The 162,386-nt window shown below is 75.5% G+C and carries 138 protein-coding genes and 2 pseudogenes; 69 read left to right on the forward strand and 71 right to left on the reverse strand.

All coding sequences use genetic code 11. The annotated features are described in order from the left end of the window. Positions 1-80 precede the first annotated feature (80 nt). Together IE271_RS15465 and IE271_RS15470 are read right to left on the reverse strand one after the other, a co-directional pair. A complete protein-coding gene (locus tag IE271_RS15465) occupies positions 81-614 on the reverse strand; it encodes an ATP-binding protein (protein WP_190190881.1) in 534 nt (177 codons plus the stop codon). A 183-nt stretch (positions 615-797) separates the two neighbouring features. Beyond that, positions 798-1,121, reverse strand: a complete 324-nt coding sequence (locus tag IE271_RS15470) for a hypothetical protein (RefSeq protein ID WP_190190882.1) — start codon at positions 1,119-1,121, stop codon at positions 798-800. Positions 1,122-1,500: 379 nt separating this feature from the next. Between IE271_RS15470 and cds1 the strand changes: the two genes are divergently transcribed. Then, positions 1,501-2,598: an L-cysteine desulfhydrase Cds1 gene (gene cds1 / locus IE271_RS15475; protein ID WP_190191002.1), complete on the forward strand. Its 1,098-nt coding sequence runs from the start codon at positions 1,501-1,503 to the stop codon at positions 2,596-2,598. A gap of 39 nt (positions 2,599-2,637) precedes the next feature. Here the strand turns inward: cds1 and IE271_RS15480 are convergent, their stop codons facing one another. Then, positions 2,638-3,468 carry a DeoR/GlpR family DNA-binding transcription regulator gene (locus IE271_RS15480; RefSeq protein ID WP_190190883.1) on the reverse strand — a complete coding sequence of 277 codons (831 nt, stop codon included), beginning with the start codon at positions 3,466-3,468 and terminating at the stop codon, positions 2,638-2,640. A gap of 423 nt (positions 3,469-3,891) precedes the next feature. On the opposite strand from IE271_RS15480, the gene IE271_RS15485 reads away from it, so the two are divergent. Next, entirely contained in the window at positions 3,892-6,141 is a 2,250-nt protein-coding gene (locus tag IE271_RS15485) for a hypothetical protein (RefSeq protein WP_229919371.1), read from the forward strand. An 8-nt stretch (positions 6,142-6,149) separates the two neighbouring features. Here the strand turns inward: IE271_RS15485 and IE271_RS15490 are convergent, their stop codons facing one another. The 4 genes from IE271_RS15490 to IE271_RS15505 all read right to left on the reverse strand — a co-directional run bounded on the left by IE271_RS15490 (position 6,150) and on the right by IE271_RS15505 (position 10,812). Continuing rightward, a complete protein-coding gene (locus IE271_RS15490) occupies positions 6,150-8,591 on the reverse strand; it encodes a right-handed parallel beta-helix repeat-containing protein (protein ID WP_190190884.1) in 2,442 nt (813 codons plus the stop codon). Between the two features lie 114 nt (positions 8,592-8,705). Further along, positions 8,706-9,311 (reverse strand): Rv1733c family protein, encoded by a 606-nt coding sequence (locus tag IE271_RS15495; protein ID WP_190190885.1) that lies wholly within the window; start codon positions 9,309-9,311, stop codon positions 8,706-8,708. A 171-nt stretch (positions 9,312-9,482) separates the two neighbouring features. Continuing rightward, a complete protein-coding gene (locus IE271_RS15500; RefSeq protein ID WP_190190886.1) occupies positions 9,483-10,307 on the reverse strand; it encodes an MOSC domain-containing protein in 825 nt (274 codons plus the stop codon). Positions 10,308-10,356: 49 nt separating this feature from the next. Beyond that, positions 10,357-10,812 carry a DUF6643 family protein gene (locus IE271_RS15505; protein WP_190190887.1) on the reverse strand — a complete coding sequence of 152 codons (456 nt, stop codon included), beginning with the start codon at positions 10,810-10,812 and terminating at the stop codon, positions 10,357-10,359. A 299-nt stretch (positions 10,813-11,111) separates the two neighbouring features. Between IE271_RS15505 and IE271_RS15510 the strand changes: the two genes are divergently transcribed. After that, positions 11,112-12,371, forward strand: a complete 1,260-nt coding sequence (locus tag IE271_RS15510) for a TerD family protein (protein WP_190191004.1) — start codon at positions 11,112-11,114, stop codon at positions 12,369-12,371. Positions 12,372-12,386: 15 nt separating this feature from the next. On the opposite strand, the gene IE271_RS15515 is transcribed toward IE271_RS15510, so the two are convergent. Beyond that, positions 12,387-13,559: a glycosyltransferase gene (locus tag IE271_RS15515; protein WP_190190888.1), complete on the reverse strand. Its 1,173-nt coding sequence runs from the start codon at positions 13,557-13,559 to the stop codon at positions 12,387-12,389. 58 nt (positions 13,560-13,617) lie between these two features. Here IE271_RS15515 and IE271_RS15520 point away from each other — a divergent pair, with 58 nt between their 5' ends. Both IE271_RS15520 and IE271_RS15525 read left to right on the forward strand, forming a co-directional pair. After that, positions 13,618-14,403, forward strand: a complete 786-nt coding sequence (locus IE271_RS15520; RefSeq protein ID WP_190190889.1) for a glutamate racemase — start codon at positions 13,618-13,620, stop codon at positions 14,401-14,403. Positions 14,404-14,630: 227 nt separating this feature from the next. After that, positions 14,631-15,194: a hypothetical protein gene (locus IE271_RS15525; RefSeq protein ID WP_190190890.1), complete on the forward strand. Its 564-nt coding sequence runs from the start codon at positions 14,631-14,633 to the stop codon at positions 15,192-15,194. A gap of 44 nt (positions 15,195-15,238) precedes the next feature. On the opposite strand, the gene IE271_RS15530 is transcribed toward IE271_RS15525, so the two are convergent. Further along, the gene (locus IE271_RS15530) at positions 15,239-16,285 is read right to left on the reverse strand and encodes an O-antigen ligase family protein (RefSeq protein WP_190191005.1); all 1,047 of its coding nucleotides are present in this window, start codon (positions 16,283-16,285) and stop codon (positions 15,239-15,241) included. Positions 16,286-16,610: 325 nt separating this feature from the next. Here IE271_RS15530 and lnt point away from each other — a divergent pair, with 325 nt between their 5' ends. Both lnt and IE271_RS15540 read left to right on the forward strand, forming a co-directional pair. After that, entirely contained in the window at positions 16,611-18,224 is a 1,614-nt protein-coding gene (lnt, locus tag IE271_RS15535; protein WP_190190891.1) for an apolipoprotein N-acyltransferase, read from the forward strand. Between the two features lie 219 nt (positions 18,225-18,443). Next, complete coding sequence (locus IE271_RS15540) at positions 18,444-18,923, forward strand: NUDIX hydrolase (RefSeq protein ID WP_190190892.1); 480 nt, start codon at positions 18,444-18,446, stop codon at positions 18,921-18,923. Between the two features lie 30 nt (positions 18,924-18,953). Here the strand turns inward: IE271_RS15540 and IE271_RS15545 are convergent, their stop codons facing one another. After that, positions 18,954-19,652: a YceI family protein gene (locus tag IE271_RS15545; RefSeq protein WP_190190893.1), complete on the reverse strand. Its 699-nt coding sequence runs from the start codon at positions 19,650-19,652 to the stop codon at positions 18,954-18,956. A gap of 227 nt (positions 19,653-19,879) precedes the next feature. After that, a complete protein-coding gene (locus tag IE271_RS15550; protein WP_190190894.1) occupies positions 19,880-21,334 on the reverse strand; it encodes a glyceraldehyde-3-phosphate dehydrogenase in 1,455 nt (484 codons plus the stop codon). Positions 21,335-21,514: 180 nt separating this feature from the next. On the opposite strand from IE271_RS15550, the gene IE271_RS15555 reads away from it, so the two are divergent. Together IE271_RS15555 and IE271_RS15560 are read left to right on the forward strand one after the other, a co-directional pair. Beyond that, on the forward strand, positions 21,515-23,734 hold the full coding sequence (locus IE271_RS15555) for an NADP-dependent isocitrate dehydrogenase (RefSeq protein ID WP_190190895.1): 2,220 nt from the start codon (positions 21,515-21,517) through the stop codon (positions 23,732-23,734). Between the two features lie 281 nt (positions 23,735-24,015). Beyond that, positions 24,016-24,441 carry an SseB family protein gene (locus IE271_RS15560; RefSeq protein WP_190190896.1) on the forward strand — a complete coding sequence of 142 codons (426 nt, stop codon included), beginning with the start codon at positions 24,016-24,018 and terminating at the stop codon, positions 24,439-24,441. A gap of 41 nt (positions 24,442-24,482) precedes the next feature. Here IE271_RS15560 and IE271_RS15565 read toward each other — a convergent pair whose 3' ends face one another. Continuing rightward, on the reverse strand, positions 24,483-25,070 hold the full coding sequence (locus IE271_RS15565) for a TMEM165/GDT1 family protein (RefSeq protein WP_190190897.1): 588 nt from the start codon (positions 25,068-25,070) through the stop codon (positions 24,483-24,485). A 533-nt stretch (positions 25,071-25,603) separates the two neighbouring features. Here IE271_RS15565 and IE271_RS42020 point away from each other — a divergent pair. The 4 genes and pseudogenes from IE271_RS42020 to crcB (IE271_RS15585) form a co-directional block, all read left to right on the forward strand. Next, positions 25,604-25,810 (forward strand): annotated as a pseudogene (locus IE271_RS42020) (Beta-galactosidase C-terminal domain); the annotation flags it as partial. Between the two features lie 202 nt (positions 25,811-26,012). After that, a complete protein-coding gene (locus IE271_RS15575; RefSeq protein ID WP_190190898.1) occupies positions 26,013-26,300 on the forward strand; it encodes an ArsR family transcriptional regulator in 288 nt (95 codons plus the stop codon). Positions 26,301-26,525: 225 nt separating this feature from the next. Beyond that, the gene (gene crcB / locus IE271_RS15580) at positions 26,526-27,035 is read left to right on the forward strand and encodes a fluoride efflux transporter CrcB (RefSeq protein ID WP_190190899.1); all 510 of its coding nucleotides are present in this window, start codon (positions 26,526-26,528) and stop codon (positions 27,033-27,035) included. Beyond that, a complete protein-coding gene (gene crcB / locus IE271_RS15585; protein ID WP_190190900.1) occupies positions 27,032-27,406 on the forward strand; it encodes a fluoride efflux transporter CrcB in 375 nt (124 codons plus the stop codon). Before crcB (IE271_RS15580) ends, crcB (IE271_RS15585) begins: the two co-directional genes overlap by 4 nt. 104 nt (positions 27,407-27,510) lie before the next feature. Here crcB (IE271_RS15585) and IE271_RS15590 read toward each other — a convergent pair whose 3' ends face one another. Both IE271_RS15590 and rho read right to left on the reverse strand, forming a co-directional pair. Further along, positions 27,511-28,905 carry a D-alanyl-D-alanine carboxypeptidase family protein gene (locus IE271_RS15590; protein ID WP_190190901.1) on the reverse strand — a complete coding sequence of 465 codons (1,395 nt, stop codon included), beginning with the start codon at positions 28,903-28,905 and terminating at the stop codon, positions 27,511-27,513. Between the two features lie 184 nt (positions 28,906-29,089). After that, a complete protein-coding gene (rho, locus tag IE271_RS15595) occupies positions 29,090-30,241 on the reverse strand; it encodes a transcription termination factor Rho (protein WP_190190902.1) in 1,152 nt (383 codons plus the stop codon). 657 nt (positions 30,242-30,898) lie between these two features. Here rho and IE271_RS15600 point away from each other — a divergent pair. Further along, a pseudogene (locus IE271_RS15600) lies at positions 30,899-31,558 on the forward strand (cytochrome P450); the annotation flags it as partial. A gap of 89 nt (positions 31,559-31,647) precedes the next feature. Here IE271_RS15600 and IE271_RS15605 read toward each other — a convergent pair. Continuing rightward, on the reverse strand, positions 31,648-33,237 hold the full coding sequence (locus IE271_RS15605) for an alpha-amylase family glycosyl hydrolase (protein WP_190191007.1): 1,590 nt from the start codon (positions 33,235-33,237) through the stop codon (positions 31,648-31,650). 356 nt (positions 33,238-33,593) lie between these two features. Here IE271_RS15605 and IE271_RS15610 point away from each other — a divergent pair, with 356 nt between their 5' ends. Beyond that, positions 33,594-34,331, forward strand: a complete 738-nt coding sequence (locus IE271_RS15610; RefSeq protein ID WP_190190903.1) for a class I SAM-dependent methyltransferase — start codon at positions 33,594-33,596, stop codon at positions 34,329-34,331. A gap of 197 nt (positions 34,332-34,528) precedes the next feature. Here IE271_RS15610 and IE271_RS15615 read toward each other — a convergent pair whose 3' ends face one another. Next, entirely contained in the window at positions 34,529-36,601 is a 2,073-nt protein-coding gene (locus tag IE271_RS15615; protein WP_190190904.1) for an ATP-binding protein, read from the reverse strand. A 206-nt stretch (positions 36,602-36,807) separates the two neighbouring features. Here IE271_RS15615 and IE271_RS15620 point away from each other — a divergent pair, with 206 nt between their 5' ends. Both IE271_RS15620 and IE271_RS15625 read left to right on the forward strand, forming a co-directional pair. Next, a complete protein-coding gene (locus IE271_RS15620) occupies positions 36,808-37,665 on the forward strand; it encodes an MEDS domain-containing protein (RefSeq protein ID WP_190190905.1) in 858 nt (285 codons plus the stop codon). Continuing rightward, the gene (locus IE271_RS15625) at positions 37,665-38,822 is read left to right on the forward strand and encodes an anti-sigma factor RsbA family regulatory protein (RefSeq protein ID WP_190190906.1); all 1,158 of its coding nucleotides are present in this window, start codon (positions 37,665-37,667) and stop codon (positions 38,820-38,822) included. Before IE271_RS15620 ends, IE271_RS15625 begins: the two co-directional genes overlap by 1 nt. Before the next feature lie 89 nt (positions 38,823-38,911). Here IE271_RS15625 and IE271_RS15630 read toward each other — a convergent pair whose 3' ends face one another. Together IE271_RS15630 and IE271_RS15635 are read right to left on the reverse strand one after the other, a co-directional pair. Beyond that, positions 38,912-40,048 (reverse strand): serine hydrolase domain-containing protein, encoded by a 1,137-nt coding sequence (locus IE271_RS15630; RefSeq protein WP_190190907.1) that lies wholly within the window; start codon positions 40,046-40,048, stop codon positions 38,912-38,914. 530 nt (positions 40,049-40,578) lie between these two features. Then, positions 40,579-41,544: an acetylxylan esterase gene (locus tag IE271_RS15635; RefSeq protein ID WP_190190908.1), complete on the reverse strand. Its 966-nt coding sequence runs from the start codon at positions 41,542-41,544 to the stop codon at positions 40,579-40,581. Positions 41,545-41,809: 265 nt separating this feature from the next. Here IE271_RS15635 and IE271_RS15640 point away from each other — a divergent pair, with 265 nt between their 5' ends. After that, positions 41,810-43,552, forward strand: a complete 1,743-nt coding sequence (locus IE271_RS15640; protein ID WP_190190909.1) for a sensor histidine kinase — start codon at positions 41,810-41,812, stop codon at positions 43,550-43,552. A gap of 453 nt (positions 43,553-44,005) precedes the next feature. On the opposite strand, the gene IE271_RS15645 is transcribed toward IE271_RS15640, so the two are convergent. The 3 genes from IE271_RS15645 to IE271_RS15655 form a co-directional block, all read right to left on the reverse strand. Then, positions 44,006-44,722 carry a response regulator gene (locus tag IE271_RS15645; protein ID WP_190190910.1) on the reverse strand — a complete coding sequence of 239 codons (717 nt, stop codon included), beginning with the start codon at positions 44,720-44,722 and terminating at the stop codon, positions 44,006-44,008. A 102-nt stretch (positions 44,723-44,824) separates the two neighbouring features. Then, on the reverse strand, positions 44,825-45,331 hold the full coding sequence (locus tag IE271_RS15650) for a cyclic nucleotide-binding domain-containing protein (RefSeq protein WP_190190911.1): 507 nt from the start codon (positions 45,329-45,331) through the stop codon (positions 44,825-44,827). A 283-nt stretch (positions 45,332-45,614) separates the two neighbouring features. Further along, positions 45,615-46,199, reverse strand: a complete 585-nt coding sequence (locus IE271_RS15655) for an Rv1733c family protein (RefSeq protein ID WP_190190912.1) — start codon at positions 46,197-46,199, stop codon at positions 45,615-45,617. A 230-nt stretch (positions 46,200-46,429) separates the two neighbouring features. Between IE271_RS15655 and IE271_RS15660 the strand changes: the two genes are divergently transcribed. Both IE271_RS15660 and IE271_RS15665 read left to right on the forward strand, forming a co-directional pair. After that, positions 46,430-48,781 carry a phosphoketolase family protein gene (locus IE271_RS15660; RefSeq protein ID WP_190190913.1) on the forward strand — a complete coding sequence of 784 codons (2,352 nt, stop codon included), beginning with the start codon at positions 46,430-46,432 and terminating at the stop codon, positions 48,779-48,781. Between the two features lie 33 nt (positions 48,782-48,814). Further along, on the forward strand, positions 48,815-49,708 hold the full coding sequence (locus IE271_RS15665) for a universal stress protein (RefSeq protein WP_190190914.1): 894 nt from the start codon (positions 48,815-48,817) through the stop codon (positions 49,706-49,708). Between the two features lie 82 nt (positions 49,709-49,790). Here the strand turns inward: IE271_RS15665 and IE271_RS15670 are convergent, their stop codons facing one another. Next, positions 49,791-50,261, reverse strand: a complete 471-nt coding sequence (locus tag IE271_RS15670) for a MarR family winged helix-turn-helix transcriptional regulator (RefSeq protein ID WP_229919362.1) — start codon at positions 50,259-50,261, stop codon at positions 49,791-49,793. A gap of 291 nt (positions 50,262-50,552) precedes the next feature. Between IE271_RS15670 and IE271_RS15675 the strand changes: the two genes are divergently transcribed. The 3 genes from IE271_RS15675 (at position 50,553) to IE271_RS15685 (ending at position 54,388) form a co-directional block, all read left to right on the forward strand. Continuing rightward, positions 50,553-51,359: a putative protein N(5)-glutamine methyltransferase gene (locus tag IE271_RS15675; protein ID WP_190190915.1), complete on the forward strand. Its 807-nt coding sequence runs from the start codon at positions 50,553-50,555 to the stop codon at positions 51,357-51,359. Positions 51,360-51,667: 308 nt separating this feature from the next. Next, a complete protein-coding gene (locus IE271_RS15680; protein WP_190190916.1) occupies positions 51,668-53,683 on the forward strand; it encodes an NADPH-dependent 2,4-dienoyl-CoA reductase in 2,016 nt (671 codons plus the stop codon). Between the two features lie 87 nt (positions 53,684-53,770). Continuing rightward, positions 53,771-54,388 (forward strand): PadR family transcriptional regulator, encoded by a 618-nt coding sequence (locus IE271_RS15685; RefSeq protein WP_190190917.1) that lies wholly within the window; start codon positions 53,771-53,773, stop codon positions 54,386-54,388. Positions 54,389-54,607: 219 nt separating this feature from the next. Here IE271_RS15685 and IE271_RS15690 read toward each other — a convergent pair whose 3' ends face one another. The 5 genes from IE271_RS15690 to dhaK all read right to left on the reverse strand — a co-directional run bounded on the left by IE271_RS15690 (position 54,608) and on the right by dhaK (position 59,459). Then, positions 54,608-55,270, reverse strand: a complete 663-nt coding sequence (locus IE271_RS15690; RefSeq protein WP_190190918.1) for a hypothetical protein — start codon at positions 55,268-55,270, stop codon at positions 54,608-54,610. Positions 55,271-55,550: 280 nt separating this feature from the next. Then, entirely contained in the window at positions 55,551-56,669 is a 1,119-nt protein-coding gene (locus IE271_RS15695; RefSeq protein ID WP_190190919.1) for a fibronectin type III domain-containing protein, read from the reverse strand. A 423-nt stretch (positions 56,670-57,092) separates the two neighbouring features. Beyond that, positions 57,093-57,476: a PTS-dependent dihydroxyacetone kinase phosphotransferase subunit DhaM gene (locus IE271_RS15700; protein ID WP_229919372.1), complete on the reverse strand. Its 384-nt coding sequence runs from the start codon at positions 57,474-57,476 to the stop codon at positions 57,093-57,095. Between the two features lie 130 nt (positions 57,477-57,606). Further along, the gene (gene dhaL / locus IE271_RS15705) at positions 57,607-58,206 is read right to left on the reverse strand and encodes a dihydroxyacetone kinase subunit DhaL (RefSeq protein ID WP_190191009.1); all 600 of its coding nucleotides are present in this window, start codon (positions 58,204-58,206) and stop codon (positions 57,607-57,609) included. 260 nt (positions 58,207-58,466) lie between these two features. Continuing rightward, on the reverse strand, positions 58,467-59,459 hold the full coding sequence (dhaK, locus tag IE271_RS15710; RefSeq protein WP_190190921.1) for a dihydroxyacetone kinase subunit DhaK: 993 nt from the start codon (positions 59,457-59,459) through the stop codon (positions 58,467-58,469). A gap of 229 nt (positions 59,460-59,688) precedes the next feature. Between dhaK and IE271_RS15715 the strand changes: the two genes are divergently transcribed. From IE271_RS15715 to IE271_RS15725, 3 genes are all read left to right on the forward strand, one after another. Continuing rightward, positions 59,689-60,066, forward strand: coding sequence for a four-helix bundle copper-binding protein (locus IE271_RS15715; protein WP_190190922.1), 378 nt, complete (start codon positions 59,689-59,691; stop codon positions 60,064-60,066). Between the two features lie 199 nt (positions 60,067-60,265). Further along, on the forward strand, positions 60,266-62,653 hold the full coding sequence (locus IE271_RS15720; protein WP_190190923.1) for a tetratricopeptide repeat protein: 2,388 nt from the start codon (positions 60,266-60,268) through the stop codon (positions 62,651-62,653). A 105-nt stretch (positions 62,654-62,758) separates the two neighbouring features. After that, entirely contained in the window at positions 62,759-64,330 is a 1,572-nt protein-coding gene (locus IE271_RS15725) for a phytoene desaturase family protein (RefSeq protein ID WP_190190924.1), read from the forward strand. Between the two features lie 9 nt (positions 64,331-64,339). On the opposite strand, the gene IE271_RS15730 is transcribed toward IE271_RS15725, so the two are convergent. Continuing rightward, positions 64,340-66,148, reverse strand: coding sequence for a serine hydrolase domain-containing protein (locus IE271_RS15730; RefSeq protein ID WP_190190925.1), 1,809 nt, complete (start codon positions 66,146-66,148; stop codon positions 64,340-64,342). Between the two features lie 208 nt (positions 66,149-66,356). Here IE271_RS15730 and IE271_RS15735 point away from each other — a divergent pair, with 208 nt between their 5' ends. The 5 genes from IE271_RS15735 to IE271_RS15755 all read left to right on the forward strand — a co-directional run bounded on the left by IE271_RS15735 (position 66,357) and on the right by IE271_RS15755 (position 73,266). Continuing rightward, entirely contained in the window at positions 66,357-67,904 is a 1,548-nt protein-coding gene (locus tag IE271_RS15735) for an acyl-CoA synthetase (protein WP_190190926.1), read from the forward strand. A 281-nt stretch (positions 67,905-68,185) separates the two neighbouring features. Further along, complete coding sequence (locus tag IE271_RS15740; RefSeq protein ID WP_190190927.1) at positions 68,186-68,428, forward strand: DUF397 domain-containing protein; 243 nt, start codon at positions 68,186-68,188, stop codon at positions 68,426-68,428. Between the two features lie 139 nt (positions 68,429-68,567). Further along, positions 68,568-69,509, forward strand: coding sequence for a universal stress protein (locus tag IE271_RS15745; RefSeq protein WP_190190928.1), 942 nt, complete (start codon positions 68,568-68,570; stop codon positions 69,507-69,509). Positions 69,510-69,782: 273 nt separating this feature from the next. After that, complete coding sequence (locus IE271_RS15750; protein ID WP_190190929.1) at positions 69,783-72,680, forward strand: ATP-binding protein; 2,898 nt, start codon at positions 69,783-69,785, stop codon at positions 72,678-72,680. An 88-nt stretch (positions 72,681-72,768) separates the two neighbouring features. After that, entirely contained in the window at positions 72,769-73,266 is a 498-nt protein-coding gene (locus IE271_RS15755; protein ID WP_190190930.1) for a hypothetical protein, read from the forward strand. A gap of 66 nt (positions 73,267-73,332) precedes the next feature. Here the strand turns inward: IE271_RS15755 and IE271_RS15760 are convergent, their stop codons facing one another. Together IE271_RS15760 and IE271_RS15765 are read right to left on the reverse strand one after the other, a co-directional pair. Further along, on the reverse strand, positions 73,333-75,330 hold the full coding sequence (locus IE271_RS15760) for an N-acetylmuramoyl-L-alanine amidase (RefSeq protein ID WP_190190931.1): 1,998 nt from the start codon (positions 75,328-75,330) through the stop codon (positions 73,333-73,335). 276 nt (positions 75,331-75,606) lie between these two features. Continuing rightward, positions 75,607-76,776, reverse strand: a complete 1,170-nt coding sequence (locus tag IE271_RS15765) for an aminoglycoside phosphotransferase family protein (protein WP_190190932.1) — start codon at positions 76,774-76,776, stop codon at positions 75,607-75,609. A 235-nt stretch (positions 76,777-77,011) separates the two neighbouring features. Between IE271_RS15765 and IE271_RS15770 the strand changes: the two genes are divergently transcribed. Beyond that, positions 77,012-78,565: a DNA-binding protein NsdB gene (locus IE271_RS15770; protein ID WP_229919363.1), complete on the forward strand. Its 1,554-nt coding sequence runs from the start codon at positions 77,012-77,014 to the stop codon at positions 78,563-78,565. Positions 78,566-78,670: 105 nt separating this feature from the next. Here IE271_RS15770 and IE271_RS15775 read toward each other — a convergent pair whose 3' ends face one another. Then, on the reverse strand, positions 78,671-80,101 hold the full coding sequence (locus tag IE271_RS15775; RefSeq protein ID WP_190190933.1) for a PP2C family protein-serine/threonine phosphatase: 1,431 nt from the start codon (positions 80,099-80,101) through the stop codon (positions 78,671-78,673). 266 nt (positions 80,102-80,367) lie between these two features. Beyond that, positions 80,368-81,381: a Gfo/Idh/MocA family protein gene (locus IE271_RS15780; protein ID WP_190190934.1), complete on the reverse strand. Its 1,014-nt coding sequence runs from the start codon at positions 81,379-81,381 to the stop codon at positions 80,368-80,370. A gap of 398 nt (positions 81,382-81,779) precedes the next feature. Here IE271_RS15780 and asnB point away from each other — a divergent pair, with 398 nt between their 5' ends. After that, positions 81,780-83,621 (forward strand): asparagine synthase (glutamine-hydrolyzing), encoded by a 1,842-nt coding sequence (gene asnB, locus IE271_RS15785; protein WP_190190935.1) that lies wholly within the window; start codon positions 81,780-81,782, stop codon positions 83,619-83,621. Positions 83,622-83,628: 7 nt separating this feature from the next. On the opposite strand, the gene IE271_RS15790 is transcribed toward asnB, so the two are convergent. The 3 genes from IE271_RS15790 to IE271_RS15800 all read right to left on the reverse strand — a co-directional run bounded on the left by IE271_RS15790 (position 83,629) and on the right by IE271_RS15800 (position 86,901). Then, entirely contained in the window at positions 83,629-84,189 is a 561-nt protein-coding gene (locus IE271_RS15790) for a DUF4232 domain-containing protein (protein ID WP_190190936.1), read from the reverse strand. 395 nt (positions 84,190-84,584) lie between these two features. After that, positions 84,585-85,049: a Crp/Fnr family transcriptional regulator gene (locus tag IE271_RS15795; RefSeq protein ID WP_190190937.1), complete on the reverse strand. Its 465-nt coding sequence runs from the start codon at positions 85,047-85,049 to the stop codon at positions 84,585-84,587. Positions 85,050-85,155: 106 nt separating this feature from the next. Further along, entirely contained in the window at positions 85,156-86,901 is a 1,746-nt protein-coding gene (locus IE271_RS15800; protein WP_229919364.1) for an alpha/beta hydrolase, read from the reverse strand. A gap of 265 nt (positions 86,902-87,166) precedes the next feature. Between IE271_RS15800 and IE271_RS15805 the strand changes: the two genes are divergently transcribed. Next, complete coding sequence (locus IE271_RS15805; RefSeq protein ID WP_190190938.1) at positions 87,167-88,039, forward strand: GNAT family N-acetyltransferase; 873 nt, start codon at positions 87,167-87,169, stop codon at positions 88,037-88,039. Positions 88,040-89,040: 1,001 nt separating this feature from the next. On the opposite strand, the gene IE271_RS15810 is transcribed toward IE271_RS15805, so the two are convergent. Next, positions 89,041-89,484, reverse strand: coding sequence for an SPW repeat protein (locus IE271_RS15810; RefSeq protein WP_190190939.1), 444 nt, complete (start codon positions 89,482-89,484; stop codon positions 89,041-89,043). A gap of 130 nt (positions 89,485-89,614) precedes the next feature. Between IE271_RS15810 and IE271_RS15815 the strand changes: the two genes are divergently transcribed. Further along, complete coding sequence (locus IE271_RS15815) at positions 89,615-90,073, forward strand: hydrolase (protein ID WP_373308773.1); 459 nt, start codon at positions 89,615-89,617, stop codon at positions 90,071-90,073. Between the two features lie 227 nt (positions 90,074-90,300). Here the strand turns inward: IE271_RS15815 and IE271_RS15820 are convergent, their stop codons facing one another. Next, the gene (locus IE271_RS15820) at positions 90,301-91,362 is read right to left on the reverse strand and encodes an acyl-CoA dehydrogenase family protein (protein ID WP_190190940.1); all 1,062 of its coding nucleotides are present in this window, start codon (positions 91,360-91,362) and stop codon (positions 90,301-90,303) included. Positions 91,363-91,696: 334 nt separating this feature from the next. Here IE271_RS15820 and IE271_RS15825 point away from each other — a divergent pair, with 334 nt between their 5' ends. Both IE271_RS15825 and IE271_RS15830 read left to right on the forward strand, forming a co-directional pair. Beyond that, complete coding sequence (locus tag IE271_RS15825; protein ID WP_190190941.1) at positions 91,697-92,596, forward strand: glycoside hydrolase family 19 protein; 900 nt, start codon at positions 91,697-91,699, stop codon at positions 92,594-92,596. Positions 92,597-92,740: 144 nt separating this feature from the next. Beyond that, complete coding sequence (locus IE271_RS15830) at positions 92,741-94,111, forward strand: phosphoinositide-specific phospholipase C-related protein (protein WP_190190942.1); 1,371 nt, start codon at positions 92,741-92,743, stop codon at positions 94,109-94,111. 61 nt (positions 94,112-94,172) lie between these two features. Here IE271_RS15830 and IE271_RS15835 read toward each other — a convergent pair whose 3' ends face one another. Next, a complete protein-coding gene (locus tag IE271_RS15835; RefSeq protein WP_190190943.1) occupies positions 94,173-94,883 on the reverse strand; it encodes a dienelactone hydrolase family protein in 711 nt (236 codons plus the stop codon). Positions 94,884-95,076: 193 nt separating this feature from the next. Between IE271_RS15835 and IE271_RS15840 the strand changes: the two genes are divergently transcribed. Both IE271_RS15840 and IE271_RS15845 read left to right on the forward strand, forming a co-directional pair. Beyond that, positions 95,077-95,490, forward strand: a complete 414-nt coding sequence (locus tag IE271_RS15840) for a VOC family protein (RefSeq protein WP_190190944.1) — start codon at positions 95,077-95,079, stop codon at positions 95,488-95,490. Positions 95,491-95,549: 59 nt separating this feature from the next. Further along, positions 95,550-96,653: an adenosine deaminase gene (locus IE271_RS15845; protein ID WP_190190945.1), complete on the forward strand. Its 1,104-nt coding sequence runs from the start codon at positions 95,550-95,552 to the stop codon at positions 96,651-96,653. On the opposite strand, the gene IE271_RS15850 is transcribed toward IE271_RS15845, so the two are convergent. After that, positions 96,614-97,645 (reverse strand): LysR family transcriptional regulator, encoded by a 1,032-nt coding sequence (locus IE271_RS15850; protein ID WP_229919365.1) that lies wholly within the window; start codon positions 97,643-97,645, stop codon positions 96,614-96,616. The two genes, IE271_RS15845 and IE271_RS15850, sit on opposite strands and share 40 nt — an antisense overlap. A 131-nt stretch (positions 97,646-97,776) precedes the next feature. Here IE271_RS15850 and mgrA point away from each other — a divergent pair, with 131 nt between their 5' ends. Next, positions 97,777-98,775 carry an L-glyceraldehyde 3-phosphate reductase gene (mgrA, locus tag IE271_RS15855; protein WP_190190946.1) on the forward strand — a complete coding sequence of 333 codons (999 nt, stop codon included), beginning with the start codon at positions 97,777-97,779 and terminating at the stop codon, positions 98,773-98,775. Positions 98,776-99,172: 397 nt separating this feature from the next. Continuing rightward, complete coding sequence (locus tag IE271_RS15860) at positions 99,173-99,583, forward strand: hypothetical protein (protein ID WP_190190947.1); 411 nt, start codon at positions 99,173-99,175, stop codon at positions 99,581-99,583. Positions 99,584-99,672: 89 nt separating this feature from the next. On the opposite strand, the gene IE271_RS15865 is transcribed toward IE271_RS15860, so the two are convergent. The 4 genes from IE271_RS15865 to IE271_RS15880 form a co-directional block, all read right to left on the reverse strand. Then, positions 99,673-100,332 (reverse strand): class I SAM-dependent DNA methyltransferase, encoded by a 660-nt coding sequence (locus tag IE271_RS15865; protein ID WP_190190948.1) that lies wholly within the window; start codon positions 100,330-100,332, stop codon positions 99,673-99,675. 65 nt (positions 100,333-100,397) lie between these two features. Further along, positions 100,398-100,844, reverse strand: a complete 447-nt coding sequence (locus tag IE271_RS15870) for a PRC-barrel domain-containing protein (protein ID WP_308435182.1) — start codon at positions 100,842-100,844, stop codon at positions 100,398-100,400. Further along, positions 100,844-101,494 (reverse strand): PRC-barrel domain-containing protein, encoded by a 651-nt coding sequence (locus IE271_RS15875; RefSeq protein ID WP_190190950.1) that lies wholly within the window; start codon positions 101,492-101,494, stop codon positions 100,844-100,846. The genes IE271_RS15870 and IE271_RS15875 overlap by 1 nt, the downstream gene beginning before the upstream one ends. Beyond that, positions 101,491-101,634, reverse strand: coding sequence for a hypothetical protein (locus IE271_RS15880; RefSeq protein ID WP_190191016.1), 144 nt, complete (start codon positions 101,632-101,634; stop codon positions 101,491-101,493). Before IE271_RS15880 ends, IE271_RS15875 begins: the two co-directional genes overlap by 4 nt. Before the next feature lie 316 nt (positions 101,635-101,950). Between IE271_RS15880 and IE271_RS15885 the strand changes: the two genes are divergently transcribed. Both IE271_RS15885 and IE271_RS15890 read left to right on the forward strand, forming a co-directional pair. Continuing rightward, positions 101,951-102,313, forward strand: coding sequence for an STAS domain-containing protein (locus tag IE271_RS15885; protein ID WP_229919366.1), 363 nt, complete (start codon positions 101,951-101,953; stop codon positions 102,311-102,313). A gap of 242 nt (positions 102,314-102,555) precedes the next feature. Continuing rightward, positions 102,556-103,008 (forward strand): ATP-binding protein, encoded by a 453-nt coding sequence (locus tag IE271_RS15890; protein ID WP_190190952.1) that lies wholly within the window; start codon positions 102,556-102,558, stop codon positions 103,006-103,008. A gap of 234 nt (positions 103,009-103,242) precedes the next feature. On the opposite strand, the gene IE271_RS15895 is transcribed toward IE271_RS15890, so the two are convergent. Then, complete coding sequence (locus IE271_RS15895; protein WP_190190953.1) at positions 103,243-104,427, reverse strand: cobalamin B12-binding domain-containing protein; 1,185 nt, start codon at positions 104,425-104,427, stop codon at positions 103,243-103,245. Further along, on the reverse strand, positions 104,424-104,843 hold the full coding sequence (locus IE271_RS43965; RefSeq protein ID WP_190190954.1) for a PP2C family serine/threonine-protein phosphatase: 420 nt from the start codon (positions 104,841-104,843) through the stop codon (positions 104,424-104,426). The genes IE271_RS15895 and IE271_RS43965 overlap by 4 nt, the downstream gene beginning before the upstream one ends. Before the next feature lie 362 nt (positions 104,844-105,205). Here IE271_RS43965 and IE271_RS15905 point away from each other — a divergent pair, with 362 nt between their 5' ends. Beyond that, positions 105,206-106,615: a diacylglycerol/lipid kinase family protein gene (locus IE271_RS15905; protein WP_190190955.1), complete on the forward strand. Its 1,410-nt coding sequence runs from the start codon at positions 105,206-105,208 to the stop codon at positions 106,613-106,615. A 97-nt stretch (positions 106,616-106,712) separates the two neighbouring features. On the opposite strand, the gene IE271_RS15910 is transcribed toward IE271_RS15905, so the two are convergent. Further along, a complete protein-coding gene (locus IE271_RS15910; protein ID WP_190190956.1) occupies positions 106,713-106,943 on the reverse strand; it encodes a DUF5133 domain-containing protein in 231 nt (76 codons plus the stop codon). Between the two features lie 161 nt (positions 106,944-107,104). Between IE271_RS15910 and IE271_RS15915 the strand changes: the two genes are divergently transcribed. From IE271_RS15915 to IE271_RS15935, 5 genes are all read left to right on the forward strand, one after another. Further along, positions 107,105-107,695: a DinB family protein gene (locus IE271_RS15915; RefSeq protein WP_190190957.1), complete on the forward strand. Its 591-nt coding sequence runs from the start codon at positions 107,105-107,107 to the stop codon at positions 107,693-107,695. A gap of 152 nt (positions 107,696-107,847) precedes the next feature. Beyond that, complete coding sequence (locus tag IE271_RS15920; protein ID WP_190190958.1) at positions 107,848-108,330, forward strand: VOC family protein; 483 nt, start codon at positions 107,848-107,850, stop codon at positions 108,328-108,330. Positions 108,331-108,853: 523 nt separating this feature from the next. Next, positions 108,854-109,081 carry a hypothetical protein gene (locus IE271_RS15925; RefSeq protein ID WP_190190959.1) on the forward strand — a complete coding sequence of 76 codons (228 nt, stop codon included), beginning with the start codon at positions 108,854-108,856 and terminating at the stop codon, positions 109,079-109,081. 291 nt (positions 109,082-109,372) lie between these two features. Beyond that, positions 109,373-110,032 carry an ATP-dependent Clp protease proteolytic subunit gene (locus IE271_RS15930; protein WP_190190960.1) on the forward strand — a complete coding sequence of 220 codons (660 nt, stop codon included), beginning with the start codon at positions 109,373-109,375 and terminating at the stop codon, positions 110,030-110,032. Position 110,033: 1 nt separating this feature from the next. Further along, complete coding sequence (locus tag IE271_RS15935) at positions 110,034-110,639, forward strand: ClpP family protease (protein ID WP_190190961.1); 606 nt, start codon at positions 110,034-110,036, stop codon at positions 110,637-110,639. A gap of 118 nt (positions 110,640-110,757) precedes the next feature. Here the strand turns inward: IE271_RS15935 and IE271_RS15940 are convergent, their stop codons facing one another. From IE271_RS15940 to IE271_RS15965, 6 genes are all read right to left on the reverse strand, one after another. Further along, positions 110,758-111,180 (reverse strand): helix-turn-helix domain-containing protein, encoded by a 423-nt coding sequence (locus tag IE271_RS15940; protein ID WP_190190962.1) that lies wholly within the window; start codon positions 111,178-111,180, stop codon positions 110,758-110,760. 118 nt (positions 111,181-111,298) lie between these two features. Beyond that, a complete protein-coding gene (locus IE271_RS15945; RefSeq protein ID WP_190190963.1) occupies positions 111,299-112,414 on the reverse strand; it encodes a cation diffusion facilitator family transporter in 1,116 nt (371 codons plus the stop codon). A 146-nt stretch (positions 112,415-112,560) separates the two neighbouring features. Next, on the reverse strand, positions 112,561-114,126 hold the full coding sequence (locus IE271_RS15950; RefSeq protein WP_190190964.1) for a CAP domain-containing protein: 1,566 nt from the start codon (positions 114,124-114,126) through the stop codon (positions 112,561-112,563). A 192-nt stretch (positions 114,127-114,318) separates the two neighbouring features. Further along, entirely contained in the window at positions 114,319-115,257 is a 939-nt protein-coding gene (locus IE271_RS15955; RefSeq protein WP_373308774.1) for a YihY/virulence factor BrkB family protein, read from the reverse strand. Between the two features lie 484 nt (positions 115,258-115,741). Then, positions 115,742-116,257, reverse strand: coding sequence for a hypothetical protein (locus IE271_RS15960; protein WP_190190965.1), 516 nt, complete (start codon positions 116,255-116,257; stop codon positions 115,742-115,744). Positions 116,258-116,601: 344 nt separating this feature from the next. Next, positions 116,602-117,207, reverse strand: a complete 606-nt coding sequence (locus IE271_RS15965) for a sigma-70 family RNA polymerase sigma factor (protein ID WP_190191013.1) — start codon at positions 117,205-117,207, stop codon at positions 116,602-116,604. A gap of 276 nt (positions 117,208-117,483) precedes the next feature. On the opposite strand from IE271_RS15965, the gene IE271_RS15970 reads away from it, so the two are divergent. Both IE271_RS15970 and IE271_RS15975 read left to right on the forward strand, forming a co-directional pair. After that, complete coding sequence (locus tag IE271_RS15970) at positions 117,484-118,632, forward strand: MerR family transcriptional regulator (RefSeq protein WP_190190966.1); 1,149 nt, start codon at positions 117,484-117,486, stop codon at positions 118,630-118,632. 373 nt (positions 118,633-119,005) lie between these two features. Next, on the forward strand, positions 119,006-120,250 hold the full coding sequence (locus IE271_RS15975; RefSeq protein ID WP_190190967.1) for an NAD(P)/FAD-dependent oxidoreductase: 1,245 nt from the start codon (positions 119,006-119,008) through the stop codon (positions 120,248-120,250). Positions 120,251-120,467: 217 nt separating this feature from the next. Here IE271_RS15975 and IE271_RS15980 read toward each other — a convergent pair whose 3' ends face one another. The 3 genes from IE271_RS15980 to IE271_RS15990 form a co-directional block, all read right to left on the reverse strand. After that, positions 120,468-121,844, reverse strand: coding sequence for a cryptochrome/photolyase family protein (locus IE271_RS15980; protein WP_190190968.1), 1,377 nt, complete (start codon positions 121,842-121,844; stop codon positions 120,468-120,470). Between the two features lie 131 nt (positions 121,845-121,975). Next, the gene (locus tag IE271_RS15985; protein WP_190190969.1) at positions 121,976-123,520 is read right to left on the reverse strand and encodes an SDR family oxidoreductase; all 1,545 of its coding nucleotides are present in this window, start codon (positions 123,518-123,520) and stop codon (positions 121,976-121,978) included. Positions 123,521-124,066: 546 nt separating this feature from the next. Next, on the reverse strand, positions 124,067-124,237 hold the full coding sequence (locus IE271_RS15990) for a hydrophobic protein (protein WP_190190970.1): 171 nt from the start codon (positions 124,235-124,237) through the stop codon (positions 124,067-124,069). 178 nt (positions 124,238-124,415) lie between these two features. Here IE271_RS15990 and IE271_RS15995 point away from each other — a divergent pair, with 178 nt between their 5' ends. Together IE271_RS15995 and IE271_RS16000 are read left to right on the forward strand one after the other, a co-directional pair. Next, complete coding sequence (locus IE271_RS15995; RefSeq protein WP_229919367.1) at positions 124,416-124,895, forward strand: ATP-binding protein; 480 nt, start codon at positions 124,416-124,418, stop codon at positions 124,893-124,895. Between the two features lie 126 nt (positions 124,896-125,021). Continuing rightward, the gene (locus IE271_RS16000; RefSeq protein ID WP_190190971.1) at positions 125,022-126,005 is read left to right on the forward strand and encodes an aldo/keto reductase; all 984 of its coding nucleotides are present in this window, start codon (positions 125,022-125,024) and stop codon (positions 126,003-126,005) included. A gap of 131 nt (positions 126,006-126,136) precedes the next feature. Here IE271_RS16000 and IE271_RS16005 read toward each other — a convergent pair whose 3' ends face one another. Both IE271_RS16005 and IE271_RS16010 read right to left on the reverse strand, forming a co-directional pair. After that, positions 126,137-126,892: an MBL fold metallo-hydrolase gene (locus tag IE271_RS16005; RefSeq protein WP_190190972.1), complete on the reverse strand. Its 756-nt coding sequence runs from the start codon at positions 126,890-126,892 to the stop codon at positions 126,137-126,139. A gap of 117 nt (positions 126,893-127,009) precedes the next feature. Then, complete coding sequence (locus tag IE271_RS16010) at positions 127,010-127,366, reverse strand: YkvA family protein (protein WP_190190973.1); 357 nt, start codon at positions 127,364-127,366, stop codon at positions 127,010-127,012. A gap of 192 nt (positions 127,367-127,558) precedes the next feature. Between IE271_RS16010 and IE271_RS16015 the strand changes: the two genes are divergently transcribed. The 3 genes from IE271_RS16015 to chvE all read left to right on the forward strand — a co-directional run bounded on the left by IE271_RS16015 (position 127,559) and on the right by chvE (position 130,532). Next, positions 127,559-128,761, forward strand: coding sequence for an FAD-dependent monooxygenase (locus IE271_RS16015; RefSeq protein ID WP_190190974.1), 1,203 nt, complete (start codon positions 127,559-127,561; stop codon positions 128,759-128,761). Positions 128,762-129,251: 490 nt separating this feature from the next. Continuing rightward, positions 129,252-129,428, forward strand: a complete 177-nt coding sequence (locus IE271_RS16020; protein ID WP_190190975.1) for a hypothetical protein — start codon at positions 129,252-129,254, stop codon at positions 129,426-129,428. A gap of 6 nt (positions 129,429-129,434) precedes the next feature. Next, positions 129,435-130,532 (forward strand): multiple monosaccharide ABC transporter substrate-binding protein, encoded by a 1,098-nt coding sequence (gene chvE / locus IE271_RS16025; protein WP_190190976.1) that lies wholly within the window; start codon positions 129,435-129,437, stop codon positions 130,530-130,532. Positions 130,533-130,620: 88 nt separating this feature from the next. Here chvE and IE271_RS16030 read toward each other — a convergent pair whose 3' ends face one another. Further along, positions 130,621-131,286 carry a Tat pathway signal sequence domain protein gene (locus IE271_RS16030; RefSeq protein WP_190190977.1) on the reverse strand — a complete coding sequence of 222 codons (666 nt, stop codon included), beginning with the start codon at positions 131,284-131,286 and terminating at the stop codon, positions 130,621-130,623. An 802-nt stretch (positions 131,287-132,088) separates the two neighbouring features. Here IE271_RS16030 and IE271_RS16035 point away from each other — a divergent pair. The 3 genes from IE271_RS16035 (at position 132,089) to IE271_RS16045 (ending at position 134,324) form a co-directional block, all read left to right on the forward strand. Further along, entirely contained in the window at positions 132,089-132,754 is a 666-nt protein-coding gene (locus tag IE271_RS16035; protein WP_190190978.1) for a DUF6230 family protein, read from the forward strand. Then, entirely contained in the window at positions 132,754-133,239 is a 486-nt protein-coding gene (locus IE271_RS16040; protein WP_190190979.1) for a DUF6114 domain-containing protein, read from the forward strand. Before IE271_RS16035 ends, IE271_RS16040 begins: the two co-directional genes overlap by 1 nt. A gap of 230 nt (positions 133,240-133,469) precedes the next feature. Beyond that, positions 133,470-134,324, forward strand: coding sequence for an ANTAR domain-containing protein (locus IE271_RS16045; RefSeq protein WP_190190980.1), 855 nt, complete (start codon positions 133,470-133,472; stop codon positions 134,322-134,324). 173 nt (positions 134,325-134,497) lie between these two features. Here the strand turns inward: IE271_RS16045 and IE271_RS16050 are convergent, their stop codons facing one another. Further along, entirely contained in the window at positions 134,498-134,863 is a 366-nt protein-coding gene (locus IE271_RS16050) for a DUF6479 family protein (RefSeq protein ID WP_190190981.1), read from the reverse strand. 236 nt (positions 134,864-135,099) lie between these two features. Between IE271_RS16050 and IE271_RS16055 the strand changes: the two genes are divergently transcribed. Continuing rightward, positions 135,100-135,894 (forward strand): RNA polymerase sigma factor SigF, encoded by a 795-nt coding sequence (locus IE271_RS16055; RefSeq protein ID WP_190190982.1) that lies wholly within the window; start codon positions 135,100-135,102, stop codon positions 135,892-135,894. Positions 135,895-136,263: 369 nt separating this feature from the next. After that, positions 136,264-136,473: a hypothetical protein gene (locus IE271_RS16060; RefSeq protein ID WP_190190983.1), complete on the forward strand. Its 210-nt coding sequence runs from the start codon at positions 136,264-136,266 to the stop codon at positions 136,471-136,473. 105 nt (positions 136,474-136,578) lie between these two features. On the opposite strand, the gene IE271_RS16065 is transcribed toward IE271_RS16060, so the two are convergent. Then, positions 136,579-137,235: a nucleoside/nucleotide kinase family protein gene (locus IE271_RS16065; RefSeq protein WP_190190984.1), complete on the reverse strand. Its 657-nt coding sequence runs from the start codon at positions 137,233-137,235 to the stop codon at positions 136,579-136,581. Between the two features lie 270 nt (positions 137,236-137,505). Beyond that, positions 137,506-139,446 (reverse strand): serine/threonine-protein kinase, encoded by a 1,941-nt coding sequence (locus IE271_RS42035; RefSeq protein WP_229919368.1) that lies wholly within the window; start codon positions 139,444-139,446, stop codon positions 137,506-137,508. Positions 139,447-139,709: 263 nt separating this feature from the next. Here IE271_RS42035 and IE271_RS16075 point away from each other — a divergent pair, with 263 nt between their 5' ends. Beyond that, positions 139,710-140,582 carry a universal stress protein gene (locus IE271_RS16075; protein WP_190190985.1) on the forward strand — a complete coding sequence of 291 codons (873 nt, stop codon included), beginning with the start codon at positions 139,710-139,712 and terminating at the stop codon, positions 140,580-140,582. Positions 140,583-140,612: 30 nt separating this feature from the next. On the opposite strand, the gene IE271_RS16080 is transcribed toward IE271_RS16075, so the two are convergent. Then, positions 140,613-141,932 carry a DUF4032 domain-containing protein gene (locus IE271_RS16080; protein WP_190190986.1) on the reverse strand — a complete coding sequence of 440 codons (1,320 nt, stop codon included), beginning with the start codon at positions 141,930-141,932 and terminating at the stop codon, positions 140,613-140,615. Between the two features lie 242 nt (positions 141,933-142,174). Continuing rightward, a complete protein-coding gene (locus IE271_RS16085) occupies positions 142,175-143,386 on the reverse strand; it encodes an ABC transporter substrate-binding protein (RefSeq protein ID WP_229919369.1) in 1,212 nt (403 codons plus the stop codon). A 431-nt stretch (positions 143,387-143,817) separates the two neighbouring features. Here IE271_RS16085 and IE271_RS16090 point away from each other — a divergent pair, with 431 nt between their 5' ends. Beyond that, positions 143,818-144,603, forward strand: a complete 786-nt coding sequence (locus IE271_RS16090; protein ID WP_190190987.1) for a cache domain-containing protein — start codon at positions 143,818-143,820, stop codon at positions 144,601-144,603. A gap of 209 nt (positions 144,604-144,812) precedes the next feature. Here the strand turns inward: IE271_RS16090 and IE271_RS16095 are convergent, their stop codons facing one another. Next, positions 144,813-145,679, reverse strand: coding sequence for a Sco1979 family transcriptional regulator (locus tag IE271_RS16095; protein ID WP_491591078.1), 867 nt, complete (start codon positions 145,677-145,679; stop codon positions 144,813-144,815). Between the two features lie 249 nt (positions 145,680-145,928). Here IE271_RS16095 and IE271_RS16100 point away from each other — a divergent pair, with 249 nt between their 5' ends. Next, the gene (locus IE271_RS16100) at positions 145,929-147,329 is read left to right on the forward strand and encodes an NsdA family TPR-like regulatory protein (protein WP_190190989.1); all 1,401 of its coding nucleotides are present in this window, start codon (positions 145,929-145,931) and stop codon (positions 147,327-147,329) included. Between the two features lie 140 nt (positions 147,330-147,469). Here IE271_RS16100 and IE271_RS16105 read toward each other — a convergent pair whose 3' ends face one another. Then, on the reverse strand, positions 147,470-148,330 hold the full coding sequence (locus IE271_RS16105; protein WP_190190990.1) for an SDR family NAD(P)-dependent oxidoreductase: 861 nt from the start codon (positions 148,328-148,330) through the stop codon (positions 147,470-147,472). Between the two features lie 143 nt (positions 148,331-148,473). Between IE271_RS16105 and IE271_RS16110 the strand changes: the two genes are divergently transcribed. Then, a complete protein-coding gene (locus tag IE271_RS16110; protein ID WP_190190991.1) occupies positions 148,474-149,241 on the forward strand; it encodes an ATP-binding protein in 768 nt (255 codons plus the stop codon). A 176-nt stretch (positions 149,242-149,417) separates the two neighbouring features. Beyond that, positions 149,418-149,942 carry a hypothetical protein gene (locus tag IE271_RS16115; protein ID WP_190190992.1) on the forward strand — a complete coding sequence of 175 codons (525 nt, stop codon included), beginning with the start codon at positions 149,418-149,420 and terminating at the stop codon, positions 149,940-149,942. A gap of 200 nt (positions 149,943-150,142) precedes the next feature. On the opposite strand, the gene IE271_RS16120 is transcribed toward IE271_RS16115, so the two are convergent. From IE271_RS16120 to IE271_RS16130, 3 genes are all read right to left on the reverse strand, one after another. After that, positions 150,143-151,111, reverse strand: a complete 969-nt coding sequence (locus IE271_RS16120) for a Gfo/Idh/MocA family protein (protein WP_190190993.1) — start codon at positions 151,109-151,111, stop codon at positions 150,143-150,145. A gap of 148 nt (positions 151,112-151,259) precedes the next feature. Beyond that, positions 151,260-155,234, reverse strand: coding sequence for a substrate-binding domain-containing protein (locus IE271_RS16125; RefSeq protein ID WP_190190994.1), 3,975 nt, complete (start codon positions 155,232-155,234; stop codon positions 151,260-151,262). A 162-nt stretch (positions 155,235-155,396) separates the two neighbouring features. Beyond that, complete coding sequence (locus tag IE271_RS16130; RefSeq protein WP_190190995.1) at positions 155,397-156,371, reverse strand: pectate lyase family protein; 975 nt, start codon at positions 156,369-156,371, stop codon at positions 155,397-155,399. A gap of 315 nt (positions 156,372-156,686) precedes the next feature. Between IE271_RS16130 and IE271_RS16135 the strand changes: the two genes are divergently transcribed. Further along, a complete protein-coding gene (locus IE271_RS16135; RefSeq protein ID WP_190190996.1) occupies positions 156,687-157,016 on the forward strand; it encodes a hypothetical protein in 330 nt (109 codons plus the stop codon). A gap of 256 nt (positions 157,017-157,272) precedes the next feature. Here the strand turns inward: IE271_RS16135 and IE271_RS16140 are convergent, their stop codons facing one another. Both IE271_RS16140 and IE271_RS16145 read right to left on the reverse strand, forming a co-directional pair. Next, positions 157,273-158,502: a cation:proton antiporter gene (locus IE271_RS16140; RefSeq protein ID WP_190190997.1), complete on the reverse strand. Its 1,230-nt coding sequence runs from the start codon at positions 158,500-158,502 to the stop codon at positions 157,273-157,275. 3 nt (positions 158,503-158,505) lie between these two features. Next, positions 158,506-158,991, reverse strand: coding sequence for a cation:proton antiporter regulatory subunit (locus IE271_RS16145; RefSeq protein ID WP_190190998.1), 486 nt, complete (start codon positions 158,989-158,991; stop codon positions 158,506-158,508). A 260-nt stretch (positions 158,992-159,251) separates the two neighbouring features. Here IE271_RS16145 and IE271_RS16150 point away from each other — a divergent pair, with 260 nt between their 5' ends. Both IE271_RS16150 and IE271_RS16155 read left to right on the forward strand, forming a co-directional pair. Further along, positions 159,252-160,211 (forward strand): HAMP domain-containing sensor histidine kinase, encoded by a 960-nt coding sequence (locus IE271_RS16150; protein WP_190190999.1) that lies wholly within the window; start codon positions 159,252-159,254, stop codon positions 160,209-160,211. Next, positions 160,208-160,867: a response regulator transcription factor gene (locus IE271_RS16155; protein WP_190191000.1), complete on the forward strand. Its 660-nt coding sequence runs from the start codon at positions 160,208-160,210 to the stop codon at positions 160,865-160,867. The genes IE271_RS16150 and IE271_RS16155 overlap by 4 nt, the downstream gene beginning before the upstream one ends. Before the next feature lie 75 nt (positions 160,868-160,942). On the opposite strand, the gene IE271_RS16160 is transcribed toward IE271_RS16155, so the two are convergent. Beyond that, on the reverse strand, positions 160,943-162,058 hold the full coding sequence (locus IE271_RS16160; RefSeq protein ID WP_373308775.1) for a S1 family peptidase: 1,116 nt from the start codon (positions 162,056-162,058) through the stop codon (positions 160,943-160,945). Between the last annotated feature and the right edge of the window lie 328 nt (positions 162,059-162,386).

Below are 162,386 nucleotides of genomic sequence, written 5' to 3' on the forward strand. Positions count from 1 at the left end.
GACACGTCCGGCGCACCGAACACCTCGCTGTGCGGCGCGCCGGACGTGTCCCGGCCGCGGGGGGCTCGGTCACCGCCCGGTCAGCCGGGAACGGCCGACCGGGCGGGAGCGTGTCCGGGCCTGAGCCCGTCCGCCGGGCACTCCACCTCGGTGAACGCGAGCCCGGTGGTCTCCGCCACCGTCTCGTACGCCGGGCGGGGCGGCAGGGCCACGGCCGGGGAGACGGTCGGCAGGGTGAACCACACGACCTTCCCCGACACGCCGTCCGGGCGCGCGCCCCAGCTCTCGGCCACGGCGGCGACCATGGCGAGGCCGCGTCCGCCGGTGGCGAAGAGGTCCGTGTCCGCCACTTCGGGCAGGCGCGGGTCGTTGTCGCGCACCGAGACGGTGAGCCGGTCGAGCAGCAACTCGATCTGCACCGTGCACGACTTGTCGGGCCGGGCGTGCTCGTGGACGTTGGTCAGGAGCTCGGTGACACCGAGCGCGGCCCGGTCGATCAACGGATCCAATTGCCAGTAGCGCAATTGCGCTGAAACGATTCTGCGGACCTGTCCGATCCGCGACGGCAGGGCTTGGAGCTCCACCGTGCAGTGCCTGCTTTGCTGGCTGATCACGGCTGCGACTCCCCGAATTGAGGTCCGGAAGAAGACGAGTACGGATCCAGCGGGCGCCCTCGCGTACGACGGCCGCCCGCTGCTGTGGCCGGCGGGCTGGTTCGCAGCGTTATCGCCGGTAAACCCAGAGTGACGTGAGACCAGCGTGACTCAGGGGGTGTGGTCCCGCAACTCGCGGCGTGGTCAGGCGGGGCGCCCCGCGGCCCGGCGCACCGCCTCTATGAAGCGGCGGGCCGCGGGCGGCCCGGCTTCCCCGGGCGCGGGGTCGTGGTCGCCCAGGGTGAGCAGGTAGCGGGTGCCGTTGAGATCGGCCGCGGCCCGGCCGCCGGGGGCGAACCAGGGCTTCGAGGCCCGCACCGCCCGCACCGGCGCGCTGTCGATCTCGCTGCCGTAGCTGGTGAGCAGCTGCAGCCGGCCGTCGCTGATCCGGACCTGTCCGGCCCGGGTGAGCGAACGCAGCCTCTTTCCGATCCGCACGCCCGTGGCCGTGAACTCCGGCTCCGCCATGATCGCTCCGCCCCCAGTGCGCTTCCCGACTGTCCGCTGGTCGTGATCGAGTGTGCGTCCCCCTGCGGAACCGTCGTCCCGTTGCGGGGCAGTCTGCACGCGGTCGGCGTCGAGCACCAGTGCGCACGGCGCCGTCGCGCCAGCGGCCGGGAGAGGGCGCCGCCGACGGCCGGGAGCAGGCGCGCCGACGCGCTCCCCCGTCGCACGACCGGGCGCTTTCCAGCCTCGCCTTTGAGGTGCCCAAAGAGACGTTTATGCAGGTGAGAAGCGTGTCCAGGGTGTCTATGATCGAGGTGTACGACCGCGCGCACCGGCGGCGGCGCGACCCGAAGGAGCCCTCGCGGTGACCGTCCCCCAGCACATCCGCACGGACGAGCCGATGGCCACGCTGGACGTCGACCGCTCCGACGCGGCGTACCGGAAGTGGCTCAAAGAGGCCGTGCGCAAGGTCCAGGCGGACGCCAACCGCTCGGCCGACACCCACCTCCTGCGCTTCCCCCTGCCCGAGACCTGGGGCATCGACCTGTACCTCAAGGACGAGTCGACCCACCCCACCGGCAGTCTCAAGCACCGTCTGGCACGCTCGCTCTTCCTGTACGGCCTGTGCAACGGCTGGATCCGCCCGGACCGCCCGGTCATCGAGGCGTCCAGCGGTTCGACGGCCGTCTCCGAGGCCTACTTCGCCAAGCTGATCGGCGTCCCCTTCATCGCCGTCATGCCCCGCACGACCAGCGCCGAGAAGTGCCGTCTGATCGAGTTCCACGGCGGCCGCTGCCACTTCGTCGACGACCCGCGCCGGATGTACGAGGCCTCGGCGGCCCTCGCGGCCGAGACCGGCGGCCACTACATGGACCAGTTCACCTACGCGGAGCGCGCCACCGACTGGCGGGGCAACAACAACATCGCCGAGTCGGTCTACCGGCAGATGGAGCTGGAGCGCTACCCGGAGCCGGCGTGGATCGTCGCCACGGCCGGCACCGGCGGCACCTCGGCCACCATCGCGCGCTACGTGCACTACATGCAGTACGACACCCGCGTCTGCGTCGCCGACCCGGAGAACTCCTGTTTCTTCGAGGGCTGGACCACCGGCGACGCGGGAGTCACCACCGACCGCGGCTCGCGCATCGAGGGGATCGGCCGGCCGCGCATGGAGCCCAGCTTCGTCCCGGGCGCCGTCGACCGGATGATGAAGGTCCCCGACGCGGCGAGCGTGGCCGCCGTGCGCGCGCTGGAGGAGGCCATCGGCCGCAGAGCCGGGGGCTCCACCGGCACCGGTCTGTGGAGCGCCCTGAAGATCGTCTCCGAGATGGTGGCGGCCGGGCGCACCGGGAGCGTCGTCACCCTGCTGTGCGACCCCGGGGACCGCTATCTCGACAAGTACTACTCGGACGACTGGCTCGCCGCGCAGGGACTGGACATCGCGCCCTACCGGGCGGCGATCACCTCGCTGCTGGCGACCGGGGTGTGGCCGGACTGACCGGACCGCACCGACCGCACCGGGCCGGACGGGCCGCCGTCAGCCGCCCGTGTCGTCCTCCGGCTCGCCCGCCACCACGAGGCTGTCCAGGTGCTCGCAGACCTCCGCGCGCGCCTGCGCCGACAGCCCGGTGTCCGTCACCAGCGTGTCCACCTGCTCCAGCGTGGCGAACGAACTCAGGCCCACCGTGCCCCACTTGGTGTGGTCGGCGACCACGACGACCCGCCGGGCCGACTGCACCAGGCGCCGGTTGGTCTCCGCCTCCGCCAGGTTGGGCGTCGACAGGCCCGCCTCCACCGATATGCCGTGCACGCCGAGGAACAGCACGTCGAAGTGGAGCGCCCCGATCGCCTGGTCGGCGACCGGTCCCACCAGCGAGTCGGAGGGGGTGCGCACCCCGCCGGTCAGCACGACCGTCGCCGCGCCCTGCCGCTGCCCCGTGGTGCGCTGCGCCGCATGGAAGACGTCCGCCACCCGCACCGAGTTGGTGACCACGGTCAGGTCGGGCACGTCGAGGAGCCGGTGGGCCAGCGCGTACGTCGTGGTGCCGCCCGAGAGCGCGATCGCCGAGCCCGGCGCGACCAGCGCCGCGGCGGCCCGCGCGATGTCCTCCTTGGCGGTGGGCTCCAGGCCGGACTTGGCCTCGAACCCCGGCTCGTGCGTGCTCGCCTCGACCACCGGGACCGCGCCGCCGTGCACCTTCTCCACCACGCCCTGCCGGGCCAGCGCGTCGAGGTCGCGGCGGACCGTCATGTCGGAGACGCCCAGTCTCCGGGTGAGCTCGTTGACGCGGACCCCGCCACGCCGCCGCACCTCGTCGAGGATCAGGGCACGGCGCTGCTCCGCGAGAAGGTTCTGGTTCTCACTCACGCGCGCTCCCGTCCGTTCGCCCCAGCACGTCCGACACTCCTTGCGAACCCCTCCCACGAGGACGTTCCGCCCGTTCTCCGGGTCGGAGGACGTCTCATCCTCGCACGGGCCCGCGGACGCCGCGCCACTGCCCGTACCGACGCGTACACGCCACGCTGCCACCCCGGTCGCGGCCCGATCGCACGGAACGGGGAGATTCCGTGACCACAGGTGTGGGCGTCGCGCGCAGCGGAGATCCTGTGCGTGCGCGGGTTCGCCCGCCCCATGGATCCAGGGCACCACGGGGGAAGCGGAACAGTGGAACGTATCGAGGACGAGACGGCCGCCGCGGAGCGGCCCGCCAGACCCGGCCCCGGCCCCGAGGCGGCCGGAACAGCGCTGGAGCTCCTCGTCCACGGCGTCGGCGGCACCACGCCCCAGGAGATGCTGGACGACCCGCGCACCGTGCGGATCACCGGCGACGAGACCGCCGCCGTGTACCGGCGCGCCGACGACGCCGACGCCGAGTCGCGCCCCGGGGACCACCGCGGCAGGCCCGTGCCCGAGGCGTACGTGTGGTGCAACCTCACCTCGGGCAACGCCTCGCGCGCCCTGTGGCTGCTGCTCCTGCCGTTCATGGTGGTCAACCTCGCGCACTGGATGCGCCCCGACGCCCGCCGGGGGACGCGCACCGTGCGCCTCTACGGCCTCCTCGTCCGCCTCGTCGGCCTCACGCTCACCGTGCTGCTGGTGGCCGCCGCCTGCGAGGTCGCCCTCGACCTGGCCGCGTGGCAGTGCGCGGGCACGCGCGCGTGCACCGAGGACCACACCTGGCTGCGCTTCCTCTCCGACGGCTGGTGGAGCCCGCCCGGCCGCCGCCTGGCCCTCGCCGCGCTGGTGCCCGCCGCGCTCACCGGCCTGCTGTGGTACCTGTCCCACCGCACCTGGAACGACTACGAGTCGCAGCAGCCGCTGACCCGGCGCTCCGAGCCCGAGGAGGAGCCCGGCCCGACCGGGCTCGCCCGCCCCGGCTTCTGGTACGGCCGCCGCCTGGTGGCCCGGCTGCGCGCCGCGCACACCGCCGCCGGGTTCCTCACCGTCGCCGCGGCCGTCGGCTCCGCGGCCGTGCGCGAGGACCGCCGCCCCGGCGGGCCCGCGGTCCTGGGGACGCTGGCCTGGGCGTTCGACGCCGCGCTGGTGACGGGCGCGCTCGTGGTGCTGTGGGTGGTCTGCCGGCGCGGCCGCAGCGAGAACCGCCTCGACGACCAGCTCGACGAGACCCTCGTGCGCGTGCTGCCGGGCGGCGCCCTCGCCCTGCTCGGCCTGGCGGTCGTGTACGCGGGCTGGCCGCGGCCGGACTGGACCTCGCACGGCCGGCTGCCCGGCGACGCGACGTTCGGCGCCCTCGTGCTCGTCCAGGGCCTGCTCGTCGTCGCGCTCGCCGCCGTGGCGCACCTGCTGCACCGCCGCCGCCCCGACCGGCGGGCCGCGCTGCGCGGCCTGGCCGGGCCCGCCGTGGCGATGCTGGCCTGCGCGCTGGGCGGCGTGATGTCCGGCGGCGTGGCGCAGCGCGTGGCCGACTGGCTGGACGGCACCGGCGGCACCCTCGACGGCCCGCCCGTGCTCCTCACCTGGCAGGCGTCGATGATCCCGCCGCTGCTGGCCGTGGTGCTCGTGCTGTGCGGCTGGCTGGTGCGCCGCACCGTGCGGCTGCGGGCCGCGGAGACGGCCGCGGTGGAGCGGGAGTACCCGGGCGAGCCCAAGGACGCCAGGCGCACCCGCCGGATCGCCGGGGTGCGGGCGATGGCCACGCTCACCGACCTGGCGCCCCTCATCATCGGCGTCGTCTCCGCCGTGACGCTGCTGCTGGGCGCCGTCGCCCTCGTCGGCGCGTCCGTCTCCGGCGACGAGCCCGCCGACGCCGCGGGCGGCACGCACGGGTTCGTGGCGGGCGCCGTCGAGACCTCGCAGGCGATCGGCTCCTGGCTGATCGGGTTCGGCTTCCTGCTCTTCGTGACCTGGGGCCGCCGCGCCTACCGCGACCCCTCGGCCCGGCGCACCATAGGGATCCTGTGGGACGTGGGGACGTTCTGGCCGCGCGCCGCGCACCCCTTCGCGCCGCCCTGCTACGCCGAGCGCGCCGTGCCCGACCTCACCTGGCGCATGGCCACCTGGACCCGTGCCACCGGCGGCCGCCTCGTGCTGTCCGGGCACTCGCAGGGCAGCGTCCTCGCCGCCGCGGCGGCCTGGCAGCTCCCCCCGCCGGTGCGCCGCCGGGTCGCGCTGCTGACCTACGGCTCACCGCTGGAGCGGCTGTACGGGCGCTGGTTCCCGGCCCACTTCGGCCGGGCCGCCCTCGCCTCCCTGCACGAGGAGATCGACTGCTGGCGCAACCTGTACCGGGAGACCGACCCCATCGGCGGCCCCGTCGGGCTCCCCGGGGACTGCGCGCCGCGGGTCGACCGCGGCGCGCTCAAGGACCCCCTCGCGTACGGCCGGACGCAGGAGCACCCGCTGCCCGCCCCGATCCTCGGCCACTCCGACTACCGGGCCGACCCGGCCTTCGCCGAGGAGCGGGAGCGGCTGCTGGCCCGGCTGCGGCCGGACGTGCCGGGCCAGCGCGCCACGGACCCGGGCCCGGACGCCGCGGACCCGCACGACGGGCACGCGCCCGCCGCGCCCCCCGCGCCGTAGCGGCGGGCTCAGGACAGCGTCGGCAGGTCCTCGGGGTAGAGCAGGGTCAGGTCGTCGGTGGTCGGCTCGGGGAGCTGGGCGACCCGGCCCGCGTGCCGCTCGACCATCGCCTCGAAGGTCTGCCGCGCGGTGCGGCCGTTGCCGAACGCCGGGCCCTTCGGGAGGGCGTCGAAGTACTTGACCAGCGCCTCGCCCGTGCCGTCCGCGAGCCGGTACTCCTGCTCCTCGGCCTGCTGCTCCACGATCCGCAGCAGCTCCTCGGGGACGTAGTCGCCGAAGGTGATGGTGCGTGAGAACCGGGACGCCACACCGGGGTTGACGGTCAGGAAGCGCTCCATCTCGGCGGTGTAGCCCGCGACGATCACCACGACCGCCTCCCGGTGGTCCTCCATGAGCTTCACGAGCGTGTCGATGGCCTCGCGGCCGAAGTCGCGCCCGGAGTCCTCCGGGGAGAGCGCGTACGCCTCGTCGATGAACAGCACGCCGCCGCGCGCCCGGTCGAAGGCCTCCTGGGTGCGGATGGCCGTGGAGCCGATGTGCTCGCCGACCAGGTCCACGCGGGAGACCTCGACCAGGTGGCCCTTCTCCAGCACGCCGAGCGAGGCGAGGATCTCGCCGTAGAGGCGGGCGACCGTCGTCTTGCCGGTGCCGGGGGAGCCGGTGAAGACCAGATGGCGCCGGACGGAGGCGGCCTTGAGGCCGGCCCGCTGCCGCCTGCGGCCCACCTCGATCATGTCGGTGAGGGCGCGGACCTCGCGCTTGACGCTGTCCAGGCCCACGAGCGCGTCCAGTTCGCCCAGGACCTCCTGCGAGGTGCGCGCGGACGGCTCGGGCTCCGGCTCCGGGACGGCGGCCGCAGCCGCGGGCTCGGCGGCGCGCCGGGCGGGGACCGCGCCCAGCAGGCCCTGCGCCGGGGCCGCCGTCTGCACGGCGGTCTCCCGGACGGCCGGACGCGCCGCGGCGCCGCTCTCGTCGCTGGTGCAGTCCTCGACCACCGGCCCGTCGCCCGAGCCCTCGGCGCCCGCGTCCGCGAACTCGTAGCCGCCGCGCGCGCACCGCTCCGTACGGCACTTGCGCAGCGTCGTGCGGCAGCCGTCGATGACGTGGAAGCCGTAGCCGCCGCTGCCCGTGACCCGGCAGCCCTCGAAGGTGCCGCGACCGCCCGCCGACACGTAGAAGCCCGCCTCCGCGGGGGAGCCGACCGTGCAGCGCTCGATGCGCGGGTCGGCGCCCTTGGTGACGATCACGCCCGTCTGGGCGCCCTCCACCGTGCAGTTGGCGAGCGTGCCGCCGCTGCCGTGGTCGCGGAACCAGGCGCCCGTCGCGGCGTCCCTGATCCGGCAGTCGTCCAGCTGCGCGGTGGCGCCGTCGCTCACCGACACCGCCGTGTTGCGCACCTGCCAGACGTCGCTGTCGACGACGTCCGCGCGCGAACCGCGGTCCAGGACGAACAGCGCGTCCGGCACGTCGTGCACCCGGCACGCCTCCAGGACCGCCGTGGCGCCGTCGCTCACCCACACCGCGGGGTAGTCGCCCGTACTGTCGTGGATCTCGCACTGGTTGGCGTCCACGCGGGTGCCCGGGTCCCACACCGACAGGCCGTTGCGCCCGAACTGCCGCACCGTGGAGCGGGTCATCGTCAGCACAGAGCGCGACCGCAGGTCGACCGCGTTCTCCGGGATGTCGTGGATGCGGCAGTCCGCCAGCGTGAGCACGGCGTCCGTGTCGAGCGTGACGCCGTCGGCGGTGGTGCGGTGCACGTCGCAGTCGGTGAGGTGGGCGGTGGCCCGGCCGGTGACCTGGACCCCGCTGCCTCTGACCTCGTACACCTCGCAGCCGACCGCCTCGAGCGCGGAGTGCTCGCCGGTCGCCGACAGGCCCGCGCCCGAGGTGTGGTGGACCCGGCAGCGCTCCAGCCGCGGATGGGCGCCGCCGCGGACCGCGACGCCGGACTGGCCGGCCGCGACGACCTCGCAGTCCTCGAACACCCCGCCCCCGCCGTCGAGCACGGCGATGCCGAGGCCCGCGGGGTTGTCGACCGTGCAGCGCCGCACGGTGGGGCGGGCGCCGCCGCGCACCTCGATGCCGGCCGCGGAGCGGGTGACGATCCGCAGGCCCGTCAGTTCCGGCGTGCCCTCCTCGACGAGGAGCGCGGGCGCCGCCGCGTCCTGGCCCTCCACGTGCAGGTCCTGGACCACCGCGGAGGCGCGCACGGTCAGCGGCACCCCGTCCGGCGGCGCGATGCGCACGGACCCGGCGGAGCCCTCCGGGCCGCGCAGGGTCACCGCCCGCCGCAGCACCAGGTTCTCCCGGTAGGTACCGGGAGCGACGGTGAGCACGTCACCGTCGCTCGCGGCCTCCAGGGCGGCGGCGAGCGATGCGTACTCTCCCGTGCGGCGCCGCCACCGCGACGTGCCGGTGTGCGTCACCTGGACCGTGCCCTGTGCCATGGCGCTGCTGTGCCCCCACCTCGTCGTACGCGGGTTCCGCTGAGATGCCGAATGGTTCGGCCGGTCCACCGTAGCGTGCGCGGAGGCGGCGAGTTGACCTGAGTGGACCGGCGGTCAGCTGCCGGTGCCGGTCCTGCCCCAGTCCGGTCCGGCCTGCGACCACGCCTGGTCCCAGCGCGCGTACCGGCGGCGGACCATGCGCCACAGCACCAGGCGCCGCGAGGCCTCCACGAGCCCGGCGCAGAGCGCGGCCGCACCGACCCCGGCCAGCACCGCGTGCGTCGTGGCGGTGGCGGAGTCCAGCGGCCGGGCGACGGGACGGCCCTGCCGGTCCGTCCACAGCGTGAACCGGTCGCCCGGCTGCGGCGACTTGAGGCCGACGGGCACCGTGCCGCGCCGGGCCGTGCCGTCGGGCGCGGTCCAGTCGGCGAGCGCGCGACTCTGCGCGTCCCGCGCGGAGGCGGTCTCCGGGTCGGGGTCCAGAGGGGCGGCGCTCACCGCTCGGACGACGGTCGCGCGCACCTGCTGGCGGGCCTCGCGCTGCTCGCGCACGGACTGCTGCAGGGCACCCTGGGCGGCCGTGCCGGCCAGGACGCCGGCCAAGGGGGCCGCGACCAGGACCAGCAGCAGGGCCGCCAGCGCCAGCCAGGCCTCGACCAGATCGGTCGTGCGGCGCAGCGGGTTGTGCCGCCAGCGCCGGAGTCCGCCGATCGCACGCACCGTCCCGCACCCCCTTCCGCCTTCGTCATGACCCCCGCGGAGCCGTTCACGCGCGCATCGGACCGAGAGAGGGAGATCACCCCGCCCGCTTCTCATGAACTTCTCACGCACTCCAACGCCCCTGGGCGACGCCCGTGTTCCCGGTCCGCGCCGTCCGTTCCGGCCGGTCGGCTAGTCCAGGATCCTCACGGGATCGCCGACGCGGATCGTGCCGGTGGACTCCGGTACGAGGTTCTGCCCGAAGACCAGCTCGCCGTCGATCCGGCGGTGGCGGCCCAGGGTGCGCAGCGGTTCGCGGCCGCGCGCGCCGGTGGCCTGGTCGGTGGTGGTGACGACGCAGCGGCCGCACGGTTTGGCGACCCGGAAGAGGACGTCTCCGACGGCGATGCGCTTCCAGTCGTCCTCGGCCCAGGCGTCGGTGCCCCCGACGACCACGCTGGGCCGGAAGCGGTTCATGGGCAGGGGGCCCTCCGCCGCGTGGTCGCCCTGTGCGATCAGCGCGTTGAGCGCGTCCAGCGAGGCGGTGGTGGTGACCAGCAGCGGATAGCCGTCGGCGAAGCTCACTGTCTCCCCGGGGCGCGCGTACGCCGGGTCGACGGGGCGGCGCGTGGCCGGGTCGTCGAGGTGCACGAGGCGTACGCCGGTGCCGAGCCACTCGCTGCACCAGGCGTGCGCGGCGGCGTCGGCGGCGACCCCCTCCACCGTGTCCTGCCAGATCTCCACCGTCGTCGTGGCCCCCGGCTCCGGAACGGGCACGGTGAGGGGTTCACGGCCGGGCGCGGACAGCCGGAGACCGCCGTCGGGCAGCAGCTCGGCGGCGGTCAGGGCCAGGCTCGGGTACGGGCGCTGCGTGACGACCTTGTCCGACTCGTCGATCAGCACCCAGCGCCGGTCACCCGCGAGTCCCCAGGGCTCCACCACGGCCTCGCGGGGGTCGTGCCCCCGGGCGGCCTTCAGGGGATACACGTGTATCGAGCGCAGCACAGGTTCCGTCATGGGGCCATCCTGCCAGCGGGCTGCGGGACCCCGGTGCGGAACCGTTCGATCAGTACCCCCGGTACTGCTGCCCGTTCGCGTACGGGTCCTGGTACTGGGCCGGGGCCGGGCGCGGGGCCGCGGGGCGCATCGCCTCGTAGCCCGTGTTGCCCGCCGCCGGACGGGGCGGCTGCGGCTGGGCGCCTGGGTAGCCGCGCGGTCCGGTGGCCTGCTGCGGGATGTACGGCGCGGGGGCCTGCTGCAGCGGTGCGGGCTGCGGAGCCTGCGGGTAGCCGTACGCGGGCTGCTGGGGCTGCTGCGGGACCTGCGGGGAGGGGGCCGGCAGGGCGGGCAGGGCCGAGGGCAGCGCGGGCAGGTTGCCGCCCGTGTCGTAGGCGGAGGGCACCCGGATCGGGGCGATCTGCGGGGTGCCGCGCTCGGCGACGAGGGAGTCGTAGATCGGGGTGTCCGGGAAAGGCGTCGCGGAGTAGTAGCCGCCGCCATAGGTGGAGCGGGGGGAGGTCATGGCACATAAGTTAAGCCCACGATGTGCTGGTTGGGGAGACCGATAAGAGGGTTGTTTTCCGTGTCGGCCGTGACGCGGAGCCCTCAATACGAGCGAACTCGGCAAAAAAGGGCAGCGAAAGTCGCTTTTATAAGGTAAAGAGCTCGTTCCACGGGGGTTACCGGCGGTCGGCCGAGGAAGCGGCGGGTGCGTCCGCGAGCCCCGGGGACACCCGGGGAATAGGTTGTGAGAGGAGCGGCGGAACGCGCCGGAGCCCGGCGTGCGCACACGGCGGAGACACAGAGGGGGCGACCATGTCGATGTCCAAGGGATCGAACGTTGCGGTGCCGACCACCGCGCTCCGCGTGGAACTGGGCTGGCGATCGGGTCCCGGCGTCCCCGACGCGGACGCCTCGGCCCTGCTGCTGGCCTCCGGGAAGGTCCGCTCCGACGGGGACTTCGTCTTCTACAACCAGCCCGCGCACGCGTCCGGCGCGGTGCGCCACGAGGGCAAGCGGAACGCGGGAGGGCAGGTGACGGACACCCTCCTCGTCGACCTGCCGAAGGTGGAGCCGGGGATCGAGACGGTGGTCGTGGCCGCATCCGCCGACGGCGGCTCCTTCGGGCAGGTCCCCGGCCTCTGCGTACGGGTGCTGGAGGCGCGGGACGGCAGGGAGGTCGCGCGGTTCGACAGCACCGGCGCGAGCGTCGAGACGGCCTTCGTCCTGGGCGAGCTGTACCGCCGCCAGGGCGGCTGGAAGTTCCGCGCCGTCGGGCAGGGGTACGGCACCGGTCTCGAAGGGCTCGCCACCGACTACGGGATCACGGTCGACGAGCCGCAGCGCGCGGCGCCGCCCGCCCCCGCCGCGCCGGCGGCCCCTCCGGTCACCGCCGCACCGCCCGCGGCCCCGCCGCCCCCTCCGTCCGCCCCGCCGCAGCCGGTGCGCCTGACCAAGGTCACGCTCACCAAGGAGACGCCCTCGGTCTCGCTCACCAAGCAGGGCGGCACGTCCGGGACGATGAGGGTGAACCTCAACTGGCAGGTGCGCAAGCAGTTCTCCGGCTGGGCGGCCAAGCTGGGCCGGGCCGTGGCGACCCACGCCGACCTCGACCTGGACCTGTGCGCCCTGTACGAGCTCGCCGACGGCAGCAAGGGCGTCGTCCAGGCGCTGGGCAACGCCTTCGGCTCGCTGCACCGGCCGCCGTTCATCCACCTCGACGGCGACGACCGCACCGGCGCCGTGTCGAGCGGCGAGAACCTCACCGTCAACCTCGACCACCGGCAGGACTTCCGGCGCATCCTCGTCTTCGTGACGATCTACGAAGGGGCGCGGTCCTTCGCGGACCTGCATGCCACGGTGACCCTCCAGCCGCTGCACGGGGCGCCGGTGGAGTTCTCGCTCGACGAGTGCACCGTGCCGTCCACGGTGTGCGCCCTCGCCCTCATCACCAACACCGGCGGCGACCTCGTCGTCCGGCGGGAGGCCCGCTACCTGGTGCCCGAGCGGGGCGTCAGCCCCCAGCGGACGGTCGACCACGCCTACGGCTGGGGCATGAACTGGACCCCCGGCCGCAAGTGATCCGAAGCCTCCTCCTCACTGCCCGGACGCGGTGCCGGGACGGGCGTAGGTGCGCCCCTTCCACGCCGCGCCGCGCCCCCTGTAGTGCCGTACCGCCGAGTCGACCGTCATGAGGAGGTACAGCGACGCGGTGAACGGCAGCAGGGGTGCCAGGAGCGGCGGCAGCCGGTAGTAGCGGAGCATCGGCACGTACGTCGCGGTCATCACCAGCCAGGCGAGCCCCGCCGCCGTCGCGGCCGCGGCACCACCCGTGGCGAGGCCCGCCACGAGCACCACGGGCGGCGCCAGGTACACCAGCGCGAGGCCGGCGACCGTGCCCAGCAGGACGAGCGGGTTGTGCCGGAGCTGGGCGTACGCGCTGCGGGAGACCATCCGCCACAGATCGCGCAACCGCGGGTAGGGGCGCACGCTGTCGACCCGGTCGGCCAGGCCCAGCCAGACACGGCCGCCGGTCCGCTTGACCGCCCGGGCGAGGGCCACGTCGTCGATGACGGCGTGCCGGATCGCGTCGGGGACCCCGGCCCGCGCGGCCGCCTCCGCCCGCAGCAGCACGCAGCCGCCCGCCGCGGCCGCCGTCCGCGACGCGCGCCGCCCGATCCGGCGGAACGGGTAGAGCTGCGCGAAGAAGTACACGAAGGCCGGCACCACCAGCCGCTCCCACGTACCGGCCACCCGCAGCCGGGCCATCTGCGACACGAGGTCGAAGCCGCCGGCGTGCGCGGCGGCCACCAGCCGTTCCAGGCTGTCCGGGGCGTGGGCGATGTCCGCGTCCGTCAGGAGCAGGAACTCGGGGGCCCGCGCGCGGGCCAGGCCGACGCCGTGCCGCACGGCCCACAGCTTGCCCGTCCAGCCCGGCGGCGGATCGCCGGGGGAGCCGACGGTGAGCGGCAGCCCGCCGTGCCGCTCCGCCAGCTCGCGGGCCAGGTCCCCGGTGCCGTCCGTGCTGCCGTCGTCCACCAGGAAGACCTCGGCCCTGCCGGGGTAGTCCTGCGCCAGCAGCGTCGGCAGGCTCAGGGGCAGGACGGCGGCCTCGTCGCGCGCCGGCACGACGACGCAGACGTCCGGCCATTCCCGCGGCTCCCCGAGCGGCGGGAGCCGGACGTCCGTACGCCAGAAGAAGCCCTGGCCCAGCAGCAGCCACAGCCATGCCGCGAGGGAGGCGGCGGCGATCCACACGAGGGCGCTCATCCGCCGCAGTCTGCCCCACGGAAAAGGCCCGGGCGGGCGCATCGACTATGGTGATCGGGTGAAGATCGCGCTCATGGACTCCGGAATCGGCCTGCTTCCGACGGCCGCGGCCGTACGGCGCCTGCGCCCGGACGCCGATCTCGTCCTCTCCAGCGACCCGGAGGGCATGCCCTGGGGACCGCGCACCCCGGAGGGCATCACCGAGCGCGCCCTCGCCGTCGCCGAGGCGGCCGCCGCGCACCGGCCGGACGTCCTGGTCGTCGCCTGCAACACCGCCTCCGTGCACGCCCTGTCCGCCCTGCGCGCCCGCCTCGAACCGCAGCTGCCGGTCGTCGGCACCGTCCCCGCGATCAAGCCGGCCGCCGCGGGCGGCGGGCCCGTCGTGATCTGGGCGACGCCGGCCACCACCGGCAGCCCGTACCAGCGGGGGCTCATCCAGGAGTTCGCGGCGGGCGTCGAGGTCACCGAGGTGCCGTGCTGGGGTCTCGCGGAGGCCGTCCAGAGCGCCGACGAGGCCGCGATCGACGAGGCCGTCGCCGCGGCGGCCGCCCTGACGCCGGACGACGTGCGGTCCGTCGTCCTGGGCTGCACCCATTACGAGCTGGTCGCCGAGCGCGTCCGCGCCGCCCTGCAGAGGCCGGAGCGGCCGCCGCTGGTCCTGCACGGCTCGGCCGGCGCGGTGGCCGCCCAGGCGCTGCGCCGCGTCGGCGCGGCCCCCCGCCCCGAGGCGCCCGCCACGGGATCGCTGACGGTTCTGCTCAGCGGGCACGAGGCGGCCCTGCCCGCCGCCGCACTCGGCTACGCGGAGGGCCGGCTGCTGCGCGCGGTGAGCCACGCGGGCTGAGCCCGCCGCACCGGAGGCCCGCCGCCCGCGTACCGGAAGCGGGCGGTCCACAAGCCGCGCACGGGGTCGTGCACGGGCCGCGCCCGCCGGCCCCGGCCGCCCCGGAGGCCGCTCCTCCGTCTCCCGCCCCGGCCGGCTCGGGCCGCCGCCCCACCCGCCGCCCGCCCGGCCCGGCCGTGGTGCGCGCCCCCCTGCCGCCCGTACGGATCCTCGGTACGCTCGAAGGTATGAGGGACCACCCCCACGGCGGTGACGGCGTTCCCGGGACCCCCCGCCACCCCGAGGTCTGGACCGGGCGCGCGACCAACCGCGCCCAGTGGCTGCTCGCGCTGGGCGGAGCGGCCTGTGTGGCGCTCGGCGTCCAACTGGCGGTCGACTCGGCGTGGGCGACGGGCGTCCTGCCGCTCGTGATGTCCGTCGTCGGCTGCATCGCCGGAGGCCTCCTGGTCCTGTTCGGCACGCTCGCCTTCGTGCACGTCGCCGTCAAGGTCGACAAGGACTGCCTGGAGGTGCGCTGCGGGCACATGGGCGTGCCGCGCCGCCGGATCCTGCTGTCGAACGTCGTGCACGCCGACTTCGCGCCCCACGTCACCCCGCGGCAGTGGGGCGGCTGGGGCTACCGCTGGCGGCCCGAGAAGGGCACCGCCGTCGTCGTCCGGCGCGGCGAGGGCCTGGTGCTGCGTCTCGGCGACGGCCACCTGTTCACGATCACCGTGGACAACGCAGAGGCCGCGGTGCGGGCCATCCGCCACCACCTGAGGACGGGGCCCCGGGACGGCGAGGTCCGCTAGAGCCCGTCGGTGCCGTGCGCGCGTGTCGCCGGGTCCGCGCCGGATCACCGGTCCTGCGCGGTCTCCCACGCGTGCCCCCTCGCGGCGGCCGTCCCCTCCGGAGGCGTGTCGCCGGTGGTCCCGGTGTCCCCGGCGCCCTCGGTGCCGTCGGCCAGGGGACGCGCCGTGGCGAACCCCGCGAGCAGCCCGGCGCCCGCCGTCACCGTCGTGAAGCTCAGCGCGTTGCCGGCCGAGGCGAGCGCCGCCAGCGCCGTGAGCGCGGCGGCGGCGCTCAGCGCGACCGGCGTCGGCCGCGTGGAGCGCCACAGCGCGTACAGCACCCAGCCGAACACCGCCGCCAGCAGGACCAGCCCGACGACGCCCTGCTCGGCCGCCTGCTGCAACGGCGCCGAGTGCGGCTTGCCGTCGGACAGCAGCGACCGGGCGGCCGTCGGACTCAGCCCCCCGAACCGGCCGGGGCCCACCCCCAGTCCCGGGTTGCCCCGCGCCAGGGCCGCGGCGTCCTGCCACAGCAGGACCCGCTGCCGCGTGAGCTGCCCCTCCAGGCATGCCGTCAGCCCCTCGGGCAGCGCGTCCCCGGCGACGGCCCAGGCCGTCCCGGCGACCGCGGCCGCGGCGACCGCGAGGCCCGCGAGCCCCGGGGCGCGCCGCGTCCGGGCGGCGGCCAGCGAGCACAGCAGCACGCCGAGGCACGCGACGCAGCCCGCGACCGGCCCGACGGCGGCCGCGGCCGCCGCGATCCCGGCCGCCATGAGGCACAGGACCCGCCGCGTCGTCCCGGGGCGGGCCGCCCACGCCGCGCAGCACGCGGCTCCCACGGAGAGCGCGAGCAGGGCGGCGGTGGCGCCGGTGCGGCCGAGCGGGGCGGCGTGGGCGGGACCGGGCGCCAGGTGCGGTCCGGTCAGGGCGAGACAGACCCCGGCCGCCGCGCCCGCCGCGGGCGCGGCCACGGGGAGCAGCGCGCCGCAGATGCGTCCCGCCGCGTAGCCGGCCGCCACGGCGAGCACGGCGAGGAGCACGCCCTCGGGGCGGCCGCCGTGCGCGGCGGCGGTGACCAGTGCCCAGGCGGCGCAGCCGCCGAGCAGGACCATGCCGGTCCCGTCCACCGCGCCGCGCCTGCCGTACGCCGGCGCCGGAACCGCCGACGTCGTCCCCGTGGTCCCCACCGTCGCCCCCCGACCTGTGACGGAGCCCGGCCGCCTGGCCGGATACGGCCGGTGGGTCGGGGTCCGGCCACACCGTAACGGCTGATGCGCCGCATTGGGGACGTCTTGCGCAGAAACGATGGGGCGGACGAAGAGGCGGTGTGCCGGAGGAGGAGGGCGGCGGGCGGGACGGGGCGGGGGAGCGGGGCGTCCCGCCGGCGCCGCCGGACCGTCCTGTCGGCGCCCAGGTCACGCGCCGTACACTCCCGGAGTGACCGCCACAGTGACCTCCGTGGACGAGCCGGAACGGCTCGGACCGCAGGGCCGGCCCGCCTCGCGCCGGGCCCGGCTGGTGCGCCGGCTCGTTCCGGCCGCCGTCGCGGCGCTCTCCGGAGCGCTGCTGTACGTCAGCTTCCCGCCGCGCACCCTGTGGTGGCTCGCCCTGCCGGCCTTCGCCGCCTTCGGTCGGACGCTGCGCGGCCGCACCTGGAAGGCGGGCCTCGGGCTCGGCTACCTCTTCGGCCTCGGCTTCCTGCTGCCCCTGCTGGTGTGGACCGGCGTGGAGGTCGGCCCCGGCCCCTGGCTCGCCCTCGCCCTCGTGGAGGCGGTCCTCGTCGCGCTGGTGGGCGCGGGCGTGGCGCTCGTGTCCCGGCTGCCCGCGTGGCCGCTGTGGGCGGCGGCGCTGTGGACCGCCGGGGAGGCGGCACGCGCGCGCGTGCCGTTCGGCGGCTTCCCCTGGGGCAAGATCGCCTTCGGGCAGGCGGACGGCGTCTTCCTGCCGCTCGCGGCGGTGGGCGGCACCCCGGTGCTCGGCTTCGCCGTCGTCCTGTGCGGCTTCGGGCTCTGCGAGGCCGTACGCGTGGCCCTGGAGGCACGCCGTACCCGTGCCGTGCGGCGCGGCGCCGCCGCGGCGGCCCTGCTGAGCGTGGTCGTCCCCGTGGCGGGCGCCCTCGCCGCGCGGCCCCTGGTCAGCGACGAGGCGGAGGACGGGACCGCCACCGTCGCGGTGATCCAGGGCAACGTCCCGCGCGCGGGCCTCGACTTCAACGCCCAGCGCCGCGCCGTGCTCGACCACCACGTACGGGAGACCGAGCGCCTCGCGGCCGAGGTGCGGGCCGGTGAAGCGGAGCAGCCCGACTTCGTGCTGTGGCCGGAGAACTCCTCCGACATCGACCCCTTCACCAACCCCGACGCGTACGACGTGATCGACCGTGCGGTCCGGGCGGTCGGGGCGCCCGTCTCCGTCGGTGGCGTGGTCCGGCGGGACGGCAGGCTCTACAACGAGCAGATCCTCTGGGACCCCGACAAGGGGCCCGTCGACACCTACGACAAGCGGCAGATCCAGCCCTTCGGCGAGTACCTCCCGCTGCGTTCCCTGATCGGCGCGATCAACGACGACTGGACCTCCATGGTCCGCCAGGACTTCAGCCGGGGGAGCGACCCGGGCGTCTTCACCCTGGCCGGCACCCGGGTCGGGCTCGCCACCTGCTACGAGGCGGCCTTCGACTGGGCGGTGCGCGACACCGTCACCGGGGGCGCCCAGCTGATCTCCGTGCCCAGCAACAACGCCACCTTCGACCGCAGCGAGATGACCTACCAGCAGCTCGCCATGTCCCGGATCCGCGCCGTGGAGCACAGCCGCACCGTCACGGTGCCGGTGACCAGCGGCGTCAGCGCCGTGATCATGCCGGACGGCACGGTCGCGCAGAAGACCGGCATGTTCGTGGCGGACTCTCTGGTGCAGGAGGTGCCGCTGCGCTCCTCGCAGACCCCGGCCACGCGCCTCGGCACGCTCCCGGAGGCGGTGCTCGTGCTGCTCGCCGCTGCCGGACTCGGCTGGAGCGCGACGGCGGCGGTGCGCCGGCGGCGGGCCGGCGGCAGGTAGCCGCCGCCCGGGTCCGTGGACCGACGGCTTCCTTCCGGACCGCCGCCCGCCGGGTCCGCCGCCTGCCGGTTCCGCCGCCCGGCGGCCCTTTCGGCAGCCGCCGTCTTCACGACGGCCGCCGTCCGGTCAGGCGGCCACCGCCCGGTCCGGCAGCCGTCGTCCGGTCCGGCGGCCGTCGTTCCGTGCAGGACGGCGGGAACGGCCCGTTAGGGTCGGTCCATGGCTATTCCCGACTTCATCCGTACCCTGCGCGCCAGTGCGGGACAGCAACTGCTCTGGCTGCCCGGCGTCACCGCCGTCGTCCTCGACGACGAGGGCCGTGTGCTGCTGGGCCGCCGCTCCGACACCCTCAAGTGGTCGCTGGTCGGCGGCATCCCCGACCCGGGCGAGCAGCCGGCGGCGTGCGCCGTGCGCGAGGTCTACGAGGAGACGGCGGTGCACTGCGTGGCCGAGCGCGTCGTCCTCGTCCAGGCCCTGCCGCCGGTGACGTACGACAACGGCGACACCTGTCAGTACATGGACATCACCCTGCGCTGCCGGGCGGTCGGCGGCGAGGCGCGCGTGAACGACGACGAGTCCGTGGAGGTCGGCTGGTTCGACGTGGACGCCCTGCCCGAACTGCAGGAGTTCAGCCTGTTCCGGATCAAGCAGGCCCTGTCCGACGCGCCCGCGTGGTTCGACTCCGCGGCGTCCGGCTGAAGCGCGGGGCGTGACCCCGGGGCGGGCGCCTCAGTCGACGGGGAAGGTGCGGATGGCGGCGATGTCGAACTGCAGACGCACCTTCTCGCTCACCATGGCGCCGCCCTCGGCCAGCCTCGCGTTGTACGTCAGGCCCCAGTCCGAGCGGCTGATGGTGGTGGTGCCGTCGAACCCGGCCCGCTCGTAGCCGAACGGGTCGACGACGTGCCCTATGTAGGTGAGTTCCAGCTCCACGGGGCGCGTGACGTTCCTGATGGTGAGGTCGCCGGTCATGCGGTAGACGTCGGGCGCCACGAGCTCCACGGCGGTGCTGGCGAAGCGCATGTGCGGATAGGCCGCGGCGTGCAGGAAGTCCCGGCCGACCAGATGGGCGTCGCGCTGCTCCACCCCCGTGTCCACGCTGGCGGTGGACAGCACGATCTCGGCCCGCGAGCGGGAGGGGTCGCGGCCGTCGAAGTAGAGCCTGCTCTCGTACTCGGTGAAGGAGCCACGCACGGTCGTCACCAGGGCGTGCCGGACGGAGAAGCCGATCCTGCTGTGCGCCGGGTCGATCACCCACTCCCCGGTCAGCGCCGCCATGCCGGGATCCAGCGGACCGGCGAAGGCGGGGCCCGGGCGGTCGGCGGAGAACGGCCCCGGCCGGCCGGCGGGATACTGCGGCGCGCCGGGCGGCACCGCGGGGGCGGACGCCGGGCGGCGGGGGGACGTACCGCGGGTGAACAAGTTCATGATTCACGTAGTTACTGCACGTCAGATACGGCCGCAAGCGGTCTCCGGGATGCGGGCCGGACCGAACCGGTACCGACGGGTCCATATGCCACCACCCCGCGCCCGACGGCCACATCATCCGCACACGCCCACTACGCGATCTCCGGAGCGGCGGGAGCGCCGGGGGGCTGACGCCGCGGGCCCGGCGCCGCGCGGAGCGGTGCCGGGCCCGGGGACGGCCGCCGTGCTCAGTCCACCGGCGCCGGGTAGGTCGGGTACTCCACCCCGGAGACGTGCTGGACGACCCGGACCACCTGGCAGGAGTAGCCGAACTCGTTGTCGTACCAGAGGTAGAGGATCGCGTTGTCGTCCTCGACCTTGAGGGCGCCGGCGTCGACGATCGAGGCGTGGCGCGAGCCGATGAAGTCGCTGGAGACCGCGTCGGGGGCGCTGATGAAGTCGATCTGGCGCTTGAGCGGCGAGGTCAGCGACACCTCGCGGAGGTGGTCGAGGACCTCCTGGCGGGTGGTTTCGCGGGCCAGGGTGAGGTTGAGGATCGCGATCGAGACGTCCGGCACCGGGACGCGGATCGAACTGCCGGTGATCCTCGCCCTGAGGCCGGGCAGCGCCTTGGCCACGGCGGAGGCGGCGCCGGTCTCGGTGATGACCATGTTGAGCGGCGCCGAGCGGCCGCGCCGCTCGGACTTGTGGTAATTGTCCAGCAGGTTCTGGTCGTTGGTGAACGAGTGCACGGTCTCCACGTGGCCGCGCAGGACGCCGTACTCGTCGTCCATCGCCTTCAGCGGCGGGACGATGGCGTTGGTGGTGCACGAGGCGCAGGACAGGATCCGCTCGTCCGGCTTGATCGTGTCGTGGTTGACGCCGTGCACGATGTTGGGGACGTCGCCCTTGCCCGGGGCGGTCAGGACGACCTTGTCGATGCCGGGGCGCAGGTGCTGCGACAGCCCCGCGCGGTCGCGCCACTTGCCGGTGTTGTCGATGAGGATGGCGTTTTTGACGCCGTGCTCCGTGTAGTCGACCTCCGACGGGTCGTTCGCGTAGATCACCTTGATCTCGTTGCCGTTGGCGGTGATCGTGCTGTTCGCCTCGTCGACGGTGATGGTGCCCCGGAACTGGCCGTGGATCGAGTCGCGGCGCAGCAGCGAGGCGCGCTTGACCAGGTCCCCGGCGGCCCGGTCCGCGTTCCCGCGGACGACGACGGCGCGCAGTCGCAGGCCGTTGCCGGAGCCCGCCTTCTCGATGAGCAGGCGCGCGACGAGGCGGCCGATGCGGCCGAAGCCGTAGAGGACGACGTCGCGCGGCTCGCGGCGCTCGATCCTGTTCGCGCCCGTGGCCCCGGCGACGGCCCCGGCGGTGAACTCCGCCACCGACAGGCCGCGGTCGTCGGCCGCGTACGTCGCGGCGAGCATGCCGAGGTCGATCTGTGACGGGCCGAGGTCGAGCGTGGTCAGGGCCTGCAGAAACGGCCACGTCTCGGTGACCGAGAGCTCCTCCCCGGCGATCTGCCGGGCGAACCGGTGGGTCTTGAGGATGCCGACCACCGACTTGTTCACCAAGGAGCGGCTGTGCAGCAGGACGGTCACGTCCCGCTCGCGGTGCAGCTTCCCGATGATCGGGATCATCGACTCCGCGATCTCCTCGCGGTGCATCCATTGGGTGAACGAGTCGTCTTTGACAGTCACAGGTTCATCTTTCGAGCTAGGTGGCGCTCATATGTTAACCACGCCGCTCATCGATGATCCATAAGGGTTCCGTCACATCCGCGCACCCGGCGGACCCATGTGCGGGCCCCTGTCGGTGAACGGCCGCTCACGAGATATCTTGATGTCGAGCAATGTTGCAGACGTGGAGCGGAGCACCCGGTGACTGACTCGACCATCATCTATACGCACACTGACGAGGCCTCGGCCCTGGCGACGTATTCGTTCCTGCCGGTCGTCCAGGCCTACGCCTCGGCGGCCGGGGTCTCCGTGGAGACGCGGGACATCTCCCTGGCGGGGCGCATCATCGCGAGCTTCCCCGAGTACCTGGAGGAGGGCCAGCGCATCGACGACGCCCTGGCCGAGCTGGGCGAGCTGGCGAAGACGCCGGGCGCGAACATCATCAAGCTGCCGAACATCTCGGCGTCGATCCCGCAGCTCAAGGCCGCGATCGCGGAGCTCAAGGAGCAGGGCTACGCGCTGCCGGACTACCCGGACGACCCGAAGACCGACGAGGAGCGCGAGATCCGCGCCCGCTACGACAAGGTCAAGGGCTCCGCCGTCAACCCGGTGCTGCGCGAGGGCAACTCCGACCGCCGCGCCCCCGCCTCGGTGAAGAACTACGCCAAGACCCACCCGCACCGCATGGGCGCCTGGACCTCCGAGTCCAGGACCAACGTGGCGACCATGGGCGAGAACGACTTCCGCTCCACCGAGAAGTCCGTGGTGATCGCCGAGGACGGCGCCCTGCGCATCGAGCTCGTCGGCGACGACGGCACCACCACCGTCCTGCGCGAGTCCGTCCCGGTCCTCGCCGGCGAGGTCGTCGACGCCTCCGTGATGCGGGTCGCCGCGCTGCGCGAGTTCCTGACCGCGCAGGTCGCCCGCGCCAAGCAGGAGGGCGTCCTGTACTCCGTGCACCTGAAGGCCACGATGATGAAGGTCTCCGACCCCATCGTCTTCGGCCACGTGGTGCGCGCCTTCTTCCCGAAGACGTTCGCGAAGTACGGCGAGACCCTCGCCGCGGCCGGACTGACCCCGAACGACGGCCTGGGCGGAATCTACAAGGGCCTGGAGGCCCTGCCCGAGGGCGCCGAGATCAAGGCATCCTTCGACGCAGAGCTCGCCGAGGGCCCGGAGCTGGCCATGGTCGACTCCGACAAGGGCATCACCAACCTGCACGTCCCCTCCGACGTCATCATCGACGCCTCCATGCCGGCCATGATCCGCACCTCCGGCCACATGTGGGGCCCGGACGGCCAGGAGCACGACACGCTCGCCGTCATCCCCGACAGCAGCTACGCGGGCGTCTACCAGGCCGTGATCGAGGACTGCCGCGCCAACGGCGCCTTCGACCCCGCCACCATGGGCTCGGTGCCGAACGTCGGCCTCATGGCGCAGAAGGCCGAGGAGTACGGCAGCCACGACAAGACCTTCGAGATCCCGGTCACCGGCACCGTCCGCCTCGTCGACCAGGCCGGCACCGCCCTGATCGAGCAGACGGTCTCCGCCGGCGACATCTTCCGCGCCTGCCAGACCAAGGACGCCCCGATCAAGGACTGGGTGAAGCTGGCCGTCACCCGCGCCCGCGCCACCGGCGACCCGGCCGTCTTCTGGCTCGACGAGACCCGCGCCCACGACGCCAACCTGATCGCCAAGGTCAACGAGTACCTGCAGGAGCACGACACCGAGGGCCTGGACATCAGGATCCTGTCCCCGGTCGAGGCCACCAGGCTCTCGGTCGAGCGCATCCGCCGCGGCGAGAACACCATCTCCGTCACCGGCAACGTGCTGCGCGACTACCTGACCGACCTCTTCCCGATCCTGGAGCTGGGCACCAGCGCCAAGATGCTGTCGGTCGTCCCGCTGATGGCGGGCGGCGGCCTGTTCGAGACGGGCGCCGGCGGCTCCGCGCCGAAGCACGTCCAGCAGCTGGTCAAGGAGAACTACCTGCGCTGGGACTCCCTCGGCGAGTTCTTCGCCCTGGTCCCGTCCCTGGAGCAGTACGCGAAGGCCACCGGCAACCAGCGCGCCCAGGTCCTCGCCGACGCCCTCGACCGCGCCACGGCGACCTTCCTCAACGAGGACAAGTCCCCGACCCGCCGCGTCGGCGGCATCGACAACCGCGGCAGCCACTTCTACCTGTCCCTGTACTGGGCGCAGGAGCTGGCCGGGCAGACCGACGACGCCGACCTCGCCAAGGCGTTCGCCCCGTTCGCCGAGACGCTCACCGCCAACGAGCAGAAGATCGTCGACGAGCTGAACGCGGTGCAGGGCTCCCCGGCCGACATCGGCGGCTACTACCAGCCCGACCCGGTCAAGGCCTCGGCGGTCATGCGCCCGTCGGCGACCTTCAACCAGGCGCTCACCACCCTGGGCTGACCGGGGCGCCCGGTCCGCCGGGCACCCCGACCGGACCGGACGGCACCCCGTCCGGTCCGCCCGCCCGTCCCGCCCCGGCCGGCACGTCGCCCGGCCGGGGCGGCCGCGTACGCGCCGGAGCCCGCCGTTCCCCCGGCCGGTACGCCGGGAAGGCGTTCCGTGAGCAATCCGTGATGTGTACAGCCGATTGCCCGGACCCCGCCCGGGTAGGCGAACCGGCGCGCCCGGGGCGCCCGAGGCTTCGGGTGGCTTTTCCGCCACTATCGGGACCGGGATGTGCCATGGAGATGACCCCGTACGACGACGCCGCCCGCACGGACCGTGCCGCGTCGGCCGAGCGCGCGCTGAGCGCGCTGATCCTGAACGCCGGGGACGGCGCGGCCCTCGACGCGCTGGCCGGCAGCGAGGTGCTGGTGCCCGTGCCCGAGGACGCCGAGGACGCGGCGCTCACCGATCCGCGCACCGTGGCGCTGCCGGTCCTCGAGGAGGACGGGCGGGAACCCCGGGTGCCGGTGTTCACCTCGGAGGTGCGCCTCGCGGAGGTGCTGCCGTCCGTGTCGCGCTACCGCGTGGTGCCGCTGGGCACCCTCGCCGCGCAGTGGCCCGCGGTCGACGCCCCGGCCCTCACCATCGACGCCAGCTCCCCGCACGGCCTGACCCTGGCCTCCGACGAGGTGCGCACCCTGCTGGCCAGGCCCGCGGCCTGACCCGCGGGGCGGGGGCGCGGACCATCCGCGCCCCCGCGGCCTCAGCCCACGAAGATCTCGGCGACCGACCAGACCGCCAGGGCGAGCATGCACAGGCCGCCGACGCGCTGCACGGTCCTGAGCGGGACGCGCTTGGCGATGAAGCGACCGGCCAGCAGCGCGAGCGCGGACACCGACATCAGGGCGGCGGCCGAGCCGATGGCCGTGGACAGCACGCCGTTGGTGGCGGCCAGGTTGGCCGTCGTGATCTGGGTCAGGTCGCCCCACTCGCTGATGAAGACGGCCATGAACGCGGTCGTCCAGACGGGCCAGAAGCCCGTCACGGCCCTGCCCGCACCGTCCTCGCCCTCGCCCTCGTCGTCCCCACCGCGCAGCAGCATGAACGCGCCGAACGCGAAGAGCGCCGCCGAGACGGCCTTGACCAGCCAGTCCGGGAGCAGTCCGATGAGGCTGCCCGCGCCCACGGCGATGGCGACGTGCACGATGAAGGCGCTCGACGTGCCGAACCACACGTACAGCGGACGCATGCGGGTGCCCATGGCCAGCGACGCGAACATCGTCTTGTCGGGGAGTTCGGCGAGGAAGATCAGACCGAAGGCGGTGACGATCGCCAGTGGGTCGAGGTGCATTCCGGGTCTTTCTGTCGGGCCGGACCCCCGGACCGTGCGAAACACCCTGAGGGCGACGGGAGGACCGGTCGGCCCGGCATGGGGGTGCCCGCACGGGATGCGGGCACGTCGATGCCTGGCCGAAGGTCTCGTCCACCCGTGTCGTCACGGGCCCGGCCACCGGGAACCCGAGGGCTCCAGTGTGTCGACGACCGGTTCGCAGGACTACTCCCCTTCGCGATCACCAAGTGTACCCGGGCTCTGCCCATGACTTGCCCGGTAACCCGAAGAGGGAGTGATGAGGGACATTCCGCCGGGACCCCGCCGCGCGGCCGGCGTCCGGCACCGTACCGCTGCCGGACGCCGCCCGCCTGGACACGCCCGTGCCGACCCTCCCGGTCACCGGCCGCACGGTCCTGGTCCTCACCCCGCAGGCGCGCCCGGTCCGCTTCCTGCCGAAGGTCCGGTGCTACCGCCTGATCCCGCTGGGCGCGCTGCCCGACCACTGGCCCGGGGCGGGGCACCGGCTCGTCGTCGACGCGGAGACCTCCCTCGCGCCGTCGGCCGGACCGCCGCGCGACGTGGAACCGGTGCGCCGCACGGGGGAGTCGGGCACCTACCTCTTCGCGATCGACCACACCGCGCCGGAGGCGAAGGTGCCGCTCGGCGCGTCCGGCACCGGACTCCTGACCGGGGAGGCCGCGGCGGGCCGGCCGACGGTGCCGACGGGAGCGGCCCGGGTCGTCCGGCTCGACGGCTGAGCGCGCCCCGGCCGCCGGGGCCCACCGGGCGGAGGGCCCGGGTCCGGGCCGGGCCCCTGCCACGCGCCCCCGTGCGCCGCTCGTGCCCGGACAGCCGCGGTCCCACTTGCGGAGCGCGCCTTCGCGGACGGCCGGAATGCGGGACGATGGGGCGACGGAATGCGGCGGAAAGTGTGGCGCCGTCCGATTCGAGGAGGCCGGGATGATGAGGATGCCGACAGGGGAACTGCGCCACGACCTCCTGGAGCGGCTGCGGGACCCCGCGGCGCACTTCGCCCCGCGGCCGCCCGGCGATCTGACGCGGGACGGCGTGAGCGCCGAGTCGGTGGCCGCCGGACTGGACGTTCCCGTGCGGGTCGCCGTCGCCCACCTGGACCTCCTCGCCGCCGTCGGCCTGCTGCGGACGACGGAGGTCGGCGGGCTCACCTACTACCGGCGCGACGAACAGCGCATCGCCGCGGTCCGGCGGACCTTCGAGCGCGGCTGGTAGCCCTGGACCGCCGCTCCACGCCAGGGCGCGCGCGGGGGCGCCCCGGCGCCGCGTGCGGGCCGCGCGCACCCGGAGTTACCCTGATGGCCTGCCGCGCTCCCCGAGCGCGGCGCGGCGGTGGGGCCCGCCGTACACGAACCGCGGCACAGGTGCCGCCGACGGTCCCTGCTTGTGAGGGCACGCGCCCGGCTGTCCGGGCCCCCGGCGAGTAGGAGACGTACGCGCATGACATCCCCGCGCTCCGAACGGGTGGGTGGGAGCGGCGACGGGAGTCCGGACGCCCCCGTCCCGGCCCCGGCCGGACCGGAACCCTTCTGGCGCGGCCAGGGCCCCGTGGTCGCCGCGGTCGCGGCCGGCGGGGCACTGGGCGCGACCGCCCGGTACGCCGCCTCGCTGGCCTGGCCCGCGTCGCCGGACGGCTTCCCCTGGACCGTCCTCGGCGTCAACGTCCTGGGCTGTGCCCTCATGGGCGTCCTCATGGTGGCCGTCACGGAGATCCGCACGGTCCACCCTCTGGTGCGCCCCTTCCTCGGCACCGGCGTGCTCGGCGGCTTCACCACCTTCTCCACGTACGCCGTCGACGTCCAGCGGCTCGTCGAGGCGGGCCGTCCCGGCACCGGGCTCGCCTACCTCGCCGCGACCCTCGTCCCGGCGCTCCTGGCGGTGTGGCTGGCGACGGCCGCGACGCGCCGGGCCGGGGCCCGGACGGCGGCGCGGGGCGGGGGGCCGCGGTGAACTGGCTGCTGGTGATCGCGGGCGCGGCGGTCGGCGCCCCCTTGCGCTACCTGACCGACCGTGCGGTGAAGATCCGGTACGGCGCACGGCTGCCCTGGGGCACCTTCCTCGTGAACGTCGTGGGCTGCCTGGTCCTGGGCGTGCTCACCGGGGCCACCACGGCGGGAGCGGCCTCCGGACGGTGGCAGCTGCTGCTGGGCACCGGGCTGTGCGGGGCGCTGACGACGTACTCCACCTTCTCCCACGAGACGCTGAAGCTCGCCGAGGACGGGGCGGGCCGCGCGGCCGTGGCCTACGCCGTGGGCAGCGTGGCCGCGGGGCTCGCCGCCGCCTTCGTCGGGGTGCGGTGCGCCGGGCTGGTGTGGGGATGAGGCGGCGGGTCCGACGGGAACGACGGTTGACCCGTGCCCGTGCCCGTGCCCGCGTCTGGGCGTCCTTCGGGGGCCCGAGGTAGGGGGCGAAAGGTTTCCCCTGTTCAGTCGCGGCCGCTGCGTGCGCGGCGTGCGCGCAGCGCCAGGGCGACGACCCCCGCGCCCAGACATCCCAGGCCCAGACCCGCGATCACACCGTCCGTACCGGTCACGGCCGACCGGTCCCGGCTGTCGCCGTCGTCGTCGCCGTCGCCGTCCCCGGTACCGGCCGCCGCGTCCGCCGAGGGCACGGCCGGGGGACCGGAGGGCAGCGGGGCCGGGGGGCGCGCGGGAGCGACCGGTGGGAACGCGGGCGCGCCCAGCGGTCCCGGCGTCGGGACCCGCGCGTCGGCGGGCGGCCCGCCCCGCCGCGGTTCCAGCGAACCCACCGGATCGACGTGCCCGGCGGCCGCGAAGCCCCAGTCCAGCAGGGCCCGTGCCTCCTCGTACACGGTGGAGCCGCCGCCCTTGCGGGGGTTCAGCACCGTGACGATCAGCGTGCGGCCCTTCCGGCGGGCCGCGGCGACCAGCGTGTGCCCGGCGTGGGAGGTGTAGCCGTTCTTGACGCCGACGAGGCCCGGGTAGGGCGCGACGCCGCCCACGCCGGTCAGCAGCCGGTTGGTGTTCTGGATCTCGTACGGTCTGCCGCCGCCCGGGAACCGGGCGCGCACCGTGGCGGCGTAGCGGGCGAACTCGGGGTCGGCGAGTCCGGCGCGCGCGAACACCGCCAGGTCGTACGCCGACGACACCTGGCCCGGCGCGTCGTAGCCGTCGGGGGAGAGCACGTGCGTGTCGCGGGCGCCGAGGGCGCGCGCCGTGGCCTGCATCCGGGCGGAGACGGCCGCCGGGCCGCCGTTCATGGCGGACAGGACGCGCACGGCGTCGTTCCCCGAGCTCAGGAAGACGCCGTTCCACAGGTCCGAGACGCGGTAGGTGCGTCCCGCGGCGACGCCGGCCAGGCTGCTGCCGGGCCCGATGCCCGCCAGCTCCCGCGGCGTGACGGTGTGGCGGACGGCGGCGGGGAACGCCGGGAGCAGGGTCAGGGCGAACAGGGTCTTCAGCGTGCTGGCGGGCGGCAGCTCACGGTGGGCGTCGCGGGCGGCGAGCACGTCGCCCGTCCGCGCGTCGGCGACCAGCCACGACAGGGCGGAGACGGCGGCGGGCGGAGCCGGCGCCCCGGACCGCGTCCCGACCTGGACGCCGGGGCCGCGCAGCGCGTCGTCCGCGGGCGCGTCCCCGCTGTTCGCGGCGGGAGCGTCGAGGGCGACGGCCTCCGCGCGGGCGGCGGGACCCGAGCCCAGGAGCGGGGCGCCCGCCAGGCAGAGCGCGCAGCACGCGGCCAACGCGCGGACGCGGAGCGCGCGGGCCGCGGCGGCCGGGGAGGCGGTGCGGCGCGCGGCGGTGCCGGAAGCGGCGGAGCGGGGGACGGCGGTGGTGCCGGACGGGGAGCCGAGGGTCATGCCGTCAACGTAGGAACCGTCGCCGCGCGCGCCGGTGTGCCGGGGCCGCGCGCTCCCGCCGAGCACTCGGATGCCGCAGCGGCGACGCGCGGGGGAGCGGACGGCGCGGCGATGGGGAGGACCGCGCCCGGGAGCCCGACCGCGCTCGGGGGCGGGCTGCGTCTTGAGGACACCGCGGGCGGGGCTACGCCCCGGGGGACACCGCGGGCACGGTGGGGTGGATGCGCCGCAGGAACGTGGCGTTGTCCGGGGTCTGGCGCAGCCGTTCCAGCAGGGTCTCCAGGCCCGCCTGCCCGTCGCCCCGGGAGAGCAGGGCGCGCCGCAGACCGTGCACGGCCGACAACTCGCCCGCGGTCGTCAGCAGTTCGTCGCGCCGGGTGCCGGAGGAGACGACGTCCACGGCCGGGAAGAGGCGCCGGACGGCGGCCGCGCGGTCCAGGCGCAGCTCCATGTTGCCGGTGCCCTTCAGCTCCTCGAAGTAGAAGTCGTCGGCGCGGGAGCCGGTCTCGACCAGGGCGGTGGCGAGGACGGTGAGCGAGCCGGCCTCCTCGGTGCGGCGCGCGGCGCCGAACAGCCGCTTCGGGCCGTGCAGCGCGGCCGCGTCGACGCCGCCGCTGAGGGTGCGGCCGCCGGCCGCGGCCGCGTTGTTGTGCGCCCGGCACAGCCGGGTGAGCGAGTCGAGCAGGATCACGACGTCCTGACCGGCCTCGACGAGCCGTTCGGCGCGCGCCACGACCAGTTCGGCGAGCGCGATGTGCTCCTTGGGCGCCCGGTCGAAGGTGGAGGCGAACACCTCGCCGCGCACCGAGCGGCGCATGTCCGTGACCTCCTCGGGGCGTTCGTCGAGCAGGACCACCATGAGCCGGCACTCGGGGTGGTTGCCGGCCACGGCGGCGGCGAGCTGCTGGAGCAGGACCGTCTTGCCGGTCTTGGGCGGCGCCACGATCAGGCCGCGCTGCCCCTTGCCGACCGGCGCCACGAGGTCGACGACGCGGCCGGCGAGCCCGGCCGCGGGGTGCTCCAGGCGGAGCCGTTCCCGGGGGTGCACGGGGGTGAGGTCGCGGAAGTGCGGGCGGGGCCGCCGCTCCCCGGCCGGACGGCCGTCGACCAGGTCGACCCCGGCGAGTGCGCGCCGGCCGCCGAGGACGCCCTCGACGAGGTCGCCCTTGCGCAGGCCGTGCCGGCGGACCAGCGCGGCGGGCACCCGGGGGTCGTCGGGCGCGGGCAGCAGGTCCCCGCCGCGCAGCCGGCCCTGCCCGTCGGGGGTGAGGTCGAGGACGCCGGTGACCCGCTGTGCGGCGGGCTGGGTGGTGGGACGTTCGAGTGTGGTGGTCATGCGTCCGGTCCTTTCGAGGAGGCGGTCACGGGAGGTGAAGGGGGAGGAGAGGCCGGGCGGGGCGGCGTGCGGTCACGCCCCGGTGCGGCGGGGACGGCGCCTCGGCGGCGACGGCCGGAGGAACGGCCCGGACGCGTACGGACCGGTACGGCCACGGGTGCGGACCGTACGGCCACGGACCGGTACGACCGTGGTCCGGTGCGGCCCGCTGAGCCCTGTGCGCGGAGGCGGTGCGAGAAGGCTGTACGGCCGGTCGTGTGCGACGGGCCCGGTACAGCCGGGAGAGGAGAAGGCACCGGCGCCGGATGAGAGGCGTACACAAGTGCCACCGGCACTGTACCACGTACCTCGAAGGCCCCGCGGTCGTACGAGCCCGTGCGGGCGAAGAGCGCCGCGGTCGCCGTGCCGGTGGCCCGTGCCGCGCGGCACGGCGGTCGCACGCGTGCCGTACGGCGGCAACTCCCGCTTCCGCACCGGTCGTCGACCGTGGACCATGGGGCGGTCCACGACGTCCCGCAGTCAGGAGAGTCCCTTGGGCATCTCGGAAACCTCGGACACCTTACGTACCCCGATCCCCCGGACAGCCCGGACGCCTCGCCGCTCCCGCCGCACCGCATGGACCCGGCGGGCGGCTGCCCCCACGCCGTCAACGCGCGGCTCCTCGCGCGCGGCGCGGCCGCCCGGGCGGAGCGGCCCGGCCCCGACCTGACCAGCGCGCTCATCGCCGCCCGCGACGAGGGCGGCGACCGGCTCGCCCCGCACGAGCTGATCGGCACGCTGGTGCTGATGGTCGTCGCCGGGCACGAGACCACGCTGAACCTGATCACCAACGCCGTACGGGCCCTGTGCGGCCACCGCGACCAGCTCGCCCTCGTCCTGGACGGGACCGCGAGCTGGGCGGACGCGGTCGCGGAGACGCTGCGCTGGGACGTGCCGGTGAGTCTCTTCCCGTTCCGCTACCCGGTGCGCGACCTGACGGTGGACGGAACGGTGATCCCCGCGGGCACGCCCGTGCTGGCCGGCTACGCGGCGGCGGGCCGGGGCCCGGCCGCGCACGGGCCGGACGCCGACCGGTTCGACGTCACCCGCCCCCGCAGACCCGGCGTCGTCCGGCACCTCTCGCTCGGGCACGGCGCCCACTACTGCCTCGGGGCGCCGCTCGCCCGGCTGGAGGCGGCCGTCGCGCTGGAGCGGCTGTTCACCCGCTTCCCCGGTCTCGCCCCCGCCGTTCCGGAGGAGGAACTGGTCCGGCACTCCGGGTTCGTCGGCAACAGCGTGCGCGCCCTGCCCGTGCGCCTCGGACCTGGAACGGACTGAGCCCCGGGCCAGGAAGGGCCTGAACCGGGTCGTCCAGGCGTCCAGGCGTCCACAGGACCGATCGCCCACCCGTCCGGCCCGCCGTCCGGTCAGCCCGCCAGGTCGAAGACCCCGTACCCGAAGCCCGCCGCCTCGACCGCCCCGGCGGCGGCCGTGACGCCGGACGCCTCCACGGTGCGGGCGGTCCGGACGCCGTCGACCGCGTGCCGCACCGGCTCCCGCTGCGGGTTCACGACGACGAGGAACCGGCCCCCGCGCACGTACACGAACGGGTAGCCGGCGTGCAGCACCTCCACCGACCCGGCGGGGCTCAGCTCCGGCGCGCCGGTGCGCAGCGCGACGAGGCGCCGTACGAGGTGCAGCAGGGACGTCTCGTCGGCGCGCTGGGCGGCCACGGTGGGGCGGTCGGGGTCGGGGTCGAGCGGCAGGTAGAGGCGGTCCGCCGGGGCGGTGGAGAAGCCCGCGTTCGGGCCGTCGCCCCACTGCATGGGGGTGCGCGAGCCCGCCCGGTTGTAGTGCGGGCCCAGCACGCTGCCCTCCTTGTCGGGCAGGTCCGGCACGTACCGCATGCCGATCTCGTCGCCGTAGTAGATCGCCGGGAGCGTGGGCCAGGTGAGCTGGAAGACGAAGGCGGCGGGCAGCTGCTCGGCGGTGCGCGGGCCGCAGTTGAGGCGGGAGAAGTCGTGGTTGGAGGTGGGCAGCGCGATGTGGCCGCCGTCGCCCACTCTGCCGGCGGCGCGTCGCCAGGCGTCCAGGAAGGGGCGGGGCGAGCCCTTGCCGCTCGCGTCGAAGAAGCAGTCCAGGGGGTCCCAGGCGTCGTCGACCGTGCCCGTGCGGTTGCTCCACAGCGAGCGCAGGGGCAGCCCGTTCGTGGCGCCGCCGAACTGCAGGAAGAAGTCCGCGTGGAAGCCCGCCGGGACGGACACCTCCGGGTCGCCCCACTCCGACAGCAGCACCGCGCCCGGATGCGCGCGGTCCAGCCAGTGCCGCAGCTCCGTCCAGATCGCGCAGGTCCCTGCCCGGTCGGGGTCGTCCTTGACGAGCGAGGCGGCCATGTCGACGCGGAAGCCCGCCACGCCCAGGCGCAGCCAGTGGTCCATGATCTCGCGCAGCGCCGCCCGGTTGGCGCGCGGCCCCTCGGCGTCCACGGGCTGCCGCCAGGGTTCGGCCGGGTCCTCGCGCGCGTAGCCGAAGTTGAGGGCCGGCTGGCTGTCGAAGAAGTTCGGCAGGTACGCGCCCGGGCGGCGGCCCGGTGAGGCGACGAAGCCGTCGGGGCGGCCCTGCGGGGCCCAGATGTAGCGGTGGTCGCCGGGGTCGTCCGCCGAGGCGAGGAACCACGGGTGCCGGTCCGAGGTGTGGCCGGCCACCAGGTCGAGGAGGACGCGGATGCCGCGGCGGCCCGCCAGGTCGACCAGCCCGGCGAGGTCGTCGTCGGTGCCGTAGCGGGGTGCGGTGGTGAAGTAGTCGGCGACGTCGTAGCCCGCGTCGCGGAACGGCGAGGCGAAGCAGGGGTTCAGCCACACCGTGTTCACCCCGAGCCAGGACAGGTGGTCCAGGCGGTCCGCGATGCCGCCGAAGTCGCCGATGCCGTCGCCGTCGGAGTCCGCGAAGGACTGTGGGTAGATCTGGTAGAAGACGGCGTCGGAGAGCCAGGCGGGAACGGGACCGAACGAGGTCATGTACGGCCTTTCGAAGGAGAAGAAGAAGGAGACGGGGATGAGGGCTGAGGCGGAGACGGAGGCCGAGGCGGCGGGCTCGCGCCGGATCACCCGCGGGCGCGGCACTGTCGAGGGTGACAGCGCGCGGATCTCCGCGGAAGGGCGCGTTCGCTGGTGCCGTGACCGGAAAGGTATGCCGTGGGCCCACGGCGTCCGGTGCGGTGCATCGCAAAGCGGAGGACCACGCTCGTACGGACGTATTCGGGTGGCTCCGGCAATGCGGCGTGGGGGTCCCCCTGCTCGAAGAGCCAGGGGGAGTGCCGTGCCGGGCGTCGTGCACCGGTGAACCTTTCCGGTCGCGGCACTAGGCTGCGGCGATGTTCACCGCGCAGGGCCCCACGTTCCGCGAACTCGCCGTCCAGGCGCTGTCGTCCGTCGAGCACGGCTACGACCTGCTCGCGCCCAAGTTCGACCACACGCCCTTCCGTACGCCGGACACGGTCCTGGACGCCGTCGCCGGCGCCCTCGGCCGGATCGGGCCGTTCGGGCGCGGACTCGACCTGTGCTGCGGCACCGGGGCGGGCCTGGACGTCCTGCGAGCGGTCTGCCGGGAGCAGGCGGTCGGCGTCGACTTCAGCACCGCCATGTTGGCCGTCGGCCGCGAGCGCGCGCGGCCGGGCGGGCCGCCGGCGCACTGGGTGCGCGCCGACGCCCGGCGGCTGCCGTTCGGGCCGGTCTTCGACCTCGTGGTCAGCTTCGGCGCGTTCGGGCACTTCCTGCCGCGCGAGCTGCCGGGGCTGTTCGCGCAGGTGCACGGGGTGCTGCGGCCCGGCGGCCGGTTCGCCTTCCCGCTGACGGCGCCCGCCCGGCCCGGCTCCGGGGGCTACTGGGCCATGCTCGGCTTCGACGCGGCCATGCGGGTGCGCAACGCGCTGTGGCGGCCGCCGTTCGTCATGTACTACCGGCCGTTCCGGCTCGGCACCGTCCGCGCGGAACTGGAGCGGGTCGGCTTCGCGGTGCAGCTGCACGCGCTGGAGGAGTTCGGACGCCGCGACGACGGCAGCCCGCGCTGCCGGATGGTGGTGGCCACCCGCGAGGACACCCCCGCCCGCTGAGCCACATCCGCCCCGCGGCCGGGTCCGTCCCGTGGCCGGGTCCGTCCCACGGCCGCATCCACTTCACGGCCGGGCCTGTCCCACGGCCCGGCCCGCCCCACGGATGCGTTCGCCTTGCAGCCGGGGCCGTCCCGCGGCCCGGTCCGGTTCGCTGCCGGGCCGGGAGGACGGCCCCGCCCGGAGCGCCGGCTCCCGTCTCACGCCTTCGCGTCGGACGGGTCCTCGCCCAGGGCCAGGCGCAGTGCGGCCTCCTCGTCCAGGGAGTGGCCCTCCTCGACCAGTTGCGTGAACACGGCGTCACCGAGGGCCGCGCGCAGCAGGCGGCCGTACTCCCTGCGGAAGACGGTCTCCTCCGGAGCGCCCAGGCGGGGCAGGCCCGCCGTGTGCCACAGGCGTCCGCCCACCCCCAGCAGCCGCGCGGCGAGCACGGGGTCGCCGCGCGCCGCCTGCGTGACGACCAGCAGGTCGCACACGGCCGCGACGCCCAGCCGGTCGTGCACGCGCCACTTGGCGGACAGCGCCTCGCACACGGAGTGCAGCGCCTCGTCCGGCCGGGCGAGGCCGATCTCCGACAGGGCCACGAAGAAGTCGCCCCAGGCCCGCATCCACAGCTCACCGCGTTTCGCGCAGTCCGCCCGCAGCTTCTCCGCCACGGTCGCGCACCGCTCGAACGCCCCCTGCCCCGCCATCACGTACGCCTGCAGCGCCAGGGCGAGCAGCTGGTAGAACTCGGCGCCGCCGCCGCCCCCGGGCCCCTGCGAGCCGGGCCCGTAGAGCAGCGCGGACCGCGCGGACTCGCCGCGCACCGCGAGGCTCGCCCCGGTCAGCGGCAGCGCGGGCACCGGAAGCCCGCGCTCCTGCGCCAGCCACACGTACGCCGCGCTCACCGACTCCGCCGCCTCCAGGTCCTCCGGCACGACGGTGACCAGCCGGTGCGCCCACACGGCGAGGCTGTACTCGGGGCCGGTGCCGCTCGCCCGGCACAGCGCCCGCTCCAGATAGCCGCGGCCCTCCTCGGCGAAGCCGCAGGCGAACCAGAAGTACCAGAGGCTGCCGGCGAGTTCGAGGCCGCTCTCCGGGTCCTCGGAGGCCAGGCACTCCTCCAGGGCGACCCGCAGGTTGGCGTGCTCGGCGGTGAGCCGCTCCGCCCACACGCGCTGGCCGGGACCGAGCCACTCGGCCTCGCCCTGCCGGGCGGTCCACCGGTAGTAGTCGCGGTGGCGGCGGCGCACCGTCCCCTCCTCGCCGAGGGCCGCCAGCCACTCGGCGCCGAAGGAGCGGACCGTGTCGAGCATGCGGTAGCGCACCGCCGCCCCCTCGCCCTCGCGCGTCACGATCGACTTGTCGGTCAGCGAGGCGAGCAGCGCCATGATCTCCTCGGCGTCCACCGGGCCGCCGTGGCACACGAACTCGGCGGCCTCCACGTCCCAGCCGCCCGCGAAGACCGACAGGCGCGCCCACAGCAGGCGCTCCAGCGGTGTGCACAGCTCGTGGCTCCAGCCGATCGCCGTCCGCAGGGTCTGATGGCGGACCAGCAGTGGGCGGGCGGGGGAGACGAGCAGGTCGAAGCGGGAGTCCAGGCCTTCGAGGAGCCGGTGCAGCGGAAAGCCGCGCAGCCGCACCGCGGCCAGCTCCAGGGCCAGCGGAATGCCGTCGAGGCGGGCGCAGACCGCGGCCACGCCCGCCCGGTTGTCGTCGGTCAGCTCGAACGAGGGCACGGCCGCGGCGGCGCGCGCCGCGAACAGCGCGACCGCGTCGTCCCGTTCGCCCAGCGGCAGCGGCGCCACCGCCATCAGGTGCTCCCCGGCCACGCCGAGCGGTTGCCTGCTGGTGGCCAGTACGTGCAGCTCGGGCACGTTGGCCAGCAGCTCCTGCACGACGCGCGCGCACTCGTCGAGGACGTGCTCGCAGGTGTCCAGGACCAGCAGCACGGGACCGCCGGCGAGGTGCTCGCAGACCGCCTCCAGAAGCGGGCGCAGCGTCTGCTCCACCAGCCGCGTCGCCTGCGCCACGGCGTTCGTGAGCAGGTCGGGGTTCTTCAGCTCCGACAGCTCCACCAGCCATACCCCGGCGGGGAACAGGCCGCGTTCGGCGTGGGCGGCGCGCAGCGCGAGCCGTGACTTGCCGACGCCCGCGGGACCCGTGAGCGTGACGAGCCGGCAGTCGCGCAACAGGCCGGAGAGCGCGGCCAGTTCGGTCTGCCGGCCGACGAACGCGTTGGCCTCGGCGGGGAGGTTCCCGACCCTGCCGTCACGTACCGAGGGAGCCATCGTTCCCCCTTCTGCCCGGACCGCTGGCGGTCACCCTAGCCCCCTGTCCGTCGGTGCCCGAGCCTTGCGGGCGGTGCGGAAATCGGACAGGAGCCCTCACGCGCGACCCGCTTCGGGCGTAGCTTGGAGAGGACCCGGCACACCGAGCGGCGACCTTGGGAGGTGCGGGGATGGAAACCGCGCCCGCATTGCGAGCGGTGGGGCAGATGAGGCCAGGAGACCATCTGTTCCTCGGATACGACAGCGACGAGGAGCGCGACACCGTCCTGTCCGCGTTCCTGCTGGACGGGCTGGCCAGCGGTCACCGCGGGTTCGTGCTCACGCCGGTGGAGATGCCTGCGGGCCTGGCCCTGACCTTCCTCGAGGCGCACGGCTGCGACATCGAGGACGAGATCGCCGCCGGGCGCCTGGTGGTCGACGCGCACCTGGCCACTCCCGAGGGACTGTGGGACCTGGACGAGGTGATCCGCCGGGAGGCCCGCCGCGCGGTCGGCGACGGCTTCCTCGGCCTGCGCGTCAGCATGGAGATCCTGCGCGTGCGGGCGGGCGGCGACCTGAAGTCGCTGCACGACAGCGAACTGCTGCTCGACCCCGTCTTCGCCTCCCTGCCCGTGCTCGGCATCTGCCAGTACGACCGGCGGGTCTTCGACGAGGGCGAGCTCGCCCCGCTCGACGGGCTGCACCACGGGCGGGTCGCGGCCGACTCCGTCTGGCAGGACGAGCTGCTGTCCATCACCCGCACCTTCGCCCCGCCCGGCCTGGCCCTGGCCGGCGAGGTCGACGACACCAACGTCACCGCCATGGCCCGGGCCCTGCACGAGGAGACGGCCCGCGCCCGGGCCCGCGCGGCCGACGCCGCGCGCGCCCGGCTCGACCTGCGCGAACTGCGCTTCATCGACGTGGGCGCGCTGCGGCTGCTGGTGTTCTCGGCCCTCGGCCTGTACGCGTCGGGCGGCACGCTCGTCCTGCACGGCGTCGCCCCCTACCTCCAGCGGCTGATGCGCGTCGCGGGCTGGGACCGGGTCCCGGGACTGCGCATGGAGACGGCGGCGGGAGGAGCCTGATGACCCGTACCGGGTTCGTGCACCAGGCCCTGTGCTTCGGTTCGGACGCCGAGTTCCTCGACGGGGCCCGCCCCTTCGTCGACGACGGGCTCGCCGCGGGCGACGCCGTCCTCGCCGTCGTCCGCCCCGGCACCGCCCGGCTGCTGCGGGAGGCGCTCGGCGGCCGGGCGCGGGAGGTGGAGTTCGCCGACGCCGGTGACTGGTACGGCGCCCCGTCGCGCACCCTCGGCCAGTACCACGCCTACTGCGGCCGCCACGGCACGGACGCGGTGGGCGCGCCGCGCCGCGTGCGGATCGTCGGCGAGCCGGTCTGGGAGGGCCGCACCGCCTTCGAGACCGGCGAGTGGACGCGCTACGAGTCGCTGCTGAACGTCGCCTTCGCCGACTCGGGCCACTGGATCCTGTGCCCCTACGACGCACGGACGACGCCCGAAGGCGTCATGCGCACGGCGGGACGTACGCACCCCGAACTCGTCGCCGGCCCGCGGACGCCGGCCGCCGGCACCGAGTACACCGACCCGGCGGAGTTCGCCGCGGAGTGCGACCTGTCCTGGCCCGCCGGACTGCCCGGCGGCGGTGAGGACCTGTCCTTCTCCCACGGCCGGACGTCCGCCGTGCGCCGCGTCCTCACCACGTACGCCGGACAGCTCGGCCTGTCCGGCCGGCGGACGCAGGACATGGTGGCGGCGGTGCACGAGGCGGTGAGCAACGCCCTGCGGTTCGGCGGCGGCCAGGGGGTGCTGCGCCTGCGCGACGACGACACGTACGTGGTCTGCGAGATCGCCGACGCGGGGACGGCGAGCGCCGCCGGGACCGCCCCGTTCCCCGGCCACCTGCCGCCCGGCGTGCGGGACGTCAGCGGCCACGGCATGTGGGTGGCGCGGCAGTTGAGCGACCTGGCCACCGAGAGGCTGGGGCCGACCGGGTCGGTGGTCCGCCTGTACTTCCGGCGCGACCCGGCGGCGAGCGGCGGGGACGGGCCGGAGCGCGACGGCCGCGCGGACCGGGCGGGCGGGACCGCGGCGGGGCGCCCGGCCGGCTCCGGGGACCGGTTCGACCCGGGGGACCCGGGCGTACCGGCCGGTCCGGGGAGCCGGGCGGACCGCGCCGATCAGGACGGCGGAGGAGACCAGGGGGCCGCGCTGCTGGACCGCTGAGAGGCCGCGGGCGCCCGTGCGCCCGCGGCGTTCCGCGTGCCCGGCGCGGCCGGGGCGCCCGCCGCGCCGGTGCCGCCCCGGCCCCTCCGTCACAACACGCTGTAGAGGGCGTCGACCAGCGCCGTCTTGCGCGGGTCGTCGACGATGTGCTGCCCCATGCGGTTCATCACGTACCCCAGGGAGACGCCCGCCTCCGGGTCGGCCAGTCCGCAGGAGCCGCCGGCGCCGTCGTGCCCGAAGGCGCGGGGATTGGGCCCGTAGGAGCCGGCGGCCCCGCTCAGCCACACGCCGAGCGCCACCTCCGTCTCCCGCCCGAGGCCCGCGCCGAGGACCAGGTCCAGGGAGCTGCCCTGCCCCTCCCGCACCCGCTCGGCCGCCTCGGGCGACAGCACCCGGTGCCCGCCGTACGCGCCCCGCCCGGCGAAGATCCCGTACAGTGCCGCCACCGCGCGCGCCGTGCCGTGGCCGTTGGCGGCCGGGATCTCCGCGGCCCGCCACGCCGGGCTGTTCGCCGCGGCCGCGCCCGTCGGGGGGTTGGCCAGCGCCGCCACGAACAGGGGCGACAGCTCGCCGGGGGCCGCCGCGGGCCGCTGCTGCACCAGTTCCGCGGCCCGTCCCGCCTCCGCCTCCGGCAGCCCGACCGTGAAGTCGATCCCCAGCGGACCCGTCACCTCGCGCTCCAGGAACGCGCCCGGCAGCAGCCCCGACACCCGCCGCACCACCTCGCCCACCAGGAAGCCGTACGTCAGCGCGTGGTAGCCGGACCGCGTCCCCGGCTCCCACCACGGCTCCTCCGCCGCGAGCCGCCCGGTGACCTCGTCCCAGTCGTAGAACTGCTCCAGCGAGAGCGGTTCGCGCAGTCCGGCCAGGCCCGCCCGGTGCGACAGCAGGTGCCGTACGAGCACGGCCCCCTTGCCCGCCGCGGCGAACTCCGGCCAGTACGCGGCCACGGGCGCGTCGAGGTCCAGCAGGCCCCGGTCGGCCAGGACGTGCGCGCACAGGGCCGTCGGGCCCTTGGTCGTCGACCAGACGTTGACCAGCGTGTCCCGCTCCCAGGGCCGGGTGCGCGCCGCGTCCGCCCAGCCGCCCCACAGGTCGACCACCGTCCGGCCGTCCAGCGTGACGGAGACCGCCGCGCCCAGCTCGTCCCGGTCGCGGAAGTTCTCCTCGAACGCGGTGCGCACCGCCGCGAACCGTTCCTCGCAGTGCCCCTGCACCTGGACCATGAAGCCTCCGTCGTCGCCCGCCGAGAAGCCGGGCGCCCGTGCGGAACGGCCCGGCCTCCCCGAACGTACCGACCGGTCGGACCGGATGGAAGGAGGGGAGGGGGAGGAAAGGGCGGCGCGAGGGCACGGAGGGGCCGGGGCGTGCCCGTCGTCGACGTCCGTGATCCGTCCGGCCGTCATCGTGCGCTCTCCCCGCCGTCACCCAAGGCCCCTACGCTGCGCCTTGGTCGGCGGATGAGACAGGGGAGGCGCGGGGACGGGCGAGGGCTCCGGTGCGCGCGGGAACCGCGGAGCCGCCGGCGGACCCGGCGTACGGGACCGGCACCGGCACCGCCCCCACGCGGGAGGAGGCGCGGCAGCGCGTCCCCCTCCCCGCCGGCAGGCACGCCGGCGTGGTGTCGGCCGACCGGTGCCCGCCGCCCGGGGTCCCGTCCTCGGCCGTGCCCCGGGGCGTGGCGGGCCGACCCGCCCCGGGGTCCCGGCCGTGCGCACCGCCACCGGCCGGGGCCCCGGGCGCGCGGACCGCCCGCTCACAGGCGCGCGGCCAGCCAGCGCAGCTTCACCGCCTCCTGGTGCGGTCCGCCGCCCTCGTGGTCGTTGAAGTCGTACACCTCGATCGCCTTGTCCTCGCCGGCCCAGGCGTTGAACGCCGCGAACACCGTCGACGGCGGGCACGTCTGGTCCTCCAGCGCCGTGGAGAACAGGGCGGGCGCCCGGCCGCGCGCGGCGAAGTGCACCCCGTCGAAGTACGCCAGCGTCCGCATGACCCGCTCGGTGCGGCCGCGGTGCGTCTTCAGATAGTCGCCGATCTCCCGGTACGGCGGGCGGTCGGTGAGCGTCGTGGCGCGCGGGTAGTCGCACAGGAACGGCACGTCGGGCGCGACCGCGGCCAGGTCGGGGACCAGCCCGCCGACCGCGACGGCGATGCCGCCGCCCTGGCTGGTCCCGCTGACGGCCGTGCGCGCGGCGTCGACCAGCGGGTGCGCGCGGGCCGCCTCCACGGCCCGCACCCCGTCGGTGAACAGCCGCCGGTAGTAGTAGCTCTCGGGGTCCTCGACGCCCCGCGTCATGAACCCCGGGTACGCGGGCGCGCTGCCCACCGGGTCGGGGGTGTCGCCGCCGCCCCACGCGCTGCCCTGGCCCCGGGTGTCCATCACGAAGTGGGCGCGGCCCGTCGACGCCCACAGCAGGTGGGTGTGCGGCAGGCCGCGGCCGCCGCCGTAGCCGACGAACTCCACGACCGCCGGCAGCGGCCGGGCCGTGCCCGCGGGCAGCACCAGCCAGCCCTTGACCGGGTGCCCGCCGAAGCCCGCGAAGGTCACGTCGAACACCTCGACCGTCGACAGGCCCGTCTCCACCGGCTCGAACCGCGCGTCCAGGTCGTGCGCGCGCGCCTCCTGGAGCGTCTTGGCCCAGAACGCGTCGAAGTCCTCGGGCTCGACGGAGTCGCTGCGGCGGTTCCTGAGCTGGTCGAGGGGCAGGTCGAACAGGGCCATGACGGACCGCCTTCGGGTGCGGGACTGCGGGTGATCACACCGTACGGCGGTGGTCCGGCGGGCCGCCAGATCGCGTCCGGCCGCCGGGTACGGGGCACCGCGGACGGCAGTGTCCGGACGGTGCGTCCTGGTGCGCGCGGGGCGGGAGCAGCACCGGAACCACCGCCGCCGGAGTCGCGACGGGCCGCTGCCACGGACCCCGCGAACGGATACGGTGAGGAGTCGAGTGCGGACGCTCCGCAGGCGTTCGCGGGTGGAGGACCGCATGGGTGGGGACGGGCGCACGCGCGCGGAACAGGTGCCGAAACTGCGACTCGACGAGCTGCTGGAGGAGCTCCAGGGGCGCATCGAGGCGGTGCGCGGCACCCGCGACCGGCTGCAGGGCCTCCTGGAGGCCGTCCTCGCGGTGGGCGGCGAGCTGGACCTGGCCCAGGTGCTGCGCCGGATCGTCGAGGCCGCGACCGTCCTCGTCGACGCCGAGTACGGCGCGCTGGGCGTCATCGGGCAGCAGCGGCGGCTCGACCAGTTCGTGCCCGTGGGCATCGGCGAGGGGACGCGGGCCCTGATCGGCGACCTGCCGTCCGGACACGGACTGCTCGGCGAGCTGATCCGCAACCCCGAGGCGCTGCGGCTGCCCGAACTGTCCGCCCACCCGGCCTCGTCGGGCTTCCCCGCGCACCACCCGCCGATGCACACCTTCCTCGGCGTGCCCATCCGGGTGCGCGACAGCGTCTTCGGCAACCTCTACCTGACCGAGAAACGCGGCGGAGGGGAGTTCGACCCCGAGGACGAGGCCGTGCTCGCCGCCCTCGCCGTCGCGGCCGGGGTCGCCATCGAGAACGCCCGGCTGTACGAGCAGGTCCGGCTGCGGGAGCGGTGGCTGGAGGCCGGCGCCGAGGTGACCAGCGGACTGCTGTCGGGGGTGCCCGAGGCGGACGTGCTGGAGGTGATGCTGGAGCGGGCGCGTGAGATCACCGCGGCCGACCTCGGCGTCATCCACCTGGTCGGCGAGGACACGAACCGGCTGCGCGGCGCGCTGGCGACCGGCCACCGCGCCGATCGGCACCTCGACCTCGAACTGCCCGTGGAGGGCACCCTCGCGGGCGCCGCCCTGATCGCCGGCACCCTCGTCTCCACGGCCGACGTGCGCAAGGACCCCCGCGTCTCCTACGGTCCGGACCGGTGGGACGGCCTCGGCCCCGCCGTGGCCGTGCCCCTGGGCACCGGCGACGGCCTGCGCAGCGTCCTTCTGCTGGCGCGCGGCGCGGGCCGCCCGCCCTTCACGGACGTCGACACCATCCCGCTCCTGGGCTTCGCCGGGCAGGCGGGCGTCGCCATGGAACTGGCGGAGCGGCGGCGCGACGCCGAGCAGATGAGCCTGCTGGAGGACCGCGACCGCATCGCCCGCGACCTGCACGACCTGGCCATCCAGCGGCTGTTCGCGACCGGCATGACGCTGCAGAGCACCCAGCGGTTCGTGCAGCACCCGCAGGCGGCCGAACGGCTGGGCCGGGCCGTCGACGACCTCGACACCACCATCAAGATCATCAGGTCCACCATCTTCGGGCTGCGCGTCCACGACAACCCCGCCACCGGACTGCGCGGCAGCGTGGTGCGCACCTTGGAGGAGGCGGCGGCCGTGCTGGGCTTCACCCCGGCGCTGCGCATGGAGGGGCTGCTCGACGTCGACGTGCCGCCGGACGTCGCCGCGGACGCCGTGACCGTGGTGGGGGAGGCGCTCACCAACGTGGCCCGGCACGCCGGGGCCGCCACCGCGGAGGTGACGGTCGCCGCGCGGGACGGCCGGCTCACGCTCACCGTCACCGACGACGGCCGCGGCATGCCGGCCGCCGGGGGCCGCCGCAGCGGCCTGCGCAACTGCGCCGAGCGCGCCGCCCGTCTGGGCGGCGTCCTGACGGTGGGCCCCGCCGAGGGCGCGGGCACACGGCTGGAGTGGTGGGTGCCGCTGGACCAGGGGACGGGGGGACCGTCCTCCGGCGGGGCGTAGCCGCACGACCCGGCGGGGCACGACCGTACGACACGGCGGGGCACGACCGTACGACACGGCGGGGCACGACCGTACGACACGGCGGGGCGGGATGCGCGGTGTTGTGCGACGGGCGGACGCCCGGCGTTCGCGGCGCGGCCTGCCGCCTTGCCGTACTACGACCCACCGCCCCGCGACGCGACCCGGCCCACCGGCTCGGCGCCCCGCGGCCCGGTCCGGAGTTCCGCGGCTCGGATGGCGGCTGCCCGGCCCGACGGCCTCACGGTCCGGATGCCAGACGCCCGGCCCGGCGCTCCGCGGCTCGGGCGGGAGTGGCCCGGCCCGGCGTTTCGCGGCTCGGGCGGGAGTGGCCCGGCCCGGCGTTTCGCGGCTCGGGCGGGAGTGGCCCGGCCCGGCGTTTCGCGGTCGGCCCGACGGTCTCATGGTCGGCCCGACGGTCCCACGGTCCGGGGGTCAGACGCCCGGCCGGTGCGTCGAGGGAGGCAGTTGCGCGGCGATCACCGCCGCCTGGATGCGGCGTTCCACGCCCAGCTTCGACAGCAGACGCGAGATGCCGTTCTTCACGGTCTTCTCGGAGAGGTAGAGCCGCTTGCCGATCTGACGGTTGGTCAGTCCCTCGCCGATCAGCACCAGGAGCTCCCGCTCCCGCTCCGACAGGCCCGCGAGGCGCGCGTCCTCGGGTGCCTGCGCCGCGCTGTCCGGACCGCGCAGCGTGCTCATCAGCCGCGCCGTGGTCGCGGGGTCGAGCATCGACTGGCCGGAGGCGACCGTGCGGACCGCCGACACCAGGTCGGACCCCTTGATCTGCTTCAGGACGTACCCCGACGCCCCGGCCATGATCGCGTCCAGCAGGGCGTCGTCGTCGTCGAACGACGTCAGCATCAGACAGGCCAGCCGCGGCATCCGGGACCGCAGTTCGCGGCAGACGCTGATCCCGTCGCCGTCCGGCAGTCGTACGTCGAGGACGGCCACGTCCGGGCGCAGCGCCGGCCCCCGCGCCAGCGCCTGCTCGCCGGTCGCCGCCTCCCCGACCACCTCCATGTCGGGCTCGGCGTCCAGCAGGTCGTGCAGTCCCCGGCGGACCACCTCGTGGTCGTCGAGCAGGAACACCCGGACGGCGCCGCCGGTACCGCCGGGCGCGGGTACGGACGCGGGAACAGCTTCGGGCATCGTCAAGACCCCCTGGGACTCGGCGGGTTCCCGGTCGATCCTGGCGCACGGGCGGCCGGCGCCGACAGGGCCGAACGGCCCCTTCGGCGCCCGCGGCACCGCTCACCTCCCCGCGGCACCGCCGCCGCAGGGCGCGTACGCGTCGAGCAGGCGCGAGCGCGCGGCGTGCAGCCGGCGGGCGAGCACCTGCCCGGCCCACCGACCGACCGCCGTGCCGAGGTCCGGGTCCGACCGGCACAGCAGCCGTACGGCCGGCCCGTCGAACCGGTGCGCGCGCACGGGGCCCAGCGCCACCGCGCCCGGCTGCCACGAGGCGGGCGGGAACAGCCAGGACCAGCCGACGAGTTCGCCGGGCCCCAGGGTCGCGACGACCGCGGGCGGGCGGCCCGGCATCCGCATGTCGAGGGCGACGGTCCCGCTGCGGACGACCCAGAAGCGGTCGGCGCGCCCGTCCTCCGCACAGATCCGCGCGCCCGGCGGGAACGACACGTCGTGCGCCAGCCGCAGCAGCCTGCGGCGGTGCTCCTCGGTCAGCGTCCGCGCCGCCCCCGGTGCCGCCGGTGCCGTCGGCGTCGTCCGTGCGGCCGTCCCGTTCGTCGTCGCGGTCATGCCGGTCCCTTTTCCCGAGGATCCCCGCCGTGCCGTTCCAGCATCCGCGGCCGGTGGCGCGGAGCGGCAGGGGCCGACCGGCCCCCGTCCGGGACCGGACCGACCGCTTCCGCCGATGCATGAGCACCGCTCCGGTTCCACCGGCCCGGCCGGTGCGCCCCACGCCCCGCCACTCGCGGCTCTCCGGTGCCGCACGGGCCGCGGGGTGTGCGCCGCCGTCGCGGTGGGCGGCAGACGCGCCGCCGTCACGACGGCCGGGGCGCGTGCGCCGTGGGCAGGTCCGTCAGGGCGTGAGCCGGCGCCACTCGGGCCCCGTGCGCGCCCACGCGCGCTCCCACTCCTGGAGCCGCCTCCGGCCGGCGGCCCGGCGCACCACGGTGTACGCGACGACCACGGCCGACGCGAACCCGGCCGCGGTGCACACGCCGGCCGACAGCGTCCGGTGCAGGACCGCGGTCCCGGTCACGGGCGGGGCGGTGATCCGGCCCGCCGCGTCCAGCCACACCGCGGTGGTGTCCCCGCGCCGCGTCCCCGCGGCGACCGGCGTCTCGCCCGTGTGCCGCACCCCGTCCCCGTCCGTCCAGCGCACCCGGACCGGATAGGCGGCCTGCCGGCCGTGCTGCGTCGTGGGCAGCGCGGCGGGTGCGTTCTCGGCCACTTCGACACGCACCCGCTCGCGCTCGGCCCGCTGCCGCTCGGCCGTCGCACGCGCCGCGTCGTGCGCCCACCAGCCGGCCGCGAGACCGGCCAGCGGCGCGCCGAACACCAGCAGCAGGACGACGCAGAGCACCGTCCACGCCTCCACCACGTCACAGCGTCTCCGCAGCGTGTTGGGGCGCCACCGCCACCCCCGCACCGGCCTCCCCACGGCCCCGTCTCCTCCGCCCCGCCGTCCTGCTCCCACGTGCCCACCCCCACCGTCGTACTCGGACGCCCCTGCCGCAGGGGGCCGAACGGACCCCGGCCCGGGGCCGGTGCGCCTCTCCCCGCGGGCGTCCGGGAGATGCGAGCGTGGCGTGAACGAGACCCCTCGCACGACTGAACCGCGCCCCTCGTGGAACCCGCGTCCCATCCCCCGTACCCCCGACTGGAGAACCCATGGCGAAGGACCGCGTGGCAGCTCTCGACGCGCACTGGCGCGCCGCCAACTACCTGGCCGTCGGCCAGATCTACCTCATGGCGAACCCACTGCTCACCGAGCCCCTGAGGCCCGAGCACATCAAGCCGCGGCTCCTCGGCCACTGGGGCACCTCGCCCGGCCTGAACCTGGTGCACACCCACCTCAACCGCGTCGTGCGCGAGCGCGACCGGAACACCATCTGCATCTGGGGACCGGGCCACGGAGGCCCCGCCGTGCTCGCCAACTCCTGGCTCGAGGGCAGCTACTCGGAGATCTACCCCGACGTCTCCCGGGACGCGGCGGGCATGGAACGGCTGTTCCGGCAGTTCTCCTTCCCCGGCGGTGTGCCCAGCCACGTGGCGCCCGAGACCCCGGGCTCGATCCACGAGGGCGGTGAACTGGGCTACTCCCTGGCGCACGCCTACGGCGCCGCCCTGGACAACCCCGACCTGCTGGTCGCGTGCGTGATCGGCGACGGCGAGGCGGAGACGGGCCCGCTGGCCGGGTCCTGGCACTCCAACAAGTTCCTCGACCCCGTCCACGACGGCGCGGTCCTGCCGGTCCTGCACCTCAACGGCTACAAGATCGCCAACCCGGCCGTGCTGTCCCGGCTCCCGCGCGAGGAGCTGGACGAGCTGCTGCGCGGCTACGGGCACGAGCCGCTGCACGTGGAGGGGGACGACCCGCTGCGGGTGCACGAGGAGCTCGCCCGGACGATGGACCTCGCCCTGGACCGCATCGACCGGTACCAGCAGGAGGCGCGCCGCGCGGGCAGGGCGGGCGAGCGGCCCCGCTGGCCCGTGATCGTGCTGCGCACCCCCAAGGGCTGGACCGGCCCCGCCGCGGTCGACGGCGACCCCGTGGAGAACACCTGGCGCTCCCACCAGGTCCCCCTCTCGGGGGTCCGGGACAACCCCGAGCACCTGCGGCAGCTGGAGGAGTGGCTGCGCTCGTACCGGCCCGAGGAGCTGTTCGACGCCGACGGCCGGCCCACCGGAGCGGTCCTGGAGTGCGTGCCCGAGGGGGACCGGCGCCTCGGCGCGAACCCGCACGCCAACGGCGGACGGCTGCTGCGCTCCCTGCCCCTGCCGAAGCTGGAGGAGTTCGCCGTCGACGTCGACAAGCCGGGCACGAACCTGCACGAGCCGACCAAGGTGCTCGGCGGGATGCTCGCCCGGATCATGGCCGACACCGCGGACCGGCGCGACTTCCGCGTGGTCGGCCCCGACGAGACGGAGTCCAACCGCCTCGGCGCGCTGTACTCGGCGACGGGCAAGGCATGGCAGGCCGACGTCCTGCCCACCGACATCAACCTGGCGCACGACGGCCGGGTGATGGAGGTGCTCTCCGAGCACCTGTGCGAGGGCTGGCTGGAGGGCTACCTGCTCACCGGGCGGCACGGGCTGTTCTCCTCGTACGAGGCGTTCGCGCACATCGTGGACTCGATGGTCAGCCAGCACATCAAGTGGCTGCGCATCTCGCGCGAACTGTCCTGGCGGGCCCCCATCGCCTCGCTCAACTACCTGCTGACCTCGCACGTGTGGCGCCAGGACCACAACGGCTTCTCCCACCAGGACCCCGGCTTCGTCGACCACGTCCTGAACAAGAGCCCCGAGGTGGTCCGCGTCTACCTGCCGCCGGACGCCAACACCCTGCTGTCGGTGGCCGACCACGCCCTGCGCAGCCGGGACTACGTCAACGTGATCGTCGCGGGCAAGCAGCCCTGCTTCGACTGGCTGACCATGGAGCAGGCGCGCGCCCACTGCGCCCGCGGCGCCGGGATCTGGGAGTGGGCGGGCACGGACACCGGCCGCGAGCCCGACGTGGTGCTGGCCTGCGCGGGCGACGTGCCCACCCAGGAGGTCCTCGCCGCCGCGGCCCTGCTCCGCACCCACCTGCCCGACCTGGCCGTACGGGTCGTCAACGTCGTGGACATGACGCGGCTGCTGCCCCACGGAGAGCACCCGCACGGCATGACGGACCGCGAGTACGACGCCCTGTTCACCTCCGACAAGCCGGTGATCTTCGCGTACCACGGCTACCCGTGGCTGATCCACCGGCTGGCCTACCGCCGCACCGGCCACCGCGACCTGCACGTGCGCGGCTACAAGGAGTCGGGCACCACCACGACCCCGTTCGACATGGTCGTCCTCAACGACCTGGACCGCTACCGGCTGGTCATGGACGTCATCGACCGCGTGCCCGGGCTCGCCGTGCGCGCGGCGGGGGTCCGGCAGGCCATGACCGACGTCCGCACCCGGCACCACGCCTGGATCCGCGAGCACGGCACCGACCTGCCGGAGGTCGCCGAGTGGACGTGGCCGGGCTGAACCGACCCCGAAGCGTCTGGGAGGCGCGAAGCCATGAACGACGTCAGGACCATCACCGCCGGCATCGACGGTTCCGCGGCGAGCCTCGACGCGGCCGACTGGGCGGCCCGCGAGGCGGACCGCCGCCGCCTCGCCCTGCGGCTGCTGTACGCGGGAGGGGAACCGCCGCCGCCGGTCCGCGTGCCGGACGTCGACCTCCCGGCCGGGCCCGCCCGCACGGTGCTCGGCCGGGCGGCGGTCCAGCTCGCGTACGCGCACCCGGCCCTCGACATCCTCGCCCGCAGGACCGGACCGCCGGCGGTGCCCGCGCTGCTCGACGCGGCCCGGGAGAGCGAGGCGCTGGTCCTCGGCTCGCGGGTGCGCAACGCCGTCACGGGCTTCCTGACCGGCTCGGTCGTGCTCGGCGTCGCCGCCCGCGCCGAGCGCCCCGTCGTCCTGGTGCGCTCCGGCGAGCTGCCGCAGGACGAGCGGGTGCCGGTCGGTCCGCGGGTCCCCCCGTACGCGGCGCCGTACCGCCCGGTGGTGCTCGGTCTGGACCTCGACCGGCCGGCCGAGCAGCTGACCGGCTACGCCTTCGACGCGGCGGCCGTCCGCGCGGCGCCGCTGCGGGTCCTGCACGCGAGGACGCCCGCCCCGCCCGCCGGGCTGCCGCGCGCGGCCCGGGCGCCCGGCGGCACCGCGACGCGGGAGGCGCCGTCCGGTGCGCTGGGCGGTGTGCTGCAGCCGTGGCGCCACAAGTTCCCCGACACGGAGGTGGACGGGCGGGTGCTGGACGGCCATCCGGTGCACCACCTGCTGCGGGCGGCGGCCCGCGCGAGCCTGCTCGTCATCGGCCGTCGGCTGTCCGCGGGGCCGGGTCTCGGCCCGGTGGCGCGCTCGCTGATCCGCCACGCCGCCTGCCCGGTCGTGGTGGTGCCGCACGAATGAGCCGCCCGGAGAGGACCTGGACCGCCTACCGGGTCGGCCGGGGTGCGCGCGGCCCGGCCCGGTCGGCGCCCCGGCCCGCCCTTCAGTCCGTACGGCCGTCCCGCGCCGCGGCCGCCGCGTTGTAGCGCACCAGGTACTCCGCGAAGCGCGCGAGGTCGTCCGCGGACCAGTCCGCCAGGCGCGCCCGGAACGCCTCCCGGCGGCGCTCGGTGACGCGGGCGAGGGCCGCGGTGCCGGCCGGGGTCAGGTGGAGCAGCTGCCCGCGGTTGTCGTCCGGGTCGGCGCGCCGCTCGACGAGACCGGCCCGCTCCAGGGCGGTGACCTGGCGGCTCACCGTGGACTTGTCCAGGGCGTAGTGCACGGCCAGGTCGGTGGCCCGGCAGCCGCCGCTCTCCTCCAGGTGCCCCAGCAGGGTGTACGAGACCAGGGACAGCTCGGGGTGCATGCGCCCCGCCGAGGCCCGGGCGCGCCGGGCGAAGGACGTCAGCTCGTGGTGAATGGTCTCCAGCGCCACCTCGTCGGCGGTCCCGTCCGATCCCTCGACTGCCTTCACGGGACCTCCCTCGCACTACTCGTTGCATAGTACAAGCGGCCGTCGTCCGGCGGTGGTGCCCGGCCGGGCGTGCGGTGCCGGTCCCGGACGACGGGGCGATCATGTAATGTTTCCGCGCGCGGCTGCACGCCGCGTCCGGACCTGCCTGGGAGGTGAGACCCATCACCGCTGTGTCAGCTCGGGTGCTCTCCTCGCGAGGTCCCACCCGCGCCGGGCGACCGCTTCGGGGTTCCGTCGGCGCCGGATGACCGCGAGAGCGCCCTTCGGTCCACCGAAAGGCTCCCGGTTCCCATGTCCTCCGCCTCTCCCTCGCCTTCCTCCCCGGCGCCGTCCTCGTACACCTCCGTCGTCGCCGCCCTGCGCTCCGCGGGCTGCGTCTTCGCCGAGGACGAGGCGCGGCTGATCCTCTCCACCGCCCGCACCCCCGCCGAGACCGCCGCCATGGTGGAGCGCCGCACCGCCGGGCTGCCGCTCGAGCAGGTCCTGGGCTGGGCCGATTTCCGCGGCCTGCGCATCGCCGTCGAGCCGGGCGTCTTCGTGCCCCGCCGCCGCACCGAGTTCCTGGTCGACCGGGCCGTCGCCGCCGCCGGGACCGCCGCCGTCGTGGTGGACCTGTGCTGCGGCTCGGGCGCGGTCGGCGCGGCGCTCGCGGCGGCCTTCCCCGGCGCCGAGCTGCACGCCGCCGACATCGACCCGGCCGCGGTGCGCTGCGCCCGCCGCAACGTGGCCCCCTACGGCGGCCGCGTCCACGAGGGCGACCTCTTCGCCGCCCTGCCCGGCGCGCTGCGCGGCCGCGTCGACGTCCTGGCCGCGAACGTGCCGTACGTCCCCACCGCCGAGGTCGGCCTGCTGCCGCCGGAGGCCCGCGACCACGAACCGCTCGTGGCGCTCGACGGCGGCGACGACGGGCTCGACGTCCTGCGACGGGTGAGCGCGGAGGCGGTCCGGTGGCTCGCCCCCGGCGGTCACCTCCTCGTCGAGACCGGCGAGCGCCAGGCGCCCGCCGCCCTCGACGCCTTCGCCCGCGGCGGCCTGGCCGCGCGCCTGGAGGTGTCCGAGGAGCTGTACGCGCACGTCGTCGTGGGCACGCGGCCGTAAGGACGCGGAGGGCGCGGAGGAAACGGAGGGCGCGGAGGACGCGGAGGACGCGGAGGACGCGGAGGAAACGGAGGGCGCGGAGGGGTGGACGGCGGGCCGGTCGCCGACCGGCCCGCCGCCCTTCCGCCCGGGACGGCTCCGCGACTTGCCCGGGGTAGCCCCCGGCCTGCTCGGGGTGGCCCTTCACCTGCCCGGGGCGGCTTCGGGACCTGTTTTGCAACTAGTTGCACAATCGGCGGCCCGTCGTCTACAACAGTGCGGACGACACCGCGTGAACGGCGCGGACGACATCGCGCACGGAGGGGCCGATGAGCCGATACCCGCACCTGCTGCAACCGCTCGACCTCGGCTTCACCACGCTGCCCAACCGCGTGGTCATGGGCTCCATGCACGTCGGCCTGGAGGAGGCCGAGCACGGCTTCGCGCGTATGGCGGAGTTCTACGCGGCGCGGGCGCGCGGCGGCGCCGGGCTCATCGTCACCGGGGGCATCGCCCCGAACGAGGCCGGCCGGCCCGCGCCCGGCGGCGCCAAGATGACCACCGAGGAGGAGGCCCGCGCGCACGAGGCCGTGACCGCGGCCGTGCACCGCGAGGGCGGCCGGATCGCGATGCAGATCCTGCACTTCGGGCGGTACGCCTCCCACCCGGACCTCGTCGCGCCGAGCGCGCTGCGGGCGCCCGTCAGCCCCTACGTGCCGCGCGCCCTCACCGGCGACGAGGTCGAGCGGACGGTCGAGGACTACGTCCGCGCCGCGCGCCTGGCCCGGCTCGCGGGCTACGACGGCGTCGAGATCATGGGCTCCGAGGGCTATCTGGTCAACGAGTTCGTCGCCGCCGCGACCAACCGGCGCGAGGACCGCTGGGGCGGCCCGTACGAGAACCGGATGCGCTTCCCCGTCGAGATCGTCCGACGGGTGCGCGAGGCGGTCGGCGAGGACTTCATCGTCGTCTACCGGCTGTCGATGCTGGACCTGGTGCCCGGCGGCTCCTCCCTCGACGAGGTGATCACGCTCGCCCGGGCCGTCGAGGCCGCCGGGGCGACCCTGATCAACACCGGCATCGGCTGGCACGAGGCCCGCATCCCCACCATCGCGACCCAGGTGCCGCGCGGCGCGTTCGCCTGGGTGACCGAGAAGGTCATGGGCGCCGTCTCCGTCCCGCTGGTCACCGCCAACCGCGTCAACACCCCCGAACTCGCCGAGCGACTGCTCAGCGAGGGGTACGCCGACCTGGTGTCCCTGGCCCGCCCGATGCTCGCCGACCCCGACTTCGTGGCCAAGGCGGCGGACGGCCGGGCCGAGGAGATCAACACCTGTATCGGCTGCAATCAGGCATGCCTCGACCACACATTCAGCGGCAAGGTCACGTCCTGCCTGGTCAACCCGCGCGCCTGCCACGAGACCGAACTCGTCCTCGCGCCGGTGCGGACGCGCAGGCGGATCGCCGTCGTGGGCGCGGGGCCCGCCGGTCTGGCCTGCGCGGTCTCCGCAGCCGAACGCGGCCACGACGTCACCCTCTTCGAGGCCGCGGGCGAGATCGGCGGCCAGCTGAACGTGGCCCGCAGGGTGCCCGGCAAGCAGGAGTTCGACGAGACGCTGCGCTACTTCCGCGTCCAGCTGGCCCGGCACGGCGTGGACGTACGGCTGGGCACGCACGTCACCGCCGCCCGCCTCGCCGGGTACGACGAGGTCGTCGTCGCCACCGGCGTCACCCCGCGCACGCCCGCGATCCCCGGCGTCGACCACCCCAGCGTCCTCGGCTACCTCGACGTCCTGCGCGACGCCGCGCCCGTCGGCGAGCGGGTCGCGGTCCTCGGGGCGGGCGGCATCGGCTTCGACGTGGCCGCGTTCCTGACGGACGGCGGCGACAAGGCGCACGAGCACCCGCCGACGTACTTCCGGCGCTGGGGCGTGGACATGGACTACCGGACGCCCGGCGGCCTCACCGCGCCCGAGCGGCCCGCCCCGCCGCGCTCGGTCCACCTGCTCCAGCGCAGGGCGTCGAAGGTCGGCGCCGGGCTCGGCAGGACCACGGGCTGGATCCACCGCACGGAGCTGAGGCACCGCGGCGTGACCATGCTCGCGGGCGTGCGCTACGACCGCATCGACGACGCCGGGCTGCACCTCACCGTCGACGGCGCCGCCAGGGTCCTCCCCGTCGACACCGTCGTGCTGTGCACCGGCCAGGAGCCGCGGCGCGAACTGTACGAGGAACTGCGCGCCGCCGGCCGCGAGGCGCATCTGATCGGCGGCGCGGACGTGGCCGCCGAGCTCGACGCCAAGCGCGCGATCAAGCAGGGCACGGAGCTGGCCGCGGCGCTCTAGGCGCGGTGCGCGGGCTGGTGGTGCGTATGGAATGCGCAGGTGGGCGGGGAGAGGGGCCCCGGGCGGCCGCCTCCCTAGGATGAGCGCATGTCACTCCCGCACGCGATCCTGACGGCCCTGCTGGAGAAGCCGTCGTCGGGCCTCGAACTGACCCGCCGCTTCGACCGCTCGATCGGCTACTTCTGGTCGGCGACGCACCAGCAGATCTATCGCGAGCTGGGGAGGCTGGAGGCCGAGGGCCACATCCGGGCACTGCCCGCGGAGCAGCCGGCCCGCGGCCAGAGGAAGAGCTACGAGGTGCTGCCCGCGGGCCGTGCCGAACTCGCCCGCTGGACCGCCGCGCCGCAGGACCCGCGCCCCCACCGCGACCCGCTGCTGCTGCGGCTGCGGGCGTCGGCCGTGGTCGGCACGGCGGGCCTGCGGGAGGACCTGCTCCGCCACCTCGACCTGCACCGGCGTCAGTTGGCGGAGTACGAGGAGATCCGGCGGCGCGACTTCCCGCCCGGCAGGGACGCGCCCGAGGACCGGCTGCGCCACCTGGTCCTGCGGGCGGGGATCGATCTGGAGACGTTCTGGACGCAGTGGCTGGACCGCGCGCTCGCCGAGTTCGACGAGATGGGGGAGGCGCAGGTGACGGACGGGGCCGGCCGGGCGGACGGGGCGGGGGACACGTCCGCGCGCGCACCGGAGGACTCCGCTTCCTGAGGCGGACCGGGAGCCCGAGTCCTCCGGTGCGACGCGGTGCGGTGCGACGCGGTGCGGTGCGACGCGGTGCGGTGCGGCGTGTGCGGTGCGACATGGTGCGGTACGGCGTGGTGCGGTGCGACATGGTGCGGCGCGGTGCGGTGTATGCGGTACGGCGCGGTGCGGCGTATGCGGTACGGCGTGGCGCGGTGCGGTGCGGTGCGGCGTGGACGTGCGGCGTCAGCCCCGCTTCGTCCGGACCCGGCGGCTCAGGCACCAGACCGAGCCGGCCAGTCCCGCCGTGACCAGTGCGCCGCCCGCGACGGTGGTGAACGTGCCGCGGTCCCGGGTCCCGCCGCCCAGGCCGCCCATGACACCGCGCGTGACGGACGGCGAGGGCGACACCGGCACCGAGGCGGACGGCGACGGAGGCACCGACGCGGAAGCGGACGACGAGGGGGACGCCGACGCGGACGCGGACGTGGACCCGGAGGGCGAGGGGGAGGGTGAGGCGGAGGGGGGCGGGGAGGACGTCGACGAGGTGGTGGGGGAGGTGTCCTGGGAGACGGTGATCGACTGGGTGCCCGCCGTCGTGCCGTTCGAGCAGACCACCGCGACGGTGTAGGTGCCCGATCCCACCCCCGACCACGAGGCGCTCTGGGTGCTGCCGGTGGTCAGCGGCGTCCGGCGGCCCTGCGCGAAGGTGGTCTGGCCGGTGGAGAGCAGCGCGGCGTCGCCGCCTCCGCCGCACGCGGTGGTGTTCGCCTGGACCGTGGAACTGCTGAAGGTCACGGTGATGCCCGGCCCCGCCGCGGCGGCCTGGCCGGCGGCCGGGGCCAGCGGCAGCGCGGCGGCCGCCGTCGCGGTCAGGCCGGAGCGGACGAGTATCCGATGGATGCGCATGGGTCTTCCCTCCGGCGGCACGGTCGGCGGGGCATCCCATGCTCCGCCGCGGGTCGGGAACGCCCGTGCTGCCTCCACCGCGAGCCAACGCGGCACGGCCCCGCTCCGCACCCGGACCGCGGCCGGGCAGGTGACGGAACCCGTCGTCCGGCGCACGCCCGACGGCCCGTCATCGGGTGCGGGCGCGCGACCGGACGACGGGGCGGCACACGCGGTGGCGTGGTGACGCGGGGAGGCAGGGAGGCGGGCCGCCCGGGGCGCGTCCCGGGGCGCGCCCGGCTCAGCCCGTGCCGCCGTTCGTCCCGGCGCCCTTCCCGGTCGTCACGGTGCGCTCCGGCGAGAACCCGCCCCAGGTCCCGTCGGGCAGCCTGGCCCTGATCCGCACCCGGTGCCCGGCCCCGGCCCCGCGCCCCACGTAGAAGCTGTACTCGGCCCTGTCGCGCGGTGCGGTGCCGCCGTAGACGACGGAGGTGACCGGCCGCCCGTCCAGGTGCACCTGGTACTCGGTGACGACGCCGTCGGTGTCCGGCGGGACCCAGGACAGGTCGAGGTAGTACGCCCCGTCCGCGCGGTGCGTCGTGGCGCGGAAGCGGGTGGGGGCGGTGCCCCGGCCGTCGTCGGGGCCCGCGGCGGTGGTCAGCCGGACGGCTTCGCTCGGGGCCGAGACGTTGTCCGCCGCGTCGCGGGCCCGCACGGTGAACGTGTACCGGGTGCCCGGCCGCAGCCCCGTCACCACGGTCGCCGTCTGCCCGCCGCCCACACTGTGGATCTTCGTGTCGCCCTGGTGGACGTCGTACGACACCACGCCGCGGTCGTCCGTGGAGGGCTGCCAGGACAGCCGGACGGCCCGGCCGCCCGCGGCCTCGCCGCTCGGGTCGCCGGGGCGGCTCGGGGCCCGGCGGTCGGCGGCGCCGGCGGCGTGCGTGGTGGCCCGCACCTCGTCGCTGCGGGGCCCCGCGGTCCCGTCGGCGCCGCGGGCCCGGACGGTGAAGACGTACGCCGTCGAGGGCTTCAGCCCGGTGACGTCCACCATGTGCTCGGCGCCCGGCACCTCCTCGACCTTGGTGGTGCCGCGGTACACCTCGTACGTCGCGACCCTCGGCTCCGCGGCGGCGCGGTTCCACATGACGTGCACGGTGGTGGCGCTGCCCGCGGCGGCGGTGACGCCCCTGGGCGCCGCGGGCGGCCGGGCGGTCGCGGCGGCGTCCCGCCCGGCCGGGCCGCAGGACGCCGTCAGCAGCAGCGCGCCGCCGAGCAGCACGGCCCGGAGCAGTGGTACGGCCCGGAGCGGCGCGCCGCCGCGCGGCGCGGCACGGCGGGGCACGCCGCCGCGCGGTACGCCCTCGTGCGGTGCGGCCCGGTGCGGCCCGGCGGGCGAGGAAGCGGGAACGCGTCGCATGGCCTGACCCTCCCCTTCGTGAATGGTCCGGACCAATATGGCGCCGCTGACGTGCTCCCAACAAGAGGGCGGTCCCGTCGGCGGGACGGGCGCACGGTTCGCGAACCACCCGCCGGGTTACGTATGCTGAGCTTCTTCCCGGCTGAACTCGGCATCCTTACTGGGGAGTTCACGCCGACGGCGCGGACCGCTGTCGTCGCTCGTCCCGCGCCGACGAGGGCGGCCGGGTGGCCGCGGGCGACAGTCCCGCGGCCACCCGGCCCCGCCGCCCCCGGTCGCCCGCTCCGCACGCGGGCCCGCCCGGGACCCGCGTACGTGGGCGGATGCTCGGGATCCGCACACGTGGGCGGGCCCGCCCGTGGCCTGCCGTACGCGGCCGAGCCCGCCGTTCCCCGTGCCTGCCGGCAGGCGCGGGTCCGCGGCTCACACCTTCCGGTAGGTGTACGCCTGCGCGGCCGCCGCCTCCACCGCGGCGAGGTCGCCGCCCGCCGACGCCGTGACCACCGCGGCGACCGCGCCCTCGACGAACGGCGCGTCCACCAGACGGGTGTCCCCGGGGAGGTCGCCGCCCTCCGCCAGCAGGGCCTTCACCGTGAGGACCGCGCTGCCCAGGTCGGCGAGGACGGCGACGCCCGCGCCGCGGTCCACGGCCGCGGCCGCCGCCGCGATCAGTTCGGAGCTGGTGCCGAGGCCGCCGTCCGCGGTCCCGCCGGCCGGGGCCACGGGGGCGGTGGCGCCCCCGCCCGCGGCGAGTCCCGCCGCCAGCTCCGCCACCGAGGCGGCCACCGCGGCGCTGTGCGAGACCAGTACGACGCCGACCGTCCTGTCGTCCGTGCGGTCCGCCCCGTCCGGCCCGCCCGCTCCGGCCGTCGCGTCCCTCCCCTGCGTCGTCCCGTCCCTCCCGTACACCGTCCCCTTCCTCCCGTGTGCCGTCCCGTCACTCACCGGCCGCCTCCGCGAGCGCCGCGACCAGCAGGGCCGACGAGGCGGCGCCGGGGTCCTGGTGCCCGACGCTCCGCTCGCCCAGGTAGCTCGCCCGGCCCTTGCGGGCCCGCAGCGGCGTGGTGGCGAGGGCGCCCTCCTCGGCGGCCGAGCGGGCCGCGGCGAAGGAGGTGCCGAGCGCGTCCACGGCCGGTACCAGCGCGTCGACCATCGTCTTGTCCCCGGGCGCGGCGCCGCCGAGCTGCCGCACCGCGTCCACCCCCGCGCGCAGCGCGTCCGCGAGCTCCTGCCGGGAGACCGCCGCCGCGTCACCGAGCGCCTTGCCGGCGCGGCGCAGCAGGGTTCCGTACAGCGGTCCCGAGGCGCCGCCGACCGTCGAGATCAGGTGCCGTCCGGCGAGCGCCAGGACGGCGCCGGGCGTGTCCGGCGGCTCCTTCTCCAGTTCGGACGCCACGGCGGTGAAGCCGCGCCGCAGGTTGCTCCCGTGGTCGGCGTCGCCGATGGCCGAGTCGAGGGCGGTGAGCCGGTCCGCCTCGCGGTCCACGGAGGCGGCGGCCGCCGTCATCCAGCGGCGCAGGAAACCGGCGTCGAGCAGGCCGGGGCCGGACGGATCGGGGTCGGGCAGGTCGAGGTCGGGCACTGCGTCTCCTCGTCGGTCGCTTCTTCGCCGGTCCGGGCCGGGCCGCCCGTACGGACGCCGCTGGACGTTCGGGTCTCCGTCCCCGGGCCGTCGCGGACACCCGGGGTACGGGGCGGGGCAGGGGGGATGCGGATGTCCTGGCAAAAGGCAAGGGGCATGGGACAGGAGCAGGAGCAGGAGCAGGGGGCGAGGGGGCCCGCGGTCGCCGGCCGTGCTCACCTGCCCCAGCGCAGGCCCGGCGTCGCCACCGGCGCGTCCCACAGCCGCAGCAGTTCCTCGTCGATCTGGCAGAGCGTCACCGAGGCGCCGGCCATGTCCAGCGAGGTGACGTAGTTGCCCACGAGCGTGCGCGCCACCGCGACGCCGCGGGCGGCCAGCACCCGCTGCACCTCGGCGCTGAAGCCGTACAGCTCCAGCAGCGGCGTCGCGCCCATGCCGTTGACCAGGACGAGGACGGGGTTCCTGGGGGAGAGGTCCGCCAGGATCGCGTCCACGGCGAAGTCGGCGATCTCGCCCGAGGTCATCATCGCGCGTCGCTCCCGGCCCGGTTCGCCGTGGATGCCGACGCCCAGCTCCAGTTCGCCGGGCGGCAGGTCGAAGGTGGGGCCGCCCTTGGCGGGGGTGGAGCAGGCGGTCAGCGCGACGCCGAAGCTGCGGGAGCCGGCGTTGACCTGACGGGCGATCGTCTCGACCCGCTCCAGGGGCTGTCCCTCCTCGGCCGCCGCGCCCGCGATCTTCTCCACGAAGAGGGTCGCGCCGGTGCCCCGCCGCCCGGCCGTGTAGAGGCTGTCGCTCACCGCCACGTCGTCGTCGACCAGGACCTTGGCGACCTGGACGCCCTCGTCCTCGGCCAGCTCCGCCGCCATGTCGAAGTTGAGCACGTCACCGGTGTAGTTCTTCACGACGAAGAGCACGCCCGCGCCGCTGTCCACGGCGGCCGCGGCGCGCAGCATCTGGTCCGGCACCGGGCTCGTGAACACCTCGCCGGGGCAGGCCGCCGACAGCATCCCCGGCCCCACGAACCCGCCGTGCAGCGGCTCGTGGCCCGAGCCGCCGCCCGAGACCAGCGCGACCTTCCCGGCGACGGGGGCGTCCCGCCGTACGACCACCCGGTTCTCGACGTCGACGACCAGCTCGGGGTGGGCGGCGGCCATGCCGCGCAGCGCGTCCGCGACCACCGTCTCGGCGACGTTGATGAGCATCTTCATGCGTACCTCCTGGTGAGACCGGCGGCAGCGCTCGCGGTCCGCGGTCCGCGCGTCGTGCCGCCCGCCGGACCGGCGCTCCCGGCACCCTGTGTCGGCAGTATCGACCTTGGGGCGGCCGTGGTCACGGGTGCGGACGCGCCGCCCCGCGGTCGCCGGAGCCGGCGCCGCGCGCCGCTTCGCGTCCGGCCGGCCGGGGTTTGGCGCGGCACCGCCCGGCTACCCGGCCCGGATGACAGCGACAACAGACCGTCAGGAAGTCGTCCGCTTCCTGGAGGACCGCTTCGCCTGCGCGCAGGCCTGCGGCGAGTGCGCACAGGTGTGCGCCGTGCGCGCGGGACTGACCGACCCGGACGGCTCCGACGAGGAACAGCAGGTGCGGCGCAAGGGCATCCTGTGCGCCGAGGTCTGCGACGCCACGTGCCACGTCCTCGCCGAACAGCCCTGGCAGAACGAGGACGGGCTGCGCGTCCAGGTCGAGTGGTGCCGTGCCGTCTGCCTGGAGAGCGCGCACACCTTCGACCGCAGCCCGGACGCCGAGGCGGGCGCGGCGGCGTGCCGGGCCTGCGCCCGGGCCTGCACAGAGTTCCTCGCGGTCCTGGACGCCTGAACCGGGTTCCTCGCGGTCCTGGACGTCTGAACCGGGTTCCTCGCGGTCCTGGACGCCCGCACCGGGTTCCTCGCGGTCCCGGACGCCTGGGACGACCGCCCCGGACGGCTTCCGGTGCCGTACAGAACCGGCACACGACTGGCCATACTGGACGGGCCAGGGGAGGGCGCGGCCGGATTCTCGGGGGCGATCGCAGGAGATGGCGGACACCAGGCTGATCCACGGCCGGTACCGGACGCTCGACCTGATCGGGCGCGGCGGCATGGGCGAGGTGTGGCGCGCGCGGGACGAGGCGCTGGGCCGGCACGTCGCCGTCAAGTGCCTGAAGCCGCTGGGCCCGCAGCGCGACCAGGCGCTGACACGGGTGCTCAGGGAGCGGTTCCGCCGCGAGGCCCGGGTGGCCGCCGCCCTGCAGCACCGCGGGGTGACCGTCGTGCACGACTTCGGGGAGTCCGACGGCGTGCTCTACCTCGTCATGGAACTGCTCGACGGCCGCGACCTCAGCCGGCTCCTGGAGGACAACAAGCAGCACCCGCTGCCCGTCGTCGACGTGGTGGAGGTCGCGGACCAGGTCGCCGACGCCCTCGCCTACACCCACCGCCAGGGCATCGTGCACCGCGACCTCAAGCCCGCGAACATCGTGCGGCTCACCGACGGCACGGTGAAGATCTGCGACTTCGGCATCGCCCGCCTCGGCCGCGACGCCGGCTTCACCGCCCAGCTCACCGGCACCGGCATCGCCATGGGCACCCCGCACTACATGTCGCCGGAGCAGATCGGCGGGACGGACGTCGACGAGCGCAGCGACCTCTACTCGCTCGGCTGCGTGCTGTACGAGATCGCCACCGGGGCGCCGCCGTTCGACCTCGGCGACGCCTGGGCGGTCCTCGTCGGCCACCGCGACACACCGCCCGAGCCGCCGCGCGCCCGGCGCCCCGAACTCCCCGAGTACCTCGACCGCGTCATCCTCGACCTGCTCGCCAAGGAGCCGGACGAGCGCCCGCGGGACGCCCGCGAACTGGGCCGCCGCATCGGCGAGGGCCGGGCCGCGCCGGCGTACGCCCGGACGGCCGTGACCGTCCGGACCGGCCCGCGCCCGGCGGTCCGACCGCCCGCCCGGCCGGACGGCGCGGCCACGGACCGCAGGGCGGCCGCCGCGGGACCGTGCACCCTGCCGCCGGACGTCCCGGTCGGCCCCGGCGGGGAGCGGACCGCCCGGCCCGGCCCCGGCGCACCGTTGAGCCCCGGACCGGCGCCCTTTCCGGAGCCCGGGTCCGCGCCGCCTTCCGGGCCCGGCCGCGCGGACGCCCCCGGGACCGGCCGCGCGGACGCCCCGGAGCCCGGTCGCGCGGACGTCCCGGAGCCCGGCCACGCGGACGCTCTGGGACTCGGTCGCGCGGACGTCCCGGAGTCCGGCCGCGCGGACGCTCCGGAACCGTCCCCGGAAGAGGCCGCCGCCCTCGCCGGCCGGCACAAGGCCGGTCTCAGCCTGGGGCGGCTCGGCCGCTGGGCGGAGGCCGCCGAGGTGCACCGCGAGGTCGCCGCCGAGCGCGCCCGCGTCCTGGGGCCCGACCACCCCGACACGCTGACCAGCCGTTACGAGGCCGCCCTCGCGCTGAGCCGCACCGGGCGGGCCGCCGACGCGCTGCGGGAGCACACGCAGATCGCCCGGGCCCGGGAGCGCGTCCTCGGCCCCGACGACCCCGGCACGCTGGCCGCCCGGCAGGAGACGGCGTACGTACTGGGCCGGCTGGGCCGCCACTTCGAGGCGCACCGGGCGTACACGGAGGTGCTCGCCGCCCGCGAGCGCACCATGGGCCCCGACCACCCCGACACCCTGCGCTGCCGCCACAACCTCGCCTTCAACCTCAGCCGCCTGGGCCGGACCCAGGACTCGTACCGCATGGCGCGCCAGGTCGCCGAGGCGCGCGCCCGCGTCCTCGGCCCGGCCCACCCCGACACGCTCGTCACCCGCTACGAGGTCGCCTTCGCCCTGGGGCAGCTGGGGCGCTGGCCGGAGGCCCTGGACAGCTACCGCGAGGTGGCCGAGGCGCGCGCCCGGGTCCTCGGGCCCGACCACCCCGACACGCTCGCCGCCCGCTACGAGGTGGGCATCAGCCTCGGCCGGCTCGGCCGCAGCGGCCAGGCGCTGGAGCTGTACCGCGGCCTGATCGACGACCGCACGCGCGTCCACGGCCCGGCCCACCCCGAGACCCTGCGCGCCCGGCACGGGTTCGGCGTCAACCTCGGCCGGCTCGGCCGCTGGGAGGAGGCGCTCGCCGAGGCGCGCGACGTGTGCGCGATCCGCGAGCGCGTGCTCGGCCCCGAGCACCCGGACACGCTGGTCAGCCGCCGCGAGATCGCCGTCGCCCTGGGCTGGCTCGGCCGCTGGGCCGACGCCCTCGCCGCCTACCGGCACGTCGCGGGCGCCCGCGAGCGCGTCCTCGGCGCCGCCCACCCCGACACCCTCACCAGCCGGGACGACGAGGCGCACTGCCTGGAGCGGCTCGGACGGGCCGGGGAGGCCGTCGAGCTGTACCGGCGGGTCGCGGCGCTGCGGCGGCGGCCGGCCCCGGGCGGCCGCTGACCGGTGGCGCCCGGCGGGCGCGGCGGTGGTGCGGGGCGGTGGCGCGGGAACACCGGTGCGGGCGCGCACCCTGGCGACCGCGATCATCGCGTGTTACCAAGGGACATGCCTGCTCACGAGCGTTACGACGCCGTCGTCGTCGGCGGCGGACACAACGGCCTGGTCGCCGCCGCCTACCTGGCCAGGGCCGGGCGGTCCGTCCTGGTCCTGGAGCGGCTCGGCACGGCCGGGGGCGCCGCCGTCTCCACCCGCCCGTTCGCCGGCCTGGACGCACGGCTGTCGCGCTACTCGTACCTGGTCAGCCTGTTGCCCAAGAAGATCGTGCGGGACCTGGACCTGGACTTCCGGGTGCGCGGCCGGACCGTCTCCTCCTACACGCCCGCCGAGCGGGCGGGCCGCCCCACCGGGCTGCTGGTGGGCGGCGGCGAGCGACGCACCCGCGAGGCCTTCGCCCGCTTCACCGGCTCCGACCGGGAGTACGCCGCCTGGCAGCGCTTCTACGCCGCGACCGGCCGGGTGGCGCAGCGCGTCTTCCCCACGCTCACCGAACCGCTGCCGACCCGGGAGGAGCTGCGCCGCCGGGTGGACGACGAGGAGGCGTGGCGGATGTTCTTCGAGGAGCCCCTCGGCGTCGCCGTCGAGGCGGCCTTCGCCGACGACCTCGTGCGCGGCGTCGTGCTGACCGACGCGCTGATCGGCACCTTCGCCGACGCGCACGACCCCTCGCTGCTGCAGAACCGCTGCTTCCTCTACCACGTCATCGGCGGCGGCACGGGCGCCTGGGACGTGCCCGTCGGCGGCATGGGCGCGCTGACCGGCGCGATCGCGACGGCGGCCCGTGCGGCGGGCGCCGTGATCGCCACCGGGCACGAGGCGGTCCGCGTGGACACCGACGGACGCACGGCCGAGGTGGCCTACCGCACCGCCGACGCCGAGGGCACGGTCGCCGCCCGGCACGTCCTCGTCGGCGCCTCGCCCCACCAGCTGGCCGCCCTCACCGGCGACGAGCCCCCGGTGCCCGCCGAGGGCGCGCAGTTCAAGGTGAACATGCTGCTGGAGCGGCTGCCGAGGCTGCGGGACGAGTCCGTGAACCCGCGCGAGGCGTTCGCCGGCACCTTCCACGTCGCCGAGGGCTACGAGCAGCTGGCGACGGCGTACGCGCAGGCCGCCTCGGGCGCCCTGCCCGCCGTGCCGCCCTCGGAGATCTACTGCCACTCGCTCACCGACCCGACGATCCTCGGCCCGGACCTGGCCGACCGGGGCTACCAGACGCTCACCCTGTTCGGCCTGCACACCCCGGCCCGGCTGTTCGCCCGCGACAACGACGCCGCCCGCGAGGAGCTGCTGAGGTCCACCCTGGCGCAGCTCGACGCCCACCTGGCCGAACCGCTCGCCGACTGCCTCGCCACCGACGCCGAGGGCCGCCCCTGCGTCGAGGCGAGGACGCCGCTGGACCTGGAGCGGGACCTGCGGCTGCCCGGCGGCCACATCTTCCACGGCGACCTCGCCTTCCCGTACGCCCGGGAGGGCTCGGGGCGCTGGGGCGTGGCGACGCGGCACGCGAACGTCCTGCTGTGCGGCGCGGGGGCGGTGCGCGGCGGCGGGGTGAGCGGGGTGCCCGGGCACAACGCGGCGATGGCCGTCCTGGAGGCGGAGGAGGGCCGGACCGGGGAGTGAGCGTCCGGCTCAGTCCCGTTCGGCGGTCCAGCCCACGGCCTCGATCCGGCACGCGTCCGCGGGGCGGGAGTCGTCGAGGACGGCGCGGCCGGCCCGCTCGACCCGCAGCCCGTCGACGTAGACGCCCCGGCCCGTGTACCGCCGGTCGGTCGCGTACCGCCAGCGCAGCAGGGTGCGCGCGGCGCCGGGCACGTCGGCGGCCAGCCGGTGCCAGACCCGGCCGGAGAAGCCGGTGACGGAGCCGTCCGGGTGCGTCCGGGGCTCCTCGCCGGCCCGCGCGGTGGTGAACGGCACCGGCCGCCAGCTCGCGCCGTCGTCCGTCGACGTCTCCAGGTACAGGGCGTCCGTGCCGGGTTCGGTGTCCCACCACAGGGCGCAGCGCAGTGCCGCGCGCCCGCCCCGCAGGTCCAGCGGCGGCAGCGTGAGCGTCGCGGACGCCGCGCTCGCCGTCCCCGAGAACCACGCGGTGCGTCCGTGCCGGGGCCGTACCGGTACGGCCCGCGCCAGGTGGTCGGCGGCGGCCACGCGCGGCGCCGACCCCGACCGCCAGGTGCGCACGGGGTGGACGGAGTTGCCGAGCAGGACGAGAAAGGAGTCGGTCGTCGGGTCCAGGACCAGGGACGTGCCGGTGAAGCCGGTGTGCCCCGCGGTGCGCGGCGTGGCCATCGCGCCCATGTACCAGTGCTGGTACAGCTCGAAGCCGAGCCCGTGCGCGTCGCCGGGGAAGGCGGTGTTGAAGTCGGTGAACATCAGCTCCACCGACTCCGGGCGCAGGATGCGCGTCCGGCCGTACACACCGCCGTTGAGCAGCGTGCGGCCGAGGACCGCCAGGTCCCAGGCGCAGGAGAAGACGCCGGCGTGCCCCGCGACGCCGCCGAGCGCGAAGGCGTTCTCGTCGTGCACCTCGCCCCACACCATGCCCCGGTCGAGCCCCGACCACGGCTTGCGCGCGTCCTCCGTGGCGGCGATCCGCGGCTTCCAGGAGGCGGGCGGGTTGTAGCGCGTGCGGCTCATCCCGAGCGGACCGGTGATCTCGTCGTGGAGCAGGGTGTCCAGCCGGCACCCGGTGATCTCCTCCAGGACGAGCTGGAGGGAGATGAGGTTGAGGTCCGAGTAGAGGTAGGCGGTGCCGGGCTCGGCGATCGGCGCCTCGTCGTAGACCAGTCGGATCCGCGCCTCGTGGGTGGGCGCCTCGTACAGCGGGATCCAGGCGCGGAAGCCGGAGGTGTGCGTGAGCAGCTGGCGGACCGTCACGTCCTGCTTGCCCGCGCGGCCGAAGTCCGGGAGCCAGGAGGCGACCGCCGCCTCCAGGTCCAGCGCGCCGCGCTCGATCTGCTGCACGGCCAGGAGCGAGGTGAAGAGCTTGGAGACGGAGGCGAGGTCGAAGACCGTGTCCTCGGTCGTCGGGATCCGCTGCCCGGGCGGCAGCTCCACGCCCGTGTCGGTCGTCTCGTCGTACGCCGCGTAGCGCACCGCCGCGCCGATCGGCTCGTGCAGGGCGACCGTGCCGCCCCGGCCCGCGAGCAGTACGGCGCCCGCGTACCAGGGGTGTGTGGGGGAGGGGCCGAGGAACGTTTCGGCATCCGCGACGAGCCGGCGCAGGTGCCCGGCCAGCAGGCCCGCGCGCTCCGCGGAGCCGTGCCGCAGCGTGGGCCGCCCCGCCCCCGCCGGGGCGGCCGCCGCGGGTCCGGCCGGGAACGGGGCGAGGGCCAGCGCGCCGCCCAACGCCGCGCCTCGCCGCACCAGCTGCCGTCTGCTGATCCCCCGACGGCCCGCTCCGCGGGCCGGGCCCTCGGTGTCCTCGGTGTCCTCGGTCAAGACGCAGCCTCCTGAAAGAATCTTTCGGGATCGCCATGGATGCTCGGAACTTTCTTGCGGCGCCCGGCGCGTGTCAACCCCGCCGCCCGGCGCGGCGGGGCGGCCGGGACCGGCGTCGTCGCACGTCTTGACCTCCGCCGCGGCCGCCCCGAGGATCGGGGACCGCGCCGGGACCGACGGCCGGTACGGCGGGACAGGGGGCCGCCCGATGCAGCGCGGACACGACGGCCGGGACACCCTCGGTGCCCGGCACGGACAGGGGCACACACACGCCAGCACGGTCGACGGGGTGCTGCGGCGCAGCGCCCGGCGCACCCCGGACCGCCCGGCGGTCCGCTACCGGGACCGGTCGTGGACCTACGCGGAGCTGGACGCCGCCGTGTCGCGGGCCGCGACCGTCCTGCGGGAGCGGGGCCCCGCTCCGGGCGACCGGGTCGCCGCCTACGGCCACAACTCCGACGCGTACCTCATCGGCTTCCTGGCCTGCGCCCGGGCCGGTCTGGTGCACGTGCCGGTCAACCAGAACCTCACCGGCGACGACCTCGCCTACATCCTGGACCAGTCCGGCAGCGCGCTCGTGCTGGCCGACCCGGACCTCGCGGACCGCCTCGGAGGCGGCGTGCCGGTCCTCCCCCTGCGGGGCGCCGACGGCTCGCTCCTGGACCGGCTGGAGCGGGCGCGGCCCCACGAGGGGCCGGGGCCGCACGCGGAGGACCTGGTCCAGCTGCTCTACACGTCCGGGACGACGGCCCTGCCCAAGGGCGCGATGATGACGCACCGGGCCCTGGTCCACGCGTACCTGAGCGCGATCCATGCGCTCGACCTGCGGGCGGAGGACCGGCCCGCGCACGCGCTCCCGCTCTACCACTCGGCGCAGATGCACGTCTTCCTGCTGCCCTGCCTGGCGGTCGGCGCGGCGAACACGATCCTCGACGCGCCGGACCCCGGGCGCCTGCTCGACCTGGTGGAGTCGGGCGGCACGGACAGCCTGTTCGCCCCGCCCACGGTGTGGATCGCGCTGGCGGACCACCCCACCTTCGCCGGGCGCGACCTGAGCGCGCTGCGCAAGGCGTACTACGGCGCGTCGGTCATGCCGGTGCCGGTCCTGGAACGGCTCCGCTCCCGTCTGCCCGGCCTGGCCTTCCGCAACTGCTTCGGGCAGAGCGAGATCGGCCCCCTGGCGACGGTCCTCGGGCCGGACGAGCACGAGGGCCGCATGGACTCCTGCGGGCGGCCCGTGCTGTTCGTCGAGGCCAGGGTGGTCGACGAGGCGGGCCGGGACGTGCCCGACGGCACGCCGGGGGAGATCGTCTACCGGTCGCCGCAGCTGTGCGAGGGCTACTGGGGCAAGCCGGAGGAGACGGCGGAGGCCTTCCGCGACGGCTGGTTCCGCTCGGGCGACCTCGCGGTGCGGGACGCCGAGGGCTTCTTCACCGTCGTCGACCGGGTGAAGGACGTCATCAATTCCGGTGGTGTCCTGGTGGCGTCGCGGCAGGTCGAGGACGTGCTGTACGCACACCCCGGGGTGGCCGGGGCCGCCGTCGTCGGCCTGCCCGACGAGCGGTGGATCGAGGCGGTCACGGCGTTCGTCGTACCGCGCGGCGAGGTCACGGAGGCCGAACTCCTCGCGTACACGCGCGAGAAGCTCGCCCGCTTCAAGGCGCCGAAGCGGGTCGTGTTCGTCGACGCCCTGCCGCGCAACGCCAGCGGCAAGATCCTCAAGCGCGAACTGCGGGACCGGTTCGCGCGGGGGTGAGCCGCCGCGCGCAGGGGCGGAGGGCCGCGACGGCGTGCCGCCCGCTCCTCCTCCCGCGGCCGCCGTCCGGGCCTCGTGCGGCCGCCGTCCGGACCCCGCGGCCGCCGTCCCGCTCCCGGGCGGAGGCCGTCCGGGTCCCGGGAGGAGGCCGGGCGGTCCGGGAGGTGGCCGGTCCTGGTCCCCCCGTCCGCCCCACAGGAATGTCCCTGTCACATGGCCTGTGCGGCGGGAGACCCGATCGCTAGGCTGGCCGCGGACGACGAACCGGGAGGAGCACGGACGTGGCCGAGAGCACCATCCAGCAGAACCCGCTCGCGGGCTGGGAGAAGCCGGAGCTTGACCTCAGCAACGCCGACTGGCGCTCCGGCAGCCGTGGGCTGGGGGATGTCCAGATCGCCTTTGTCGAGGGCTTCATCGCGATGCGCAACAGCGGCAGCCCGGAGAGCCCCTCCCTGATCTTCACACCGGCGGAGTGGGGTGCTTTCGTGCTGGGGGCCCGCGAGGGGGACTTCGACCTCACCTGAGACCGCCCCGGACGGCGCCGACGAGCGTGTTTTCCCGCCCTTTTTCCGGACACGCGACGTCCGATCCGGTCCTGGGTACCGGCCTGAGCCAGGCTGGGACCCAGGACATTGCAAGCGGCGTTCCGGAGGCGAGAATTCCATGAGTACCCTGCCGGTCATCGCGGCGGTCGACGGGTCGGACGACAGCCTGCGCGCCCTGGAGTGGGCCATCGGGGCGGCCCGGGCCCGCGGCGTGCCGCTGCGCGTGGTCCACGTGCGGCAGTACGCGCACTGGGTCCAGCCGGAGGTGCTGACCGCGGGACCGCCCGACCCCGTCGACGACCCGGTCCTGGACCAGGTGCGCGCGATCCTCGACGCGCGGCCCGACGGGCCGGTCACGGAGTACGTCGGGCTGGAGGGCGCCCCGAGCGCCCTGCTGCCCGAACTGGGCGCCACCGCGCAGCTGATGGTGCTCGGCTCCCGCGGCCGCGGCGGGTTCGCGAGTCTCCTGCTCGGCTCCAACGGCGTCGCCGCGGCGCGCGACGCCGCGTGCCCCGTCGTCGTGGTGCCCCGCCCCGACCGCCGGGCCCACGCCCCGGACGACGCCGCGTCCGCCGCGGGGCCGGGGCCGCGCGTCGTGCTCGGCCTGCACGTGGACAACCCCGACGACGCGGCGCTTGCCTTCGCCTTCGCCGAGGCGGCCCGCCGCGGCGCCCGGCTGCACGTGGTCGCCGCCTACGCGTGGCCCACCCGCACCTGGGCGGCGCCCGGCGACTACGTGCCGCCCTCGGCCGAGGACCGGGACGCCGTCGAGGCCGAGACCCGGACCCTCGCGGACGGCCTCCTCGCGCCCCACCGCGACAAGCAGCCCGACACGCCCGTCGACCTGTCCGTGGCGCCCGGCGACGCGGCCGGCCACCTGGTCGCGGCCTCCGCGGGCGCCGACCTCGTGGTAGTGGGCCGCCACCGCCGCCGCCCGCTCGCGCCCGCCCGCATGACGGGCTCGGTCACCCAGGCCGTCCTGCTGCACGCGGTGAGCCCCGTCGCGGTGGTGCCGCCCGCCCCGCACCGGGACGAGTGCACCGCCGCGCCCGGCGACTGACCCGGCCCGCGCACCGGCCGCGGACGGCCGTCCCGCGCACCTCCCGGCGCGGGTCCACGCGACTGCGCGGCGCAGGCCCGCGCATCGCCCGGCGCGGGTCCACGGGTCCGTCGGACGGCGCGGGAAGCCCCTCCGCTTGATCGGTTGTCGACCGGTTCGGTCAGGAGCGGTCGGACGGGTTCCCGGGCGCCCTCACGGGCGTAGGCTGGCAGACCGCGGGTCGTGGCGCGCACCCTCCCCCGCGTCGGTGCACGCCGTGACAGGGAGCGCATCATGGGGCAGCGCAACACACGAGGACGCAACCCTCTCCTGGAACGGGACAGCGAACTCGCCGCCGTGGACGAGGCGTTGCGGGGGATCGGCGGTGTCGACGAGGACGGCGCCGCGACACCCGGCGGGCCGCGCGGCACGCTGCTCGCCTTCGCCGGGCACGCCGGCATCGGCAAGACCAGCCTTCTCGCGGAGGTGCGGCGCCGGGCCGCCGCCCGCGGCTGCACCGTGCTCTCCGCCCGCGGCGGCGACCAGGAGCAGCGCGTCGCCTTCCACGTCGCCCGCCAGCTCCTGCAGCCGCAGCTCGCCGGCGAACCGGAGGACGGACTGCGGACCACGCTCGGCGGCTGGTACGCCATCGTCGGCCCCGCGCTCGGCCTGTGCGCCGCCGCCGAGGGCGCGCCCCCCGACCAGCAGGGCCTGCGCGACGGACTCGACTGGGTGCTCACCCACCTGGCGATCCGCCGCGCCCCGATGGTCCTCGTCCTGGACGACGCGCACTGGGCCGACGCCGAGTCGCTGCGCTGGCTCGCCGCGTTCGCGTCCCGCGTCGAGGACCTCCCGCTGCTGCTCGCCGTCGCCTACCGGCCCGACGAACTGCCCGCCCACGCGCAGTCCTTCAAGGACCTGCCGGGCCGGGCGGGGCGGCGTCCCCTCGACCTCGAACCGCTCAGCGCGGCGGCCGTCGCCCGGCTCGTGCGCGGCATGCTCGGCCCCCGCGCCGACGACGTGTTCTGCCACGAGTGCTGGGCGGTCACCGCGGGCAACCCCTTCGAGGCCGTCGAGCTCACCGCGAAGGTGCGCGACCGCGGACTCGACCCGACCGGGTCCGGCGCCCGGCTGCTGCGCGACCTCGCCGCCGCCGTCAAGGGCAGCGGACTCGTCGCCCGCCTCGAACGCCTGGGCACCTCCACGGTGCGCTTCGCCTGGGCCTGCGCCGTCCTCGGCATCGACATCCCGCCCGCGCTCGCCGCGGCCGTCGCGGGCCTCGGCCGCGAGGAGGCCGCCGACGCCGCGGACGCCCTGCGCGGGGCCCGCATCCTCACCGGCGTCGACACCCTGGAGTTCGCCCACCCCCTCATCGCCACCGCCGTCTACCGCGCCGTGCCCGGCGGCGTCCGCGTGGCGCTGCACGGCCGGGCCGCCTGGTGCGTGGTCGACGCGGGCCTCGGCCCGGCCGCCGCCGCCCGCCACCTCCTGGAGACCCACCCCGAGGGCGACGCGTGGGTCGTACAGCAGTTGCGCGCCGCCGCCCGCGAGACCCTGCGGGCCGGCGCCCCCGACGCCGCCCGCCGCTACCTGGCGCGCGCCCTGCGCGAGCCGCCGCCCTTCGACGAGCGGGCCGCCGTCCTGTACGAACTGGGCTGCGCCTCGCTGCTCACCGAGCCCGCGACCACCGTCAACCACCTGCGGGCCGCGCTGGAGGAGCCCCTCACCGACTCCGAGCTGCGCCACCACATCGTCTACCGGCTCTCCCAGGTCCTCGCCCACAGCGACCGGCTCACCGAGGCATCCGACACGCTCGCCCGGGAGAGCAGGACGACCGCCGACCCCCGGGTGCGGCTGCGCATGGTCGCCGAGCAGTTCATGTGGGACGCCTTCCGCGCCGACGAGCCCGGGCACCCGGCCCGCTCCCGCCGCCTGGAACGGCTCGCCGACCGGCTGCGCGGCCGCGACCTCACCGAGCGCTACGTCATCGGGCTGCGCGCCTGGGACGCGACCCTGCGCGGCGAGCCCGCCCCCGTGGTCCTGCGGCACGCCGAACGCGCCCTGGCCGGCGGCCTGGGCTGGGCCGAGCCCGACCGCGGCTTCGAGGTCCCCGTCCTGGTCGCCCTGACCTTCATGTACGCGGACCGGCCCGGCCGCGCCGAGGAGCTGTTCGCCGCCGGGATCGCCGACTTCGAGCGCCAGGGCTGGCACGGCGCCCACCTCTCCTTCGCGTACACGCTCCTGGCGTACCTGCGCTTCCGGCGCGGCCGGCTGGCCGAGGCGGAGGACTTCGTCCGCGCGGGGCTGCGCCTCGCCGAGCGGGTGGGCCCCGGCACGCCCGCCCACTGGTACGCCGTCGGCATCCTCATCGAGATCCTGCTCGCCCGCGGCCGCACCTGCGAGGCCGCGGCCACGGCCGAGGAGTACGCCTTCGGCAGGCCGTTCCCCGCCGCCGTCGTCTTCCCCGACGCGCAGATCGTGCACGGCGAGCTCCTGCTGGCGCGGGGGTGCCCCAAGGAGGCGGCCGCCGAACTCGCCGCCGCCGGGCGCCGGCTCGACCCGCGCGGCATCCGCAACCCCTCCTGGTGCCCCTGGCAGCTGCACCTGGCCCGCGCCGAGTACGCCGACGCACCGGAGCGCGCCCTGGCCACGGCGTACGACGCGGTGTACCGCGCCCGCCGGTTCGGCACCCCGTCGGCGATCGGCCAGGCGCTGCGGGCCGCCGCCGACGTCTCCACCGGGGCCGCCCGCCGCAAGCTCCTGGAGGAGGCCGTGGACCACCTGGAGCGCTCGCCGGCCGCGTACGAGCTGGCCTGCGCGCTGGTCGCCCTCGGCGCGGAGACGCGCCGCACGGGCGGCTGCCCGCAGGAGGCGGCCGACCACCTGTACCGCGGTCTCGAGGCGGCCGCGCAGTGCGGCGCGGACGGGCTGGCCGAGACGGCGCGCGGCGAGCTGACCGCCGCCGGGCTGCGGCCGTGCAAGGTGCCGGGCACCGGCACGGACACACTGACCGCGCGCGAGCGGACGGCCGCCGCGCTCGCCGCCCGCGGCCGCGGCACGGCCCTGATCGCCGCCGAGCTGAGCACCGACGAGCCGGCCGTCGTCCGCCTGCTGTCGGCGGTGTACCGGAAGGTGGGGACGGACCCGGAGGGACTGGCGGAGGCCCTGGGCCGCGAAGGGACGCAGCCCTAGGGCCCGACGACAGACCCTGGGGGAAACGGCAGTGCGGACCGCGTCGGCCCCCCGTCGTTCCGGACCCCGGTGCACGTACCATTGCGGCATGTCCTTCCTCCGCCGCCGCAGTGCCACCCCCGCCGGGCCCGACTTCGACGTTCTGGCCATGGACCCGGGCGACTGGCCGGGCAACCTCGGCGCGGGTCTGCTGCCCGCCCCCGACGGCAGCTGTCAGGGCGTCTTCCTGCGCTACGACCTGTTCGGCGGCCGCGGCCCCGCGATGATCATCGGCAATCTGCCGGAGGGCTCCCCGGCGCGCGAGGTCGCCGAGGGCGAGATCCCCTTCGAGGTGGCCCAGCTCCTGCTCGCCCTGGAGAACGACGAGGAGGTCACGGTCGTCGGCAGCGAGGACACGCCCGTCATGCAGGGCGACAACCTCCTGATCGTGCGCCGTCTGAAGCTGTCCGAGGAACGCATCTCCTGCGTCCAGTTCGACCGCAGCGACAACGTCCTGGTGACCATCGCCGCCTGGGACCGCCCCATCACCGACGACCTGTACGCACTGCTCAAGCCGCTGCCGGCGGAGCTCTTCCAGCAGGGCTGAGCGGCAGGAGCCGACGGTTCCCGAAGGGGCCGGGCACACGCCCGGCCCCTTCCCCGTGGTCCCGCCTCACCCGCCGGACGCCACCACCCGCACGTCGGCGGCCCGCACGAACGCCACCCGGTGGCCGAACTGGATCTCGTAGTAGAGATCGTCCCCGCGCACGACCCGGTGGGAGGCGGTGTCGAAGGTGACCGCGTAGGAGTACTCGCCCGGCACCCGGTCGCCGGCCACGTACCGCTGCCCCGCGAGCAGCCGGTACGGCAGCGGGGAGACCTGCTGGACCGGCACGTCCGCCGGGTACGCGTCCGCCTCCGGATAGGCCCGGCCGTACACCGGCACCTCCGCCAGGCCCTCGCGGGGCGTGACCACCGTCCCGGTCGCGCCCACCGCCGCCGGCCGCTTCCGCGGATTCTCGAACCACGCCTTCTGGCCGAGGTACCAGATCGCCGTCCAGTCGCCCCGCCGGTCCGCGACCGCGTACCGCTGGCCGGTGGACACCCGCGAGCCGAGGTCGTTGACGTCGGTCGTGGAGTCCCCGCCGTCCGGGCGCAGCCCGACGTCCTTGACCAGCGGCGCGTCGGCGCGCGGTGCGGTGTGCAGCCGCACGGCGCTCGACCCGTGCGGCGCGCACGGCTCGCCCGCGCCCTCGCAGCCCGTGTAGACCGGCCGGTTCCGTTCGTAGTGCGGCAGGATCGTCACCACCGGGGCGTCCGCGCGGGCCGTCGGGTGCAGCGGCGCGCCCAGCAGCGCGAAGTAGTGCCGCCAGTCCCAGTACGGGCCCGGGTCCGTGTGCATGCCCGGGATCGTGGCGGCCGTCGTCCCCGGCACGGTGTCGTGGCCGAGGATGTGCTGCCGGTCCAGCGGGACGCCGTACTTCCGGGCGAGGTACTTCACCAGGCGCGCCGAGGACCGGTACATCGCCTCGGTGTACCAGGCGTCCGGGTCGGCGAGGAAGCCCTCGTGCTCCAGGCCGACGGAGGCCGCGTTGACGTACCAGTTGCCCGCGTGCCACGCCAGGTCCTTGCCCTTCACGTGCTGGGCGATGTGGCCGTCGGTGGAGCGCAGCGTGTAGTTCCAGGAGACGTAGGTGGGGTCCTGCACCATGTTCAGGACCCCGTCCCAGACGCCTTCGGTGTCGTGCACGACGATGTACCGGACGCGCTGGGAAGCCGGGCGGTCGCCCAGGTCGTGGTTGCCGTAGTCGCCCTCGCCGAACTCCTCGTAGGGCGCCGGGACCCACTCGCAGGACACGGTCCTCGGGCACTCGGTGTCCGCCGCGGACGCGGTGCGCAGGCCGGCTCGCCCCAGCTGGGAGGTGTCCGGGCGCACCCCCGGCTCGGCGGCGAGGGCGACGCGCTGACCGCCGTCCGTGGTGCGGGCCCCGCCCCGGCGGATCACCTCGAAGACGTCGTCCGCGTACCGGGCCGCCGTGGCGCTGTCGTCCGCCCCGGAGAAGCGGGCCACGGCCCCGTACCAGCCGGCGCCGTCGCCGCCCAGGGGCTCGCCCAGGCGCCGCTGGGCGTCGGCGAGGAGGGCGGCGCCGCCTCTCACGTTGGCCGCCGGGTCGGTGCGCAGCCGCTCGGCGGGCAGCCCGGTCAACTCGGCCGCTCTGGGCAGGGTTCTGAGCCGGGCGGGCAGCTCGGCGGTCCGCGGCACCCCGGCGTCCGGGTGCGGCGCGGGGCGGGCGTCGTCGCCGCGCGGGTCCTCCGCGGCGTCGCCGTGGTGGGACGCCGCGGTGCGGGCGAGCGCGGTGCGGGCGTCGGTCAGGTGCATCGGGCCGTAGCCGCCCGTGACGCTCGGCGCGCCCCCGTGCGCGTCCCAGCGGGACTGCAGGTACGAGACGGCGAGCAGCACGCTGCGCGGGACGCGGTACTCGGCCGCCGCGGCGGTGAAGGCGTCCTGCAGCCGGGCCGGGGAAGCGGCGGCGGTGGTGGTCGCGGTGGTGCCGGGCGGTGCCGCTCCGAGCAGGGGCAGCAGCAGGGCGGCGGAGGCGAGGGCGCCCGCCGCTCTGCGCGACCGGCCGTGTCGGGCGGCCGGTCCGGTGCCGGTGGCGGGTCCTCGCAATGCAGCCTCCTACGAACGGGCGTTGACGGGCCGTGCGGAGCCGAACGACAGTGGTAGCGGCTCCCGGACGATCCGTCAATCACCTGTGCGGTACGGCGATTTCCCACGTCAGCGGCGGTGGACGGGATTTTCGCCGCGACGGCCGACGGGCCTGCGCGGCGTCAGTGGCATGGACCAATGATCCGCCCGGCGTCGCGGTCGGCCGCGACGCCGGGCGGGCACGCGGAGGCCCGCGGTGCGCCTCCCCGTCCGGGCGCACCGCGGGCCTCCTCCCCGTCAGCGAGTGCCGACCGCCGCGCGTACGGCCCGCCGGGCCAGCTGGCAGTCGTCGTGCAGCCGCCGCAGCAGCAGCCGCTGTTCCTCGCCGGACGGCGCGGCACCGGGGTGGGCGGGGCCCGGCGCCTTCGGGGCCGTCTCGTGCATCGAGCGCTGCACCGCCGTCTCGTACGTCCGGATCTCGCGGGTCAGGACGAGCATCAGGTTCACCAGGAAGGCGTCCCGCGCCGCCGTGCCCGCCTGCTGGGCGAGCTGGCTGATCTGCCGCCGCGCCATCGGGGCGTCCCCGAGCACCGCCCAGAGCGTCGCGAGGTCGTACCCCGGCAGGTACCAGCCCGCGTGCTCCCAGTCCACGAGCACCGGGCCCGGGGGCGACAGCAGGATGTTCGACAGCAGCGCGTCGCCGTGGCAGAACTGGCCCATGCCCTGCCGCCCCGCCGTGTGCGCGATGCCGTGCATCAGCTTCTGCAGGTCGCCCATGTCCCGGTCGGTCAGCAGCCCCAGCTCGTGGTAGCGCGCGATCCGTGCGGCGTAGTCGAGGGGCGCGTCGAACGTGCCCGCCGGCGGCCGCCAGGCGTTGAGCCGGCAGATCGCGCCCAGCACCGCCCTGATGTCCGCGCGCGGCGGCGCCTCGGCCGGATGCCGGTGCAGCGCCGCGGCCCGGCCGGGCATCCGCTCGACGACCAGGGTGCAGTTGTCCGGGTCCGCCGCGATCAGCCGCGGCACCCGCACCGGCGGGCGGTGCCGCACGAACGCGCGGTATGCCGCTATTTCGTGGCGGATCCGCTCCTTCCACAGGGGCGAGTGGTCCAGTAAACACTTGGCGACGGCCGTGCTGCGCCCGGTCGTGCCGACCAGGAGCACGGAGCGTCCGCTGCGACGCAGCACCTGCACCGGAGTGAACTCCGGGCAGATCCGGTGCACCGACGCGATGGCCGCGCGCAGCTGCGTCCCCTGGGGGCCGGACAAGTCGAGTCTCCCGCTGAGCGGTGGGGTGCCTGGTCCCGGTACGCGTCGTGTCCGGCCCGCGCCGAGCACGGAGGGCCCCTGGCGCGCGGGGTCGTAACGGGCTCCGTCGGGCGCCTCGCCGGGCCGGCCTGCGCCGGGGACGGGAGGGCGCGTACGGAGCGACCGGGGCGGAGCGGACACGGAAGACGATGCTGCGTACATGAGCGGATACAGATCCCTTCGTGTGCCTGCGAGGTGCGGCGCCGCCCGGCCCGGCCGACGAGGAGCACCCTGGGGAATGTCCCTGCGGCGGCCGGGTCGGGATGGCGCACTCCTACCCGACACCCGGTGGCCAGTGGCACACCATCTGGCGCACCCTGGCGAACCCTGGCGAATAGTCGCTCAGCAACTGACGGAGGGTTACTGTCAATTTCAGCCGAGAACCTGGGGGCTTGACGTGAGCGGACAACCCAACACCCGTCTTTCGGACCTGTTCGGCCTCGCCGGCTGGTCCAAGGGCGAGCTCGCGAGGCTGGTCAACCGGCAGGCGGCGGCCATGGGCCACCCCCAACTGGCGACCGACACCTCGCGGGTGCGGCGGTGGATCGACATGGGAGAGATCCCGCGCGATCCGGTGCCGCGGGTGCTGGCGGCCCTGTTCACCGAGCGTCTCGGCCGTGTCGTGACCATGGAGGACCTCGGTCTGGTCCGGCACGGGCGCACGGGGAGACGGCAGGGCGGCGGGGATGCGGAACACCCCGACGGAGTGCCGTGGGCGCCCGAGCGGACCGCCGCGGTCCTCACCGAATTCACGGGAATGGACCTCATGCTCAACCGACGCGGCTTGGTGGGCGCGGGCGCCGCGCTCGCCGCAGGATCCGCACTCAGCAGCGCCATGCACGACTGGCTGCAATCCGATCCGGCCCTGGCTGCCGACGCTCCCGACTTCGACCGACCCCTGCACGCCGACCCCGCTGGGTTCGACCGCTACGAGGCCGCCCCCATCGGGTCGCAGGAGATCGAGGAACTGGAGCGTTCGGTCGAGGTGTTCCGGGCCTGGGACGCGGCCCGCGGCGGCGGGCTGCAACGCAAGGCCGTCGTGGGGCAGCTCAACGAGGTGGGCGGCATGCTCGCCTACCGTCACCCTGACCATCTGCAGCGGCGCCTGTGGGGCGTCGCGGCCAACCTCGCCGTCCTCGCGGGCTGGATGTCGCACGACGTCGGCCTGGAGCCCACGGCCCAGAAGTACTTCGTCATCGCCGCGCACGCGGCCCGGGAGGGAGGGGACCGGCCCCGAGCCGGGGAGGCGCTGTCCCGCGCCGCCCGCCAGATGGTGCACCTGGGGCGGCCGGACGACGCTCTGGACCTGATGAAGCTGGCCAAGGCCGGCTCGGGCGAGGAGACCCTGCCGCGGGCCAGGGCCATGCTGTACACCATCGAGGCCTGGGCGCAGGCGTCGATGGGGCAGGGCCAGGCGATGCGCCGCACCCTGGGCCGGGCGGAGGACCTCTTCGTCTCGGACAAGGGCGACGTGCCGCCGCCGAGCTGGATGCAGATGTTCGACGAGGCCGACCTGCACGGCATGCAGGCGCTGGCCTACCGGACGCTGGCGGAGCACGACCCGGCCGCGGCCACCACGGCGCAGCGCCACGCCAAGGAGGCCCTGGACCTGCGCGAGAAGGGCCGGCAGCGGTCGCAGATCTTCGACTACCTGTCGCTCGCCTCGGCCTGCTTCATCGCCGACGACCCCGAACAGGCGGACCGCTACGCACGGCTGGCCCTGGTGTCGATGGGGGCCAACTCCTCGCACCGCACCTGGGACCGGCTGCGCGAGATGTACCGGCTGACGGCGCAGTACTCCGGCTATCCGAAGATCAACGACCTGCGCGAGGAGATCGAGAGGGCCCTGCCCAAGGGCGGGGCCAAGTCCGCCAAGTCCAAGGCAGGACAGCCCAAGGGGTCCGGGCCCGAGGAATCCGAGGGGGGCGACGGCGCGTCGGCGCAGGCGTGACAGGCGTAGCGGAATCGAACCCGGACGCCGAGCCGCACACGGGCGTCCGGGGCGGGAATGCCGTTCGGGACAGGACGGAGATCGGGACAGGACGGAGAAGGGTGTTCAGGAGACGACCCTCGCCACGAGGACGCAGGCGTCGTCCTCGCGGTGCGTCTCGTCGAACTCCTCCACGACCGTCCGTACGCAGTCCTGCGCGGTGCGCGCCTCGCCGAAGCGGGGGGCCAGGCCGAGGAGCCGGTCGGCCGCCGCCGCGCCGCCGCGCCGGGGGACGAGTCCGTCGGTGTGGAGGAGCAGCAGGTCGCCCGGTTCCAGCCTCACCTCGGCCTGCCCGTAGGCGGCGCCCGGGGTGGCACCGAGCAGCACGCCGTCCGGTGGCGTCAGGGCGTGCCCCGTCCCGTCGCGGAACAGCAGCGGGGCGGGGTGTCCCGCCTGTGCCCACACCAGCGTGCGGTCCTCGGGACGGTAGCGGCAGCACACCGCGCTGCCCAGGACCGGCTGGACCGTGCTGTCCAGCAGCTGGTTGAGCCGGCCGAGGAGCAGCGCGGGACCGGTGCCGCACATCGCCATGCCGCGCACCGCGCCGAGCAGCATCGCGGTACCGGAGGTCGCGGCGGCGCCGTGCCCGGTGAGGTCGCCCACGGACAGCAGGGCCTCGCCCTCCGGCAGTTCGAGGGCGTCGTACCAGTCGCCGCCGATCAGTGCGCCCGTCGCCGACGGCAGATAGCGGGCGGCCAGGTCCAGGGCGCGCGGACCCTGGCGCGGGAGCCGCAGGGAACCGCGCCACGGCGGCAGCACGGCCTCCTGCAGCTCGACCGCGAGCCGGTGCTCGGTCTGCGCGAAGTGCCGCTGGCGCTGCAGCGAGTCACGGGTCTCGCTGACGGTCCGCCGGCGGCGGCGCAGTTCGCTGACGTCCCGCAGCACCGCCCACATCGAGGCGGTGCCGCCGTCGGCGTCGAGCACGGGCTCGCCCATCATGTGCACGGTCCGCACGGTGCCGTCCGGGCGCACGATCCGGAACTCGCCGTCGATGGGCTTGGCGTCCACGAGGCAGTCCGTCACCATCGCGGTCAGCCGCGCGCGGTCCTCGTCGTGCACCGCGGCCGGCAGTTCGTCGAGGGTGAGCGGGGGAGTGGCCGGATCGCGGCCGAGGATCCGGTACAGCTCGTCCGACCAGTTCGCCTCGTCGGTCAGCAGGTTCCAGTCGGCGCTGCCGACGCGGCTGAGCAGGGAGCCGGGCCGGGGCGCGGGCGGCACGGCCCCGGCCATGGGGTCGGCCCGGGGGACGGGCGCGACGGGCGGCGGGCCCTCCCGGAGCTGCGCCAGGTGGGCGTCGAGGTCGTCGAGCTGGTGCACGGCCAGGTCGTACAGGGCGCGCTGCCAGCGGTCCTGCGGGTCCGATCCGGCGGCCGGCGCGTCGCGGCGCACGGCGTCCACGTCGCCCCGCAGCCGGCGGGCCAGCGAGATCAACGCGTCGACCGCACCGTGCGGGGACGACCGGGCGGCCGGACGGTCCGCTGGGAGATGGGACGGCATGACGTACTCCGATACGGGAACGATACGGCCGGCGGTGTACGGAGGGACCGGTTACGACTTTCGCACAGCCGGCGACGCGCTGTAAGGGATTCGGCGACACCCGATACGGTGGTGCATCGGGCATATGCCCGAGTCTTGTCGAACCGGGTGCTCACGCCCAGGTCCGGGCCGTTCCGGCCGCCGGTCCCGAGGGGACGGCGGGCGCGGCGCCCGGTTCCCGCGGGCCCGAGGGGGCGCGTCGGGCGGGCGGGGAGCGGGGGCGCGCGTCAGGCGAACAGGGGCGGGCGCGGGGCCAGTTCCACGGTGGTGCGGGCGCCGGTCCGCTGGGAGCGGACGCCCGCCTCGGCGGTGGCGGACGCGGCGTAGCCGTCCCAGGTGCCGGGTCCGGTGACCTCTCCCCGCCGGGTGGCGTCCACCCACTCCTGGACCTCGCGGTCGTAGGCGCCGGCGAACCGCACGAGGTAGTCCTGCGGCACCTCCTCGCTCGCGGCGCCCGACGTGGTCACGACCATGGCGCGGTCCTCGCCGATACGGGCGCTGCCCGCCTCGCACACGGCCTCGCACCGCACCTGGTAGCCGAAGCCGGAGTTGACGAGGATCTCCACGTCGACGAGGACGCCCTCCTCGGTCTCCAGCAGCACGAACTGTGGGTCGAGCAGTCCCTCGGGGGCCCGCGCCGTCGAGCGCGGGCGCAGCACGGTCACCGCGGCCGGCTCCTGGCCCAGCAGCCAGCGCGCCGCGTCGATCTCGTGCGACACCGAGCTGTCGACCAGCATCGCCGAGGTGAAGCCGGGCGGGGAGGAGACGTTGCGGTGCGTGCAGTGCAGCATCAGCGGGCGTCCCAGGCGGCCCGAGTCGAGCAGGGCCTTGAGCCGCCGGTACTCGGTGTCGTACCGGCGCATGAAGCCGATCTGCGCCAGCCGCCGCCCGAGCCGCGCCTCCGCCTCGACCACCCGCAGCGCCCCCGCCGCGTCGGGCACCATCGGTTTCTCGCACAGCACCGGCAGCCCGCGCGCGAAGGCCGCGAGGAGCGCCTCCTCGTGGGCCGGGCCGGGCGAGGCGATCAGGACCGCCGCCACGCCCGGCGCGTCGAGCGCGGCCTCCGCCTCGGTGTGCACCGACACCCCGTCGATGCCGGCCGCGGCCTCTTCGGCCCGGTCGCGGTCCGGGTCGCCGACCGCCGCCACCCGGGCGCCGCTCACCACGCGGTCGAGCCGCCGTATGTGGTCGGCCCCCATGCGGCCCGCGCCCAGGACCGCCACTCCCAGTGGTTCGCTCACGTTCTCCGGGCTCCTCTCGCCTCGTCCCCCCGGTTCGGCCGTGCGATGCGCGGGTGATCAGCGTTTCACGTGGGTCAAGGGTGCCCGGAGCCGTACGCGTCCGGCCCGCCCCGACGAAAGTTGGGACGCCGTTGATCAAGTCTTTGCCCGTGGCCGATTCCCGCCGGTCAGAGCCTGGTGACGCCGGGTTCCGACGGCCGTGCCCCCCTTCCGGGCGGCCGAAAAGAGGGGGTGCGGAGCGATGCGCATGTTACGGGCACGTTGACTGCGGGGCCCGTGTGCCACACCCTCGAAATGTAGGTGCCCAATACAACTGATTTGCCGTCGAGAACGGGTGTGTCTGCAGAAATCACAGGTGGACGCGTTGCTCGATGTCGGCAGGATGCAGGAGGTAACACATGTGTGGCATTGCCGGCTGGGTCTCCTTCGACCGTGACCTGCGCACCGAGGGCGGGACATTGGATGCGATGACGGAGACGATGGCCTGCCGGGGCCCGGACGACCGCGGCACCTGGACGGACCGCTCCGTGGGCCTCGGGCACCGCAGGCTCGCCATCATCGACCTGCCCGGCGGACGCCAGCCGATGACGGTGGAGACGCCGCAGGGCACGGTCGCCATGGTCTACTCCGGCGAGACGTACAACTTCACCGAACTCCGCGGCGAGCTGGCCGGGCGCGGTCACCGCTTCACCACCGACTCCGACACCGAGGTGGTCCTGCGCGGCTACCTCGAATGGGGCGAGGCCGTCGCCGAACGCCTCAACGGCATGTACGCGTTCGCGATCTGGGACGGCCGGCACGACAAGCTCGTGATGATCCGCGACCGCATGGGCATCAAGCCCTTCTACTGGTTCCCCACCGCCGACGGCGCCCTCTTCGGCTCCGAGCCCAAGGCGATCCTGGCCAACCCCCTCGCCCCCGCCCGGGTCCGCCTCGACGGCTTCCGCGAGCTGTTCACCATGGTCAAGACGCCCGGCCACGCCGTGTGGGACGGCATGCGCGAGGTGGAGCCCGGCACGGTCGTCACCGTCGACCGCACCGGCCACCGCCGCCACGTCTACTGGGAGCTCCAGACCCGTCCGCACACCGACGACCGGGACACCAGCATCGCCACCGTCCGCTCGCTGCTCGACGACATCGTGCGCCGCCAGCTCGTCGCCGACGTGCCGCGCTGCACCCTGCTCTCCGGCGGCCTCGACTCCTCCGCGATGACCGCCCTGGCCGCCCGGCAGCTCGCCGAGCACGGCGAGAAGGTCCGCAGCTTCGCCGTCGACTTCGTCGGCCAGGCCGACAACTTCGTCGCCGACGAGCTGCGCGGCACCCCGGACACCCCGTTCGTGCACGACGTCGCCCGCGTCTGTGGCACCGACCACCAGGACATCGTCCTGGACTCCCACGCCCTGGCCGACCCCGAGGTGCGTGCCCGCGTCGTCCGCGCCCGCGACCTGCCCATGGGACTCGGCGACATGGACGCCTCGCTGTACCTGCTCTTCAAGGCGATCCGCGAGCACTCCACGGTCGCGCTGTCGGGCGAGTCGGCCGACGAGGTCTTCGGCGGCTACCTGCAGTTCTTCGACGAGGAGGCGCGCCGCGCCGACGCCTTCCCCTGGCTGGTGCAGTTCAGCCGGCACTTCGGCGACGACGCGGACGTCCTGCGCCCCGACCTCACCGCGGCCCTGGACCTGCCGTCGTACGTCGGCGACAGCTACCGCGACGCCGTCTCCGGCATCCGGCGCCTGGACGGCGAGAGCGACTTCGAGTACCGGATGCGGCGGATCTGCCACCTGCACCTCACCCGGTTCGTGCGCATCCTGCTCGACCGCAAGGACCGGGCGAGCATGGCGGTCGGCCTGGAGGTGCGGGTGCCGTTCTGCGACCACCGGCTCGTCGAGTACGTCTACAACACCCCCTGGGCGCTGAAGTCGTTCGACGGCCGGGAGAAGAGCCTGCTGCGGGAGGCGACCGCGGACGTCCTGCCGAAGTCCGTGTACGACCGGGTCAAGAGCCCCTACCCGTCCACACAGGACCCCAAGTACGCGGTCGCGCTCCAGGACCACGCCAAGGACCTGCTGGCCCGGCCCTCCCACCCGGTCTTCGACCTCGTCGACCGCGAGCGGCTGCACCGGGCGGCCCACCGCGACGTCCCGCAGATCACGCAGGCGTCGCGGCGCGGCCTGGAGCGGGCCCTGGACCTGGCGCTGTGGCTGGACCTGTACTCCCCGGAGCTGGTCCTGTCCTGACGGTGCGTCAGGCCGTGGGCGCGTTCTTCAGCGCCTCGTCGGCGGCGGCCGCGGACGGCTGCCACCACGTCGTCACCGGCTCCCAGACGACGATCGCGGCACCGGCGCCGATCTCGCGCGCGGTGAAGGTCCGGCCGCGGTGCGCGGGGTCGGCGGCGACGGTCAGCGTGTCCACCCGGCGGGCCTGCGGGTCCGCCGGGTCGGCGACCGTGCGTACGGCCGCGTACGCCGTGCCGCCCGCGCCGATCCGGTACGGGCCGCTCGTGCCGGCCGGCACCGGCAGGGCCGCCCCGTCGAGGTCCCCGAAGGTCACCGTCGGGACGCGGTCGACGGCGCAGGCGCGCGGGCTGCGGTTGGTCACGTCGATCCGCACCACCCCGGCCCTGTCGGCCGCCGCGGCGCGCACCGCGAGCGCCTTCTCCGGGCAAGGGGCGGGGCCCGGCGCGGTGACCCCGCCGCCGGGCGCGGCGGAGCCCTGCGGGGCCGCGAGGAGCAGCACGGCGGCCGCGGCGGGCAGGACCGAGAGGGCGGCGGCGGTGCGGATGGAGCGGACGGAGCGAGTGCGCATCGGAGAGGTCTCCAGTTCCGTACGGGTGCGGTGTGTGCGGCGCGCCCACGGCGGCGCCCACTCGGTGGGACGGCCCGGACGAACCGGAGGTTGTACCGGAATCACTCACGTTCTCCGCATGTCCCGCCGGACGGCGCGGCGCGGGGGCGCGCGGGCCCTCCCGGCCGGCGCCGGGTCCCGGGCGGCTCGGCGGGCGCCCTCGACCGGACGGCCGCTCCGGGGAAGGGGAGCCGCTGCTGTGCCGGCGCGGTGGCGCCGTCATCGGCGCCGGGGGCGTCCGGTCCCGATGGGGCCCACGGCCCGGCGGACGCCCCGGATCCGGTGGGTCCTTCGGCCGGTCCGCGCCCCGGGCCGCCCGGGCGGCCGGCCCGGGGCGCGGACCGGCCGGCGCGGGCTCAGCCGTGGTCGGGGCGGCCGCCGCCGTACGGGGCGTACAGGTCGAGCAGCCGGGCCCGGGCCGACTGCAGCCGGTGCGCGAGCACGTGGCCGGCCCAGCCGGCGACGGCCGCGCCCAGCACGGGGTCGGCCTCGCCCATCGCCCGGACCGCCGCGTCGAACTCGTACGCGCGCACCGGGCTCGTGGCCTCCGCGCCCATGCGCCGAACGTGCGGCGTGATCAGCCAGGACCAGCCGACCAGGGCGTTGTGCCCGAGGGTCTCGATCACCGCGGCCCCGCGGCCCGGCACCCGCATGTCGAGGTCGACCGTCCCGGTACGGACGATCCGGAACCGGTCCGCGCGCCCGCCCTCCTCGAAGAGGCGCGTCCCCAGAGGGAACGCCGCCTCCCGGGCGACGCGCATGAGCCGTTCCCGGTACGGGGCGGGCAGTACCCGCGGTGCGGCCGACGCCGAGGTGCTCATGTCCCCTGCCTCTCGCCGGAAGTTCGCCCTCCCGCACTGGCCGCGCGCCTCGTCCGGGACCATGGGCCGCCCGGCCCCGGGAGCGGGCCGTACGTCCTGGGACCCCTCACTCCGCCGGGCCGCACGAGCTCCCGTCGGGCGGCAGCGAGCCGTACAGCAGGAAGTCGTCGACCTTGCGGTGCACGCACTCCGACGAGGCGTAACCGGTGTGGCCCTCACCGCGGTTGTCGAGCACCACGGCCGAGGGGCCGAGCCGCCCGGCGGTCTCCACCGTCCAGCGGTACGGGGTCGCCGGGTCGCCGCGGGTGCCCACCAGCAGCATCCTCGCGGAGTCGACGTCGCGCACCCGCTCGCGGATGTAGTCGGTCCCCGCGGGGCGGCCGTAGCACATCAGCACCTGGGCGAGCCGGTACCGGCCGAAGACCGGCGACGCCTCCTCGTACTCGGCGCGCAGCCGGCCGAGGTCGCGCACGATCCGGTCGGCCGAGGGGCGGTCCGGGTCGTCGGCGCAGTTGACGGCCATGAGCGCGGCCGGGAGGTTGTCGTAGGGCACGTCCTCCTGGGCGACGACGCCGCCGTCCGCCGGCGCGTCCCCGGCCGCCGCGGACACCGGGCCGGCGGGTGGGACGAGGGACGCGCCGGCGGACGGGGCCGCGGGCTCGCCGGCCGGCGTGACCCGAGGGGTGTCCGTCCCGCCGCGGACGGCCGGCACGAAGGCCCCGGCGGCCCCGCCGCGCACGGGTGGGACGAACGGCACGCCCACCCCGCCGGCGGTGAAGCCCATGACCGCCCGGGGGTCGCCGTCCTCCACCAGCGCGGCCAGCGCCCGCGACAGCGACGGCCACAGCTCCTTGCTGTAGAGCGCCTGCCCGATGGCGCCCACGAGGTCCTGGCCGGAGAGGTCGTCGCCGAAGCCGGTGGGCACGGGGGCGTCGTCGAGCGAGCGGACCAGCTCCTGGACGTACTCCCGCGCGGTCCGCGTGTCCTGCCCGAACGCGCAGGCCACGTCCTCGGTGCACCACTTGAGGAAGTCGTCGAGCGCGGTCTGCTGGCCCTGGGCGGCGGCCCTGCCCTGCTCGGCCAGGGAGTCGGTGAGGGTGTCGACGCCGTCGAGCGCGAACCGGCCGACCCTCCGCGGGAACCGGGCGGCGTAGACCGCGCCGAGCCGGGTGCCGTAGGAGAAGCCGAGGTAGTTGAGCCTGGCGTCGCCGAGGGCCTGGCGCATCACGTCCAGATCGCGCGCGGCGTCCACCGTGCCGATGCGGGACAGGAGGGGGCCGGAGCGCCGCGCGCACGCGTCCGCCGCCCCGCGCAGCTCCTCCAGCGCCGCGCGCGGGTCGGCCGCCCGCGCGCCGGAGTCCGCGGCCTCCAGCGCGCGGGCGGTGCTCCCGCCGCAGGTGACCGGCGAGGTCGTGCCGACGCCGCGCGGGTCGAACGTCACCACGTCGTAGCCCTCCGTCAGCCCCATGAAGTCGTCGCCGGCCGCCGCGAGCTGCAGGATGCCGGGGCCGCCCGGGCCGCCGAAGTTCAGCACCACGGAGCCGCGCGACGGTCCGGTCGCCCGGTAGCGGGCGAGGGCCACGTCGAGGGTCGGGCCGTCCGGCCGCGCGTAGTCGACCGGCACCGTCACCCTGCCGCACTGCAGGTCGGCGGGTATCGCCGGGTCGGGACAGGCCGACCAGCGGACCTGCTGGCGGTAGAAGCGGGACAGGCCGTCCCGGTCGGACAGGCCGTCCCGGTCGGACGGGCCGTCCTGGCCGGCGGCCGCGGCCACCGGCGGGAGCACGGCGCCGACCAGGGCCAGCGTCGTCGCGGCGCAGGCCAGGGCACGGCCTCTGGACGTGGACAGCATCGACAGCCTCCAGGAACGCCCGGCCCGGTCCGGCCGGGGGACGCCCCCTCGCTCACGATAGGCGGCCGCCCCGCACCCCGCCTCCGGACGGGCGCGGCGGCCGGCCGTGCCGTACCCTGCCCGCCCGCGCCGCGTTGATAAGAGGGCGGGCCCTTGGGAGGATGCGCTCGTCCCGCGCGTCCCGGCTCCCGACGACGGATCCCGAACGAATCGAACCGAATCGAACCGGATCGGACCGAACCGGCCGACAGAGGAGAGCGCGATCATGACCTCCACGGAGAACGGCGGCCTCGTCGTCACCCGGGCCACGCCGGACGACTGGGAGACGGTCCTCGGCTGGGCGGCGGACGAGGGCTGGAACCCCGGACGGTCCGACGGCCCCTGCTTCTTCGCCCAGGACCCCGAGGGCTTCTTCGTCGGCCGGATCGGCGGGGAGCCCGTCTCGGCGGTCTCGGTCGTCCGCCACGGCCCGGACTACGCCTTCCTGGGCTTCTACCTCGTCCGCCCGGACCTGCGCGGCCGCGGGCACGGCATCGCCACGTGGCGGACGGCGCTCGCCCACGCGGGGAGCCGCACGGTGGGCCTGGACGGGGTGCCCGCGCAGCAGGACAACTACCGGCGGTCGGGGTTCCGGCTCGCGTACACGACCCTGCGCTTCGGCGGCGTCCCGCACCCCGCGGCGTCCGGGGCCGGGGACCCTTCCGCCTCCGACGTCCGGCCCGTGGCGCCGGGCGACCTGAGCGCCGTGACCGCCTACGACGGCGCGTGCCACCCGGCCGACCGCCCGGAGTTCGTCCGGCGGTGGCTGACCGCGCAGGGGCACCGGGCGGTGGTCCGCGTCGTCGGCGGACGGCTCACCGGGTACGGCGTGATCCGGCCCGCGCGCGAGGGGTGGCGGATCGGGCCGCTGTTCGCGGACGCGGCGGCGGACGCCCGCGAGATCCTCCTCGCGCTGGTCGCCGGGACCGGCGGGGAGCCGGTGGCCGTCGACGTCCCGACGGACCGCACGGAGGCCGTCGCGCTGGCGGAGGAGTTCGGCCTGGCCCCGTCCTTCGAGACGGCCCGCATGTACACCGGCCCCGTCCGCCGGTACGCCGCCGACCGCGTCTTCGGGGTCACGACGCTGGAACTGGGCTGACCCGGCGGGGCAGGGCGGGGCGGAGCCCGGCTCGGCGGACCGCGGCCCCGGCCCTTCCCGCCGCCGTCCGCCGCGCCTTCGCCGCCGTCCGCCGCGCTCCGTCTCCCGGACGCCGACGCCATGTCCGGCTCGACGACCGGACGGAACACCGCGCGCACCGGCCGCGTGCACAGCACCGTGATCAGCGCGACGGCCGCGGCGGTCACGGCCGGTTCACCGGGTGGCGTGTGGATCCACGGGCGGTCGTACCACTCCCGGAAGCGGGACGACTTGATCACGAAGCCGTGCAGTGGACAGCCGTACATCGTGCCCGCGCCCAGCGTCGTGGACCACAGCCGGCGGCCCGGCACCCAGGCCAGGAAGCAGGCCGTCAGCAGCGCCGGACCGAACAGCGCGGGCGTCGTGAGAAGGCCCACCAGGGGGACACGCCCCGCCCGGCCACGCTGCCGCGGTGGTACAGCCGGCCGGCGTCGAACCCGGGCGCCACCGCGTACGCCGTCACGGCGGGCGGCGCGGCGCACGGGCCGAACGGGCCGCAGACGTGGACCGGTCGGCCCTCCGCACCCGGACGGCGCGGCTGGCACGCTGTGCGACGTGGCGACGAGCCACCCGGACGAAGAGCCTCCCGCAGCGCCTCCAGCCTCCCGCGTCAGGCGCCCGGTCGAGGCGGCGGACCGCCGGCTGCCGAGGGGGAGCCGTGTCGGCGGGGCCCCGGAACCGGGTGGCTCTCGCTGCGTTCTGCCCCGGGGCCGTCTCACCGGGCGAGCGTCGCGGCCGGCCGTAGCGCGAGCGGGCCGTCCGGCCCGCCGGGGAGCCGACGGTGGCCGCCCGGTCCGTCGAGGAGCCGGCACCTGCCGTCCGGTCCGCCGTGAGGGCTTCGGCCCGTGCCGTTCGGTCCAGGAGGGTGCGGGGCTCGGTCCAGGAGGGTGCGGCGCCGCGCGCGTACGCCGGCCGCCCCGCGGTCCGCGGGCCGGCCGGCGCTTCGGGGCGGTGCGGGTCCGCTACGGTCGTGAGCCGCTGCGCATGACGGCCGCCGCGCACGCCGCCGTTCCGAGGACGAGGGCGAGCGCGCCGATGACGATGTTGTTCCAGATGACGCCGGCGTCCGGGTGGGAACCGACGATCCAGGGCGCCACGATCATCCATATGCCCATCGCGCACAGCGGCCCGCCCAGGCCGTACATGCGCTGCGGCGAGGAGGCGAAGCCGAGGGCCAGGACACCGATGGCGATGCCCATGATCAGGTTGTGTGTCGCGAGTGCGGGATGGCTCGACGTGTAGTGGAGGATCCACGGCGAGACGGCACAGTACAGACCGAGCAGGAACACCGGTCCGTCCAGGAGCGTCACATCGCGACCGCCGAGCATGCGGTCGTAACGTGCCCGCATTTCGGGAACGTCGGGGTGGCCGGTGATGTCACCCCGGGTGTGTGAGACGTTGGCCATGGGACTCGTGCCCTCCGATCTCGGCAGGAGCGACCGCGGACGCGGTGCGCTGTAGGCACTGCATGAAAACCATTCTGCGCCTGTTCGGGTGATATGTGCATTTTTAGGCGTTTCAGCGAGAGAAGAGCAGGTGGGAGCGGTGGGGCGGGACGGGGACGACGTGCTGGAACGGCTGCCGGACGCCTTCTGGAGGACGCCGTACGTCGGCGCGCGCTTCCCCGGCTCGCCCGCCGTGCGGGACCGGCCGGGCCTCGCCGAGGGGGCCAACTGCCAGCTCTTCGCGTACGAGGTGCTGCGGCACTTCGGCCGGGCGCCGCGGCCCTGGCGCTCCAGCGACCTGTGGGCCGACACCCTGCTGACCCGGCGTGTCCCCGTCGGCGAGCCCCTGGACCTGGTCCTCTTCAACGCCACCCGTGACCCCTACGGCGCCCACGTGGGGGTGGTCGTGGGGGAGGGGCGGGTGCTGCACCTGTGCGCGGAGGCGGGCCGTCCGGCGGTCTGGGGCAGGGCCGAGTTCGCCGCCCGCGAGCGCTACCGGACCCTGATCGGCTTCAAGCGGATGGCGCCGGACGCGGCCGCGCGGGGCTGAGTCCGGCACCCGGTCCGCCGTGGCGGACCGGGTGCCGGGCGGCACGCCCGCAGGGGTGCCGCCGGGCGGAGGCGGGAGCGGGGTCCGCGCCGCCGCCCGGCGCGGCAAGGAGCCCGCCGAGCCGCGCCGTACCCACTTCCGCCTCCGGGCGGTGCGGGGATGCACCCTGCGCGAGGGACTTCCGGCCGGCGGGGGGAGGAGCCACGTCCCTCCCGTCGGGCGTCCGCTCAGGGGCCGGGGTGCCCCAGCGACCCCAGATGGGCCTCGCGCACGTTGGCCGTCTGCCCCTGCACCAGCAGGAACAGCCCCTCGCGGGCGAGGCGTTGCGCCCGGCTGCCCAGGTCCAGGGAGCGCCCGCCGCCCGCCACCACGGCCGCGGTGGTCGCCGCCCGCATGAGGTCGTAGGCCCGTGTCTTCAGGGCCAGCCGCTCCGCGACGTGCTCGTGCGGCACCGGGTGGTCGGCCAGGGCGTACGCCTGGCGGCGGACGCGGTCGAGCCGGGTGCGCAGGGCGCGCGCCGTCCGTGCCGCGTCCTGGTCACCGCACTCCTCCAGCACGCCCAGGGCGGCCCGGGCGATGCCGAAGACGGCCGGGGCGGCGTTGGTGTTCCTCGGCCGGTCGGCGGCGGCCCACCGCTCGTAGGGCAGGCACAGCACGACGGCGTCGTCCGGCACCTTGAGACCGGTCAGCTCGACCGAGACCGTGCGGGTGGCGGTGAGCGCGGCGAGCCGCATCGGCGGGGACGGTCTCAGCCCGGTCTGCTCGCGCGCCTCGACCGCGGCGAACAGCGCCTCCCCGTCGTCGGTGACGCCCGCCAGCAGCATCACGTCGTTCAGGCCCCAGCCGGTGTACCAGGGCACGCGGCCCTCGAAGCGCCAGCCGCCCCGCGCTCGGCTCGCCCGCACCCGCACCCGGGGGTGGGCGCGCAGATGCGCGTACGCGACCCCGGCCAGCAACTCGCCCTCGGCCAGAGGGCGCAGCAGCCGGTCGCGGACGGGTGCGGGCGCCTCGCTCAGCAGCCGGACCGGCGTGTGGTGCTGGGTCTCCAGGAACCAGGTCGAGCAGCACGCGCCGGCGAGGATCTCGGCGATCTCGCGCCGGACCGCGGCCGGGGCGGCGGTCCCGCCGTGGGCCACCGGAGCGCTCGCCCCGAGCAGCCCGGACCGCTTGACCGCCGCGACGTGCCCCGCGGGCAGGCCCTCCCGGTCGACCCGTTCCGCGTGGGGTGCCAGCACCTCGGCCGCGAGGCGCCGGGCGCGGTCGACGAGGGGGTGGGGTGCGTTGCTCATGGGGGGATTCTGCCGGTGCCGCCCCGCGCCCCGGAGGCGGCCTCCCCCTCGGGCGTGGTGCCTCCGGAGGCCGCCACGCGGCCGCTCGGGCGCGCCGTCGGGAAGAGGTACCGCCGGTGGAGCGCCCTGACCGAAAAAGATGCGTCACGCCACGGAAAATGCGACGAAATTGGTCTGGACCCTTGACTGGTACATACCAATCCGCTTGGCTGTGCTGCCCACCCCCCACCGTGGCCGCACCGCTTCCGTGGGCGGCGTTCCGGACCGGCCCGCACCGTCCGGGAGCCGTCCGCCGGATCCGCGTGCGGCCGCGTCCGACAGAGGAGTTGACCCCGTGTCGAAGCGTCGCGTCACCTCGGTTCTGGCCGCCCTCGCCATCGCGGCCTCCGTGCCCGTCCTCGCCCCGGCCGCCCCGGCCTCCGCTGCGGCCGCCGCGGCCTGTTCGAGCTACCCGAGCTGGGTGGCCGGGCAGTGGTACGCCGCCGGCAGCATCGTCCGCTACACCGACGGCAAGGCCTATGTCGCGGAGCACGACAACCCGGGCTACGACCCCACGATCAGCACCTGGTACTGGGAGCCGTACGCCTGCGACAACGGCCCCACGAACCCCTCCCAGGGCTTCGTCGTGAGCGAGGCGCAGTTCAACCAGATGTTCCCGAACCGGAGTTCGTTCTACACGTACGCCGGTCTGAAGGCCGCGCTGAGCGCCTACCCGGCCTTCGCCAACACCGGCAGCGACACCGTCAGGAGACAGGAGGCGGCCGCCTTCCTCGCCAACGTCAACCACGAGACCGGCGGCCTGGTGCACGTGGTGGAGCAGAACACCGCCAACTACCCGCACTACTGCGACTGGAGCCAGCCCTACGGCTGCCCGGCGGGCCAGGCCGCGTACTACGGGCGCGGGCCGATCCAGCTGAGCTGGAACTTCAACTACAAGGCGGCGGGCGACGCGCTCGGCATCGACCTCCTCAACAACCCCTGGCTGGTGCAGAACGACCCGGCCGTGGCCTGGAAGACCGGTCTGTGGTACTGGAACACGCAGAGCGGCCCCGGCAGCATGACGCCGCACAACGCGATGGTGAACGGCGCGGGCTTCGGCCAGACCATCCGCAGCATCAACGGCTCGCTGGAGTGCGACGGCAGGAACCCCGCGCAGGTGCAGAGCCGCGTGGACGCCTACCAGCGGTTCACGCAGATCCTGGGCACCACGCCCGGGTCCAACCTGTACTGCTGACGAACGCGGGGCGGCGGCCGCGTGTCGCCGCCCCGTCGGCTCCCCCTCCCTTCTTGACCGGTACAGACCAAGCCGCTTGAGTGTGCGCAGCCCCCCACACCCGCCCGGCGGCCCCGGCCGCCGCGCCGCAAGAAGGGACCCCGCATGCGGATCCGCCGCCCGTCTCTCCCCCTGGTCGCCTCCGCCGCCGCGGCGGCCGCGCTCACCACCGTCCTGGCCGCCCCCGCGAGCGGCGCCGAGGTGCCGTCCGGCACCTACTACGTGCAGAGCGCCCTCACGGGCCTGAACGCCGCCGACAGCGGAGGAGCGGTCGAGCAGCACAACCCGCGCGGGAACGAGGACCACCAGCAGTGGACGCTGCGCGCGAGCGGGACGGCGTACGTGCTGGAGAGCACGGACGCGGCCGGCAACTGCCTCGGCCGCTCCGGGGACCAGGCCCGGACGGTGCCCTGCGCCGGGGCGGACGCCGCCTGGGAGGTGACGCCGGCGGGCGCCGACCGGTACACGCTCAAGGTGCCCGGCGCCGAGCGCTACCTGACGGTGGGCGCCAAGCCCTCGGGCGGCACCTACCCGGCCCGGCTGGCCGTGGGGGCCGCGGGCGACCGGGCCGCCTGGTACCTCACGCCGGTGACCTCGCCGACCGCGCCGATGCCGTCCGCCGACCGGCGCACCTTCGACCAGGTCACCTTCCTCACGGCGCACAACGCGTACGCCAACGGCGTCGACGGCGGCTTCGCGCCGCCCTTCGTGAACCTCGCGCCGAACCAGAGCCGGGGCATCACGCAGCAGCTCCAGGACGGCGTCCGCGGCTTCATGCTGGACCTCCACCAGACCCCGGACGGCGCGATCCTGTGCCACAACAGCTGCACGCTCGTCAGCCGCCCGGTCGCCCTCTGGGTCGACCTCCAGCGCATCGTGGACTTCCTGGAACAGCACCCGCAGGAGATGGCCACCGTGTTCCTGGAGGACTACGTCGACCCCGCCGTCCTGCGCGACGAACTCGCCCGCGTCGACGGCCTGTCCGACGTCCTCTTCCGGCCCGACCAGGCGGGCGTGCGCACCGGCGGCTGGCCGAAGGTGGCGGACCTGATCGCGCGCAACGACCGGCTGCTGCTCTTCACCGACCACAGCCGCGCGGCCGACGAGACGGCGGGCCTGACCCGGGACGGCTTCGGCGTGATGTACCAGCGGGAGTGGACGGTCGAGAACTACTGGTCCATGGGCTCGGGGGCCGGCACCTCGGACTGGTCCTGCTACAGCCGCTGGTACGACGCGGACACCACCATCCCGCTGACCCGGACGGAGCCGGGCTTCCGGCCGCTCTTCGTCATGAACCACTTCCGCGACGTCACGCTCTCCGCCACGGCCGGCACGGACAACACCAAGCTCGCCGACCGGGCCCGGCGCTTCTGCCAGCCGGCCGCCCGCAAGAAGCCCACCTTCCTGGCGGTGGACCGCTACGACCTGGGCGACCCGATGGCGGCGGTGAACGAGCTCAACACGTACGTCTACTGACGGCCCGGCGGGCCGCGCGCCCAGGGCGGGGCGGAGTGCCGGGCACTCCGCCCCGCCGGCGTCAGGCCAGCTGCTCGCGCAGGAACGCCACCGTGCTCTCCCATGCCTTCGCCGCGGACTCCGGGTCGTGCACCTCGGGGCGGCCGTCGTTGAAGAACGCGTGGTCGGCCGGGTACACGCGCAGGTCGGGCGCGACACCGGTCTGCGCCTCGATCGTCTCGCGCAGCGTGTCGAGGCTCTCCAGCGGGATGGCCTCGTCGCGCTCGCCGTAGTGGCCGAGGACACGCGCCCGCATCCCGGAGAAGTCGGGCAGCTCGCCCTGGACCACGCCGTAGAACGGCACGGCCGCGCGCACCCGCTGATCGGTCGCCGCCTGGTACAGCACGAAGCCGCCGCCCATGCAGAAGCCGACCGAGCCGACGCCCTCGGACGTCACCTCCGGGCGGTCCAGGAGGTAGTCGACGGCGCCGGACAGCAGCTCCACGCCGCGCGGGACCGGCAGGTCCTGCATCATGCGGTACGCCTCCTGGCTGTCGTGCGCCACGTTGCCGCCGTACAGGTCGGGGGCGAGGGCCACGAAGCCCTCCTGCGCCAGCCGGTCGGCGACGTCCGCGATGTGGTCCGTCAGGCCCCACCACTCCTGGATGACGATCACCCCGGGACCCTGCCCCGACGGGGGCAGCGCGAGGTAGCCGTGCGCGGTGCCGCCCGCGCTCGGGAAGGTCACGTTCTGGTGGGCCGGGGCGCCGGTCGACCTGGGGGTCTCGGACATGGGGGACCTCACTCCTGTCGGACTGATCTTGTTTCCAGCATGCAGGACGTGCGCGTCCCGCTCGCAGCGGGGCCCGCCCGAAGCGGCGGCCCGCGGTGTGTCACGTGCTCCTCGGCGGATGCCGTATCCTCGCGTGTTACGTATAACGCCGCCGTGGGCGCGGCACCCGTCCTACCCGGGAGGAAGTCCACCGATGAGACGCATCGCCCTGGTGACCCTCGTCGTCGACGACTACGACGCGGCGATCCGCTTCTACACCGACGCCCTGGGCTTCCGGCTCGTCGAGGACACCCCGCGGCCCGACGGGTCCCGCTGGGTCGTCGTCGAGCCGGGCACCGGCTCCGGCGCCGCCCTGCTGCTGGCCCGGGCCAAGGACGGGGCGCAGCGCGCCCGCGTCGGCGACCAGACCGGCGGCCGGGTCGGCTTCTTCCTGCACACCGACGACTTCGCCCGCGACCACGCGCGGATGCGGGCGGCGGGCGTGACCTTCCTGGAGGAGCCGCGCCACGAGCCGTACGGCTCGGTCGCCGTCTTCCAGGACCTGTACGGCAACCGCTGGGACCTGCTCCAGCCCGCCGCCCCCGCCCCCGGCCCGTCCGGCGCCTGACCCGCCCGACGGCCGACCCCTCCCCGCCCGACCCCTCCCCGAGAACAGGACGCACACGCATGACCGGGCCCCGCTCGACGCACCCCCTCGACACCGACACCATCCGGCGGCTGCCCAAGGCCGTCCTGCACGACCACCTCGACGGCGCCCTGCGCCCGGCCACGCTCGTCGAGCTGGCCGCCGAGGTCGGCCACACCCTGCCCGCCACCGACCCCGAGGCGCTCGCCGCCTGGTACTACGACGCCGCAAACTCCGGCGACCTGGTGCGCTACATCGCCACCTTCGAGCACACCCTCGCCGTCATGCAGCACCGCGAGGGCCTGCTGCGCACCGCGCAGGAGTACGTGCTCGACCTGGCCGCCGACGGCGTCGTGTACGGCGAGGTCCGCTACGCGCCCGAGCTGATGGTGAACGGCGGCCTCACCCTGCCCGAGGTCGTCGAGACCGTGCAGGAGGGCCTCGCCGCGGGCATGGCGGCGGCCGCGGCCGCCGGCACCCCGGTGCGGGTCGGCACGCTGCTGTGCGGGATGCGGATGTTCGACCGCACCCGCGAGATCGCGGACCTGGCCGTGGCCCACCGGGACGCCGGGGTCGTCGGCTTCGACATCGCGGGCGCCGAGGACGGCTTCCCGCCCGCCGCCCACCTCGCCGCCTTCGAGCACCTGCGCCTGGAGAACGTGCCGTTCACCATCCACGCCGGCGAGGCCCACGGCCTGCCCAGCATCCACCAGGCCCTCCAGGTCTGCGGCGCCCAGCGCATCGGCCACGGCGTGCGCCTCGCCGACGACATCGCCGACGGCAAGCTCGGCCGCCTCGCGGGCTGGGTGCGCGACCGCCGCGTGGCCCTGGAGATGTGCCCCACCTCCAACCTCCAGACGGGCGCGGCCGAGTCGGTCGCCACGCACCCGATCACGCTCCTGCGCGACCTCGGCTTCCGGGTCACGGTCAACACCGACAACCGGCTGGTCTCCGGCACGACCATGACCCGCGAGATGTCCCTGCTGGTGGAGGAGGCCGGCTGGACCCTCGACGACCTGCGCACGGTCACGGTCAACGCCCTCAAGAGCGCCTTCATACCGTTCGACGAGCGCAACGCCCTCATCCGGGACGTCGTGCTGCCGGCCTACGACGCCGCGGCAGCGGAGGCGTCCGGCGCGGTGTGACCGCCCGGCGGCCGGACCCGCGCGCGGCCCTCACCGGTCCGCGCGCGGCCCTCACCGGTCCGCGCGCGGCCCTCACCGGGGCTGCCCACGGCCTCCCGGGGCGTGAGCACCCCCTGCGCCTCCAGGAGGGCCAGCAGCGCGCGGGCCGCGGGGCTGGTCGCCTCCGGCGGCGGCACCATGACGGCGGTCTCGTACGCCGTCTCCGGGTCCGTCTTCAGCGGCACCGCCGTGAGCAGGGACGCCTCGCGCTTGTGGGCGAAGTGGCGGGGCACGACGGCGATGCCGAGGCCCTCGCCGACCAGCTCCAGGAGGGTGTGCACGTCGCTGGTCTCCAGCGGGACCCCGCGTGGGACGCCCGCCGCCGCGAACGCCGCGTCGGTGGTGCGGCGCGGCCCCCAGTCGGTGTGGAAGTCGACGAAGGTCTCGCCGGCCAGGTCGGCCGGGGTGACGGCGCCGCCGCCCGCGAGCCGGTGCGCCGCGTGGCACAGCACGGTCATCGGCTCGCGGGCCAGCGGCAGGACCCGCAGGTGCTCGGTGCCGGAGCGCGGCGTCACGCCGAAGGCCAGGTCCAGGCGGCCCGCGACGACGTCCTCGGCGAGCGCGCCGGAGCCGGCCTGCCGCAGCCCGATCTCCACGTCAGGGTGGCGCCGCCGGAACGCGGCCAGCAGCCCGGGCACGTGCACCCCGGCCAGGCACTGCTCGGTGCCCAGGGCCAGGCTGCCGCGCAGCACCCCCTGGACGGCGGCCACCGCCTCGTGGGCGGCGCGCACCTGGGCGAGGATCCGCTCGGCCTCGCCCAGCAGCGCCCGGCCCGCCTCGGTGAGCGTGACGCGGCGGGTGGTGCGGACGAAGAGCGGGGCCCGCAGCTCCCGCTCCAGCGCGCGGATCGAGGCCGACAGACCGGACTGGGACACCCGCAGCCGCTGCGCCGCCCGGGTGAAGTGCCGGTCCTCGGCGACCGCGACGAAGTGCTGGAGATGGCGCAGTTCCATGGCTGAGAAGCCTAAGCGCTGAATTCCATCCGATTCTCCTGTTGGACCGCTGACCGGTGCGCGGGCGAGAGTGGACGCGGTCGTTCGGCCGTCTGGTTCCGATCCCCTTGGTTCCGATCCCTGGAGTCGCGTTGTACACCGCACACCCCGACCGCTACGCGGACATGCCCTACCGGCGCTCCGGACGCAGCGGTCTGCAGCTGCCCGCCCTGTCGCTCGGCCTGTGGCACAACTTCGGCCCCGACCGGCCCGCGGAGACCCAGCGCGCGATCCTGCGCCGCGCCTTCGACCTCGGCGTCACCCACTTCGACCTCGCCAACAACTACGGGCCGCCGCCCGGCGCCGCCGAGTCCGCCCTCGGCGCGGCCCTGAAGGCCGACTTCGCGCCGTACCGCGACGAGCTGGTGATCTCGACCAAGGCCGGCTACCTGATGTGGCCCGGGCCGTACGGCGAGTGGGGCTCGCGCAAGTACCTGCTGTCCTCGCTCGACCAGAGCCTGGGCCGTATGGGCCTGGACCACGTCGACATCTTCTACTCGCACCGCCCCGACCCGGACACTCCGCTGGAGGAGACGATGGGCGCGCTGCACTCGGCGGTGCAGCAGGGCAAGGCGCTGTACGTGGGCGTGTCCAACTACTCCCCGGAGCAGACCCGCGAGGCCGCCCGCATCCTGGGCGAGCTGGGCACCCCGCTCCTGATCCACCAGCCGCGCTACTCGATGCTCGACCGCCGCCCCGAGGACGAGGGCCTGCTGGACACGCTCCAGGAGCTGGGCGTCGGCTCCATCGCGTACTCGCCGCTGGAGCAGGGGCTGCTCACCTCCCGCTACCTCGACGGCATCCCGGAGGACTCGCGGGCGGCGAGCGACAGCCCCTTCCTCAGCGCGGACAAGGTCACCGGCGAACTGGTGGAGCGGCTGCGCGCCCTCGACGGGATCGCCAAGTCGCGCGGCCAGTCCCTCGCCCAGACGGCCCTCGCCTGGGTGCTGCGGGGCGGCCGGGTCACCTCGGCCCTGATCGGCGCCAGCAGCCCCGAGCAGCTGGAGGACAGCGTGGCGGCGGTGCGCGACCTGGAGTTCACGCAGGACGAGCTGGACCGGATCGACGCGATCGTGCGCTCGGACGCGTAGGCGTCCCGCCGACGCCCTCGGGCGTCCCGTCCGGCGGCCGTCCGCACCCCGTGGTGCGGACGGCCGCCGTCGTATTCGCGCCAGCCGCGGTGCCGGTGTTCGGCATCGCGAAGCCGCCCTCCGTCGCTCCCCGTGGGAGGGCGGCGCGACCCTTCGCTTCCGCCACGTCCGTCCGTCCGGCCGCCCCCGACCAGCGGTTTTTGGCATGTCTAAGCCAATCCGTGCGGTGAATGCGCCGGGATACTGGCCGGAAAACAGGGGTGACAGTGTGTCAGGAGTGGCGATACACAAAGTGAGGGCCATGCACCGTCGACGGGGCCGACGTCACCGTGCAGGGCACTCGAGCCGCAGGAAAGCGAGGCCGCACCGGCAACGAGCGACGCGACGGGGAGAGAGCGTGCACGACGAGTTCCTGTGCCATGTCACCGCGTACGGCATATGCGGTGGTCAGCGCGTCGGTGTCCCCCTGGGCACCTATCGCGCGCCCACGCTGGCCCTCGCCCTGTGGTGGCTGCGCGACCGCGCGTCGTGGATCGCCGAACGGCTCGATCCGCACCCCGACGCCCCGCACTTCCCGCCGCAGTCGATCGCCCCGGTCGCCGACCACGTCCCCGACGTCCCGAGCGTGCTGCGTGCCTGGTGCGGCGACCCCGAGGAGCAGGAGTGGGTCGCCGAGGAACTGCTCGCGGGACGCCTCGTCCACCTCGTGACGAGCGACGACACCACCGAGTACGAGTTCCTGGCCGAGTCCGTCGACGCCGTGCGGATGCAGCGGACGGCCCCGTTCCTGGCCACCCCGGCCGCCTGAACGCATCCCGCCGTCCCGTACCGGACGGGACTCCCGTACCGGACGGGAGCCCGCGCGGCCCGGCGGTCCGCCACCGCGGGTCAGGAGACCTACCCGTCCGCTCTGCGCGCCGGCAGATGCGCCTGCGGGAAGCCGCGTTCGCCCTCCTCCGGGGCGCGCAGCAGCCGGGCCGTCTCCTCGAACCCCGCGTCGCGCAGCAGCCGGGCGACGTGGTCGGGGGAGAAGCGGTGGGCGAGCGCCACCTTGTGGTCGAAGGCCTCCGCCACACCGTCCGGATCGTCGAGCGCCGGGAAGGCGAGCAGCAGCCGGCCGCCCGGCGCCAGGACGCGGCGGAACTCGGCGAACGCCTCCGGCAGTCGCTCCGGCGGCGTGTGGATCAGCGAGTACCGGGCCAGGACACCGCCGAGCGCGCCGTCGGCGACGTCCAGGGCCGTCGTCGAACCCACCGTGAACCGCAGGTCCGGATGGGCCGCGCGGGCCAGGTCGATCATCGCGGGGGACAGGTCGACGCCCGTCGCCATCAGCCCGAGCGTGCGCAGACGGGCCGTCACCTGGCCGGGGCCGCAGCCCACGTCGACGACCGGGCCGGCGCCGTCGGCCCGGACGAGGTCCGCGAAGGCGGCCGGCAGGGCCCGGTCCAGCGGCGCGGCGGCGAGGCTGCCGGCGGACAGCTCGGCGTAGCGCTCCGCCACCGCGTCGTAGGAGGAACGGGTGGTGCGTACGGAGTCGGCTCGATCATGACCGCGCACCGTCGTACGGCCCGGCCCCGCGGGGGCGGGTTCCGGCCGGGCCCCGCGCACCCCCGCGCCAGCCGCTACGGGGCGTGCCGCGTCGCCGGCTCGGCCCGGACGACCAGCGCGTACTCGCCGAGTCCGAGCAGGCTGTCGGCCGGCAGCTCGCCGAGGGCGGTGTGGACCGTCCCGATCCGGCCGGTCTCCGGGTCGAAGGAGACGTCCTTGACGGTGCCGCGCTCGTCGCCGGCCTCGGTCAGGATCCTCTGGCGCAGCATCTCGTGGTGGACCGGCGTCGTGGCGGGCTCGGCGTCCAGCGCCGCCGCGGACCGCACGAGCGCGGCGTCGGGGCCGAGGGCGTGCAGCGCGTTCCAGGCGATCGTGGTGTCCTGGTGGCCGCGCGGCCGGGAGACCCGCAGATGGCTGATGTGGCCGGAGGCGACCTCGACGGTCAGCGATGCGAGGACGCCCAGTTCGGCGGCCTCGCCGAGCGTCACCACCGGCAGGCCCTGCACCTGGGAGAAGAGCATCACGGGGTCGGTCCCTCCTTCGGCGCGTCCGCCTCGACCGGCACCGCGCGGGCGCCGGGAGCCGGTCCCGCGCCCTCGCGTCCCGCCCGGGCGCGGAAGGCGTCGATCTGGCCCACGAAGCTCGGCAGGTCGTCGGCGACGAAGTGGGTCACGCCCGCCGGGACGACCAGGGCCGTGCCCGACACGGCGAGGGTCTCGCCGCGCGGGACGTACACCTTGCGCCGGCGCCGCCTGGAGCCCGGCACCAGCGACTCGCTCGCGGCGATGCGGAAGCCCACCACCCGTCCGCTGGTGCCGCCCTCGACGACGATGTCCAGGACGGTGCCGATCTCGGCGCCCGCGTCGGTGAGCACCCGCGCGCCCAGGACGTGGCCGCCGGCCGCCTCCTTGCGGGCGACCACGGCGGCCGGCTCCGCGAGCGCCTCGCGGCCGCGGATCATCACGGCGTGCCCGCCGAGCGAGTGGACCGCCTCCCAGGGCAGGCTCTGCCTCAGCGGGCCGGCCAGCAGACCGCGCCCGCTCAGTGTGAAACCCACGATGCGTCCCGCCGGGCCGTCGAACACGGTGTCCTTGATCTGGGCCACGGCCTCGCCGTCCAGCGTCACCACCGGCCGCTTGGCCAGGTCCCGCGCCGCCGTCAGCCCGCTCACGCCGCACCCCGTCCGCCCGGCCGGCCGCGCCGTACCGCGATCACCGTGCCGGACCTCCGGCGCGCCTGCACCCCCAGGGCCAGGGCGCCCACCACGACCAGTGCCACGAACACGACGACCAGCCACATCCACCAAGTCACTGTCCACCTCCGGTCGTCCGGGAGCCGGCCGCCGCCGGCCGGTCCCGCGGTCTCCGTGTGCCCCGGCACGGCGGGAGGATGCACCGGACAGCCCGCACCGTGCGAGGGCCCTTCGCAGGCCATCGTCCCGCACGGCGGACACGTCGGCACAAGGCGGATGTTGCCAACGGGCAACGACCGGTTACCGTTGGGGCGTAACAGGGTCGTCGCGGCGCATCGTTCCCTCTCCGGTGGCATGACCGCGGCCGGACGTGGTACTCGACTCCGCACACCCATCCGACCAGGACAGTCCGCGTCGACTTCGCGAAGGAACGTTGTGCACTCTGCCCAGGGGCCCGGCCAGTCGGCCTTGTCGCTGTCGGTGCGTGAAACCGGCACATCGATGGTGATCTCCGTGATCGGCGAGGTCGACCTGGACAACGTGGGCAGGCTGAGCGAGGTGCTGGAGCGCCAGGCGCTGGGGTCGGAACACGCCGTGGTGCTGGACCTGTCCGGGGTCACTTTCGCGGACTCCACCACCGTCAACGCCATTCTCCGGGCGCGCCGCGACCTCGGCCCGCGCCTGCGGCTCGCCGCCCTGTCGCCCTACGTCGAGCGGCTGGTGGAGATCACCGGGATCCGGCAGGCGCTGCCGGTGTACGGCACGGTCGACGAAGCCCTGCAGTCCGCCCCGGCGTAGCCGGCCCGGACGCGACCGGTACCCTCACGGACCGGACCGGGTGTACGGGACAGCCACTTCGCGCGCTCGGTTCGTGACGCAAGGTGACCGTCATGCCGGTACACGGCCTGCCCGGAGCTGCGCGGGGGCGGTCCGCGCGGAGCCCGGGCAACGGAGAAGTATCGGTAATGTCTGCGGGGCGCCGCTGGGGGTACCAGAATGCTCAGCAGCGTCCGGTCAGACCGGTTCCGAGAGAGAAATGCATGATCCAACATGTGGACGGGGCAGTGATGCCGACTGGCTTCGACGTGCCTGTGCAGCCGCTCAGGCAGGCTGCCCACTATTCCGGTGACCCGGGATGCATCGCCGACGCGCGCGGCTTCGCGGAGCTGTTCGTCGAGCGTCTCCGCTCGGAGTGGTGCGCCGACATCGGCGCTCGGGCGGCCGGCGACGTGATCCTGCTCGTGAGCGAGCTGGTGACCAACGCCGACCGGCACAGTCACGGTCCGTACATCCTCGAACTGGAGGGCACCGGCGACGCGGTGACCGTCAGTGTCTACGACAGCAGCGCCAAGCTGCCCGTGCGCTACCCGAGAGACCCGCAGCGCGTGGGCATGCACGGCCTGGAGATCGTGCACGCCGTCGCGACGCAGGTCTCCGTGGAGCGCGTGCCGGTCGGCAAGTGCGTCAAGGCGGTCCTGGCGATCAGCGCCTGACCGCCCTTCCGGGGGCAGCGCGGCGGGCCGCCGGCCGGGACCGGCCGGGCCGCCGACCGGGACCGGCCGGGCCGTCCGCGGCGGCCCGCCGCAGGCTGCGCCGGACCACCGCGGACCGGCCGCTCGTCATCCGGTGGGCCGGAGCGGACGGCGCAGGCCGCGGTGACGGCACGACGTCCGGTGCCGGACACGAGGACGTGACGACGAGCGTGCGCGGCGGCGGTACCGCGGTCGTCATGCGGACTTTCCGGGGCCGGGCACCGGCGGGGCGGGGACGCGGCGCACCGCCTCGTGGGCCCGGCCCAGCAGCGCCGCCGCGCGGGGGAAGTCCGTCAGCCGGTCGCTCAGCAGGTCCAGTGCGGGCAGCAGCGACCGGTGCGGCACGCCCCGTGCCGCCAGCACCTCCGCGGTCCAGGTCATGAAGCCGGTGAGCAGCTCCCCGTCGTCCACGTAGAGCGCCACCGCGAGGAAGTCGACGATGTGGGCGATGTCCTCGGCGGTGTGCTGGCGCTGCAGGTCGGTGTACTCCCGCAGCTGCGGGAAGCGCTCCTCCATGCCCGCGAGGACGGCCCGGACGAGCTGCGGCGAGGAGCGGGACACCAGGGTGTACTCCTGGTCCGCGAGGTGGGGCAGGTCGTCCAGGGGCGCGTGGGCGGGGCGGGGCGTGCGCAGCCCGTGCTCGGCCAGGTGGTCGGCGGCCCCGCGGGCGTCGGCCGCCCAGTGGTCCGCGCCCAGCAGCCGCGCGTACCGGCCGTCGGGGCCGAACGCGGCGCCGCCCACGATCACGGGGATGGACGCCGCCTGGCAGGCGGTGATCGTCGCGTGGGCGGTCGGCAGCCGGGTGGGCAGCGACCCCGACAGGGCGACGACGTCCGGCCCGGTGCGGTGCAGATGGCGGATGAGGTGCGGTGTGGGCACCTGGGCGCCGAGGTAGTCGACCTGCCAGCCGCGCAGCCGCAGCACCTCGGCGACGAGGCGGGCCGGCAGGGCGTGCCACTCGCCGTCGACGCAGGCCACGGCGATCCGGCCGCGCCCGGGGGTCCGGGGCCGGGCCGCGGGGTGGCGGGCGAGCGCGGCGACGACGCGTTCGTTGACGGCCGTCGCGGCGTGCTCCTGGGCGACGCTGATCCGGTCGGCGGCCCACTCCTCGCCCACGCGCCGCTGCACGGCCCCCACGAAGTCGAGCAGGAAGGACTCCGCGTCCACGCCGGAGTCGAGGATCTCCTCGGCGAGGTCCAGCGCGGCGTACTCGTCGCCGTCGGACACCGCCTCCCACAGCCGCTCCACCCACACGTCGCGGGGCGTCCCGCGCCCGGCGTCGGACGTCGTCCCGTGCCCGGCCTCAGGGGGCGCCCCGTGCCCGGCCTCGGAGGTCGTCTCGTACCCGGGTGCGCGCCCGGTCGTCGGAGTCGTGGTCATGCCGTGCACCTGTTCGATCCTCGGCCGCGCCCGGTGCCGGGCCGGCCGTTGCGGGGGGCGCCCACCGCCACCACCGCCATGTCGTCGTGGCGGGCGCCGCCGGCCCACTCCGACACGAGCATCCGTACGCGCTCCACCACCGCCTTTGCGGGCAGCCCGGCGCACTCGCCGAGCGCGCGGCGCAGCCTGCGGCCGCCGACCGTCCCGCCGGTGGGCCCGGCCGGCGGCCCCTCGCCCGGCTCGCCGAGCCCCCGGTGGGCGACGGCGAGCCGGGCCGGCGCGCAGTCGTCCAGCGGCCGTCCCGACCGGGCGCCGGGGAACAGGGCCGCGACGACCACGGGGCGGGGCGCCCCGCTCCAGGCGGTGTCCGGTCCCGTGGTGCCCGTGTCGGCAGACCTGGTGGTGTCACTCTCCACACGCGTGGAATCCGCTGGGCGGGTTCCTTCACCTCACAGTGCAACGACATGTACGGCTTGTGTCAGGCAACGATCGCCGATTCCCGGGCCCGTGGCAATCCGCCTCGGGGAGGCGGCCGCCGCGCGTCCGGCCACGGCGGCCGTTCACCACGGACCGGACACGGGTCCCCCGTCTTTTCCCAACGGTGTCTTCGATTCCGGATGTTCCCGGGTGAACCGCGTCACGAAGGGACCTGGGCACCGGGGCGGCCGCCGATCCATGATCGCCGCAAGTCCGGGCAGACGCACAAGGGGCCCGGCGGCCGGGCCACCGGCCCCACGAACCCGAGTGCGATCGTCGAACAGCAGGGGCGGGCCGAGTCATGGCAGGGCGGAACGTACGGAAGCCGCGTACGAGGTGGGCGGCGACGTCGGACTGGCGCCGCGTCGCGGCGGGCGGTCTCGTGTGGGGCGGCGCGGCCGCGGTCCTGGGCGCCGCGGGCGGCAGGACCGGACGCAGGGCGGCCCTCCGGGGCGCCGGAGCCGTGGCCATCGCCTCGGCCGTGACCCGCGCGGTGGCCAGGCCCGCGGTGCGCAAGGTGCGGCCGCTGCCGGCCGCGGGCCGGGTCGCCTCGGCGGTCGCCTTCGCCGCAGGGGCCGTCCTGGAGGCACCGCGCTACGGCCTTCTGGCGGCGCCCGCCGCGGCCGGGCTCACGGCCGCGCGGCTGCGCGGCGAGGAGCGCCACCCGGGGGACGTCGCCGCGGGCGTCGCCGTCGGCCTCGGCGCCGCCGTGATCACGGCGCGCTGGTGGCCCGTCAAGCCGGAGGCGCCGGCCGCGGCGGCGCCTCCGCGCCGGCCCGCGCCCGCACTGCCCGAGGGCGCCGGACTGCACATCGTGGTCAACCCCTCCTCCGGCCTCTCGCGCGGCGCCGACGCGGACACCGTGACCGACGGCCTGCGCACACTGCTCCCCAAGGCCGGGATCACCGTGCCCGAGGAGGGCCAGGACCTGCGCGACCTCATCGAGCGGGCGGCGCGGCGGGCGAAGCTGGAGGACGGCGCCCTCGGGGCCTGCGGCGGCGACGGGACGGTCAACACCGCGGCGGAGATCGCGGCCCGCGTCGGCGTGCCGCTCGCCGTGTTCCCCGGCGGCACCTTCAACCACTTCGCCATGGACCTGGGCAACCAGACGATGGAGGACGTGGCGCGCGCCGTGCGGGACGGCGACGCGGTGAGCGCCGACATCGGCCGGGCCCGTACGCGGGGCGGCACGGAGAAGGTGTTCCTCAACACCTTCAGCCTCGGCGTCTACACCGACCTGGTGCGCGCCCGCGAGGAGCTGGAGGCCCGGATCGGCAAGTGGCCCGCGCTCGTGGTCGGCCTGGCCAAGGTGCTCGCCCAGGGCAGCCCCGCGACCATCGCCGTCAACGGGCGGCCCCGGCGGCTGTGGCTGCTCTTCGCGGGCAACGGCGTCTACCACCCCGCCGGCTTCGCGCCCACGTACCGCACGCAGCTCGACGACGGGCTGCTCGACGTCCGCGCCGTGGACGGCAGCGCCCCGCTGGCCAGGACCCGGCTGCTGCTGGCCGTCCTCACCGGCACCCTGCACACCTCGCGCGTGCTGAGCACCGCGCAACTGCGCGGTCTGCGGCTCGAAGTGCTCAGCGGCGACCCCCGGTTCGCCTACGACGGCGAGGTGGCGGAGGTCGCCGAGCGCAGCCTGGTCCTCGACAAGCGGCCGCGGGCCGTCACGGTGTACCGGCCCGCGGAACCGGACCGATGGCTGGCCTGAGAGGACGCGGACACGCTTCCGGCGCCGTCCCCCGCACCCGCGGGGGACGGCGCCGGAAGCGTACGTCGCGTGCCGTGCCGACGGGCGGGTGCGCGTCCTAGGACGCCTCGAGCACCGAGTCGTCGCGGGTGCGGGCACCGGGCAGCCGGTGGCGGGCGGCGACGAGCGCGGCGTCCACGTCCTTCGTCCCGGTGGAGACGCACAGGGTGTACGCGACGTCGTCCATGCGCTGCCGCACGTCCGCGTCGCCGTTCTCGGCGTGCAGGACGCGCAGCGTCTCGTACTGCTCGACGAGGTTGCCCAGCACCGCGGGGTGAGCCATCAGCACGGTCTTCTCCTGATCCGTCGTCGTGACCGGCCGGTCCCGGCCGTCCACGCTCGCGGGTACCCGGCTTCGCGCCGCGCACGCCCGGGTGATCGGCGGGAGCGGCGGTCCGGCAGCGGAAACCGGGTGGCGGCCCGGTGCCCGCACGGCCCATCCTCGGCCGTATGACCCATACTTCGCAGACCCCCGACACCGGCGAGCAGAACCTGCCCGAGCGGAGTTTCGGCTGGTCGGACCTGTTCGTCCTGCCCGCGGACGACCCGCGCGGCGGCAGCCGCGCGGGGGAGCGCGACACGCTCGCCGGCTTCCTGCGCGACCAGCGGCTGACACTGGAGATGAAGTGCGCGGGGCTGGACGCCGAGGCGCTGGCCCGCCGCTCGGTGCCGCCGTCCGACCTGTCACTGCTGGGCCTGGTGCGCCACATGGCCTACGTCGAGCAGGCGTGGTTCCGCCGGGTGCTGGCGGGCCAGGACGTGCCGTGGCACTACCGCACCGAGGACGACCGCGACGCCGACTTCGCGGGGGCGGTGCCCGACCCCGAGGTGGTGGCGCACGCGTGGGAGACCTGGCGCGGCGAGGTGGCGTTCGCGGAGCGGTTCGTGGCCGACGCGCCCGACCTGGAGGTCTGCGGGCTCCACCACGGCAGGCCGGTCACGCTGCGGGAGGTGCTGGTGCACATGATCGAGGAGTACGCGCGGCACAACGGCCACGCGGACTTCCTGCGCGAGCGCATCGACGGCCGCGTCGGCGAGTAGCGGCCGCCCGGTCCGTGACCCCGGCGGTGCGGGCGGCGCGGACGAGCAGCGCGAAAAAAAAAGGGGCGGGACACCGATGAGTCCCGGGGCGCGGGCCGGTCGTAACAGGTGACCTTGTTCTCCCGCCGCGGGAACCACCCCAGGAGGCGCTCATGACCACCGACGGATTCACCACGTGCCTGTGGTTCGACGGCAGGGCGGAGGAGGCCGCGCACTTCTACGTGTCGGTCTTCGACCGCTCCCGGATCGGCCGGGTCGTCCGCCGCACCGAGGCGAGTCCCGGCCCGGTCGGCACCGTGCTGACCGTGGAGTTCGAGATCAACGGCCAGCGCTTCCTCGCGCTCGACGGCGGCCCGGAGTTCACGTTCAGCGAGGCGGTCTCCTTCCAGATCGACTGCGCCGACCAGAAGGAGGTCGACCACTACTGGGACCGGCTGACCGAGGGCGGCGGCGAGCCCGGCCCGTGCGGCTGGCTCAAGGACAGGTACGGCCTGTCCTGGCAGGTGGTGCCCACCCGCCTCACGGAGATGGTCGCCGACCCCGACCGGGGGCGGGCGGACCGGGCGATGAAGGCGATGATGTCGATGGGCAAGCTCGACATCGCCGCCCTGGAGAAGGCCTACGCGGGGGAGTGAGCGGGCCGGGGCCCGCCGCCCCGGCCGCCGCGGCGCGGGGCCCGCACCGGACGACACGGGGGTGCGGCCGGTGCGGACCCCGCGCGGAACAGGTAGCCGAGCGTCCGTACGGGGTGTTCTCCGCGGTAGCGGTGGTCGAGCGGTCTCTCCGCGAGGCCATGTGCGCCAGTCCCTCCCCAGCGGCCCGGTGCCCGGTGCGGCAAGCGCTTACTGCCCAGGGTGCCGAGAAGTGCACCAAGGGTGCGGGCGGTGCCCCCGGGGTGGCCGGGGTGCCGGATGCGTCTTCAGGGGGATCGCGGGACTTTGAGACGGCGTGCGGAGCCTTTCGCGCGCTGAGTCCACAAAGGTTGCACCGGATCCGGGTGTGCGACCTCACACGAGGGGGCGCGCGGCGTCGCGGCGTTGTCGGCCATGCTGTTGGCCTCGGGGTTCGTCACCCATTGAGTCGCAGGTCACAAGCCCTCTATCAGGAAGTAACCATGATCACAGGCGGTTCTCACATTGTCTTCACGGGTGGCTCCGTATGCTTCACTGCATGTCCACCACCTCAGAACGTGAGCCCGTCGTGCCCGGGCGCTCGGCCGAAGAGGTCAACGAGGAGATCCGGGCCCTTTGGTTCCGCACCGGTGGGATGCTGAACGGTGAGCAGCGACGGCAGTACCAGCGCCTGGTGATGGAGTGGGCGGCCGCCGCCCCCGAGCCGCGCGAGCGTCCCGACGGCGCGCGCCGTCACCCCACGAACGCGGCGTGACGGCGCTTCTCCGCGCCTGACGGTCCGCAGTCCCGCCCGTCTTCGGCCACCACCCCGACCGCCCCGCCTGCGCTTGCGCGCGCGGGGCGGCGGCGCGTGGTCCACGGCCGGTGTCCGCCGGCGCCGGCGTGCGACGGTCCCTCCTCACGTACCCCACCACCGGTGAGGCGCTTCTCCGCGCGCTCTGCCGTCGGCGAATCTGCCGCGGGCCGAACGAGCGCCGCCGGCGGCTCCCGCCGGGCGAGGGTGGAGGCACCGCGGCGACACGGCCGCGCCACCCGAGGAGGAGCGATGGCACCCTTCAGCACCACCGGCCGGGCCACGGCCGTCCCCCTGCCGTACGCGGGGGAGGGCGACACCCCGTCCACCCGGTTCGACGACCACCTGGCCGCCCAACTGCTCGCCCAGCGCATCGTCCTGCTCGGCACCCAGGTCGACGAGGTCTCCGCCAACCGCGTCTGCGCCCAGTTGCTCCTGCTGTCGGCCGAGGACCCGCGCACCGACATCTGCCTCTGCGTCAACAGCCCCGGCGGATCGGTCCACGCGGGCCTCGCCGTCTACGACACGATGCGGCTGATCCCGAACGACGTCTCCACCCTCGCCATGGGGTTCGCCGCCAGCATGGGCCAGTTCCTGGTCACCGTCGGCACGGCGGGCAAGCGGTACGCGCTGCCCCACGCGCGGATCATGATGCACCAGCCCTCCGCGGGCATCGGCGGCACCACCGCCGACATCGCCATCCAGGCGGACAACCTGGAGTTCACGAAGCGGACCATCGAGCGGATCACCGCGGAGCACACCGGCCAGAACGAGGAGACGATCTCCCGCGACGGCGACCGCGACCGCTGGTTCACGGCCGAACAGGCCCTCGAGTACGGCATGGTCGACCGCGTCGTGGAGTCCCTCGACGAGATCCGCCCGGCCGCCCGCGAGCGACGGATGGGGCTCTGACATGACCCAGTACACGATTCCGAACGTCGTCGAGCGCACCCCGCAGGGCGAGCGCGCCTACGACGTCTACAGCCGGCTCCTGGCCGAGCGGATCGTCTTCCTCGGCACCGAGATCGACGACGGCGTCGCCAACGTCGTCATCGCCCAGCTCCTCCACCTGGAGTCGGCGAACCCGGAGCGCGAGATCGCCGTCTACCTCAACTCGCCCGGCGGCTCCGTCACCTCGCTCATGGCGATCTACGACACGATGACCTTCGTGCAGTCGCCGATCTCGACGTTCTGCGTCGGCCAGGCGGCGTCGACCGCCGCGGTGCTGCTGGCCGGCGGCGACCCCGGGCGGCGCTTCGTCCTGGAGCACGCCCGCGTCCTGCTCGGCCAGCCCGCCAGCGGCGGCACCCAGGGCACCGTCTCCGACCTGAGCCTGCGGGCCAAGGAGATGCTGCGCATCCGCTCGCAGATCGAGGAGGTGCTGGCCGCGCACACCGGCCACTCCGTCGAGCGGCTGCGCGCGGACATGGACCGCGACAAGGTCTTCACCGCGCACGAGGCCGTCGCGTACGGCCTCGCCGACCGGGTGCTCGAACGGCGGCTCGCGGCCGCCGCGTGACCCGGCGGGCCGCCGTACGCACGGGCCGCACGCACGGACCGTACGCAGGCCGGACGACGAGCCGCCGGGCGTCCGGACGCCCGGCGGCGTGAGCCGGTGGACCCTTCCGGTCACGGCACTAGGCGGCGAGCAGCAGCGCGTCCGTCCCGGCCCGCGGCCCGGCGGCCGTCCGGGACGCGGGCCGGACGGCCGACGTCAGGGAGCGGACCCGGGCCGGCTCCCGGGCGGCCAGCTCGCCGTGCACCAGCAGCAGGAGGTCGGCCAGCCGCAGGCCGAGCGCGTGCGCGGCGGCCGCGAGGACCTCCGACGACGCCTCCTTGCGGCCGCGCTCCACCTCGGAGAGGTACGGCATGGAGATCCGGGCCTCGTCGGCGACGTCCTTCAGCGTGCGGTCCTGGGCCAGTCGCTCACGGCGCAGGACGTCGCCCACGACATCGCGCCACAGGGGCTCTCTGGCGGCCGGTTCCGGAGCCCGTTCCGGCTCGGCGGGAACCGGACGCAGGGGGACGACACGGGACTGGTTCCGCACGTGGCTGCTCATCCCCCCAGCCTAGGAGCGTCGCGGCGGGTGGGAAGACGGTGGCGTTCCGCCCTCGGCGAAGCTCCCGGGGACCGCGTGGCGCGGACCCCAGGGGGAGCCGTGGGGCGCGGGGGCGGGGTCAGCGCCTGCCGGGTCCGTCGCGGTGCACCGGACCGTGCGGGGCGTCGCAGTGCGCGCCCGACGGAGCCGGGCCGGCCGCGCCGGTGCGGACCTCCAGGATCTCGGCGGGCGCGTGGTCGACCTGGAGGGTGGTGTGCCCGATGGCGTACTCGCTGTGCAGGATCGACTCCAGGCCCCGGCGCACGGTGTGGCAGTCCGCGCCCGGGTCCACCAGGACGTGTGCGGACAGGGCGGGCTGCCCCGAGGTGATCGTCCACACGTGCAGGTCGTGCACCTCGCCGACGCCCGGCTGGGAGACGAGCCGCTCGCCGATGGCGTCCGGGTCGAGGTGCACGGGCGCCGCCTCCAGGACGATCCGGCCCGACTCCCGCACGAGCCCGTAACCGGCCTTGGCCATGAGGACCACCACGACGAGGGTCGCGATGGCGTCGGCCCGCGCGAACCCGGTGAGCAGCACGACGAGCCCGGCGACCGCCGTGCCGATGAACGCGAACAGGTCGTTGAGGATGTGCTGGTAGGCGCCCTCGACGTTCAGCGAGGTGCGGTTGGCCCGGGAGATGCACCAGGCCGCGGCGATGTTCACGGCGATCCCGGCCAGCGCCGTGACCAGCACCAGGGCGCCCTCGACCGCGGGCGGGTCGATCAGCCGGTGGACGGCCTCGTACGCGAGCCACGCGCCCAGCAGGAGCAGCGTGAGGCCGTTCGCCAGCGCGGACAGGATCTCGGCCCGCTTCAGGCCGTACGTGAAGCCGCCCCGCGCCGGGCGCGCGGCCAGCCGCATCGCGACGAGCGCGAGGACGATCGAGGCGGCGTCCGTGAGCATGTGCGCCGCGTCCGAGATCAGCGCCAGCGACCGGGCGAGCACGCCGACGACGACCTCCACCGCCATGAAGGAGGCGATCAGTGCGAGGGCGAGGGCGAGCCAGCGGCGGTCGGCGTCCGCGCTCACCCCGTGCGTGTGGCCTCCGTGTGCGTGGGACCCGTGCGCGTGGTCCTCATGGGCGTGCTCCTCGGGGGAGCGGCCCGGCCGCGCGCCGTGCCCGTGCCCGCGCTCGGCGACCGTCCGCCGCCCGGCGTCCGGTCCCCGGGTGTGACCGTGCTGGCCGCTGGTCATGGGCTCCCCCTCGCTCCGGCTGTCCGCACTGTCCGACCCCCGAGTGAAGCGCACCTCGCGGAGATCGGCAAAGGCTGCACCGGTGACCGTTGTCATCATCGTTAATACCGCGCTGACCTCCCCTGATTCCCCCGGTGCCGGGCGTGTCAGGCGCCGAAGAGCTGGGTCCAGTACGTCCCCGCCGGGCCGCCGCCCGCGAAGCCGACACCCATGTGGGTGAAGGCCGGCGCGAGGATGTTCGCCCGGTGGCCGGGGCTGTCCATCCAGCCGCGCACGACCTCGGCGGCGCTGCGCTGGCCGCACGCGATGTTCTCGCCGATGGTGCGGCGGGCGGACCCCGCCGCCGCGGCCCGGTGCCAGGGCTCGCCGCCCTCCGGAGAGGTGTGCGAGTAGAACGCGCGGGCCGCCATGTCCGCGCTGTGCGCCTGCGCCGCGGCGGCGAGCAGCGGGTCGCCGGCGAGGGGCGGCAGGCCGGCCGCGGCGCGCTCGGCGTTGGTGAGCGCGACGACCTCCGCGACCGTGCGCGCCAGCCCGTCCGCGGTCAGCGGCCGGGCCCACAGCGCGGTCCAGTACACGTCCCCCGACCGCCGGTCGACGGCGTGCGCGAGGCCGGCCTCCGTGAACGCGGGGTCCAGCAGCGTACGGCGGGGCCGCTCCTGGGAGAGGCAGTACTCCACGAACTCCGCCGGGGTGCGCGGGCCCGACACCAGGTGCTCGCCGACGGTGAGGTAGGCGTAGCCGCCGGCGGTGACGCGCTGGTGGACGGAGAGGCCGTCCGGGCCCTCCGCGCCCAGCCGGCCGCGGGAGGCCATGGCGGCCGCGTGCGCCCGGGCCGCGGCCGCCAGCCTGGCGTCGGGCGACACCGGCGGCGCACCGGCCGCCGCACGGGCGGAGTTGGCGGGGGACAGGTCGTCGCCCGGGGGCAGGTGAGGGACGGCCGGGGGCGCGGAGGGAGGCGGTGGGGCGGACGGGTGCGGCGAGGACGGGTGCGGCACGGACGCAGTACCGGGAGCCGCCGGCGCCCAGGGGGCGGCGCCCGCGCTCGGCGCGGGGTGGGGGCCGGTGCCTCCGTACGGTGTGGCGCGGGGGTCCGTGCCTCCGCCCGGTGCGGGGTGGGGGCCGGTGCCTCCGTACGGTGTGGCGCGGGGGTCCGTGCCTCCGCCCGGTGCGGGGTGGGGGCCGGTGCCTCCGTGCGGTGCGGTGCGGGGGTTGTGGTCTGCGCCCGGCGCGCTGTCCTCGGCGACGTCGACGCCGAAGTCCCGCGCCACGCCCGCCAGGCCGTCCGCGTACCCCTGCCCCAGGGCGCGCAGCTTCCAGCCGGCGCCCCTGCGGTACAGCTCGGCGAGGAGCAGCACCGTCTCCTGCCGCGGAGGCGGCGGCGCGAACCGGGCCGCCGTCCGGCCGTCCGGTCCCGCCACGGTCAGCACGGGCGCGGGCAGCCGCCCCAGGGGCGTCCCCGGATCGGCCGGGCTGACGACGACGGTGACACGGCTCGCACCGGGACGCAGGGCGCGCGGGTCCACCGCGAGGGACGTGCCGGCCAGCCGGACACCGGGCGCGGACGGCTGGTTGTAGAACACGAAGTCGCCGTCGTCGCGCACTCTGCCGCCGTCGCCCGTGACCAGGGCCGACACGTCGAAGGGGCCGGGCACCCGCAGGGACAGGGCGCCGTCGGGCAGGGGCAGATTGCCTCCGGGGACCAGCTCGCTCATACGGGGCCGCCTGTGGGGTGGGGACGGGGATCGGGCCGGCCGTGTGCCGGCGGACCGCGGTCGCCCGGACAACGTCCCGGCGGTGCGCGCGGGTTCCGCGCACGTCCCGGGCGGCGGCCGGGGCCCGGCCCCGGTGGTCGGCGCGGACGGGAGCGGGAGCCGGGCAGGGGGACGGGGAGGGGACGCGGGCCCCTAGGCCCGCGCGGGCGCCGGACCCCGGCCCTCGGTACGGCGCAGCTCGACCGTGAACTGGGCCCCGGCCAGCAGCGACAGGTTCGACACCCAGAGCCAGACGAGGAAGACGATCACGCCGGCCAGCGAGCCGTACAGCCTGCTGTAGGTGCCGAGGCCGGAGGCGTACAGCGTGAAGCCCGCCGAGGCCGCGAGCCACAGCAGCGCGGCCAGGACGCCGCCGGGCAGGCCGTGCCGCAGCCCGCGCGCGGCCGGCGGCCCGGAGCGGAAGAGGACGAGCACCAGCAGGGCGACGAGGCAGAGGAGCGCGGGCCACCGCACCAGCTCCCACACGGTGGCCCCGGCGTTCCCGAGCCCGGCCCTGCGGCCCGCCGACTCCACCAGCGAACCGCTCACCACGAGCAGCAGCGCGCTGGCGACCAGCAGCGCCAGCAGGGCCGTCGCGGTCAGCAGGATGCGGGGCACCGTGCGCAGCACGGGCCGGCAGTCCTCCACGCCGTGCTGGGCGTGCAGGGCGCGGCGGAAGACGGCCAGGTAGCTGGAGGCGGACCACAGGGCGCTGACGCCGCCCGCGACCGCCACGGTCAGGGCCGCGGAACGCTGGTCCGACAGGTCCCGCAGCACCCCGTGCAGGGCGTCGCCGGACTCGGCCGGCGCCCAGGCCGTGACGTGCTCGATGAGCACGTCGGTGGTGTGCGGGCTGACCAGGCCGATCAGCGACACGGTCATGAGCAGCGCGGGCAGCAGCGCGAGGATCGCGTAGTACGTCAGGGCCGCCGCCCAGTCGGTCACGTCGTCGTTCCACATCGACACGGGGGTGCGGCGCAGGGCGGTGCGCAGCCGGGCCCACGGGACGGGGAACCGGCGCGCGGCACGGCCGGCCGGGCGCGGCACCGGCGGCGCGGGGACCGGCACCGACGCCGGCGCCGGGGGGCCCACGGGCCCGGCCGACGTGACGGCCCCGGGGAGCGGCCGGTCCTGGGCTCCCCGGTCCCGCTGCCGGTGTGCCTGCGCGCGCCGGGCCACGGCGCCCCCCTTTCTCCGGTGCCCACCGGCACGTGCTGGGCCGTGCCGGCGGGCGATGACGGGCTCTTCCCTCCGCATGCCCCGGATCGGCGCGCGAAGCTGCCGCGGACGGCGCTGATCTGTACGGATCAGCGCGCGCGGTGCGCGGAGGGCGCGTGTTCCGGCCGCGCGCGTGCCGGTGGTCCCGGTATCCCGGTGGTCGCACGTCCAGTGGCGTACGGGTCCAGCGGACCATATGTCCCGTGGCGTACGCGCCCAGCGGCCCGCGTGTCGGAGGCCCGCCCCACGCTCGGCGGTCCGCCCACGCGGTGGTCCACGCGCTCGGTGATCCACGCGCTCGGCGGTTCGCGCGTTTCAGCGGCTGGTGCCGGGGCGGTTCCGCTCCCCGCACACCGCCCTACGCCCGCGCCGACGCGTTCCGCGCGCGCCGCCGCAGGGCCGTCCGGAGCACCGCCACGGCCACCGCCGCCGTGGCCGTGGCGGCGGCGGTGGCGAGCGCGGACGCCGGCCCCGGGCGGCGGCGGGACGGGGAAGCCGGCCAGGAGGGCGGCGCCTCGTGCGGCGGGACCGAAGTGATCGGTGCGACCGGCGTGATCGGCGTGTCCGGAGGGCGGGGGACGGGTCCGGCCCCCGCGTCCGGCGGTGGTGGCTGCGGGCCCGGCCGCCGGTGGATCTCGTGGTGGATGGCGTCCCACAGGCGGGCCGGAGGCGGTCGCAGCGCGTCCAGGTCCGACGTCTCCCGGCCGGCCGCGACGGCCCGGCGCAGTTCGGCGAGCAGCCCGCGGCAGCCCGCGCAACGGGACAGGTGGAGCGCGGTACCGGGCGGGCACGGCGCTCTCGGGCCGTCCAGGGCGAGCGAGGCCAGGTCGTCCGGGGACAGGTGGCCGTCCGCGTCCGGGACCGGTTCGGCCATGTGCCACCTCCCAAGGAGTGCCGGCCGGGGGCGCCGGCCGGCGGGCCGTGAACGCCGTGCGGCCCGTGTCCCGCCGCCGCGGGGACGGGCACGGACGCGAGGCGCCGGCGAAGGGCGCACGGACGGCGCGGGGCCGTCCGCCGGACCGGACCGTACGGACGGGACGAGGACCGTCGCCGGGACCGGACCGTACGGACGGGACGAAGGCCGTCCGCCGGGGCCGGATCGTGCGCACAGGGCGGGGCGACCCGCCCTGGCACCGCGCATATCACTTGCGACGCAATCTGCATTATTTCTGCATCGAAATTACCCTCGCTGATCGTTCGGTGACGAGAAGTGACCGTTCAGGCGCTCACTTCGTTCTCCAGGCACCGGCGCAGCTGGTGCAGCCCGCGCCGTGCGTGGCTCTTGACGGTGCCCAGCGGCAGGCCGGTCAGTTCGGCGATCTGCGCCTGCGTGAGGTCCTCGTAGAAGGCGAGGCGGAGCACGCGCTGCTGCGCCGCGGGCAGCTTGGCCAGTTCGCCGCGGACCAGGACGCGGTCCAGGACGGCCTCGGGATGGCCGCCGCTGTCGGCCCGTACGGCCAGGACCGTGCCCGCGGCGGCGACCAGCTCGGTCCGCCGGGTCCGGGCCGACAGGGCGTCGGCGATCTTCCGGCGGGTGATGCCGATGAGCCATCCGGCGAGGGCCCCGCGCTCCGGCCGGTAGCCGTGCCGGCCGCGCCAGGCCGCGAGGAAGACCTGCTGGATGACGTCCTCGGACTCCTTGGCGTCGCCCAGCGCGCGCCAGGCGAGGGTGTGGACCAGGGAGCCCCAGCGGCGGTAGGCGGCGGCCAGGCACTCCTCGTCGCCGGCCGCCAGACCCGCCGCCAGCTCCTCGTCCGCGAGCGTCTCCTCCACGGGCGCCCGCGCCGGTACGGCGGGCGCGGGCGACGGGATGACCGCCGTCATCCCGGTGGCCGTCGCCGTGGTGGCCACCGCCGTGGTGGCCGTCGCCGTGACGGCCGGGCCGGGGCACGGTCCGACCGTGGGACATGCGCTCATACGACCGCTCCTCGCGCCGGTGGGTCGCCGCCCCGGCCGGTGCGGGGCGGCCGGGACGCGCGCCGGGGCGCCGTCCGCAACTGCCGGTCGCCGGACGTCCACGGGGGACGCCGACGGCATCATCCTCAGAAGGCGCGGACCTCTCCGGCAACTCGCATCGTTTCTGCGTCGTATAGTCGGCGCATGGCCGACACACCGGCGCGGAAGCCGCCGCAGGAGTCCGAGCAGGAACCGCCCGTACGGCCGTCCGGTACGGGGGAGAAGCTGCCGGCGCCCCGGCGGCGGCCGCCGTCCGAGCGGTCCCGCCCCTCGCCCCCGCCGTCCGCCGCGTCCGGCACCGGCGTCACCACCGGCGCCCTCGCCCGCCGCCTCGGGGTCTCGCCGACCACGCTGCGCTCCTGGGACCGCCGGTACGGCGTGGGCCCCGCGGTGCGCGACGGCGGGCGCCACCGGCGCTGGGCGCCGCAGGACGTCGCGGTCCTGGAGGAGATGTGCCGTCTGACCTCGGTCGGCGTCCCGCCCGCCGAGGCGGCGCGGGCCGCCAGGGAGCGGGCGCGGACCCCGGCCGCCGACACCCCGCCCGCACCGCGCGCCGGCCGGCCGGCCCCCGCGCCCGCCGGCCACCCGGTCCTCGCCCCCCTCCCGCACCGGGCGGGCGACGAACCCCTGGACGCCCGGCGCGAGATCCGCGGCCTGTCCCGGGCGGCGGTCCGCCTCGACGCCGCCGTCGTGCAGGACCGGCTGCTCTCGCTCGTCGCACGGTACGGCGTGAGCACGGCCTGGGAGGAGGTGATGGTGCCCACGCTGCACGCCGTCGGCCGCCGCTGGGAGACCTCGGGCGACCGGTACGTGGAGGTCGAGCACCTGCTGTCCTGGCACGTCTCGACCGTGCTGCGCCGGGCCACGCCCGCCGTGCCGCCCGGCGCCCCGGCGACCGACGCCGCCCCGCTGGTGCTGGCCTGCGTACCGGGCGAGCAGCACACCCTGCCGCTGGAGGCCCTCAACGCGGCTCTCGCCGAACGCGGCACCGCCACCCGCATGTTCGGCGCCGACGTCCCCGCCGAGGCGCTGACGTCGGCCGTGCGGCGCCTGGGCCCCGCCGCCGTGGTCCTCTGGTCGCAGGCCCGCTCCACGGCGAGCCACCCGCTGGCCCAGTACGTCGCCGCCAGCGAGTGGGGCGTACGGGGGGCCCGCCGCAACCCCGTCGTCGTCCTCGGCGGCCCGGGCTGGGCCGGACAGCGGGCGGGCCAGATGCTCCGCCCCGCGGGACTCGGCGAGGCCCTGCGCGCCCTGACGGCGGTGTGCGGCGGGGAGGACCCGTCCCGCACCTGAGGACCGGCGGCCCGTCGGGGACCGGCCCCCGCGCAAACACGCGGCGGTGCATCCGCGCGGCCGGGGCACGGGGAAGAGGACCGCGCGGCGCTGCGGACGGCGCGGCGGCGCGAACCGCGCGGGACCGGCAGGACGACGGAACCGCGCGGGACCGCGGGACGCGGGAACCTCTCGGAGACGCGGGAACCTCTCGGGCACGAGGGGGACGGGGGAACCGCCCGGTCCCGGGCGGAGGAGCAGGACACGGGCCCGTCCGGGCCGCGCCGCGGGAGGCGCGGCCCGGACGGGCGGGACGGCGGCCGTACGCGCGCGGCGTGCGCCGCCCGCCGCCGCGGGCACCCCGTCGGCGGCCGGAGACGAAAGGTGGTGCCTCATGCCCGCGACCCAGGGTTCGCCGGACGTGCTGGTGGTCGGAGCGGGGCTCGCCGGCCTCGCCTGCGCGCGCGACCTGCTCGACGCGGGGCTCGCCGTGCGGGTGCTCGAAGCGTCGGACGAGGTCGGCGGACGGATGCGCTCCGACGTGCGCGACGGCTTCGTGCTCGACCGCGGCTTCCAGGTGTTCAACACCTCGTACCCGCAGGTGAGGCGGCGGCTGGTGCTGCGCGACCTGAAGCTGCGCCCGTTCACGCCGGGCGTCCTGATCCGCACCGACCGGGGTCTGCTGCGCTTCGCCGATCCGACCCGCACGCCCCGGCGGACCCGGGACCTGCTCACCGGACGGCTCGCCGGAGCGCGCGACCTGGCCGCCCTCGGCGTGCTGTCGGCCCGCGACATGCTCGCCCCCGCCGGGCTGCTCAAGCGGGGCGAGGACCGCACCACGCGCACCGAACTGGCGGCCGCCGGGTTCAGCGACGCCTTCGTGGAGCGCTTCTTCCGCCCGTTCCTGTCCGGGATCTTCCTGGAGGACGAGCTGGAGACCTCGGGCCGGTTCTTCCACCTCGTCTGGCGCAGCATGCTGCGCGGCACCCTGTGCCTGCCCGCGGAGGGCGTCGGGGCCGTGCCGCGGCGGCTCGCGGCCGCGCTGCCCGAGGGCACCGTCCGGCTCGGCGCGCCGGTGGACCGGCTCACCGACGACGGCGTCCTGCTGGCCGGGGGCGGCCAGGCCGCGGCCCGCGCCGTGGTCGTGGCCACCGGACCTGAGCCGGCCGCCGCCCTGCTGCCCGGCCTCGACGTGCCCCCGTACCGTGTCGTGACCACCTACTACCACGCCGTCGAGCGCTCCCCGCTGGCCGAGCCGACGCTGCTCACCGACGACCGGCGCCGCTTCCTCAACACCTGCGTGCTCAGCGAGGTCGTCCCCGGCTACGCGCCCGCCGGGACCGCGCTCGTCTCCACGTCCGTGCTCGGCGAGGACACCGAGGGCCGCGAGCGCGCGGTGCGCGGGGCGCTGGCCGAGGCGTACGGGACCGACACCGGCGGCTGGGAGCCGCTCACCGCGTACACCGTGCCGTGCGCCCTGCCCGCGATGCCGCCGCCGCAGCCCCTGAGCCGCACGGCGCGGGTGGCGCCCGGGCGGTACGTGTGCGGGGACCACCGGGCGACCGGCTCGGTCCAGGGCGCGCTGGCGTCGGGCGCGCGGGCCGCCCGGGAGGTGCTGCGGGACCTCGGCCTGCGGTGAACGCGGGCAGGCTGTCGGACCACTCCCGGCGGGCGGCCCGCGATCGGGGAGGCCCGGGGAAGCGACCTGGGACCGGAGGGGTCCCGGCGGGCGGCCCGCGATCGGGGAGGCCCGGGGAAACGGCCCGGGACCGGAGGGGGTCCGGCGGGCGACCCGCGGCCGGAGCGCGCCGGCGGGGGGCGCCGAGCAGCAGGGGTCCGGTGGGGCCGCCCGCGCTTCAGTCGAGGCCGCGGCCCCGCCGGAACCGCTCCAGCCCCTCCGACAGCTCGACCACCCGCTCCGGATAGGCGCCGTACGCCGCCCGTTCGGCCCCCTCCAGCTTCCACGGCTCGTGCACGGCGGGCCCCCGCAGCCCCGCCAGCTCCGGCACCCAGCGCCGCACGTAGGCCCCGTCCCGGTCGTAGCGCCTGCCCTGGGTGACCGGGTTGAGGACCCGGTTGGGCCGGGAGTCCGTACCGGTGCCGGCCACCCACTGCCAGTTGAGCTGGTTGTTGGAGAGGTCGCCGTCGACCAGCAGGTCCAGGAAGTGCCGGGCGCCCACGCGCCAGTCCACGTACAGCGTCTTGACCAGGAAGCAGGCGGTGAGCAGCCGGCCGCGGTTGTGCATCCAGCCCTCGTGCCGCAGCTGCCGCATCGCCGCGTCGACGACCGGGTAGCCGGTGCGGCCCTCCTTCCAGGCGGCGACGTCCTCGGCGGCCGCCCGCTCCGAGCGCCACCGGTCGTGCTTCGTGCGGTAGTCCGCGCGGGCCGCCTCCGGGCGCGCGGCCAGCACCTGCCGGTGGAAGTCCCGCCACGCCAGCTGCCGTACGAACGCCTCGGCGCCGGGACCCTCCGCCTCGCGCGCCCGCCGCACCAGCTCGACGGGGGAGAGGGTGCCGAAGTGCAGGTGCGGGGAGAGCCGCGAGGTGGCGTCGCCCGCCAGGTCGTCGTGCCGGTCCCCGTACGCGCCGAGCCCCCGGCGCCGCCAGGCCGCGAACCGCTTCCTGCCCTCGCTCTCCCCGCCGGCGGCCAGCCCCTCGGAGACGCCCCGGACGTCCGCGCGCGAGGGCAGCGGGCCGGAGCGGACGGCGTCCGGCACCCGCACCCGGCGCGGGGGGCCGAGCACATGGCGCAGGTGCTGCCGCGACCAGTGCCGGAAGTACGGCGTGAACACCGCGAAGTGGGTACCGCCCGCCGGGGTGACGGCGCCCGGCGCCAGCACGGTGGTCGTCGTGTCGTGGACGTGCAGCCGGCGTCCCTCCGCCTCCAGGGCCGTCCGCAGCCGCTCCTCCCGGCGGTGGGCGTAGGCGCTGACGTCGGCCGCCATGTGCACGTCGTCCGCGTCCGCCTCGGCGACCACCCGGCACGCCTCCTCCACGACGTCGCCGGAGCGCACCACGAGCCGGCCGCCGCGCTCGCGCAGCCCCCGGTCCAGGTCGGCCAGGCAGTCCGCGAGGAAGGCCAGCCGGTTGGGCGCCGCGCGCCCGGCGCCGTCCAGCCGGCCGTCCCGGACGAAGAGGGGCACCACCTCGTCGGACGCCTCCAGGGCGGCGCGCAGCGGCGGGTGGTCGTGCAGGCGCAGGTCGGCGGTGAACAGGACGACGGCGACGCTCATGGCGGCTCCTGGACGGGACGGGCGGGGCGGAGGAGGAGGGCGGGCCCGCGGGCGGGCGGCGGCGCGCGCTCGCGAGGCGCGGCCTTCGGCGCCGCGCTCGCGCAGGGCGGGGCGCGGGCGGCGGGCCCCGGTCAGCGGCGGCCCGCGGCCGCGGGCGGGCCCTTGAGGGCGTTCCTGGCGGCGGCGCGGGCGATGTTGCGGGCCATCCCGCCGAAGACGACGGCGTGGAAGGGCGACACCGACCACCAGTACGCGTGGCCCAGCAGCCCGTGCGGATGGAACAGGGCCCGCTGCCGGTACCGGGTGCGGCCGTCGTCGCCGGTGCCGGCGCGCAGTTCCAGCCAGGCCAGGCCCGGCAGCCGCATCTCGGCGCGCAGCCGCAGCAGCCGGCCCGGTTCGATCTCCTCCACGCGCCAGAAGTCCAGCGAGTCGCCGGCGCGCAGCCGGCCCGCGTCCCGGCGGCCCCGGCGCAGTCCGACCCCGCCCACCAGCCGGTCGAGCACGCCGCGCACGGACCAGGCGAGCGGGAAGGAGTACCAGCCGTTCTCGCCGCCGATGCCCTCGATCACCCGCCACAGGGCCTCGCGCGGCGCGTCGACGCTCCGCTCGCGCTCGTCGGTGTAGAGGCTGCCGCCGGCCCAGTCCGGGTCGGTGGGCAGCGGGTCGCTGGGCGCGCCCGGCACGGACGCCGAGGACCAGCGCGTGGTGACCTCGGCCTCCTTGACGCGCTGCAGCGCCAGCGAGACGGCCGTGTCGAAGGTGAGGCGGCCGCCGGGCGGGTCGGGCACGTACCGGGCGATGTCGTGCTCGCGGCACACCACCTCGTGGCGCAGCGACTCGGCGAGCGGCCGGGCGAGGGCCGGGGGCACCGGCGTGACCAGGCCCACCCAGTGGCTGGACAGGCCGGGGCTGAGCACCGGCACGGGCAGGATCAGCCGCCGGGGCAGTCCGGCGACGACCGCGTACCGGAGCATCATGTCGCGGTAGGTCAGGACGTTCGGGCCGCCCACGTCGAAGGCCCGGTTGATGTCGGCGGGCATCCGGGCGCTGCCGACCAGACAGCGCAGCACGTCCCGGACGGCGACGGGCTGGATGCGGGTGTGCACCCAGCTCGGTGTGACCATCACCGGCAGGCGCTCGGTGAGGTAGCGCAGCATCTCGAACGAGGCCGAGCCGGAGCCGATGATCACCGCGGCCCGCAGCACGGTGGTGGGGACGCCGGAGCCGAGCAGGATGCGGCCGACCTCCGCGCGCGAGCGCAGGTGCGGGGACAGCCGTTCCTCGGGCACGCCGTACGGGGTGAGGGCGCCCAGGTAGACGATGCGGCCCACGCCCGCGGCGCGCGCCTGCTCCCCGAAGGTGCGGGCCGCCTTCCTGTCGGTCTCCTCGAAGCCGTCCCCGCTGGTCAGGGCGTGCACCAGGTAGTACGCGACGTCGATGCCGCGCAGCGCCTCAGCCAGCGACGCGGCGTCGGTGACGTCGCCGCGGACGATCTCCGTGTCGCCCGCCCAGGGGTGGTCGCGCAGCTTGCCGGGGGAGCGGGCCAGACAGCGCACCCGGTGGCCGGCGGCCAGCAGCTCGGGGACCAGCCGGCCGCCGATGTAGCCCGTCGCGCCGGTCACCAGACAGCGCAGGCCGGTCCCGGTGCCGTCGGCCCCGGTGTCCTGACCGTTCATGACTCCTCCGTCGCTCGCCTCGTCGGGCCCCCTGGCTGATCACTTCCACGTTCGCGGGCGTTTCGGATGCACAGGAGCGGCCGGATGCGTGGCCCGGCGCGAACCGTACGGCCGTGCGCCCGCCGTACGGGGAAGCGGCACATGGCGGAACGCATCGGGGGCAGACGGGTCGTACGGGGGCCGGCGTTCCGGTTCTCGGCCCGGCACGGAGGCGGACGCCGGTATTCCTGTCGCCGCTCCGGCGCGGCACGGCGTTCCGCGTTCGGCGGCCGGGAAAACCGGCGTATTCACCGCCGCGGAAAAAGTATTTCATTCAAGCGCGGTATCCGCTGGAAACGGGATTCCGTTGAAACGTGAAACCAGATAGGAACGAGTGGTAAGCCGTCACGCCGTCGGCCCACTCGTGCACGCAAAGCGACGGAGCGGGAAGTGTTGTGGCGCGGCGTGCCGAAGCGCGGCGTAACACGGTGCGACGCACCGCGGACCCGGCGCGATCGTCCGGGTCCGCAGTGCGTCGGCGATGTCCCTCGGCGCCTGGAGACCGCCCTACCAGCGGTACCAGCGGCCGCGGCGGCCCCCCGAAGCGGTGGGGCGCACGACGAAGCCGAGCAGCCAGACGATCAGGACGATCACGGCGATCCACCACAGCGCCTTGAGCGCGAAGCCGGCACCGAAAAGGATGAGTGCCAGCAGCAGAACCAGAAGCAAAGGACCCATGTGTATCAACCTCCCGCCCTCCGAATTCCCCGGTTCGCCGTTCAAACACCTCTCACCCGAAAGAGATCCACACCGCGTCCTCATTCCCGTCGCGGGGTTTGACGCCCGTATCAATGGTCAGCCGTTTCTTTGACGCGTTTCCGGTCGAATCGCCGCTGGGAGCGGGCAGGAGGTAGGAATGCGAACGGCACACGAGGACGCATCCCATGACATGCGGTCCGGCGGTGGCCAGGCGGTGGAAGAGGTGCCGCACAGCGCGGCCGCCGCGCGCAGGAACGTGGAGGACCTGCTGCGGAGCGCCGGCCGCGACGAGCGCGCGGCCCTCGCGCGCGCCGCGGCGGACCGCCCGTCCGCGGCCGGCGGCGACCGAGCCGTGGCGGACGCCCTGCTGGTCACCTCCGAACTGGTCACGAACGCGATCCGGCACGGCGGGGGCGTCACGGACTTCGAGGCCGAGCTGACGGACGACGGCGTGCGCGTCGCGGTCGGCGACCGCAGCGAGGACCTTCCCACCCTGGAGCGGCAGACGGACGACCAGGGCCTGCTGAGGGTCGGCTGCCACGGCTGGTACATCGTCAACCGGCTGGCCCGCTCGGTCTCCATCAGCCGCCTCCCCGGCCGCGGCAAGCGCATCAGCGTGCTGCTGCCGCTGACCTGACCGGGGTCCGTCCCGGCGCCCTCGGCGAGCGCCGGGACCACCGCGCCCCGCGCGGGCGGCGGCCTCCGCCGTCCGAACGGGGTGGGCGCGGATCATGCCCCGGACCAGGGGTGTCACACTGACCCCATGGACGAGCGAGTATTGGGCAGGACGGGCCGGCAGGTCTCGGTCATCGGGCTGGGCACCTGGCAGCTGGGCGCCGACTGGGGCGACGTGGACGACAAGGACGCCCTGGCGGTCCTGGAGGCCGCCGCCGAGGCGGGCGTGACCTTCTTCGACACGGCCGACGTGTACGGCGACGGGCGCAGCGAGCAGACCATCGCGCGCTTCCTGAAGGACCGCCCCGACCTGCGGGTGACGGTGGCGACCAAGATGGGCCGGCGGGTCGAGCAGATCCCGCGGAACTACGTGCTGGACAACTTCCGCGAGTGGAACGACCGCTCGCGCCGCAACCTCGGGACCGACCGGCTCGACCTGGTGCAGCTGCACTGCCCGCCGACGCCCGTCTACTCCTCCGACGAGGTCTTCGACGCGCTGGACACCCTCGTGGCCGAGGAGCGGATCGCCGCGTACGGCGTGAGCGTGGAGACCGCCGAGGAGGCGCTGACCGCGATCGCCCGCCCGAACGTGGCCAGCGTCCAGATCATCCTCAACCCCTTCCGCATGAAGCCCCTGCGCCGGGTGCTGCCCGCGGCCCGGGAGGCCGGCGTCGGCATCATCGCCCGGGTGCCGCTGGCCTCCGGCCTGCTGTCCGGCAAGTACACGAAGGACACGGTCTTCGCGGAGAACGACCACCGGACGTTCAACCGCCACGGCGAGGCCTTCGACCAGGGCGAGACCTTCTCCGGCGTCGACTACGCCACCGGTGTCGAGGCGGCGGCGGAGTTCGCCGCCCTCGCCCCCGAGGGCGTCACCCCGGCCCAGCTGGCGCTCGCCTGGATCGTGCAGCAGCCCGGCGTCACCACCGTGATCCCCGGTGCCCGCAACCCGGAGCAGGCCCGGGCCAACGCGGCCGCCGCCGAGGTCCCGGAGCTGTCCCCGGAGACGCTCGCGGCGATCACCGACCTGTACGACCGGCGCATCAAGGACCAGGTCGAGAACCGCTGGTGACGGCGGGGCCCGCGGCGGGGAACCGCCGCGGGCCCGGCGGTACGGCTCCGCGACGGGCCGGTGCACGGCGCGCCGGGCGCCGGCCCGTCCGGCCGCCCGGGGGAGGGCGGCCGCTGTTCCTCCGGCGGCGGTCAGAAGGCGCGTGCGCGGGCCCGGCGCGCCGCCTCGCGGACGGGGCCGCGGCGGAGGGGGCCGTGCCCCGGCAGCAGGGCGTCGCCCTCCAGCGCCTCCAGGGCGTCCAGCGAGGCGAGGGCGCCGGTCCGGTCGTGGTGGAACATGGCCGGCAGCAGCTGCGGCCCGTCGGCGCGGGCGATCGGGTGCCCCGTGACCAGCGCGTCACCGGAGACCACGATCCCGGCCTCCGGGAGGTGGTAGGCGCAGTGGCCCGCCGTGTGGCCGGGCGTGTGCACCGGCACGGGGCGGCCGGGCACGTCCAGCCGGCCGGGGGCCGGGAACGGCTTCGGGGCGCCGACCGGCACGTGCGCCGTGCCGCCGTGCCGCAGGGCGCGCACCGACCAGGGCAGCACACCGGGGCGCCACGCGTTGCGCGCGACCTGCCCGACGGTCACCTGGTGCAGGAAGTCGCGGCGCGCGTGCGGCACCTCGGCCTCGTGCAGGTACACGGGGACGCCGTAGGTGCGCCGCAGGTACTCGGCCGAGCCGAGGTGGTCGTTGTGGGCGTGCGTGATCAGCACGGCCGAGACCGCCTCCGGCGAACGCCCCACCGCCGTCAGCGAGTCGAGCAGCGCCCGCCGGTCCCCGGGGTAGCCGGTGTCGATCAGTGTGACGGCGTCCCCCTCGGTGAGGATCGTCCAGTTGGTGTCGCTGCCGTGCACCAGGTGCACGCCGTCGGCGACGTGCTCGATGTCGGTCCTGTCCGTCCCCATGCGCTGTCCGCCCCTTGTGGTCCCGTCCCGGCGGAACCAGCCAAGCAGACGCCTCCGGCCGCCCGGCAGCCGGTATCCGGCTCCTGGCCCGCCGGCTCGGGAACGGGGTCCGTCGCGTCAGTGGCCGGCGGGGCGCGAGCCCGGCCCGGGGGCGGGAGCGGCGTCCCGGCCGCGGTCCCCGTACCCGCGTCCGGCCGACGGCGGCAGCTTCCCCGGCACGGCGGAGCGCATCGACTTCAGCGCCAGCAGCAGGACGCCGATGTCGTCGAGGTAGACCGGGTCCGGCACCAGGTCCGCGGGGAGCAGCAGATAGGCGACGGCGCCCCAGAACACCCACTTGGGGCCGGTCGGCAGGCCGGCCCGGTCCAGGGTGCGGCGGGTGCGGACCAGCCGGACGAGCACGGCGACCGCCGCCGCGAGGGTCAGCACGGCCAGCACGGCCACGACCACGATCAGGATCGTCAGGTTGTCCATGAGCCCTTCCTCGGCCCGGCGGCATCGTTCGCACGCTCCCCGTGCGTCTTCCCCGCTTCGCCCCCGCCATCCCGCCCCGGCCGCGTACCACCCTTTTCGGGCCGGTGCCCGGCGCGGCGCCGCGCCCGCGGCGCCGCCGCGCTCCTACCCTGTGCTCCCGAACGGTCACCCGGGGCGAACAGTGGGGTGCGTGTGAAGGTCGTCTGTGTCGGCGGCGGGCCCGCCGGCCTGTACCTCTCGATTCTGATGAAGCGCCAGGACCCGGCGCACGACGTCACCGTCCTCGAACGCGACCCGGCCGGCGCGACCTACGGCTGGGGCGTGACCTACTGGGGCGGCCTGCTCGACAGGCTGCGGGCGGGCGACCCCGAGTCGGCGCACGCGGTGGAGGCGGCGTCCGTGCGCTGGCGCGACGGCGTCGCCCACGTCGGCGACCGCACGGCGCGGCACACGGGCGACGAGGGCTTCGGCATCGGCCGCCACCGCCTGCTGGACGTCCTCGCCGACCGGGCCCGCTCCCTGGGCGTACGCGTCGAGCACGGAAGGCCGGTGAGCGGTCCCGCCGACCTGCCCGCCGCCGATCTGGTGGTCGCGGCCGACGGCGTGCACAGCGCCCTGCGCGAGCGGCACGCCGACCGCTTCGGCACCGAGGCCGCCGTCGGCCGCAACCTCTACGTCTGGCTGGGCACCACCAAGGTCCTCGACGCGTTCACCTTCTCCTTCGCCGAGACCCCGCACGGCTGGATCTGGTGCTACGCCTACCGCCACGACGCGGACCGCAGCACCTGCGTCGTGGAGTGCCCCCCGGAGACCTGGACCGGCCTCGGCCTGGACCGCATGTCCCAGGAGGACGGCCTCGCCCTGCTGGAGGGGCTGTTCGCGCGACTGCTGGACGGCCACCGGCTGACCGGGCGGGCGCACGCCGACGGCACCGCCCCGTGGCGCACCTTCCGCACCCTCACCAACCGCACCTGGTCCTACGGCGACCTGGTGCTCATGGGGGACGCCGCCCACACCACGCACTACTCGATCGGCGCGGGCACCACCCTCGCCCTGGAGGACGCCCTCGCCCTGGCCGGGGCGCTGCGCGACGTGCCCGGCCGGGCGGCGGCCCTCGCCGCGTACGAGAGGGAGCGCAAGCGCGCCCTGCTGTCCGCGCAGAGCGCCGCCCGCCACAGCGCCCGCTGGTACGAGGACCTGCCGCGCTACATCGGCCTCGAACCCGGGCGGATGTTCGCCCTGCTCGGCCAGCGCCACTCCCCGCTGCTGCCGTACGTGCCGCCGCGGCTCTACTACCACCTGGACCGGGCGGCCGGCCGGCTGGGCGTGCTGCGCCGGCTCAAGCGCGGCCTGGGGCCGCGGGCCGCCCGCGCCCTGCAGGCCCGGCACGGCTGACCGCCGGAACCGGTCCCGCGCCCCGCACGCCGTCCAGGCCCGGCGCGCCCCGCACGCCCGGCGCGGCCTGCCGCCGGGACCGGGCCGCCGCGGCCCGCGACGTCGCGGGGGCGGGTCCGTGGTGATCACTGGTCGGAGCGGACCCGGCATGTCCGACAGGATCGATGATCTTGCTATACGTCGGTGGTCGAAACAGTTGTGACGAACAGGGCCCAATAGGCCAGTGGCTGGGATACGCTGCCCCGCACCCACGTTCGAGGGCCGCGCGCGTGGGGCCGGTCACCCCGGTACGTACGTGTGCGGAACGTCCGCACGTCCTGCACCGCCGGCCGACGCACGGGACCGTCCGGTCCGCCGCTCCACCACCTCGCCGCGACCCGGCGGGCGAGCCGCACCCGGACACCCCCGGCGCCGTCCGTGTCCCGGCGGCCGCCGGCGGGCCCGCGAGTTCCTCGTGCCCGCCCGGTGCACCGCCCCCCAGCACCTCGCCATGCCGCGCCGCCCCGGCCCGGGCGGCGTGTTCGACCACGCCGAGAACGGGACCCCGCCCGGCCGTCGTGCGCGGGGACGTCTCCGGCCCCGTCCGCGCCTCCAGCACGCGGACGCCGACGTCCTCGCCCGGCCGTGCGGCTCCTTCGAGCTGCGCAGACAGCCTGTCACCGAGTGAGGAACGATGACCATCCGTGCCCGCACCACCGTCGCTGCGGCCCTTTCCGCGCTTGTCTCCCTGTCCCTCGCGTCCTGCGGCACGAGCACCGGAGCCGGCGGCGGGGCGAAGGGGGCGACCGTCGGCCTCGCGATGCCGACCAAGGTCTCGCAGCGGTGGATCGACGACGGCAACAACATGGTCGACGAGCTGAAGCAGTTCGGCTTCGGCGCCACGCTGAAGTACGCGGACAACAAGCCCGAGACGCAGGTCGCGCAGGTGGAGGAGATGATCGACGAGGGGGTGGACGCCCTCGTGATCGCGGCCGTCGACGGCCACTCGCTCACCGGCGTCCTCAAGAAGGCGGCCGGCGCGCACATACCCGTGATCGCCTACGACCGGCTCATCCTCGGCACGCCCCACGTCGACTACTACACGTCCTTCGACAACGAGATGGTCGGCGCGCTCCAGGCCAACTACCTGGCCGAGGAGATCGGGCTGATCAACGGCACCGAGCAGGGCCCGTTCACCGTCGAGCTCTTCGCGGGCTCCGCCGACGACAACAACACGCGCTACTTCTGGAAGGGCGCGATGGACGTGCTGCGGCCCCACATCCAGAACAAGGAGCTCGTCGTGCGGTCCGGGCAGACCGCGCTCGACGACGTCACCACCCTGCGCTGGGACGGCGACGCCGCCGAGAGACGCATGGACGACATCCTCGACGAGCACTACTCCACCGGCCGGGTGGACGCGGTGCTCTCGCCGTACGACGGGATGTCCCTCGGCATCATCAAGGCGCTGAAGGCCCACGGGTACGGCGGCGACGGCAAGCCGCTGCCGCTGATCACCGGCCAGGACGCGGAGGTCCCCTCCGTCCGGTCGATCATCGCGGGGGAGCAGACGCAGACCGTCTACAAGGACACCCGCCAGCTCGCCCTGGTCACCAGCTACATGGTGAACGCCGTCATCCGCGACAAGAAGCCGGTGACCAACGACGGCACCACCTACGACAACGGCGAGAAGGTGGTCCCCGCCTACCTGCTGGACCCGGTCAGCGTCGACAGGTCGAACTACCGCGAGGAGCTCGTCGACTCCGGCTACATCGACCAGAGCGACCTGGACTGACGCACCGGGCGTGCATGGCGGCGGCCGGGCCGCGGCGGGGGGACGGTCCCCGCCGCGGCCCGGCGCCGTGAGAGGCCCGGTGCGGACGTCAGTTGACGAAGACGGACGGGGCGCCGGACTGCGTCGTGTCCTTGACCGGGGCGTACTTCGCGGTGAAGTAGCCGTTGTTGAAGCACAGCGACGAGCCCGAGAACTTCGTGAACTGCTGGTTGGTGAACGTGATGCTGTTGTCGGTGTTGCTCGCCGTGCCGCTCAGGCTCGGTGCCCGGTAGACGCAGGTGATGCTGCCCAGCAGGGTGCGCAGGGAGACGGTGGTCTGGACCGTCGAGCCGGCGGGCGGGGTGATCGTGAGGCTGCCCGCCGAGGTCACGGAGGCCGTGTAGGGCAGGTTGTCGATCCTGATGCTGTTGACCCCGAGCACGCCGACGACGTTGCTGGTGCAGCTGGCGGCGTCGAAGGTGTGGGCGGTGACCGACTCGGTGGCCGTGCCCGGCGCGGTGGGGTTGCCGGTGACGGTGGCGGTGAAGGCCGACGACGAGCAGGAGACGCCGCTCGTGCCGGTGCTGCTGGAGTACAGGGTGGCGTTGGTGCCGGCCGCCAGGGACGCGTTGAGCACGTCACCGGCCGCGACGGCGGTGCCGCCGGGACCGCCGGTGGTGAGCACCGCCGCGTCGGCGGCGGAGGCGGGTACGGCCGCCGGCAGGACGAGTGCGGCGACGGCTCCGGTCAGGGCGAGGACGGTTCGCGTGCGCATGCGGGTGCCTTTCTCGAAGTGGGGGTGGAAAAGGCACGGCCCGTGGCCGCCGCCGGTCCGCCGCGCCTTCTCCGTACGCGACGGACCGGCGGCGGCCGGCACGGTCCCCGGGGGAAGGGAGCCGTGCCGGTGCCGCGTGAGGGTGGAGCGGGGTGCCGTGGCGCGCCGCACGTGCGGGATCTGCCATCGGGAGGGGCGGCTCGGCCGCCGGGGTCCCGTGTGACGGGGATGGTGCCCGGGAGGTGCCGTGCGGCGCGCGACGGGTCCGGCGCCACGGACCCGTGAGTAACTTGAGAAGGTTGTAGACCTCCCGGACGAGCAACGTCAAGGCTGCGTACGGAAGTCGGCGATCGATCAGCGGGCAGGACGCGGACCGCCCGCGCACGCGGTGCGCGGCGGAGGGGTGCAGGCCCGGCGGTCGCCGTGCCGCGGGCCGGACGGGTGCGGGGCGTGGCGCGGAGGGGCGCCGTGGTGCAGGAGCGGGCGTCGCGGACGGGGTCGCGGGGGTGCCGGACCGCGTACGGGTGCCGGTGGCGCGCGTCCGTACGGTGCTGCCGTCCGTCCCGTTCCCGCACGTCGGGCGGGCTGCTCCACCGGGCCCTCACATCTTCGGTGCCGTTTTCGCACAGAGTCCTTGACCCCTGTTGTTTACCGGCGGTAACTTCACGGCGACCGCTGAGGTGTCACGAGAAGCCCTTGCGCTCGCCGGGAGGCGCGAGGAGGCGTGCGCCCCAGTCGCTGTCCGCGCCAGGACAACGCGCCACCGAAGCCCCACCTGTGTCGACCGAGCCAGGGAGCAGACATGGCCTCGTCCCCGGACCTCACCGCGTCCGACGGTCCCACCCCCGACAGACCCGGCGCCGCCTCCGTCCCGGAGCGCCGCGGACGCGTCCGCGCGCGCCGGGCGGCGGTGATGGCGGTACCCGCCACCGTGATCGCCGCCGGCCTCGTGGTCCTCACCGCCCAGGGCGCCCTGGGCGTACAGTTCGCGATCTCCGGAATGCCCTTCACCGTCACCGCCACCGAGCTCGACGGGCAGGGCTTCGAGCAGTTCGGCGGGCTCGACAGCATGGCCGAGGACAGCCCGAACGCCGGTGACACCGGCGGCCAGGTCCTCGTGGTCGTGTCCGCGATCAAGAAGGCGAGCCTCACCAAGCTGTGCCAGAGCGTCGACCTCGGCGGCACCAACCTGCTCATCACCGCGGGCCAGGGGTCGCAGAAGGTGCAGGCCACCAATCTGACCACCGACTCCACCGAGCTGTCGGGCGACGCCGCCTTCGACAACATCGAGATCGGCAACGACGCCGGCACGCTCGACAAGGCCGGCGTCCAGGGCCCCAAGGGCGTCTTCTCCCAGCAGGCCGACACCGTGTACATCAAGAACCTGCGGCAGACCAACTACGCCACCACGGCCGCGGTCTTCAAGCTGCCGGGCCTGAAGCTGCGCTTCAGCGACCAGGGCTGCTGATGTCCGGCGGACGAGGGGCGCGGTCCGCCTTCCGGGACTGGCGGGCCCGCCGGCCGTTCTGGGGCGGGCTGCTGCTCGCCCTCGGCGGAGCGGAGATCCTGCTCACCCTGAAGGCGTCCCTGAAGGTCGTGCTGCACGTCGGCATGCAGGGCCTGGCCGGCTATCTGCTGCCCGTCCTCATGCTGGTCTGCGGCCTGCTGATCCTGTTCAACCCCGCCCAGCGGCTGTTCTACTCGATCTGCGGCGTCCTGCTGTCGCTCGGCACCTGGCTCACCTCGAACCTCGGCGGCTTCCTCGTCGGCCTGCTGCTCGGGGTGGTCGGCAGCTGCCTGGCCTTCGGCTGGCTGCCGGACCAGGAGCCGCGCCGCCGGCGGACGCGCCGGCGGCGCCGCGCCGAGGCGGCCGGGACGCCGCCCGCGGCCTCCGGGCCGGCCCCTTCCGTGGTCTCCCCGGCCGCCCCGGCCTCTTCCCCGGCACTCCCCTGAGCGCGCCGGGCCGGACGGCGGCGCACGCCCGCCGTCCGGCCCGCGCTCCGGGCGACCTGTCCGACCTGTTACTTCTCTGTTCCCTCGCGGCGCACGACGTCCTCTGTGCCCGTTCCGGCCGGGGGCGGCGCGCCTCCCGCGGCACCGCGCCCCTGCGTACCGGCCCCGTCGCCGGGCAGACGGATGCACAACGGGGACGGGGACCAGTGAAACGCGACAGGAGGGCCGGCGTGCCGGAGACGTGGGACGAGGCGGCGGTCAGGGACGAGCGGGACCGTCTGCTGTCCGAGATCCGGCAGCTGCGCGCCCAGGTGCGCTCCCGGCCGCTGATCGCCCAGGCCCAGGGTCTTCTGCAGGAGCGTTACGGCCTTCCGGACGGGGAGACGGCCTTCGCCCTGCTGCAGCGCGTCTCCCAGGAGCACAACGTCAAGCTGCGCACCCTGGTCGGCGCCCTGCTCACCGTGGGGCGCCCGGACCACGACCAGGAGCTGTGGTTCCCCGGGCGCCGCCGGCAGCCCGCGCCGCGCCTGACGTTCGCGCCGCCCGAGGTGTACGACAGCGGCAACCGCGGCGCCGTCCTCGGCGCGGTGCTGCACCACACGCTCACCCTCGCCGGGGCCGAGCGCGGCAAGGTGATGACGGCCGACCGCGCGTCCCGCGGCCTGCGCATCGAGAAGCAGCGCGGCCTCACCCCCGAGTTCCTCGACCACTACGACTTCGTGGGCGACCTGGACTCCGTCTGCATGCTCCCGGTGCGCAGCGGCGGCCAGGTCACGCTCAAGGACGTGGGCGTCGAGCCGTCGTACTCGCCGGCCGAGCTGGGCGTCATGCTCCGGTCCGGCAGCCGGGCCTGGCACGGCGTGCCGCTGCGCGCCGAGTCCGGAGCGGTCCTGGGGACGGTCACGGCCCACTTCGACCACGTCCTGCACGGGCTGCCGACGGTGCGGACGCGCGCCCTGGAGGCCACGGGCGACCAGGCCGGACGCTGGCTGCACTGGTACCACCGCACGGTGCTCCTCGACGCGCTGGAGCGGCTGCACGCGCTGGGCCGCGCCCACCGCGGCAGGCACACCCGGCGCGCCTGACGACCGGGCCGGAACCCCTGAGCGGTCCAGGGCTCCGGGAACGTCCGGGGTTCTCGGAACTCCGAGAACACGGGTGAGGGCGCCGGGTCCGGTGACGCGGTCGGCGGGGCCCGCTCGGGGTGCGGCCGAGGGGGCCCGCGGCAGGGGCGGGTCAGGCCCTGGTCGGAACCCGGTCAGGTGCGGCCGGGGCCTCCGCTGCCGAAGCCGCCGCTGCCCCCGTCCCAGGTGGGCGGGTTCTGGTCGGCGGCGGGACGGGGACCGGGGCGGCCGCCGTGCATCCGGTGCGGGGTCAGCCGGTCGCCGCCGTGCGGCATCTCGGAGGGCTCGCGCCGTTCCCGCGTCTCGCGCACGGGGCCCGACTCGGGCAGGCGCGGCTGGTCCTCGGGGCGCGGCGGCGCCGGCTCCCGGCTCCTGATGCGCCATCCCCACCAGACGGCCGTGATGAGCACGGCCGCGACGACGACGCCGACCAGGAAGGGTGCCAGTCCACCGAAGGGCACGTCGGACGACAGGGCCAGAGGTGCGGCAGTGAGGTTCATTCACCGTGAGTACCCGGGCGGGCCGGGCGAAACCACAGGTCGCCGCGTCGCGCGTGGCTTGCCCTATTTGTTTGAAACATCCCTTTTGGGGGAATCGGAGATAACAGTGCTTCGGACCGGAGGCACGTCCGTGGGAGCTGGTCCGCCAGATCGCGGGTGTGTTTCCCCTCCGTCAGCCGTGCCCCTCCCATGGCCACTGCCCCACCCCGGCATTCCTGAGGGAGGTGCGACGCACCATGCGAGCCACTGTCAGAACGAAGCAGCACCCGCACGACGACGCCCCCGACACGGCCGCCGCGTTCGAACGGCTCTCCGCCCTGTCCGAGGGCCCCGAGCGCCAGGCACTGCGCGACGAGCTCGTCGAGCTGTGGCTGCCGATGGCCGAGCGGATCGCGGCGCGCTACCGAGGCCGCGGCGAGTCCGTCGAGGACCTCGCCCAGGTCGCGGCGCTCGGTCTGGTCAAGGCGGTCGAACGCTACGACCCCGCCCGCGGCTGCGCCTTCGAGAGCTACGCGGTCCCCACCATCACCGGTGAGATCAAACGGCACTTCCGCGACCACATGTGGGTGCTGCACGTACCGCGCCGGGTCCAGGACCTGCGCAACCGCGTACGCGCCGCGGGCAAGGAGCTGTCCCAGACGATCTCCGGCCGCGCCCCGACCGTCGCCGAGATCGCCGCGTACGCGCAGATGACCGAGGACGACGTGCGCACCGGTCTCGAAGCCCTGGACAGCTTCGCAGCGCTGTCGCTCGACGCGGAGCTCCCCGGCAGCGACGACGGCTACGCCCTGGGCGACGCGCTCGGCGAGCCCGACTCCGGCTTCGACCTCGTCATCGACCGCGAGGCGGTGAAACCCTGCCTGCTGGCGCTCCCCGAACGCGAGCGCACCATCCTGTACCTGCGCTACTTCCGCGGCATGACCCAGAGCCGCATCGCCCAGCAGCTCGGCATCTCGCAGATGCACGTCTCGCGACTGCTCAGCGGCTGCTGCGCCAGGCTGCGCGAAGAGGTGCTCGCCGAATCGGTGTGAGGGCCGAGGGGCCAGGGCCGGTGGAGCGCCGAGGGCCCGGGGCCGTGGAGCGGGGGGCGGCCATGGCGGCCGCCCCGGCGCGACGGGCCGGCCGGCGCGGGGTACGACCCGGCCGCGCGGGCGGGGTGAGGTGCTCCGGGTCGCCCGCCCGGCCGCCCGGCGGAGGTGCGCCGTGCTTCGGGCCGGGCGGTCGGGAGGCGGGCTCACTGCCGAACCCTCCCGGAAGCCGACTGCCGACGCGGCGGGCCCAAGACAGTGAGTAACCGGGATCCAATACGTCAAAACGCCGCGACGCGCAAAACGTGGGGCGCCTGTGCCCGGGGCGTGTCCCGCGGACTGACCCGCGGGAGGGCGGGGTACCCGCGGCGCATGAGTGAGAACGCCGAACGCGCCGAGGGGCGCAAGAAGCCAGCGGGGACCGCGACCGACGAGGTCCTCGAGGAACTGAAGGACCTGGGCCGCCAGGAGGACACGGACACCCGGCGGGCCGAGGGCGGCGAGGGCGACCCGATCAGCCCGAGCGTCCCCGCCAACGAGGAGGCGGCCGAGGAGGAGGACCGGACCCCGCACCGGCACTAGGGCCCGCTCCGGGCGGGTGGGGCGGCACGGCCCTGGGGGCGGCGTCATCGGGACGCCGCCCCCAGGGCCGTGGCGCGTGCGCGGCCCGGTCCGTCTCCGGCGCCGCTACGGCACCGGCGGGGCCGGCACGGCGCTCGCCGGTACGAGCAGGTCAGCGCGGCCGGCCGTCGAGGCGACCAGGTCGGCGTTGCGCTGGTCGGTGCCGTGCGCCCAGGCCACCGCCGCGTCGCGGTCCTTGCCGAACCGCTCGTGCCGGGCGACCAGGCGGCGCAGCCGCTCCTCCTCGTCGGGCCTGCAGAACCACACCTCGTCCAGCAGGGGGCGGACGCGCGCCCAGTCGCCGCGGTCGACGAGCAGGTAGTTGCCCTCCGTGACGACGAGCCGCGCGGCGGGCGGCACCGGGATCGCGCCGGCGAGCGGCTGCTCCAGCTCCCTCTCGAAGGCGGGCGCGTACACGACGCCGTCGCCGTCGGCCTCCTCGCGCAGCCGCCGCAGCAGCGCGGCGTACCCCGCCGCGTCGAAGGTGTCGGGCGCGCCCTTGCGGTCCCGGCGCCCGAGCCGCTCCAGTTCGGCGTCGGCGAGGTGGAAGCCGTCCATCGGCACGTGCGCCACCCACGGGTCGCCGGCGCCGTTCAGCTCGCGCACCAGGTGCTCGGCGAGCGTGGACTTCCCCGCTCCCGGGCTGCCGGCGATGCCGAGGACCGCGCGGCGGCCGGGCCGTACGAGCGCGGCCGCCCGCCGCAGGAGGTCGTCGAAGGTCATCGGCGTGCCCCCTCCGGCGCGGTGCGCCCGGCGGCGTCCGGGGGCGCGGCGGGTGCGCCGGGCGCGGAGGCTACGGCGGCTGCAACGGGTACGGCGGGGGCGGGGGACACGTACAGCGGACTCTCCTCGCGTTCGTACGGCGGCCGCCGCCGTACGGGACGTGCGACGGTGCGGCGTGCCACGGTGTGCACGCGAGCATGCCATGCGCGGACCGGGCCGCGGCCCGCGGCTCCTTTGCCCGTGCGCGCCGCCCCGCCGTCCCGGGGCGTCTCAGGGCGCGGGCTCCCGGAAGGAGCGGAGGACGGTGTCCAGCGCCCGCCGGTTGCCCGGGGTGTCCCACTCCTCGGCCGCGGCGGTCCACCGCAGGGAGAAGCCCCGGCCGCCGCCGAGGAGGCAGCCGCGCCCGAACGTGCGGTCGCGGGCGCCGCCGGCGGCGGAGAGCCACTCCATGTCGGCGGCGGGGCGGCCGCGGTACCGCACGGCGCGGATGTCCCCCACGCGCGCGTACCCGGCGGTTTTGGCGCGCAGGGACGGTTCGAGCTCCGCCCACACGTCCACGGGGTCCGGGCCGAGCCGGGTGCTGTAGGTGACCGTCAGGGTGCGCCGATCGCCGCCCGCCCCGAGGACGACGCGGTACGAGACCTGCGGGGAGCCGCGGGTGGAGAGGGGCGCGAAGTCCTCGGGCACCTCGACGGAGAACCCCTGCGGGGCCTCGTAGCGCCGGAAGCCCGGCGGGGGGTCCTCGCCGGTGGGTGTCGCCGGGGCGGCGGGGGACGGACTCGTCCCGGCGGGGGAGGAGGCGCCCTCCTGCGGGGCGGAAGGCGGCGCGGTGCCGCCCGTGTCCGGCCCGGAGGAGGCGTCTCCCGGCCCTGAGGACGGTACGGAGCCGGGCGCCGGCAGCGAGGCGGAAGAGGAGGACGCGGCCGAGGAGGTCTCGCCGGCGCCGGGCCCGCCGGTCGCCGCCAGCACGCCGGCCGACACGGCGGTGGCGGCCAGCGCGCAGGCCAGAGCGGCCTTCCGGCCGTCGGGGAACCGCGGCGCGGGCGCCCCCGCGGGCCGCCGGGCGAACCTCCCCGCACCTGGAGTACCGGGTCTTGCGGTCTCCGGCGGGCCGGTCCTCGCGGTCTCCGGTGAACCGGCTCTCGCGGTCCCTGGCGGTCCGGTCCTCGCGTTCCCCGGTGAACCGGCTCTCCGTACGGTCCGGCGCCCTGCCGGGCCGCCCGGTCCGGCCGGTCCGGCCGCCTCCCCGTCCGGGACCCCGGCGACGACGCGTGCGAGGACCCCGCGCACCACCTCCTCCGTCACCCGCTCCCGGGGGTCCTCCCGCAGCAGGCCCTGGACGGCCAGTTCCAGCAGGCCGGGGTGGTGCGGGGCGGGCTCCGGGAGGTGCCGCGCCGTCCGGTGCGCTGCGTCGGGCCGCCCTCGGCCGCGGTGCGGCGGGCGCCCCTCGACCATCGTGTGCAGCAGGGCCCCGACGGCCCACAGGTCGCACTCCGGACCGGCGCGCTCCGCGCGGTCCTGCTCCGGTGCCGCGTAGGAGGGGGCCGTGACCCGCCGCGCGGGCACCGGTCCCACCACGCCGAACCCGGTCACCGTGACCTCGTCCCGCTCGTCCACGAAGACCTGCCCGGGACTGAGGTCGCCGTGCGTGACGCCCTCGCGGTGGGCCGCGCCGAGGACGTCGAGGAGGCGCAGGGCGATGCGCGCCGCCCGGACGTGCTCCAACGGGCCCCGCTCGTCGAGCAGTCGGTACAGCGGGACCCCCGCGGGCGCCGCGATCACCGTCCACAGGGTGCCGCGCCGCTCGAAGACGTCGACGACGGCGGCCACCCGCCCGGGGCGGACCCGTTCCACGGCCGCCGTGTCCCGCAGCACCCGGCCGGCGGTCCGGCCGACGGCACCACCGTGGTCCCGGCCGCGCCGGTCGTCCTGACCGCTCTGGCCGCCCCGACCGCCCAGGTCGCCTCTCCGGTGCTCCTGGTCGTCCCGGCGGTCCTGCCCGGGCCCGGCGCCGTCGTCCTCGTCCGGGAGGGCCGGCAGCCGCGCCCCCGTGACGTACACCCGGCGCCCGGACCCGGTCTCCTCCCCGTACCGTCCCGCCCGGCCGCCCTCCCGGTGGACGGCTCCGGACAGGCGGTAGCGGCCGGCGAGCAGGTCGGCGGCGCGGATTCGTGCCTCGATCATGGTCACACCCCGCAGCAGTGGTGACATGGATCTCTCCCCGTTGATACGGGGAGGGGGCGGGGGAGCGTTCAAGCCTCCCGTGCGGGAGTCCCGGACCTTTCCGCCGACGCCCCTCGCTCCGGCCCGGCCCGGATCGTGGCGGCGGGGGGCGTCGGCAGCGGCGGCGGCCGATGCGGGCGTACGGGAGGCCGCGGCCCCGGGTGACGCCGCCCGCGGCATAGGCTGATCGCGCGACGCCGCCGACCCGGCGGGCGACACGCCGGCACAGCGACAGAACGGAGAGGCGCCCTATGCCCCGCCCCATCACCGTGGGAGTGGACGGAACAGCCGAGAGCCGGGCGGCCGCCGCCTGGGCCGCGCGCGAGGCCGTCCGCCGCGAACTGCCGCTGCGCGTGGTGCACGCCTGGCAGCACCAGCCGCACGACGTCGTCGACACCGGCGACCACGGGACGCAGCGGCGCTGGGCGCTCGACGCGCTGGAGGAGACCGCGTCCGGCCTGACGGACCGTCACACCGGCCTGCGGGTCACCGCGGAGCTGCTGGAAGGCGCCCCGGTCGAGTCGCTGGTCGACGCCGGGGACGGGGCGGCGGCGCTCGTCCTCGGCTCGCGCGGCCACGGCGCCGTGATGGGCTTCCTGCTCGGCTCCGTCGGGCAGCAGGTGGTCGCGGAGGCCGGCACCCCCGTCGTGCTCGTGCGCGCCGGCGACCGCGCCGGGGCCGAGGCGGGGGGCCGGGAGGTCGTCGTCGGCCAGCAGGGCGGCCCGGAGGACAGCGCGGCGGCCCTGGAATTCGCCTTCGAGACGGCGGCGGCGCGCGGCGCGGGCGTCCTCGCGGTACGGGCCTGGAGCCTGCCGCCGGTCTTCGCGTTCAGCCCCGCCTCGCTCAAGCTCCTCGACGACGCGGGCGGCCTCGAACCGTACGAGCGGCAGTCCCTGGCCAAGGCGCTGGAGCCGTGGCGCGAGCGGTTCCCGGAGGTGCCGGTGACCCAGCACGTCGAGATGGGCAGCGCGGGCGAGGTGCTGCTGTCCCTGGCGCCCCGCGCCCAGCTGACGGTGGTCGGCCGGCGGGCCCGCCGCTCGGCCGTGGGGTCGCGGATCGGCTCGGTGGCCCACGCCGTCATGCACCACGCGACGTCCCCCGTGGCCGTCGTGCCGCCGGCCTGATCCAAGGGTCCCGGCCCTCCGGCCCCGGATTCAGTCCGCGGATTCCGGCTCCGGATCGTCTCCGGTCCCGTCCCCGTCTCCGGTCCCGTCCCCGTCCATGGGCCCGGTCCCGTCTCCGGTCCCGTCCCCGGGCGGCAGCGGTCCGCGGACCTTCGGCAGGACGGTGGCGATGTAGTCCTTCACCACCGTGTCCTGGTCGATGTCGTGCTGGGCGCGCTCGGCCAGGTACCAACGGTGTTCGAGCAGTTCGTGGTACAGCTCGGCCGGGTCCATGGAGCCGCGCAGCTCCTTGGGGACCAGCCGCACGGTGGGCCGGAACACCTCGCGCACCCAGCGGTGCGCGAGGACCTCGGGCCGGGCAGTCAGGGGGTCGCCGGGCGCGTAGTCGTCCTGGGTGGCCATCCAGCGCTCCAGGTCGTTGAGGAGGCGGCGGGCCTGGTTCTCCTCGGCGTCCAGGCCCGTGAGCCGCAGCAGCTGCCGCTGGTGGTGGCCGGCGTCCACGACCTTGGGCACGAAGGTGACGGTGTCACCGTTGGGCGAGTGACCGATCTGCATCTCGGCGACGTCGAAGCCGAGGTCGTTCAGGCGCCGGATGCGGCGGTCGATGTAGTGGTGCTTGCCCGCCGGGTAGACGGAGGTGCGGGTCAGCTCCCGCCACAGGCCGTCGTAGCGGCGGCAGATCTCCTCGCCGAACGCGATCGCGTCCACGGAGGGGTGCAGCGCGCCCGACGCCTCCAGGTCCAGCAGCTCACCGCTGATGTTCACGCGGGCCAGCTCCAGGTCGTACTCCCGCTGCCCCTGGCTGAGCCGCGGGTGCAGGTCGCCGGTCTCGGCGTCGACGAGGTACGCGGCGTAGGCGCCCGCGTCGCGCCGGAACAGTGTGTTCGACAGCGAGCAGTCGCCCCAGGCGAACCCGGCCAGGTGCAGCCGCACCAGCAGCACGGCGAGGGCGTCCATCAGCCGGTGCATCGTCGCCGGGCGCAGGGTGGTCTCGAACATCGACCGGTAGGGCATCGACCCGTTGAGGTGCCGGGTGATCAGCACGGGCTCCAGCGGCCCGCCGTCCTCGCCGGTCCGCCCGGTGACCACGGCCAGCGGGTCCACCGCGGGGATGCGCAGCCGGTGCAGGGAGCGCAGCAGCTCGTACTCGCGCACGGCCGGCCGCTCGGCGAGCTCCTTGACCGCCACGACCTCGTCCCCGGCGCGGGCGTAGCGCACCACGTGCCGGGAGATGCCGCGCGGCAGCGGCACCAGGTACCGGTCCGGCCACTCCTCCAGGGGCAGCTGCCAGGGCAGGTCGAGCAGGAGCGCCGGATGCTCCGGATTGGTCGCACTGATCTGCAACGCCATGGCCCGCCCTCGCCTCGTGGTCGATCACACGGTCACACTGTCCGGAAGCATCTCCGCATCCGGACGGGTTCCACGTCAACCACGGTGTACGCGGGCGCCGATCGCAAGGTGCGCCCGCGCGGACGGTCGGGGCACCCCGTACGGACGGTCAGGGCACCCCGAACAGGAGGAAAGGGCACACCGTGCGCGTGCACCGGGCGCACGGTGTGTCGGGACCGTCGGCGGACGGCGGACGGACGGGGTCAGCCCTTGATCTCCGTCCAGGCCTGCACCCACTTCGAGTAGGGCACGCACTTGATGTCCGTGCGGCCGTCGAGGCACTGCTCGATGGGCGTCGTCCACACGGCGATGTCGGCCCAGAAGTTCTCGTCGGTGGCGTGGTAGGTGTCGCAGAACGCCGGGTCGCTGGTCAGGTCGCACGACTTGACGTTCGCCGGGGCCTCGCCGTACCACTCGGCGACCTCGGCGTTCACCTCCGGGGAGATGATCCAGTCCATCCACTTGTAGGCGCAGTTGGGGTGCTTGGCCTTGGCCGACAGCATCCACGTGTCGGACCAGCCGGTCGCGCCCTCCTGCGGCAGGACCGCGTCCACCTTGGCACCCTCGGCCTGTGTGAGGTTCTTGATGACCTCCCAGGTGGTGCCGACGACCGAGTCGCCCGACTTGAAGGCGGAGACCTCCTTCAGGTAGTCGCTCCAGTACTCGCCCACGTTCGCGTTCTGCTCCTCCAGCAGCTCGACCGCGGCCTTGAACTGGTTCTCGTCCAGGGCGTAGGGGTTGTCGATGCCGAGGCCCGGCTGCGTCTCGCGCAGGTACAGGGCCGCGTCCGCGATGTAGATCGGCGAGTCGTACGCGGTGACCCTGCCCTTGTACTTCGATGCCTCGTCGAAGACCGCGGACCAGGAGTCCGGGGCGGGCTTGACCTTCTCGGTGTTGTACATGAGCAGGTTGGCGCCGCGGCCGTGGGGGATGCCGTACGCCGTGCCCTCGTAGGAGTTCCAGTCCTGCTGCAGCAGGCCGATGAAGACGTCCTGGTAGTTGGGCACCAGGTCGGTGTTGACGGGGGCGGCGTCGCCGGAGGCTATGAGGCGCAGGGAGGCGTCGCCGGAGGCGGAGACCGCGTCGTACCGGCCGGTCTTCATCAGCTTGACCATCTCGTCGGAGCTGGCCGCCACCTTGGTCTCGACCTGGCAGCCGGTCTTCTCCTCGAACGGTGTGACCCAGTCGGCCTCGGGGTCGTTGGTGCCGTCCTCGACGTAGCCGGCCCAGGCGATCAGGTTGACCTGGCCCTCGCTCTCGCCGAGCTCCGTCCTGGCCGTGAGGTCCGGCGGGTTCAGGCCCGACACCGACGAGGAGCCGGTCCCGTCGGACGAACCGCAGGCGGTGACGGACAGCAGGGCGCCGGTAGCGACGGCGACCTTGAATAACCTGCTCAGACGCACGGAGATCTCCACGAGGGTATGGGGGGTGGGGGGACGGGGAAGCGGCGGGCGGACGCAGGGACACCGGGGGTCCGCGGACCGGCCTCGCGGGACGACGGCGATCCGCGAGACGGTGCCACGGGGGCCGGGCACGGGCCCCACGGGTCACGGTGGGCCCCGGTCCGGATTCCGGATCCGCTGCGGGCAGCCTGACGCCCCCAGCACATACGTCCGCCACGGACGCGGATGGCGCATCCCGGGCGGACGGTGTGCGGGACAGCGTACGGAGAGTGTGGATCTCCGGCAACTGCCAAGAGCACGTGCCAAGTTGAGGGGGGGTGCGAGATGCGCCGGGGCGCTGTCGCATATACGGTCGGGACCATGTTCGACTCGCCGTCGCGCGGTCCGTCCGCGCTCCGCCCCCGCCCGGCCCCCCGCCCGTTCCGGTTCGCGGGAGTGCGGCCATGAGCCGGAGCACGGCGGTGGCCGGGGCGGCGACACTCGACGGGACGGCGGAGGTGACGGAGGAGACCGTCGCCGCGCACGTGCGCGGCACGCTGGAGGCCGTGTTCGCCTCGGTGGCCGAGACGCGCGCGGAGACGACGGCGCTGCTCGGCCGGATCGCGCGCGAGGGCCGCCCGCCCACGACCGCGGACCTGCGGGCGCTGCGGCCGGGCCTCGAGGACCGCCTCACCCGGCCCGACCTGGTCTCGGGGGTGGGCTTCGTCGCGCTGCCCGGCTTACTGGGCGACGTCCCGGCGTGGCTGGAGTGGTGGCAGTCCGGCGCGGACGGCGGGACACGGCCGCTGCTCCTGGACCTCGACCCGCGGCAGTCCGCGTACTCCGACTACACGCACTGGGACTGGTTCGCGCTGCCCCGCGACACCGGGGAGCGGGCGGTCGCCGGACCGTACGTGGACTACCTCTGCTCCGACGAGTACAGCCTGACCCTGTCCGCCCCGGTCACCGTCGCCGGGCGCTTCGCGGGGGTCGCCGCCGCCGACGTCTACCTGCGCCACTTCGAGGCCGCCGTGCTCCCGCTCCTGCAGCGCCTGCCGGGCCCCGCCCACCTGGTCAACGCCCGCGGTCGGGTCGCCGCCTCCGCGGACCCCGCCCACCTCGCGGGCTCCCTCACCAAGGGACCCGACTTCGCCGCCCTGCTCGCCGGCCGCCGCCCCGCCCGGGACCGCGGCCGCCGCCTCGTGCCCTGCGACGACCTCCCGCTCGTCCTCGTGGTCGCCGACCGCTGACCCGGGCCGTGGGGAGCGCCGCCGGACACGGTGTCATCACCCGCCTCACGTGGCGAAAGCACGCGCACGGGGTGCCCGGCCGCGCGGGCGCGGTGACGGGCCGGGTGTGGAACGCGTGAAGGAAGAAGAAGGGAACAGTGTGACATTGTGGTGGTTCGGAGGCGCGACGGTGTGACAGTGCGAAGATTGCCGGCCCGTCCCGCGCGCGGTCACAGCTCCGCGCGCAGTTCCTCCAGGATCTCCCGGGTCCGGTCGGCCGGTTCCGCCTGCACGGACATCCGGTCCATGACGTCGAGGTAGGGCACGACGTCGGCGGGCCGGTCGATGTAGACGGCGCCGGCCAGACTCTCCAGGTAGACGACGTCGGGGAGTTCGGAGAAGCCGAAGCGGAAGTGGTGGAACGGGCCGAAGGCGCCGGGATGGGCGCCGACGGCGAACCGCATGATCCGGATGTGCACCCCGGGCAGGCCGAGCGCCTCGGACAGCCGGTCGATCTGCGCCCGCATCACCGCGGCGCCGCCGACCGGCCGGCGCAGCACCCCCTCCTCCAGGACGGCCAGGACGGTGGGCGCCCCGGGTCCGGCGAGCAGGTCCTGGCGCCTGAGCCGCAGGGCGACGCGGCGCTCGATCTCCTCGTCGGAGTCGTGGGGGAAGCCTGCGCGCAGCAGCGCGGCGGCGTAGTCGTGGGTCTGCAGGAGCCCCGGGACGTAGTGGGGCTCGTAGAGGCGGATGGCGTCCGCCTCGCTCTCCAGGCTCACGTAGGCGCTGAACCACTCGGGCAGCACGTCGCGGTACTTGTACCACCAGCCGGGCTTGTTGGCCTCCCTCGCCATGGAGAGGAAGTCCTCGGCCTCCGCCGCCGGCACGCCGTAGACGCGCAGCAGCTCCCGCACGTACGGGATGCGCAGGCCGACCTCGGCCTTCTCGATCCGGCGGACCGTCAGAGGGGTCACCTCGATGGCCCGCGACGCCTCCTCGAAGGAGACTCCGGCCTGCTGGCGCAGATGGCGGAGCCGCTTTCCGAGGACCATGCGCAAGACGGTGGGGGCGCTGCCGCCCGAGCGTGTCCCGCTCACGTCCCACCTCCCGGTACGGCGGTCACAGCGTGCAGTGTGCCATGCCGCGGCTGACACGGGCAGGGTGCCGGGGATCGTTCTGAAATTATCAGAACGTGGCTTGCGGGCCCCGTCCGCCGACGGCCATAGTGATCAAGTGACCTGCCGCACCCTCCCACCGGCCCCCGATCGTGCCTGGTGGCACGGCATCTGACGGAGCGACAGGTCCGGGCTCTTCCGCACGACCACCGCGAGACCTGGACGGCCAGCGTGACCGACGGACAACCGAGGAGTTCCAAGAACCCCGCCGGGGCCAACAAGGCACTGGCCGCCGCACTCAAGGACGCCGGCTGCTCCTACGCCTCGCTCGCCCTGCGGGTCAACGAGCTCGGCCGCAACCAGGGCGTGGACACCGCGTACGACAAGGCGTCCGTCACCCGCTGGCTGCAGGGCCAGCAGCCCAGGGGGACCGCCCCGCAGCTGATCGCGGCGGTGCTGTCCGAACGGCTCGGCCGCGAACTGTCCCCCGCGGACCTCGGGTTCGCCCCCGAGCCGCAGCGCCCGGTCGCGGGCCGGGCCCTCGTCTACGGCGACGACGTGGCGGAGACCCTGCACATCCTGGCCGAACTGGGCTCCGCGGACATCTCCCGCCGCGGCCTGCCCGGCACGGTCCCCTTCGTCGCGGGCGCCCTCACGGCGCCGCAGCGGGACTGGCTGCTGTGGCTCCTCGACCACCAGGACGCGCCGCGCGAGGAGGTGCCGGCCGACGGCGGGCCGGTCGAGCAGGTGCACGCGATGATCGGCATGTTCGACCGGATGGACAACCACTACGGCGGCGGCGGGGTGCGCACCAGCATCGTGCACTACCTGTCCACCGAGGTGATCCCCATGCTCCGGCGGCGCGGCACGGCGGCCCCGGTGCGCCGCCGGCTGTTCGCCGCGGCGGCCCGGCTGGCCGCGATGGCCGGCTGGAGCTCGTACGACGCGGGGGAGTACGGCCTGGCGCAGCGCTACATGGTCCAGGGGCTGCGGCTGTGCGCCGAGGGGCTCGACCGGGTCCTCGGCGGGCAGATCCTGGCCGGCCTCTCCCACCTGGCGACCTGCCTCGGCCGCCCCGACGAGGGGGTGGCGCTCGCCCGGGCCGGGCTGGCCACCGCCAAGGGCGCGGGCAGTCCGCTCGGGCTGATGCGGCTGTACGCGATGTCGGCGCGCGGCCACGCGGCGCAGGGCCGCGCCGCCGAGGCCACCGAGGCCCTGCGGCTGGCCGAACGGCACCTGGAGGCGAGCCGGGGCGCCGAGCAGGAGTCCGCCTGGGTGCGCTACCTCGACCACCACTACCTGCAGGCCGAGTCCGCGCTCTGCTTCCGCGACCTCGGCCTCGGCGCGCAGGCGGAGCGCACCGCGAGCGAGTCCCTGCGCGCCAACGCCGACCGGCGCAGGCGCCAGGCGATCAGCCGCTCCGTGCTCGCCACGGCGCACCTGCAGCAGAACCGGCTCGACGAGGCGATCGGCGCCGCCACCGAGGCCCTCGACACCCTGGGCTCCGTCCACAGCGAACGCTCGGTCCAGGCGCTGCGGGACTTCCGGGCGCGGCTGCGGCCCGTCCGGCACGAGCCCCTGGTGCGGGAGTTCGAGCGCCGGTCCCTGCCGGTGCTGGGGACGGCCGCGTGACGGCGGGCCGCACGCGCGGCGGCCGCGCGGCCCGCCGGGCGTACGGCGAGTGCGCGGCGGGTGACCGTACGGGGCGGGTGCCGGGGCGCCGGGCGGCGCGGGCCGGGCGCGGGGCTCGGTAGCCACCGGGTGACGGGGGCTCAGTAGCCGTCGGGCGACGGGGCGTTCTGGGCCCGGTCGACGGGCAGGTGCGCCCCGGAGATCCCGCTGGACCAGTCGGAGAGCAGGAACGCCACGACCCGGGCCACCTCCTGCGGCGCGACCGGCTCCCCGGCCGGCAGCTCCGCCGCGGCGAACGCGGCGTACGCCTCGGGCTCCTCGCGGCGCATCCGGTCCCAGCGCCGGCCGGGGATCAGCATGGAGCCGGGCGAGACGGCGTTGACCCGGATCCCGTCGGGGCCGAGCTCCCGGGCCAGCGAGGCGGCGAGATGGATCTGGGCCGCCTTCGCCGTCCCGTACTGCGCGTACGGGCCCGGCTTCCAGCCGGAGATCGAGGAGACGAGCACGACGGAGCCGCCGCCCGCCGCGCGCAGGTGCGGCACGGCCGCCCGCACCAGCCGCACCGCGTGGTGGACGTTGAGCTCCCAGGCCGCCGCCCAGTCGTCGGCGCCGGACTCCTCCAGGCCGCGGCCGCGCGACCCGCCCGCGCAGGCCACCACGCCGTCCAGCCCGCTGAAACGTTTCGCCGCAGCCGCGACGAAGTCCTCCAGGCGCTCCGGCTCCGTGAGGTCGAGCGCCCGGGTCAGCAGCCGGTCCGGTTCCGGCCCGCCCAGCGCCGCCCGCAGCGCCCGCAGATCCCCCTCGCCGCGCGCGCAGGTGGCGACGCGGACGCCCTCGCCGGCCAGCAGCCGCACGATCTCCCGGCCGAGCCCCCGCGTCCCGCCGGTGATCAGTACGCGCTTGCCGGCGAGGCCGGCGGTGCCGCCCGCACCGTCGGCGCCGTGCGGTCCCGCGGAACCGCGTGGGTGCCGATTCCCCTGGTCACCGCTCGTATTGCTCACGCGTTCGAACCTACACGCACCGCCACTACGGAGCCGCAACCGAACAACCCCCGTACCCCCTGGTGCCCGCCCCGGCCGCCCGGTTGGCTGCAGGAGCAGCCACCCCGACCGTTCCCCACCCGTGCTGCGCCGAAGGAGGACCGATGACGGCACCCGGAGCCCACCACCGGCCCTCGCCCTCGCGCACCCCCCGGCCGCACGGCGCGGACGACCGCCCGCCGCGCGGCTCCGGCGCGCCTTCGCCGTACGGCGCGGACGACCGCCCGCCGCACGGCCCGGACGGGCGCGCGGCGCGCGGCGGGGACGAGGGCCGGGGCGCCGGGACGCGGCGGCCGGGGGGAACCGGCCCGGACGGGTCCGCCGCGCCGTCCGCCGCGGGGCGGGACGGTGCCGTCCTGTGCACCGCGGTCGCCGCCTGCCCCTCCCAGGCCGCGTTCGTCCGGCGCAGGGTCGCCGCGTACCTCACGTGCCTGGGCGCCGACCCCGGACGGCGGGACGACGCCGTCCTCGCCGCGGACGAGCTCTTCGCCAACGCGGTCCGGCACGGCGGCGCCGGGCCCGACGACACGGTCACCGTCGTCGTCGAGCGCACCGGCGACGCGCTGCGGGTGACGGTCGCCGACCGCTCGCCCCTCCTCCCGTGCCCCCGCCGCGCGGACGCCGCCGACGAGCGCGGACGCGGCCTCGCCATCGTGGCCGCCCTCGCCGACGACTGGGGGATCTCCCCGCCGGAGACCGGAGGGACGGGCAAGCGGGTCTGGTTCACGCTGGGGCTGCGCGAGCCCGGCCGGGACGCGGCCGCGGGAGCCCGTGCGGAGGAGGAGCCGGGCCGCCCAGCCGCACCCGGGCCGGCGCGTGCCGCGGCGGACGCGTGGGGGCCGTCGCCCGGTACGCCGTACGGTGCACTGTGACGTGATGTGCGACACGTGGGGAAATATCGCCGCGGGCCCTCGGGGGCGGTTCTGGCTGGGCACGGCTTGATCGTTGATCATTCGCGGGAAATGCCCTGGCCAGCGCGTGTTCCGCCCATTTGACACGTCCTCTCGCGCACGGATAGGACTCAGCTTCTGAAGTCGAGAGGTGGAACGTGTACGAGCCGAATGTGGTCGGGGACTGGCAGGAGTACGACGACGAGCATGCCGGCCTGCGTGTCCGCGTCCACGGCCTGGAGAAGGCGGAGCCGCCCCGGGGGCGCGAGGAGGCGGCCGAGGGGCTGGCCTACTTCAGGTTCCGCGTGACGGTGGAGAACCGCACCGGCCGGCGCTTCGGTGTCCACTTCGAGGACGGGCAGGTCGACGTGCGCACGGGTGCGGACGGCGAGGCCGCGTTCCTCGACTGGCGGAACTCGCAGTTCATCGAGGGCTTCGACCTCTACCCGCTGCGCCGGGTCACGTCCGTGCTGTACGCCGCGGCGGCGGACGACTCCCTGGGCCAGGTGGACGTCCAGATCCAGCTCAAGGTCGACGAGGAGTGGACCGAGCGGTACCTGTGGGCGGGCGGCGTCGACCTGTGCCCCACGGCCGCCGGAGCCCGTCAGGAAGGGCTCAGGGACAGCCTCGCGGCCCAGGTCAGCAGCTTCCTGAGCGGGGAGGCGGAGCAGGGGCCGAACTGACCGGCCCCCTCTCCCGCGCCCGCCGGCGTCGGCCCCCCGCACCTGCCGGTGCCGGGCGCCCGCGTCCGCCGGTGCCGGTTGCCCGCGTCCTGCCGTGTCGGCCTCCTGCACCTGCCCGCGTCGGCCTCCCGCACCTGCCGGGGCGGCGCACCCGCGTCCGCCGGCGCGCCGCCCCGGCAGGGTCCTCGCACCGCCGCCGGTCAGGCCGGCCGCACCTGGTCGATCAGGGTCTGCAGGTGCAGTCCGCGGCGGGCGTCGAGGTCGCCCGGGGTGCCGGTGCGCACGGCCGCGGCGAACTCCCGGCGCAGGACGGGCCAGGGCTCCTCGGGGCCGAGCGCGGCGCCGTCGAGGACCAGGGGCTCCTGCGGGCCGTACAGCTCGACGCGGGTGAGGCCGCCGGGCACCGCGACCGAACCGGACAGCGAGGCCTGGCTCACGGCCCCGTTGGCGTGTTCGCAGGTCAGCTCCACCCAGCGGCGCGGGTCGCCGGTGCCGCGGACCCGTACGACGGTGCCCACGGCGGCGTCCAGCAGGTCCAGGACGTGCGGTCCGATGTCCAGCAGGGCGCCGTGCTCCAGGCGCCAGGGGGTGGCGAAGTCGCCCCCGAGGAAGGCGCCGCTGAGGCAGCAGGCCCGGGCGCCCGAGACCTCCCGGCTCCGCGCCCGCGCCAGGAAGCGCCGTACCCCCGGGAGGTAGCGGTTGCTGAGGACCATCTGGGAGACCACGCCCGCCTCGGCGACGGCGTCGGCCACGCGCCGCGCCGACTCCAGGTCCGCCGCGAGCGGCTTCTCCAGCAGCAGGGCCCTGCCGGCCCGCGCCGCGCGCGGGGCGAGCCCGGCCTGGACGGCGGGCGGCACGGCGAAGGCCACCGCCTCGCAGCCGTCGAGGAGTTCGTCGAACGTCGCGGCGACGGCCGCGCCGTGGGGCGTGGCCGTCTCGCGGGCCGCCTCCGGACGGCGCGCCCACACGGCGGTCAGCCGGGTCTCGGGCCCGGCGGCGAGCACGGGCGCGTGCACGCCGCGCGCCCACGGCCCCGATCCGACGAGCCCGACGCGGACGGGGGAGTGGGGCCACGGGGACGACGGGTCCGTGAGCGGGGGCGACGGCTCCGAGGAGGGGGACGGGGCCGAGGAGAGGGACGGGGACGGGGACGACGGGTCGGTGGTCAAGCGGAGTCCAATCCGTGCCGTGCGCACAGCAGTCGGGTGTTGCGGCCGCTCGGACGACCCGGCCGGCGCGGGCCGGGACGCACGCGGGCCTGGACCGTGCGACGGTAGGGTTTCCGCCGGTCAGGGGCCACAAACACGCGAGGCGCCGTCACCGGCCCGCCGCCGCCCCGCCCCGTACGGCCTCCTCGCGGTAGGCGTGCGGGGCGACGCCGGTGACCCTGCGGAACACCCGGCTGAAGTACGCCCGGTCGCGGAAGCCCACCGAGCGGGCCACGCTCTGGATGCTGTCGCCGCCGGCCCGCAGGCGCTCGGCGGCGCGCCGGATGCGCAGCCGCGTCAGGTACTCCCACACCGTCAGCCCGAACTGCCGGTGGAACAGCTTGCCCAGGTGGTCCGCGCTGACCCCGGCGGCCTGCGCGACCTGCCAGCGGGAGATCTGCCTGCGGTAGTGCTCGTGGAGGAAGACCAGGGCGTCGTGCACCGGTGCCCTCGCGCGCGAGGACACCGTCCGGGCGTCCTCCGCCAGCCGCACCACCAGCGCCGCGGCCTCCTCGGGCGTGAACACGTCGAGGTCCAGCAGGAGCAGCGACGGGTGCGGCCTGGCGCGCCGGGCGTCGGCCGCGGTGAAGCCGTGGTGGCTGGTGACCACGACCGGGCACAGCGCACGGCCCGTCCCGTCGTGCACGCGGTCCACGACGTCCAGGGCGTGCATGTCGGGCAGCGACCGCTCCAGCACGATCAGACGGGGTGCCTCCTCCGCGACGAGGGCGAGGGCGGTCGTGCCGTCGGCGGCCACCCGCGACGGATGGCCGGGCAGCGCCGCCTCGACCAGCCGCCGCAGGGACTCCCGCGACCGTTCCGAGGCGGCGACCGCGACGACGGGTGCGGCGAGTCCGCCCGGGCGCAGCGCCCGCAGCGTACCGGCCAGGTCGGGGCCCGCCGCGCCGAACAGCAGGAACGGGGTGTGCCGCAACTCCGGACGGTCGTGCAGGCGCTGGACGGCCGGCCACTCCTCGGGCCGCGCCGCACGGGCGTCCCAGACGACGGCGGCGGGCGGGTGCCGCTCCACGGCCGCGGCCACGTCGTCGGCCGCGCCGAGCCGGTGCGGCCGCAGCCCGTGCCGCTCGGCGAAGTCCCGTACGTCGGCGGGCGGTTCGTCCCGCGCCGACACGACCAGCAGCGTGCCGTGCTGCTGCGCGGCGGGGCGGGCCGGGCCGCCGGGCGAGGGCAGCGGCAGGTCCAGGAGAAAGCGCACCCCGCGCGGCCCGTGGTCGGCGATCAGGGAGCCGCCGTGCAGCATCGCCAGCCGGTGGGCGGCGGCCACCCCGATCTCCGTCCCCGCCGGCCGTCGCTCCCCGGCGCCGGGACGCGGCGGCGGGCCGTCGTCCCGCGCGGTGACGGTGACGCGTACGGACGCCGGCCGCAGCCGGGCCGCGAGGGCCACCCGGCCGCCGTCCGGCGACCCGGCCGCCGCGGCGGCGAGCAGATTGCCGACGATCTGCCGCAGCCGCGTCTCGTCCGCCGACAGGGCCGGGAGCCGTGCGGGCAGGTCGAGCGACCAGCCGTCCGCGGCGCGGCGCGCGGCGGCGGCCGTGCGGAAGGCCGCCGCGAGGGCGGGCAGCGGGTCGAGCAGCCGCCGCGCCGGGACCAGGTCGTCCGCCTCGGAGCGGGACAGGTCCAGCAGGTTGTCGATCAGGTGCAGCAGCCGGCCGGCGTCCCGGCGCACCACGGCGAGCGCGTCGGCCGGATCGCCGCCCTCCGCGTGGCGCAGCAACGCCTCGACCGGAGGGCGCAGTTCGTCGGTGACGCTGGCCAGCAGCCGGGTCTTGAAGCGGCTGGCCTGCTCGGCGGCGTCCCGGGCCCGGCGCACCTCGTCGAAGAGGCCGAGCGCCTTGAGGGCGGCGCTGATCTGGTCGCCGAGCGCGCGGTACAACGCCCCGTCCCGCTGCGCGCCCCGCGCCGACGTGGCGTCGAAGACGGCGAACCCCAGGTGCTCCTCGCCGATGTGCAGGGGCTCCAGGACCAGCGCGAACCGGCCCCCGCGCGGCATCAGCGCGTCCGGCAGCAGCAGGGCGGCCGGGAAGGCGGGGCCCACCGGGGACGAGGGGCCCACCGGAGACCCGGGGCCGACGGGGGGCGGCGGGCCGGTCGGGAACGCTGAGTCGATCGGGAACGCTGAGTCCATCGGGAGCTTGGCGCCGACCGGGAACGCGGAGCCGGTGGGGGAAGCGGAGCCCTTCGGAGATGCGGAGCCGGTCGAGGACGTGGAGCCGTCCGGGGACGTGGGGCCGGTCGAGGACGTGGATCTGTCCGGGGACATGGAGTCGGTCGAGGACGTGGAGCCGTCCGGGGACGCCTGGCCGGCCGGAGGGCCGGGGCGCCCGCCGCCCCTCCGCTCGTCCCGGGTGAGCAGGGGCCGCGCCATGCCCCGTACGGCGGCCCCCGCCGTCTCCACGCCCGTCGTGGTGCCCGTCGCGCCTGCCGCGCCCGCCGTCTCCGCGCGCGCCCACGCGTCCTCGTGCAGCACCAGCCGGCAGCCCGGCATCCCGGCCGCCGAGGTGTGCCGTTCCAGGACGTCGCCCAGTCCCTCCAGATCCACCACGGTGGTCAGCGCGGTGCCGAGGTCGCGCAGCCGCTGCGCCTGCCGGCCCTGCGCCCAGCGTTCGTACTCGACGAGCCGCCGGGCCTTCTCGGCGACCATCAACCGGGCCTGGCCGAGGAGGAGTTCCGCGTGCCCGCGGCGGGCGGCGGGCTGCGCGGCGACCACCTGCGCGCGGGCGGAGGCCAGGGCCTCCTGCCACCGCGCCGCCTCCGCGAGCGTGCCGGCCCGGGCGCTCAGCAGGCGCTCCACGAGCGGCAGGAACGCCCCGGTCGGCGGACCGGCGTCCGGTCCCTCCGCGCGGCCCGCGCCGGGCTCCGCGCCGCCCGCCGGATGCGCCGTGTCCAAGATGTCCGCCGCGCTCTCCGTACCCGCCGCGTCCGCGGCGCCGGCCGTACCGGACACGTCCGCCGTCGTACCGGCCGTGTCCGCCGTCCGTGCCATGTCGGCCCGGAAGGCCGCGGCCAGCTCCGGGCCCGAGCCGGGGAGCGCCGCGCACACCTCGCCCCAGCCGTCGTCCCGCGTCCCCTCCGTGCGACCGGTGCCGGTCCGCGCGTCCGGCCGCCGCGTCCCGCCCGGCGCCGGGCCGTGGAAGACCAGCGGCGAGGGGCAGCCGCAGGAACGGCGGACCACCAGGGCGCCCGGAACCGCCGTGCGGTCCGGCGGCCGGGTGCCGCGCAACCGGGCCACCAGGGTGTCCACGGCGAGCGCGCCCAGTTCGGAGAAGGGCAGCGCGACGGAGGTGAGCGGAGGGTCGCACAGGCGCGCCTCGGGGGAGTCGTTGAAGCCGACGACGGCCACGTCCTCCGGGACGCGGACCCCGCGGCCGGTGAGGAAGCGCAGCGCGTCGGCCGCCAGGACGTCGCTGCACGCGACCACCGCGTCGAAGTCGACGCCCGGCGTCAGCCCGCGCGCCTCGACCAGCACCCGCATCGCGGAGGCGCCCGCCCCGGCGGTGAAGTCGACCGCGGCGCACACCAGGCCGTGCTCGTGCGGCACCCGGTGGTGCGCGAGCGCGTCGGCGTAGGCGCGGTAGCGGGCGTGCGACACGGGGTTGGCCAGCGGCCCGCGGATGCAGGCCGGGCGGCGCCGGCCGTGCGTGACGACGAGGTGGCCGACGGCCTCGCGCATGCCCGCGTACGAGTCCACGGAGAGGGTGTCGCCCTGCTCGCCGAGCGGCTGGTTGAGGCTGACCACGGGCAGGTGGGCGAGCTGGCGCAGCAGGCGCTGCGCGCGGGCGCCCGAGGCGGGCAGGCCCAGGGTCGAGCTCCAGCACACCACGCCGTCCAGGCGGGCGGGGCCGACCAGGTCGTACAGGGCGCTGCGTGGCACGTCGCCGTGGCGCAGGGGGCCGCCGGGGAAGCAGACGAGGCTGACGTCGTTGCGTTCGGCGGCCGCGCAGGCGCCGGACCACAGGGTCGCGCCGACGCCGAGGTGGATGTTCGCGGTGAGCAGGCCGACGGTGAGCGGCCGTGCCGGCCCGTACTGCTGCCCGCCCGTCCCGGCGGGCGCGTCTGTCGCCATGGGCGCCGCCTCGCTCGTCCAGCGGCCGCGGTGCTGTCGCCGACTCCTGCGGCGGCGTGGCCGGTGGGGGAACCTAGACGAGAGGGTGGGCCGGGGCAAGACCGGTGACGGAAGTGGCGTCACCGGTCCCGCCCCGGCGGGACACGTCGCGCGTGGGGCCGGTCAGATCTTGCCGACGCCCGCGCCCGCGGTCACCGACGCCTTGACGCTCGACGCCGACTGGGCGGTGTAGCCGTACGGGATGGAGGCCACACTGCCGCCGGTCCGGCCGCTTCCGGAGTTGGCGAAGTAGTTGTTCCTCGCCACGAGCGAGCCCTCGTCGGAGTCGCCCTCCCCGAGGTGGTACGGGTCGTCGGTGTTCTCGAAGTAGTTGCCCTCGACGAGGACGCCGGCGTTCTCGGTGGAGGCGACGCCGTAGGAGCCGATGTCGCTGAAGTAGTTGTTCAGCACGTGCACGGGGTTGCCGAAGCGGACGCGCGGGTTGCGCTGGTTGGTGCCGTCGAACCAGTTGTGGTCGTACGTCACCTTCAGCTTGCCCGTGTCCTCGGACGCGTTGTCGTCGGAGTGCCCGAGCAGCATGTTCTTGTCCTGGTCGTGGGTGCGGTTCCAGGACACGGTGATGTTGGTGGAGGCGCGCTTGATGTCGACGGCGCCGTCCTTCGCGCCGGAGATGTCGTTGTGGTCGATCCAGACCCTGGTGGAGTACTGGACGTTGATCGCGTCGTCGTTGGACCCGGTGAACGTCAGGTTCTGGATGATCACGTTGGTCGCGTTGGCGACGTTGAGGCCGCTGCCGGTGATCTTTCCGGCGGTGCCGACGCCGACGATGGTCTTGTTGGACGCGACCTTGGTCATCTCGGTCAGCGCGATCGTGCCGTTGACGCGCACGATCTGCGCGGAGCCGCTCTGCACCGCCGTCTTGAAGGCGGAGGCGTTGGTCACGGTGACCGTGGTGCCGCCGGCGCCGCCGGTCGTACCGGCGCCGAAGCCGATCGGTGCGGCGGCCGCCGCGGCCGCCGCACCCGGGTCGGCGGGAGCGGGGGCGCCGCTGGCCGTGGTGGCCCCGGCGATCGCCATGACGGCGGCGGTCGCCGCCGCGGCTCCGGTCAGGGTGAACCGTGCGCTCGTCCTGCGCATGGGAGTCTCCGTCCGTGGGGTGTGGGAGAAGTGCTCGGGGAACTGCTGTGGGGATGCAGCACCGGTGCCGCGCGGCCGGCATGCCTGCGAGGCTAAAGCGCTTTCTGTGGACGATGACGAGCCGTGTGTGGACTATTGCGAGCGATACGGGACGGCACCCGGCGGGCGTGTGGGCCCGGCACGGAGCACCGCGGCCGGCGCGGCGCCCGCGGCCGCGGACCCGCCCGGCTGTCGGTGGCGCGTGGAAGGGCGTGCCCGGCGGTGCGGCGGGGCTCCGCGTCGTCCACGGCGGACGGAAGGGCGGCGGAGCACGGTATGGGGCGCATGGGCGAGGTGTGGTGCGTGCGGAGCGGGGACGTGCCGGTCGGTGAGATCGCGATCGACGGGGGCGACTTCCCGTGGCTGGCGGGGCGGTTCACCGCCGGCCCGGGGTTCGCCGCGGTCGCGCCCCTGTTCGCGCGGGACATCGAGCTGACCGAGCTGGACGACGACGCCCGCTGGGACGAGTGGGAGCAGGTGCACGAAGAGATCCGCCGAACCGTCTCCCTGTCCTCGCCGGCCGGCCCGGTCCCGGAGTTCCTGCTGCACGTCGAGGGGGACCGCGCCCGGTTCCGCTGGAGCGACGAACCGTTCGCCGCGGACTGACGCCGCGCGGCGGGCGCCGGGGCGGGCGGCGCGGAGGGCGCCGGCAGGTCCACCCGCCCGGCGCCGCACCGGACGACGCCACCCGTCCCGGACCGACCCGGCCGATCCGGGCGGAGGCCGGGGGCGGAGCCGGGTCGGTCCGGGCGGAGGCCGGGGGCGCTGAGCCGGGTCGGTCCGGGCGGAGGCCGGAGCGGGGCGGGCGTGTGTGTCGGAGGGAGGGTTTCGGCCCTCCCCCCGACACACACGCCGGACGGGACTACTCGCGCGCCCCGCCGACCGGCGCCGCCTCCTCGGCCGCGCGGTCCGCGGCCGGCGGCTTGCCGCTGTCGCGGCGGGAGAGGAACCACCGGGCCACCGGCTCGGTGTAGCGCGCGGTGAGCGGACCCATCACGACCAGCAGCAGCACGTACGCCGTGGCGAACGGCCCCAGCTGCGGCTCGATGCCCGCCGACACGGCGAGACCGGCGATGACGATGGAGAACTCGCCGCGCGCCACCAGCGTTCCGCCGGCCCGCCAGCGCCCCTTCACGCCGACGTGGGCGCGCCGCGCGGCCCAGTACCCGGTGGCGATCTTGGTGAGCGCGGTGACCACGGCCAGCGCGAGCGCGGGGAGCAGCACCGGCGGGATGCTCGCCGGGTCGGTGTGCAGACCGAAGAAGACGAAGAACACCGCGGCGAACAGGTCCCGCAACGGGCTCAGCAGCGTGTGCGCGCCCTCGGCGACCTCGCCGGACAGCGCGATGCCGACCAGGAACGCGCCGACCGCCGCCGACACCTGGAGCTGCTGGGCGAGCCCCGCCACCAGCAGGGTCAGGCCGAGGACGACCAGCAGCAGCTTCTCCGCGTCGTCGGTGGAGACGAAGCGGGAGATGAGCCGCCCGTACCGCACGGCCGTGAAGAGCACGAGCCCGGCCACGCCCAGCGCGATCGCCAGGGTCACGCTGCCGGCGGCCAGGCCGACGCCCGCCAGCAGGGCGGTGATGATCGGCAGGTAGACCGCCATGGCCAGGTCCTCGAGGACCAGGATGCTGAGGATGACCGGCGTCTCGCGGTTGCCGAGCCGGCCGAGGTCGCCCAGGACCTTGGCGATCACACCCGAGGACGAGATCCAGGTGACGCCGGCGAGCACCACCGCCGCCACCGGCCCCCAGCCGAGCAGCAGTGCGGCCGCCGCGCCGGGCAGCGCGTTGAAGGCGAAGTCCACCGCGCCGGCCGGGTACTGCGTCTTGAGGTTGGAGACCAGGTCCGTGGCGGTGTACTCCAGGCCCAGCATCAGCAGCAGGAGCACGACGCCGATCTCGGCGCCGATCGCGACGAACTCCTCGCTCGCGCCGAGCGGCAGCAGCCCGCCCTCGCCGAAGGCGAGTCCGGCCAGCAGGTACAGCGGGATGGGCGAGAACTGGAAGCGGCCCGCCAGCCGGCCCAGCAGGCCGAGGCCGAGGATGATCGCCCCGAACTCGATCAGGAAGACGGCAGAGGAATGCACCCGTCACTCCTGCCCGATGATGGCCGCCGCGGCGTCCACGCCCTCGCGGGTGCCGATGACGATCAGGGTGTCCCCGCCGGCCAGCCGGAAGTCCGGGGCGGGCGACGGGATGGCGTCGGCGCGGCGCAGCACGGCGACCACGGAGGCGCCGGTCTCCGTGCGCATGCGCATGTCGCCCAGGACGCGCCCGTTCCACACCGACTGGGCGGACAGCGCTATGCGCTCGGCCACCAGACCCAGGTCGGTGGTGTGCAGCACGCTCGGGCTGTGGTGCGAGGGCATCAGGGCGTCGATCAGCGACGCCGTCTCCTGCCCGGTCAGGTGCAGCGAGTGGGCGCAGTCGTCGGGGTCGTCGCCCCGGTACACGTTCACCGACCGGGTGCCGTCCCGGTGCGCGATCACCGACAGGTGCCGGTGCTCGCGCGTCGTGAGGTCGTACTGGACACCGATGCCCGGCAGCGGTGTCATTCTCATCCGTGGAGCAGGCACGGCCTGTCCCCTTCCCTGTGCCCTGCGTGCGTACGTGGTCCGCGGCGGCCGTCGCACGAGTGGGACGATCACCGCAGGCCCACACATGTTGTCATCCGCCGGGCGCCCCCGGACATGGGTGTCGGCACGGATGGACAGGGCCGCCGGCACGCGTCAGGATGGCGGGGGGACCCAGGTCCCGCCGCAGGTCAGAGCACGTGCAACCCCGATGGACGGCCGTGACGGCAGCGGAGGCGGAAGTCGCGGAGGAAGGGGCGTGCGTGTCACTGTACTGGCGCATCTTCCTGCTCAACGCGGCCGTGCTGACCGTCGCCGTCCTGCTGCTCCTGGGCCCCGTGACCGTGTCGACGCCGATCCTGCACGGGGAGGCCCTGGTGCTGTGCGGGGGACTGGCCGCGATGCTCGCGGCCGACGCCGTGCTGCTGCGCATCGGGCTCGCGCCGCTGCAGCGCCTCACCCGCGCGATGTCCTCGGCCGACCTGCTGCGCCCCGGCAGCCGCCCCGACCCGGCCGGGCCGGGCGCCGTGGCCGAGCTGACCGTCGCCTTCAACACCATGCTCGACCGCCTGGAGGCCGAGCGGGCCGCAAGCAGCGCCCGTGCCCTGTCCGCCCAGGAGGCCGAGCGCAGCCGGATCGCCCAGGAGCTCCACGACGAGATCGGCCAGACCCTGACGGCCGTCCTGCTCCAGCTCAAGCACGCCGCCGACCGGGCGCCCGCGCCCCTGCGCGACGACCTGCGCCAGGCGCAGGAGACCACCCGGGCCAGCCTGGACGAGATCCGCCGCATCGCCCGCCGGCTGCGCCCCGGCGTCCTGGAGGAGCTCGGCCTGCACAGCGCCCTGCGCGCCCTGGCCGCCGAGTTCACCCTGCCGCCCCTCACCGTGCACCACCACATCGGCCCCGGCCTGCCCGCGCTCGGCGAGGCCGCGGAACTCGTCCTCTACCGGGTCGCGCAGGAGGCCCTGACCAACACGGCCCGCCACTCGGGCGCGGCCGAGGTGCGGCTGGAACTGCGCGGGGGCCCGGACGGGGGAGTGGAACTCGTCGTCCAAGACGACGGCCGGGGCCTCGGCCGGGCCGCCGAGGGGGCCGGCATCCGGGGCATGCGCGAACGGGCCCTGCTGGTCGGGGCCCGCCTGCTCGTCGGCGCGGCCCCCGGCGGCGGCACCGAGATCCGACTGCACGTACCCGCGACCGCGACGGAGGAAAGCCGACCATGAACCGACCGGACCCGGCGCGCGTGCTCCTGGCCGACGACCACGCCCTCGTCCGCCAGGGGGTCCGGCTCATCCTGGACAGCGAACCCGACCTCACCGTGGTCGCCGAGGCGGGCGACGGCGCCGAGGCCGTGGCACGGGCGCGCCGGGGCGGCATCGACCTGGCCGTGCTCGACATCGCCATGCCCCGGACGACCGGCCTGCAGGCCGCCCGCGAGCTGTCCCGCCTGCTGCCGGACCTGCCGCTGCTCATCCTGACGATGTACGACAACGAGCAGTACTTCTTCGAGGCACTCAAGGCAGGGGCGGGCGGCTACGTGCTGAAGTCCGTCGCGGACCGCGACCTGGTGGAGGCGTGCCGGGCCGCCCTGCGCGGCGAGCCCTTCATCTACCCCGGCGCCGAGACCGCCCTCATCCGCGGCTACCTCGACCGCGTCGAGCGCGGCGGCCCGCTGCCGGGCCGGGTCGTCACCGAGCGGGAGGAGGAGGTCCTCAAGCTCGTCGCCGAGGGCCACACCTCCAAGGAGATCGCCGACCTCCTCACGATCAGCCCGAAGACGGTCGAGCGCCACCGCGCCAACATCCTCCAGAAACTGGGCCTGCGCGACCGCCTGGAGCTGACCCGGTACGCGATCCGGGTGGGCCTGATCGAGCCGTAGGAACTGCCGCGGTCCAAGCGGACGCCCGGGGTGTGCTCCGCCGCCCACGGGCGGCGGAGCACACCCCGTACCGTGTCAGGCCGTGTGCAGCGTCAGCCCGTAGCGGTTCAGGATCTCGTTGATCGGCTGGTGCCAGGTCTCGCCGCCGGTGGAGCAGTTGCCCCAGCCGCCGGAGGTGACGCCCTGGGCCTGGTCGCCGCTGATGAACGAGCCGCCGGAGTCGCCGGGTTCGGCGCAGACGCTGGTCTTGGTCATCTGACGGACCGCGCCCTGGCTGTAGTTGACGGTCTCGTTCTTGGCGAGCACCGTGCCGCAGTGCCAGTGCGTGGTGGAGCCGGAACGGCAGATCGAGGCGCCGATCGGGGCCTCGTTGGAGCCGCGGACGAGCTGGTCGGAGACGGTGCCCCAGCCGAGCACGACCGGCACCGTCCACCAGCCGCTGCCGACGTTGACCCAGGCGTAGTCGTTCTCCGGGAACGACGAGCCCTGGAAGTTGCCGATGTAGGACCGGTCCCAGCCGCTGACGCCCTGGCCGGCCCCTCCGCAGTGCCCGGCGGTGACGAAGCCGCCGTGCACCGAGAAGCCTATGGAGCAGCGGACGTTGCCGGTGTAGTACGGGTCGCCGCCGACGGTGCCCGCGGCGAAGGTGCGCGGCGCCTCGGGGGTCTCCTCGACGGTGACGGGGCCCGCCGCGCGGGCGCGGGAGACGAACGCCTGGACATCGTTGTCGGAACGCTGCCCCTCGACCACGTTCACCACGACCGTGTTCGCCCGCGGGTCGACGTGCCAGCTGCCGACGCCCGCGGGCGCGGACAGCTTGTCGATGCGCGCCTTGACCGCGTCCAGCTCCTTCGCGCTGTGCTCGACGGTGCGGACGGCCGCGCCGGTCGCCCGTACCGCCTCGGCGGCCGCGGCGGACCCGTCGGTGACGGCGACGGTGAGCTTCCCGGTCTTCGCGTCGAGCCAGGAGCCGCCGAAGGCGGCGCCCGCGGCCTTCCGCGCCTCCGGCTCGACGGCGGTGGCCTTCTTCTCGGTGGCGAGGCGCTGCTCGGCCTGCGCCTCGGTGAGTCCGAAGTCCCGCTGCATGGCCGCGAGCAGCCCGGCGGAGGCGGGCGCCCCGGCGGCGGCGGGGGAGGGGTCGGGGGCGGCAGCGGCGGGCAGCGCGCCCGCGGTCGCCCAGGTGCCGAGCATGAGGAAGGCGGCCAGACCCGTGCGTACGACTGTAGTGCGTCTCAAGGCAGTAGCCCTTCGTTGTTCCAGCGAGGTGGGGGTGGAACAGCTGAACTGTGAGAGCGCTCTCATGGGGAGTTCGAGGCAGATGGTAGCGGCCCGTTCCTGGCAGGTCTATGCCAATGGACGGAGGAGGCGGGGGCGCGCACGGAGCCCGGCCGCCGTGCGGGGCGGGACAGCCGGCGGAGATACCCTGGTCGTCCCGCAAACCGGAGGGCCGTCCGTCCCCTCCGCCCCCGGACGCACGGCGCCGCTGTTTCCGGAGACCCTCGGTCTCCGGAAACAGCGG

Origin of the sequence: Streptomyces minutiscleroticus (assembly GCF_014650875.1) — a bacterium.
GTDB lineage: Bacteria > Actinomycetota > Actinomycetes > Streptomycetales > Streptomycetaceae > Streptomyces > Streptomyces minutiscleroticus.

What these genes read in the sequence shown, in the direction of transcription:
- chvE (WP_190190976.1), top strand. Translation starts at nt 129,435, where the DNA reads ATGACCATCCGTGCCCGCACCACCGTCGCTGCGGCCCTTTCCGCGCTT.
- IE271_RS15620 (WP_190190905.1), top strand. Translation starts at nt 36,808, where the DNA reads ATGAGGCCAGGAGACCATCTGTTCCTCGGATACGACAGCGACGAGGAG.
- IE271_RS15800 (WP_229919364.1), bottom strand. Translation starts at nt 86,901, where the DNA reads ATGCTGTCCACGTCCAGAGGCCGTGCCCTGGCCTGCGCCGCGACGACG.
- IE271_RS15935 (WP_190190961.1), top strand. Translation starts at nt 110,034, where the DNA reads ATGACCCAGTACACGATTCCGAACGTCGTCGAGCGCACCCCGCAGGGC.
- IE271_RS15895 (WP_190190953.1), bottom strand. Translation starts at nt 104,427, where the DNA reads ATGACCACGACTCCGACGACCGGGCGCGCACCCGGGTACGAGACGACC.
- IE271_RS15820 (WP_190190940.1), bottom strand. Translation starts at nt 91,362, where the DNA reads ATGAGCAACGCACCCCACCCCCTCGTCGACCGCGCCCGGCGCCTCGCG.
- IE271_RS15970 (WP_190190966.1), top strand. Translation starts at nt 117,484, where the DNA reads ATGGCCGACACACCGGCGCGGAAGCCGCCGCAGGAGTCCGAGCAGGAA.
- IE271_RS15530 (WP_190191005.1), bottom strand. Translation starts at nt 16,285, where the DNA reads ATGGTCCTGCTCGGCGGCTGCGCCGCCTGGGCACTGGTCACCGCCGCC.
- IE271_RS15490 (WP_190190884.1), bottom strand. Translation starts at nt 8,591, where the DNA reads ATGGCACAGGGCACGGTCCAGGTGACGCACACCGGCACGTCGCGGTGG.
- IE271_RS15925 (WP_190190959.1), top strand. Translation starts at nt 108,854, where the DNA reads ATGCTTCACTGCATGTCCACCACCTCAGAACGTGAGCCCGTCGTGCCC.
- IE271_RS15795 (WP_190190937.1), bottom strand. Translation starts at nt 85,049, where the DNA reads ATGAGCACCTCGGCGTCGGCCGCACCGCGGGTACTGCCCGCCCCGTAC.
- IE271_RS15695 (WP_190190919.1), bottom strand. Translation starts at nt 56,669, where the DNA reads ATGCGACGCGTTCCCGCTTCCTCGCCCGCCGGGCCGCACCGGGCCGCA.
- IE271_RS15905 (WP_190190955.1), top strand. Translation starts at nt 105,206, where the DNA reads ATGGCAGGGCGGAACGTACGGAAGCCGCGTACGAGGTGGGCGGCGACG.
- IE271_RS15500 (WP_190190886.1), bottom strand. Translation starts at nt 10,307, where the DNA reads ATGACGGAACCTGTGCTGCGCTCGATACACGTGTATCCCCTGAAGGCC.
- IE271_RS15735 (WP_190190926.1), top strand. Translation starts at nt 66,357, where the DNA reads ATGCAGCGCGGACACGACGGCCGGGACACCCTCGGTGCCCGGCACGGA.
- rho (WP_190190902.1), bottom strand. Translation starts at nt 30,241, where the DNA reads ATGACCACCACACTCGAACGTCCCACCACCCAGCCCGCCGCACAGCGG.
- IE271_RS16130 (WP_190190995.1), bottom strand. Translation starts at nt 156,371, where the DNA reads ATGCGCAGGACGAGCGCACGGTTCACCCTGACCGGAGCCGCGGCGGCG.
- IE271_RS15540 (WP_190190892.1), top strand. Translation starts at nt 18,444, where the DNA reads ATGGCTATTCCCGACTTCATCCGTACCCTGCGCGCCAGTGCGGGACAG.
- IE271_RS15810 (WP_190190939.1), bottom strand. Translation starts at nt 89,484, where the DNA reads ATGGCCAACGTCTCACACACCCGGGGTGACATCACCGGCCACCCCGAC.
- IE271_RS16110 (WP_190190991.1), top strand. Translation starts at nt 148,474, where the DNA reads ATGACGGCACCCGGAGCCCACCACCGGCCCTCGCCCTCGCGCACCCCC.
- IE271_RS15590 (WP_190190901.1), bottom strand. Translation starts at nt 28,905, where the DNA reads ATGACCCTCGGCTCCCCGTCCGGCACCACCGCCGTCCCCCGCTCCGCC.
- IE271_RS15995 (WP_229919367.1), top strand. Translation starts at nt 124,416, where the DNA reads ATGCGAACGGCACACGAGGACGCATCCCATGACATGCGGTCCGGCGGT.
- IE271_RS16125 (WP_190190994.1), bottom strand. Translation starts at nt 155,234, where the DNA reads ATGGCGACAGACGCGCCCGCCGGGACGGGCGGGCAGCAGTACGGGCCG.
- IE271_RS15690 (WP_190190918.1), bottom strand. Translation starts at nt 55,270, where the DNA reads ATGCGCATCCATCGGATACTCGTCCGCTCCGGCCTGACCGCGACGGCG.
- IE271_RS15725 (WP_190190924.1), top strand. Translation starts at nt 62,759, where the DNA reads ATGCCTGCTCACGAGCGTTACGACGCCGTCGTCGTCGGCGGCGGACAC.
- asnB (WP_190190935.1), top strand. Translation starts at nt 81,780, where the DNA reads ATGTGTGGCATTGCCGGCTGGGTCTCCTTCGACCGTGACCTGCGCACC.
- IE271_RS15960 (WP_190190965.1), bottom strand. Translation starts at nt 116,257, where the DNA reads ATGGCCGAACCGGTCCCGGACGCGGACGGCCACCTGTCCCCGGACGAC.
- IE271_RS15830 (WP_190190942.1), top strand. Translation starts at nt 92,741, where the DNA reads ATGCGGATCCGCCGCCCGTCTCTCCCCCTGGTCGCCTCCGCCGCCGCG.
- IE271_RS15965 (WP_190191013.1), bottom strand. Translation starts at nt 117,207, where the DNA reads ATGACGGCGGTCATCCCGTCGCCCGCGCCCGCCGTACCGGCGCGGGCG.
- IE271_RS15930 (WP_190190960.1), top strand. Translation starts at nt 109,373, where the DNA reads ATGGCACCCTTCAGCACCACCGGCCGGGCCACGGCCGTCCCCCTGCCG.
- IE271_RS15745 (WP_190190928.1), top strand. Translation starts at nt 68,568, where the DNA reads ATGAGTACCCTGCCGGTCATCGCGGCGGTCGACGGGTCGGACGACAGC.
- IE271_RS15560 (WP_190190896.1), top strand. Translation starts at nt 24,016, where the DNA reads ATGGAGATGACCCCGTACGACGACGCCGCCCGCACGGACCGTGCCGCG.
- IE271_RS16135 (WP_190190996.1), top strand. Translation starts at nt 156,687, where the DNA reads ATGGGGCGCATGGGCGAGGTGTGGTGCGTGCGGAGCGGGGACGTGCCG.
- IE271_RS16090 (WP_190190987.1), top strand. Translation starts at nt 143,818, where the DNA reads ATGAGCCGGAGCACGGCGGTGGCCGGGGCGGCGACACTCGACGGGACG.
- IE271_RS16155 (WP_190191000.1), top strand. Translation starts at nt 160,208, where the DNA reads ATGAACCGACCGGACCCGGCGCGCGTGCTCCTGGCCGACGACCACGCC.
- IE271_RS15665 (WP_190190914.1), top strand. Translation starts at nt 48,815, where the DNA reads ATGAACGACGTCAGGACCATCACCGCCGGCATCGACGGTTCCGCGGCG.
- IE271_RS15485 (WP_229919371.1), top strand. Translation starts at nt 3,892, where the DNA reads ATGCTGGACGACCCGCGCACCGTGCGGATCACCGGCGACGAGACCGCC.
- IE271_RS16010 (WP_190190973.1), bottom strand. Translation starts at nt 127,366, where the DNA reads ATGGACAACCTGACGATCCTGATCGTGGTCGTGGCCGTGCTGGCCGTG.
- IE271_RS15845 (WP_190190945.1), top strand. Translation starts at nt 95,550, where the DNA reads ATGACCGGGCCCCGCTCGACGCACCCCCTCGACACCGACACCATCCGG.
- IE271_RS15675 (WP_190190915.1), top strand. Translation starts at nt 50,553, where the DNA reads ATGTCCTCCGCCTCTCCCTCGCCTTCCTCCCCGGCGCCGTCCTCGTAC.
- IE271_RS42035 (WP_229919368.1), bottom strand. Translation starts at nt 139,446, where the DNA reads ATGTCACCACTGCTGCGGGGTGTGACCATGATCGAGGCACGAATCCGC.
- IE271_RS15945 (WP_190190963.1), bottom strand. Translation starts at nt 112,414, where the DNA reads ATGACCAGCGGCCAGCACGGTCACACCCGGGGACCGGACGCCGGGCGG.
- IE271_RS15985 (WP_190190969.1), bottom strand. Translation starts at nt 123,520, where the DNA reads ATGAACGGTCAGGACACCGGGGCCGACGGCACCGGGACCGGCCTGCGC.
- IE271_RS15565 (WP_190190897.1), bottom strand. Translation starts at nt 25,070, where the DNA reads ATGCACCTCGACCCACTGGCGATCGTCACCGCCTTCGGTCTGATCTTC.
- IE271_RS15505 (WP_190190887.1), bottom strand. Translation starts at nt 10,812, where the DNA reads ATGACCTCCCCCCGCTCCACCTATGGCGGCGGCTACTACTCCGCGACG.
- IE271_RS15575 (WP_190190898.1), top strand. Translation starts at nt 26,013, where the DNA reads ATGATGAGGATGCCGACAGGGGAACTGCGCCACGACCTCCTGGAGCGG.
- IE271_RS15805 (WP_190190938.1), top strand. Translation starts at nt 87,167, where the DNA reads ATGACCTCCACGGAGAACGGCGGCCTCGTCGTCACCCGGGCCACGCCG.
- IE271_RS15645 (WP_190190910.1), bottom strand. Translation starts at nt 44,722, where the DNA reads ATGCCCGAAGCTGTTCCCGCGTCCGTACCCGCGCCCGGCGGTACCGGC.
- IE271_RS16050 (WP_190190981.1), bottom strand. Translation starts at nt 134,863, where the DNA reads ATGAACCTCACTGCCGCACCTCTGGCCCTGTCGTCCGACGTGCCCTTC.
- IE271_RS15915 (WP_190190957.1), top strand. Translation starts at nt 107,105, where the DNA reads ATGACCCATACTTCGCAGACCCCCGACACCGGCGAGCAGAACCTGCCC.
- IE271_RS15605 (WP_190191007.1), bottom strand. Translation starts at nt 33,237, where the DNA reads ATGACCTCGTTCGGTCCCGTTCCCGCCTGGCTCTCCGACGCCGTCTTC.
- IE271_RS15625 (WP_190190906.1), top strand. Translation starts at nt 37,665, where the DNA reads ATGACCCGTACCGGGTTCGTGCACCAGGCCCTGTGCTTCGGTTCGGAC.
- IE271_RS15610 (WP_190190903.1), top strand. Translation starts at nt 33,594, where the DNA reads ATGTTCACCGCGCAGGGCCCCACGTTCCGCGAACTCGCCGTCCAGGCG.
- IE271_RS15515 (WP_190190888.1), bottom strand. Translation starts at nt 13,559, where the DNA reads ATGAGCGCCCTCGTGTGGATCGCCGCCGCCTCCCTCGCGGCATGGCTG.
- IE271_RS16055 (WP_190190982.1), top strand. Translation starts at nt 135,100, where the DNA reads ATGCGAGCCACTGTCAGAACGAAGCAGCACCCGCACGACGACGCCCCC.
- cds1 (WP_190191002.1), top strand. Translation starts at nt 1,501, where the DNA reads ATGGCCACGCTGGACGTCGACCGCTCCGACGCGGCGTACCGGAAGTGG.
- IE271_RS15750 (WP_190190929.1), top strand. Translation starts at nt 69,783, where the DNA reads ATGGGGCAGCGCAACACACGAGGACGCAACCCTCTCCTGGAACGGGAC.
- IE271_RS15525 (WP_190190890.1), top strand. Translation starts at nt 14,631, where the DNA reads ATGAGGGACCACCCCCACGGCGGTGACGGCGTTCCCGGGACCCCCCGC.
- IE271_RS15840 (WP_190190944.1), top strand. Translation starts at nt 95,077, where the DNA reads ATGAGACGCATCGCCCTGGTGACCCTCGTCGTCGACGACTACGACGCG.
- IE271_RS15765 (WP_190190932.1), bottom strand. Translation starts at nt 76,776, where the DNA reads ATGTACGCAGCATCGTCTTCCGTGTCCGCTCCGCCCCGGTCGCTCCGT.
- dhaK (WP_190190921.1), bottom strand. Translation starts at nt 59,459, where the DNA reads ATGAAGATGCTCATCAACGTCGCCGAGACGGTGGTCGCGGACGCGCTG.
- IE271_RS15870 (WP_308435182.1), bottom strand. Translation starts at nt 100,844, where the DNA reads ATGCTCTTCTCCCAGGTGCAGGGCCTGCCGGTGGTGACGCTCGGCGAG.
- IE271_RS15635 (WP_190190908.1), bottom strand. Translation starts at nt 41,544, where the DNA reads ATGGCCCTGTTCGACCTGCCCCTCGACCAGCTCAGGAACCGCCGCAGC.
- IE271_RS16075 (WP_190190985.1), top strand. Translation starts at nt 139,710, where the DNA reads ATGCCCCGCCCCATCACCGTGGGAGTGGACGGAACAGCCGAGAGCCGG.
- IE271_RS16005 (WP_190190972.1), bottom strand. Translation starts at nt 126,892, where the DNA reads ATGGGGACGGACAGGACCGACATCGAGCACGTCGCCGACGGCGTGCAC.
- crcB (WP_190190899.1), top strand. Translation starts at nt 26,526, where the DNA reads ATGACATCCCCGCGCTCCGAACGGGTGGGTGGGAGCGGCGACGGGAGT.
- IE271_RS15850 (WP_229919365.1), bottom strand. Translation starts at nt 97,645, where the DNA reads ATGGAACTGCGCCATCTCCAGCACTTCGTCGCGGTCGCCGAGGACCGG.
- IE271_RS16160 (WP_373308775.1), bottom strand. Translation starts at nt 162,058, where the DNA reads ATGCTCGGCACCTGGGCGACCGCGGGCGCGCTGCCCGCCGCTGCCGCC.
- IE271_RS15980 (WP_190190968.1), bottom strand. Translation starts at nt 121,844, where the DNA reads ATGAGCGTCGCCGTCGTCCTGTTCACCGCCGACCTGCGCCTGCACGAC.
- IE271_RS15685 (WP_190190917.1), top strand. Translation starts at nt 53,771, where the DNA reads ATGTCACTCCCGCACGCGATCCTGACGGCCCTGCTGGAGAAGCCGTCG.
- IE271_RS15940 (WP_190190962.1), bottom strand. Translation starts at nt 111,180, where the DNA reads ATGAGCAGCCACGTGCGGAACCAGTCCCGTGTCGTCCCCCTGCGTCCG.
- IE271_RS15835 (WP_190190943.1), bottom strand. Translation starts at nt 94,883, where the DNA reads ATGTCCGAGACCCCCAGGTCGACCGGCGCCCCGGCCCACCAGAACGTG.
- IE271_RS16035 (WP_190190978.1), top strand. Translation starts at nt 132,089, where the DNA reads ATGGCCTCGTCCCCGGACCTCACCGCGTCCGACGGTCCCACCCCCGAC.
- IE271_RS15630 (WP_190190907.1), bottom strand. Translation starts at nt 40,048, where the DNA reads ATGGTCCAGGTGCAGGGGCACTGCGAGGAACGGTTCGCGGCGGTGCGC.
- IE271_RS15650 (WP_190190911.1), bottom strand. Translation starts at nt 45,331, where the DNA reads ATGACCGCGACGACGAACGGGACGGCCGCACGGACGACGCCGACGGCA.
- IE271_RS15660 (WP_190190913.1), top strand. Translation starts at nt 46,430, where the DNA reads ATGGCGAAGGACCGCGTGGCAGCTCTCGACGCGCACTGGCGCGCCGCC.
- IE271_RS15790 (WP_190190936.1), bottom strand. Translation starts at nt 84,189, where the DNA reads ATGCGCACTCGCTCCGTCCGCTCCATCCGCACCGCCGCCGCCCTCTCG.
- IE271_RS15755 (WP_190190930.1), top strand. Translation starts at nt 72,769, where the DNA reads ATGTCCTTCCTCCGCCGCCGCAGTGCCACCCCCGCCGGGCCCGACTTC.
- IE271_RS15680 (WP_190190916.1), top strand. Translation starts at nt 51,668, where the DNA reads ATGAGCCGATACCCGCACCTGCTGCAACCGCTCGACCTCGGCTTCACC.
- IE271_RS15990 (WP_190190970.1), bottom strand. Translation starts at nt 124,237, where the DNA reads ATGGGTCCTTTGCTTCTGGTTCTGCTGCTGGCACTCATCCTTTTCGGT.
- IE271_RS15950 (WP_190190964.1), bottom strand. Translation starts at nt 114,126, where the DNA reads ATGAGCGAGCTGGTCCCCGGAGGCAATCTGCCCCTGCCCGACGGCGCC.
- IE271_RS15715 (WP_190190922.1), top strand. Translation starts at nt 59,689, where the DNA reads ATGACAGCGACAACAGACCGTCAGGAAGTCGTCCGCTTCCTGGAGGAC.
- IE271_RS15510 (WP_190191004.1), top strand. Translation starts at nt 11,112, where the DNA reads ATGTCCAAGGGATCGAACGTTGCGGTGCCGACCACCGCGCTCCGCGTG.
- IE271_RS15470 (WP_190190882.1), bottom strand. Translation starts at nt 1,121, where the DNA reads ATGGCGGAGCCGGAGTTCACGGCCACGGGCGTGCGGATCGGAAAGAGG.
- IE271_RS16030 (WP_190190977.1), bottom strand. Translation starts at nt 131,286, where the DNA reads ATGCGCACGCGAACCGTCCTCGCCCTGACCGGAGCCGTCGCCGCACTC.
- IE271_RS16065 (WP_190190984.1), bottom strand. Translation starts at nt 137,235, where the DNA reads ATGACCTTCGACGACCTCCTGCGGCGGGCGGCCGCGCTCGTACGGCCC.
- IE271_RS16000 (WP_190190971.1), top strand. Translation starts at nt 125,022, where the DNA reads ATGGACGAGCGAGTATTGGGCAGGACGGGCCGGCAGGTCTCGGTCATC.
- IE271_RS16020 (WP_190190975.1), top strand. Translation starts at nt 129,252, where the DNA reads ATGCCGCGCCGCCCCGGCCCGGGCGGCGTGTTCGACCACGCCGAGAAC.
- IE271_RS15615 (WP_190190904.1), bottom strand. Translation starts at nt 36,601, where the DNA reads ATGGCTCCCTCGGTACGTGACGGCAGGGTCGGGAACCTCCCCGCCGAG.
- IE271_RS15920 (WP_190190958.1), top strand. Translation starts at nt 107,848, where the DNA reads ATGACCACCGACGGATTCACCACGTGCCTGTGGTTCGACGGCAGGGCG.
- IE271_RS15720 (WP_190190923.1), top strand. Translation starts at nt 60,266, where the DNA reads ATGGCGGACACCAGGCTGATCCACGGCCGGTACCGGACGCTCGACCTG.
- IE271_RS15545 (WP_190190893.1), bottom strand. Translation starts at nt 19,652, where the DNA reads ATGAACTTGTTCACCCGCGGTACGTCCCCCCGCCGCCCGGCGTCCGCC.
- IE271_RS15640 (WP_190190909.1), top strand. Translation starts at nt 41,810, where the DNA reads ATGGGTGGGGACGGGCGCACGCGCGCGGAACAGGTGCCGAAACTGCGA.
- IE271_RS16040 (WP_190190979.1), top strand. Translation starts at nt 132,754, where the DNA reads ATGTCCGGCGGACGAGGGGCGCGGTCCGCCTTCCGGGACTGGCGGGCC.
- IE271_RS15890 (WP_190190952.1), top strand. Translation starts at nt 102,556, where the DNA reads ATGATCCAACATGTGGACGGGGCAGTGATGCCGACTGGCTTCGACGTG.
- IE271_RS15775 (WP_190190933.1), bottom strand. Translation starts at nt 80,101, where the DNA reads ATGCCGTCCCATCTCCCAGCGGACCGTCCGGCCGCCCGGTCGTCCCCG.
- IE271_RS15975 (WP_190190967.1), top strand. Translation starts at nt 119,006, where the DNA reads ATGCCCGCGACCCAGGGTTCGCCGGACGTGCTGGTGGTCGGAGCGGGG.
- IE271_RS16060 (WP_190190983.1), top strand. Translation starts at nt 136,264, where the DNA reads ATGAGTGAGAACGCCGAACGCGCCGAGGGGCGCAAGAAGCCAGCGGGG.
- IE271_RS16080 (WP_190190986.1), bottom strand. Translation starts at nt 141,932, where the DNA reads ATGGCGTTGCAGATCAGTGCGACCAATCCGGAGCATCCGGCGCTCCTG.